Below are 230,686 nucleotides of genomic sequence, written 5' to 3' on the forward strand. Positions count from 1 at the left end.
ACCACTCACCACTCACCACTCACCACTCACCACTCACCACTCACCACTCACCACTCACCACTCACCACTCACCACTCACCACTCACCACTCACCACTCACCACTCACCACTCACCACTCACCACTCACCACTCACCACTCACCACTCACCACTCACTAATTAGTCGACACAGTGGCTTCATCAACGGAGCCCGCCCTGGAAAAGTATTTGTATAAAGAAGGATCGCGCAGTTTTACAATGATAACCCCACGTCTTGAGCTGGCATGAACCACATATCCGTTTTGAAGGTATACTCCCACATGGCTAAACTGCCTGCCATCAAAATCAAAGAAAACCAGGTCGCCTTCTTTTAATTCGTCCTCATATTTACGCTTGATAACAGTAATTTGCTGGCTCGTCATGCGCGGAATAGTAATACCATACACTTGTTGCTCCAAAAGAAAAGCCAGTCCGGAGCAATCAACCCCGTCTTTATCCAGGCCACCAAATTTATAGGGAGTGCCCATCCACTGTTCAATAAAAGCATATAACCTGCCGTTTTCAATATCGCTTTTRCTTACGCCCATAATTTCGGCGTATTTGGATGCAATATCAGCATTAGGCTTCACCACGTCACCCGGCTGCCCCCTCATAGCGGCTTTGCGCGAGTGGCAGGAGGTAAAAATTACCGGCACAAAAAACAAAACGAAGCAATATAAAAGAAGGCGATGTTTGGTCATGCGGTAAAAATAGAATTTAAGCGCGAGTGAATAAGGCGGATGTTTTTAACATATCCACACAATTTGAAAATTTGAATATCTGTCAATTTGAAAATGATGCCTTCCTGATTTTCAAATCCTCAAATTACCAAATTTTCAAATTACAAGCATCTAACTTTTTATCACCCTTTGAATCTCATCCAGTTTCATCAGGGCCTCTACGGGTGTTAAGGTATTTACATCAAGATTGTTCAGCGTATCGCGGATCTTTACCAGTACGGGGTCATCAATCGAGAACATCTGCATCTGTACGGCTTGCTTCTGCACCTTGCGGATGCTTTCTTTGATGTGTTCGCCGCCGGTACGTTCGTTTTCGAGTTTTTTTAGTATTTCGTTGGCGCGGCTCAATACCTTTTGCGGCATCCCGGCTAATTTGGCTACGTGAATCCCGAAGCTATGCTCACTGCCGCCCGGTACCAGCTTACGCAGGAAAATAATCTGCTGGCCAACCTCTTTTACCGATACATTAAAATTCTTGATGCGGTTAAAAGTATTGCTCAACTCGTTCAGTTCATGGTAGTGGGTGGCAAACAGGGTTTTAGCTTTGGCTGCCGGGTGATTATGCAGGTATTCGGCGATTGACCAGGCAATGGAAATACCATCATAGGTTGATGTGCCCCTGCCAATCTCATCCAGCAAGATCAAACTCCGGTCGGATATGTTATTGAGGATACTGGCAGTCTCGTTCATCTCCACCATAAAGGTTGATTCGCCTGACGAAAGATTATCTGATGCCCCTACCCTTGTAAAGATCTTATCTACCAGACCTATAGAAGCCGATTTGGCCGGCACAAAACAACCCATCTGGGCCATCAGCACAATCAACCCGGTTTGCCTTAACAAGGCCGATTTACCCGCCATATTGGGCCCGGTAATGATGATGATCTGCTGGGTTTCCGAATCGAGGTATACATCATTGGTGATATAACTCTCGCCCAGCGGCAGGTTCTTTTCAATAACCGGGTGCCTCCCTCCTTTAATATCGAGCACCCGGCTTTCGTTCATCTCGGGCTTTGCATAGTAGTTTTTAATGGATATGGTAGCAAAGTTAAGCAGCACATCCAAACGGGCTATCAGCTGTGCATTAAGTTGAATCGGCTTAATGTATTCGGCAAGTGAGTAAAGCAGATCGTTGTACAGGCGGGTTTCCAGCGCCAGGATCTTTTCTTCGGCTCCCAGGATCTGCTCTTCGTATTCCTTTAGTTCGGGGGTTATATAGCGCTCGGCATTTACCAGCGTTTGTTTACGGATCCACTCCGACGGCACCTTATCCCGGTGACTGTGGGTAACTTCAAGGTAATAGCCGAATACATTGTTGAATGATACTTTTAAAGAGGGGATCCCGGTAGCTTCGGCTTCACGTTTCTGTATCTCCAGCAGGTAACCTTTACCGCCGAAGGCTATTTTACGCAGCCTGTCCAATTCCTCGCTGATTCCCTCATTCATCACCGAGCCTTTCACAATCATCACCGGCGGCTCGGGATGCAGCTCACGTTCTATTCTTTCGCAGATAAGCACACAGGGATTAAGCTGCTCGCCTATGGCGCGTAATGGTAAACTCTCTGATGTTTCGGCTGTTTTTTTAATAGAGCCGATTGCCATCAGTGCTTTTTTAAGCTGACTAACCTCACGGGGATTGGCCTTTTGCAAACCAATCTTAGAGATCAGCCGTTCCAGGTCTCCAATCTGGCGGATGTGGTTTTGCAGGTTTTCGCGCAGCTCTTCATGCTCAATCATGTACTCTACCACGCCTAAACGATCGTTGATAGGTTTAATCTCTTTTAGGGGCATCACTATCCAGCGGCGTAGCAGGCGGGCCCCCATGGGCGAACAGGTATGATCAAGTACATCAACCAGGGTAAGGGCATTGTCATTGGTTGAGCCCACCAGTTCCAGGTTGCGTACGCTGAATCTATCCAGCCATAAATACCTGTCCTCTTCAATCCTGCCAATGGCGCTGATGTGCTGCAGGTTACGATGCTCTGTTTCATTAAGGTAATGTATGGCTACCCCCGCGGCAATAATGCCAAGGTTAAGCTTATCAATACCAAAACCCTTAAGGGATTTTACGCCGAAATGCTTAAGCAGCGTTTCGGTTGCGTAATCGCCGCTGTACGGCCATTCGTCGAGGGCGTAGGTATAAAACCGGTCACCGTAGTTGTCCTTAAAATCGCGGGTGCGGCTTTTAGGGTAGATCACCTCCGATGGCGAAAAGCTTTGCAGCAGCTTATCAATATAATCGCTGTTACCCTGCGCCGTGTGAAACTCACCTGTTGAAATATCTATAAGGGCTATGCCAATAGTATTTTTTTCAAAGTGCAGCGATGCCAGGTAGTTGTTACTCTTTTGGTTAAGTATATTATCATTGGTAGCCACGCCGGGTGTCACCAACTCGGTAACGCCGCGCTTAACAATGGTTTTGGTGGTTTTGGGATCTTCAAGCTGATCGCAGATGGCTACACGCTGCCCGGCACGTACCAGCTTGGGCAGGTAGGTATCCAGCGAATGATGTGGGAAGCCTGCCAACTCGATATGCGTACCTACACCATTGCCACGGCGGGTAAGTACAATGCCCAGTATACCAGCGGCCTTAATGGCATCTTCGCCAAATGTTTCGTAAAAATCACCCACGCGGAACAGCAGCAAAGCACCGGGGTACTTCACCTTTATGGCGTTGTATTGCTGCATTAAGGGGGTTTCTTTGGTAGTATCTTTAGCCAAGCGGTTTACTCCTTTTGTTAATCGGGTAAAGTTAATGCATTGGCTGCGGTTTTAGGGCATTGTGGAAAAGTTGGACTGATGTGGATATCGGTTGCGGGGAGCCGGTTGCGGGGAAGCCCCCGGCTTAACTCAGCTGAAAGCTAAAATCGTACAATCCACGAACTACAAGCTCGCAGAAGTTCAAACACTATAAATGATAATTAAAAATCCGGTATCAGTTAACACCCAATCAACCTGGTATTACAAACCAAAAGGTTGATCCTTTGCCTTCTTCGCTTTCAACATCAATATAACCGTCGTGCCGTTTGATGATCTCGGATGAAATAAATAAGCCCAATCCTAATCCCGCATATTTTTTAGAGTTTTGATCAACCCGGTAAAAGCGGTCGAAAAGTAATGGTAACTTATCTGTTGGAATTCCGATACCAAAATCGGTGACAGCTATTTTGATCCCTTCGTTCAACTTTTCAGTTTTAATGATCACTTTATCGCTTTTTGGAGAATACTTTATGGCATTCGAGATCAGGTTGATTAAAACCTGTTCCAAACGATTCCTATCAGCATAGATCTGCAAACGGGCCTCACCCTCTAATATGATCTGATGGGTTGGCGAATTATTTTGTAATTCGTCCATACATTCAGCTATTAAGTCCTCCAGGATAAAATCGGATTTTCTTAGTTCCAGTTTTCCCGATTGGATCTTGGTAACATCCAATAAATCTTTAATCAATTCGGTAAGTTTATCAACCTGTTTATTGGCTTTTTGTGCAAAGGCATGCAAAGGTTTCATTTCCTCCTTCATCTGGGTTGCGCGCTCAATAATTTGCAGTATCGCCTTTAAACTGGTAACCGGCGTTTTTAATTCATGACTGGCTATGCTAATAAATTCATCCTTTTTGCCCAACAATTCCATGGTAGCTTCGTCAATAAGTTTTTGAGCTGTTATATCCAGTAAGGTTCCAATAAATCGAATGGAGATGCCCTGGTTGTCAAAATAGGCACGGCCTTTTGCTTTAAGCCATTTAATTTTTTCCTGGATAGGGATGGTCCTGAACTCAATATCAAACTCTTCGGAATGCCGCTCACGAAGTGTTTCGTTTATGCTATCCTCCACACGGACAAGATCATCAGGGTGGATCTTTTCTAAAAACGCGGCTACATTAACGCTGGCTGTTGGTGATAAACCAAATATTTCCCTGCAACGTTTATCCCAAATCAACTCTTTTGTTTGAGGGGCATAATCCCAGGTACCCAGGCCTGCCGAGTCGACCGCAAACTTTAGCCGTTCTTTGCTTTCGTTTAACAAGCGTTCAACTTCAGCCAGACCCTGTTCAATTTTTCTTTTATCAGTAATATCTTCAATTGAAAGCAAAATAAGCTGTTCGCCATTTACATTGTCAATTTGCCTGGCATTAAGGCACATGAAACGTTTTCCTATTGCAGGGAACACTTGTTCTACTTCAAAATCTTCCAGTTCTTTTTTTTGGGGGAGTATGTTTTCAAGCAACTCTTTAAGTTCGGGTATATCCCACTGACGCTCGCCAAGCTCGTATAGGTAATAACCATCTGTTTGCTTTTCATCAAGCTTAAACTTGTTATAAAATCCGCTTGTAGCACGTTTTACGCGCAGGTCGCTGTCTAAAATAAGTAACGGATCGCGAATGGTTTTTACAATACCTTCTGTGTACAGGCGGGCATTGTTTAGCTGATCGTTCCTGTCCAGCAATTCCCTATTCACGATCATGATCTCCTCATTGGTGCTTTGCAGTTCTTCCTTGGAGGTTTCCAGCTCCTCGTTCAGGCTTTGCAGTTCTTCGCTTCCGGATAGCAGCTCTTCATTAGCACTTTGTAATTCTTCATTAGCTGTTTCCTGCTCCTCGGTAATGGCGCGCATATCGGCGCGGGCCTGTACCAGTTCTTTTTCCAGTTGTTCAACACGCAGGTCGCTTTCATCATAGCTTGCATTGGCACGTGCAGGATTTACCTCATCCGGAACGTGCTGTACGCCTATTGATGAGGCATTTTGAAAAACAATAAGGTAATACGGTTCAATGGTATCTTTAAGCGGGATAGCCTGTAAATTAACAAAATGCTGTAAACCGTTCACTTTAAAAAACACAGCGAATTTGCGGGCAGGCAGGTTGGTTTTTGCTGCTGTATATAAAATATTCCGCAATTCAAATGATAAGCCTTCACGGGCCATTTTGAGCAGGTTGAAGCTGGGTTTACCAATGGGCGGAATAAGCCATGTTTCGGTAGCCCCCCTAAACTGAATGATATCAAATTTTTCGTTTACCAAAACAGAGGCCGGCATAAAGCTGGCAAGCATGGCTTCATCGGCTATCTTAAAAACATCCTTATCGGTGCTCACCTTTTGAAGATTTTTATCTATCTCCCTAAAATTTTGCTCCCGGCCAGGCGAATTTACTGCCATAAACCGGCCAATTGGTCCTTTCCTGGTATATATTTTCTCCGCACCATTAAATACCTTAAAAATATCGGTATTGGTTCCAATGGTTTCTGATTTACCAAGCATCAGGTACCCATCCTCATTTAATGCATAGTGAAAAGTAGCCAATGCCTTTTTTTGCAAAACGGGCTCCAGGTAAATCATCACATTACGGCAACTCACCAGGTCGATCTTTGAAAATGGCGGATCTTTAAGCAGGTTATGGCTGGCAAATACACACATATCCCTGATGGTTTTGCTTACCTGGTAAGTACCATCCTGTTTAACAAAAAATTGTTGCAGCCGGGATGAAGAAATACCCTCCACCTCGGTTTGCCGGTAAATACCGGTGCGGGCTTTTGCAATAGCAGTTTCAGAAATATCAGTAGCAAATACCTGGATCTTCATGGCGGCGGCTTTGTCGCCAAGCTGCTCCTGCAAACAGATAGCCATTGAATAGGCTTCTTCGCCTGTAGCGCATCCGGCTACCCAGATCCTTAACGCATCATTAGCCGTTTTTTTGCTGACCAGTGCCGGTAGTATCTCGCGGCACAAAACTTCAAAACTTTGCGCATCCCTGAAAAAGTTGGTAACCGAGATAAGCATATCATTATATAAAGCATCCTGCTCACTCTTGTTTTCACGCAGAAAAACAAGATAATTAGCCGGCTGCTCAATTTTATTTAATGCCATTCGCCTTATAATGCGGCGTTTTAAGGTGCTTTGTTTATAATAGGTGAAATCTACCCCGCGCCGAACACGCAATACCGTTAGTATTTGCTTAAATGTTTCGTTATCCTGCTCGGGTATCGTATCTGCAATTTCGAGGCTGGAATACTCTGTATGAAAAGGGTGGTTGATGGCTATCAGTTGCTCGGCTATTTTTTGTGGCGGCAAAACAAAATCAACAACACCCGCTTTAACCGCACTGTTTGGCATGCTGTCAAACGCGGCCGAACCCTCATCCTGGGCAAACGTTAAACCACCGTATGATTTAATAACCTGTAAGCCAAGTGTGCCATCATTTAAAGCGCCGGATAACACAATACCTACAGCATAACTTTGATGAATAACCCCTAACGAAGAAAAGAAAACATCAATTGTATTACTTTTTTTATGTTTTTTATCTATCGGTGTAAGCTTAAGTATGCCATCTGTTGCTGTTACTATTTTATTGGCGGGGATAATATAAAGATTATCCTGCTCCAGATGAATATTATCAGTGATCTGCTGAACGGGAAAAGGCGTTACTTTTTGTAATATCTCGGGTAAAATACTTTCATGACTGGGGCTTAGGTGCTGAATAAAAACATAGGCCATGCCCGACTTAGCCGGCAGGGCCTTTAAAAAAGATTTTACCGCATCTAATCCACCGGCCGAGGCCCCTATGCCAACAACCGGAAACTGTAACGATGAAGTACTTTCCCTACCCTCTTTTTTCATTAATGCTGTATAGCTAACCTGCTTTATGAAGCTGCAAAAAGCCCGAAATATTCGCAGGTTAATTTATACAACTATTTTGGTTAAAAGTACATTAATAACACTGTAGTAAAAAACATTAATTCAACACCAATTGTTTTACCATTGGTTAAGGTGATCGCCATCATATTTTTATCCGGTTATTGAGGAAAATGGGAAAGGAAACACTCTTCATCTATATTTTCCGCAATAACGTTTAGCCCTCCTCTGCCGGCCAGTGAAAGCAAAGCAGGTACCCATCAGGATCTTTAACATCCAGGGCTTTCCAGTTGTATTTAGTAATAACAGGTTTATTAACATTGATGCCTTTTTTTTGCAAATGAGCATACAATGCGTCGGTATCGGGGCAGCCAAAATAAAATGAAGTATCTGTGTGCGCGGCTATACGTATAAGATCGGGCGTATCTGGTCTGCCTGGTTTTTCATAAGCTGTATTCAGCATAAACTCAATATCATTCAGCTTAAGCAATACCCAGTCTACATCATCACCCTCGCCTGACGATGCCATTATTTTAAAACCCAGTATATCCCGGTAAAACCGGAGTGATGCGGGCATATCAAACACCTGGATAAGCGGGGCCATACCGCTGATAGCGAAGGTAGGAATGTGGTTTTGACTACTCATTTGCTTTAATTAAAATTCCTGGAACGAAAGTTTTAAAAATTACCGGCACTTACCCAAAGCTACTGTTTGTACGCATCTTTATAATAAAAGAAATGACAATCGTTTTTAAGTATCGATAGGGTCCGGAAGATGTATACACACAAACAACCCCTACAATTCCTTTATTACCCGGCACGGGTTCCCAACCGCCACCACATTGGCCGGGATGTTTTTGGTTACAACGCTGCCTGCTCCAATAGTGGTATTTTGGCCAATGGTAACACCGGGACATACAATTACACCACCGCCCAACCATACATTATTGCCAATAGTGATGGGCGCAGCATATTCGGGGCCTTTTATGCGTTCGGCGGCTACTACCGGATGGTAGGCGGTGTAAAGCTGCACATTGGGCGCCATAAAAACATTGTCGCCCAGGGATACACGGGCGCAATCCAGTATAATGCAATTAAAATTGAGGAACAGGTTATCGCCAGCGAAAATATTAAAACCATAATCGCAATAAAATGGCGATTGGATGTCGACAGCGTTTGTGAAACCACCCAACAGTTGCTTTAAAATAGCGCGTTTGGTTTCTTTATCATCATAGCCGGCGGCGTTATATTGCGTAAACAGTTTGCGTGCCCTTGAGCGGCCGGCAACTAATTCAGCATCCCCGGCATCATAAAGTTCGCCGGAAATCATTTTTTCAAGTTCAGATTTTTGCATTTCGGTTTTATATGGATTAAATATATGATTTATAGACCAACCGCATCGGCAGCATAATTTTTTGCTTGTGAAGGTTTCTAATTTCACCCCTATTCCCTTTTTACCCTCCCCCCGGTTACCGCAACACTTACCATTTGCAATTTCAAAATACTTTCATTTACTTTGTAATACAAAGTACTTTTGTATGTATATTTAATAAAGGATATTTTTTAGAAAACACGGTTGGCAGCTGCGTACCTGCAAATCATTCAACATTAAAACATGACTTATTTTGTAAGTGAGGATTCGATAGTAAGAAAGATCTGGGGCAAGGCCGATACCATCCTGTTTATTTTTGCGGGAGCTGCCGCCGAGTTTGCCCTAAACAAAGCTGTAGACTGGCTTTATTTTACCGGTCGGCTGCCTGCCGATCCGCTGGCGCGGCTATTCTCTACAGTTGCTTATTCCAGGCAGATCATTTTCTCGCAACAGGAGGAGGCTTTACAAGCTATCGACAGGATCAACGCCATCCACAAAGGAGTGGAAACCAGTCGCGGGGCGCAAATACCCGACTGGGCTTACCGTGATGTATTGTTTTTGCTCATCGATCTCTCTATCCGCTCCTACGAACTGCTGGAACGCAAGCTTACCGAAGCCGAGAAAATTGAAGCGTTTGATGTTTTTAACCGCGTTGGCCTGCGCATGCAGCTTACCGGTTTACCTGCCAGCTATGCCGCATACCAGCTTATGCGTAGCGAGCACCTGCAACAAAACCTGGTAAGCGGTAAACTCACGCTCGATCTGTATCGTCAATACAAAAAACACCTTGGGCCGGCGCGTTACCAGGTATTAAAGCAGGCCCAGTTGCTGGTTGTACCGCCCTTGGTGCGCAAACACCTGAGCTTAGGTAAAATACCGTGGCTGCTGGCTGTTGTTTGGGCTTACCAATTTTTAAGGCTGATAAAAGTGGAAACCTTTTTACGCAATGCCCTGCTGCCTGCAGCTTATAAGGCGCAGATTATTGCTATGGATAGCCAGTTTGTGTCCAGATGAAATGGGCATCCATTACGTAAATATTCATTGGCCAAAAGCGCCCTCACAATGTTTAAATTACATATTGGCTATTCAAGTTCCAGTTTTTCTTCATACGTCAATTGCATACCTACTTCTATGGTATTTACATTTGGACGCAGGAATATAAAGTAAGCCATTAAACAAACAGATATCATTAAGTAAAATAAATTTCCGGTTGTTAAAAAAACCGCTATTCCAAATAAAGAAGATCCTTCTAAGGAAGCGAACCTTCTAATTAAAGCCATTTGGTAGATTTTCATCTTTTCTATTAGTGAAATTCCAGCTGATATCCGGGATAAGATTCTTTTATAAATAACTACACTGAAAAGTGTTGCCGCTGCAGCAAAAACAGGAACTATATAAAAAAAAACATCATGCTTATTATTGTTTACATCAAAAAAAATGGGGTTTTTATTAGTCAACAGACCAATAACCGCAAACAAGGTTTGCCCAACTAACAACGCAGGATGTATAATCCTCATTGTTTTTAAAATGCCCTGAGGGGTCTGAATTACTGTTGATTTACTTGCCATAACGACACTTAGTTTAAAAGTGCATTATACCTTTTTTTTTAAACCCTTAGATATTTATTTTAACAGTTCCTAAATATACGTCTGCACATTAGGATCTACCTTATCAATATAAATTTCGGGCTGGATGATCAAAAAATGCACCAGGCTATATTCATCCTTCACTAAATTCCTGATGCGGTCGATAGCCTCGTTGATACCCGCAGTATTGAGCTCTTTTTTAAAGGCGATAATCAGCATCAACACAATTTCGTTTGGAGATTGATAGGTTGACAGGATATGCATCAGTTTTAATACATCTGTATCTTGTTCCACAATCTCTGTAATTCTTTTTTTAGTATTGGCGCCTATCCCCTCGCCCATGAGCAGGCTGCGGCTTTCGCGGGCTAATATTAGCGATACGCAGATGAGCAATATCCCTACCAGCAGCGATGCCAGGCCATCGAGATAATCAATATGATAAGTATGACCCAGGTACATGCAAATTGCAACAATAAATAAGCCTATTACTGCGGCGCTGTCTTCAAACAAAACTAAAAATGTTGATGGGTCTTTACTTTTGGTGATGGCCCGCCACCAGGTATTGTCTCCCCGTAATTTATTAAACTCTTTTGCCGCTATTACTAATGATGAGCCTTCAAATATTACAGATATGCCCAAAACAACATAATTCCACGTTGGGTTGCCAGGTATATCCGGGTGAATAATATGGTAGATGCCCTGGAAAATGGAAACACCACCGCCAAGGCCAAATATCAATATAGAAACAATGAACGAATAGAAATAAAGTTCTTTACCATATCCAAACGGATGCGTGGCATCTGGTTTTTTCCGGCTTTGTCTCAATCCGAAAAGTAATAGCACCTGGTTAGCTGTATCAACAACCGAGTGTACGCCTTCGGCTATCATAGCGGCGCTGTTGCTAAAAAAACCCGCTATAAATTTTGTTAAGGCAATAAGCAAATTTGCCACCAGCGCGCTGTAAATAGACTTGTTTGATGATGCCATACAAAGCCATAATACTTTTAAACTATAAATTGTTTGGATAAGCAAAAAAACCAACCGGTAAGTAAATTACCCAGCCTCCTTTTTTGTGTTTTTCATAACAATCTATAATTGCATAACTACCATCTTTTCAAACAATTAAAACAATTCTGGCTGTCGGCTATTATATTAAAAGTTAATTTTTTCACCGTTTAAAGAAAAATTACTATGAAAAATTTAAGAATAACAGCCGCAGCTTTAGCATTATCATTTGCTGTCCCGGTAGTATTTGCCGCTAACTATAAAGCAGGCGGCGAACTTAAAAACAACCAGCTAACCATCAAAAAAACAAATATGATTACTGATACGATACCGGGGAAAAAGAAGAAAAAACCAAAAACGCCAGCACCAACTCCTGCACCTGTGCCTACACCAACACCTGTACCAGATCCAAGTCCAACACCAACACCTGTACCAAATCCGAGTCCGGTACCTGCACCTGTGCCAGATCCAAGTCCGACACCTGCGCCAGTGCCAAATCCGAATCCGACGCCTACACCAAATCCAAGTCCGACACCAACACCTACGCCAAATCCGAGTCCGCCCCCTACGCCAACACCGACACGGCCTGGCGTATAGTTTGCCGGTTATAAAATTTCTATATAAAGAAAAACCCTTCTGTTATGAATACAGAAGGGTTTTAAAAATTTAAAACGATTATTATATTTTTTCTCCGGAATAAAGTTATTGATTATTATCTCCAAATGTATAAGGCAGGTTAGTGAAAGAACCTAACAGGATCTGCGAGATTTCTATAGATACATAATTACCATCGCTATCATAATTAACCTTTTTAGCGGTAAAGGCATAAGTACCTGTTATAACTTTTTTGACGGTATCGATAGCAGTTATGGTAGCCGACCCGGAGCCTGGTTCAACTGTGCCTGTTTGGGTGTATACGTAATCGCCTGAAGCATTTTTCTGCAGCGTATAATAAGTCATGCTTACATTACTGGTACCATCTACTTTATAAGTAGCTAAAGGAAAACTATTGGCATTTGTACTGTTTAATACGTTTATACTAAAGGTTACACGTTTTGAATTGGCTGTACCTGTTACAAAAAAGGTTTTTACTTTTGTAGCGTCATTAAAGCTGATGCGGGCGGTTACCGTATCGGGGTACCATTCAACACCATTAATATTTGCAGCAAGGATTTTATCAGAGGTAGTAGAAGCGGTAGTAACAACGTCTTTTTTACAGCTTTGGAAGTATATAGCCGATATAAGTAACAGAACAATAAGTTGAATTTTCCTCATATATAAATTTTATGCAAAACATTCGCTTTGCAGATTTTATGCAAATAACGCTCTTTGCAGATTAATAATTACAACCAAAGTTAACTTTTTCACATATTTTAACATTCGGCAATTTTAGGCTTGTTAATTTGTGGTCGATATTTATAAAACAAATGGTTTTATTTAAGGATATTAGTCGCTTAAATTATGAGTATGATTAACGTAAACGAATATTTTGAAGGAGCGGTAAAATCGCTGGCCTATACCAGTGCCGAAGGCCGCAGTACCATTGGGGTAATTGAAAAAGGCGAGTATGAATTTGGCACATCAAGTCATGAAACCATGATTGTTATTGAAGGCCAGCTGGATGCTTTATTACCCGGCGAAGAAGATTGGCAATCCTATACCGGCGGCCAATCATTTGAGGTTGAAGCCAATACCTCATTTAAGGTAAAAACCCATGTGCAAAGCTCTTATCTTTGTAAATACAGGTAGTGATAGTAAAACAGAACATCCCGAACTTATTTTGGGATACCGCATTCAAAGTATACAGCATGCCGAACTATGGTGCTGTAAGATGATGAAACAAGTATATAACAGCCCATGGGCATTTAAATATTATCGTAACATTTAACCTTACAAACACTCTAATCACTAATAAAATAAAACAATGGATACTTCACTTATTACTACCAGTACCGGTTTAGATGGTTATCGTATAATTAAACACCTGGGCGTTGTACGCGGTATTACCGTACGCAGCCGCAGCGCATTGGGTAATATTGCGGGTGGTTTTCAGTCGCTTTTTGGTGGACGGCTTTCAATTTATGTTGAGCTTTGCGAAAATGCCCGCGAAGAAGCTTACCAGCTTTTAATACAACACGCGCAGGCAATTGGTGCAAACGCCATCATCAATATGCGTTATGATGCCAACGAAGTGATGCAGGGCATTACCGAAGTGTTGGCCTATGGTACCGCCGTTGTGGTAGAGAAAATTTAAATTCCAGGACAAGAATTAAGACGTAAGATACAAGACACCTGGCCCTCATATCTTACGTCTTTACTTTTATTTCAATCATCACAGCCTATGCAGTTAAAAAAAATACCCGGCTGTTTGGCCAGGTATTTTAGGGGATAACAAGTTTATTTAACTGCCGTATTAATTAAAATAAGATAAGGGGATCGTTTTCCACAGGCCATGTGCCAGGTGGCCTATCAATAGCTCATAAATAAGGTAAACCGGCCAAATGAGGTAATGGATAAGTAATAAAAGTATCGAATGGTTATAATACCAACTGATCATGAGGGTATATAGGCCTAATACAAGATATAAAATACTGGTGTCCCTGGTTTTCATATTGAATTTTTCTGCTGATTTTTTTTGAACTAAATTAAACAATTATCAGTTACAATTTTCCATGTTGTAAAGCACACTAAATCCGGCGGCGCTATTGGTTTGTTGCCGCCCGGTTTGGGTATCGTATTTATACGGTTTTTGTGCAAGGGCATTCCCTCTTAACAGAAACTCAACCTTCATGGTATCCTTTACGCCCTCCTGGTTAAAAGTCCAGGTAGCTTTAATGATGTTATTGTTAAGTGTACCTGTTATTAACCCTTTTTTTGCATCCTTTTCTTTAGGCTGCCAGCTCATTTCGCCGGTAACTTTGTCGCCGTTTATCAGCATGCTTACTTTTGTGGTATCCTGAGCCTGGGTGCCATCGGTGTAGAAAAAACAGTACCGCATATTAATCACAGGAGCACTTTTGGCATTGGTGGGTTTAGCGTGTTTTTGTGAAGATTTAGCATTGGTGGAATCGGCACCGCCGGCATTGCTACCGCCTGCCGCGCAGGATGCCATAAAAGCCAGGCCTAGCAACGAATATAAATTGATCCTCATAATTTTTAATTGTCTGTGTTTTCAAGTACGACAATCAGAATTCAAAAAGGTTCAAAGGTATATTGGGTATTTATTTAAGGGAGAGATATACAATGATTTATGTAGTGTAAACATTCATTTTGTTACACTACATAATATTGTAAAGGGGGACGGATTATGCTTTCTTTTCGGGGGGAGTAGATACAATTTCGCCAAATTCATTAACGTAAGCCATCATGCTTTCCAGGTCGCTGCCCCCGCCATTTTGCTGACGCTCCTGTTTGCGCTGTTCTTTATCTTCTTTCTTTTTTTGACGATTTTTTTCGAGTTGCTTCTTCATGAATGTTGCCTGCGATTTAGCCATGTTTGTTAAAATTTAGTTAAACAATGTGCATTTCCCTGGTTACACCTATATCAATCTGATCAACGGAACTAATGTTCGGTATCTGGAATTACATGAAAAGGATATCATCAATTTAATTTCCGGGCAGCAACGGTATCAGCGGGGATAAAAATGAACCCTGATCAATAAGAATTGATTAGTGGGTGGCTATAAGGAAATAGCTATAAATTTCCGTTTGTTTTGCAAATATACGAAAATTTTGCACATTAAGATTGCCGGTTGCATGGGCATTGCCATTTTAAATACGGATCTACCTCAAACCAAAAACAGCCACCCGTTTGGGTAGCTGCTTAATATTTTATGGTAGATTGCTTTTGGGTGATGTTATATACCTGCATACTCGCCCAGTTTAGCTTTTTCGCCTGTTAATTTTTCTGTAGCGTTATTGGTAACTAAATAGGTCCTGTTCACGCTTGATGATATGTTGTGTACCAGGCTATATTCCTGTACATTACCGCTAAGGTCGGCTTTTGAACGATCATTCATTGTAACACGGGCGCTGTAGGCATCCAGTTTCAGATCGGCAGAAGCGTTGTTGTACAATTTTACATCAAGCTCAATGGCAGATAAGTTTCCGAATGATTTTACTTCGGCGTTATCATAAGCGGTGATTGCTGAAAGCTGTTGTGCGGTAACCCATACTACCAGTTTTTCGGTTTTGTATGATGAGATCCTCAAAACACCTTTTTGTGATTGAACMAATGCACTTTCGGCATAGTACTGGTTGTAAACCTTTACCTGGTCGGCAGCGCCGGTTGAAACGTAAACCTGCACATTGCCATAAACTTCTATTTTGTTGATGTTGCTGATGTCGGTTAAAACAATTGCTTTAGTATTATTATCTACTGTTGCGTAAGTTGAATTTGTGATGCCAAGTACTGAAACTATTACAGTGAAGATGGCGATTAAGTTAGTTTTCATGATATTAATATTTTGATTGTCAGTTGATTATTTATTTATATTTTTAAATACACCAATATGACGATCTCAATTAAAAAACGTTACAGCGTTATGGAGGGTAATAGTTGTATGCCGGTTTTTTGTCGGTAAGCAGTATATTTTACCCGGTGAAATAAAGATAAAATTTAGCGTAAAGGTGCGGGTTATATGGATCGGGGTGCGGGTGTGGAGTTTTCGGCGAGAGATTGTTGGCTTAATTATGAATATTACCTTAACAACCTTCAGAAATGGATTACGAACCTAATAAGCCCGAACATTGAACCCCACTTCCTGCACCTCTTACAGGTAATACTTCTCCCCATCCGTTTTGATCTTCCCGGCATCAAGCAACAGGCGGATGGCTTCCATTTTCTCTTTTTCGGTGCCCACATTGATAGTGGTTATGAGTGTGCCGATATCCGGAGTTGATACGCTTAAAAACTGCACTATTTCATGGATGATGTTATCAAATATTTCGTCGGCATTTTTTTGGCGTTTTTCATCCAGGCAAACATCGCAGATCCCGCATTTACGGGCATTTGGCTCATCGAAATAAGCCAGCAGCATCTGGCTGCGGCATTTTTGATGAATAGCGTAAGCAAAAACAGCCTCCATTTTTTGACGGTAGGTTTCCTTACGCTCTTCAATATAGTTTTTGTTGATGAACAGGCGGGCTGCCTGCTGCCTGGCCTTTAAATAGGTGACCTGCGGCTTATCTGTTTGCTGCAGGTAACTAATTAAGCCAAACTGTTGTAGCTGCAGCAAGCCATCAACCACCTGCTGAACGCTCAGGTTTGTACGCCGGGCCAGGTCATATTCCTTAATCCTCACATAATCTTCAAACGAGCCTCCGTATGAGCGCAAAAGGGTTTTAATAAACGGATCCCAGCCCGCATTCTGGATCTGGAAGTTATATAACACCTCGTTCACCACCTCAAACCTGAAACGCGATGGCAGAAACACACTCTCATTGAATGAAAGGTATTCATCCTTTTCCAAAAATTTAAGCGCATTTAAGGTTTTGATCGCATCCAGCTTAAAACGGCTGCAAAAATCGCCCAGGTCAAGGTCAAAGCTTAACCCCTCGCCTGCCTCGTATGCAAGCTGGTAGTAATTGGCCAGGCAATGATACACTTGCTTAATTTCATCAACCGATGGAAAATTAAGCAGGAACATTTTCTCCTGCCGTAACCTATCGGCATGGGTATACAATAATACACCGTAAGCCTTTTGTTCATCACGCCCCCCGCGGCCAGCCTCCTGGTAGTAGGCCTCTAAACTTTCGGGCATATCTTTGTGGATCACAAAGCGTACATCGGCTTTATCAATACCCATCCCAAATGCATTAGTAGCAACAATTACGCGGATGCGGTTGCTTTTCCAGCTTTCCTGCCGTTCGGCCCTTATATCCATAGGAAGGCCGGCATGGTAATAGTCGGCTTTAATACCGTTATCATTGTAAAATTTTGCTATGTCGGCGGCATCTTTACGGCTGCGTACATAAACAATACCGCTACCTTTAACACCTTTTGCAATATCCAGCATCCTCCGAAGCTTGTTTTCGGCATTTTGCACTACGTAACTGATATTTTTGCGCTCAAAACTTTGCTGGTAAACAACCTGATCTTTAAACAATAGCTTGTCCTGTATATCCTGCTTAACTTCGGATGTTGCTGTGGCAGTAAGCGCCAGTACAGGCACATCGGGATGTAGCACGCGCAGATCGGCAATGTGCAGGTATGGTGGTCTGAAATCATATCCCCATTGCGAAATACAGTGTGCTTCGTCAACAGCTATCAGGTTTACTTTCATGTACCGGATGCGCTCGCGTACCAGTTCGGAAAGTAACCGCTCTGGCGAGAGGTACAAAAATTTAACCGAGCCGTAGATGCAGTTATCCAGCGCCAGGTCTATCTCGCGCAATCCCATGCCCGAAACTATTGCCACAGCATTGATGCCTTTGGCCTTCAGGTTTTCTACCTGGTCTTTCATGAGGGCTATAAGCGGCGAAACCACAATACAGATCCCCTCTTTGGCCAGCGCGGGCACCTGGAAACAAACAGATTTACCGCCTCCCGTAGGTAACAAAGCTAAAGTATCATGACCCAATAAAACAGATTTGATGATCTCGGCCTGCATCGGCCTGAATTGATCATGATTCCAGTACTGTTTTAATATTTCCTCTATGGTCATGTTTTGAGTCAGAAAGTCCGATAGTCCGGAAAGTTCGAAAGATAATAAATGTAATCTCAAGTCGGAAAGTTAGGAGGAGGAAAAATTGGGGGAAGATTTCAACCCGCTAATTCTAAACTTTATACTTTTGCCACTTCCGGTCTTTCGCACGTCCCAACTTCCCGGCTATTTAAAAAGCCATTTATAAAAATCCGGCCAGTCCCCCCTCCACTGTTTTTCGTTATGACTGGCACCTTTAATGATCACTACGGGCGAGTTTTGGGGCTTAATGCCTTTTTCCTGTACAATCGCGGCCATTTTTTTCATATCGGAAACCATATTTTCACTCTCGGCATCGCCACATACAAAGTAAAAACGTGTTTTATTACCCGGCTGTTTTTGTTTAGYCTGTTCATAAATCTCTGGCGCTATCCAAAACGCCGGCGAAAATATGCCTGCATTGCCAAATACGCCGGGATATTTAAGTGTGGCATACATCGATATCAATGCCCCCATTGAGCTGCCTGCAACGGTAGTATATTTTGTGCCGGCCTCGGTTTTATAATGCGCATCGATATATGGTTTCAGGGTTTTAACTAAAAAATCAACATAGTCAGCACCCCTGCCCTTGCCATATTTTGAATCGTAAGGATCATATTCTGTAATACGATAATCGCCGCCATGATCAATACCTACAACTATGCATTCTTTTTGGGGCGATACTTTATCCAGCAGCTCATCAATCCCCCATTCGCCATAGCCGCTATAGTAATCATCAAACAGGTTTTGCCCATCGTGCATATAAATTACGGGGTATTTCTTTTTGGATGATACATAATCTTTGGGAAGGTAGATCCATATGCGACGTTGCCTGGCCAGCTGCGGCATATCAAACCTATCGCTTATTATATGCACCCGTGCAGTGGCTGTATGCTGTTTTATGGCGGCGGCAAAATTATCCTGCCAGGCAGCAATATCTAATGTTACCGTTGTATCATTTACAAGGCTGAGCGTTCGGTTATCAATGCCTTTACCGGCGGCATTGCATTCAACAGCATCCCAGCTGCCGCGGGTAATCTTGTAGTTGTAAACACCCTTCGGCATCTCCTTTAAAAGCAGGTATCCGCCATTGTCATCGGGTTTCATTTGCCAGGCACTATCGGCAGGGTTCCAGTTATTAAAATTGCCGGCCAAAAACACATGCCCGGATGCAGGCTTTAAAGGGGCAATTTTGCCTGTTTTAAAGACTGTTTTTACCTGCCCAAAAAGCAAAAAACTTTGGCCAAAAAACCAAAACGCGCAGAAAAATATTTTTTTTATCATTATTAACTGTTTATTTGACATGTAATATTCCGGGAACGTTCCCGGAAATTGGTTGCATATTAGTAAAATTGCCTAATGTGTAATTATTACACTTAGTTTCATGCAAATCTTGGTCTATTTACAAATTTCCCACAAAAAAAGCGATAAATTATCAAAAAACACCTCCAGTTTTTATTTCATTAAAGTTAATTTTATCTTAATTAATTCCTTCAAAATTATCTTTTACATAAAATTTGCATTTATTATTTCTAAATGTAAATTAGTCACGTGCTATTACAGCAAAATTATCATACCAATTAAATACCGGCTAAATAAGCCTTTTTTATTCACACAAACCCAAAAGTAAATGAGAAAAAATTACTCAAAAAAGTACGTTCTTCTTTGTGCCTTTCTAATGATGTCAGTGATGGCATTTGCCCAAACAGGAAGCATCAGAGGTAAGGTATTAGACGAAACCAGTGCGCCCCTGCCCGGCGCTTCAGTTACTGTTGATGGTACAACCATTGGTGCAACTACCGATGCTAATGGTAACTATACCATAACCGGCGTTAAAACCGGGAACGTTACCGTAACCGCTAAATTTTTAGGTTATATCACAACAAAGAAAAATACTACAGTAGGTGGTTCTGCGGTTACAGTTGATTTTAACCTTCAGCCCGAAAGTAAAAGCCTGAATGAAGTTGTGGTTATAGGTTACGGTACACAAAAAAAGAAGGACCTGTCTGGTTCCATTGCAAACGTAACATCAAAAGATTTCCAGAAAGGTGTTATTACTACGCCAGAACAATTGATTGCCGGTAAAGTTGCGGGCGTTTCAGTTATTTCAAACAGTGGTGCCCCTGGCGCCGGAAGCCAGATCCGTATCCGTGGCGGTGCTTCTTTATCTGCAAGCAATGATCCGCTTATTGTTATTGATGGTGTACCGGTAAGTAACAGCAGCATTTCCGGTGCCGCAAATCCTTTGAGCTTAATCAACCCAAATGATATAGAGTCTTTCTCTATCTTGAAAGATGCCTCCGCTGCTGCAATTTATGGTAACAGAGCATCAAATGGTGTAATTTTAATTACTACAAAAAAAGGAAAATCAGGCAAACCTGCGATTGATTTTAGTTCACAGTTCTCTGTAGCCAAATTAGTTAAAGAAGCAAGTGTACTTTCAGCAAATCAGCTTCGCGCTTACGTAAAAGCAAACGGAACAGCTACCCAACAAGCGCAATTAGGTACAGCAAATACCGATTGGCAAAAACAGATCTATAAAACTGCTGTCTCAACAGATAACAATATCAGTGTTTCTGGTGCTACCAAAGTTTTGCCTTATCRTGTTTCTTTTGGTTACCTTGATCAGGATGGTATTTTAAAAACAAGCTCGTTGCAACGTCTTACAGGTGCAATTAACCTTAATCCAACCTTATTTACCGACCACCTTAAAATCAACTTAAACCTAAAAGGCTCGCAGGTAAAACAAAGGTTTGCAAACGAGGGCGCTGTTGGTGCCGCGGTTAGCTTTGACCCTACAAAACCAATATACTCCGGCAGCAAACGTTTTGGGGGCTATTATGAATGGCTTGATCCAACCTCAACTTCGGGATTAAGGTCATTAGCAGGTTTAAACCCACGTGGTTTGTTGGAACAACAAGATAACAGAAGCAAAGTTTACAGGAGCATAGGTAATTTACAACTTGATTATAAATTCCACTTTTTGCCCGAATTACACGCGAATGTTAACTTAGGATATGACATTTCAAAGGGTGATGGCCGTACCGTTATCCCCGATAGTGCCGCTAATGGATACAACCGTTTTAAAGACCCACAGGGAAAATTTCATGGCGGTACTAATAACATTTACAAACAAACACAATCAAATAAAATTTTTGAAGGCTATTTAAGCTATTCAAAAGACCTTAAGAGTATTGCGAGCCATGTTGATGCGGTAGCGGGTTATTCTTACCAGGATTTCCTGATCACTAATTACAACTATAACGACTATACTTACGATAAAACTGTAGTAACCTCTCCTACCTATCCATTTGATAAACCTGAGAACAGGCTTATCTCTGTTTACGGGCGTGTAAATTATGTATTCCAGGACAAATATATCTTAACAGGTACTGTACGCCGTGACGGATCCTCAAGATTTAATCCTGATCAAAAGTTTGGTACCTTCCCTTCAGGAGCCTTTGCATGGAAAATTAAAGAGGAATCATTCTTAAAAAGTTCGGCAGTAGTATCTGATCTTAAATTACGTTTAGGTTATGGTGTTACAGGCCAGCAGGAAGGCATTGGCAACTATGATTACATTTCTTATTATAACTTAAGTAATAGTACTGCTCAATACCAGTTTGATAATACATTTTATAGTCTATACCGACCAGGGGGGTATTACTACAATAGAACCTGGGAACAAACCGCGGCGGCGAACGTTGGATTAGATTTCGGGTTCTTGGATAACAGGATTACAGGTAGTGTTGATTATTTTRACCGTAAAACCACACATTTGCTGAATAAGATTTCGCAACCGGCTGGTACCAACTTCTCTAATGAAATTGTTGCGAATATTGGCGATGCCAAAAGTAGTGGTGTAGAGTTTAATATCAGCTCTGACATCATCAGGAACAACGATGTAACGTGGAATGTTAATTTTAATGCTACTTACAATACAAATAAAATCACCAAACTTACCATATCAAATGATCCAAATTATGCAGGTAGCCCAACCGGCGGCATTTCTGGCGGAACAGGTAACAACATCCAGATTCAGTCTGTAGGCTATGCAAGAAACTCATTTTATGTATATCAGCAAGTATACGGAACCGATGGAAAACCGCTTGATGGGGTTTTTGTTGACCGCAATAACGATGGCGTAATAAACGGACAAGACCTTTATCATTATAAAAGCCCTGATCCTAAGGGGTACTTTGGTTTAACATCAAATGTTACTTATAAAAAATGGTCGGCAGGTTTTGTAGCTAGGGCAAGCGTGGGTAATTATGCATATAATAACGTATTTTCTGGCTCAGGAACAAAAATCAGCGTTCTTAACCCGATAGGCATTATCAACAATGCGTCAACTAATTTATTAGAGAGCGGCTTAAGCGGCAGTAATGATAAAAATGTACTATCAGATTATTATGTACAAAATGCCTCATTTATCAGAATGGATAATGCAAACATCGGTTACAACTTTGGTAAAGTATTTGGAAGCAGAGGTAACTTACGGATAAGTGCAAATGTTCAGAATGTGTTTATTATAACAAAATATAAAGGGTTAGATCCTGAAGTAAGCAATGGAATTGATAATAACTTTTATCCAAGGCCACGCACTTATGTTTTAGGTTTAAATCTATCACTGTAATTATTTGATTATCATAAAAAAATTAACATGAAAAGTAATTCATTTAAAATATTATTAATAGCCGGGCTAATATCCGGAGGTTTGGTATCATGTACCAAAAAACTCGACCTGCTCCCAACCAACGATGTTACATCGGCGCAGGTGTATAGCACAGCAGTTGGTTATAAACAAGCTTTTGCGAAAGTTTATGGAAGCTTTGCATTAACAGGTAATAAAGGCCCCGCTGGTGATGATAATACTAAAGATATTCAAGGCATAGATGAAGGCACTTCCGATTATTTCCGCTTATTATGGTGTGCTCAGGAATTATCTACTGACGAAGCCGTTATAGGATGGGGAGACGTTGGCCTTCCTGATTTCCATAACATGAGCTGGTCATCAAGTAATGTGTTTTTAAAAGGCTTGTACTATCGTTCCATGTATCAAATCACACTTGCCAATGATTTTATCCGCCAGTCATCTGATGCAAATTTAAGCAGCAGGAGCATTTCAGGCGCCGATGCTGATAACATTCGGAGGTTTAAAGCAGAAGCCCGTTTTTTAAGAGCTTACCAGTATGCCACTTTAATGGATATGTTTGGTAACCCTCCATTTGTAACTGAAACCGATGCATTGGGCTCAACATTGCCTAAACAAATTTCACGCAAGGATCTTTTTACTTATGTTGAAAGCGAATTAAAAGCAATTGACGCAGGTTTAGCCGATCCTAAAACCAATGAATATGGCCGCGCTGATAAAGCAGCTGCCTGGGCCTTATTAGCAAGGATATATTTAAATGCTAAAGTTTACACCGGTACCGATAGGTATACTGATGCTATAACCTATTCTAAAAAGGTGATTGGCGCAGGTTATTCCTTAATTAGCGATTATACCAAGTTAATGCGTGCCGATAATAATTTGAACTCCAATGAATTTATCCTTACCATTAATTATGACGGACTGCATACACAAAGCTATGGAGGTGCAACCTTTATGACCCATGCACCAGTAGGCGGTTCAATGCCTGCATCTGAATTTGGCATTAGCGGTGGCTGGGGTGGAGCACGCACTACTAAAGCATTGGTTAACTTATTCCCGGGCGGTGCTTCAAGTGCTGATAAACGAGCACAATTTTATACCAGCGGCCAAAATCTTGAAATTAACGAGATAGGCACTTTTAACGATGGTTATGGCATAACTAAATTCAAGAATGTTAAAATAAGCGGGGGCGCACCTCAGAGTTTAGACTTCGCCGATATGGATATTCCAATTTTCCGCTTACCCGAGATGTACCTTACTTATGCCGAGGCGGTTTTACGTGGTGGTACCGGTGGTGATGCTGCTACAGCTTTAATTTATGTGAACGCATTACGTACACGTGCATACGGAAATATCACCGGAAACTTAACCAGTTTAACAGTTGATAATATCCTTGACGAAAGAGGCCGTGAGTTATATTGGGAAGGTTTCCGCCGTACAGATTTAATCCGTTATGGAAAATTTGTTGAGGATACTTATTTGTGGCCTTTCAAAGGCGGAGTTAAAGGTGGCAAAGGTGTTGAATCTTTCCGTACCATATACCCGTTACCAAGCAGTGATGTTGCGGCAAATACCAATTTAAAACAAAATACAGGATATTAAAAACGCTCCGGGCATCTTTTAATGGAGGTACCCGGTTAACCGTTGTATATAAAATTTAAGAAGAGATTATGAAAAAATCATTTACAAAATCCCTGGCTTTCGGCAGTATTGTGCTGCTGATGCTGGCATCCTGCAAAAAGGATGAAAGTAATAAAGTTGTAGTATCAACTTCAACAGCAAAAGGCACGCTGACAGCAAGTACAACTACACCGACTTTAAGCAAAGCGCACCTTACCGACAATGCCATCACATTCAACTTTAAAGCACCAAGCTTTGGCTTCAGTTCTGCAATAAGCAATTCGATACAAGTAAGTAGTACTGCTACTTTTGTGGATTCACTAACTAAAGAAGCTACCTTAAGCATCAAAGATGTTTCCAAAACATTTACTGTTATGGATCTTAACAACTTGTTGCTATCTTTAAAATTACCTGGAGATGTTTCAACAACCGTTCATGTACGTTTAAAAACACAGTTTACTGGTTCGGTAGTTACCCCTACTTATTCAAACGATGTTACGCTGACTGTTACTCCTTTTAGCTTAACTTCATTTTTGTATACAGTTGGCGCTTACCAGGGATGGGATATAAACCACCAGGACAGCTTGTTATCGGCTACAAGCAATGGTATTTACATTGGTATAATTAATTTCACGACAGGTAATAATCAATTCCTGGTTGTACCCGGTAAAAAAAGCTGGGATAATAAATACGCCACCAATGATCCTCAAAATACTACCAGCAGTAATGTAACTGTAGGTGCGCCCAATAACTTTTATGCTCCATCAACCGCGGGCTTTTATACTGTAACGCTCAACCTCAATACTAACAAAATTTCATTTGACCCTTTCACAAAATATTACAGTGTTATTGGAGATGGTGCAAACGGATGGAGTGATGGGAATGACGTAGATATGAAATCGGCAAATGACGGCACTGGATCATGGAGCGTTACGCTGGCATTAAAATCTACCGGATCGATCAAGATCAGACAGGGGCATGCCTGGGCAGTTAGTTACGGTATCCCTAAAACTGGCGCAGACGGTAAAACATTGGCAGCTTCAGATGATGACAATATTCCGGTGCCCGTTTCAGGAACGTATAAAATAACATTCTCACCTCATCTTAATGCTGATGGTACTGCAGATGATAAAACAGCCGCTTACACATTAGTTAAACAACCATAAGATTTTTATACAGTTGATTTGATTTGAAAGGCCCGCCCGGTGAAAACCAGCGGGCTTTTTTGATCATTGGTCATAAAAAAAGGAGATTAGTTTTACACCAATCGCCTTTTTACTTGTCCTTAATCCTTTGTCCTTCTATCCTTGCTCTGAAAGAAGACTACCTGTTCTTTATATCCTTATACTCCCTGTCAGTGTCACCTGTATAAATCTGGCGGGGGCGGCCGATGGGCTCTTTGTTCTCTTTCATTTCTTTCCACTGTGCAATCCAGCCGGGTAAACGGCCTAAAGCAAATAATACGGTAAACATTTCTGTGGGGAAGCCTAATGCACGGTAAATAATACCCGAGTAAAAATCAACGTTGGGGTAAAGTTTGCGCTCAACAAAATATGGATCTTTCAGGGCTACTTCTTCCAGCTTTTTGGCTATCGCCAGTACTTCATCATTAATGCCCAGTTTCTCCAGTATATCATCGCAGGCTTTTTTAATGATCTTAGCCCTTGGATCGAAGTTTTTGTATACGCGGTGACCAAAACCCATTAAACGGAACGGATCGTTTTTGTCCTTGGCTTTGGCAATCCATTTATCCGTGTCGCCCCCATCGTTCTTAATTTTCTCCAGCATTTCTATCACCGCCTGATTGGCGCCGCCATGCAGCGGTCCCCAAAGTGCCGAGATCCCAGCCGAAATAGATGCATATAAATTGGCATCAGATGAGCCAACAATACGCACTGTTGATGTAGAACAGTTTTGCTCATGATCAGCATGCAGTATCAGCAGTTTGTTCATTACATCAACTACCACCCTGTCAACCTTATAATCCTCTGTACGCTCGGCAAAGGTCATGTACAGGAAGTTGGTTACATAATCGTATTTATTTTGAGGATAAACTACCGGATGACCCAATGATTTTTTGTAGATCCATGAAACCACGGTGCTCATCTTGGCCAATAGTTTCATAATTTCAAGGTTTACCTCATCGGTTGACAAACCTTGCTTTAATGATTCGGGGTTAAAAGCAGCCAAAGCGCCAATCAAAGATGAAAGCTGGCCCATTGGATGTGATTTTGACGGAAAACCATCAAAAAACTTTTTCATATCCTCATGAACCAACGTATGGCGGCTTATCTGGTACTGAAACTCAGTTAATTCTTTTTCAGTTGGCAGGTCGCCATATATCAGTAAATAAGCTACTTCTATAAAACTGGCATTCTCGGCCAGTTGCTCAATAGAATAACCACGATACTTAAGGATGCCCTTTTCTCCATCAAGAAAAGTGATGGCACTTTTGGTAGCTCCAGTATTTTTGTAGCCGATATCCAGCGTTACATAACCGCTTTGATCCCTCAGTTTTGAAATATCTATTGCTTTCTCACCTTCTGTACCCTCAATTACCGGGAGTTCAAATGTTTTACCATCAATTTTTAGTTGTGCTGTTTCCGACATAGAAATTTTTGTATCTGCAACAAATGTAATTAAATCCGCGTATTAATAACCGCTAAGATAATTTACTGTTTGTAAATTTTTAGGTGCAAATTTATTAATTTTAGCTTCTATTATTGAGCCGTTCCTCCTAATTTATTAAAAAACCGTAAAGAATGTCGTTGAAAGTTAAAACATTGTTAATGATCCAAAACGACAATACAATTTACAGGTTATTGCTCATTGGTTTATTCATCGCAAGTCCATCTTTACATTACCTGTGCTATTATAACACTTATGATCCTGTTTGGTTAAGGGTAATCAATAGTCTTTTATGTTTAATATCGCTTGCGCTATCTTTCCACAGCAACAAAACCATCTATACAATAAGCACTTACATCACTATTTTAGCATTTATGCTAATCAATAACTGCATTTTACTCAGCATTAATGGTTTTGAACATGCCTACCTTTTTAGTTCCATTACAGTTTTTATAGCTTTAACCTTTTTTTGTAATAAAGCCTGGGAGTTTATTACCATAAGCGTCTTAAATTTATTTGCCATAATTACAGCTTACATTTTGGCGCCCCATTTAAATATATCTTTAGCCATATTGGTGGGGATTAGTATAATTTTTACCCTTATAGCGTGTGTATCATTCCTGGTGGTAAAAAGCTATCATTACCAGCTTAAAAATGCGGTAAAAAAGGTAATGGACCTTAATGCCAGCCTGGTGACAAATGACGGGATGCTGCGCGAAAGCCGTGAGCATCTTACATCGCTGATCAACTCAATTAATGATATTATTTTTGAGTTTAATGAAGATAAAGTTTGCCTTAACGTTTGGTTCAATGATCTATCCAAAAAAACGATCGATCCCCTGTTACTTGTTGGTAAAAAAATAGAAGAAGTATTAGGTGACGAAAAGGCAAAAAAATATAATGTAGCGCTCGACTATGTAATAAGCAATCGCCTGTCAACACATTTTGAATACATGTCTGATTACGATGCCGAACGATGGTTTATTGCCCGGGTCACGCCGTTGTTTGATCGTAATAACGCTTACATGAAGCGCATTTCTATAGCAATTACAGATATATCCGGGCAAAAAAAATATGCCGACGCCTTAAAGGCTAATGAGGCGCTTTTACTGGAAGCCCAGGCCATTTCAAAAACAGGTAACTGGTGGTATGAACCCGGCACTAATGAAACCTATTGGTCTGACAATTTGTATACTTTACTCGAGATTGACAGTATCCCTGCAAATTCCAGCAGATTTCATTACTACATCAGCCTTATACACCCTGATGACCGGGGAACCGTCGAAGCTTATTTATCAAGCGTACATACCATCACAAAACCCAAGCTTGAGCATAAATTTATTACCCCAAAGGGTAATTTAAAATATATCAAGATCACCCGTGGTGGGCTTTTACGGGATGACGAAGGCAATCAAAAACGCATTTTTGGTGTATTACAGGATGTTACCGAAACTAAGTTAGCCGAAAAAGCGGTAAAAATTAGCCAGGTAGAGTTAATGGAAGCACAAACCATCGCCAAAATAGGTAACTGGAAATGGAATTTAACCAACAATAAGCTTACATGGTCTGATGAACTGAATATCATCTATGAAATTGAGGCTGATACAAATCATGAGCAAAATTTGGTTAAGCAGGTGTTAAAGCATGTACATCCTAATGACAGGCATATATTAAAGCGACTGTTAAAAGATCCGGAAAACTTAATAAATATCTCGCGCGAGTACCGCATTATTACGCCAAACGGAAATATAAAATACCTGAGCATTATTATAGGCAAGCAAATGAGGCGCGATGATGGCAGCATACGCAAATTTATTGGCACCTTGCAGGATATAACCGAGCGCAAGCAGGCAGAGTTGGATTATCGCCAGTCGGAAAGTAAATACAAACTGGTTTTAGAGGCGATTAACCTGGCAGCCTTAACCCTGGATAAAAATGCCAATGTAATTTTCTGCAATAAATACCTGGCCAACCTGCTGGGTTATGCACAAAATGAGATCATCGGTTTAAACTGGATGAAGAATTTTGTGACCGATGATCTGCAGGATTTCCTGATGGGCTGGCTTGAAAACGATACAGTTGGCGCCCACTTTGTTAATCCTATTATTTGCCGCAATGGCGATCAGCGTATAATCAGCTGGCAAAACACGGTTAGCTACGATGAAAATGGCAACCTAAAAGAAACTACCAGCATTGGTGAAGACATAACCGACCAGCAAAAAGCCAGGCAAGAGCTGATATGGGCCAAGGAACTGGCCGAAAAATCGTCAAAATTTAAATCGGAGTTCCTGTCTATCATGAGCCATGAAATTCGTACACCGATGAACGCCGTTATTGGCACCACCAATTTATTATTAACCGAAGATCCGCGGCCCGAGCAGCTGGAATACCTCAATACACTTAAATTTTCGGGAGAGAACCTGCTGGCCATTATTAATGATATTTTAGATTACAACAAAATAGAGGCCGGTAAGCTGGAACTCAATAACTCCCGGTTTAACCTTCACCAGCTTATCCAAAAAATAAAGCAATCGTTTCATTCCAAAGTGGCCGAAAAACAGTTAACGCTTGATGTTATTATCGACGAAACTATTCCCGAAATGGTAACCGGCGATGCCATGCGTTTAAGCCAGGTGATGAATAACCTGTTAAGCAATGCGGTTAAGTTTACCCATACCGGCGGAGTTAGCATTAAATTAGAGAAGGAGCTTATCAACAATGCCAACGTAACTGTTAAATTTACTGTTACAGATACCGGAATAGGTATCTCTGCCGATAGCTTTAACATTGTTTTTGATCCTTTTATGCAGGATAAACAGGTTATTAACAATGATTACGGCGGTACCGGGCTTGGGCTTGCTATTACCAAACGCCTGGTGGAGCTTCATAACAGTACCATTTCTGTTGAGAGTGAATTGAGCAAAGGTACTTCATTCGCTTTTTCAATCACCTTTAATATTGCATCAAATCATACTGCATCCAAGGCTATAGGTTATCAGCCGGTCACACCTTCTGTTGCCGGGCATGTGCTCGATTTAACCGGCATGAAAATATTGGTGGTTGATGATAATAAAATGAACCTGATGATAGCTACCAGGTTTTTAAAGAAATGGAATGCGGAGGTTGATGAGGCTCTTAATGGCGAGATTGCGGTAAACATGGTAAATAACAACAGCTATAATCTCATTATTATGGATTTGCAAATGCCTGTTATGGATGGCTTTGAAGCAACTGCTATAATCAAAAAATCGCACCCCGATATTCCGATCATAGCACTAACTGCCGACGCTATGCCCGAAACTCATAACAAAGCATTTGAAGCCGGCATGAGCGATTACCTCACCAAACCCTTTGTACCAGAAACCTTGTTTGAAAAAGCAGCAAAATACTGTAAAACTACCATAGTTAACAGTCAGCGGGGAAAATCAAATTAATTCATTTGCTCCTTAACCTGTCCACACTCTTTCATATGCTCAGGGAAATAAGGGTTTTCGATGGCCTTATTGAGTGATAACCAGTATCCTCCTTTGCCGCTATCGGCCATAGGGCAATAATCAACATAAATGGTAGCAGTGTTTAATTTAGCACCTTTAACCAGCGTGATAACATCCTTACTTAAAATCAAAAAACTGGCACGCTGCGCTTTTACATCATCTGTTGCAGCAATCTGGTGGGCAAGTGTTGCGGTTTCTGAGCAACCTTTTATAACTGCCAGCTTACCTTCAAGGGCCGAAGCCCTTAATTTGATACCCGCTACATCTGATTTCAAGAACTCATCTTTCAACCCGATATATGCGGTAAAAACTTCAGTTGTATTAACAGTATCAACTACCCGTGATTCGGTAGCCGCAGTATCGGTTTTAGCAATATCCTGCTGTTTTGCCGGTTGATTACATGCCGATGCCGCTACAAGGGCCACAAACAGCAAAATATAGTTTACAATTTTCATTTATTACTTAGTTAGTACGGATAGCTTCAACCGGATCGAGCCTTGAGGCAAAATACGCGGGAATAATTCCCGATATTACGCCTATCCCAATGGAATAACTTAAACCAATGATAATATTTTCGGCCCCAAGTATTACTTGTACATCAAATGCAGCTTTAATACCAAACGTTAAAAAATAAACAAGTAAAAGGCCTACCAGCCCACCCATTATACAAAGGGCAACTGATTCTATTAAGAACTGTAATAATATGAAATAGTTTTTAGCACCTAATGATTTTTGGATCCCGATGATGTTCGTACGCTCTTTTACCGATACAAACATGATATTGGCAATACCAAATCCCCCAACCAGCATCGAAAATAAGCCTATAATAAAACCGCCTTTGTTTAATACATTAAAAACTTTATCCAGCTCCTGCGTTAACATGGTGGTGCGGTTAAGGGCAAAGTTATCTTCCACACCCGGTCTGAGGCTTCTGATAGAGCGCATTAACCCCCTTATCTCACTTTCAACATCATCTGTAGGGATTCCCTCCTTTCCCCGCACAATAATAGATGGGCGGTATTTTTCATTCTGCACATCAATCAGGTTGTGGGCAAAATTCAATGGCAGTAAAACTTCTTTATCGGTTGATATGCCCAGCATATCCTTACCCTGTTTTGAAAACACCCCTACCACGGTTACATAGCGGCCCATTACTTTTATCTGCTTACCAACGGCATCGCCGCCGGGGAAAAGGTTTTGGGCAATATCATAACCAATATCTGTAATAGGGGCTCCTGTTTTCGATTCAATCTCGGTAAAATACCGACCGGCTGCAAAATCAAAGTTCCAGGTTTTATCGTGATCCTGTGATGCGGCATCTATCTGCGCGCCCTCAACAGTATTACTTTTATATTTAATAGTACGGTTATCAATACCGATCTCGTAAGATAATGCTTCGGCAGTTTGACTGCGGCGCGATAGTTCATTAAAATCTTTAAGCTTAGCTACCGGTCTTTGCAGGTATTTCCACCACGGAAAATCGCTGCCGCCTACCCAGGGCCATTTTTCAACATAGATACTATTGTTGCCCAGCTTGTTTACACTGTTTTGCAAATTGTTACGCAAGGTATCCACCGCCGAAAACACCGCTATAATGGTAAATATACCTATAGTAACACCAAGCAATGAAAGCGTTGTACGAATCTTGTTCTGTCTTAATGCATCATATGCAAACAAAAAGCTTTCCCCTAAAAGTTTTAAAAACAACATATCTATATATGATTACACGGATTACAATGTGATTTCACCGGTTTTTTAATGATTTTATTGAATTGTAAATCAAATTACCAAAAACAATGTTATGGGTTAGACGATGATACACATATTAAGTTACATTATTATTTTGTTTTAGTAAAAAGCCCCAATCGGCGTAATCAACAAAATATCAATGTAATCAACAAAATATTACGTACATTTGCGCCCTGAAAATTCATATACATAAACATGAAATTATCTCAATTTAAATTCAATTTACCAGATTCATTAATAGCGCACAATCCATCAACAACCCGCGACGAAGCGCGCTTAATGGTTTTACACAAGGATTCTGGAAAAATTGAACATAAAATATTTAAAGACGTACTTGATTATTTTGACGATAAGGATGTTATGATCCTTAACAACACCAAAGTATTCCCTGCGCGTTTGTATGGAAATAAAGAAAAAACAGGCGCCACAATTGAGGTTTTTTTGCTGCGCGAATTAAACAAAGAATTGCGTTTATGGGATGTATTGGTTGATCCGGCCCGTAAAATACGAGTTGGTAACAAATTATATTTTGGTGATGACGACCTTTTAATTGCCGAGGTTGTTGATAATACCACCTCACGCGGCCGTACCATCCGCTTTTTATTTGACGGGACTGACGAAGAATTCCGCCGCAATGTGGAGATCCTGGGCGAAACACCATTGCCAAAATATATTAAGCGCAAGGCTACCGCCGAAGATAAAGAGCGCTATCAAACTATTTTTGCCAAGCATGAAGGCGCCGTTGCAGCCCCTACCGCTGGTTTACACTTTAGCCGCGAGCTAATGAAACGCCTTGAATTAAAAGGCGTTGAATTTGCCGAGGTTACCCTGCACGTTGGCTTAGGCACTTTCCGCCCGGTTGAGGTTGAAGATTTAACCAAGCACAAAATGGACTCGGAGCAATTTATCATCGAGCAAAAACAAGCTGATATTGTAAACCGTGGTATTGAACGTAAAACACGTATATGCGCTGTAGGTACTACTTCAATGCGCGCTATTGAATCGGCAGTATCGGCAGGCAAAACACTTAAAGCCGCTAATGACTGGACCAGCAAGTTCATTTTCCCTCCGTATGATTTCAGCATAGCCAACTCTATGATCACCAACTTCCACACGCCTGAGTCAACATTATTGATGATGGTATCGGCATTTGGCGGTTACGAGTATGTAATGAATGCTTATGAAGTTGCAGTTAAAGAAAAATACCGTTTTTACAGCTATGGCGATGCCATGCTAATCATCTAAATTTGAGATTTTAGATTTCAGATGTGAGATATGAGACTTAGGATTCATATCTCATTTTTTTTGTTTTAGATTTGTATTTAAAGACATGTCATCCTGAACTTGTTTCAGGAAACCACAGGACAGGTATCACCGCATGAAGTAAAATTAGCACGTGGGTTGCCGAAACAAGTTCGGCATGACATTGCAGGTTAAAATTTATGGAAAACCCTAATCTCAAATCTCATATCTCAAATCTCATATCTAAATACGTTATCATAGTTGCCGGCGGTTCCGGTACCCGGATGGGGGCTTCAGTTCCAAAACAGTTCCTGTTGGTTAATGGATTGCCTGTGCTAATGCATACTATGCGGGCTTTTCATAACTCAGATGTTAACACCGATATCATTCTTGTGCTTCATGCCGATTTTCATGCATACTGGAATGAGCTATGTACCGAACATACTTTCACCATCCCCCATCTTTTAGTGGCCGGTGGTGAAACCCGTTTTCACTCGGTAAAAAACGGATTGGATAAAATACAATGTGCTGATGACGCGCTCATCGCAGTACATGACGCCGTACGCCCGCTCACCACCGCCGCAATTATTAAAACATCATACAACCATGCCCGTGAGTATGGCAATGCGGTAACAGCCGTTAAAAGCCGCGATTCGGTGAGGCAGGTAATTGGCGGCAGGTCGGTAAGTTTATTAAGGGATCATATCTACCTGGTGCAAACCCCGCAAACATTCAGGGCCGCATTGTTAAGAAAAGCATATGAACAAGCGTTTAACCCCAAATTTACAGATGATGCAAGCGTAGTGGAGGAATTAGGCGTCGAAATCCAACTCACAGCCGGTGATCACGAAAACATAAAAATCACCTTCCCGGGGGATATTGCCATTGCCGAGTTGCTTTTAACCAAAAAAGGCCACTGATTTAAAATCAATGACCTTGTATTTTCTCACCGGGTGTTATGCTCTCCGGATAACGCCCAATAGTACAGCTATAATAGCAATCACTAAAAGTATGTGAATTAAACCACCACCAAATGGGTGAATAAAATATCCGAACAGCCATCCTACTACCAGGATAACTGCGATGATGTACAACAAGCCTCTCATTTTGTTAGGTTTTAATTGATAAATGTATTCTGTTTATCACTAAAATCATTCCAAAAAACAGGGGCGAATAAAATAGCCCTTGAAAAAGGGCTATTTATGCAGATTAATACTCGTCTTCGTTAAAAAAGAAATCATCTTTAGTCGGGTAATCCGGCCATATTTCTTCTATATTTTCATACGGTTCACCATCGTCTTCCAGTGCCTGCAGGTTTTCAATCACCTCCACAGGAGCTCCTGAACGAATAGCATAGTCAATTAATTCATCTTTTGTTGCGGGCCATGGCGCATCTTCAAGGTGAGATGCTAATTCAAGTGTCCAATACATGTTTCTATATATTTTATATTTATCAGTAAATTTACTTTTTCGCAAAAGTATAATAATTTCAATTGGAATATCAATTTTTTTTTCACATAATTAAATGCGCGGTATCCATTGATTTTCAGGTAAATTATGCTCATTTGCAATCTTACGGGCCAAAGTGAATAGGTAATCGCTCAACCTGTTCAGATAAATATTCACTTTTTCGTCAACTGTACTTTCATTAGCTAATTGCACAGTTACACGCTCCGCCCGGCGGCAAATACATCTTGCAATATGGCAAAACGAAATGGCATTATTACCACCCGGTAAAATAAAATGACGCAACTCGGGCAATTGTTCATTCATGGCGTCCATTTCCTGTTCCAACAACTCTACGTCTTCCATATGCAGATCTGGTATTACCATTTTTGATCGCTCCGGATCTGCCGCCAGCGACGAGCCTATTGTAAACAACCTGTCCTGTATCTGCTTCAATATTTCCCTATCATGTATGGTAATATCCTGACCGCTGATGAGGCCTATATAGGAGTTTAGCTCATCAACAGTACCGTAGCTCTCTATCCGTAAATGGTATTTGGCTACACGGGTACCGCCTATCAATGATGTAAACCCCTTATCCCCCGTTTTAGTATATATCTTCATATATTTAATTAAAGTGAATATATAATTTTTACAATAAATACGGTAATTTAAAATTCATGCGCCGAATCTAAATATTACCGGTTTCGCTTTTTAGTATAATTTTTGCTGATGAAACGCAGTTTATTAAATGATAGCTTTAAACTTGCATTTGCAATACAATCAAATACTGTATATCTATAAAAATTATGAAATCGATTATATTATCCTCTAAATTAGTTTTGATAGCAGCTTCTACCCTCGTAATTTCGGCATTTAGCTGTGGTGGCAGCGCCGGTACAAAAAAGCCTGCTGATACAGCAGCAGCGGCTCTGCCAAAAGCATCCATCAGCAATATCCTCACGGAGAAACAGTTTAATGAGCTTTTCCCTCAACGCGACAAATTTTACACCTATGCGGCGTTTATAAAAGCTGCCGACGAACTGGGGCAGGTTAAAGTTAAAATTACCCGGCGGGCAGTATCGGTTTACCAGTTTATTCGTACAGATAAAAAAACGGGCAAAACAACCGTTGTACGCCAGGATGGCGATTGGAATGAGGAATGGGCAAAAAAGAAACCCGACAGCTCCTTTACCGTGGATTATGGAGAGTTTTGCACCGCCTTTGGTGCCGACGTAAATAAAAAAGAGCTGGCTGCCTTCTTCGCGCAGATAGCCCATGAAACCCGCCATGGCATGAACGGCAGTTACGACGATGGCCTGATGCTGATACATGAAAGCAATACATCCAACACCTATATTTCTGATAGTGATGAATACCCTCCTGTAGCCGGTAAAAAATATTATGGCCGCGGCCCGATGCAATTAAGTTATAATGGCAACTATGGCTATGCATCAAACTGTATTTTTGGCGATCCAAAAATATTATTAAACAATCCCGAATTGGTAGAAACAGACCCTGTTGTAGCCTTTAAAGCCGCTATTTATTTTTGGATGACACCAGAAACGCATAAACCATCTGCGCATGATGTAATGACTGGTAAATGGCAGCCCACCGCCAACGACAAAGCACATGGCCGTACTACCCCAGGCTTTGGCATGACCATTAATATTGTTAATGGTGACGTAGAATGCGGTAAAGGCGATAACGTATATGGTATGAACGACAGGATTGGTTTTTATCAGTTTTTTTTGAAAAAGATGGGCATCAGTGACCCTAACTGCGCCTGCTCTTGCGGTAAAATGGAGCCATATAAGTATTAATATTCTTATATTTAGCTTTCCGGTTATTTTATTACAAATGTGCTGTAACAGGTGTTTCAGTTTTTAATTTTCGATAAGAGTTGTAGGTTTAATAAATGATGGTAGTGAACTTACTGACTTTTACAGTATCTATTGTAATGTCGATTAACACCAATGTTAAGATGGACACTATTGATTATTGGCATGTACTATATAATAACAAAACGATTGCAGAATTTAATGAAGTTGAGAAAACTTTTCCGATTGTTATAAAAAGGGCATCCATAAAGTCCCGTGACACACTTAAAGTAATGTACGGTAAAGACACGCCAAAAGATGATTGCAAAACTGGATTATATATTTTAATTAACTATAAAAAAATAATTCTGGCTAATGGAAAGGGGAACTTCACTCCTTTGAAAACTGTGGTCAAAAACATTTTATCTATAAGCCAGACCTATAATTCTAAAATGATCGACGTATATTATTTTGACGACAGGGTTAATAAACTAATCTTCCAATTAAAAATTGAATAACATTCGATCAATATTTCGCACCTCTGAAATTCTACAATTTGTGATTGGTTGACTTAAATGTAAAAAATTCCGAAAGGACCAGCCTTTCGGAATTTTTCTATCTTAAAGTCTTTTGTCTTAAAGTCCTTTATCCAAAGGTTCCTTACTCCAAAAATCTATTTCTTTGCCTGTTGTTGATTTCTCATCATTTCCTCCATACGGGCCTGGAAACCTGATTTTTTCTTCTTGGTATCCTCTGGTTTCTTTTTGTTTTCCTGGATCTGGGCATGGATCTTTTTATCATCAACCATAAATTTAATCAGGTATTGTTGTAAAAAGGTAAGCATGTTGGCCAAAAAGTAGTAATAATTTAAACCTGATGGATAGCTGTTAAGGGTGAAAAGGAATATAAGGGGAGTAATGTACCCAATATATTTCATCTGCCCGGTTGCGCCCGAGATCTGGTTGTTAAAGTAGGTATAAATCAAAGTTGATATCGTCATCAGCAAACACATTAAGCTGATGTGATCAACTCCACCTATAAGTGCTATAGGAGCAAACTTAATTACCGAATCATAGGTGGATAGGTCATGCATCCATAAAAAGTTTTCGCCGCGCAGCTCAAATAAGCTTGGGAAAAACTTAAAGAATGCGATTACTATAGGCATTTGTATCAGCAATGGCAAACAGCCGCCTAATGGGTTTACTCCTGCCTTTTTATAAAGCTTGAGGTATTCCTGCTGTAAAAGTGTTGGGTTATCCTCGCCAACTTTTGTCTTTATCTCGTCCATCTCGGGCTTCAGCACACGCATCTTGGCCATCGAAAGGTATGATTTGTAGGTAAGCGGCGATAGTGCCAGTTTAAGTGCAATGGTTAAGGCTAAAATGATAAGGCCGTAGTTCCAGTTAAACTGGTTAAGAAAGTTAAATACGGGTAATACCGCAAACTGGTTAATGTATTTTAACGGCCCCCAGCCCAGGTTAACCAATTTTTGCAAATCAGAACCTTGCTTCTGCAGGGTGTTAAAACGGTTTGGACCAAAATAAAATTCAAGCGGCACACTACCATCTGCCGTACGCGCCAAAGTAAGATCGGCCTTCATCTGCCTGACGTCGGCAGTATCGGCCACCTCGGTTACAGCTGCAAGGTTTGATTTGCTTATACCATTTTTAGCGATTAGTACGTTAGAGAAAAAGTGCTGTTTAAAAGCAACCCAGGTCATCTTTTTATCACTTATCTCCTTTTGGTCGTCTTTGGTTTCGCTTAAATAATCTACAACGCCATCGGTATTTAAATAATAAACAGTAGTATACTGGCGCTCCTGCTTCATATCCTTTTCCTGTTTGTGCAGGCTGGCTGCCCAGTTAAGGTTAACACTGCTGCTATTGGCAATAACGCCATCAAGCCCGGTAGGTTTAATGGTTAAGCCCAATTTAAAGCCGGTGCCTTTTAAGCTGTATATATAATCAATATACTGGGTTGGGCTATAGCTTAAACGCAGGGTAATTGAGGCCGAATCCTTTTCGGCAACTTTTAAATCTGATGCGTTTGGAGTAAAATAATATTCGTCGGTGTTTATTTTTTTATCGCCAACATTAAAGTTCAACCCAAAATGCGCTTTATCGCCGCTGAATAATACAAGGGGCTTTTTATCAAAGGTTTTATAATTCTTTAATTCAACCGAAGCTACTTTACCACCTTTTGTGTTCAGCTTAACCAATAATTCCTGGTTTTCAATAGTAATCAGTTTCTCGCTACCTACTGATGCCGCGCCAAACGGACTTTTTAAAGTTGCAGAATCGGCCACGGTTTTAGCGGCCACTTTACTGGTATCAAATTTTGCAGCCGCAGGGGTATTTGCTTTGGCCAAACCGGCTTTTTTCAAAGAATCCTGTTGTTGTAAAAGGTGTTCTTTTTTTAATTCGGCATCAGATGGCTTTAAAAAGTAAATAGAGCCAGCTATTATAGCCATGATCAGGAATAATCCTGTAAAGGTATTTTTATCCATTATCTATCGTATCGTACAATTAACTTATTTCTTACGGGCATAAGCCAGTGAAGCGGCGACAAAGTTAATAAAAAGTGGGTGCGGATTTGCAACTGTTGATTTTAATTCTGGGTGAAATTGCGAACCTACAAAAAACGGGTGGTTTTTAAGCTCCACAACCTCTACCAAATTATTCTCGGGATTAATACCAGAAGGGGTTAAACCGGCGGCTTCGTACTGCTTTAAGTAATCATTATTAAACTCGTAACGGTGGCGGTGCCTTTCGGATATGCTGGTTTTGCCATATATAGCCGCAGCCTTACTGTTCTTTTTCAATTCGCAGGCGTAAGCACCAAGGCGCATGGTACCGCCTTTGTTGGTGATGGTTTTCTGCTCTTCCATCATGCCAATAACCGGATGAGGGGTATCGGGGCTCATTTCGGTACTGTTGGCATTTTCCAGGCCCAAAACATTACGGCCAAACTCCACAACCGCGCATTGCATGCCCAAACAAATACCAAAGAAAGGTATGTTGTTTTCGCGAACATAACGGATAGCTTCAATTTTACCTTCAAAACCGCGCTCGCCAAAACCTGGTGCAACCAGTACGCCGTGCATGCCTTTAAGCTTTTCTATAGCGTTCTCAGGCGTTAAGCTTTCTGACGGAATATACTCTACCCTTACCTTACACTCTTTGGTAGCACCCGCGTGTATAAATGCCTCGGTAATGGATTTATAAGCATCCGGCAATTCAACATATTTACCTACCAGCGCTATGCGTACATCGGCCGTAGGGTTTTTTAAACGGCCCAGGAAATCTTTCCAGCTATCCAGGTTAGGCTCGTTCTTGTGCGATAATTTTAATTTAGTTAATACTGTTTTATCTAACTGCTCTTTTAGCATCAATAACGGCACATCGTAAATGGTTGATGCGTCTATCGATTCGATAACAGCATTGATATTCACATTACAAAAAAGCGCGATTTTTTTGCGAATATCGGGTGTTAAATGATGTTCGGTACGGCAAACCAGGATATCCGGCTGAATACCATATTCAAGCAGCATTTTTACCGAGTGCTGAGTTGGTTTGGTTTTTAATTCGCCTGCAGCCGCCAGAAATGGAACCAACGTAAGATGAATTACCAATGAGTTACCAGACCCTGTTTCCCACCTGAACTGGCGTACAGCTTCGATGTAGGGTAACGATTCAATGTCACCTACGGTACCACCTAATTCGGTAATCACAATATCATATTCGCCACTCTCGCCCAATATGCGGAAGTTGCGTTTAATCTCGTCTGTAATGTGGGGTACTACCTGTACGGTTTTACCTAAAAAAGCACCTTCACGCTCTTTATTGATCACATTTTGATAAATACGACCGGTAGTGATGTTATTGGCTTTTGATGTTGGGGTATTTAAAAAGCGTTCGTAGTGACCAAGGTCCAGATCTGTTTCGGCACCATCCTCGGTTACGTAGCATTCACCATGCTCATAAGGGTTCAATGTTCCCGGATCGATATTGATATAGGGATCAAACTTTTGGATAGTAACACGGTAACCGCGCGATTGTAGTAGTTTGGCTAATGAAGCGGAGATAATACCTTTTCCCAACGACGAGGTAACGCCACCCGTAACAAAAATATATTTAGTCATGATTTTTTTGAAAAATGGCTGCGGTTTTAGGCCGGAACCAAATGTTTGTGTACGGGATACAAAAGTAAGAAAATTTTCAGGCTTTGCTTTACTTGTTGAGAAAAAACGGCGTATCAAAATCACTTTGTCCGACTTTCTGCTTTTAACTTGTTTTAAATGAACAAATTAAAAGGATGAAAGCCTACACGCTTTCCTTTTGCCGGCTGTACTTTGCAATTTTACGGTGAAGCTCGTTTGGATTAAACGGCTTACTCACATAATCGTTCATCCCAACGGTAAATGCCATATCCTGGATATCTAGCATGGCCGATGCGGTGAGGGCTATAATAGGCAAATTCTTATACTTTTCGCCGGGAAGTTCCCGTATGGCTGTTGTGGTTTGATAGYCATCCATCTCGGGCATTTGAAGATCCATCAAAATCATATCGTAATCGTGCGTTTGCACCAGCATTAAAGCAATTTGCCCATTTTCGGCAACATCACATTCAATATCCCATTGTTTCATGAAATGCTTGGCCAGTATAACATTTATCTGGTTGTCTTCGGCAATAAGTAATTTAGTACCTTTAAGGCTCTTTAAATTGTAAAACTCGTCGCTTTCTGATGTGCTGCTCAATTGTTTTTTACTATTTTTAAACGTTAGGCTAAACTTAAAAACAGATCCTTTATTGTATTCGCTTATAACCGTAATTTGGCTGCCCAACAATTGTAAAAGGCGTTTTGTAATAGTAAGGCCCAGGCCTGTACCACCATATTTGCGGGTAGTGTCGGTACTGGCCTGGTTAAAGCTTTCAAAAATATGCTCAATTTTATCGGGCATAATACCTATCCCGGTATCGGCAATTTCAAAATCAATGGTTGACTTATCTTCGTCACACCACGCTAACGATGCGGTAATCGTTACCTTTCCCTTATTTGTAAACTTTACAGCATTGCTTATCAGGTTGGTTAATATCTGCCCTAAACGTACCGGATCGCCAATGATCGCATTAGGCAAATCCTGATCCATCATTAGTTTTATCTGGATATTTTTTTCGTTGGCTTTTTGAAGCAGTGCCAGCCTGATATTTTTTGTAAGATCAGTAATACTAAAATCAACCTCTTCAAACTCAACTTTACCGGCCTCTATTTTACTAAAATCAAGTATATCATTAATAAGTACCAGCAGGTTTTCTGCCGAAAATTTCAGGAACCCTAAAAATTCCATTTGCTCGGGTTTAGGATCCTGGTGAATAAGCAAATGAGTAAAACCAATCACCGCGTTCATCGGCGTACGTATCTCATGACTCATGATGGATAGAAACTGCGCCTTGGCCATAGCAGCCTTTTCGGCTAATTCCTTTGAATTGATCAGGGCTACCTCCAATTCTTTGGCTTTAGCTATCCGGTCCTGCAAAAAGCTTATAATATGGATAATATCATCGTCAGAATCAGAAAGTTTTAGTTCAACATCAGGACTGAGGGTTTTAATCGCCTCTTTTAATTGCGAAATGGATCGCTGCCTGATCTCGTTTTCCGCCTTAAGATTATCTGTTACCGAAAGATATTCGCGCTCGCTGATATTGAAAGCATGATCGGCCAGTTTTATTGATTTATCAAAATTTTTAAAACTGGTGCTTACAGCATTCAAAAAAAGTAAAACAGCATCATCTTCCAGGTATTGTACCGGAAACAGTTTTTTAATCTGTTTATCTAACAAGGGATGATAATCCATAACTATTGCTCGGTAAAAGTGGTAATGGTCATGGTTTGGTTATGTAGTTCGCAGTTGGAGCCTTTATTTAAAGGAGATAGCTCGCCGTAAGAGTAAAAACCAGCGATAATAGTATTATCACCAAACATTTCTTTAGCTGCTATAAGTTCATCTTCGGTGCGTTCATTGAGTACCAGCTTACGCCCCACACAGCTTACCATTATGGCAAGCTCGGTTGCTGGCGTACTATCACTTGCATCAGTTGCTGCTGCCGAGGAGGCATTGATTAGTTTTGCAAAATTAGCCTTCATGAGGCGCACCTTGCCGCCTTCGGGCAGGTTACCGGCAAAGGTCATTGATTTTTCATCCTCATTTACACTCAATATGGTGCGCACAAGCATTTTATTATCTAAACTATCGGTGCTCAATGATAGCGGGAATAACAAAGCCGAGCCGGGTAGTTCTTTAACATACTCGCCTAAATATTCCTTGTATAAATCAAGAGCGCTTTTATTATCGATCTCAAATAACACATTTTTATCAGATTTAGTGATCGTTCTCTGCGGACCAAATTCTTCCCAGCCGCCATTCGAGCCGTGATTAACAACCAGGCTATCGCCGTAAAAACCAACAGCAATAATATTGCCTTGCGAAGGCACCGCGTTAAGCCCGGTAAATGTGCTGGTAAACCGGGCCGCATCGCCGGCAAGTCCGCCGGTAACAGGCACCTTACCCGGATTGGTATCATTAAAACCGGCAACCAGTTCGCTGCCATTTATATGTGTACCATCAGATATAACAAAAACACTATTCAGGTTTTTTTTATCAAGCTGTAGCATAAGATACTTACCTGTTTCGTAGCTGTTGGTATGGTTGCTTACATGCGTAGCCGTAGCGACAATAGTCGATTTTTCAAATTCAATAGCGGTGGCAACTATACTATCGTCATAAACTTCACTATCAATGATCTCGCCAGAGGTTGATGCGAAAACAATGCTGGCCGTTGGATAACTTATTTTGAGATAATTGAAAACTTCTGGTGCTATAATTAATTGGGGAGCGCCAAAAACAAATACCAACTGGCAACTTTCGGCATTAAACTCAGGATCAGCAAAATAGCTGCTCCAACTATTATTTATAAAATGAAGCTGATTGATGTGCATAGGTTTAAATTGTTATATCAAAGAAACTGAGTGAATGTAATAATTAAAAAGAAAATAATTATCTTAAAATTAACATTAATACATCTATGGTTTCTGTAAAATTCGTCACTGTACCTTACTTATATTATGTCCCATAGTTTAATAGCTATTTTATACATACACCTGTAAGCGTAACAATAACCGCGTAACAGTTATACGCTATTTATTTGATAAAGTTTATTATTTAAAAAAGCACAATTAACAGCCTTAAGCTTCTTCACATTACCTGCTTAAAATCAATAAGTTAAATTCTGTTAAAAGGTGTTAACAGATGTTAATCTGCATAGTATTTTGGCAATTTACATCGAAATTGTACCTCATTAACATATGGTAAAACTTTTACAACCTAATTTATGATAAAGTACAACAAGATCAATAACCTGTTAGGCTGGCTATGCCTGGTAATAGCCTTAAGCACTTATGTTTTAACCTTAGAGCCATCGGTTAGCTTTTGGGATTGCGGCGAATTTATAGCCTGCGCTTACCGGCTCCAGGTATCGCACCAGCCGGGCTATCCTATGTTTGCCATGCTGGGTAAAGTATTTTCGCTGCTGTCTATGGGCGATAATACCAAAGTACCCTATTTTACCAACCTTGGTTCGGCCTTTGCAAGCGCTGCCACGGTAATGTTTTTGTTCTGGACAATTACCGCACTGGCAAAAAAGCTGCTGATTGCAAAAGGCGAAACGCCTGCACAATCGCAGCTGATTGCGATAATGGGGGCCGGCCTGGTTGGTGCTTTAGCATTTGCCTATACCGATACCTTCTGGTTTTCGGCTGTTGAAACTATTGTGTTTGCCCTTTCATCATTATGTACAGCCGTGGTATTCTGGGCCATTTTAAAATGGGATGCCCACGCAGACGAACCCGGTGCCGATAAATGGATAGTATTGATTGCTTACATCATGGGTTTATCCATAGGCATACATTTATTAAACCTGTTAACCATTCCGGCTATTACTATGGTTTATTATTTACGCAGGTATAAAAAGCCTTCGGTAAAAAGCGGTATAGTGGTATTTATGCTTAGCATTGTAATACTAGCTTTGGTGCAATACGGCATCAGGGAATACACCATTAAAATAGCGGCCCGGTTCGACCTCTTTTTTGTGAATACCCTGGGCTTAGGCTTTGGCAGCGGGGTTGTTTGTTTTGTACTCCTAATCATTGCTTTATTAACTGCGGGTATTTCGTACAGCATCCGGCATAAAAAACCGGCCTTGAACCTTGCATTGGTATGTTTAACGTTCATCTATTTCGGCTACGGGTCTTTTGTTTATATCCCTATCCGGGCCACTGCCAATACCGATCTGAATAACTCGCATCCCGATAATGCTTTTACCCTTAACGATTATCTTAACCGCATCCAGTACGGAGAAACCCCGCTGCTTTACGGCCCGTACTATGATGCCAAAGTTATTGATCAGCAGGATGGTAAAAACCTGTATCGCAAGGGTAAAGACAGCTATGAGATATCCGGAAAAAAGGTGGTTACAACCTATGATCATAATACCATCATCCCCCGCATGCATAGTACCGAAGGCGACCCGCAATATGCTCAGAATGTACAATTTTACAAGCAATGGCTGCAGTTAGCCGACGGGCAAAGCCCCACTTTTGCCGACAATATGAACTGGATGCTGAGCTGGCAGATGTACCAGATGTACTGGCGCTACTTTTTATGGAACTTTGTTGGCAGGTATAACGATGCCGACGGGCAAACCAGCACCATGGCGATTAATGGCAACTGGACGTCGGGCTTGTTTGATAGCGGTAAACATTTGCCCAAATCTGTAACTGGTTCCAATACCTATACGCCGTTATATGCATTACCCCTTGTTATTGGTTTATTGGGAATGGCTTATCATATTAAACGCAAAAAAGCTGATGCCATGGTGATAGGTCTGCTTTGGTTTTTTACAGGCCTGGCCATTGTGTTGTATGTAAACCAGGCCAACATACAGCCGCGCGAACGCGATTATTCATACGTTGGCTCTTTCTACGCCTTTGCCATTTGGATAGGTTTAGGGGTGCTGGCGATAAACGATTTTATTAAGCAAAGGGTAAGCCCGCGCGGCGCGGCACTGGCTTCGGTTGTAGTTTGCTTGCTGGTAGTGCCTGTTTTAATGGCCAGGCAGGAATGGGGCGGCCATGACCGGTCGACCAAAATGACGCCGCACGATATGGCTTACAACTTCCTGATATCGTGCCCCAAAAATGCCATATTGTTTACCAACGGCGATAATGATACGTACTCGTTATGGTACGACCAGGAAGTGGAAGGTGTACGGCCCGATGTAAGGATAGTTTGTACCAGCCTGTTTAGCGGCGATTGGTATATACACCAGATGCAGCGGCCCATGAACCAATCGGCCCCTTTGCCTATTACCATGCCTTTTGACAAATACAAGCAGGGCATACGCGATGTAATAGCTTATAGCGATGCCAAAATACCCGGCTTTGTTGATTTAAAGGATGTATTTGATTTTATAACATCTGATGACGACCGTACCAAAGTACAATACCAAAGCGGCGAAACCATGAACTATCTGCCTACCAAAAACTTTAAATTAAGCGTTAATCCCGGGCAGCTGGTAAAAAATGGTGCGGTGACTGCCCAACAAAAAGACAAGCTAATCAACAGCATAGAATGGACCTACCCTGCTGGCAATTATTTGTTTAAGGATAAACTGGCCATAATAGATTTACTGGCACACAACAACTGGGAAAGGCCCATTTGTTTTACCATAGGCGTAAGTCCGGAGTACATGATGGGGCTGCAGCCTTACCTGTATAAAGAAGGTTTCGCCTATCGCCTTATTCCTTTTAAAGCCGATACCGCTATTCATGATCAATTGGGCAAGGTAAACAGCCTGGTGATGTATAATAACGTGATGAACAAGTTTAAATTCGGCAATTTTAAACATGCCAGGTATTTGGATGATGTGAGCAAAACGGAGTTTTATCCATTCATGGAAAGCACCTTTCATGACCTTGCCCAGGGACTGATCAAGGATGGAAGGAATGACCTGGCCCTGAATACCCTGCATAAATTTGACCAGGAGATGCCCGACATAAACCCCAATATTGATACCGCCCACCGCAAACTGCTGTTGGCCCAATTGGCCTATAAGCTTGATGATAAAGAGCTGGCTAACCGCTATGTAAAAGGTGTAGATAATTACCTTACCGATCAGCTGGCTTACAACTATACCCTGTTACAAAATAAACCCGAAGCCTTGAATGTTGGCGAAGTACAGTTTCAGCTATATGTTTTAAATGGCCTGGTAAATACCACAAAAGCCTATAACGAAACAGGGCTGCATAAACAATTCCTGGATCAGTTAAATGATTATGGGAGTAAATTTGCTGTGTTGGAGAATAGATAACGTAAAAGCCGAAATTATATTTATCAAACAAGACTACTAACCGCGACCTCATTGCGAGGAACGAAGCAATCCCCGATTTGCAAATCCGCTCTGTACAGTTTGGGGTTGCTTCGTACCTACCTATGACAAGTTGTAGAATCCCAGACTTACGAAGTTTTAAAAACTTCGTAAGTCTTTCGCCGATTTGTCATTCCCCCTTCAGAGTCCACGGATTTTATAACTCGCAATGACGTGGTTGTTGTACGTTTGTTATCACATCACCCATACCAACCACAGCTGCAAACCTGCAACGGCGTTATTTGAAACAGCCCAGTTTCTCCAGATCAGCAGGCACATCAACCGAATGAGTTTCCAGTTCGGTTTCGGCAACTTTAATGCGATAGCCGTTTTCAATCCAGCGCAGCTGTTCAAGGCTTTCGGCTTTTTCGAGGTCGGAAACGGGAAGTTTGGTAATCTGTTGCAGTATATCGGCACGGTAACCGTAAATGCCTATATGCTTAAAATAAGTATGATGTTTAAGCCAGTTATCCGGTTGCTGGGCACGGATATGCGGCAATGTAGCGCGGGAAAAATATATCGCTTCTGATAATTTATTTATCACCACTTTGGGCGAGTTATAATTAAAAAGCTCTTCTGTAGAAGTTATTTTTTTTATCAGTGTAGCTATCTGTGTATCTGTATCCATAAAACAGGACACCAGTTTGGCAATCTGCTCTGGGTTGATATAAGGTTCATCGCCCTGGATGTTGATAATTACATCGTATTCGGGATGCAACCGGGCTACCTCGGCGCAGCGGTCGGTTCCGCTCTCGTGGTATTCGGCCGTCATTACGGCTACACCGCCAAAGGCATGCACATGATTAAAAATGCGGTCGTCATCGGTAGCTACAATAGCTTCGGCTACGTTAGTACAACATTTAACCTGTTCATAAACCCGCTGAATCATGCTTTTACCGGCAATATCAACCAATGGCTTACCCGGAAAACGGGAAGATGCATAACGGGAAGGGATAATGCCTAATATTTTCATTTTTATGTCGCGGGTTACCGGCTGCGGGCCTTTTTAGTTATCTAATCGGAAGATCAAAATTAAAAATAAATAACTCACACTTCAATATTATATTATCTGCTATACACGAAACAGGCAACCCTAACCCCAATTAAAACAGCCCATTAATTTCACGCTCAATCAGCTGAACTATGGTAGCCATATCTTCGGTTTTATTGGCAAAATCAAGGTTATCCTTATCAAGTATAAGCAATTTACCCAGCTTATAGTTTTTAATCCATTTATCGTACTTCTCGTTCAGTTTGGATAAATAATCTAAACGGATCCCTATTTCATATTCCCTGCCCCTGCGCTGGATGTTACTTACTAGGGTTGGCACCGATGCTTTCAGGTATACCAGCAGATCGGGCGGTTTAATAAACTCGGTTATATTATTAAATATAGATTCGTAATTTTCGTAATMGCGGGTGGTCATGAGGCCCATATCGTGCAGGTTCTCGGCAAAAATATAAGCATCCTCGTAAATGGTACGGTCCTGCAAAATATTATGCCCGCTTTTTTGAATATCAATGATCTGGCGGTAACGGCTGTTAAGGAAATAGATTTGCAGGTTAAAGCTCCAGCGTTTCATATCGCTGTAAAAATCCTCTAAATAAGGGTTATTATCTACAGCTTCAAATACCGGCTCCCATCCATAATTATGGGCCAGCATTTCTGTTAAAGTGGTTTTACCCGCGCCTATATTTCCTACAATAGCTATGTGCATGCTTATTTTATTTGTTTTGTCTGAACCGTAATTTGTCGAATTTACAGAATTACTTGAATTTTTAAAGGCCCGAAACTTTATTATTCAACTTTTAAATGTTAAAAAAAGCCCTGAAAGGGCTCCTGTTATAAATTCCGAAAATTCTTTAATTCGCTTAATTCGGGTTCAAACGATTTTTAAAAATTCTTAAACCCTATTATTTCCCTTACCTCCCTTATGGTTTTTGAAGCGCTTTCACGGGCTTTATCAGCGCCTAAGCGGGCTACTTTACGCAGATATTCAGCATCACCGGCTATAGCGTTAATCCTATCGCGAATGGGTGCTGTTGCAATGATCATATCCTCGGCCAATTGTTTTTTCAGGTCGCCGTAGCGGATGCTCATTGTGTTATATAAGTTATCAAAATGAGCCAATGTATMCACCGATGAAACAACTTTCATCAGATCGAACAGGTTTTGGATCTCCTGTGGTTTGTTTTGATTTTCTGTTGTCGGGCCGGAATCAGTCACGGCGCGCATCACTTTCTTTTTGATAACTTCGGGCGTATCGCCAAGAAAAACGGCATTCCCCTCCCCTTCTGATTTCCCCATTTTACCCTTGCCATCAAGTCCCGGAATTTTTACCAGGTTGCTGCTATAATTAAAAGCATAAGGCTCGGGAAAATAATCGTGGTTATACAGCCGGTTAAACCGGTTGCCAAAGGTGCGGGCCATTTCCAGGTGTTGCTCCTGATCCTTACCAACAGGCACTTTTGTAGCTTTATGAATAATGATATCTGCCGCCATCAATACCGGGTAGGTAAGCAAACCGGCGTTCACATTCTCGGGATTGGCGCGTACTTTATCTTTAAATGAAGTACTGCGTTCCAGCTCGCCAAGGTAGGCGTTCATGTTTAAATACAGGTATAGTTCGGCTATTTCGGGCACATCTGACTGTACGTAGATGGTAGCTTTTTCCGGGTCGATACCGGCCGCAAGATACTCTACCAAAACCTGCTTTACATTACTGTGCAGGTTGGCAGGTGTTGGATGCGTGGTTAACGAATGCAGGTCGGCAATAAAAAAATAGCAGTTAAATTCATTCTGCATTTTTATAAAGTTTTGCAAAGCCCCGTAATAATTCCCCAAATGCAAATTTCCGGTTGAACGAATGCCACTAACAACAGTTTCCATAGGGGCGAAAGTAAGGATTTTTTCTATTTTTGATGACGATGAAAATGATATTGAGAAAAGTGCACGTCTATTTATATGTGATCAGCGTAGCCCTTTCCTACTTAATATTATGGCCTTTTTTCTATTACTTTTCTAAACATCCGTCAAGGTACCACAGCATGAACAAGCTGCGCCGGGTATGGGGTTTCATCAGTTCGGCAATGGTGGGGATATTTTATAAGTTTGATTACGAGGAGCCTATCGACTGGAGCAAAACCTACATCATATGCCCTAATCATACCTCCAACCTCGATATTTCGGCCCTGTGCATACTGGTTAACGGCAATTGCAGCTTTATGGGCAAACAGGAGTTAGCAGATGGTTTGGTAACCAGCCTGTTCTTCCGCTCGGTTGATATCCCGGTTAACAGGGAGAGTAAAATGTCATCTTTCAGGGCGTTTAAAAAAGCAGCCGAAAAACTACAGGAGGGCATATCAATGGTGATATTTCCCGAAGGAATGATAACGGATGATTACCCTCCCCAATTGAGCGAATTTAAAAATGGCCCCTTTCGCCTGGCTATCGAAAATAAGATCACCATTATACCGGTAAGCTCATTAAACACATGGAAAATATTTTGGGATACAGGCACCAAATATGGCAGCAGACCGGGCATTTGCCATTTTTATGTTCATAAGCCCGTTGATACATCAAGCCTGGCCATAGCCGATGCCGACACCCTGCGTGACAAGGTTTATGCTATTATTAAAGATAAGCTTGAACATTCAAATTAGTTAACTGTGAGGCTGTTTAAATGAATAAACAGACCGTCTTTGCGAGGTACGAAGCAATCCCCGATTTAAAGGTCGAACTTACAAATCCGCTCTGTATAGTTTGGGATTGCTTCGTACCTCGCAATGACGGTCTATTATTTATCTATTTTTAAACAGGCTCTAAAGTTTAACCTACCAAAAAAACAGCTATTTTTTTTACATTTKGTGAACATGAAATTAACACTGAAAAAGATCCATACCAATTATTACAGGTATAGCATCGCTTTCTTTTTTACACTATGCTACCCGGCGTTATACGTGCTCAAACAAAAAAAGCGGCGGTACAAATACATTAACCAGGTGAGGCGGCTTATCATATTTTTAAGCTCGGGCATATCAGGTATTTTTTACAGCGCCACCTTTGAAGAACCTGTGGACTGGAAAAAAACTTACGTAATTTGCGCTAACCATACCTCAAACCTTGATGTATCTGCGGTAAGTACCATCTTAAAAAATAACATCTGTTTTATGGGTAAGGAAGAATTACTGACCAACTATGTGCTTGGCTATTTCTTTCGTACTATTGATATTACCGTTAACCGGGAAAGCAAAATGTCATCTTTCAGGGCCTTTAAAACAGCAGCCGAACGTATAAAAAGCGGGGTAAGCGTAGTTATTTTCCCCGAGGCTACTATCCCCAAAGATTATCCCCCCGGATTACAGTCGTTTAAAAACGGACCTTTTCGCCTGGCTATTGAAATGAAAGCGCCTATTTTGCCAATCAGCTCGCTTGATACCTGGAAGGTACTTTGGGATACCGGGAAAGAACATGGCAGCAGACCGGGAATTTGTGATATATTTGTACATAAACCCATTGAAACAGCCCATTTAACGTTGGATGATGCCGACGCGCTGCGCGATGAGGTTTACGCTATTATTAAAGAGAAATTACAAACGGCATGACCATAGATAAAGAAACAGTTGAAAAAGTTGCCCACCTGGCACGCCTGGAACTTAGTGAAACGGAGAAACAGGACATGATTAAAGACATGAGCAAAATTCTTGATTTTATGGCCAAGCTTAACGAGCTGGATACTACCGGAGTGGAGCCCCTGATTTACATGACCGATGGCGCAAATATTTTACGTGAAGATGTAGTGAGACAAACTGTTACGCATGAAGAGGCTTTACAAAATGCGCCTAAGCACGATGAGGATTATTTTTTAGTAGCGAAGGTGATAGAGAAATAATTCAAAATTAAAAAGTCAAAATTAAAAAATGCTTGTTTAGCGGCTGTGTTTTTAGCCATCAGAGCTTTTGACTTTTTAATTTTGAATTTTGACTTTCAATTGTAACATTCCATACCTATCTATAGTCCAAACAAAAAAACATTCATGGAGCCATTAAAAGATAAGCCTTTAATTACCATAAACGAGATAGGACGTAAGTACGTGATAGGTACCGAAGTAATACACGCCCTTAAATCTGTTTCGTTAACTATTAATAAAGGCGAGTTTGTGGCTTTGATGGGTCCGTCTGGTTCGGGTAAATCTACACTGATGAATATTTTAGGTTGTTTGGATACGCCTACCAAAGGTGAGTACATCCTGAACGGGATAAACGTGAGCCACATGACCGATAATGAGCTGGCCGAAGTACGCAACTCCGAGATTGGCTTTGTTTTCCAGACATTTAACTTATTGCCCCGTAACACCGCGCTTGATAATGTTGCCCTGCCTTTAATTTATGCGGGTATTAACAAAGAAAAACGTACAGAACGTGCCACCAACGCGCTAAAAAATGTTGGCTTAGGCAACCGTATAGATCACAAACCTAACGAGCTTTCGGGCGGTCAGCGCCAGCGTGTTGCAGTTGCCCGGGCATTAATCAATAACCCATCCATCATACTGGCCGATGAGCCTACCGGTAACCTTGATACCAAAACATCCATTGAAATTATGGGGCTGATAGAGGATATTCACGCCAAAGGTAACACCATCATTTTAGTAACCCACGAAGAAGACATAGCCCTGCATGCCCACCGCATAGTGCGCATGCGCGATGGCCTGATTGAAAAAGATTACCTGAATCCCGAGGTGCATACCGTGAGCAGGCGAAGCCATGCTCAACCCTCCCCAGAGGAGAGGACCTTATAAGGCTGTGAAAAGTCTCCCCTTTCGGGGGAGATTTAGAGGGGGCTAAAAAATTTAAATAACACTAAAATAATTAGCAAACTTGTATTACATTTGAAATATGTATGCAATTGTTGATATTGAGACTACCGGGGGGCATGCCAGCGCGAATGGCATAACAGAAATTGCGATATGCATACACGATGGTAAAAAGGTTGTTAAACGTTTTGAAACCCTGGTAAACCCTCAACGGGAAATCCCTATCTATATCAGCGCCTTAACCGGCATCACCAATGATATGGTACAGCAGGCCCCGCCTTTTGAAGATGTGGCTGCCGATGTATACCATCTTATCCACGGCAAAATATTTGTTGCCCATAATGTTAATTTTGATTATTCCTTTGTACGCTATCACCTGGCTGCCGCCGGGTATGATCTGCAGTGTAATAAATTGTGTACCGTACGCCTTGGCCGCAAAATATTGCCTGGCCTTCCCTCTTATAGTTTGGGACGGCTTTGCAAACACCTGGGTATTGATAACGAAAGCCGCCACCGTGCTGGCGGAGACGCCGAGGCCACTTCGGAGTTGTTCACACTGTTATTAAACAGCGATGCCGATGGTCATATTAAACAGGCGCTTAAACAAAACTCAAAAGAACAGGTACTGCCTGCTAATTTGCCTAAAAAGGATGTGGAGGCCTTACCATTTTCACCCGGTGTATATTATTTTCACGACCAAAAGGGCAAAGTTATTTATGTTGGCAAGGCAAAAAACTTAAAGAAACGCGTAAGCAGCCATTTCACGGGTAATAACCCAGGTTTGCAGCGGCAAGAGTTTTTGCGCAACATTTACCAGGTAAGCTACCAGGTTTGCGGTACCGAACTGATTGCCTTTGTGCTGGAAGCCATTGAGATTAAACGCCTGTGGCCAAAATATAACCGGTCTTTAAAACGTTTCGAGAACGCGTATTGCCTGTATGCTTTTGAAGATCAGCGGGGGTATATCCGCCTGGCTGTGGACAAGCGCCGCAAATTCAGCGATGTGATCTATACCTGCAACTCCTTGCTTGATGGTTATAACCTGCTTAACAAGCTCATAGAAGCTTTTGGCTTATGCCCTAAACTTTGCTTTATCCAAACCAACAATAATCCCTGCACAGGGGCCGCCGGAAGTGAATGCGCCTGTGAAGGTGTTGAAAGCGTTGAAGAATATAACCTTAAAGTAAATAACGCTATTGACGAACTAAAACGCGCGCTGCCTACCTACGCCATCCGCGATGAAGGCCGCACAGGCGATGAGCACAGCTGTATTTTGGTAGAGAAAGGCCAGTTTTATGGCATGGGCTACATCTCGCATTATTTCGACGCGGATAATATACAGCAATTAAAAAACTACCTCACCCCCTATCCCGGGAATGACTATATCAAAAATATTGTATCCAGCTACGCCTCACGGTATCCGGACAGGATGGTGGTGTTTTAAAAACTTAGCAGTTCTAAAAACCAAGTTTATTTCTAAGAAGCTGAATACACTTCCTCGCGTCATTGTACCGACCAGCGGAGCTGGAAAAAACGGTAATGCCATGTACGGATACCACAATCACCTCGATCGTCATTGCGAGAGCTAAAATCCGGGGACTCTGAAGGGGAAATGACAAATCGGCGAAAGACTTACGAAGTTTTTAAAACTTCGTAAGTCTGGGATTCTCCAACTTGTCATGGGTAGGAGGTACGACGAAGCAATCCCCAAAATACAGATCGGATTTGCACAGCTACTCTGTAAATCGGGGATTGCTTCGTTCCTCGCAATGACGGCCTACTCATCTATTTTAAAATAGCTTTTAAATATACCTCCCATTCCATAAATAAATTATCCCTGATGTGATTTATATATTTCTTGATTTTTCTTGATTTTTGCAGATGTTAATCTAATATTAGTTACGGAGAACCCACTCTTGATTTTTATCCCTTTTAACGTGATAAAGCGAAGAACCTATTATTTCCTTAAAAATCAACTAACTGATTATCAGACACAAAGGTGTTCCACCCCTGTTCTCACAAAACGTTAAACTGTTGACTATCAGCACAAATGGCGTTCCACCCATTCCGCAGCGTTCCACCGTTCCGATGGAACACCTGCGGGCAATTATTTCAGGTACTTATCATACCAATCGATATACCGCAGCAACCTATCCACCTGGTAACTTGGCACACTTATACCATGAAACTGGCCCGGGTAAAGCACCATTTGCGTAGGTACGCCCTGTGATTTCAGGGCCTGGTACATTTGCTCGCCGCCACCGGTTGGCACGTTAAAATCCTTTAAGCCCGACATGAACTGCGTAGGCGTTTTAATTTTATCGGCATGAAAAAAGGGGTACGATAGCCTGATATATTTCTCGGGGTTTTTCCATGGGAAACCCAGCTCATTATCATATTGTACCACCCATTGGTCTGATCCGTAGATGGCTAATTGCAAAGCGCTGCCCGCCCCGCTGGATGCGGCTTTGAAACGGGTATCGGTAGCTATAGTGTAATCGGTAAGAACTCCGCCATAGCTCCAGCCGCCAATGCCTAAGTGGTCTTTATCGGCTACACCGGTTTTCACCAGCTCGTCAACGGCTCCTAACAGGTCGTGCACCTCTTTATTACCCCAATCGGCATAAATGGCTTTGGTATAATCAAGGCCTCTGCCGGTGCTACCACGGTAGTTAACGGCAGCCACCGCATAACCTGCCGATGCAAGGGTTTGCCTTATCATGTCAAACTCAAATTCGTCCTGGTCTGTTGGTCCGCCGTGGATATACAGGATAAAAGGCAGCTTTTTAGTTACTGTATCCGGCGTATACAATATGCCCGAAACCAGCGTACCATCGCTGCTAAACGACTGGAAACCTTTTACATGCGCCAACTTAACGGTACTCGACCATTTGTCCTGGTGAAAAGTAAGCCGCCTGATCTTGCCATTCTCGATAGCTACCAGCTCATGCGGCATATAGGGCGTAGTCATTTTGGCTATCCAAACACCCGGCGAATGGCCTAACAGGCTTTCAAAACTACATTCGGCGCCTTTATAAACTGTAGTTGATTTGCGGAGCAGCAGGTTATATTGCGCAATGTAGCGGATGCGGTCGCTGCTTACCAGGTAAACTATGTTCCTGCTATCCCGGCTCCAGGCATGATTGCTTACCGGGCGGTCGAGTGCTTCGGTAAGCACCTTGTTGTTTTTACCATCGGCATCCATTATACATAAAACATCGTGCTGGTATATATAATAACTGGCATCGCTGGTCGACCTCAGGTAGGCGATGTGCTTACCATCCGGGCTCCAGAGCGGGGCAATATCGTGCCCGGTAAAGGTGGTAAGTTGATTGATCTCACCATCATCTTTGGCCTCTACCGTAAAAATGTCCAAATTTTCGTTCTTATCAGGGTCGTTGGTACGGTTACTCACAAATGCAATAGTTTTACCATCGGGGCTCCATACCGGCGATTCATCGTCCCTATCGCCTGTTGTTAGCGTATCAAGCTTTTTTTTATCAATATCATACAGGTACAAATGCGTGTGCAGGTGCTGCAGGTAGCCTTCAATATCCTGCTTAAAGTGGTAGCGGTCTATCTTTATAGGTGGGGTTGTTTTGGGCTTCTTACCATCATTTTCGGGATCTTTTATCACCAGCACCAGTTTTTTACTATCCGGCGACCATGCGTAATCTTCCAGGCCACCTTTTTTAATATCGGTTAGCTTGTGTCCCTCGCCTCCTCTCCGATCCATGATCCAAACCTGGCCGCCATTTTTGGAGTCCCGCTCCGATATGAACGACAGGGATTTACCATCCGGTGTCCATTTAGGCGACGAAGCCGGCTCGCCTCCGTAAGTAAGCTGAATGGATTGCTTACCATCAAAGCTCTGCATCCACAGGTGCGATACCCGGTTATCCTTAACTGTATCTACTTCTGACAGGCTATAAACCAGCCATCTACCATCTGGCGACAACTGTGGATCTGATAGTGTAGGGATGATATTTACATCCGAAGGTTTTAAGGAGCGTTTTGCCGTTTGAGCAACAGCACCGGTAAAAACAAACGCGGTAATGATAAGGAGTATATGTTTATTCATAATTACTAAAATCAATTGCTCTTAAAATGGCCTATCAAAACGCCTCATTACTGGCTACCTGATATATTACTTCTTCAAATACTTATCATACCACTCCACATACCTCTGCAACCTGTCGGCCTGGTAACTTGGCTTAGTGATGCCATGGAATGAATCAGGATAAAGTATCAGCTCGGTAGGTATCCCCTGCGATTTAAGGGCCTGATACATTTGCTCGCTACCGATGGTGGGTACATTAAAATCCCTCAGTCCAGACATATACAATACCGGCGTTTTTATTTTATCAGCATGGAAGAACGGATATGATAGCTGGATCCATTTATCGGCGTTTTTCCAGGGCACACCCAGTTCGTTTTCATATTGCAACACATACTGATCGCTGCCATAAACCGATAGCTGCAATGCACTGCCCGCACCACTGGCAGCAGCTTTGAAACGGGTATCGGTTGCTATGGTATAATCGGTAAGAATACCTCCGTAACTCCATCCGCCTATACCCAAATGGTCGGGATCGGCTATGCCCAGTTTTTCCAGTTTATCAACGGCGCCAAGCAGGTCCTTAACTTCCTTATTACCCCAATCGGCATAAATGGCTTTACAATAGTCTAATCCCCGGCCATTACTGCCACGGTAATTTACAGCTACCACAGCGTATCCTGCACCAGCCAAAACCTGCCTGGTTGCATCAAAGGTGTATTCATCTTGGCCTACTGGTCCGCCGTGAATAAATAAGATCAATGGCAGCTTTTTGGCGTTGCTGTCAGGAGTTAAAATAATGCCCGAAACCTGTGTACTATCAATACTGGTTGATTCAAAACCTTCTACATGTGCCAGTTTAACTGTATTTAACCATGCCTGCTGATGAAATGTAAGCCTGCGCAACTTACCGCCTTCCAAAGCAAATAATTCAGCCGGAGTATACGGATCACTTTTTTGTACTACCCAGTTGCCCGTGGCATTTGTGCCAATATCAGTAATGCCGTATTCACCTTTATTTATGGTGGTAATTTTACCATTGTTTACGCTTACACCGGCCACATAGCGCTCGCGGTCGTCGGCCACTATAAACCAAATACTTTTACTATCCTTAGCCCAAATTTGGTTACCAACCGGGCGGTCGAGCTGCAGGGTTAATACCTTTTTGTTTGAACCAACCACATCCATTGTACACAACACATTCTGATCATACATCATATAATCAGCATCGCTGGTTGAGCGCAGGTACGAGATCAGTTTACCATCCGGGCTCCACTGCGGGTTCCTGTCGGGGCCCTTCCAGGTAGTTACCTGGAGCATGCTGGCGTTAGGCCTGGCGTCTATGGTGAAAATATCGGTGTTCTCATTTTTATCGGGATCGATACTGCGATTACTTACAAATGCGATTGTTTTACTATCAGGCGACCATACCGGCGAAGCTTCGTCCTTATCACCTTTGGTAAGGGTATCCAGCCTTTTGGTGGCTACATCAAGCAGGTACAAATGCTTGTACAGGTGCTGCAGGTAACCCTCAATATCCTGCTTAAAATGGTAACGGTCTATTACTATCGGCTTTGGTGTTTTAGGTGCTTCTTTACCCTTATTTGCAGGGTCGCCAATTACAATTACCAGTTTTTTACTATCAGGCGACCATGAATAATCGTCCAGGTTACCTTTAATATCTGTAAGTTTAACGCCCTCTCCACCCCGGCGATCGATCAGCCAAACCTGTGCCCCATTCTTTGAATCGCGCGATGAAAGAAATGATAAATATTTTCCATCGGGCGACCATCTTGGCGATGAAGCAGCTTCGGCACCGTGTGTTAGTTCGATAGATTCTTTGCCATCCCAGCTTTGCATCCACAGGTGCGATACGCGCTTATCCTTTGCTGTATCAACTTCCGATACACTATAGGCTACCCATTTACCATCCGGCGAAAGCTGAGGATCGGAAAGTGTAGGAATACGGTTGATGTCAATCGGTTTTAAAGTCTTTTTTTCCTGCTGGCCGCTTACATACAGGGAAACGGATATCGCAATAAGGGATAAGAAGGCTCTTTTCATAGACGGATATGATGAATAAAGCCTGTAATTTAACAATTAGTACCAGGATTTATGAGAATTTAAGCGCTCACAATAGAAATATTACAATATGTAAATCCAGACTCGCCCGGTCAATTATTATACTAACTATTTCAAACCCAATTAACTGTTCAATTAATTATTTGCAATAATTAAATTTATTCATTTACTTTGTTATTCAAAGTACTTTTAATAAATTATTCATGAAAGTTAAAATGATACTCCCTGCCTTAACAGAAGCCGAAAGTCCATTTTGGCGACCGATAAAATATTCGCTGTTCCCGCCATTGGGTTTGGCAACTCTTGCAGCTTACCTTTCGCCAGATGATGAAATAGACCTGCAAGATCAGCATGTTGAAAAACTTAACCTGGATGATAACCCTGATTTGGTAATTATCCAGGTATATATCACCAATGCTTACCGCGCCTATAAAATTGCCGATCATTACCGGGCGAAAGGAGCTTATGTGATTTTGGGCGGCCTCCATGTTACATCCTTACCTATGGAGGCAACGCCCCATGCTGATAGTATTTTTACAGGGCCAGGTGAAGACACTTTTCCGAGGTTTTTATTGGATTTTAAGAACCGCTGCCCACAAAAGGTTTATAATTCCACCATCCGTACACTCGAAAAAGTTCCGCCTATACGCCGCGATCTGATCAAGAGGCATTTGTACCTTGTGCCCAATTCAATTGTGGTTACCCGGGGCTGTCCCCATCATTGCAGCTTTTGTTATAAGGACGCATTTTTTGAAGGTGGCCGTACCTTTTATACGCAGGAGGTTGACGATGCACTGGCCGAAATTGACAGGCTACCTGGCAGGCACCTGTATTTTCTGGATGATCACCTGTTGGGAAATGCCAAATTCGCCAGTAGTCTTTTTGATGGAATGAAAGGCATGAAACGTGTTTTTCAGGGCGCAGCAACTGTTGATTCTGTGCTTAGAGGCAACCTTATAGAAAAGGCTGCCGAAGCAGGCCTTAGAAGTTTATTTGTAGGATTTGAAACATTTTCGCCCCAAAACCTAAAACAAGGCAACAAAAAGCAAAACCTTGAAAAAGATTATGTAGAGGCCGTAAACCGGCTGCATAGTTTGGGGATCATGATAAACGGGAGTTTTGTTTTTGGTTTAGACGATGATGATAAGGATGTTTTTAAAAGAACAGTTGACTGGGGTGTAAAACATTCAATTACTACATCAACCTATCATGTTTTAACGCCGTACCCCGGCACAGAACTTTTTAATAGCATGGAGCGGCAGGGCAGAATACTCACTAAAAATTGGGATCTGTACGATACACGCAAAGTTGTTTACCAAACCGTTGGTTTAACTGCACAGGAACTTGAAGATGGCTATTGGTGGGCCTATAAAGAATTTTATAGGTGGAATAATATATTTAAAGCCAGTATGCAGCATGAATCCAACGTTCATAAATTAAAACATTTTTTTTACTCGGGAGGATGGAAAAAATTTGAACCTGTATGGAATTTCCTGATCAAAACAAAAAGTTTAAACAATACACTCCCCGCCCTTGAAACTGTACTGTCGAAAATAAATTTTAATAAAAGTATAAATCCAACATTGGATAACCGGGAGTTACAAGTACCTGCTTTTTTGCCAGAACATTAACTCCGGCTAATCGGCTTATTCCACACTCTCCAAAAACTATATCACCCCTGCTTTCTCCAACTCTACCTGCATTTTCCGTTGCATGCTTTGGGCTTCGGCACGCGCGGCTTCGGCAAAGTGTTCATCGTTACCGGCGTAAATTATAGAGCGTGAAGCGTTTACTATAAGGCCGCAATCTTTGGTGATGCCATACTTGCATACCTCTTCCAGGCTCCCCCCTTGTGCGCCCACACCGGGAACCAGCAGGAAGTTATCGGGTGCGTATTTGCGAATATTGGTAAACTCGGTACTTTTAGTAGCCCCTACTACGTACATGATCCTATCTGCACCGGCCCAGGTATTAGCTTTTTGAATCACTGTTTCATACAGCAAGCCGTCGCTGGTTTGGAGGTATTGAAAATCTTTACTGCCTACCGATGAAGTAAGCGCCAGTATAATTATCCATTTACCTTCATAGGCCAGGTAAGGCGTTACACTGTCATTACCCATATATGGTGTAATAGTAATTGCATCAAAGCTCATTCCAGATGCATTTTGGTCAAAAAAGGCTTTGGCATATTTATCGGACGTATTACCGATATCGCCTCTTTTGGCATCTATTATATTTAAGGTATTGGCTGGCAGGTATTTCCAGGTATCAATCAGACTTTGCAAACCTTTAATACCGCGTGCTTCGTAAAAAGCCGCATTGGGTTTATAGGATATACACAAATCCCTGGTAGCATCAATGATGCGTTTATTGAATTCCAGTACAGGATCGGGATATTCCTTTAAAAACTCAGGGATCTTATCAATATCTGTATCAAGGCCCACACATAAAAAGGACTTCTTTTGCTTTATTTGGTCTATTAACTGCTTGCGGGATATCATCGGAAGGGTGTTAAAATGTTCTGATTGTCAAAAAAACTAAAAATTTAGCTTAAACATCGCAGCCGACGAGATATTTATTTAATTAATTTGAAATTAAAGAATATTTGTTTACAATTGCATTGTTTTCCTTTGAATTTTTCTTGCACTAAAGAAACAATTTAAAAACCCACGATATTTATTTGTTAATACTTTGACTGGGTTTGGATGTTTACTTAATCAATGTTTCAAGATCAATTATTTACAATAAGGCCTTTGTGTACACAAAAATTTTAATGCACGTGGAAACCTTATTACCGTTTGAAAACTAATTACAATATTAAAAATCCCTTTTGAACTATAATTCATATCATGTCTGATAAAATCGAATTGAACGACAAACTCGTTTCTGAGTTGCGCGATATTGCAAAAAATTTAGGTATTGCCGAGGCCGACGAACTACGCAAAGCCTTGCTAATAGCCCGTATTATTGAACAACAACAATTAATTGAGGCCGCCAGGGCGCAACAAAACATTGTTGAACAAAATTATTCACCAATTACAGCTGAACCAGCGGCCGAAACCGCAAGTGAAAAAGCCCGCAAACGTACCCGTGTGCTAAAACCAAAAACTCAGCCCCGTGTTGAAGTACCTTTGGATGATACCAACCTGTTTGACCAGGAAGAGGATGATCAGCAGAATAACGAAGATGCTCAGAATGACATCCCGGCAGCTGCTCCTGTTACAATCGAGGCTTCTGAAAATCAACCAGGTGAAGCAGCGCCAAAAGCTGAGGCGCCATCTGCAGAGGTGCGTCCGCAGAAATTTGACAGGCGCGCTAATGGGAACCCTAATCAGCAAAAGGCGCAGGAGCCTGCTATTAACCTTGATTTTGATAATGTTATTGTAAACGAAGGTGTATTGGAAATTATGCCCGATGGTTACGGTTTCCTAAGATCATCAGACTATAACTACCTTACCTCGCCGGATGATATTTATGTATCACAATCGCAAATAAAATTATTTGGCTTAAAAACCGGTGATACGGTTCGCGGCAGCATCCGCCCGCCTAAAGAAGGCGAAAAATATTTTCCTTTGGTACGGGTTGAAGCCATTAACGGCCGCATCCCTGCCGAAGTTCGCGACCGGGTTCCTTTTGATCACTTAACACCGCTTTTCCCTTCTGAGAAGTTAAGCCTGTTTACAGATCCGGGTAATTATTCAACCCGTATTATGGACCTGTTTTCGCCTATAGGTAAAGGTCAGCGCGGTTTAATTGTGGCACAGCCAAAAACCGGTAAAACTATGTTGTTAAAGGACGTGGCCAACGCCATTGCCCGTAACCACCCCGAAGTATACCTTATTATATTACTGATAGACGAACGCCCTGAGGAGGTAACTGATATGGCCCGCAGCGTACGCGCCGAGGTAGTATCATCAACGTTTGATGAGCCAGCAGAACGCCACGTAAAAATTGCCAACATTGTTTTAGAGAAAGCTAAACGTATGGTGGAGTGCGGCCATGATGTGGTGATCCTTTTGGATTCAATCACCCGCCTTGCACGTGCTTACAATACTGTAGCACCGGCATCGGGCAAAATATTATCGGGTGGTGTTGATGCTAACGCACTGCACAAACCCAAACGTTTTTTTGGTGCCGCCCGTAATATTGAGGATGGCGGTTCATTAACCATCATTGCTACCGCGTTAACAGAAACCGGTTCAAAAATGGATGAAGTTATCTTTGAAGAGTTTAAAGGTACCGGCAACATGGAGTTACAGCTTGATCGTAAATTATCAAATAAACGTATCTTCCCGGCCATTGATATTACTGCATCTAGTACACGCCGCGACGACCTGTTACTTGATCGCGACACACTGCAACGTATCTGGATTTTGCGTAACCACCTGGCCGACATGAACTCACAGGAATCAATGGAGTTTTTACAGGCCCAGATAAGAGGTACAAAAACCAACGAAGAATTTCTGATTTCGATGAATTCGTAATATTTTAGTGATAATGAAGTTATATTTAATGTAAATATTATTTGTAACTTCATTTTTACTTAATAAAATCCTGATAACTTCATACCGAAATGAAGAGACGCGTTAGAAAACATCTACCTAATACTATAACCTGTGCCAACTTATTCAGCGGTTGTATAGGAATAGTATTTGCCTTTCAGGGTAACTTATTAATTGCATCCTATGCAATTTTCTTAGCAGCAATTTTTGACTTTTTTGACGGCTTTGCGTCCCGTGTGCTTAACTCCTACTCGTTTATAGGTAAAGACCTTGATTCGCTGGCCGATATGGTGAGCTTTGGCTTCTTGCCGTCGGCCATATTATACGAGTTATTTTTAAAAGCCCCGCAAATTAATCATGTAAGTGATTATTTATGCTACATTGCTTTCTCCATAACCGTTTTCTCGGCCTTACGCCTGGCTAAATTCAATAACGACACCCGGCAATCGGATAGTTTTATTGGTTTACCAACACCGGCCAATGCGATATTTATTGCTTCGTTGCCTTTAATTATTGAGCAGTACGAGGTTTTGGCCCGCTACATTTTAAACCCATACGTATTAACAGTTCTTATAATTATAATGTGTACTCTGCTGGTTTCTGAATTACCGCTTATGTCGCTCAAATTCAAGAACCGAGATTTCAATAAAAACATTTTCCGTTATTTACTGCTCTTGTTTTCGGCAATACTGATACTATTTTTTAAATTTGTGGCAGTTCCGGTGGTTATATTTATTTACATCACTTTATCTTTAATTCAAACAAAAATCACAAATGACAAAGTTCCAGGCTGAAATTGACGTAATGCCAAAAAAAGAAATACTTGATCCTCAGGGAAAAGCAGTAACCGGAAGCATGAAAAACCTTGGTTTAGCCGAAATTCAAAATGTACGCATAGGCAAACACATCACCCTTGAAATTGAAGCCGCCAACGCCGAAACCGCGCATAGCAAAGTAGACGAAGCCTGCAAAAACCTGTTAGCTAACCTGATTATGGAGAGCTACACTTTTAAGGTGGTAGAGATAGCCTAAAGCAGAAGGCTTAAAGCAAAAAGCCAACATATTTCGGATAATGATCGAATAGCAAAAGCTATTTGTGATGCTATAAAATTATAAAAGCAAAAAGGCAACCATAATGGTCGCCTTTTTGCTTTTATGCTCGTATCTAAAGCTTTTAGCCTTCGCCTTTGAGCTTTCAGCTCTTAAAGGCTTGCTTCCTTTTCTTCCTTAATTTGTTTCAGTGTAACAAGGTTGGCGTTAACTGTTGCTTTTACCTGGTTAAATTTTGCAAAAATCTCGGTTGGATTTTGCCCTCCGGCCTTACAGGCCAACTCAACTTCCTGTATGGTAGCCTGGCTTATAGGCATACCAAAAAAACCAAGATTAGGTTTTAGCTTGTGCGATGCTTTACCTGCTTCTGCCCAGTCACCAGAATCAAGCGCATTACTGATATTACCAAGTAACAATGGAGTTTGCTCCAAAAACATACCAATAGATTCAACAATAAATTCATCGCTGCCGTCGGCAATCTCATACAAAAAGGAAAGATCAAAGTCTTGCTCGGGTAATATATCTGACATATATAGATTTATGTATATTCAAAATTATACTTTTTTTACGATCAACTCGTCTTTAAGTTCGCTTTTTAATTGTAAAATATTTTTTTTCATCAACGGGTGTATAAAATCAGGAGCTATCTGGGCTAATGGCTCTAAGGTAAACCTGCGTTTATGTAGTTCGGGATGAGGAACCTTCAAATCCGGCTCATCTATTATAGTATCGCCGTAAAACAAAATATCAATATCTATCGTACGCGATCCCCATTTTACCTCGCGCCTGCGGCCCAGTAAAAGTTCGATGCCTAAAATTTTTTGCAACACCATTTGAGCAGGCATTTCTGTTTGTAAAAGCAGTACCTGGTTTAAATAATCGGGCGCATCGGTTTTACCCCATGATTGTGTTTGGTATACAGCAGATACCTGCAAAATGGGTGCAACTTCTGCTTCGATATGCTCAATAGCCTGTTGCAGAAACAGTTTTCTGTCGCCAAGGTTGCTGCCCAAAAGTAAAAAAACATCAATCATGTTGTAACAAATATTATAGAACAGGCTCTTAACATTATACGGTATTGAATTACTAAGTTTGCATAGTTAAAAAGATTTATAACATTAATGAAACAATTCTTCAAATTCGTTCTGGCCACCATGTTCGGGGTATTTTTAGTAACAGTGATTCTGGCTTTTGTAGTTGTAGGTTTGGTGGTAGCCGCAGGAAGTGAAAAAACGGTAGATGTTGAATCAAATTCGGTGCTACACATGGCTTTTACTACTGCTATTACCGAGCGTACACCCAATAATCCCCTGGCCGGACTAAGCTTTTTAGGATTGAACAGCGAAAAATCAATCGGTCTGAATGATATTTTGGCGAATATAAAAAAAGCAAAAACCGACAAAAACATCAAAGGCATTTTTCTTGATGAAAGCTATATGACATCGGGCCAGGCTACTACCGAAGAGATTCGCAATGCCTTAATCAACTTTAAAAAATCAGGGAAGTTCGTTGTAGCCTACTCCGAAATTTATACCCAGGGATTTTATTACCTGGCATCCGTAGCCGATAAGGTTTACATGAACCCTAAAGGTTTTTTTGAATTTACCGGCTTTAGCCAACAAGTGACCTTTTTAAAGGGGGCATTTGATAAACTGGGCATTGATGTGCAGGTTATTAAGGTTGGAACATACAAAAGTGCAGTTGAACCTTTAGTGCTTACCAAAATGAGCGACCCTAACCGCTTACAGGTTACCTCCTATTTAGGTTCGTTATATGATCATTTTTTAACCGGCATCAGCAAAAGCAGGGGAATTAACAAAGATTCGTTATTTAATTATGCAAACAACGGCCGTATTCAGTTTCCTGAGGATGCTTTAAAATTAAAGCTGATTGACGGCTTGAAATACAAGGATGAACTATTGGATGAGTTGAAACACCGTACAGGAACTGGTTCAAAAAGCAACCTTGCCAGCGTTGATCTTGATGAATACACCAAAAGCAACAGTGATGACAAGGGAGATGATGGTGATTCAAACAACCGTATTGCCATTGTTTACGCTAATGGTGAAATATCCGGTGGCGAAGGCGACGATAACAGCATAGGATCTGAAAGAATCTCGAAAGCAATTCGCAAAGTACGGTTAGATAATAAAGTAAAAGCCGTTGTACTCCGCGTAAATTCGCCGGGTGGCAGTTCGTTGGCATCCGATGTGATCTGGCGCGAAGTGGCAATGACAAAAAAGGTAAAACCTATCATTGTTTCTATGGGCGATTATGCAGCATCGGGCGGTTATTATATTAGCTGCGCCGCGGATTCAATTATTGCCGAACCGAACACCATAACCGGGTCGATAGGTATTTTTGCCATATTGCCCAACATGCAAAAGCTGTTTAATGATAAACTGGGTGTTACTTTTGATGGTGTAAAAACCGGTAAATACGCCGATCTGGGCGATATCAGCCGTCCATTAAGCGCCGAAGAAAGAGCCATTTTGCAAAACAGTGTAAATCACGGTTATGACGATTTTACCAAAGCAGTAGCCGCCGGCCGTGGTAAAACACAGGCTTACATTAACAGCATTGGCCAGGGCCGCGTGTGGACTGGTACCCAGGCCGTAAAACTTGGCCTGGTTGACCGCCTGGGTAATATCCGCGATGCCATTGCATCGGCAGCTAAAAAGGCCAAACTTAAAAACTACAAGCTGGTTAGCTATCCCGAGCAAAAAAGCTTTTTTAAACAACTGGATGGTGATGTAACAAGTCAAATGAAAACCAAAATGATGCAATCAGAATTGGGTGATAACTATCGTGTTTATCAGCAAATAAAAGGCATTACGCAAATGATGCGCACCCCGCAGGCAAGGTTGCCTTATGATATTGTGATCAAGTAAGTTTTATTTTATATTTTGACAGAAGCTGCCTTTTTGGCGGCTTTCTTTATTTTAAGAGTACGGTGAAATACACGCGATAGACTTAAAATGAGTAAATATGAATATTAGTTAAATAAAAAAGTCCTGTTGATGTTTGCGTAATAGTATGATCGGCAAATCTTTCTATCTTCGTTATTACGAAGAATAATATTTTCTCCTCGAAATTTACTTTTAAATTATTAGATGCTTTTTAATAGTTACCCATTTTTAATATTAGTAGGTATAACTTTTTTACTTTATTATATCCCGCTTTTTTCTAAGTTTCAAGTTCCAATTCTGATAGTTTCAAGTCTTATATTTTATGCTTTTAATCAACCCGTATTGGTTTTATTGTTATTACTGTCTGTAAGTATCAATATAATATCAAGTTATTTAGTTGTTTATGGTAACCCGACATACCGAAAGAAAGTCGCTATTGCCGGTGTTGTATTAAATCTGGCTATACTAGTATTTTTTAAGTACAGCTCACTTTTTTACCATGCATTTGTAAAGAGTTCAACATCATTTAATGATTTTTTACTAACAATCCCTTTACCAATCGGAATATCATTCTTTACATTTCAGGGAATAAGTTTAATAGTAGATGTTTATACTGAAAAGTATATTGATGGAAAAGATATTGTTCCTCGATCTTTCATAAAACATTCAGAGCGCATTTTGTTTTTTAAAGGTTTTTTTCCTCAGCTAATCTCGGGACCAATTGTAAAGGCGCATGATTTTATACCTCAAATAAGGGAGAAAAATTTGGCCGGGATAGATTGGCAAAAGGTTTTTAAAAAAATAGTTGTGGGTTATTTTTTAAAAATGGTAGTGGCCGATAACTTAAGCAACTTCACTTTCTGGATGACTTATCCTTATTTTCTTGGTAGCTCCTCATTCAAGTTAATAATGCTACTTATCGGTTTTTCGTGTCAGATTTTTGCAGATTTTGCAGGGTATTCGTTAATAGCGATAGGATTAGCCGGGCTCTTTGGGTACAGATTTATGGATAATTTTAATTTCCCATATATTTCAACGTCTTTTAAAGAGTTTTGGAAAAGGTGGAATATTTCATTGTCATCATTTTTAATGGAATACCTTTATTTTCCATTAGGAGGAAACAGGAAAGGTAAAATCCGCACCTATATCAATTTAATGATTGTAATGATTTTGGGCGGCCTTTGGCATGGCGCAGCCTGGAGTTATGCCGTGTGGGGGTGCATGCATGGTTTGGCTTTAGTAGTTGAAAGGGCATTTACCAGAAAGGGGTTGACGAAAAAATACCAGGTAATTAAGTATTTAAAAAGACTTTTAGTTTTTAGTTACGTAACCCTGGCCTGGCTTCTTTTTAAATTGCCTGATTTTAAGAATGTGATCATATATTTAAAATCTATTATAAACAATAATACACTGACAATAGATCCTTCAATAGTTTATATCATCCTTTATTCGAGCCCGGTTTTTTTGTATCATCTGTTTTATATAAACAAACACAAACCACTATTTACATATTTTATGAAATACAACTACGTATTATATGCAATAATGATTTTTTTAATTATTTTAAACAGCGGCCCTGTAAGTCCATTCATCTACTTTCAGTTTTAACGGCATGATAAAAAAAGCTGTCTTTTTTTCTATAATATTTCTTGTTACCTATTGCGCTTTTGTAGCCTGGATAGCCCCAACCTGGTGGTACGCAACCCAAAATACCGAGCAGCAAAATATTGTGAAAGCTCAAAATTTTATATACAATCAAGAATCAACGTTTAACTATGTTATTGTTGGCTCGTCTTTATCCGCAAGAATTGCACAGGATAGCTTGCCCGGTGCCTATAACCTGGCCTTTGGCGGACTAAGTATTTATGATGGCCTTAGCCTGTTAACCCATAAAAAAGCCTTACCCAAAGCGGTATTAATTGAAATGAACCTGGTTTTTAGAAGAGAAAATAAAAACTTTACTTCATCTCTGTTTTCTCCGTTAACATATTATCCAAAAATGAAAATTCAAGCATTACGGGGTGACAAAGAACCGATTGAGGTTTGCGGTAAAATTATCACCAATAGTATTTATGCTACAAAAGATTATATCAGGGAAATTAAGTTTGGTAAAAAAAAGAAAATAATAAATGCAGAGCCTAAGAAAAACAACAGCTCGACAGTACTTTCAAATAAAATGGTACAGGAAGCTTACCTTTCATTTTTTCACTTGCCTAAAAACGAAGAGGTAAATTATAACTTCACTGAGCTTAAAAAGTATACAGATCAATTGAAAAAAGGAGGGGTAAAATTAATATTTTTTGAAATGCCAATTGATAAGCATCTTGAAAACCTGCCACTGATGGTTTTTATCAGAAAACAATTTTATTCAACCTTTCCAAAATCTGAATATAAATATATTCAGATTCCAGACTGGGATTATGTTGATACATTTGATGGCCAACATTTATCTGAACAGGAAGCTATCAGATACACTAAATATTTAAGAGGCCAGCTAAACTAAGGCCATAAAGGCGGATTGACTTGTGTCTCAGCGCCTTCTATAACTACCAAATCATTTCAAATAAGCATTCGGTACATTCTTAGGCGTATAGTCAATCGCAAAAGCATGCTTTATTAATAAGGTAACAACTTCCATTACCGTTTTTTCTTTCCGGTGTACCTGGGGTAATGAGCCCATCATAGCATAACTTATAGGATTAATGGCAGGCATAAGTGTTTCCCATTCGTAACCTTTGCCCCAGATGAGGCCTTTAACCGTAATTAATAACTCTGCCCCGTTTTGTAACAGAAAGTGAAGCATATCGATGGAGCTGTTTCCATTTTGATTTACTGTATGAAAGATTGGCGTATGTCCGCCAAAGCCATATTCGTCAATGGCCGCTTTCGCGTTTACATCAGCACCGTTTTGTAAAAGCACTTCGGCACAAGCAAGGCTGTTGTACTCGGCACAAAAATGCATGAGGGTTCCGCCAGTTAACGGAGTATAGGCATTATTATATGAAGAGTACGTTTTAAAAACAATAGCAGGCTCATCGCTAATGCAGGCTTTTAACCTTTCTGCATCGTGAGCTAACACAGCCAGCAGTGCCTTATCCTCAAACTCCAGCCCGGCGTCAATAAAAGCCCTTATGCAATCTTTAAACTTATGGCTGCGATAATACATCTCGACCATGGTAGTAAATAGTGGCATGCCATCATGAACTTCATTAGGGCTGCCACCGTCGCCAAAATATTTCCGGATCTCCTCAACAGAATGAACTTCGGTGGCGTAAAGGATTTGGTTATAATCGGGCATGATATTTTTTATATAAAATTAGGCAATTTCTTTATGCTTACGCATTAATCCTTCTTTTACACCTTGTTTCCGTAATCCTTAAAAAACACCTCCCTCTCAAAACAAACACTCCTGCTACACTGTCTTTACAATGGCTTTTTGTACTTTTACAGCTTCAATTTCACAATGGAAAACAAACCCATAGCCCGCGCGCTTCGTTTACTATCGCAACTCATGGAACTGCATGAGGTTAATCCCTTTAAAATTAAGTCGATAGCTAATGCCGCCTTTAAAGTTGATAAACTGCCTTTCTCTATCGCTGGTAAAACGTTGGAGCAACTGGAAAAAGTAGATGGCATTGGCAAAAGCATAGCAGGAAAGATTATTGAACTTTTTGAAACCGGCACTATAGCCGAGATGGACGAATTACTGGCCAAAACCCCCGAAGGTGTGGTGGAAATGATGCACATTAAAGGCATTGGCCCCAAAAAAGTGGTAATCATTTGGAAGGAACTGGGAATTGAGAACACCGGTGAACTTTTTTATGCCTGTAACGAAAACCGCCTGATAGAGGCCAAAGGTTTTGGATTGAAAACGCAGGAAGAGATTCGCAAAGCAATCGAATTTAGGATGGCCAGCAATGGCAAGTTCCTGTTTGCGCAGGTGGAGAAAGAAGCCAATGAACTGATGGATATGGTGAAAGCTGTATTTCCTGATGCACTGAAGCATTTTGCAGGTGAGTTTCGCAGATTGAATGATATTATTACCGAGATCGTGATTGTGATAGGCAGCATTGACCAGGAAATTGCTTATAACACTTTTTTAGAATCGGAGATATTGCAAAATGTAACACAGAATGAAAATCATATTTCGGGCGAGTTGAAAAATGGTTTGCTGGTTGATATAGTTTGCGTGGATAAGGGAGATTATTACCTTGAATTGTTTAGGAATACCGGTACCGACGACCATGTACAGGCTGTTCTCGATCGCATTAATAGTCCGCTTGACCAACCCGAAACCGAGGAATTGATATACACCAAAGCGGGCTTAGCCTGGATACAGCCCGAATTGCGGGAGGGTACAACCTTTTTTGAAAAAGCTGAAAAGCATGAGCTGCCAACGCTTATTATTACACATGATTTAAAAGGCAGTTTACATAACCACAGTACATGGAGCGATGGTGTAAACACAGTTGAAGAAATGGCCCTTTATTGTAGGGACAACCTGAAACTGGAATACCTGGGCATGTGCGACCATAGCAAAAGCGCTTTTTACGCCAAAGGACTGAGTATTGAAAGGGTATTACAACAACAGGAGGAAATTGATCACCTGAACAAAAAACTTAATGACTTTCATATTTTTAAAGGTATCGAATCGGATATATTATATGATGGCTCACTGGATTACCCCGATGAGATATTGCAAAAGTTTGATTTTATAGTGGCATCGGTTCACTCTATTCTTAAAATGAGTGAAGATAAAGCTACATCGAGGTTGATCGCCGCTATCGAAAATCCGTACACTACTATACTGGGCCATCCAACCGGGCGGCTGTTGCTAAGCCGTGGCGGCTACCCTATTAACCATAAAAAAGTAATAGATGCATGCGCAGCAAACAATGTAGTAATTGAAATAAATGCCAACCCGTTGAGGCTTGATCTTGACTGGCGCTGGCATCAATATGCCTTGGAGAAGGGCGTTTGGCTGTCTATAAACCCCGATGCCCACCGTTTGGAAGGCCACCTGGATATGCATTATGGCGTTTTAGCCGCCCGTAAAGGTGGCTTATATAAGGAAATGTGTTTAAATGCGTTATCACTACCAGAAATTACTAAGGTATTTGAAAAGAAAAGGTCGGCAGTAAAATAGAAAGGACTAAAGACTAAGATAAAGGACTAAGGATTGAAAGAAAAAGGATAAAAATCCAATCACTTAAATGATCAATGGCCTAATGACTAAACAAGAATGATAGATAAAATACGTTCAATACAATCATCAAATGCCAAACCTGCTATATTAGTAATAGGCGATTTAATGATAGATCATTATATTATTGGCGGCGCCACCCGCCTATCGCCAGAGGCACCAGTGCCTATTGTAAATGTAAAAAAAGAAACATATACCCTTGGCGGTGCGGGTAACGTAGTACAAAATCTGGTATCACTGGGTGCAAAGGTAACCGTGGCTGGTGTTATTGGCGACGACACCTCAGCGTCGCAGGTTATAGACATATTAACAGAAGAAGGTGTAGAAACTCATACCATTATTAAAGATGGTAGTCGTCCTACTACCGTTAAAACCAGGGTTTTGGCTGGTAGCCATCAGTTGGTGAGAGTGGATAGAGAGGTTACCGATGCAGTTTCTTTAGCTATTGAAGATGAATTGATTGGTAAATTAGCAACTTATATTGAGCAGGCGGATATGGTAGTGTTATCCGATTATAATAAAGGTTTATTCTCGCCATCCTTAACTCAAAAGATTATCATTGAAGCCAATAAACATGGCAAGAAAGTAGTAATAGATCCCAAGGGTTTAAATTACGAAAAATATAAAGGCGCTTTCATCATTAAACCCAACCGTAAGGAACTGGCCGAAGCAGCTAAAACCGAAAAGATTAATTCGCTGGAAAGCTTACAACAGGCAGCGAAGGTTATATTTGAACAAACCGGCACAGAATATATAGTAGTTACTCTATCCGAAGAAGGTATGGTTATACTGAGTGAGTTAACACATAAGCTATTACCGGTAAAAGCCACCGAAGTATTTGATGTAACCGGTGCCGGCGATACAGTACTGGCAACAATGGCTTATTTTATAGCAGCCGGGCTAACGGTTGAGGAAGCCTGCGAACTGGCCAACCATGCTGCTGCCATAGTTATAAGGCAAGTAGGCAGCGCTACCACTACTATTGACGAAATAGTAAAAGACATGGAGAAAGGCTGATTTGCGGAGTAAGGACAAAAAAAGACAAAGGACAATAGCGCCAACACACATTATAAAAAAAATAAAACTATAAAATGGTTTTAGACGAACTTAAAGATCATCAGAATACTATTCAACAGGTAATTGATACGCTTACAGGCGATATTGAAACTGCCTGTGAAATGATGACCACTACCTTAAAAAACGGCAATAAAGTATTGTTTGCCGGTAACGGCGGCAGCGCTGCAGATGCACAACATCTTGCGGCCGAATTGACCGGCAGGTTTGTGAAAGAAAGGAAGGCTTTTCCGGGTATAGCGTTAACCGTTGATACTTCGGCAATTACGGCTATTGCAAACGATTACCACTATGATAGGGTATTTTCGCGCCAGGTAGAAGCATTTGCCCGCCCGGGCGATCTGTTTATCGGGATTTCGACCAGCGGAAACAGCCAGGGAATTTTGAATGCTTTTGAAACCGCAACCAAATATGGTTGTAAAACTTTAGGTCTTTCGGGTAGGGATGGTGGTAAAATGAATGGTCTTTGCGATCTTAATATCGTAATACCATCAAGCACTACCGCCCGCATCCAGGAAATGCATATACTGATAGGCCATATTATGTGCCAGGCAGTTGATGACTTGTTTGATTAAAAAATCAGGAGGAACGCAATATTTGTGTTTCCCGTTTGATATGTTAAATAAGACGCAAATATGCGTCTCTACAAAAAAAAATTAATGAGAATCGATTTAGAAAAAACAATTACCGATAAGATCAGCGATTTAGCTTCGCTTAAGATGAAGCGGCAAAACTGGGCAATTGAAGGTAAAAAAGTGGTTTTTACCAATGGCGTTTTTGACCTTTTGCATATCGGCCATATAACTTACCTGGCAAAAGCCGCCGAACTGGGTGATAAGCTCGTTATCGGGCTTAATGCAGATAGTTCGGTTACAAGAATAAAGGGCGAAAACAGGCCCGTTAATGACCAGAGTAGCCGCGCTGCCATCCTGGCCGCCCTATTTTTTGTAGATGCGATTGTTGTATTTGAGGAGGATACCCCACTGAACCTGATCAGCACTTTACTACCCGATTATTTGGTAAAAGGTGCTGATTATTCTATTGACAACATAGTTGGTGCAAAGGAAGTGATAGCCAATGGCGGCGAGGTAAAAACCATTAATTTTGTGGAGGGCTATTCATCTACTTCTATAATTAATAAAATCAGGAACCAGATTACCTGATAAGCACATCAACATGAAGATACTGGTGATCCGTTTTAGCTCGATGGGCGATATTATATATACTACCCCAGTTGTGCGCTGCCTCAAAAAACAGGTCCCCAATGCCGAAGTGCACTTTTTAACCAAGCCTGCCTTTAAATATATCTACGATAACAATCCTTATGTTGATAAACTGCTGCTGCTAAAACCCTCGCTTACTGATACCATAAACGAGCTAAAGGCAGAGCAATACGATCATATTGTTGATTTGCATAATAACCTGCGCACCACTATTATTAAACTGCGCACTGGTATAAAATCAACCACCTATAAAAAGCAACCCATTAAAAAGTGGCTTAGTTTAAAATTTAAATTAAAGCTGATCCCCCCTACCCATTTGGTTGACCGTTACCTTGAAGCAGCGAAACCTTTAGGAGTTGTTAATGATGGCCAACCTATTGATTACTACATCAAAGCCGAGCATCAGCTTAATAAATTATTGCCGGCATCGCACCAAAACGGCTACATAGCGTTCATCATAGGGGCAACACATTTTACCAAGCGGATGCCAAATGAAAAGATCATCAGTATTTGCAGTCAGCTAAAATTACCGGTTGTATTGTTGGGCGGTAAGGATGTTAAAGCTAATGGTGATGTTATTGCCGAAGCAATAGGCGCTCCGGTTTATAATGCTTGCGGCATAACTTCGCTTGATGAATCTGTTTTCCTGGTGTCAAAAGCCGAAAGCATCATTGGTTTTGATACCGGCCTCACCCACATTGCAGAGGCTTTTAACAAACCCATAGTATCTGTTTGGGGTGGCACTGTGCCGGAGTTATTGGGTGTACAGCCTTATATGGTTAAGGATGTACTGGTTGCAGGTATTGATTTGGATTGTCGTCCATGCTCCAAATTTGGGTTGGAGAAATGCCCACTCGGGCATTTTAAATGCATGAATGATATGCCTGTGGATGGGATTATTGAGTTTGTAAACAAGTAATACCCTATCTTAATTATTAGTAGCTGTTATATTATTAATCAGCCATTCGTAATAGTTTCATATTATCTACTGTAATATTTTAAACCTTATCAATGAAAACACTTTTCCTTTTCCTGTTTTTAGTCGTCGGTTCATTTACCGCTTTTGCACAATTACCGGGCTTTGGTATTAAAGGAGGGGTTAATTTTTCCAAATTAAGCACATCGTCTCAAAACAACGATCCCTATATTATCTCTTCCACGCTAACCACATTTTCTGTTGCGGCCTTTATCGATTTCAAATTTGGTAATTTTTCGTACCAGCCGGGTGTAAATTTTACTGGCAAAGGCGGGCAAACTTTTTATAAGGGGTTACCAGCAGATGGTATAGATGTTACCGAAAAAGTAAAGTTATATTACCTCCAGGTGCCAATGAACATAGTTTATCACTTACCGGTTGTAATTGGTAACCTGTATTTAGGGGCGGGTCCTTATGCTTCAGTTGGTACATCGGGAAAAATAAAATATTCAACTTCAGCAACTTCAAAATCCCAGGATGTAAAGTTTGGCAGCAACGGCGATTTTAAAACAACTGACTTTGGCGCCGATATTATAGCTGGCTTTCAACTTAATACAGGTTTACTTATAAGCCTAAATTACGATCTTGGTTTATCAAACATATCAAATGACGGTAATACCAAAAACCGGACGTTTGGGATTTCGGCTGGCTTTGTGTTTTAACATTTTATCAAAGCATCTAAAATTATATTGTGATAAGTAGCTATTGACTCTTTCTTTTTGATTAATTGATTTTTATACATTTGTTAAATTTCAACCTAACCAAAATCAAGTGAAAAAACTTTTAATTACCCTACTTTTAACGACTTCCTTTATTACAGCTTTTGCTCAATTACCCAGTATCGGTATCAGAGGGGGCRCAAATTTTGCAACGCTCAAGGCCTCCGGTACACAGGCTAATGTAATAGCAGGTACAAATACAATTGCTAATTCGGGTTCGGTTACCTCATTTAATGTTGGTGTTTTTATCGATGTTAAACTGGGCCATTTTTCGTTACAACCTGCTGTTAACTTTACCGGTAAAGGCGGTACATTTAATGGTTTTACAGGTACATTTCCAAATGGTTCAAAAAGCGAGGTTACCACCAGATACAATTTATACTATGTACAGGTGCCTTTAAATATTGTATATCACATTCCATTTGTGGTTGGCGAGTTTTATGTTGGTGCAGGTCCTTTTGTGGGCATGGGTGTGTATGGAAAAAAGAAACTATCGGCCGATAACAACAATAATGGCACGCATACGATGATTTCATCAAACGATAAAATTACGTTTGGCGATAATGGCGATATCCGGTCTGACGAGTATGGAGCCGATGCTATAGCGGGTATTAAATTAAAAGGAGGCTTACTTTTTAATTTAAATTAYGACCTCGGATTATCAAACATAGCCCCCGATGCTTTGGGCAACAAATTTAAAACCCGTGTTTGTGGCGCTTCAGTAGGATTTATTTTTTAATTTTTTGAGTAGACAAAGAAACAAAATGCATCATTATATACTTAATTTTAAAAAAGAGATATAAGCCTCTCCTTTATTTAAATCATGAAAAAACTACTCCTGATTCGCCACGCAAAAGCAACCCACGAAGCCGGTTATGTTGATTTTGAACGACCATTAAAACAATCGGGCAAGGACGATGCAGAACTGATGGCATCAATTGTAAAAGGGCAATCTATTAGTCCACAGGCCATTATCACCAGTCCGGCGTTACGTACTCAAACAACAGCTGATATTTTTACCAAACACCTGCAATTACCCAAAGCAGGTACCGATAAAAGGATCTATGAAGCCGGCGAAAAAACCTGGATAAAAGTAATTAACGACTTGCCAAATAAGTATGATTTTATTGGAATTGTAGGTCATAACCCCGGCATCAGCCAGGTTCTGCACTACCTCACAAGCCAAATTCGCGAAATGCCTACCTGTGCGGTAGCCCTCATCACCTTTGATAACGATAACTGGCAATCCATCAGCGAAGAAGATGGACATTTAAGCTTTTTTGATTCACCTAAGGGATAAGAAGCTAAAAGCAGGATGCACAAAGCCCAAAGCTAACAGATTGACTTTCAATATATTTAATCAATTTATGGGAGATTAATWAATAAACTCCATATAAAGTATTAAGCAGCCACAGTTTTGATCTTCAGACTCAAGACTTCGGACTTAAGGCTTCAGACTCAAGGCTTTGAACTACCTACTAACTCACCCTATAAGTTTTCCCCGGTAACGACCTGATATACCCCTGCATTTCCATATTAAGCAGGTTCATAGCCAAAATGCTCATAGGCATATTGGCTTTTATGGTAAGTTCGTCTATAGCCAAAGGCATTTTGTTTTCCTGTAAAATATCAAAAATAAAGCGTTCATCAGCTGACAGATCCAACGGTAACATAAACTGTTCAACGGGTTTGGTATTGTCGGCCTTTTCCCAACCGAGGCTGAAAGCCAGGTCGGCCATGCAGGTAAGCAACGCCGCTTTGTTATTGCGAATGAGGAAGTTACAACCCTCCGAATAAACATCATCCAGCCTGCCTGGAAAAGCAAACACATCCCTATTATAGGAATTGGCAATTTCGGCAGTTATCAATGCGCCTCCTTTTAAACTTGCCTCAATCACCACCGTAGCATCAGCCATACCGGCTACAATACGGTTTCGCTGCGGAAAATTCTCCCTGTCGGGCACTGTTCCGGATGGATATTCGGTTAATAAACCGCCATTTTCCAGCATTTTATCGGCGGTTCCCCGGTTTTGGCTGGGATACAACCTGTCCAGCCCATGCCCCAGCACACCTACTGTAGGCACATTTAATCGCAAGCATTCCCTATGAGCGGTTACATCAATGCCCAAAGCAAGGCCGCTTACTATTAATACATTGTATTGTTGCAACTCCTCAATAAGCTGCCGGCACAATTGGCGGCCATAATCAGTAGCATTCCGGGTGCCCACTATGCTGATCACCTGTGGCGGATTCAGGTCCATTTTCCCTTTAGCATACAATAGTATGGGCGAATCGGCACAGTTTTTTAAGCGTTTTGGATACCTTGCATCGGTATAAAATATCAGTTCTATCCCCTCTTTGTCTACAAAATTCAGTTCCTTTTCGGCAAGTCTCAGCGCTTCATTAAAATCCCACTGACCGGCTCTTTTTTCGCCGATACCTGGTATCGTGCTCATTTTAGCGGGCGAAGATTTAAAAACCGCGTCAGCACTCCCCAAATAAGCCATCAATGACTTAGCCGCCACCGGACCTAAATTTTTAACAAATGATAAAGCGGTATTATATAGTAAAGACATTTTAAATGTGCAGATTTCTAATTTCAGATATGCAGATTAAGTACAGATGTGCAAATTTCAGATGTGCAGATATGCAAATTAAACGCCACTATCAATACCACGAATATACAAATCCTAAAAATATTAGCAAATATTAATTTTAGATAGGCAGAAAAGATGTGCAGATTTCAAATTTCAGATGTGCAGATTTTTGAACCGGAATTTATCGAATTAAAGAATTCTCGGAATTTTAAAATTCGACTAATTCAATGAATTCTAAAAATTCCGGTTCAGACAAAATCTGCATATATGCACATCTACTCCCCTCATCTGCACATCTGAAATCTGCACATCTGAATAAAAAACTATAAAAATAGTTTGCAAACTATAAAAATAGTTCTACCTTTACTTAACTATAAAAATAGTTTGCTATGAATGTTAAAGAACTCACCAAAGCCGAAGAGCAGATAATGCAGATACTGTGGACTTTAAAGGAAGCCATTGTGAAGGATATTATTGAACAAATGCCCGAACCTAAACCTGCTTACAACACCGTATCAACCGTGGTACGGGTACTTGAAGGTAAGGGTTATATTGATCATAAGGCCTATGGCAACTCGCATGTTTATTACCCGCTTATCAGCGATGATCAGTATAAAAAATTCACTTTTGATAAGATGATGAAAAACTATTTCAGCAACTCCTATCAAAGCCTGGTATCATTTATTGTCGACGAAAAAAAAATCAGCATAAAGGAACTTGACGAGTTAACGTCCCTTATTGATAACCTAAAAAGCAAAAAACAATCATGAACTGGCTGCATTACCTCCTCGAAGCAAACATATACCTTGCGGTATTTTACGCCGGGTATTGCCTGTTTTTAAATAAGGAAACTTATTATACGTTTAACCGGGTTTATCTGTTGCTAAGCTGTGTCATCTCGTTTGTTTTACCGCTTATCCAGGTGGGTGCGTTAAAGCCCGCGGCCGCACCTTTGCAACAAGCTTATATAACCGTGGTACCAAATGCTCATGCAACTACTGCCCCGGCAGCTATTAATTACCAGCCACAACTAAGCCACTTTACGTTGCAGGATGCTGTTTGGTATATCTATATAACCGGTATTTTAGTGATGACGCTATTACTCATCATTAAGGTAGCCAGGCTCATCAAAATGACAAGGGGAAGCAATACGCTGCTTGATGATAAATATAAGTTGATAGGTATCGATGGCTCAAATACCGCATTTTCATTTTTCAATTACCTGTTTATCGGCACAAAAACCACCGGGAGCGATATCATTATCAGGCATGAGCTGGTGCATATTAAACAAAAACACTCGGCCGATATTATTTTTATAGAGCTTATCAGGATCATCAACTGGTTTAACCCCATCATTTACATGGTACAGGTAAGCCTTAAAACAGTGCATGAATACATTGCCGATGAGCAAACCGCAAACAAGGAAACCGATGCTATCACATACTCATCTTTCCTTGTTAATAATGCTTATGGTATTACCGGTTCATCTATCACACATTCATTTTTCAATTATAATCTACTTAAAAAGAGGATCATTATGTTAAACCAAAAACGTTCGGGTAATTTAGCAAAGCTAAAATACCTGGTGGCAGTACCCATTTGCGCGGGGATGCTTTGCGCTTCAACATTGGCTTTCAGCAAAAATTACGCACTGATTGACCTGGCGCCAAAGGACAACCAGCAACCGTTGGCAGCCAAAGCTTTAACTACCGTACAAAAAGCGAGGTCGCAAAAAAGCAATCCACACTTACAGGTTACAATGGCAGATCAAAAAGTTCCAAATGTGCCTGTAGCACCGCTTAACCTTAATGACGCTACCAAACTCCCCCCTCCACCACCGCCTGTCCCGCCAATTGGTATAGAAACCGACACACCAGGCAACGCGGCTAACGGTGTTTTGCCCAAATACCTGGCAAGAGTTGTACGATACCCTACAATTGACCATAATAACCGCATCGGCGGCAGGGTAATTGCAGCCTTTGATGTGGTTGATGGCAAAATTACCGATCCTAAAATTGTACGGGGTGTAGAACCGGTGATGGACGGAGAACTTTTACGTGCTATTAAAGCCTATGACGGCACACTTGATTTAAAAAACGGGCATTATTCAATTCCGGTGTCGTTTCAGTTATTGGATGCTAAAAACAACCAGGTTTCCCACTTACCTGAGGCAAATACTGCTGATAAGCAAAAAGCAAACGCTGATACACCTGTCAAACAATCTAACAGCTTCTCAACCGCGGTTAGTTTAGATGAAGTGGTGATAGTGGGTTACGCAAAAGATTAAAACATTTTCTGATTTTTAAATACTCATCCATAAAATCAAAACCGAATGAACTGGCTGCATTATCTACTGGAATCAAACCTGTACCTGGCTGTATTTTACGCCGGTTACTGCCTGTTTTTAAATCACGAAACGCACTACACCCTTAATCGCGTGTACCTGCTGTTAAGTTGTGTGCTATCATTCGTGTTACCTGTTATCCAGATAGGCGCGTTAAAACCAGCGGAAATTAGCCTGGTAAACTACCAAACTACAGTGGCTGCCGGTTCTGCCGCTGCACCAGATGAAGCTTATTACATCCCTTGGGATAATGCATTATGGAGTGTTTACATTATTGGGATATCGGTATTGGCTTTGATACTGGTTATTAAACTGTTTAAACTGGTAAACCTAACCACATCAGGTAAAAGGCTTATTGATAATAAGTACAAGCTGATAGATATTGAAGATGCAGATACTGCCTTTTCATTTTTTAATTACCTCTTTATCGGCACAAAAACCGGTGGCAGCGATATTATTATCCGGCACGAACTGGTGCATATCCGCCAAAAACACTCGTTTGATATTGTTTTTATCGAGGTTATTAAAATCATTAACTGGTTTAACCCCGTCATTTACCTGTTGCAAATAAGCCTTAAAACCGTACACGAGTACATAGCCGACGAGCAAACTGCGGCTCATGAAACAGATGCGCTGGCCTACTCGTCATTCCTGGTTGATAATGCTTACGGGCTCAACGGCTCGTCCATCACGCATTCATTTTTCAATTATAACCTGTTAAAAAAGAGGATCATTATGTTAAACCAAAAACGTTCGGGTAATTTAGCAAGGCTAAAATACCTGGTGGCCGTACCCATATGTGCGGGGATGCTTTGTGCATCAACATTAGCATTCAGCAAAAATTACGGGTGGATAGATATTGCACCAAAGCATACTGCTTTGCCGGCAGCTACTAAAATCACCCCAGCAATTAAAAGCTCAAATACCGCGGCCGATACATCTGCCAGGAGCCGGGTTAAAACAAAAGCTACAACGGCAAAAGGGTACAATTACGAAGAAACAGGCTATCTCATCAACAACAAAACCGATTTCAGGGTGATTATTACCGATAAAAACGGCGATCAAAAAGAGTATTACAAAAGCAAAGCAAAACCCGAAGAGCTGGCTATGCTGAAGGAAAAATATGGCTATTCGTTTCCTAAGATGCTGATATTTCCTAAAATGCCACCACCGCCGCCAATGCCGCCTGCTCCCAGGGTCGATATGAATAAAATGCCGCCACCACCACCGCCTGCACCACCAAAATCCGGCGCAAAAAAACTTCACAAGCTGCCGCCGCCGCCGCCTGCACCACCGGTTAGTTCAGCGGATATTAACAAAATGCCACCACCGCCACCAGTTCCACCGGTTGGTTCAGCAGACATAAACAAAATGCCACCGCCGCCACCGGTTCCTCCGGTTGATTCAAAAGACCTTGTTGAAATGCCTGCTCCTGCAAAACCAGTTTCGCTAAAAAGGTTAAATTTAAAAGTGGCGCCTGTAAAAACCGCCGACATTATTATTGATGCGCCTGCGGCTACTGCACAGCCAGCTTCACCAAAACAGCTTAAAAAATTAAATTTAAAGTTGGCACCCGTTAAAGTGGCTAAGGTTATTTTTGACGAGCCTAACGCGCCGACAGCTTCACCAAAACAGGTTAAAAAATTAAATTTAAAATTGGCACCCGTTAAAACTGTTGATATGATTATCGACGAACCTAAAGCAAAGGAAACTCCTGCACCGGCTGTAGCTCCTGCCGAAGTAAAACCATAATATCCAGCAGTAAGTTTAATGGCAAATGCAGTACCTGCACAGCATTAAATACATTTATGATAAAAGGCAAACCGCATAAAAAAACCTCAACCCAATGAGGCAAAATTGCTGAACGGACTAAAATCCGCTTCGGCATTTTTCCGTATAAATCCCTTCCCTCATTTTACTCCTTTTTCATTCAATTATCCGTAGGAGCTATCAAAAAATGATTTATTAGATGTTTTTAGGCTTCTAACGAAGCACATATCCACCGTCATTGTGGTAAAATTTCGCGAAACTCTGAAAGAGGAATGACAAACCGGCGAAAGACTTACKAAGTTTTTAAAACTTCGTAAGTCTGGGATTCTACAACTTGTCATGGGTAGGTACGAAGCAATCCCCGCCTTACAGAGTTGCTTTGCAAATCCGATCTGCATAGTTCGGGATTGCTTCGTGCCTTATAATGAAATGATCGTAAGTCATTGATTATCAATATGTATTTTTTACACATAACCCTCTTACCCGTCATTGCGAAGAACGAAGCAATCCCCGATTTACAGAGTAGCTGTGCAAATCCGCTCTGTATTTTGGGGATTGCTTCGTCGTACCTCCTCGCAATGACGATCATGAGGTGATTGTGGTACCTATACATGTCATTACTGTTTTTTCCAGCTCGGCTGGTGGTTACTCGCAATGACGACCAGTTTTTTATTTTCAAACGCTTCTTAGGATAACATTAAAAAAATAGTTAACTTGGTACAAACACAACAAACATACTGTTTGTTGAAAAATCAAATACTCAATTGATATGCGGACTTAATAATACCAATTGGGTGTCATTTAAATCAATTATCATGAAAAAGTTTGGAATCACTTTAGTCATTGTGGGTATTGCTCTTTTTATTGTCAGCAACTTCTTCTACAAAAAAACTATTAATCTGGTAGATAGTTCTGGCAGCAGCACAATTGTAACCGGCCCTAACGGCAGCTGGACATTTAAATTACCGGTTTTTGCCGGCGGAGCGCTGTTTGTAATAGGATTGGTATTTTATGCGGCATCGCGTACAAATAACCAAAGCCATGATCATCACGCCATATAACAGCTAAAAGTTATTCATTTACGTCAACAAATTTATTTCGCCTGGCACAACGTGTTACAAGGGAGAGGAGAAATAATGCCATAAATCCAAAATCAGCAAAATTAAACCGCGGCCTTTACATATATCACCTGCTTGGTTTCAAAAAACTCTTCGCCGAAATAATCTTTAAGGTGATATTGCTGCACTTTAAGGCCAGATTCTTTAATCTCCTGGTCAAGATCGCCCCCTTTTAGGTAGAGGATACCATTGGGCAGCTTGTTTTTGGATTGCTTATTGAACTTGGTACGCACCCATGGATAAAAATCTTTCAACTGGGTTACCGCGCGCGATATCACAAAATCAAACTTTTCGTCAACCTGCTCGGCCCGGGCGTGTGTTGCTTCTACATTGTTTAAGCCCAAAGCTTTGGCTACTTCCTGCACCACTTTTATCTTTTTACCAATAGAATCAACCAAATGGAACCGCGTTTTTGGGAATAATATAGCCAATGGGATACCTGGAAAACCACCACCTGTGCCTACATCAAGTACAGTTTCGCCCGGCAAAAAGGACATTACTTTAGCTATGCCAAGGGAGTGTAAAACATGGCGTTCATACAGCAAATCGATATCTTTACGCGATATTACATTGATTTGGCTGTTCCATAAATTATACATTTGGGGCAGTTGCTCAACCTGTGCACGTTGCTGATCTGTAAGGTCTGGAAAATATTTAAAAACGATCTCAGATGTCATCCCTGTTAAAGCGGTTTATGATGTTGCCCAATAAATACCGGGCCCTAAACAATTGTGCCTTAACGGTACCTAATGGCAAATCAAGCTGTTGGGCAATCTCTTCGTAAGATAACTCGTCAAAGTAACGTAAAGTGATCAGGTTGCGGTAACGCGCCGGCAAGCTTTCTATGAGTAATTTTAGTTCCTGAGTTTGTTGTTTTTTGATAGATGTTTCCTCGGGATTAAGTACATCTGCCTTTATCTGCAGCGGCTTTTCATCACCATCCTCATCGGTCATCCCGTGGATAGATTGGGTATTAAGTTTTTTCTTGCGGATAAAATCGATACAATTGTTGGTAGCTACCCTAAATAGCCAGGTGCTAAACGCATAATCCGGCTGGTATTTCTCCAGTTTTTCAAATGCTTTGGCAAAGGTTTCAACGGTTAGGTCCATGGCGTCTTCTTTGTTATTCACCATTTTAAGCACCATAAAGTAAATCGAATCCTTGTAACGGTGCATCAAATCAGCATACGCTTTCTGATCGCCGGTGCGCGCCCTCACCACCAGGTGAAAATCGTTTTTGGCGTTCTCGGTAAAGTTTGCGTTTATTTCCATTGGGTAGTTTTAAAAAAGGCGCCAACCAAGCCAAATATATTTAAATACATATAATATATTATGTCAAAAAACGGCAAATACCAAATAAGATCTTTACCATCAAGCTTTTTAAATACCTTACTGTATATTATCAACTGCACAACAAGCCTAAAAGCCAGCAAACCTAATGCCAATAAGGGCTCATAATTTAAAACCAGGCAAAGTATGAATAATATATAAAATAAAAAACCGCTTATGGCATCAAAGCTAAGCATTTGGCGGTGCTTATTTTTGTATAATTTACCTACACCAGCATGTCTTTTCTTTTGCCTGAACCATGATGATAAAGTTGTTTTTGCACTGGTATAAATAAAGGTTTCGGGATGAATTTCTATAATAGTATTATCTGCCGTGGCATGCTGATTTACAAACAGGTCATCATCGCCGGATATTACATGCATGTGCGATGCAAAGCCTTTAGCACTAAAAAACAACGTTTTTGTGTAAGCCAGGTTACGGCCAATACCCATATATGGATCGCTGTTTAAAGCACTCGACAAATAGTTCATACCTGTTTTAATGGTCTCGAAACGGGTAAACCTGTTCAAAAAACTGCCGGCCTTATAATAGGGTGAATACCCTAAAATTATCTCGGCTTTGGTACTAAAATTAACAGCCATGCGGGCTATCCAGTTTGCTGATGCTGGTTTACAATCGGCATCGGTGAATAATAAATATTCGTTTTTTGATGCTTTTATGCCAAGTGTAAGTGCAAATTTTTTGCCTGTTTTAAACCGGTCATGCTCGGTTATAGTAACCACCTTAAGATGCGGATACCGCTGTTGCATATCTTCCAGTATTTCATCCGAAGTATCAAATGAGCAATCGTTTATCACCACCACTTCAAAATCCGGATAATTTTGCTCTAATATAAACGGAAGATTCTCCTGCAGGTTTTTAGCTTCGTTACGTGCGCTTATAATTACAGAAACAGGTATCAGCGCCTGCGGTAACTCATCCATATGCTGGTAGCCGGCAAGGCGGCTATGGTTGCTTACCAGGTAGTACAGCTGAACAATAAAACAAAGCTGAAAAAGCAGAAAGAGTACGTCTTGTATATAAGTTTCCAATGAACAAAAATAATCAGGCAAAGTTGTTAAAATTACACGAATTTAAAGACCTTAATCGGCGTAAATTTAAGATTTAGAGGGCATAACATAAGGTATTTTTCCACACTTTTAGGATGAAGGGGGTTTGTGTGGATAAATAACCAGCCCCCTCTATATCTCCCCCGGAACGGCAGACTTTGATTTTTAAACTAATTTTGAGCGGCAGGACAACCGTTTCGAGATAACCGTTTAGCCTCTGGTCGGTGTGAAAACACCTACCATAAGCTCAATGAATTGATGGGAAGATGAGTTGACATAAAGGTGCGGGCCTCCTCCCCCAATGTCATTAAGTTAAGAACGTCCCGATGATTAAGCCCACCTAAGTCTTTCTGCTGATTAGCGGAAAAACTTTAAAAAAAGTATAGTTAAAGTCTCCCCAACCGGGGGAGATTTAGAGGGGGCTGGTAGTTTTTTTTTGTTAATTTTGYCCCTTCGAAATGAAATTTAAATTAACAGCACAAGACCCGCTTTCAAAAGCCCGCGCAGGTGAAATAACTACAGATCACGGCACCATACAAACCCCTATATTTATGCCTGTTGGTACAGCCGGCACAGTAAAAGCAGTGCATCAGCGCGAGCTTAAAACGGATATAGAAGCGCAGATTATTTTAGGAAACACCTATCATTTATACCTGCGCCCAGGCCTAAACACGCTGGAAAGCGCCGGTGGCCTGCACAAATTTAACGGCTGGGACGGCCCCATTTTAACCGATAGTGGCGGTTACCAGGTATATTCCCTTACCGAAGTGCGCAAGATCAAGGAAGAAGGCGTTACCTTCCGCTCGCACATTGATGGTTCAAAACACCTGTTTACGCCCGAAAATGTAATGGATATACAGCGCATTATCGGGGCCGATATCATCATGGCTTTTGATGAATGTACCCCCTACCCATGCGACTATAGCTACGCCCGAAGGTCAATAGATATGACCCATCGCTGGCTAAAACGCTGCTGCGACAGGTTCGACAATACCGAACCAAAATACGGCTATAGCCAAACGCTTTTCCCTATTGTACAGGGGTCTGTATATAAAGATCTGCGTATGAAATCGGCCGAAGTTATTGCTTCATTTGAGCGTGAGGGCAATGCCATAGGCGGGCTTTCGGTAGGCGAACCTGCCGAAGAAATGTACGCCACGACCGAAATTGTATGCAATATATTACCCGAGCAAAAACCCCGGTATTTAATGGGCGTAGGCACTCCTGTTAATATACTTGAAAATATAGCGTTAGGAATTGATATGTTTGATTGCGTTATGCCTACCCGTAATGCCCGTAACGGCATGCTTTTTACCAAAAACGGCATCATCAATATCAAGAATGAAAAGTGGAAAAACGACTTTAGCGCCATTGAAGATGACAGCGATTTGTTTGCCGATAAGGAATATAGCAAGGCTTATTTACGCCATCTGATCCACTCGGGCGAGATGCTTGGGGCACAAATTGCCACCCTGCACAACCTGCATTTTTATCTTTGGCTGGTTAAGGAAGCGCGTAAAAAGATCATTGCCGGCGAGTTTTATGCCTGGAAAAACATGATGGTGGGTCGTTTAGGCCAGCGATTATAATTACAGGATGATCAAATAATGCACCGTAAAAAGCGTTGCTTACATAATATAAACCATGGCTTTAAAAAACAATTAATCTGCCGATGAGGACTTTTATAAACCGGTACCTGATGGTTATCGACAGGTTTATCATCAAAAAATACCTGGGCACATTTGCGTTCACCATGGCAATTTTTGCGGTGATATCGGTTGTGTTTGATGTATCAGAAAAGCTGGATAATTTTACAAATAAACATGCAACACTTCATGATATCATATTCAGGTACTACGCCGGCTTTGTTCCCTTTTACCTGAACTTACTTTCGCCGCTTATCAATTTCCTGGCGGTGATATTCTTTACGGCCAAAATGGCCAACCAAACAGAAATTGTACCTATTTTAAGTGGAAAAGCCAGCTTTAACCGCTTTTTACGACCCTATTTTATAGCTGCCTCCTTTATATTTGTTGTATCGTTTTTTGCCAATGTGTACTTAATACCGTATACAAATCGCTTAAAAAACGACTTTGAAAATGCCAATGGCATAACAGATAACGACCCTACCAAAAGCCAGGTACATATGCAAATAGATAAACACACCTTTGTTTACCTGGCAAACTATGACCCCACTAACCATACAGGTTATACTTTTATAATGGAGAAATTCAATGGCGATACCCTACGCGAGAAGCTCATAGCGCAACAGGTAACCTATGATTCTGTGAAGAAAATATGGTCGTTAAAGGATTATTCGGTAAAATATGTGAACGGCTTGAAGGAGCAATTTATCCATAACCCGGCCCAAAAAGATACCGTTTTAGACATGCACCCCACAGATTTTATTGTGTATGATAACGTGTATGCAGCCATGTCATTAAATGACCTGAACAAGAATATTGACAAGGAAAGACTGCGCCGGCCCGAGGTTTTAAATAACCTTTATTACGAAAAATTCCATCGTTTTGTGTACCCTTTATCGGCTTATGTGTTAACGGTATTGGGGGTAGCTTTGTCTTCACGTAAGGTGCGCGGCGGTGTTGGCTTACCCTTGGGGATAGGGATTTTGCTTTGTTTTACCTACATAATTTTAGAGAAATTCTCTATCGTATTTTCTATAAAAGGCGGGGTGCCCCCCTTATTAACAGTTATGATTCCTAATACTGTATTTGGTATACTGGGTTATTATTTACTTTTAAAAGCCCCAAAATAGTGGATAAAAGTAAAACAAATGTGAATAAAAACCTGATTATACTCCATTTTACCGTATTTATTTGGGGATTTACAGGCATTTTAGGCCAACTAATCACCATTTCTGCGGTACAATTAGTGTGGTACAGGGTGCTTATAGCCTTTGTTTCGTTATTTCTGTACTTCAAATTCAGCAAAACCGACTTCAAAATTGAACGCAAAACCATGCTTAAAATGGTTTTAACAGGCGCCCTCGTAGGCGGTCACTGGATCCTTTTCTTTGCTTCTATCAAGCTTTCAACTGTTCCGGTAACGTTGGTTTGCCTATCCAGCATTACGTTATTTACGGCCATTTTTGAGCCACTGATCAACAAAACGAAGATCTCAAAACTTCAAATTTTGGCAGGTTTATTAATCATCAGCGGCATAGTTTTAATTTTTAAGTTCGAAACACAATACACTAAGGGTATCATAGCCGGCCTGGTAAGCGCCGTTTGCGCCAGTCTTTTTGCCATTATTAATTCACGTTTTGTAAAGAAAAGCGAAGCTCCCATCATTGCATTTTATGAACTAACCGGCGCATTTTTTTGGATCTCGATATACCTTTTTGCCACCAATGGATATAATGAAAAAATGATACTAAAGCCAGCCGATATTGGCTACCTGGTACTGCTTGGCACCGTATGCACATCGCTTGCCTATGTTGCCGGGGTATCGGTAATGCGCGAGCTTTCTGCCTTTCGGGTGGCGCTTATCACCAACCTTGAGCCGGTGTACGGTATCATCATGGCGTTTATTTTCTTTGGCGATATGAACAAAATGTCTGCCGGTTTTTGGGTAGGATCCGTCCTCATCCTGTCTACAATCTTCCTGTACCCTGTAGCGCAGAAACAAATTTCGAGGCACAGAAACCGGGCTTAGTATTTCCTTTTTTTTCCAAACTCTCATCCAGGTGGTAATTTTTTTGACCGCCTGGCGCTGCCATCAACCTTTCCTATTTACTGGAATCCACCTCTTGCTTTGTGATATCCGCATCAAAATATTGGCTGGGTAGGGGATAAAACCACACCGCAAAACAAGTCTCTTTTAAGCCCTGTGAGCCACTATAATTTTCGGGCGTGTTCTGATGCGTTGAAATGCATCAGCGTTTAACAGCGCCAAAATCCGGTTTTTAGTTAGTGTATCAACTACATTTTTTTCAGCAATACTTTAAAATCACAACTTATGACATATATAAGGCTTGCCTTGATAAATAAAATTTAAAAACTCATTTAATTAAAATTCATATTATCCTAAAATTCTAATAGTTATGTACTTTATATCATCTGATAATTTAACAAAAGACATCTAACTGAAATTGCAAAAAACTAAAAAAATTAGCACTATCAAATAACATACCTAAATGATCTATTTATAACACTATAAATGAGACACTTACAACATGTTATCTAAGCAAAAAATACTTTAGTGCTATCAGCACCAATTGTAATTACAAAGTGTACCGAACCAAAAAATGAGAGTTTAAATTAAATGCAGGCAGTTGCCCGGTTTGTATACAGCGAAGAAAAATGAGAGCGAAAATTTTGATTCTCGTCAAAGAAAAATCCGGCAGGTTTTTGAGTTTTAAAATTACGGAGAGGAGAATATAATGTCGGGCTTATGGCGATTTGCTGAGAAAATTATTTTTAAGAAATTGAGATTAAAATCCGGCCAACCCTCTTCAATTATTTTCGCGCTCCAAAAACAAGTCGGATTTCATGAGCATAATTTCAAATGATTTTAACAAGAGGAAAAAATCCGGAACCGGATTAAATCCGAAGTTTAAAATCCGGATCCCAAAATCAAAATAAATCCGGATTCCAAAACCCGGATTCCGAAATCACTCAAAACCATTTTTAATAAACATTTAAAAACCGCATATTGTATTAACTGTTAAATCAAATCACCATGAGCATAAAAACCATCACCATAATTGTCATCACAATTTTGCTTACAACAGCGTTCGTCCAAAATACCGACGAGGTTACATTTGCATTTTTGTTCATGAATTTCAGAATCTCCAAACTAACCATCATGATCACAATGACAGTGATCGGTTTTATTTTAGGCTTCCTGGTTGGCCGCCCTAAAAAGGCCAAATACGATATCGGCGGCTATCATGACAACATCCACAACAAAGAAGACAACAATACACTAAGTGACGAAGACAGAGACTACATCAGCTAACACAATGGAAAACAAAATCGGATTTATGGGCCTTGGCAACATGGGTACCCAGATGGCCAAAAACCTCATCAGCGCAGGCTACCATTTACAGGTTTACAACCGCACCCTTTCAAAAGCCGACGAGCTTGGCGCGGCCCACATCACCAAATGCCAAACCCCGGCTGATGCCGCTGCGGGCGTACCCATTGTGGTGAGCATGCTATCAGAAGATGAGGCGCTGCGAGAATCGGTTACAGGCGACGACGGAATTTTAAAAACGCTACAGCCAAATGCTGTGCACATATCCATGAGCACCATCTCGCCAGACACCGCAGAGCAACTGGCAAAGGCGCATAAAGAAACTGGCAGCTATTACCTTGCCGCGCCGGTATTCGGCAGGCCTGAAGCGGCGGCGGCCAGGAAACTTTTTATCTGCGTATCCGGCGATCAGTTTTCAAAAGATGCAGCCAAACCGGTGCTTGATAGCCTGGGGCAGGGCATATTTGATTTTGGTGAAAATGTTGGCAGCGCCAACGTATTGAAAATAGCCGGCAACTTCATGATAATGGCTTCGATGGAAATGATGGCAGAGGCCTTTACCCTTGCCGAAAAGAACGGCCTTGACCGTGTGCAGGTAGCCAACTTTTTTGGATCAACATTGTTCAACGCCCCCGTTTACCAAAACTATGGGAGGCTTATTGCCAACAAGCAATATGAACCGGTAGGCTTCAAGGCAAAATTAGGCTATAAGGACGCGCGCCTGGCATTTAAACTATCGCAGACAAGCGAGACACCCATGCCGCTGGTAAACGCCGTACACAGCCGCTTATTAACCGCCATTGCAAAAGGCCTTGGCGACAGGGATTGGGTAGAAGGTTTCGGCAGAGGTGTGAGTGAGGATGCGGGTGTTTGATTTCGATTTCGGATTTGGGATGTTCGATTTCGGAATTTTTATTTTTTGATTTGATGAATTTGGGATTGATAAATCTTGCAATCTCCAAATCAAAATAAATCCGAAATCGAACATCCCAAATCCCAATTACAAATAGAATACCTGGTTTGAGGATTCTAAATATTTAACATCCGGCGTTTCACTGAATATCCCAAACACTGATGCTCCGCTCCCGCTCATACTGGCGTAAATAGCACCGGCCTGGTAAAGGGCTGCCTTAACACCGCGGATCTCTGCGTGATTTTTGAAGATTGATATTTCGAAATCATTTTTGATATGCTTCTTCCATTCGGTTATCGGTTCGGTGATCAGCTCCAGTAAAGAGTCTTTTACCGGGGCTGGTTTTATCCCGCCAAAAGCTTCGGAAGTGGAGATATGAATATCGGGCATTACCAATACAATTTTGTAGGCCGACAGATCGAGTTTGACTGGCTCAAATTCATCGCCCCTTTCAAAAGCGTAAACAGGTTTGTTTTCGATGAAGAAAGCACAGTCGGCGCCAAGGCGGCGGGCATAGCCGGTCATCTCATCAATGGACAAATCAAGTTTAAACTCTTCGTTCATCAACCTGATAAAAAATGCGGCATCGGCAGATCCGCCGCCCAGGCCAGCACCTATCGGAATATTTTTGTGCAGGTGGATATTTACCGGTGGCAGGTCAAAATCCTTTTTCAACATGTGGTAGCCTTTAACACAAAGATTATCCTCTATCCTGCCTGGTATGCCAAGGCCCGATGAAGTAAAGTTCAGCTTATCGCCCGCTACCACTTCCAGCGCATCTTTTAAGTTGATGGGATAAAAAATGGTTTCGAGATTATGATAACCATCAGGGCGACGTTCGGTAATATTGAGGCCAATGTTTATTTTTGCATTTGGAAAAAGGATCATAATAAAAAACTAACACTGCTTGTATTTTTACACATCTGTTAGGATACCAAAATTAGATTATTTTTCTTTGTTCCGAAATCGTTCATTGGTTCACTGGTTCATTGGTCTCTTCTTACCCTGATCAATCCAACTACTCACCCAATCAACCATTCACTTAATCAACCAACAAAATGAAACAGTATCTCGACCTGATGAAACATGTGATGGAAACCGGCGCGCAAAAGCACGACAGGACAGGAACCGGTACCGTAAGTGTGTTTGGCTACCAGATGCGTTTCGATCTGAAAGATGGTTTCCCGATGGTGACCACCAAAAAGCTGCACCTCAAATCAATCATCCATGAGCTGATATGGTTTTTGAGCGGCGATACCAACATCAGCTACCTCAAAGAAAATGGCGTACGAATCTGGGACGAATGGGCTGATGCCGAAGGAAACCTTGGTCCGGTTTACGGATACCAGTGGCGCAGCTGGCCAAAACCCGATGGCGGCCACATCGACCAGATAACGCAGGTGGTTAACCAGATTAAAAACAATCCCGACTCGCGCCGCATGATAGTATCCGCCTGGAACGTTGCCGATGTAAACCAGATGGCCCTGCCGCCCTGCCATAGCTTGTTTCAGTTTTATGTGGAGCCCCCTAACCCGCTGAAGGGGGAGCTGAAGGGCAAGTTGTCCTGCCAGTTATATCAGCGTAGTGCGGATATATTTTTGGGTGTACCTTTCAACATCGCGTCATACGCGCTGCTTACCATGATGATGGCGCAGGTATGCGACCTTGACTATGGCGACTTTATCCACACTTTTGGCGATGCCCACCTGTACAATAACCACATGGACCAGGCCAACCTGCAACTAAGCCGCGAGCCGAGGCCGCTGCCAACCATGAAGATTAACCCGGAGGTAAAAGACATCTTCGCGTTTAAGTTCGAAGATTTCACTTTAGAGAACTATGATCCATGGCCGCATATTAAAGCAGCTGTGGCGGTATAGCGCTTGTTGTTGTTATTTTAAAATTTTGTAAATTTGATCATGACCTCTGTCCAGATAAAAAACGAAATACAAAAAGTACTTGACCAGGTACCGGAAACCGTGTTGCAGGATATTTTAGATTTTGTAAAAGAATTGCAGACACAATCACCCGGGCAGGTAAAACTTGCCAATAATTTACGAAAGATCCTTTCTGAAGATAAAAGTTTATTGCAAAGGCTTGCTCAATGATCGATTTTCAAACAACCCTGCAAATTCACAATATTTTAATTGAAAAATTTGGAGGCATTAAAGGGATAAGAGACCAGGGAGGATTAGAAGCTGCAATAGCGCGTCCACTGGCAACATTTGATGGCCAGGACCTGTATCCCGAAGCCATTGATAAAGCCGCAGCTGTTTTTGAAAGTATCATCATTAATCATCCTTTTCTTGATGGCAATAAACGAACCGCTTATACCTTACTCAGGTTAACTCTTCTTGAAAATGGATTGGATATTATTGCTTCTGAAGATGAAAAATACGACATGACAATTTCCGCCAGCAAGGGAGAATTGAATTTTGACGGTATAAAATTGTGGCTTTCCGAAAAAACAAAAGGATGATTTGCTTCAAACTAATACATGAACCAGAATTTTCCGAATTAAAGAAGTATCAAAATTTCACTAATCTTACAAAACAAACACCACGCGTCATTGCGAGGCACGAAGCAACCCCCGATAAGCAGATCCGCTCTGTATCGTTAGGGATTGCTTCGTGCCTTATAACGACGTGTTTTTAAAGCACTGATTATCAGCACATATTTTAATGATTCTATAAACTGAAATGATGTTTCAGCATGGCGGCGAGCCGACTCACCCCGACATCGCTGCGCTTGTCACCCCTCTCTCCGCTTCGCGCATAGAGGGGATTTGAAATAAAAAAAATGTTTAAACCCTCTTTCCAACGAAGTTGAAGAGAGGGTCGGCCAGCAAAGCGTAGCCGGGGTGAGTCGTTGCCAGCATGCAAAGCCGATTGCTTGGGTTAAGCCCTACAAGTCATTACTGTTTTTTCCAGGATCATCCTGGTGGAAACTCGCAGTGACGTTTTATGAATATTTAACAGCCTGAATTCAAAAAATTCTTTAATTCGATGAATTCCGGTTCAGATTAACAACAATGACAACATCAATCATCGTAGCCATCGCCAAAAACAACGCCATCGGTAAAGACAACAAATTACTCTGGTACCTGCCTAACGACTTAAAGCATTTTAAGGAGGTAACAACCGGCCATACAGTGATCATGGGGCGCAAGACCTTTGATTCGGTTGGTAAGCCCCTGCCAAAGCGCCGCAATATCGTGGTGACACGTCAGCCAATCACTATTGAGGGCTGCGAGGTGGTTAGCTCCATTGAAGCTGCTTTAGCACTTTGTGCCGGTGAGGAAGAAGTATTTATTGTTGGCGGTGCCGAGATCTACAGGCAAGCTTTACATTTAACCAACCGCATCTACCTGACGCGGGTTGACCAGGACTTTGATGGCGATACTTTTTTCCCCAAACTTGACCCAAAGGAGTGGGAGGAAAAAGAACGGGAAGATTTTGAACCGGATGAAAAAAACAAATACCACTATTCGTTTATTACGCTTGAGCGGAGCTAACATTTTTTGTCATCAATTTGTTTTAATTTAAAATTTTGTGCTTGCGAAATTTTATTAGATTTGCCGTCTTATTAAAAATAGCTTATAAACTAATTAATTACATATTACAAATTCGATGCAAGGTAAAGGGGTTATTAAATTTTTCGCCATTCTGCTGGCAGTTGTATGCTTATACCAGCTGTCATTTACATGGGTGGCCCAAAAGGTTGAGAGTGATGCCAAGGCATACGCAAAGGGAAGCACAGATAAAGAAAAGGCTTACCTGGACTCAATGTCTACACAACCGGTATATCCGTTATTTAAACACACTTATGCTTACGTAAAGCAAAGAGAACTTGCACTGGGTCTCGACCTTAAAGGTGGTATGAACGTTACCATGCAAATTCAGTTAGACGAGTTGGTGCGTAAAATTGCTAACAACAATCCGGATGTTGTATTCAACCAGGCTTTGGCAAATGCCGACAAATTACAGGCAGATGCAAAAACCAGTCAGAAAGATTACATCGCGTTATTTGTAAGCGAGTATGAGAAACTAAACCCTGATGGTAAACTGGCGACTATCTTTTCAACAAAAGACAACCAGGATCATTTAAAGTTCAACGCGTCAAACAGCGAAGTTGAATCTTATTTGAAAGATCTGGCCAATACCGCGGTAAAACAATCATTCACGGTATTAAACACCCGTATCAACCAGTTTGGTGTAACCCAGCCTAACATTCAGCTGGAAGCAAGCTCAAACCGCATCCTGATTGAACTTCCTGGTGTTAAAGAACCAGATCGTGTTCGTAAATTACTATCAGGAACGGCAAAGCTGGAGTTTTATCAAACTTTTGATAACACTGAAGCTTACCAATACCTTGGTAGTATTGATAACCTGCTTGCTGCTAAAAACAAAACATTAAAAGTCGATTCGTCAAAAGCTAAAGCAACGGCTAAAACTGATACCGCTGCCAAAGCAGGATCATTATTGAGCAAGGTTCAAAAAAATGCAGAAAAAGATACTTCGGCTGCAGCATTAAGCAGTAAAACGCAACAGGCAGCGTTACACCCATTGTTCGCGGTGTTGGAACCCAACGTTGGTCGCGATCAAAGCGGTCAGCCGCAATTAGGTTACGGCCCGGTTGTTGGTTATGCTGCATTAAAAGATACCGCCAAGGTTAATTCATACCTTCACAGCGCGTTGGCGAAATCGGCTATTCCACGTAACATCAAATTCCTTTGGGATGTAAAGCCTGTAAAAGATGCCAAAACCAAGATTTTTCCTTTATATGCAATTAAATTAAGCGGTGCCAGTAATGGCCCGGTATTGGAAGGTGACGTAATTACCGATGCCCGCCCTGACATGGATCAAAAGGGAAGCCCTGATGTGCAAATGACCATGAACTCTGATGGTGCACAAAAATGGCGTACAATTACTGCCGAGGCATCTGCTGCAACCAACAAAAGAGCTATCGCTATTGTTCTTGATGATAACGTATACTCTGCCCCTAACGTTCAAAACGAAATTTCTGGCGGTGTATCCTCTATATCAGGAAACTTTCAGATAGAAGATACAAAAGATTTAGCCAATGTGTTAAAGGCCGGTCGTTTACCTGCTCCGGCCCACATCGTATCCGAAGAAGTTGTAGGTCCGTCCTTAGGCCAGGAAGCAATCAACGCGGGTGTTACCTCATGTATCCTGGGTTTAGTTGTGGTACTGATATTCATGGTTGCTTATTACAACCGTGCAGGTACTGTAGCGGTGGTTGCGGTAATTATTAACATCTTTTTCCTGATGGGGGTTTTAACCAGCTTAGGCGCGGTATTAACCTTGCCAGGTATGGCTGGTATAGTGCTCACCCTGGGTATTGCGGTTGATGCCAACGTATTGGTATATGAGCGCGTGCGTGAAGAGCTTGCTTTAGGTAAATCATTAAAGATAGCCGTAGCCGACGGTTTTAAACACGCGTTACCATCTATCCTCGATTCACAGATCAGTACCTTCTTAACTGGTTTAATCCTGTTCATCTTCGGATCCGGCCCGATACAAGGTTTCGCTACTACATTGATGATCGGTATCATTACTTCATTGTTCTGTTCGTTACTGATCTCAAGGGTTATATTTGAGTGGATGCTTGAAAAAGGCTGGGATGTTAAATTCAGCAACCCATGGAGTTCACACACCTTTAAAAATGCAAACTATGCGTTCGTAAAAAACCGTTTCAAGTTTTACATTTTCTCTGGTTTGTTTATCACTGCCGGCTTAATATCAATTTTTGTCCGCGGGTTTAGTTATGGTGTTGATTTTGAAGGCGGCCGTAATTATATCGTTAAGTTCCCTAACAAAACAGTTACCACCGGCAAGATCCATGATGCTATTGATGCAACTTTAGGTCGTGGTACCGAGGTTAAAACATTGGGTACTGATAAAATGAGTATCACTACCAACTACCTGATTAAAGAAAACACTACAGCAGCCGATGCTAAAGTACGAAGCACGCTTGTTGAGGCTTTGGGTACTAAAGCAGAAACTAAAATTGCCGATAGTGATATTTTGGGTGGAGCTAAAGTAAGCGCAACAATTGCCGATGAGTTAAAAACCTCGGCTGTTTATACCGTATTGTTTGCCATATTTGTAATCTCTGCATATATCCTTATTCGTTTCCGCAAATGGCAGTTTAGCTTAGGTGCAATGGTAGCAACAGCGCATGATGCCCTGTTGGTACTTTCGTTCTTCTCATTATTCAGAGGAATATTACCTTTCTCACTGGATATCGACCAGGCGTTCATCGCGGCTATCCTAACGGTTATCGGTTACTCTATTAATGATACCGTGGTAGTGTTTGACAGGATCCGTGAGTTTCTTGAGCACCAATCAAAAGATGAAAAACAGGAAGAGGTTATTAACCGCGCTATCAACAGCACATTAAGCCGTACCATTATCACTGCTTTAACTGTGATATTTGTATTGATCGTATTGTTCATATTTGGTGGCGATGTAATCAAAGGCTTCTCGTTCGCGTTATTAATCGGTGTTATTTTCGGTACATACTCATCTATCTGCGTGGCAACACCTGTGATAGTTGACTTTGGAAAAAAACATCTTAAATAAAATAATTTGAATTATTAAAAGGCTCCAAAGAACATTTGGGGCCTTTTTTGTTTTAAAGAAGGTATCTCGCTGCCCTCACCAAAGGTATTGCGCGTGTATATAACTTTTTAATAAAAGAAAATTGTCATTTCCGAACGAACCGGGTGGGGATGAGCGCTTGAGTGAGGAGAAACTATTTCTTGAGCGATAGCGAAAAATCTTCGGCGATATGCTATGCAACTATGCATGGTTCAGAGCAGGGCGTATAAGATTTCTCACTCGTACCTCGTTTCGAAATGACAATCGGTTTTATTAATTAAAAAAGATCCCGAAGATGTGTACACGCAGTAACTCCAAAATGAAGGTACCTGATTGCCAATTGGGTACGCTTTAAAACAGGCCGATGGACGGGGTTGCAAATATTTTATAATGAGGTATAATTGCATTGTAAAATGAAATATAAAATACTGCCAAAAACTGTCATCGGCACAGGTATTGTACTATAATAAAAAGGCAAAGGCGTATATTTGCGCCTGATAGGCAATTACTGCAACGCAATACGCATCTCTGCATCATCACTAATAATCTGTATATGAACAAATCAGATAGCTCAAAATTCCCTTTAGTAGTTATAGTTGGCGGCGGCTTCGGCGGCCTGCAGGTAGCTAAAAAACTGGAAAATAAACCCGTTGACGTTTTAATGCTCGATAAGCATAATTACCACACCTTTCAGCCGCTGCTGTACCAGGTGGCTATGGGCAGTATCGAAGCTGAGTCGATAGCTTTTTCCTTGCGGAAGAACTTTGCGGGTCAAAAAAACTTTCGTTTCCGGATTGCCGAAGTGTTAAAAGTAAATCCCGAAAGCAATACTTTAGATACTACCATAGGCGAAATAGCCTATGATTACCTCGTGATAGCTACCGGATCAACTACCAACTTTTTCGGCAACAAAGAGATCGAGCATTTTTCTATGCCGATGAAATCCATCCCCGAAGCACTGAATCTGCGGTATTCTGTTTTGCAAAATATTGAAGAGGCCCTGCTAAAACCAAACAAGGAAGAGCGGGAAGCCCTGCTTACGTTTGTATTGGTGGGTGCCGGACCAACGGGCGTTGAGCTTTCGGGCTCATTAGCCGAGCTGCGCAACCACATCCTGACCAAGGATTATCCCGAGCTTAAAAAGGAAGAAATGAAGGTGTACCTGGTAGATTTTTTGCCAAAGGTGCTGGGGCCTTTTTCTGATCAGGCTTCAAAAGCGGCTAAACAATTCCTGGATAGTATGGGTGTTGAAGTGCTGTTAGGTGTAAAGGTTGAAAGTTATGATGGCAATGAAATAAAATTTGAAGGCGGTAAAACCATCCGTACTAACAATGTTATCTGGAGCGCCGGTGTTATGGGCGTAGTGCCCGAAGGTATAGACAAAGGAAATATTGAACGGGGTAACAGGATAAGGGTTGATAGCATTTGCCGGGTGGTTGGCAGTACCAATATTTTCGCCATCGGCGATGTGGCCGCCATGATTACTGATGAAACACCTAAAGGCCATCCTGGCGTGGCACAGGTGGCTATTCAAATGGGTGTACATGTAGCAAAAAGCATTGTACAGCTTATCAATCATGAGCCAACCGCTCCTTTTAAATATTTTGATAAAGGCTCATTGGCAACCATAGGTCGTAACAAAGCGGTTGCCGATTTGGGCAGGATCAGGTTCCAGGGATTTTTTGCCTGGCTGGTATGGATGTTTGTGCACCTGATATCACTTTTGGGAGGACGTAATAAAGTGATTGTATTTATAAACTGGGTATTTAGCTATGTTAACTATAATGGCGGTACAAGGCTCATTATCCGTAAGTTTGAACGTGAAGGCCTCACCGATGAGCAGCATTTGCCGGAGACGGTGAATTAGTGAGTGGTGAGTGGTGAGCGGTGAATGGGGAGTTGGGAATTGTACCGGTTGTTAATTATTAATAAAAGTTTTAAGCTTGCATATAAATAACGGCATATAGCAAGCAATTAAAATTAATCAACATTAACCACTCACTACTCACTACTGACCAACAATGGACATCAAAATAACCGAATGCCCCCGTGATGCGATGCAGGGAATAGTGCATTTTATCCCTACTGATGTAAAAGCTGCTTATATTAACCTGCTTTTACAGGTGGGGTTTGATACAATAGACTTTGGGAGTTTTGTATCGGCTAAAGCCATACCGCAGTTGCAGGATACCGCCGGGGTTTTAAGTAAACTGGATTTAAGCAATACCCGGTCAAAACTGCTTGCCATAGTTGCCAATTACCGCGGGGCCGAAGAAGCTGTAAAGCACCCCGAAATTACCTATTTAGGCTATCCGTTTTCAATATCCGAAACCTTTCAGCTCCGTAATACCAACACCACCCTGCCACAGGCATTTGATAACGTGAAGCGCATGCAGGAACTGAGTATGGCCAATAATAAAAAACTGCTGGTTTACCTTTCTATGGGTTTTGGTAACCCTTACGGCGACGAGTGGAACACCGCCATTATTCATGAATGGACTGATAAATTAGTGAGCGAAGGCATTCACAACATAGCTTTAGCCGATACCATAGGCATTGCTGATGCTGCCCAGATCAGCAGTATTTACCCTGACCTCTGCAAGATGTTTCCTCAAACGGAGTTTGGCATTCACCTGCACAGCACTCCTGGTACCTGGCAACCCAAAGTAGCAGCGGCTTATCAAAGCGGCTGCAAACGTTTTGATACTGCACTAAAGGGCTACGGCGGCTGCCCAATGGCCACAGACGACCTTACAGGCAACATAGCCACAGAAAACCTTATTGATTACCTTAAATCACAAAACGAGCTCCTGGGGCTTAATTTTGATAAATTACAGGAAGCACTGGACTATTCGGGCAAAGTGTTTTTGTAGATACTGCTTAGATGTGCAGGTTAATGAAGCACATAATCCACCCGTCACGAGTGGTAAAATTTCGCAAAACTCTGAAGGAGGAATGACAAACCGGCGAAAGACTTACGAAGTTTTTAAAACTTCGTAAGTCTGGGATTCTACAACATGTCATTGCGTACGAAGCAATGACGATGGTGGAAGTAATATGTTAAAACGAAAAATACAGACTTGTGAAGTGACTCTGTAAGTTGGGGATTGCTTCGTACCTCGCAATGACGGTGGTTTGCGACCCTCATCTGCACATTTGAAATCTGCACATCTGCACATTTGAAATCTGCACACTACCGCACAACCGCTTTCTTTGTTTTTGAAACTTTAGCCTTAACCGATTTATCAAAATTTTCCATAACCAATACGGATGCACCAATCAGTTCGGCATCAAAACCAAGTTCGGATACCAGCAGCTCTGTACCAGCCGAAAGTCTTGGGATGCAATATTTATGAATAGCCTGTTGTATGGGGGCCATTAGTATTTTGGCAACCTTTGCCCCCCTGCCGCTCAATACAATGATGGCCGGGTTCATGATATGCACCAGGATGGCCAGGGCCTTCCCTATTTTGTAACCCGCATCTGATAACAGCTCAATAGCAAACTGATCGCCGTTGTTGGCAGCTTCCAGCATAGCATCACCTATAAGTTTGGAGTGATCGTTACTATTGTATTTTAAACTGGTTATGCGGCCTTGTTTAATACCGGCAACGGCCTTTTGGGCCACCACCAGCAACGATGCTTCTGCCTCCAGGCAACCGCGTTTGCCACACTCGCAAAGTGATCCATCCTCAGATACCGGAATATGGCTCAACTCGCCTGCAAAACCATTATGTCCCCTAAACAGCTTCCCGTTCACTATCATTCCCAAACCTATTCCCCAGCCCAGGTTAATAACCATTACCTCTTTTTGAGCTTTGGCAATACCAAACTTTTGTTCGGCAAGAGCAATCAAACTTGAGTCGTTATCAATATAAGTATCTATTCCGGTTTTGTCGGTAAAGTACTCGGTAAGGCTTTGTCCGCCGGCATCAAGGTATGTATAATTTATACCCTCTGTAACGTTCACAAAGCCAGGCATTCCGATGCCTATCCCTGCAATTTTTTCTTTGGGGATACCGGTTTGTTTAATATAACCGTTGATTTCTTCGGTCAATTTACTTAACGCTTCATCATTATTCAGCAGCTTCAGCTCAAAAGTAAGCATATCCGCTACCGGGCTGTTGAGCAGATCAAAAAGCTGGATACGTGCGGTAAGCTGATCGAGCGCAATTGCCAGTATGTACATGGCATTGGCTTTTACCGAATACATGAGCGGTCTGCGGCCACCACTTGAGGGCGCATAACCATCCTCAACCACGAAACCTTCGTGCATCAGTTCATTAATAGCTTTAGCTATTGACGGAATACTTTTATCAAATAACTCGCTCAATCCGGCACATGACATCGCTTTATTAAAATAAAGCTTCTTGATGATCATATTTTTTAGCTGACTGCCCCTCACACCTTTATTTTCGGGTTCCATTCAATAATTAATAGTAATGTTTTTAAAAGACTAAGCTTAAGTGTTTAAAGTTTATAAAATTATAAATAAAGTAACGATAGTGCAACTGTAAATATTACAGTTAGTAAAATTGATTAATTGACAAAAATAATCAAATGAAATAAAATGAGGGGATGACAGGTAAATAATTTAAGGAGTGGCATTTACTGGAGACTATGTGAAGATACAGGCGTTACAGGCTAATACAAAAACAATAAGTATTGACAGCAGGGAAATCGCTTTAGTTATTAATTTCTTTTTGCATAAACATCCAGCACTGGCCTTCCAGGTCAGCGGCGCGGTGGCGAGCACCTGGGTAACCTTCGATGTACTTTTTATGTTAGAGGCTCCTGTCTAAAAATAAAAAACTGGTCGTCATTGCGAGGCACGAAGCAATCCCGAACTATGCAGATCGGATTTGTAAAGCAACTCTGTAAGGCGGGGATTGCTTCGTGCCTCGCAATGACGTGTGGATAAGTGCTTCGTTAGAAGTCTAAAAATCTCTAATAAATCATTTTTAGACAGCCCCTTAGATCAGGTTTATTTTTCTTCATTTTCCTGGTTTTTTCTCTATTTTTCTTCATTTTCCTGAGATTTTCCAGATTAAGAATCGCTTAAAACCAACGTTTTTACCCTATGGGGCATTCTAAATAAGCTAATTATTAAAACGGCTATAGCGTTAGCGGGCTGCATTTGGGCGTTAAAAAATGTCCATAATTTATACTGATTGCCGATTATTTAAAAAACGCAAGTAGCTGACAATCAAAACAAACAGCGTTCCACCCCATGTTTTCAACAAAACTTAAAGTATTGACTATCAGCACAAATAGCGTTCCACACCGTTCGGGGCGTACCAGCGTTCCGATGGAACGCCGGATCAGATCAGGCTCAAAAAAGCGCGAAGAGAATAAAGGTAAGCAGTTCTTTGCCTTTGCCTTCCACCTCTACTCCACCTCAAACTCTTTCTTCAGCTTTATATCTTCCGATGAGCTGCCTATCATCACCATAAACTTACCGGGTTCAACGGTCCAGTTCATATTCTTGTCCAATAAGGCCAGGTCGTCGGGGTGCAGGGTGAATTGTACCGTCTTTTTTTCGCCGGGTTTAAGGTTAATGCGTTCGAAACCACGCAGGTCGTATTCATAGGTGGTTACGCTGCTTACCTCGTCCTTTAGGTACAGTTGCACCACCTCATCACCCACCCGTGCACCCGTGTTGGTTATATCTACACTTACCATTACATCACCTTGCGCGTTCTCTTTCCCGGGCGACACTACCAGGTTACTGTATTCAAATTTGGTATAGCTTAAACCGAAACCATAAGGGTACAAAGCGCCGTTAACACTGGTTTTACCCCAGCTGTTCTGGCCTTTCTGCCCGGCCTGCGAGTTGGGCTTAAACGGAAAGTTAAACTCAATTTGCCCGGTTGTTTTAGGGAAGGTAATAGGCAGCCTGCCGCCGGGGTTATTATCGCCAAACAAGGTTTCGGCAATTACCTGCCCGCTTTGCACACTTGGGAACCAGGCCTCCAGGATGGCAGGCACATATTTGTTTTCCCAGTTGATGGTAAGCGGCTGCCCGTTTATCATCACCATAACTACAGGTTTACCGGTAGCCTGCAAAGCCTGGATCAGCCTTAACTGGCGACCAGGCAAGTTCAACCCAGTACGGGAAAGACTTTCACCTACCCTATCCACATCCTCGCCCACAACGGCTATAACTACGTCGGATAACTTTGCTTGGGCCACCGCAGAATCAATACCGGCCTGCTCCTGCGCTGTAAGCGGTGTTTCGATGATCTCGCTTTCGGGCCAGGTGACATCAATTATATCGCAGCCTTTGATGTAGTTTACGTTTGCTCCTGCGCCAACATAGTTTTTGATCCCATCCAATACATTGGTCACCGGGTTATGCGAGGGACCATACCTGCTGGTAGCATAATTGGTTTCGGCAGCCAGCGGACCGGTTACCAGTATGTTTTTAAACCTGGTTTTATCCAGGGGCAATAAATCCCCTTCATTTTTTAACAACACCATAGACTCCCGGTTCATTTTTAGCGACATGGCCGCATCAGCTGCAGTATGAACAATTTTATCGGCAGCCTTGGGATCTTTCACATAAGGACTATCAAACAAACCCAGGCGGAATTTTACCCGCAACACATCACCAACCCTGGAATCGATGATCTTCATCGAGAGCCTGTTTTCTTTGATCAGCTCACGAAGCGGTAAAATAAAGGTTTGGGGCATGGTGAAATTGGTGCGCACATTCAGGCCAGCCTCAACCGCCTGTCTTACAGCTTCTTTATAATCGGCTGCAACATGGTGTTTGGAGTATAGGAACTCAACTGCCTCGCTATCGCTAACCACATAGCCGTCAAAACCAAATTGCTGGCGCAGCAGTTGCGTTAAAAAGTAATAGCTGCCGGTTACGGGTACTCCATCCCAATCATTATAGCTGCTCATAACGCCCATAGGATGCGCCTCCTGGATCACCCGGCGAAAAGGGTACAAATATACCTGGTGCATTTCCCTCGGCGCCACATGCGGATCGGTACGGGCGCTGCCGTCGCGTCCGCCTTTTGGCACACTATACACCGCGAAGTGTTTCAGGGTTGAGGCAACCCCTTCTTCCTGGATCCCCAGAACCATTTGCTTGCCCAGTTCGGCAATATGGAAAGGGTCTTCACCATAGCACTCCACCACGCGGCCCCAGCGCTGGTCGCGGGCGGGGTCGAGTATGGGCGCATAAACATTGGTATAACCCAAAGCTTTCGCCTCGCGGCCTACTGTCTGCCCGGCCTGGCGCACCAGTTGCTTATCAAACGTACTGCCTATACTTATAGGTGCCGGTAATGGCGTTGCCCGGTCGTGATTTAAGCCATGAATCCCCTCGTTGGTAAAATCAACCGGGATGCCCATACGGGTTTCCTCCACAAACCATTTCTGAATGGTATTGATAGCCGATGCATGTTTGCTGAAAGGAAATGAATATTGTGTCGGCGCAGCATCGGTATGCGAGGTAAGGTTATTTAATTCTTCATCGATGTTGGCAATGCCATCCTTCCAGATCTCGTTTTTCCAGTTGGGCACGGGCATTTCGTCTTTCAAAACCCGCTTGTAGCCATACAGTGTGGCCATCTGGCAGGTTTTCTCCTCAACGTTCATCTGGCTGAGCAGATCGGCAACACGTTTATCAATGGCCTGGGATGGATCTTCGAATACATCCATTTTGCCATTTTTGTTAAAATCTATCCAGCCTTTATGGTAAATGTTTTTTTGTTGTGCCGATGCCGGTAAAGCCAGCCCGGCTGCCAGTGCCGATACCATGCAAATGCGCGGCAGGTAATACTTTGTTCTCATGTAGATGAATTGCGCGTTAGTATTTCAAATATAGGAGAATGGGTAATGCGTTGTACGCCTGACACAAAGCTGTTACAATGCCCCCCGGCCCCCTAAAGGGGGAGCCTGAAGTATAAATGCAAATCAAAAGCTCCCCCTTTAGGGGGCTGGGGGGCTCAGTGTCTTCTTAAAAAACCCAACGGCCAAAGTATCCACCTTTAAATGCACAGCATGCCTGTCCACAGATGCATCATCGGTAAAATAAATGGGGGCTTCTTTTTTAACCGGCTCAATAGCTTCTGATAGCATTACGTAATGGCCAACCTTACCAGGGTTAATATAATATTGAGATCCCTTGATGAGTTCATGGTAAAGCAACGCATTGGTTTTTACCGGGGCTATGCTATCGCTTTGCGAACCCACAATATAAACCGGCCCTCCTATGTTTTTAACCTGCTGCTTAGCTGTAAAACCCGGACCCAAAGCCGGTGAAATAGAAAAGAAAGCTTTAATGCGTTTATCTTTCAGGGGTGGATAATGCTTAGCCCCGGCCAATAAGGTACTATCATCCAGGTACTTTATAAGACCCGGATATTCGGGGATGTCCATTTCTCTGCGACCTACGGTTTTATAATAGTTACGGAGTACTTCAAAATCAAATTCGCCACCTGCTAAAGCAATAACCGTATACCCTCCAAAGGAAAAACCTGCCGCTCCTATTCTTTGCGGATCTATCACCGATTTAAAATCATGATCGTTCAACAGTGAGGTTAGTGCAAAGCTGATATCCTGGGGCCGCTCCCAGGGCTTTAAAAACTCAATGCGGATCTTGTTATCAAAGGTATTGCCCCAATGGTCAACCGCGGCCACAATAAACCCGCTTTGAGCAAGTGCCGAAGCCAGCCACTCCAAAGTTAACCTGCCGCCACCGGTACCATGGGAGAGCATAATGATGGGAAGTTTACCGGCGGGTAATTTACCATCGCGCACGGTGGGCACGCGTAAAAACGGAGAAAAGGCCTTGTCCTGCACCTTTAATGTATCGGTTGTAGGATACCAAACCTCGGTAACAACCGGCCGGTTACGTTTTTCGTCCTTAAAATGAAAAGTGCGCTGCCCGATATTGGTTTGGGCAAAACTGATATAATTTGATAATAAGAGTATTAACGCGATTAGTAGTTGCCTGTACATAATTTGTGTGGTTTAATAATAACAAAGCAAGCCATTTAGAAGCTCAAAAAGATTGACAAAAGTCAATAAATCAGTTTTTTAATTTAACTCCGGTAAGCCAATCAAATAGCCTTCCCTTTAGCGGGCCGCGGGGCCTTCAACCGGCTCAAAGTTTCTTGCGATATTCCCAGGTAATCCGCAACAATTTTATTGGGCAAACGCCGGATGATCTCGGGCCGGGTATCCATCAATACCTGGTAACGGGTTTTTGAATCCATGGTGATAAGGCTTTCTATACGCTGAATAGAGGCGATATAATCCTGCTCTAAACCAATGCGATACATGGTTTCCCAGCCGGGGATAGCATCCAGTAATCTTTGCCGGTCGTTAAAGCTTAGCATCAATATTTCTGATACTTCCAGGCTTTGAATGGCAGCTACAGACGGCTTACCGGTAATAAAGCTGGGGAAAGCGGTACCCCAATTATTTTCAAATATCAGGAAGCGTGTCGATTCGGAGCCGTCGTCTGCTACCAGGAAAATCCGCAGGCATCCCTTTACCACAAAATAAATATATTTAGCTACGCTGCCTTTTTGCACCAGGATCTCGTTCCGTTTGGCATTTTTTTGTCTAAAGCAACTGTCAACCAGTGCCTCATGTTCTGGTGAGAGGCTGATCTTATCTGAAAGGTATTGTTTTAACGCAGGGTGCATAATTAAACCTTAACATTTAAATTATCTTAATCATTAACTGCAATATATAACAAAGACCTTATGTTTTAGTCTTTTATCCCTCATCCATTAATCCTTTGTCCTTCATCTAATAGTCCTTTATCTATTAATCCTTCGTCGTTTATTTATTAGTCCATAATCCTTTGTCCTTCATCCATTAGTCCTTCATCTGGTAATCCTTCGTCCTTTATCTATTAGTCCTTTGTCCTTCATCCATTAGTCCTTCATCTATTATCATTTATTAAAAAATAATTTAAAATGTTTTCAATCCTCAATCGTCTCTATCTTTATTAAAGGAATAATAAATTGATAACAGCCGTAATGCCCGAAGACAAAAACAGTCAAATTATACATACAATAAAAGCGTATGGTAAAAGCCTGTTGAGTTTTATCCGCCGGAGGGTAAAAAATGATGCTGATGCCGAAGACATTCTGCAGGATGTATGGTACCAGTTCAGTTCGGTAATCAATTCGGAGCCTATTGAGCAAACAAGCGCCTGGTTGTACCGAGTGGCACGCAATAAAATAACTGATAAGCATAAAAAGAAAACGGAAACCTTGCTTGATGATATGCTTGCAACTGGTGAAGACGAAGAGGAAGCAGAAAACTTCAAAGCCATCCTGTTCGCCGAAACCAGCACCCCCGAAACCGAATACCTGCGCAGCCTGTTTTGGGAGGAACTTTTTTTAGCGCTGGATGAATTGCCCGACGAGCAGAAACAGGTTTTTATATGGCAGGAGCTTGACGACATCCCCTTTGAGGAAATAGCTAAACGTACAGGACAAAACATTAATACTTTAGTATCGCGCAAGCGATACGCCGTGCTCCACCTGCGCAAAAGGCTTAAGCAGTTATACCTTGAAATTACAGAATATTAAAAAATTTAAAAACATTAAAGATAATGAAAAGAACATTTTATAAATGGCGGTTCATATTTATACCCTTCGCGGTAGCCGCTTTCCTTTCCCTCATCAGCTTTGTGGTGATGCAATTATGGAACAATTTATTACCGGGAATATTGCATGTAGGCGTTATTACCTTTTGGCAGGCCATGGGCATATTTATTTTATGCAAAATACTGTTTGGCTTTGGCAAAGGAGGTAAACCGGGATGGGGTGGCGGAGGCGGTAACCCATGGATGCGCAAACGTATGGAAGAGCGCTTTAAAAACATGAGCCCCGAAGAACAGGAAAGATTTAAAGCCAAAATGCGCGATAGAAATTGCGGCTGGGACAATCATGGGCATGGCCGGTTTGGCCGCCGCCAATGGGACGATTTTGCACCAGAGCAAGAGGAAAAGGAAAAACAGGATTAGTGAGGGGTGAGCAGTGAGGGGTGAGTGGTGAGTAGTTTGTTTGAGTTGGGAAATTAGTGAGTGGTGAATAATTTGTCTGAGCTAAAACTACTCACCATTCTCCACTCCCTACTCACTATTCTCCGCTCACTATTCACTACCTATTACTTGATACTAAAAACTACATACTATGGATGTGCTGGTATTTTCAACAAACGTTAAAGAAAAAAGGCAAGTAAGCAAGGTAACTACCCTGCTCACTCAAGTTCCTTCAATTGCCCAATGGAATTTCGACCTGGAAGATTGTGATAACATATTGCGGATAGAATCCAATGGGCTCTCTCCACGTTACATCGAATCGCTTTTGACCCGGGCCGGTATCCATTGCCAGGAACTGGAATATTAAATTTGTACTGACATGACCGCAGCTTTAGAACGCACATTAATCCGCTGGATGCTCATCATTTTAAGTGTTCCGGTACTTGGCTACATTTACGGGCCTAATGAAAACCGACTGTACACCACAGCTCCGGTTAAATGGATATTTTTACCGCTCATCGTGTTATCGGGCTTTTGGTTGTGGAAAGGGCATTGGTTTAAAAAGATACTAAAAGCCGAAAACATAAAACGAAAAGCCGGGTAATGTTTTAATATCATTTTTTGATTGCCGGACTGTTGATTTCGATCCAATAGCCATCGGGGTCCTGAAAATACAGCTGTAGCACCCCATCTTTCCTCAACGTCGGCTCTTTGCTATCGCCATTCCAATTACTGTATAGGATGCTTAGCTTATCTAATGTTTTAGCAAATTCTGTTACAGATCCTACAGAAAAACACAAATGTTCGGCTTTAATATGTACACCTGTGCAGTTGCCTTGTATGGCGTGTAGTTTTACATGGTTACCCAGGCTGTACCATTGATGTACAGTATCGGCAAATGGATTTGATACTTTTTGCAGGTGCATAACATCGGTGTAAAAAGCGGTGCTTTTTTTAAGGTTTTTTACACAAATAGCGATATGATCAACCACCGGGATGGCATCAGGGCCCGATTGGGCAAAGCAGAAAACCGGTAAAGCAAAGGCAGCAAGCAATAATCCCAGTTTTTTAAGCTTACCGGTTGTATGGGTGTTCAAATTAATTAAAAGGCTCATTTTAAGTTTTTGGTTTAAAAACTTAAAGATATGTGTTTAGGTAACACTAAGGCTAATAGCACAGAAATATTACTTAACAGGATATTTGTTGCTTCATATCAAAATCGGGAATAAAATTAACTGTGTTATTCCTGTTCCAATCATAAATATCAATTAAACCCGACCTGGTTTGGTAGTGGCCGTTATCATTTGGGCATTTAACCACATATAAACCATCTGCCGCCGGTTCAATAACCGGCCTGGCCCCACATATCTTGCAAAATTTACAGCAGATGGTTTTTGGTATATTAACAAACGCCCTCATATACTATTGTTTACGGTTAACGTTGGCTTCTGGTTGCTTTTAATTTCAATTTTTAATATAAAAACGATCCTGGTATTTTATACACTGAGCAGCTCGACAGCCCTCTGCTTATCAGATAAGCCTGCCCGGTATCAATTTCTTTTATTTATATTTATCACCATGCAACCCGGTATTGAACAATTAAAAACTACCTATAAAAATTTATCCGATGATAAACTTGCCCGCCTGGCAGTTACGGAAGCGGCCAGTTTACGCCCCGAAGCTCTTGAAATATTAAAGGCTGAAATAAAAAGCCGCGGCCTGGACAAGGACATCATTAGTGGTGTTAATGCGCAGTTAATAGAAACCGGAAGTTTAGAATTTGATAGCTACGTTTCACTTATCCGTAATCAGCCTTGCCCTATTTGTGCCGGTACCCATCAACCGTTAAATGCGGCAGTAATTGGTACAGTCAAAAGCTTTATCCTGTTAACACAGTACAAAAAGAAGCTAATAATAGCTTGCCCCACCTGTTTACAGCAAACAAATCAAAGTGGTACCTCAACCACTGCTTTATTAGGATGGTGGGGATTGCCATGGGGCATTATCAGGTCAACACAGGCATTGATCAGTAATATGAAAACAGCCAAAAAGATCCGGTCTGATGAGCCAACCGATGCACTAATTACTTTTATAAAAACAAACATCGGCGTTATTGAAGGCTTACGTAAAAACAAGCAATCGTTACAGCTTATGTTAAACAGTGTAAATAAACAGTAGCACATTGCACTAAGCAAAACGCCTCCCGATTGAAACCGGGAGGCGTTTTGCTTTTATGGTGTATTAACAGGTAAAACCTAAATTTTGTGACGATGCTTAATCGTTCCAGAAGTGATTATAGGGCGATGATGATGCCAGTTTATTTTTCAGATCATCCTCTTTTTGCAAGCAATCGTTGGTGTAAATATCCTCATCGGCGTTTACTTTAATAATGCTGCCTGCTATACGTTCAACAATGGTTGATAGCGTGGTTACTTCGTTGTCTGGGATTTGAATTGTTAATATTGCCATAGGTATTGATGTTTAAAAATTGATAATCAAAAATATGTTTTTGTATTTACAGCTTTGTTTGGTAAAAGTAAAAATTAATCATTTGATTAATTTTTTTCTCAGCGGTAATTTAAAATCATAAACGTTACAGAATTTTGTGTATTATTTATACCCGTTGGGTTTAACAAACTTTAACAAGAATTAAACCACAACCTTGCTCTTACTTCTTTTTTCTTGTGGGAAAACCGGACTAAAACTATTTTTTTTCCTCCAGTTACCTCATCATTTGTTAAATTGCTTACCTAACACTCGTATATCTATGCATGGCAGTGGTTTTATTAAAGTATTTGTAATTATATCGGCCATCAGTTTATTGTTTGACTGGTATGTTTTCGCGGGACTGAAAACCTTAAGCGCCAAGTGGTCATCGCAAATCCGGCGTAATATTGTTTTATGGGGATACCTGCTAATTTCTGTGAGTGTAACAGCCTTGCTGTTAATAGGCTTCGGCGCTTTTAGTACTGCAAGTGGCATGCGTCCCTTTCATGAATGGATATTGAGTTTATTCCTCACCTTTTTTGTAACCAAACTGGTTTTCATTTTAGTTTTGTTTTTGGGTGATACAGGCAGATTTTTTGTCGGTTTGTTTAACCTGGCAGGTGCCAAAGGTAAAGGATCGCCTTTCCCCGGCAGGCGTAAATTTATCAGCGAGATAGCCGTTCTGATGGCGGCTGTGCCATTTACTTCGTTTTTTTATGCCATGTTGAAAGGTAAATACGATTACAAGCTGCATCGCACTACACTATATTTTGATGACCTGCCCGATGCTTTCGACGGCTTTACTATTACCCAGTTATCAGATATCCACTCTGGCAGTTTTGACGATACCGAGGCCATGCAAAAAGGGATCGATATGGTTAAAGCGCAAAAAAGCGACCTTTTTGTTTTTACCGGCGACCTGGTAAACAACGCAGCCACCGAAATAGAACCTTACATTGACAGGTTTGGCTCCATTAAAGCGCCTTACGGCCAGTTCTCCATATTGGGCAATCATGATTATGGCGATTACATTCAATGGAGCAGTGCGCAGGAAAAAGCCGCTAACCTTGATAAATTAAAGCAGCACCATAAAGCTTTAGACTATCGGCTGTTGCTGGACGAAAATGTGACGATAGAAAAAGACGGTCATAAAATATCGCTTATTGGAGTCCAAAACTGGGGCCGTGGTTTTGCACAGGTAGGCGACCTTAATAAGGCCTTGCAAGGTGTACCAAAAGATGCCTTTAAAGTATTGTTATCTCACGATCCCACCCATTGGGAAGAACAGGTGCGTTACAATCCGGCAAATATTCATCTTACTTTATCGGGCCATACCCATGGCGCACAATTTGGTATTGAGATACCCGGTTTTAAATGGAGCCCGATTAAGTACAAATACCTTGACTGGGCTGGCCTTGCCAACGAGAAAAACCGATATCTGTATGTTAACCGCGGTTTTGGCTTCCTGGCATTCTCGGGCAGGTTGGGCATCTGGCCCGAGGTTACTGTTATTGAGTTAAGGAAGAAGGTGTAAATAAAAGGCAAATTTGTAAATCATTCTTTTAATTCAACCACAATAATCCCGTTGCCGTAAAGATCGTAACAATGAAAAAAGCTATACTCGGCGGTAAAAATAGGGGCCTGTTTTATTGTAACATTGTTTTTAACTAACTTTTGATATAAAGTATTCAACGCATTGGTATACATAACAAAAGTTGGCTCGCCGTTAGTTTGATTACCAACCCTATTATCAGGTACGGTAGTATCTGTTTTTAAAAACCAAATCCCTGTTGCTGATGCGTCATCAAAACCCACATGTAAAAAACGCTGGCCTTCGGCCGTAGTATAATCAACCAACACCTTACAATCAAAATTCAGCTGGTAAAATTTCAAGGCATCCTCATAATTGCTAACAAGTATAATGATTCGGCCAATGTGGTTTTTTATTTGCATTTAGGTTTGGTTTAGTGTTCAAATATAGCAATGTTAATTTGTGGCAAGGTTTTTATGTCTATATCACTTAATTATTCAATAACATTATGGCAACCCAAAACGTAAATAAGATAGGAAAACGTGAAACCGAAGTACAAAATACGCCTACTGCATGGGAAGTGATGAAACCGTTTGTGCGTTTCGGTTTAAGGGCAATGGGATTAATCGCCGTCGCGTTGATAGCTGTTATTAGGAACATCCCTAAACCAGATAGCCGTAAACAGGCTGAACATAAGGACAATAAGATCATCAAAGTCTGATCTACGTGTTACAGTTATAATAATTTATCTCATATTTCATAGGGGAATATCTCCCTTTTACCCCGTGTTTTAACGGGGTAAAATACGGTGTTTTCACGGATTGACAGCTCTGTATAAATTTCAGAAATTTATGCCATCAATCCCTGATATAAGTAAAACGATGCCCATACAAATAACTGGTGTTACCAAAACTGACGATGAGTATGAAAATCCTTACCTGTCTATCAACACTTTAATGTGGGTTGATGACAATACCCAAAACCGGGGAATTACAACAAGAGACGTACTTTTTGATTGGATAAATGATAATGGAACGGCTTACATTCTTGATGATGAAGGCAATAAATTCAAGCTTATTGCCGCCACAACCAAAAGTGGCTTTAAATATGTAAGAACCGTTTTCGACGAAACAAAATCAGACAAACTGCTAAATCTTTTGGCATTAAAATAATTAGTAATAAGCCTAAATCTTCGTTTTTTATACCTAAACCTTATCTGCCTTGCACCCGTCATGTTTATGATGGGTGTTTTTTTTAACAGCAAAATAACCAGAAAACAGTATTGTTTTATTATTCCTGTGTCGCCTGCCTGGCTCATTTCAAAATAAAACTTAATTATCTCCACCTTGTTCTACCAGGGACATGGATCGTTTACAACAAAAACTCGAAAAAATTGGTCGCGACCCTAAGATCACGGCAAAGGCGGCCGGCTTGCGTTACGCATCTGATTCTTTGCCCGGCTATACCCGCAAAAAAGTGGGTAAAGGGTGGAATTTTTATGATGCAGATGGCAAACCGGTTAAGGATAATGAACTGTTAACCCGTTTTAATAAACTGGTGATCCCCCCTGCTTATACCAACGTATGGATTTCGCCGTACGAAAACGGGCATCTGCAGTTTACCGGCACCGATGCTGCCGGGCGCAAACAATACCGCTACCATTCCGGTTGGAACCAGATTCGTAACCAAAGTAAATACCATCGTCTGCAAACCTTCGCGGCATACCTGCCTGCTATACGTGAACAGGTTGAAAAGGATCTGAGCCGACATAACCACGATCATAAAAAAGTGGTTGCCCTTGCTGTGCGGTTAATGGAATTGACCGGTATCCGTGTGGGTAATGAATCTTATAAGAAATTATATGGCTCGTTTGGTTTAACAACCTTGCAAAACAGGCATGTTAACATTAACGGCTCTAAAATAATGTTTGAGTTTAAAGGTAAAAAAGGCGTTCTTCATAAAATTGCCCTGCAAAGTAAAAGGCTGTCACGATTGGTGAAGCAATGCCGCGAGATACCAGGAAAAGAACTTTTTCAATATTACAATGAAGCCGGCGAACGCTGCAGTATAGGCTCGGGCGATATCAATAATTACCTGAAAGAAATTACCGGGGAGGATTTTACGGCCAAGGATTTCCGGACATGGGCCGGCAGTGTGAGCGCTTTATATGCATTTAAAGAAGCTGGCGAATTTGATAACGTAACCGAATGCCGTAAAAAAATAGTAAGTGTTTTGGATGAGGTAGCTATAAACCTTGGTAATACCCGCACGGTTTGTAAAAAATATTATGTACACCCAACGGTAATAAAAAGCTACGAGGAAGGAACTATCTTTAAATATATCAGCCAGCTTGGTGAGCGTGATGATATAAAAACCGCCGAGCTTAACACAGCCGAAAAAGCTTTGCTTAAACTCCTGGAGACGGAAAAACTTACTGTAGCAAGTTAGGTGGATGGTTGATTAGGTTGATTGAGTTAAGTGGTTGTCTAAAATTTGATTTTGCAGGATCAAAGGATTTTCAGAACTAAGTCCAATTTTCACACCACTCACCAATCACACCACTCACCACAAAGATTGGGCTGATTAAGTTAAGGAGAGCAAACTTATTAACTACTAACCATTAACTGATCCTATTTAACTTCAATCTAACCCAATCAACCATCCGTCAAACCCCTACTTTTTCTTTTTCAGGGTGATCATGATAACACCTTGCTTTGCTTTGTCGCCGTATTTTTTTATGGCGGCATCATTTTTTAAAACATGCATATTATCAATATCATCGGGATTAAGGTCTTTCATTCCTCTTGATGAAGCCTCCTTACCATCTATCAGGATCAGCGGGCTGGCTTTGATACTATCCGCCGGTCGTCTTATGTAAATAACATCAGCGTCGCTCATTGTTGTCAGGGTATCACTAATACGTTTGCCATTTACTACAATTATTTGATGAGGCGGGTTGCTGCTCCAACTGGTAACGGTTGTTGCCGTAGAGGTACCAATGCCGGAGAGTTTTTTAGTAACAGTAATATTTTTAGGGTTGGTACCTGTAGCTGCAATTATACCCGCCACATCACCTTCAGGTCCGTCATCTTCATTCATAGCGGCGCTACCGGCGCTGGCAGTAACCCCACTTATTTTGACGTTGAATTTACCCATTTTGCTTCCGTAGCCGGTAACAACCACATCTGTAGGTTTTGCTAAAACAGCACCAGGTGTATTGGTTGAAACATTATACTTATAAAAAATGGTTTTTGTTTTTCCGTTAGCGTCTTTTAAGGTATCGCCTGCAATTTTAACGTCGTTTATAACCACGTTGTCAGCATAACCTTTTTTTTGATTAGTGCTAAAGCCCATAATGGTAGCAATACCGGCGCCTCTTGTGCTGCTGTACTTATCCAGTTTCTCTTTAAATTTCAAGCCTTCGGCCGAATTTTTCGTAGTTACAAATACCAGGCCTGTATTATCGGCTACTTTTTCATCAATAAGCTGCGCAGCATCGCTGTTTTTAAATACGTTGATACTTAATATATCGTCTGGATTTACACTTTTGATATCTCCTTTTTTGCCATTAATATAATACACAACAGAGTCGTTTCCATTKATATGTATATAAAACGCCCGTTTGGTAGTATCCACATTTGCCATATCTTTTAAAATAACATTCACTTTGGTATTTATATCAGCTACAGCCGCCGAAGTTTTATTTTCATCCTTACCCGGTAAAATTGATTTTATAGTCGCGGCCATCTTATTTATACCGACCGCGTTACCAACGTTGTTTGACAGCGTGCTTATTGATTTAAAAGCGGCACTTTTTTTCACAAAATCGGCCTTTGAAATACTGAAAACCAACAGCATAGCAATAACAGCAGGTACCAGGAAAGCATAACGGGTTAGGTTTATTTTTGAAGATCTTTTCGCGTTCATCATAATGATCCGTTTTTTTATGGTTGATAAGTTGAAATGATTAACTATGCCGGGTTGTGTGTTATTAAAACTTACCGAAACCAGGCTGTACTGATAAGTTTTACTATCGATACCTTTTTTTAGGATCTTTTGGTCGGTTATAAACTCTATGTTTTCGCGGATGGCCCTTTTCATGAGCCAGATACCGGGGTTGAACCAGTAAAATATGCTGCTAAACTCGGCAAGCAAAATATCGGCCGTATGCCATTGGTTTACGTGCACCTGCTCGTGTAATAATATGGCTTTCAGGTCGGCAGGTTCATGGTTGGCGGGGTTTACAAAAATGCTTTGCCAAAACGAAAATGGAGCTACATCTGTATTCATCACCCTTACCCGGTGATGGCCAATGTTTGCCGGTTGTGAACTTTTATATAACCTGTATAAAGAAAATAGTTGTATCATTAAACGGATAGCAAGTAAACCCGCCCCTATCCAAAAGATCGCTTCTACATAAAACCAATAGTTTGGTTTATCAACCTGTTTTACCAGGGCCTGCGCCGGGGCCTGCCAGTTAATTACTACCTGTTGTACCGGTTTGGCCAATACTTCGTGCCGCTTAACAAAATCGCTCAGGTTTATTTGGGGATAAATACTGGCAAACACAATGGCGGCAAGCAAATAAAAGCGGTTAAGGGCATAAAAGGTGAGATGCCTTAATACCAGGTAATAACCCGCGCAAAACAATAACAGTGCAACATTTACTTTAAGTAAAAAAACAAATAATGCTGGCATGGCTTTATGATTTATTGTTTTTCAATCAGTTTAATGATCTCCTGCAGATCACTGGCGCTTAGTTTCTTTTCTTTGGCAAAAAAAGTAACCAGGTCTTTATAAGAATTTTGAAAGTAATCACTTACAAAACCACTCATAAAACGTTTTTTGTACTCCTCTTCTTTAATAGCAGCACTGTAGCGCAGCGAGTTGCCCATTTTTTCGCTTTGTAAAAATCCTTTACGTTCCAGGTTTTTTATGGTTGATGCCAGTGTGGTATACGGTGGCTTAGGTTCACCCATCTGGTCAAGAAAATCTTTTATAAAACCCGCGCCGCTTTGCCATACTGCCTGCATAGCTTCCTCTTCCTGTTTAGATAATTTTTCCATATCAATTACGATTATTTCGTAAATCTACGATTATTTCGTAATTAACAAATTAATTTAACAATTTTTAACAAGGCAAGCCCCGCCTCACCCTGCCCTCTCCAAAGGAGAGGGTTCTGAAAAAGTAAAAGCCCCATGAGGTTACAACTTCATGGGGCAAACAAATATGCAAGGCGAAATGCGTCTCCTTGGAGAGGATTTAGGTGAGGCCGAAGCTCTCAATCTATCTTAATCCCTTTATAATACTCCGCAGCTTTATAATCCTTGCGAAGCGGGTAACCCTCCCAGTCATCGGGTAACAGGATGCGGCGCAAATCGGGGTGATTGGTAAAGAAGATACCTAACAGGTCGTAAGCTTCGCGTTCATGCCAGTCGGCAGTACGATAAACACTGGTTATGCTTTTAAATTCGGGCAGTTGATCGCTTTCGCGGTCATGTGATTTGCTTACTTTAAGTGTAAGCTGTGTTTTGTAGGGAATGGAAGTTAAGTGATAAACCACTCCATAACGGTTAGTTTCATCATTATAATGCACCCCGCTAATGCTCGAGAGAAAATCAAAGTAAGTTTTAGGATTATTACGAAGCTCGAGGCATACGCCGTCAATATCATCAGGGTTAATGAGCAAAGCGGGTTGTAGTCCGCCGGTTTCCTCACCTATAATTACAGCATCACCAAATTTTTGGATAAGTAATAATTTGATATCGTTAAACATCATGGGGCTAAACGTACTTTTTTCCAGGTTTTTTTATCAGTTCTTTTATAAAGAATACGGTCATGCAGCCTGCTTTCACGGCCCTGCCAAAACTCTACCATCTGCGGCTTTAAAATATATCCGCCCCAATAGGAAGGCTTTGGAACTTCCTTACCTTCGTACTCAGCTTCCAGCTGGCTCATTTTTTCCTCCAGCGCATTACGGTCATCAATCTCCTGGCTTTGCGGCGAAACCAAAGCGCCGAGTTGACTACCTTTAGGGCGCGAATGGAAATATCTTTCTGATTCTTCTTTGCTTAATTTTTCAATAGTACCTTCAATACGTACCTGGCGTTCCAGTTCGCCCCAGAAGAACGTTATTGCCCCTTGCGGATTTTTGGTGATCTCTTTACCTTTACGACTCAAGTAATTAGTATAAAATACAAAGCCTGCATGGTTAAAACCCTTTAATAAAAGTACCCGTGCCGATGGCTTTCCTGTTGTTGTGGCCGTGGCCAGTATCATTGTATTAGGTTCGGGCAATTTTGCGGTTAAGGCTTCGTTAAACCATTGTTCAAACTGGTTTATCGGGTCGGCCTTGGTGTTGTTTTCTAATAAAGTGGCGGCAGAATAATCCTGCCTTAAATTTTGTAGTTCCTGCTGATCCATTTGTGCAAACTTACAAATTAATTAATCCGTATACATTGAATAGAATTCATTTTGATAAATGAACATATTTTTATTATGCTTGTTGTATTATTATAAATATAAACCTTTATGCTAAGTCTTATTTCGGCTGCCGCGGGGCGTTTACTTATTTCGGAACCATTTATGATGGATCCGAATTTTAAACGATCCGTTATTATACTCACAGAATTCTCTCCCGATGGCGCCATGGGTTTTATTTTAAACCACCAGGGCGAATATATGCTTGGCGATGTACTGCCAGATGTTTCCTACTCCGAGATGCCGGTTTATGAAGGTGGACCTGTGGCTAAAAACACGCTGCATTTTATCCACTGTGTTCCCGAAAAAATTGAAGGCGGTATAGAGATAGCTCCCGGTTTATTTTGGGGTGGCGATTTTGACATGGTAAAAAAACTTGCGAGCAATTATCAGCTTAGCGAAACCGAGATCAAATTTTTTGCAGGTTACTCGGGCTGGACGGCCCTTCAGCTTGAAGACGAGATCACTGCTAATAGTTGGATAGTATCTGATAAGTTTAAATCAGAAACCCTTTTCGGCGCCGACGAGCAAAATCTTTGGAAAGATGTAGTGATAAGTTTGGGTAATCGTTACGCCCATATTGCTAACTTCCCGGAAAACCCGGCGCTCAATTAAGTTAGTAGTTTGCTATTCTATTGAACACCTATTTTGCCTGGACCTGGATCCACCAGATTTGAGGATTACCCGAATTTTTAGCATCCTCATCTTCAAAGAACAGCAAACTGCTAATTCACTATTCCATTTCTTTGGCAGATTCTTCTACTTTTTTCTTCAAGTCTTCTTTAAAATCTATAAGATTTTTAACCAGGTATTCATCGGCGGTTGATAATATCTGTGCAGCCAATATACCTGCGTTTTTAGCCGCGTTTAGCGCAACTGTTGCTACAGGAATACCATTAGGCATTTGCAGGATAGACAGGATAGAATCCCAGCCATCGATAGAGTTACTTGATTTTACCGGTACACCAATAACAGGCAAATGGGTTAATGAGGCCACCATCCCCGGTAAATGCGCAGCACCGCCAGCACCGGCAATAATTACCTTTATACCCCGGTCTGCAGCGGCACGGGCATAGCTAAACATCCTGTCGGGTGTACGGTGAGCAGATACCACGGTGATTTCAAAATCAACACCTAATTCTTTCAATACATCGGCCGCATCCTGCATAATATGCAGATCTGACTTACTGCCCATGATGATGGCTACTTTGGGTTCTTTATTGTTCATGGTTTTTTATCTAATCGTTATTGCGAGCGCAGCGCGGCAATCGCGGATTATACAAGTTCGATTGCATCGTATCCCGTAAAGACATGGATTATTGCATTCCAAACTTACGTTTTAAAAACTTCGTAAGTTTCCCCGCGCTGATAGCACTAACTAATTACTTTCAGTGTTTTCTGCACAAATCTTGCCTTTTCTATGGCCTTTTCTCTATCAACATCCACAATGGTAACATGCCCCATCTTCCTAAAAGGTTTTGTAAGCGCTTTGCCGTAAAGATGAACGTACACCCCTGGTACCTTTAATACTTTCTCTATCCCCTGGTATATTGCAGGCCCTTCGTAACCTACTTCGCCTAAAACGTTCACCATAATGGCGTTGTTCAGGCAGGCGGTATCACCTAATGGCTGGTTAAATATCGCCCTTAAATGCTGTTCAAATTGTGATACCACATTACCCTCAATAGTCTGGTGACCACTGTTATGCGGACGAGGCGCCAGTTCGTTCACCAATATTTTGCCATGCTTATCTAAAAACATTTCTACCGCCAATAAGCCAACAATTTTCAAGCTTTCGGCTATCTTTTTGGCTATCTGCTCGGCCTGTTGGTGTATCTCGAATGGCAGGGTTGATGGCGATATCAAAAATTCAACCAGGTTGGCTTCAGGATTAAACTCCATCTCTACCAGCGGAAAAGTGCTTACTTCGCCGTTTTCGTTACGGGCTACTATAACACCTATTTCCTTTTCAAAATCAATCCATTTTTCAATCAGGCTGGGCTCTTTAAAGGCTTTATCAAGGTAAGTGGCATTAAGCACTTTGTAAATGCCTTTGCCATCATAACCATCCCTGCGTAGTTTCTGTATATAAGGGAACGGGATATAACTTTGCTGCAATTGCTGTGGCGAGGATATGATCTGGAAATCGGCAGTTGGGATATCATTCTCTTTAAAAAACTGCTTTTGCAAACCCTTATCCTGTATCAGCCTGATAATGCGCGATTGGGGGTAAACCAGCACCCCCTCCTTTTCCAACTGCTCAAGCGCGTCAACATTCACTTTCTCGATCTCGATGGTCAGCAGATCTACGGTTTTACCAAAATTGTAAACGGTTTCATAATCACCCAGGGAACCAACGGTAAACTCGTCGCAGAGTTTACGGCATGGAGCCTCACGATCGGGGTCCAGTATTTTCACCGTAACATTATAATTTATCGCCTGTTGTATCAGCATGCGCCCCAACTGGCCGCCGCCTAAGATACCCAATTTCAGATCTCCGTAAAATGCTTTCATTTGATGTTGCAAGTTTACCTCAAATCTTTCAAAAAAGCCATAAACTGCTTAAACATCTATACTCGTGCCTGCTTTTTTACGGTTAAATAATAAAATACAGAATGAACTATTAAAAAAATGCATCCTGTAAGCAGGTAAATAATTTTGTACTGCGGAGGAAGGCCCATTGTAAATACAGTTACGATAAAAGCTATCGAACCGCCAAAATACAAAGGCAACCGTACAGGCAGATTGCGCCAATAAGCAGGATTAACCAGGAACAATGATGGCAACGACATAACGAATACGATAATATTCAGCAAAACTATCCCCTCAAAAATCTTTGGCAATGCATTGGCATAGTCTGCTCCTTTTTGATCTATTGCGTAGTAAATACTATTAACCGCTATGGATAAGATGACAGAGAATATAAACGTTTTAAAAAGCTGTTTGGCGCGTACTTTCATGGTTGATAGATAATGGAAAAAACACTTCTTGTTGATGCCTGTTATTATTTATGCAAATAAATGAATCAACCGGCATAAAGCTTTAATATGAATGTCACAAATTGTCGGATAAAGTATAGCAGCGCTTAAAAGGGTTGCCTTTGCGCCGTTTTTACCATAATATATTGTTCTATGAAAACCAAAATAGCAGTTGCAAATGGCGATGGGATAGGCCCCGAGATAATGCAGGCGGTACTTCGCGTTTTTGAGGCAAACAATGTGCCGCTCGAGTATGAATTTGTGGAAATGGGTAAGTTTTATTTCGATGCAGGCTACTCTACCGGGATGACACCACAAGCTAAAGAAACCATTGAAACCCTGGGCCTATTATTTAAAGGCCCTATGGAAACCCCGAAAGGAAAAGGCGTAAAGAGCATAAACGTAACCGCCCGCAAAGTGTGGAACACGTATGCCAACCAGCGCGATTTCCGCAGCCTGAACGGTGTTGATACCGTTTTCTCAAAAGCAGGCATCCCGATCAACTTAACTATCATCCGCGAAAATATTGAAGATACCTATGGAGGCATCGAGCACTTGCTTACTTATGATGTTGCTGTTGGTCGCCGTATTATTACCCGCCCGGGATCTGAGCAGGTTATTCGCTATGCATTTGAAATGGCTCGCCGCAAAGGACTTAAAAAATTAGCCTGCGGTCACAAAGCCAATATCATGAAGCTTACCGACGGGTTGTTTTTGGAAGTTTTTCAGCAAGTAGCCAAAGAATATCCCGATATTGAGGCATCAGATATTATTGTGGACGACCTGTGCATGAAACTGGTAACCCGCCCGCAAACTTTTGAGGCTATCGTACTAACCAACCTTCAGGGTGACATCGTATCCGATTTGTGTGCCGGTTTAATTGGCGGTTTGGGTTTTGCACCATCAGCCAATATTGGCGATAACATATCAATTTTTGAGGCAGTACATGGTACTGCGCCAGATATTGCAGGGAAAGGCATGGCCAACCCCACCGCTTTACTTTTATCGGGTATTTCGATGCTGCGCTTCCTGGGGTTCTCCAAAAATGCAGCCGATATCGAAAACGCATTATTATATACTTTAGAGCAGGGCGTACATACCGGCGACTTTGGCGACAAAGCTACCCCTGCGTTAAATACCAATAGCTTTACCGATGCCATTATTGCCAATTTAGGTAAAGTACCCTCAAATGGCGGAGTGTTTTCAAATCCTGATTTTGAAATTAAGGCCGACCACGTACAACCTTTAAAAAACAAGCTAACTGTTACCCGTAATATCAAAGAAGAAATGGTCGGTGTCGACATTTTTGTTGAATCTAAAGTTCAGCCTGCCGCGCTTGCCGAAATAGCAAAAACTGTACTTACCGATAACTTCGACCTGATGATGATCTCAAACCGTGGCACCCAGGTTTGGCCCACCGGGTCTATCTACACCGAACTGGTAAACGAGTATCGTGTACGCTTTGAAAAGAAGGCCGACCGTAATATCACTCAAAAAGAACTCCTCCATATCGCGGCAGATTTTTCTGAAAAAGTAAAAGTTTGTTCTGTTGAGTTCCTGATGAAATTCGATGGTAAAATTGGCTATACCCTGGCACAGGGGCAATAAAAAAAACACAAATTTAGCAGACACGAATTTCACGAATTGTATTGAATTACACGAATTTATCCCAAAACGTCAGTATAAATTCTTGTAAATTGCTATTCGTATAATCGTAGCCATGCGTATTCGTGCAATTCGAAAACATTAGTGTAATTAGTGTCTTTTTATTCTTGTAATTCGATACAATTCGTGAAATTAGTGCCCACTCATAAAACATTTTTCGTAATTATTAGTTATAACATATACATTACACAACTAATTAATAATTTAAACGAAATATTATCGAAAAAAACTGCTACTCATTACATTTTATTATGAACTAAATCAAAAGAAAGATGAACATGAAAAAGTCAGTTTTAATTGCCGTAGCCTCATTAGCTATTGGGTTTTTATCTAACAATGCAATTGCACAAACACAACAACAGGACACTACTAAAGCAGCAACCCCTGCAACCGCTCCCGCTGCACCTTCTGCAGCCACAAGCGACGTAGTTGGCGTATTGAGTAGTAATACAGATTTTGCTCCGCTGGCTTTAGCTGTAAAAACAGCCGACCTGGAACCTACTTTAAAAGGCCCCGGTCCGTTTACTGTATTTGCGCCCAATGACGTGGCTTTTAGCAAAGTTCCTAAACCAACCATGGATGACCTGACTAAGGACCATGCAAAACTGGCTAAAGTTTTAAAATATCACGTGGTAGCAGGTGAATATACCAAGGCTGATATTATTAAGGCACTAAGCGCCGGCAAGGGAAAAACCACTATGAAGACCGTAGATGGCGAAACACTTACCCTATCCGTGAATGATAAAAGCAATTTACAGATAGCCGATGCCAAAGGAAATGTGGCGCTGGTAATTTCGTTTGATACCATGGCATCAAACGGCGTTATACATGGATTAAATGGTGTATTAATGCCGCAATAAAGATAATTAGTCCAAATTTTAAATCCGAAGAGCCCGACAATAAAACGCCGGGCTCTTTTTTATTCGGTGGTACTGGTTTGCCAGGTAATACGGTTTATTTTGTAAACAAGCTGGTCTTCTATAGTTTCAGTATAGCTAAAATGATGCCTTTCCAGTAGCTGAACAGATCGTACATTTACAGGAGAAGGCCATGCTGTTATAGTATCCAGTTCCATTTTGTTGAACCCATAAGCTAAAACGCTATTAATAGCTTCCTTCATGAGGCCCTTACCCTGTTCTGACGGTAATAATTCATAACCTATTTCGGCGCTTACAGCTTCATAATTAAAGTTCCAATAGCAAATTGCTCCTATAAGTTTACCTGTACTTTTAAGTTCAACACCCCAATAAATACCTTGCTTATTGGCCATATCATTCATTCGCGCTTCAATAAACTGGCTTATCGCTTCAGGGCTTTGCGCCGAACTGCGGCCAATATAGCGGTTTACCTCATCATTGCTGCGGATGGCTAACAATTGTTCTGCATCTGCAAACATCAGTGCTCTTAACAGCAGACGATCAGTATCCAATTCCGGAAATTGTACCAAAGGGAATTTAACAGGCATTACTTACCAGGTGAAAGTTTTAGAGGCCCAATATTTCTTATCTGCAATAAGCGCAATAGGCAGGCCTATGCAAACTATCAGGATAATTATCCCGGTTATGGCAACCTGCACGCTGATGGGCTGAAAACCGATCTTACTTGCCGGCACAACAGCCAGGTTCATTACCAGCCATGCGATAACACCATAACACACGGCAATTAAATATTTATTACCCAAACGCTTGTCAAAAGCCGGATAAAGCAGGTAGAAAGCGATAGTAAATAAAAAAGCGATAAGGTAATGGAATACAATACCGGCCATTACCATTTCGATACCGCCATTAAATGCCGCTTTACCAAATACCGCGCTTGCGATAAACTTAAAAATAATATCGGCGTTAATACTGCCGCTTGTAATATAGTTCCAGATGATGGCGGCTATACCATCAAGCGTACCGGTTAAAAACCCGAGCCATAAAATAGTAAGTATGGCATTTTGCTTTGGTATGATGTTTTTTGCAGCCATGACAGTAAGATTTAATACTATAAAGTTATGCTTTTTATAAAAAGCACTCTGCATTGATGAGTTTATTTTTTGCAATAAAATATCAAAACTGATTCCCGGCGTTTCGTCAATGACTGGAATGCGCCGTGATATTACGAACAACTTTTAAAGGAAATAGTAAAAGAGCGTAATGTGATGCAATCCCGATCCTATTTCAAATACTCATCCAGATAATAAAACACCTTATTCCTGATATCTTCCGCATCAAACATTACGCCATAGTGTGGGGCATTGGGCACGATGATCAACTCATTTTTTACGCCGGCCAGTTTCAGGTGTAAGCTAAGTGATATAGATTGCTGAGGATCTACAGATTCATCCTTTTCACCCTGTACTATCAGGAATGGCGGATCATTTTTATCTACATAAGTAACGGGGCTGGCTGTTTTGGCCAGGTCGGGCCTGTCAAACACCGTGGCGCCCAACAATAAAGTTAACGGGCTTTTAGGATCTGGTGATTGGTTGCCCCTGATGGATAAAAAATCAGATGGTCCATAAAAATCAAGCACAAGCTTAATTTTAAAACTGGTCTTTTTTTCTGCCGGATAAAACCCTGCAACATTATTGTTATTGGATAAGCCCATTAACAAAGCCAGGTGTCCGCCCGCCGAGAAGCCTATGAGTGCGAACCTATTGCGATCGAGTTTATATTTTGATGCGTTTTGATATAAAAACTCCACCGCCTGGTTACAATCCTGTATTTGTGCCGGGAAAGGGGCGGTTGTGCTGTGCCGGTAATCTATAGATGCAACCGCGTAACCTTTGTCAATAAAACCTTTTAGAGTTTGAGTCATATAACCCATATCTGCATATTTATCATTCATCATCCACGCGCCGCCATGAATCCAAATCACTACCGGGTAGCTGCTCTTAACAACCGGTGGCAGGTAAATATCCAACAAGTGTTTTTTAAGGGTATCATTGGCGTAAGGCACGTTACTAATGAATGTTGTGCCTTTGGGAAAAATATCCGGCTTAGGATTTGTTTGGGCCGAAATATAGTTGCAGATGCCCATCAATGCAATAAAAAGTTTGAAAATATTTTTCATAATCAGTTGGTTTGCTTAAAGGTATAGGATAATTTATAAAAAAACAGCATAATTTGAAGGGCTGCTAATTAATATTTTGCAGGTTGCCTTGTGAGATATATTGGAGATAAAAACATTAATGATCCATAACCAAATCTGGCTTAGGCAATGTTGTCAACAATGGGAAAATTGGAGAGGTTATTCTTTATAACCCTACTGAAAAACACAGCACCCAACCAATAAACAACAACTGTAAAGGAATCCGAAACCATAAATAAGCCGTCCCGCTGCCATCATATGTCGCCTTTTCAAAGTTGATATGTTTTATAGCAGCATTGATGTTGGCAGGCAGCATGAGCACAAACATAACGAGGAGTGAAATAGCAGACACATGTCTACTTGCATTAAATAACAGGGAAATACCAAGAGCTGGCTCTAAAACACCAGTAAAATAAACCAGGAACCTTTTAAAAGGAATAAAACCCGGCATCATCATTACCATACCATCCGTATACATAAAATGCCCCAGAGACGAAAAGCATAGCATCAGCATCATGGCCAGGTTACCGCTAAAGATGATATTCCAATCGCCGACAAAAAAATGGGAAATAATAACGGATACGATGAAGGTTGAAAGAAGGACGATAAGCACTTTCATACATGATTTTTTTTTTACGCCTTTATCAAATGCTCACCCTCAATCTTTTTCTGCAGTTCTAATATAGCCCCTATTAAAGCCTCAGGACGTGGCGGGCAGCCTTGCACGTATACATCAACAGGGATCACCCTGTCAACCCCCTTTACCACATGGTAACCATGCTGCCAGTATGGGCCGCCGCAGTTGGAGCATGAACCCATCGAGATAACGTATTTGGGTTCGGGCATTTGCTCGTACAGGCGTTTAATGCGTTCGGCCATTTTAAAGGTAACTGTACCGGCTATGATGATCACATCGGCCTGGCGGGCTGACGGGCGCGGGAAAACGCCGAAACGGTCAAGGTCATAAGTGGAAGCCATAGAGCCCATCATTTCAATGGCGCAGCAGGCTATTCCAAAGCTCAATGGCCACAGGGACGATAAACGTGCCCAGTTAAGCAAATCATTCATTTTGGTGATCACTACACCACCATCTTCGCTGGTTATATCGCTACTCATTTGCAGGCTTTTTAAAGGTGGGTTTAAACATAGGTTTCCTTGGCGCCGGTAACTCCGCCGGCGTTTCGGCAGCAACTGTTTCGGCAACAGCCTCATTACCCATGCTAAAGGCTTTTACGGTGAATTTACTTTGCTCCAGGTTCAGTTTTTCATAAAACGACGCAGGAATATTCACATCTGTGGTTGGCGCCGTAGGTTTGGCTTTTATCCATTCCAGGTCGCCCTTTACCCAGGCGTAAACTAAGCCTAATATCAGGATGCCTAAAAAAATAAACATTTCGGCTAAAGAAAACCACCCCCAGCGGGCATCCTTCGCTATCAGTTCATGATTACCAAATACGGTAGCCCAGGGAAAAACAAATACCATTTCCACATCAAACAATAAAAATATCAGCGCTATTACATAAAAACGCGAATTAAAGGGTAGCCAGGCATTTCCGGTGGGCTCTTCGCCACATTCATAGGAAGTTAGCTTCTCGTAGTTGGGGTTATCGGGGGCCAATAACCTGTTAAAAAAAAATATCACGCACACCATAATTATTCCGGTGATAAGAAAGATGAGTATCTTTCCAAATTCTGATATTTGCGAAACCTCGGTCATGACTACAAATTTAACAAAACAAACAGATTTTGATGCAATAATAATTGGCGGCGGAGCGTGCGGACTCATGTGCGCTGTACAAGCCGGCTTTTTAGGCAAGCGTACACTCGTCCTTGAAAAGAATGACCGTGTGGGCGCCAAGATCCTTATCAGCGGCGGTGGCAGGTGCAATTATACCAACCTGTACGCAACCCATCAGCAGTTTATCTCGCAAAATCCACACTTCTGTAAATCAGCCTTTTCGCAATGGACGGTGGATGATACCATCAGCTTTTTTGAAACTTACGGCATCGAAGGCAAAGAAAAAACGCTGGGCCAGCTTTTCCCGGTGAGTGACAATGCTAAAGATGTGGTACAGATTTTTACCAGCCTTTGTGCCGACCTTAGCCAGGAAATATGGTGCAATGCCGACGTAAAAATAATTGAAAAAACTGACGATGGTTTTACCGTCCGTGCAGAAATTAATGGCCGGCAGCAGTATATAAGTGCGCCAAATGTTGTAATTGCAGCCGGTGGCCTACCCATCCCCAAAATGGGTGCTACCGATTTTGGGTTACGTACCGCCCGTCAGTTCGATTTAAAGATTGAAGATACCGCTCCTGCACTTGTGCCGCTAACCATTACGGGTAAAGACCAGCCATGGTATGAGCAATTATCGGGCAACAGTATTTTTTGCCGGGTTTGGAACGACAGGATCAGCTTTGAAGAAAACATCCTGTTTACCCATTGGGGCTTAAGCGGTCCCGCCATCCTGCAGATTTCCTCCTACTGGAAACCAGGAGAATTTATTTATATCGACCTGCTCCCCAATCAAAACATTGCCGACCTGATTCAGCAGGAAAAGGAAACAAATGGTAAAAAAATGCTGCTGGCCTACCTTGCCGGCTTATACACCCGCAAATTTGCCGAAGCATTAAGTGATAAGCTACCCGTTGAAAAAAACCTGGCATCCCTCACCAAAACCGAAATTGAAGATATCAGCATATTGATCCATGAGTTTAAAGTAAAACCTGCCGGCGATAAAGGTTACGATAAAGCCGAGGTAATGCGTGGAGGTGTATCAACCAATGAGCTATCATCTAAAACACTGGAGGCTAAGAAAGTTCCCGGCCTGTTTTTCGGCGGCGAATGTGTAGATGTTACCGGCTGGCTGGGCGGCTACAATTTTCAATGGGCCTGGGCATGCGGGTTTGTTATAGCGCAGCATCTTTGATCAGAATTTTCAGAAATTAAGAGTAAGGAGAATATTACCCCCTATCATGAATGAGGGTGAAGAAAACATTACCTTTCTACAATTTCATAATTTCTGTACTCCCCTATCCGCCAACCGGTTAATTGTTCTATTTTCTGAAGCAGCTTGCGGCGAAAGGTCATCGCTTTGCGCAGTTGTTTAGTACTAAAATCTATATTCCAGTTGGTGGCAGTAATTCGTTTTTGAATAGGTGCCGGGTGCGTACCGGTAAATCGGACAAGCTTATCGGCATTGCTGTAATCAAACTCATAAGTTTCGGGCAGGTTTTGCTCCATCCAGGCATCATCATGGTAAAACTTATTGAAGTTACGAATCTTGTTGTTGAGGCCATGGGGTGGCTTAGCCCAGCCATAATGATAAATGTAGGCATCAATCAACTTTACTTTTATCTTGCGGTCATCAAGGCGAAAACCCTGTGCATCACGGTAGGCTTTGATGCCTTTAATGTTTTTGAGCAACCGGATCTCGCGGCGATACCAGCGTCTCGAATCGCCGTAGTAATCATAGGAGCCATAAAAATGCAGGTATTTAAATAACAAGCCTTCAATATTGGGTTTGGTTAAGGCATCTTCCATCTCCCTTTTAATAAGAGGATGATATTTTTCGTGTACTGCCTCATCACCCTGGATATAAAAAGCCCAGTCGCTATCCGGCGAAATTGCTGCAAATGCTTTATCCGTTTCCACCGCAAAAACACGTCCGCCATCTTTTAATGAATCATCCCAAACAGTATCTATGATCTTGATTTTGGGTGAGCCGATACCCTCAATTAATTCGCGGGTACCATCATCAGAGTTGCCGGCTGCCACTATAAACTCATCGCAAAGGGGTAAAATAGAATTAATTGCTTCAACAATGGGGTAGTCGTTTTTAACCGCGTTTCTGATAAATGTAAATCCGGATACTTTCATTAAGGCAAAGGTATTTAAAAGTTTTTGTCGCGAATTGGCCCGATAAATAAAAAAAAAGTTGATTTTTGATATTCAATCCCGGGATTGAATAATAAATTAAACGGAAGGCAACATTGGTGATCACTAATCCAAAATACGAAGAAGCGCTACTTAATTACAACAAAAAAATAGCTGAGGCCAGTGTGGAGGACATGGTGCTTAATATGGGCCCGCAACACCCCTCAACTCACGGCGTTTTACGTTTGGAACTGATCACTGACGGCGAAATTGTAAAAGACGTTATACCTCACATAGGTTACCTGCACCGCTGTTTTGAAAAACATGCCGAATCATTAACCTATCAGCAAACCATTCCTTTTACCGACAGGCTTGATTATCTGGCATCTATGAACAATAGCCATGCTTTTGTAATGGGCGTTGAGCGCATGATGGGCATTGATAAAGATATCCCTAAACGTATTGAGTATATCCGTGTGCTGGTTTGCGAGCTTAACCGCATTGCATCGCACCTGATAGCCATTGGCACCTATGGCATTGATATTGGCGCCTTCACGCCTTTTTTATGGTGCTTCAGAGATCGCGAACATATTATGGGCATGCTGGAGTGGGCATCCGGCTCGCGCATGCTGTACAACTACATCTGGGTTGGCGGCTTGTTTTACGATTTGCCGGTTGGCTTTGAAGAACGCTGCCGCGATTTTGTAGAGTACTTTAAACCCAAAATGGTTGAGCTTAACCAGCTGCTTACCGATAACCAGGTATTTATATCCCGCACAGCCAATGTAGGTGTGCTGCCACTTGATGTGGCTATCAACTATGGTTGCTCGGGCCCAATGCTGCGTGCTTCGGGATTGAAATGGGACTTACGCCGGATTGATAACTATTCGGTCTACCCCGAACTTGATTTCGAGGTCCCTATAGGTACGGGTCTCATGGGCACCGTTGGTGATTGCTGGGACCGTTATAAAGTAAGGGTTGATGAAATAGAACAATCCCTTAGGATAGTGGAACAATGCCTCGACCGCCTGCAGAACGAATTAAAGCGCACGCCCGATTTTGATCCGCGTGCCAAAATGCCGCGCAAAACTATACCCAAAGCGCAGGACTATTATGTACGCTGCGAAGGCGCCAAAGGCGAGCTTGGTTTTTATTTTATGACTGATGGCAAATCCGAGATCCCCGTACGTGTAAAAGCCCGTGGCCCAAGCTTTAATAATCTTTCTGTACTGCCCGAAATTTCGAAGGGCGTGCTAATAGCTGATCTGATAGCTATTGTGGGCTCGATAGATTTTGTTTTGGGGGAAGTGGACAGGTAATTTTTCAATAAAAAAACCGGTAATATCCTATATCGTTGATGTACCTTTGGTTAACCTTTCTGCTACCTTTGCTACACTTTTCGTAACCCGTACGGATACTTTTCTGATGCATTTCAAGTACTGTAAAATCGATATCAAATCAATACAAATAGCTAAAAATCAGATAATTAAAATAGATAAAATAATTGTTTTTTTTATTCTCCAAGTTTTTCAAGGTTGCTACCAATCCCGTTTTTCAAAAAACTATACAATATACGAAATTAATCGACCAATACCAAAAACCTTCAATGGAATTGTGAACTTTAAAATTAGCGATCGTTCAGGTTTCGGGATTTAACCTTGGTGCTGATTCTTAAAAAGACCATTGGCAGCCCTATTTCAATCTAAAAGTTCTTTATCCAAAAATCCGAACATCCGATAGTCCGAACATCCGATAGTCCGATAGTCCAAACAAAAAAAGAGACACCTTTCGGTATCTCCTTTCAATTATTAATTTTTATTGGTATTGGGCGTATTAATAAGCTTTAACCATGAACACATAGTTTTTTAGCTTTTTGAGTTGTTGTGGACGGCTTAAACCAGCCAGGGTATTTTTTGTACTTATTGTCAAATCCTTGCTCAACGAGTCGGGTGGTATATTTTGTATCGCTTTTAACAAATAGGCCGATTTTTTTGCAAAACCCGCACCAGCCATATCGGGCTGCCTGCCACTTATTATACCTATTACGTTCCCTCTGTTATCCAATAATGGACCACCGCTGTTACCCGGATTAACAGGGATAGAAACCTGGTATTCGGTTGTATCGCCCGAATGACCATTCCTTGCTGTTAATGAACCTGGCCCAAAATTTTCTTCGCCGCTTGGATACCCGAATGTATAAACCTCTTCCCCAAGATCACTTAATGTTTTCTTGAAATTGTAAGGCACATTACCCAGATCTTTAAATGCAGGATCGTTTATCTGCAATATCGCTATATCATATTTAGGCTCGGTATAAATAACTTTAGCATGAAACGACTCTCCGGCTGCATCCTGTACATATACAGAATCAGCATCTCTTATGATATGATAATCTGTGGCTATATAACCATTTGAAGATAAAGCAAAACCAGTACCTCTAAAGTTTCCCGGATTAACAAATTTCTTCGACTTATCATTTATGCCTTGCTTAGCTAAATTATCGGTCGTTTTAGCCAATTTATCTGTTTTATTGTTAAGCTGATCAACTTTTTGACTTAACAATTCTACGTCATTTGAATTATGGTTGTTCAATTTACCGGTGAAAAACAATGTACTTAAAATAGCGAAAATAGCTATTGAAGCAGCCACCGATATTTTTGAATGGTGATGCCTCCACATATTCACTATCCAGTTAGGCTTAATTAAAAGCTCTTCCTTCAGGGCATGTACATCAATCTCGCCGTGGATAGCATCCAAACGTTTCTCCAATTCAATGCGTTCGCCGTATTGCTTAATTAAGCCTACAAATAACTTATGCTCAATTACCTTGCTATCAACATTGGCGTCTTTTTTTCGCAGCGTCTCAAATTCAGCGCACTCGGCAGCGGTCATATCGCCACTAAGGTACCGTTCAATTAATTCCAGAATAAGGTTCTCGCTCATCTCTTTTCTCTCCTTTACTTCTGCTGAAAAAATAACTTTTTCAGCCTTTGCAGGCATTTATACTTTTGCGTTTTGGCATTATCGGCATTGGTGTACCCAAAACGTTCGCAGATCTCCTGCATCGATCTGTTATGTATATAAAAATCTTCCATAATGGTTTTACAGGGTTCGCCTAATAACTGGAGCGCTGCATCCATTTTATTAAACTGTATGTCCCGATCATTATGTTTTTCAACCTCATCGTCAACAGGCAGGTATTCCTCAAAGTCCCTGATGTCTCCCCCATACCTGTTCATCTGGCTCAGCCTTTTAAGCCAAAGCCTGCGGCAAACCGAATAAATATATGTTTTAAGCTTACTGCTCAACTCAAACTCACCCGATTTTACCTTGTTATAAAGAACAATGATTGCTTCCTGGTAAACATCCTTGGCATCATCCTCATTCCCGTTGTTGTTGATAATTAACTGTAATATCATCGGGAAATAGGTGGTATACAACCTTTTTAATACTATTTCCGAATTGTTAAGTATCCCGAGAACTATTTCGCTATCTGTTGGCGCCGAAGCTTTTAAGTCTTTATTCACTCTTAATACTGTTTATACGAAATTGTAACCCAATACAATTAAAAAAAATAATTGTATTCAATAAAATTACAAAACCTGGTGAAATACGCTGCGGTCTTTAAAACTACGTTTTAAAACATCAAACCGGTTTTAATACGGTAAACGCAGCAAGGTAACCCCTATTATTTTTTAATAACCGACGGCAAATCTGCAACAAAAAAAACTCCGGGCAAAACATTCCGTAAAGGCTAAAAACACTACAAAATCTATGGAATTTATTTTTTATCAAATTTCATGGGTTACCTTTTTAAATATATGGTATTAACAACGAAAACGATCAAAAAATATTAACATTTTAAAACTCACGAAAATGAAAAATTTATTAAAAACAGGTTTTGTTGCTTTAGTTATTGCTGTTTCTTTCTCAGCTTGTGGTGGTACTGCTAAAACTGAAGGTGGTGATTCAACTAAAATTGATTCAGCTAAAGTTGACTCAGMTAAAGCAGATTCAGCTACCAAAGTTGATTCAACTGCTAAATCTGGTGCTGCTGCTGTTGATTCAGTAAAGAAAGACACTACAAAAAAATAATTGCTGATAAAGCATATTAAAAAGGGCATATAGTTGCAAACTATGCTCCCTTTTTATCGATTTTTTAGTTTTTTTACAATAAAAAAAGGTAATCTGTAATTTTATTTTAAAATTATGGGTTACCTTTTTATGTTTACGGTATTAACATGAAAACTATTAAATCACTTATTAAAAAATTAAACATGAAAAATTCATTCAAATTAGGCTTAGTTGCCTTAGCTATCGCTACTTCATTTGCAGCTTGTAAAGGTTCTGGTTCTTCATCTGCTGCAGATTCAGCTAAAGCAGATTCAGCTAAAATGGACTCAGCTAAAATGGATACTGCTGCTAAAATGGATACTACTAAAGCTGACACAGCTAAAACTGACACAGCTAAAAAAATGTAATCTTACTTTTTTTAAAGTAAAAAAACGCTCCCGATTTTCGGAAGCGTTTTTTTTGTGATCTGATATTAGCAGCAAACAGTTAGGATTTTTGATTTGGTTACGCTACAAATATTTAGTAATAAGCTTGATTATTTATCGCCAAATAAAAGAACCTGGCGACAAGGCAGATCCCATTATATTAGTGAACATTATCACGCAAGGCTTTAATTTCATCGTGTGCATCAAGCACTTCATCCTGTTGCCTGATAATTATCTCGCGTAAAAAGGCGGGAATGTATTCTTCATTTAAAGCCATTTTATATGCTTTTACTATTGCATCTTCGCCATACTCGCATTCTTCTAAAATATCATGTGTATCATGAGCAGTAAAGGCAGCCTTAACATCTAACCAGGAACGGTGAATTTTGCCACTCGTTGTAGTACTGGTTTCAATGTCTACACCCAAAACTTCAACCTCTTTACCTAATTCGTTTTTATAACGATTACTACTGTCAATCAGGCTAAGGAAAAGTAACCTCAAATCTGTCTCATCATCCTTCAGATCTTTAAGCGCGCGCTTGTACCCTTCGATACGGTCGTTATTGATCTGGATTAAATCATTTAAAACTTCTGCAGTTGCTTTTGAATTTTCCATGGTAATTAATGTTTTTATTCCAATAAACATACTAATAGTTAATTTGTTTAACTAATTAATTAAAACATATCTAATGACTTCGTTAAAACCAGTTTCTTACGATTTTCCCCGGAACAGAGAGATCAGCCATACAACAATCAATATAACTACAATCACAGCTACAATACCCACAATGGCACCAGCCTTAAATATTCCTTCAATTACCGAGCAGCCACTTAAAGCAAACATGACCAGCATGATCAATAATAAATGCGCGTTTTTCATAATGAGTTTTTAGTTTATTTGCAGAGGCTAAATAATTGTGCTCTGCCTTGCATGAATAAATACAACAATCAGGCCTTTTTTTTATAAACGCTTTTGTTCAGGGCCGGATACCTCATCGCTAAATAAACAGGCTAAACTTTGTTATAACCCTGTTAAGCAATGTATAGCAGAATATACACTGTTAAATCCTCAATAAAAAAATGTGTTAAGTAAAGAAATCTTAGTGTGAAGACTTTTACCGACAGATGATTAATTTTGCCCGCTACTGAACAGGCAATGGGTAAATTACTTTTTTCTATAAATAACGCGACAGTAAGACTTTTGAGCAGTACTTTGTTCAGGGATCTTAACTTCAAAATAAATAAAGGCGAGAACTGGGCACTTATAGGCCCGAGTGGCTCGGGCAAAAGCGCATTACTGCAAACCATAGCCGGGCGCTTCAATATTACAGGCGGCAGCGTTACCTGGCATTTTGAAGATGAGTTTTTACACAAGTTAGCGGCTGCCGATGGTATCAGTATTAAAACAAAACTGATAGCCCTTGTTGAACCCAGGCATCACTTCCATAATTTATCAAATACTACCGATTTTTATTATCAGCAACGCTATAATTCCTCCGATTCGGAAGATGCTTTGAGTGTTGATGATTATTTATTGCTGGTTAATAGTACACCCCACGTCAACACCTGGTGGACACCCGACAAAGTGCTTAACCTGCTCAACCTGCAGCAACTGCGCGATAAACAATTAATAAAACTTTCAAACGGCGAAACCAAACGCCTTATGCTGGCAGCAGCCTTGCTAAAAAACCCGATATTGTTATTATTGGATAACCCGCTAACCGGGCTTGATGTAAAAACCCGGCAAGAGTTTAACGGCGTTATTGAGCAGATTACCTCATCCGGTATCAATCTCATTATTGCTACATCGATACACGAAATCCCCGAAGTTATTACACATGTTGCTGTTTTAAATAATGGTGCTATTATCCATGAAACCGCCAGGGCTGATTTTGATCCCAGCGTGTTTAACCAGGAAGTTCCTGATAATATAGACATCACCGAACTTAGTGCGCTACTTAACATTAATAAGCCCGCCATTGCATACAACCAAATTGTGAAAATGGAAAACGTGCATATTCAGTATGGCAATAAAGTAATACTGAACAATGTAAACTGGGAAATTAAAACCGGCGACAGATGGGCCTTGCTTGGGCCCAACGGAGCAGGCAAATCAACACTGTTGAGTTTAATTAATGGCGATAACCCGCAGGCCTATGCAAACAGTATTATTCTTTTTGATAAAAAGCGGGGCACCGGCGAAAGCATCTGGGATATAAAGAAGAAGATAGGTTTTGTGTCGCCCGAGCTTCACCAATACTTCCCTACTGATAACAGCTGTCTCCAGGTAATTGAATCGGGATATTATGATACACTTGGCTTGTTCAGGCCAAGTAACAAGGAACGGGCCGACGTAGCCTTCCGCTGGATGAAAGCACTGGAAATTGATCAGCACGCACGTCACCTGTTAAAAAACATACCGGCCAGTGCCCAGCGTTTATGCCTGCTGGCCCGCGCGTTGATAAAAAATCCCTCGTTACTAATTTTTGATGAACCCTGCCAGGGTATGGACGATCATCAGCAACTTCATTTTAAAAAACTGATTGATACTATTTGCAGCCTCAGCAACGTAACCCTTATTTATGTAACCCACTACCAGCACGAAATACCAAATAGTGTTAATAAGGTATTGCAGTTAGATAATGGAAGGATAGTTGGATAGTTTATAGATACTCCGGAGAACAAAAAAGTTAAAAATCATAACGATACTTTTAGCATATAGTTGCCACATCTTTCATTCACTTTCGCCTGAAAACCCAGGTCACTTAATAGCACCGGAAGGGAAATACAGAGCCCGAATGGGGCGTACAAACCCACCATTGAACATCACAAAGCCTTTTCCTCCCTCCTGTTTTACTAATTTTTCCTCCTTCTAATCCGTTTCGCCTCCTCCTTTTACCATTAACCTTCCAATTAATTTAAGTAACTAATACGCTCAATTTTTAATAGATGCGAAACCGTCAAAAATATAGTTTTTTACAAGGAAATAATTCCCCACTATGGGTAAACAATAATAACTTTTAGGAAATATCAAAATTACAAATATTATAATTTTTCACACATTTAATTGCCGTATTTACATTTAAATAGCTTTATTGTTAATAATTTATGTATTTTTAGAGGTAAAATTTCATTAGCATCATTTTTGCAAAAGTCCAATTAAACCCCACTCATTTGAAAACACGTTTACTTTTTTGTTTTATAGTTTTAGGGTTGATGACCGCATTTAATTTCGAGTCAAAAGCCGATGCATATTATTGGACCGGGAACGGTGGTAACACAAGCTGGACCAATACAAGTAATTGGTATAATCTTTCTACTTTGGGCCTTACCCCTGGTTATCCATCAACTACTTCTGATGATGCTTACATTGGAGTCCCTATTCTTTTTATAAACGTATTTACTGGTTCACAGCAACCAACCGTTAATACGAGCATAACTTGCGCCAGTTTAACCATATCAAATAGTAAAACTGTTACATTAACCGCAAGCTCCACGTTAACTTTAACCGGGGCAATAACTATTAGCGGCAGTGCCACAATAACAGGAACCTCAACTGTTAAAGCAGCCAGTTTAGTTTTTAGTGGCTCATATACCCTTACAGCCGGGGCAACGCTAATTAATATTACCGGGGCGGCAACAATGAATACTGCAACTGTAACATTTGTTAATAACGCGTCAGGTGGTTCACCGACTCTTACAATCGGAAATGGAACATCTTCTTTTTCTTCTTTAACTTTTACCGCGACTAATCCGGGTACCGTAAACATAACTGGAACAGTTACAATTGGAGGTGGCGGCACTCTTTCCGTTGGCTCTGGTGTAACCATGAACCTAACATCGGGTAGTTTGGCAGAACCTGGATTTGGGGGAACTTTTACTAATGCAGGGGTAATTACAGCTACGGCATTCCCATTTAATCTTAATTCCGCTATAAACTTTAATAATTCTGGCACCATCACAACTTATTCAAGTGTATCCATGGAAGCTAATGGAACATCGTTTACCAATACTGGTACAATTACCATAAACCCATCAGCGTCAAATGTTCTTTCCACATTAAATATTTATGATTACAATTTTACATTTAATAATACCTATGTAAGTGCCGCTTTTCCGGGAATTATTAATTTAAATGGACCAACGGGTAATACAACAACATTGTTTACGATATCGGCTAACGGCGGCCCATTAACAAATTCAGGAACTATTAATGCCACCAATGCTCCGATATTATGGAGTGGAAACTCATTCTCTGCTATAAACAACAACTCGAGCGGTAAAATAATCTTAATTAATTCACCACTTACCATATCATACGGTACTACGCTCACAAATACAGGTACTATAAGTGCTACAGCTTCCCCGCTTAATATGGGTACAAACTCTAACGGGGTTGGCATTACCAATTCAAGCACCGGCAGTATATCTTTACTCTCTGCTTCAACATTTAATTTCMCGGGTAACGGTAAAACCTTTGCAAATACAGGCTCGGTAACGGTTACTTCATCTGATATGAATTTTACGGGGAATACAAATTCATGGACAAATACAAGCCCCGGCAGTGTGGTGATAAGCGGCAGTGCCATGGCGTTTTCTACAGGCTGTGGTATTACCAATAATAGTTCCGCTTTATTTACAGTAAAAGGAGGATCAGTAATGACTTTTAATGATGGCACCTCGTCATCTTTTCTAACCAACAGTGGTATTTTCAATGCGGGGATAAGTAATTCATCATGCCAGATCACTACAGGTACCAACACCTCATTTACTATTACCAACAATAGCGGCGCTACCTTTAACTTAGGATCAACTTCAAATATTACGTTTAAAAATACAAGGAGCTCACCTAACTGTATTTCAGCCAATTCGGGGGCTTTCACATTAGAGTCTGACCAATATGGCTCTGCATCTATCGGGCAATCGGGTACAACTTCCTCGTCAACCGCCGGGCTTAATAATCAATTTACCGGTAGTTATAATGTACAGCGGTATATATCCGGAGGGTCGGGCAACCGCGGTTATCGCTTATTATCGTTGCCGGTTAACAGCAGTTCAAACACTATAGGCAATTTAAACGGATCGGGGATCGGCAATATGAGCCTTGCAAATATTAATGCAAGCGGATCGGCTATAACCATCACCAATGGCAACGCTGTTACCGGAACAGTTAATGTCCCGGGTGCCTTAACAGGGGGGCCATCGGGTACAACCAATGGATTTAGCGTAACCAATGCCACGCCAACCATGTACATTTACAATGAAACGTTAGCCACAAACAATTCAACTTTTACAGGTGGAAAAACTATCGGGATTGCTGCTATTAGCGGCGCAACGGTAAAAACCTTAACCGGCACTACAACATCAGCTTCCTTTGCTTCTATCCCGGTAACCACCGGTTTTATGCTTTACTTTATAGGCAATACTACCAGTACGACCACTTCATCAAGCCGCACTCCCGAAAACACAATAATTACTGCTGTTGGCACTATCAACCAAACAGATATTACCTATAAATTTTGGAATACAAGTGCATCAACCCTTTCCTATGCCGGACCAGAAACTGTAGCGAGCGGAAAAAAAGGGTATAATTTAGTAGGAAACCCTTACCCATGTACCATAGACCTAAGGCAGCTTTATTTAGATAACAGCGCACAGGGCTGGGTTAATTTTGCTACAGTAAAAAGCCTTGGGGCTAACCAAACTTTTGCTTACTATAATGCCAGTACGCAGGTATCCTCCGACCCCACCCTTTTCACCCAATATATTGCAAGCGGGCAGGGATTTTTCATACAAGCCACTGCTACAGGACAATCGGTAACATTTAAAGAAGATATCAAAAAATATGTTAACATAGGTACTTCAACAACACCGCCGCTGTTAATGTCATCCCCAAAATCAAAGGAAGTACTGGCTTCAAATGGCACAAGTTTTAACGTCGTTGATGCTTCTGCTTCTTTAGCCCAGGTTTCATCCGAAAACGCATCCGGGATTTTGCATTTAAAATTAGAAAAAGACAGTACTTTAAATGATTGGTGCGCTATAGCTTTTAATAAGGATTGGCAGGATGGGTATGACAAAAATGATGCATATGACATGGATGGCTTAGCACCAAAAGTATTTATGTCAAGCTATACAGCCGATGGTGTGCGTACCGGGATTAATTCATTAAACGAGATTGGCGCCGGCAAAAAAGTAAAACTTTATGTAAGATCAACAACAGATGGCATGTACACTTTAAAAATGCCGGATGTACAAAATATTGATTTAACCAAATACAAAATAAACCTGACCGACAATTTCAAAAAAGATTCACTGGATATAGGAAAGTATGGTGAATATAATTTCAATATAACCAATGCAGATACCTCTTCTTTCGGAGGCAACCGCTTTGTGCTTTCCATTCAGCAAATACCTGGTCCAAAATATCAGCTGGCTACTTTTACTGCCCAAAAATCAACCGATGGAATATTGGTAACCTGGCGGGCCTACAACGAAGGACCCAATTATTTCTTTACGCTTGAAAAACAGCTGGCAGGCGGAACAAGTTATTCGCCCGTATATCAAACACAAAGCAACGGGGGTACCATTTATAAATACACCGATAAAACACCCAATACAGGTAACAATATATACCGCTTAAAACAGGTTGACCTGTTTGGCAATATCACGTATTCGGGCCCGGTAAATATATACTTTGATAAAAGCGGCAACGCGGGTATGTTTAGCCTGTACCCTAATCCAACTATTGAAACCTTAAATGTAAAAGTTACCTATGGCAATACAACCAGTGCTGCATCAAGCTATAAACTAAACGTTTATGATGCAAGCGGCACCCTGGTGATGCAAAAAACATCTGAAAATAACAACTGGAGCGAAAATGTGTCGCAATTTAAACCCGGTGTATATATAGTAGAATTGAAGAGTAATGGCGGCAGTTCGTTAGGAAAAGCTAAATTTGTAAAAAAATAATATAATTTTCAATAATGAGAAATTGTGAGAGTGGGCTGAATATAGTTTATCGTTTATTAATCGCTTTATTTTTTATAGCGGCCCCGATAATTGGCAAAGCCCAGGATCTTCCCTGTAATGATGCCGATCCTTTTGAAAATAACTGCCCGCTTGATACCTGGGTAATTGCATTGGTTGTTATAGCAGGGATATTTGCTGCCTTACATTTACACCGCAAACAAAAATCTCTTCGGGCATAATGGCTTAAAGAGATTTTTGACTATTTAAATTTTCTCCCGGAGCCAATAGAACGCCAATTCGGCATCTGCACCCACCCTTTCTCAAACTTTCAGATTCTGATCTTTAAGAATAACCAGCTCTCCCTTACTTAAAATTTAATCATTCTGAGTTTTTGTTTCCCGTTGTGTCAATGCAAAGCAATGTAAAACAAAAGAGGCAAATTCAATTAAATCTGCCTCTTCTATATAAATTATTTTTTTTTACGGCCAGATACCCAGATTCTGGTACGATACTGCGATCTTGTTAATAGCGCCAATCATGGCCGCGCTACGTAAAGTATCTATTTTAGGATTGCTTATATAGGTCTCCCTGATTTCATGGTATGAACGGATCATAGTATCTTCTAACCCGGAGTTTACCAGTTCCAGCTCGGATGCACCTTTGATAATGGTTGACCTTTGCATTGCGGTTAATGAAGTACCTGTAATGCCCTCAACCATGTTCACCAGGTTAAGGTTTGAATTTTCTTCAAACCTGCGGTTCATACGGCCAAATGCCACGTGACTAAGGTTTTTTAACCACTCAAAATAGGATACCGTTACCCCGCCTGCGTTGGCATACATATCCGGGATCACGATACCGCCATTGGCATAAAAAATAGCTTCGGCCTCTGGCGAGGTTGGTCCGTTTGCACCTTCGGCAATTATTTTAGCCTGTATGTTGCGGATGTTGTATTCGGTTATCTGGTTCTCTAAAGCTGCGGGCACCAGGATATCGCATGGCTGTTCCAGGCCTTCCATAGTGTTGGTAAATTCCTGTGCCGCACCCGCATAGCCTAAGATGGACCCGGTTGCTTTACGGTGCTGAAATACAGTCTCCACATCCAATCCGTCTTCGTTGTAAATAGCGCCTTCAAACTCGCACAGCCCAACTATAATTCCGCCAAACTCGGCCAAAAATTTAGCCGAATAGTATCCTACGTTACCCAAGCCCTGTACAATAATCCTTTTACCCGAGATACCCGGCAACAAACCTATCTTACGCATATCTTCGCCAAAACTTACACACTCGCGAATGGCAATAGCCACACCACGCCCGGTTGCTTCCCTCCTGCCCGCAATACCATGCAGTGCAATTGGTTTACCGGTAACAGCACCCATGGCATCCAGTTGGCCAGGATTCATAGTGGCATACGTATCGGCAATCCAGCTCATTTCGCGCTCGCCCGATCCATAATCAGGGGCAGGCACGTCAATACTGGGACCAATAAAGTTTTTCTTGATCAATTCTACTGTATAACGGCGTGTAATGTTTTCCAGCTCGCTTACCGTGTAATTTTTAGGGTTTATTTTAATACCGCCTTTGGCGCCGCCGAATGGCACGTTTACAATGGCGCATTTGTAGGTCATGAGCGCGGCAAGGGCCATTACCTCGTCCTCGTTCACCATTTCGCTGTAACGAATACCGCCTTTTGTTGGCGATTGATGATGCGAGTGCTCTACACGCCATGCGTCAATTACTTCGAAACCATTACCCCTGCGGATAGGGAAACGGAAACGGTAAACACTGTTACATGATTTTATCTGATCGAGCAAACCAGCATCATGTTTTGTAAACTGCGCTGCATAATCAAAGTTTTTACATACGTCGCCAAAAAAGTGGGTTTCCTGGTTGGCAACTAAAATATTGGTATCCATAATTAATTGTATAATATTAAACTCTTAAAAAAGTGAGCAAATTTGGTACAATTTTTATCAATATTGCAAATATATTATAGTTAGTGTGTCAGATACACCTTAAAAAGTATTACAAAAACCATGTTTAAACCCAACAGACAAATTTTTTAGACTAATTGTCTTTTTCGATTTTTTTTAATCTTCTGTCGATCGAGAACATATAAATCGCCAATCCGATAAAAACTATTACAATTGTAGCCACAACGACGTATATTTTCCCCGAACTGCGTAAAACATCGGCCATTTCAACCGGTTGGTTTTGTTGAGCAAATACACTTACAAAACTAAATACCAGCATTAACAATAGTGTTAACTTCTTCATTAATTTATTTGGTTCTTTTTATATTCAATTAAACGGATCCGGTAACGTATAGATGCTATCCATATCCCAATAAAACTCCAGGCAATAAAGGCCGGATATAATACAATACGCATGCGGTTGTCCATATCCAGTTTACCAAACGCAGGGTTACCGCCATTACCGGGGTGTAAAGAATCTGTCATCCGCGGCAGCACCATAATCAAAACAATCATGATAGGGAAAGCAAAGATGTTATAGATAGCCGAGATCTTAGCCCGTTTTTGTTCTTCATCAATAGAATTACGTAATACCGAGTAAGCACAATACAGCAGGAAAGCTATGGCAGCGCTGTTTTGTTTAGGATCGTTGCTCCAAAAATCGCCCCAGGTGTATTTGGCCCAAAGCATGCCGGTAAGCAAGCCTATGGCAAAAAAGAACAGGCCGGTATTGGCGCTTTCTACAGCTATCAGATCGTACTCTTCTTTATCCGTTTGCAGGTATTTAATACTGTAATAAACCGATATGGTAAACACCGAAAACATCGCCATCCACATAGGCACATGAAAATAAGTATTCCGGATAGTTTCGTGCAGGATAGGCATTGTTGGTACCCCAAGTAATAAGCCCGCAATGAGGGTATAAATAACCACAATTACGGCTAATACCTTCCACCATGTTTGATAAATAAACTTCATATTATTTAGATGGGCAAAGGTAATTAATTTCATTTACTTCGTATCATTATACTTCTTGACATTACGCTGCATGGTCATTAATCATTGCACCCGTCTTGATACTTGATACTAACTACCCGATACTAAAGATTAATCCCCCGGCTCATAGTCAACCGGCAACAGGTCGGCCAGTTTGGCTTTTGACCATGTGCCTTCATACAGCGGGCTTGGGTTTGATATCACGATACCATTCATATCAAACAGCGCGTAGCTGGTGTAGAGGGTTATAATGCTGGTTTCAAAGTTTTCCATATCCAGCGGGCGGTACACGTCCTTAAATTCGGTAAGCTCGTGCTTTTTGGTATATACTACATACAAAAAATGCGGGAATGTAATGGCATAAATACCAGGCTGCGGTGTTTTGCGCAGGATCTCGATAGATTGATAGGGGATCTTTACCACGTTCTCATCATTCCACTTGGTGTAGTTACTTAGCTTGTACCAGTACATGAGCGAATCGCGGTTCAGCTCCCTGAACCTTTTTATTTTTTGCTGGATGAGCGCCTCTGGTGGGCGTTCCCTGTTAAGCGCCCGGGTAAAATCATGAGCCTCAAATCCTTCTTCCTTCAACCTGTCTTTATATAACGACCGGTAAAAATGCTGCGCCGAGCCATAATAAGCCGCCTCACGCTTTAACTTCCACAGCCGCTTTTGTTCTGCCGATCCGGGCAGCTCTTCAAAAAGGGCTTTACCTGCATATTGAATGGTGTGTTCAATGGCATCGCTCACGAAGTTCTTCAGCAAAAATTTAGTACGATAGCCCAACGCGCGGTTCTCTACCACCAAAAACTCCTCTCCCTCGGCTTCTAACTGCTGCTTATTGCGATGGTATATCAGGTTTAAAATGTGGGGGTTAAGCACTTTACACAGTTTCGAGTTTTCTGTAGTACCTATAAATTCCCGTTTAAATTGTTCATAATTTTTCTTCCAGTCGGCATTGCTGCTTATCACTACTTCGCGCAGCATCAGTACCTTTTGGGTGAGCGAAATATCAAGCTTCACGGGCTCATGCCCTACCTGTATGGTTTGCGAATAATCTTCATAACCAACCACGGTAACCACCAGTTCGTACTGCCCCGGCTTAACACCAGCAAGCGTAAACGTACCATCCTCGGCGCTGGAAGTGCCGTAAGTGGCATTGCTCAAAAACACGCTGGCATTTGCCACCGGTGCTTTACTTTCGCCATGCACCACCCTGCCGGTAATAGTTGCATTTTGCGCCAAACCCAAAAACGGGCTTAATAAAATAAAGACTATAAGGACTATCCGGATTGGCCGCATCAATTAAAAATACTGAAATTTAATTTTCAAGCTACTAAAAAACACATTTTTTATGAACGCAACATGAATTGCCGAAGTATTTATTTGTTAATATAAGATTTTTACACTGGGGGGGGGGTGGTGCGGGATGTGGTGCGGGGAGCGGGGTTCGTGATGCGGGTGCTGAAAAATGACTTTTCGGCAGACCAAATCTTTTGAATTTTGATTTTCACCTTTTTACTTGAAATGTAAAGTGGCTTGGGCTGTTTACTTTGGGATAAATATTTTGTAAATTTGATTCATAAAAGTATTTGGGTAAAATGGGTAAAAGAAACATCAAAACATCAGGAGAAACACAGCATTCATTTTCCGGGCATAAATCTTATTCCATTGCTGAAATCATGGCTGCCGGAGGCGCAACTGCCTTTGCCAACAAAATGGGCAAGAGCCCGCAGGCAATAAGTGAACGTTTAAAAAAACTGCCTGAAAATGCCTTTCTTACACAAGAAGAAGCCCGGCTGGCATTAGAAACGCTGAAAGAAAGCAAATGAACCTGTTGCTTGATACTAATATTTTAATCCACCTGGCCAAAGACCCAAGCCTGCGGCTGTTAACCCAAATCATCAACCCTGATAAGCAGAAAATTTTCATCTCCATTACTTCTATTGCTGAATTAAAATCTATTGCCTTACAAAACAAATGGGGCGCAAGGAAATGGCAGGTTATCAATACCGTTTTGGATGAAGTTATTATTATCGAGATCAACGAAAGCCTGGCGGATACCTATGCAGAAATCGACGCTTTCTCCCAATGCAAAAATCCCTCATACCCGGACTATTCTTTCGTCACCCCAAGAAATATGGGCAAGAATGATCTTTGGATCGCAGCAACAGCGGCATTACTTGGCCTGAGGCTGGTAACAACTGATGCTGATTTTAATCACCTCCATGAAGTCTTTACGGAGATTCAGTACATTAAGCCTGAAATATTAGTCAGATAATAGCTAAAATCAATTTTAAACACCCCGTAAGCTGCTTATTTCCTGTTGTTTAATCGCGCCACAAATAAGGAAAAAGCAATAGTGCAGTTGCTATCACGATGGCGTTTATGGCAAATAAAACACCCATGTTACCATAGCTAAAACTCCTGTCGACCCCATCCATAGCGCTTTTGCTTAAGCGAATAAGGATAAGTATTACCGGTATAATAACAGGGAAGCTTAGTATGGCCATCAAGGTTCCATTATTGCCCGCCTTTGAAGCAATGGCCGATATCATGGTAAACACGGTAGAAAAGCTGATGCTCCCTATAAAAACAGCCAGGAAGTAAAATAAAGGATCGCCAAGGGGCTTAACAAAAAATATTTTATATACCAGCAATGCCAGGAAGCTGATCAATGACATCAGCAGAATGTTGTAAATAGTTTTTGATAGGATGATAGCCTGCGGACTGGCGATGGAATAATAATACAGCAGTCGGTTCTTGCTTTCCTGCATAAAGCTTTTGGCAATGGCGTTAACCGATGCAAATAACATAATGATCCAGAAAAGCACGTTCCATACCAGCGGATAGCTGCTGCTGCCGCTGAAACCCGGCGACAGGTTAAAGGAGATGTAACAAACAAATACAGTTGATACAACGTAAAGCAAAATCCCGTTAAAAGCATATTTTGAACGCCATTCCAGCAAAATTTCCTTTTTGAGCAGATGGATGGTTTCGTTAACAAGCTTCATGCGGCAAAGGTAATAATTTGATGTTAGTGATGGATATGCATTTGGTTGAATGTATAACTTCCCTTAAGTTTGAATACAATTACAAACCAATGCCCATAGCTTATTACCGTACGCCGGTTGGTATAACCCGAATTACCCAGGATGATGATTTTATTTCGGCAATCTCTATAAGGGATGAAGAATATGAAATTACCCCTGCCTCAACCCCGCTTTTACAACTGGCTATAAACCAGCTGGAAGAGTATTTTGCAGGTAAAAGGAAAACATTCGATTTGCCGATAAAGCAACCGGGCACTGCTTTTCAGCAGGAGGTGTGGGAGAATTTATTGCAGATTGGTTACGGCGCAACCATGAGCTACGCACAGCTATCAAACCAAATGAAAAACCCGTTGGCCATAAGGGCTATTGCTGCCGCCAACGGAAAAAATAACTTATGGATAGTAGTTCCCTGCCACCGGGTTATAGGTTCTGATGGCAGTTTAACAGGCTATGCAGGGGGCCTTTGGCGCAAGCAATGGCTGCTTGAGCATGAGGCCCGCATTATGGGTGTTGGACAAACACGACTAAACTTTTAATCTATCAGTATGCTTATAAAGTAAGCGGCTCATTTTTTCGTGCAATTGGTCGGGCAGGAAAGGTTTTGAAAGCACATCATTCATCCCTGCGGTTATGGCTTCCTGTTGCTCGGCCCCAAATGATGCTGCCGAAAGTGATATAATTGGTATGCTTCTTTTAGGTTCCACAAAATCAACACGAATGTTTTTAGCTGCATCATAGCCATTCATTTCGGGCATGTGGGTATCCATCAAAATAATATCATAATGTTTGGCAGCCAGTTTATCAAGCACTTTGCGGCCGTTATCTACCATATCTACATCAACCTTCCAATCCTTTAACATTTTGGATAGCATAAACTGGTTCACCATATTATCTTCGGCAACCAGTACACTAATATTCAGGAACGGACTAAGCGTCTTACCCGGTTTTGACGCGCTTTTATCAACAGGTTTTGCAGCAACAGTATGCCAGTTTATAAAACTGAACGTGCTTCCTTTACCTACCTGGCTGCTCACAGTAAGTTCGCCATCCTTAAGCTCTACCAGTTTTTTCACAATAGCCAGACCAAGCCCGGTACCACCATATTTGCTTACGGTATTGGCTTCGGCCTGCTCAAATAACTCAAATACTTTGGTCAATTTATCTGATGGAATCCCTATACCGGTATCTTCAACACTATATTTTATTTTCACCCTATCGTTATCCCTTTGCAATACCGATACTTTTAACTTCACATATCCTCTTTCGGTAAATTTAATGGCATTGCTCAAAAGGTTCATCAGAATCTGGTTAAGCCTTAACGAATCCACTATCAAATTGGCGGGCACATCGGGGTCAATTTCCAATAAAAATTCAATATTGCCTTCATTAGCCCTAAACTGCAACAGGTCAAATACCGCCTTAACAATGTCATAAACATTATTTGCAGAACGGACAATGCTGAACTTGCCGGCCTCTATCTTTGAAATATCCAATACATCATTTATAACCCCTAAAAGCGATTTTGACGATATTTCCAACAGGTCGAGCATGCCTTTCTGCTGTTCATCAATATTGGTTTTAAGCAACATGCCGGTTATGCCAATAATACCATTAACAGGTGTACGCAATTCATGGCTCATATTGGCTAAAAAGGTTTCTTTAACCTTTTTGGTATATTCTGCCTGTTCTTTTGATTTTATCAGCTGCTCCTGGTAACTCTTTTGAGGCGATATATCGCTTATGTTGATAAAGATAGTTTTGTTGTGGTAGGATGCACGGCACTCCACCCAGATCACCCGTTTATCAAATCTTTCAAACCGGCATTCAAAAGCAGAAAAATTAAGGTTATCCTTGATGATCTCACCCAGCTTTTTACGCAAGTCGGGCTGGTGCTCCTCAATAGCCAGGTTTATAATACTTTTACCCAGCAATTCTGCCGGCTTAAAACCCATAATGGACTCAACCGCCGGATTAATATTTTCTATCCGAAGGCTTTGCACATCAACAGAGCAGATAATATCGGCCGAGTTTTTCACAACCACCGAGAAATTCTGCAGTTCAACGTTCATCTGCTTAATTTCGGCTTGTGTACGGGCAAGCTGTACAAATGAATCAACCTTGGCCGAGGTAATATAAGGATCGAGCGGCTTGTACAGGTAATCAACCGCACCTGTACCCAGGCCCTTAACTGCGTATTTGGTTTCCTTTGATATAGCGGTAACAAAAATCACCATGATATCTTTGGTACGCGGGTTTGATTTCAGCATTTCTACAAGTTCAAAGCCATCCATTTCGGGCATCTGAACGTCAACCAATGCTATGGCAATGTTGGTTTCCCAGGCTATTTTAAGGGCTTCATTTGGGGATGTTGTAGAAAAAATGCGAATGTCATCACGTTTTAATAAGGCCTCAAGCGCTATTATGTTTTCTTCTCTGTCATCAACAATAAGAATATTTACAGGGGGCATGTAATATTAATTAATGTATGGTGAATTACTATGTGCTCAATAATTTAAAAATCTCTTCTGTTCGTAATATATATTCGGCAGCTCCAATATTAATTGCTGCCTGTGGCATTTCGTCCATTTCCGCGTCTTCCGGATGCTGTGCTATAGTTGTTGCTCCGCTATTCCTTAACTTTAATAAACCCTCGGCCCCATCCTGGTTTGCACCAGATAACAAAATGGCAATACAATGCTCTTTGTAAACCTCTGCAAAGCTTTCAAAAGATACATCAATTGATGGTTTTGAGTACCAAACAGCCTCAGAAACATCAAGACTGAATGTACCTTCTTTTTCGATAAGGGTGTGGTAATTTGCGGGCGCAATATAGATAGTATTCTTGTTAAGAACGTCCTTATCTGCAATTTCACGCATTAAAATACGACTATTTTCGGCAAACAGCTTTTCAATTTCACTGAAATAATTTTTTTTCCTGTGAATTATTATAATTACGGCTTTATTAAGGTTGGACGGAAATAATTTAACTATTTGGAACAGTAATTTAAATGAACCGGCAGAGCCCCCTAATAGTAGTATTTCGGCAGACTTCCAGCAATCAAGTAAATTTTTATCAGGCCCCAACTTTTTGATAGATGTTTTCTTTTTGATTAATTACTTTAAACTTCTTTTTAAAAGCATCCGAGCGTATAGTTTCTTTACTGCCCAGGCATAAATAACCCAGCGGGCATAAACTTTTATAAAAAAGCTCCAGTATGCGCTCCTGCAGTTCGGTTTCAAAGTAGATGAATACGTTACGGCAGCTAATAAGCTGAAACTCGTTAAATACGCCATCCGACACCAAATTGTGTACGGAAAACAGCGTATTTTGTTTTAACTCATTGTGTATCGACGCAGCATCATACAGGATAGTAAAATGATCTGATATTGAACCCTTTAAACCGGAAAGCTGGTAATTTTCGGCATAGCTTTTTATATTGCGCAGGCTATAAATACCCTTGCGGGCCTCCTTTAATACCTCGGTGTTAATATCCGTGCCATAAATGAACGTTTTTGTGCTTAAACCGGCCTCGCGCATTAATATAGCCAGCGAATACACTTCCTCGCCGGTTGAACAGCCTGCAACCCATATTTTTGAATGCTGATAGGTTGACAGATAAGGCACAACCTGGTTGTTTACAGCTTTGTAAAAAGCAGGGTCGCGAAACATCTCGGTAACGTTAACCGTTATCTCCTCCAAAAACTCCTGAAAAAAGGGCTGATCATTCACCAATATGTGTTTCAAATCATAAAAGCTTATTTTTTTAAGCTGCATGATCCTGGTGACCCTTCGTTTTAAGGAGGCTTTGGTATACCCCGAAAAATCAAAACCGTGAACCCTTTTTACCAGGTCAATCAGTTCGGTTATTTGAGGATGTGATATAATAACAGCAGTATCGGTCATAAATTAACTTTCAAGCCATAATTGCATTAATGAAATCAACCTGTCCATATCAACCGGTTTTGTAATGTAATCATTGGCCCCGGCTGCTATACACTTTTCGCGATCATCTTTCATTGCTTTTGCAGTTAAAGCTATTACGGGTAATTTAGCCCACTTGTTTTGCTTACGAATATATTTTGTAGCCTCGTATCCATCCATTTTTGGCATCATGATATCCATGAGTACAATATCAATACCAGGTACTTCTTCAAGTTTGGCAATAGCTTCTTCGCCATCATTGGCTATTTCCACAACCAAATCATAGCCTTGCAGGGCGCTGCTTAAGGCAAATATATTACGCATATCGTCATCAACTATCAGCACTTTTTTACCCTTGATAGCTTCTTTTCCCTTGGTTGGTAATTTTGGTTTTGCCAGGGGTATTGCTGCCTGGCTAACGGTTTCGCTGATCTTATTCAAAAACAGGTTAACTTCATCAATAAGCCTGTCGGCAGATTTATTGGTTTTAACGACCATCGCATTAGCATACTGCATCAGCCGGTTAACCGATGCCTTATCAAGCTCCATAGCCGTATTAACTATTACAGGCAATGAGGCAAAGCGGTCAACCTCCTTGATCCTATCCAGCAGGTCGAGACCAGAAATATCGGGCAGGTTAAGATCCAGGATAACGCATTGGTATTCATTCTCGTGCAGCATCCTGAATGCCGACTCGCCATCAAAAGCCTGGTCAACAGTAATATCCTGGCTTTGCATCATTTCCTTCAGGGCCTGGCTTTGGGCTTTATGGTCTTCCACAAGCAATATCTGTGTAAACCTGGTACCATTGTGCAGCATAATATCTGTAAACAGCTTATCCAGTGTTTCGGTACTGATAGGCTTCTTGAGAAAGCTGATAGCGCCTTCATTACGCACGCGGTGAGCTGCAGCCTCACCAGCCGACATCAGGTGCACAGGGATATGCATAGTGGCTTCATCGGCTTTTAACTCTTTTAATATTTGCCAGCCATCTTTACCCGGCAGCATAATATCCAATATTACGGCGTTAGGCTTAGCCTCTTTTACAGTTTCAACGGCGCGGCTGCCTTCATGAACCATAATTGATTTGTATCCATGATCGCGGGCATAATCCTGCAAAATACTGGCAAAGTTTTTATCGTCCTCCACAATTACCACCAATGGATCGTGGTTATGTTCTTTTACTACAGCCTCAGATGGTTTTAAAAAGTTACTTTCGGTTTTAAAAGTTGGAGTAGTTGTTAACAGGTCATCATCAACTATCGGTACTATTTTGGCTTCAAAAGGTATGGTGAGTACAAATTCACTGCCCAGGCCAGGCTCACTATTGAGCGTTATGCTGCCGCCAAGTAAAAAAGTTAGCTCACGACTTATAGAAAGTCCTAAACCTGTGCCACCGTATTTACGGCTGGTTGAACCATCGGCCTGTTGAAAGGCCTCAAATATGAGGCGCTGTTTTTCTACAGGGATACCAATGCCCGAATCTTTTATGGCAAAGCTGACGGTTTTATCTTTCGCACCTGGGTTTACCGTGATGGATATTGATCCGTTTTCGGGCGTGAACTTAAACGCGTTCGAGAGCAGGTTTTTAATAACCTGTTCAACTCTTACCTTATCGGTAAACAGGGTTGCCGGTAAATTTTTGGCTATATTGGTTGTAAAGTTGATTTTTTTGTGGCTGGCAACCTCTGTAAACAGCATTTCCATATCGCCCAGAATTTCGGTAATCCGGATATCCTCATTTTGCATTTCAAGCTTACCCGATTCAATCTTCGATAGGTCGAGTATATCGTTGATCAAAGTAAGCAGATCATTACCGGCATTAAATATCACACTGGCGTATTTAACCTGGTCTTCCGAAAGGTTATTTGGTTTATTATCCCTCAGGATGCGGGCCAGTACCAATATACTGTTTAGCGGGGTACGCAGTTCGTGGCTCATATTGGCCAAAAACTCCGATTTATATTTACCCGTTGTTTCCAGTTCCTCAACTTTGAGGTTGATGGCCGCGCGGGCTTCTTCAATGGCCTGGTTCTTTTCTTCCAGCAAGCTGGCTTTTTCTTCAAGCTCAGCGTTTATGGTACGTAGCTCCTCCTGTTGTACGCGTAACTCTTCTTCTGATGCCTGCAACATTTCTGTTTTGTTCACCAGCTCTTCGTTGGTAACACGCATCTCTTCCTGTTGTGCTTCCAGTTCTTCGGCCTGCTGCTGGGTTTCCTCAAAAAGATCGTGCATAATGGTACGCGCCTGTGCAGTATTAACAGCTACACCAATATCATTTGCTATGGTAAGGATATAATCACGATCACGACTGGCCAACTCGCCACTAAAGGCTATCTCCATAACCCCCTTCAGCTTTTTATCAAAAAAGAAGGGAACAATAAATGTTTCGGTTAAAAGTTCTTTCACTACCGATGATGAGAGCTCAAGCCTGTCGTTTAGTTTTCCTTTTACAACAGCGGCCTTTTCATCCTCGGCAACCTGGCCCAGCCATCCTTCCGAGAGCTTAACAGATTTTTTTAACAGCTCGGGATTATGAAAAGCGTATGAGGCGTACAGGTCAAGTCGTTGCTCTCTTTCATCATATAAATAAAATGTACCCGCAGCAGCTTTGCTATGCCTGCAAACTTCGGCCAGTATGCTTTTAGCTAACTCTTTTTCACTTTGCTGACCCTGCATTTTTTCGTTAAGGGTACCCGTGCCGATGAGTAGCCAGTTTTTTGCTTCGTTTTCGGCAAGTACTTTGGCCAGCTCAATATTGGTTACGTTAATCTCAGCCTCAATTTTTTTCTGCTGATCAAAAGCAGATAGTATGTAAAAAAATAAAAACACGATAATGACCAGGAATATCACCGAACCGCAAACAATGATGATAACGGTGAGATCCGAGGCATTTTCTGTTTTGTTTTTACGAACATTAAGCAATTTGTTTTCATTATCAATAACACGGGCAACAAGCTTGCGTATCATATCCATATTTTGATTGCCTTTAACAAATATGTTATTTGCAACCATATATTCAAGCCCTTTGCTATCGCGGGTTTCAATATTTTCTTTTAAAATGTTACGCTGGGCGGCGACCAAAGAAATTAATGAATCGAGCCGTTTTTGTTGGGCGTGGTTATCTTTGGTCAGGGTTCGTAGTTCCTGCAAATCTCCGTCAATATGCGGCAATGCTTCGTTATATGGATCAAGGAATGTTTTTTCTCCGGTTGCTCCATAACCACGGGTACCCGTTTCAGCATCTATCATGTGCTGCAATAAACTATTTGATGATTTTATAACATTTTCGGTATGGTCGACCATTATGTTATCCTCCTCTAATTGGCGGATGCTTAAATAGGCCAATACCCCTACCACCAAAACCAATATAATGGATATAACAAAACCGGCAAATACCTGCCCGCGAAAAGAAAATTTTAACATTTAAAACTTATTTAACTGATACAAATATGTTTAAAAAAACGTGTCCCTGTATGAGGTTCAGCTAATAAACATTTCATTTGAAGAATAAATTGTTTTAATCAAATTACTTCCGGTGGTTTTACATACCCCTTAGGCTTGCTACTTAAGGCCCCGGCTAATGCCAGTACAGCGCCGGCAAATAATACCCACCACCCCCATTTAAATTTAATATGCCTGGTTAAAAACGCATCAAACTTTTTAAAGGGAATAAAACTGAATGCGGTATGTACTTTAAAAATAGCGGCCAATAGCAAAACAACTACCAAAGCCAACGATAGCCAGGCTGTGATTCGCATAAGTTTGGGCTGGTTCAAAAACGATACAACCACACCAATAACTGCTACCAATAAAAGCATCATACCATATGGCTGGCTAAGCTGGTAAACATCCCAGTTAAATAAACCAAGCGGACGCAATAAAGGGCAGTAAGTACCCGCAAAAAGCAGTACAAAGCCTGCAAATGATAAAATTGAGCTAAGGCGCATATTTAAGTATCAAGTAGTTAGTATCAAGTAGCAAGACAGCTACAGTAGTAAACAAAATTAGTATCATTTTTGGTAAAATATCGGGACATTTTCCAAATCTCCCATCAAAAATCTTGCTACTTGATACTAACTACTTGATACTAAAAAAATCATTGTTTAATTTCCATTTTATCGGCAAAGTGGGCACAGTAATCACGCAGGTCTTCTACAATGTTTTTTTCGCCTGTTGCGCGTAAAAAGCTATCGCCCATGGTTTGAAGCGTTTCGTAAAAAAAACGTTTCATCTCATCAACCGGCATATCTTTTGTCCAGAGATCAATGCGCAGAGTATTTTTATAATGCTGATCCCACAATGCCAGCATGAATGATTTTACTGGTAATGCTTCTTTTGAGGCAGAATCGGTTGATTCCCACATGATGGTTTCAGGAACATTATTATCGTCAAGGGTAACAGTCAGCTTTATTTCAGCAGTTTTCATTTGTATGGATTATTAAAGTCGCAAAAGTATGCTATTTTAATGCGATGGGATTATAATGAATTTGTAATTTTCTGCGGGAACGCAATTTATTAAACACCTGATTCTTACTTAACCAACAAAAATATAATAACAACCAAAGCCATAAAGCATAGCTCAATGATCCATAATTTTTTAAGCTCGGCAAAAAAGTTACGAAAAATAAGATCGAGAAAAAAAACTACCACCGCAAACAGCAAAAATATCCAGCTGATGGTGCCGCTCCAGGTTTCCAGCGGCCGGCCGGCAATGCCCGCCCCATAAATCCATATATAAACGGCTACCGCCAAAAAAAATGTGGTAGCAAAATTTAACGGGGTAATACGCAATTTCATTTCTGGAATATATTGGGTTTTAAGGTTTATTAACGCTTTTTACGTGATGATGACGACCTGCTTTTGCCGCCTGCAGCTTTATAGGCTTTTCCAAATTTCGCCTTGTTTTTAGCCTCATCGAATTTTTTATGCTGATTAAGGGTTTTCTTTTCGTGAAAGGCGCCCTTAAAATCGGGATCGTCCTTACGCTTTTGCATATCAATTTCTTTGGCAATCTCCTGGCGTTCGTCGTACCCGGTTTCTTCAACAAACACATCACCAGGAATAGCCGATACCGGGATGGTTTGCTTGATAAGCTTCTCAATCTTTTTGAGATAATACTCCTCTGCCGGGCCGCAAAATGTAATAGCCTCGCCCGATTGCAGGGCACGGCCTGTACGGCCTATCCGGTGCACATAATCTTCAATAACCACCGGCACATCAAAATTTATCACATGGCTCACGTCGCTCACATCAATGCCGCGCGAGGCCACATCTGTTGCCACTAATATTTTCACCTCATCGTTCTTAAACGAATTGATGGAATTAATACGCGTATTTTGACCTTTGTTGGCATGCAAAACTTTAACCCCGCCTTCGCCAAATTTGCGCAGCAGGAATTTATAAACATCATCTGCCACTACGCGGGTTTTGCAAAATATCATCAGCTTGGTAATATCCCCTTCGGCCTCCAGTAGTTTTCTGAGCAGGTTTATTTTGGTTTTCACGTTGGGCACGTGGTACAGATGCTGGTTAACCGTTTGCGCCGGTGTAGCCTGCGGGGTAACTTCAATAATGGTGGGATATTCCAAAAAGTTATTGGATAACTCGTGGATCTTATCGCTCATGGTAGCCGAAAACAGCAGGTTTTGCCTTTTTACAGGTACAACTTCCAGTATGCGGTTTATTTGGGGCATAAAGCCCATGTCCATCATTTTATCCGCCTCGTCCAATACCAGCACCTGCAGGGTTTTGGTTACTATATGCCCTGCCAGGTAAATATCCATAAAGCGGCCCGGAGTAGCCACAATAATATCAACACCTTTATTGATCTGCTCTATCTGGGTTTTAGGGCCAAGGCCGCCATAAAGTACAACAACGCGTAAATCGGTATTGGCGGCAAAGGTTTTTACGTTCTCCTCAATCTGCATGGCCAGCTCACGCGTTGGCGAAATAATAAGCGCGCGGGCATTATCGCCCTGGGCATATTTAAGCTTCATGATGATGGGCAATACATAGGCCGCGGTTTTACCGGTACCGGTTTGCGCTATACCCATTACATCCTGCCCGTTCATTATAGGCGGAATAGCTTTTTGCTGAATAGGCGTAGCTTCGGTATAACCGGCATCGGCTATCGCATTTAAAATTTGCCGGTTAAAATTAAAATCTTCAAAAGTTACAGCCATGCCGCAAAGATAGGCTTTTTGTTGATTAGGGGCATTGTTAGTTAACCACCCCCAACCTTAACCGCGACTTTTACGTTTAAAAGACGGGAAAAGAGGGGTGGGAAACCAGGCACAAGATGCCAGATTTAGCATATCATTCTTGTTTACTGGCCCTTACAACTTGTTCTCGCATCTAAAAACCTATAACACTAACTAATGAAAAAACATCTATTTACGCTCCTGTTTTTAATTACGGCCGCCGGCGCGGCAAACGCTCAAATTGGTAAAGGCCACTATTATATTGGTGGCAACTTTAACTACAATTACGATGGGTATGGCTACACCAACACCTACACTTACACAACCGGAACCACGGTTTATACCAACCATGGTATCTCTAACCTGCAAATAAATCCCGATTTTGGATTTTTCCTGTCGAACAAATGGTCTGTTGGTATCCAGCCCGGTTACTCGCGCGTTGGCGGAACCGAAACATCAGTTTATACAGCTTTGAATAACAGCGGCACCAACAGCTACACCTATGATCATAAATATCATTCAGATGCCCTGTCATTAGGGATCCACTTTCGTTATTATTGCATGTTAACCGATAAAATAGGCGTGTTTCCGCAGTTTGGAGTCACTTCGGCACATGATGTAAATAAATTCAAATCCGGTTCGCTTACCGTTGGCGGTAATCCTAATATTGTATTTTTTGCTACGCCTAAGCTTGCTGTAAACCTTGGTTTTGGTAACCTGCAATACGTTCATGATTACCAAACAAAAAGCAACTCATTTAATCTTGGCTTAAACACCAATATCAACTTTGGGGTAAATTATTACTGGGGTAAGAAATAGATGAAGGACTTTCAGACAAAGGATAAAGGACTTTTGGACGAAAGACTTTTTTTAAGAAAGCCGCACTGTAAAATTACAGGGCGGCTTTCTTAGTTAAGGGGCGGCTTATCCGTTATACTTTTCTGCAAATTCCGTTGCAAATGTTTCGAGGTTTATTTTGCCGGGGGTGGCGGGTTTATGCAAATCGTAATCTTCCCATAACTTTCCGCTACGCAGGGCTGCTCCCATCTCTACAAAGTTTTTGGCCATTTCTTCGGGTAAGCCTGCCTGCAGCATTCCATTTAAGGCCTGCTCATCGCTAAACTCTATCCATGGCAGTCCCGGCTTACCAATGGCATTACCTAAAACTGTTGCAACTTCGCCGGTAGTGCGTTCATCGYTTACAATATAACGCACACTTTTGCCCGTAAAGTCCGTCTGAATTTCTTCGGCAATGGCGGCAGCTATATCATTTGGGTGAACCATGATCAGCCTCATATCTGCCGGATAATTTGAGCCGATAATACCCTGGTGTTTAATCAGTTCGATATCATTATAAAAATTCACATAAAAGAAAGGTGCGCGAATAAATTTTACGGCAACGTTTTCCAGTTTATTCAATATGCCTTCCACATCGTGGATGCCCTTTATTGGTCCGGTGCCGGCATCAAGATGGGCACCAATGCTGCTTAAGCCAACAACCCGTTTTACGCCAGCCTTCCTGATAGCCCCGGCATAACTTTTACCGGCATCGTTCATATACTGCCTCAGGTTTTCTGCCCCATAATTTGGCGGAACCATAGCATATACCACATCTGCCCCGGTAAATGTTTTTGCCAGGAAATCCGCATCAGTTACCGAGCCAATGGCTGCTGTAGCGCCTAATGCTTCTATGGTTGCTATCTTGTCTGCCTTACTGCTGATGACAGTTACCTGGTGACCAGCCCCTATCAGTTGTTTTGCAAGCGGCTTGCCGATATTTCCTAATGAACCAGTGATGATGATTTTCATAATTTTATATTTTGAATTTGTTGAGGACAAAGCTACATTTGTACTTACTTTTATACAAGTACTTACCCTAAAGTATGTATCACTATGACCCAGATTAAAGCAGCATCAACCATACAGGAAAACAAACAGACAGCCTTTAAAGATTGCCCGGTAACCTATGTTATGGAGCGTATAGGCGGATATTGGAAACCAATTATATTGTTTCACCTGTTAACAGGCAGTAAGCGGTATAGCGAATTAAAAAAAGCCATCCCAGCTATTACCGAAAAGGTCCTTATTCAGCACCTGAAACAACTGGAGGCAGATAACCTGGTGATCAGGGAAGCAAGACCCGTAGTACCGCCTTATGTTACTTATAGCCTTAGTGCATCGGGCATGGGCTTAAGGCCGGTAATGTATGCCATGGCTAACTGGGCTGTTGAAGATAGTGAAGCCAACGGCATACCTATTTATAAAGGCCTGGGCGACTTTCCGGGTTTGGCCCAATTTGTGGAGGTGTAGATCTTTTCTTTAATTTGTTGAAGACGCGGGTGATGTCGCCCTAAATCCTAAATTTGCCCATCAATAAATCCGAAATCGAACATCCAAAACCCCAAATACGAAATGGCTACTATCCTCATAAAATCTGCTACAATAGTTAATGAAAATAAGCAATACGTTGCAGATATACTGGTGAAGGATGGTTTTATCGACCGGATAGACGCACAGATAGATACCCAGGCGGATAAAGAAATCAACGCCGAAGGATTACACTTGTTGCCAGGCTGTATTGACGATCAGGTGCATTTTCGCGAACCGGGACTAACTTACAAAGCCGATATTTATTCAGAGTCGCGCGCGGCGGTGGCCGGTGGCATCACCTCATTTATGGAGATGCCCAATACAGTACCCAATACTTTAACCCGGCAATTGCTTGAAGATAAGTACGAGATAGCATCGCGTAATTCGCTGGCCAACTACTCGTTTTTCATGGGTGCATCCAACGATAACCTGGATGAAGTACTACGCACCGATACAGCCAATGTTTGCGGCATCAAGGTGTTCATGGGTTCATCAACCGGGAACATGCTTGTAGATAATCCGCAAACGCTGGATAATCTTTTTGCAAATTCGCCCATGCTCATCGCGGTGCATTGCGAGGATGAGGCTACCATTAAAAGCAACCTTAACCACTATAAACAGTTATTAGGCGAAAACATCCCGATACAGCTGCATCCAAAGATAAGAAGCGCCGAGGCTTGCTACCTGTCATCATCATTAGCGGTTGAGCTGGCTAAAAAGCACAATACCCGTCTGCATATTTTACACATTTCCACCGCGCTCGAAACACATCTTTTTGATAATACCACACCACTAAAAGATAAGCGCATAACCGCCGAGGCCTGCGTGCATCACCTGTGGTTTACCGATGCGGATTACGAGACTAAAGGCAACCTGATTAAGTGGAACCCTGCCGTTAAAACCATGGCCGACAGGGACGCCGTTTTGCAGGCTGTGCTGGATGGCAAAATTGATGTTATAGCAACCGACCATGCCCCACATACCATGGAGGAAAAAGCGCTTCCCTACCTGCAGGCCCCATCCGGCGGCCCGTTGGTACAGCATGCTCTGCCCGCCATGCTGGAGCTTTATCACCATGGCAAAATAAGCCTGGAGCAAATAGCCGAAAAAATGGCGCATAACGTTGCCACCTGTTTCCAGGTAGATAAGCGCGGTTTCATCCGTGAAGGCTACTGGGCCGACCTGGTGCTTGTTGATCTGGATAACCCATGGAACGTGAACAAGAACAACATTTTATACAAATGCGGCTGGAGCCCATTTGAAAATACTACCTTCCGCTCCAAAATAGTTTATACCCTGGTATCAGGCAATGTAGCGTATGCCAACGGTAGCTTAGTTGAAGGTAACGCAGGTAAACGGCTGAATTTTAACAGGTAGACCGTGTTGAAATTTAGAGAAATTGAGCATTACAGAATTTTCTTTACATAAAATAATCGTCATAGCGAGTGGTGAAATTCGCGAAATGTTGAGGGGGAGAATGGTAAAACGGCGAAAGACTTACGAAGTTTCAAAAACTTCGTAAGTCTGGGGTTCTACAACTTGCCATAGCATGTAGCAATGACGAATAAATAACTATTTCACTCCCACATAAACCTCCACCTCGGCATCCTCAGGATTTTGCGCTTTGGCTCCCCAAACGTCAAAATCAGCTATGTATGTGCGGTTGAGACTACTGCCCCATACCTGCTGCCAGGTTTCGGCTACACAATCCGGCAGGCGGCCTTTGGCCAGGTATTTTACATAGTTGGCAGAGGGCACAGTAAGGCTGATAAGCCCTTCGGGGATGTTATCCGGTGAACTTACCTTACAGCCTAACACCGCGGTATAAAAGCCTGTATGATCAGTTTCATAATCTGTATAAACGCAGTAAATCTCGTCGGTTAGGCGTTCTTCAATTTGCAGCAGTACATCATCCTCCATAAACCTTCCCCAAAGTTCACCAATGTCCTTTGCCGACTGGCCGTTTTGATTCGTCGTCCGCACCGAAATCCCTTCTAAAAAGAAACCTTTTATATGTACATTCCCTATTAATTGTGTCATTACAATTTGCATATTGTCTCAGTTTGAAATTTAATTTTCACTCGTAACCTCACCCCCATATCGTATTGCCGCTTCAAGAACATCAATGTTTATATCTTTTAGCGTTTTGAACCTAATGCAATACCCGGTCACGCTCGCTTTGCCCAGTTCTTTTCCATATGTTTGGACTAAGTATGTCTTATCCTTGATACCGAGAATATAGACAGAGATTCCGGTTTTGTTTGCGCTCAAACCAATTTGAAAAAAATCCCTGGTTTTTCCATCAGCATATTTTATAGTGTAAAATCCATAGCCTATAGTAGGGTTACTAACAGTTTTATTTTCGCTGTTTTTACCACTCTCGAACCATAATTTACAACCTGGCAAAGCTTGAAGTATGAGATGGTGCAGCTCTTGCATATCACTACGCTTTGGTTCAGTTTGGCTGGTAATATACTCTTTGATTTGCTCTTCTACGTTCATATAAAATATTAAATTACAGTTTGCTTACGCTGCCTGTTCAAATTTCGCTTTATTTTTAGTTATACACTAATTTCAAACTGAGACACTATCACTATTTGTTATACTGATATATATTTAACTTTTAATCAATTTTTTATACATATTAATTAAAGAAAGCATTCAGATGTGCAAGTGTGCAGATGAAACTCCAATGTACTTTCAAACAATCTTCACATCTGAAATTTGAAATCTGCACATCTATAATCTGCACATCTACTCTATCATCTTTTTTAAACCCTCAAAAACGCCCTGCCAGTTTTGTTCCGAATGTTCTTTGGCGGCCTCGTCTTTTACATTATCCTGCGTAATGGCAAGCGTTGTTACGCCATCTTTTTCGGTYAGCTTGTAGGTTATGTTGGCGTAGTTTTCGGGCTTGTCTTCGGTGCCGCCCATGCTGCTCCAATAGCTGTACTTTAAAAATTTACCGGGATCTATTTCAAGGATGGTGCCTTTATCCTGGTATTTATTACCTTCCCATTCGCCGCTAAATGTAATAGGCTCCCCTACCTTCCAGCTCGACTCTAAATTGGTACCAAAAAAATATTCTTTTACCATTGCCGGGTCGGTAAGGCCCTGCCATACTTTAGCAGCGGGTGCTTTAAATTTAATTTCGGTGTTCACTGTTAACTTTGCCATAACGTAGTATTTTTTATTGGTTATTATTATTTACAGGTATTGGTTCATCATTAATCATGTGCTGTTTTATCAGCTCAAAATCGTGCCCTTTTATTTCAAAATAACCAAACCTGAACGGGTATCCCCATGATTTTTTATTGGGCATAAAACTCAGCTCATTTACCAGCGGAACAATAGGCGTTTCCACACATTGATAGTAGGTAACACTGCGGCGGTACGGGGTAAAATCCTCGCTCATTTTATGCTGATAAATCTCATCCCCGGCAACTTTTCCTATAGCCGTAAAAGCCTGTAACGGTTCGGTTCCATCCATTGTTTGCCTGGGCGAGTAGATGATCACCCAATCGCCGGTAGCCATGCTTGTAAGCGGCCCTTGTTTGCCATGATTAGCCTGTATAAAACCACCGGCTACGCCGCGGCTAATATGATCTTTTGAAACTACGGTTATCCAATATTTCATAGTGTTGCAGATTAATTACAAGCAAAAACATAGCCACAACAGGGCATTGTTTTTTGATTGCAGTACAAAGAAATAACCGGGGAGTGACAGCAGTATGTCAGTAGAGATCTGTTTCCTGCAAATTTCTTTGGCTAATGGCCATGATGATCGCACCAACCCTGTCTTTTAAGGAATCCGGTTTGATGATTTCGGCTTTATCGCCAAACATCATGAACCAGCGGGCAAAACCTTCTATCGACATGGTCAAAAACGTCATCTCAATTTTGTTGCCGATGGTTTTCTCGGATACAAAACCGCTGTAATACTTTTGATGATCCAGGTAGTTATAAATCTCCTTATCCACCTTAATCACCACCATTTCCAGTTGCTTTTCTTTAGCGGTTTGAGCTATATAAGCCTTTAGGGTTGGATGTTTGCTTTTGTTATAGGTTGTATCGGTAACTACCAGTTTACGAATCCTGTCTATCCTAAAATCACGGTAATCGTTACGGAGCCGGCAAAAGGCTATCAGGTGCCAGTAGCTATCAAGGTAAACTACGCCAACCGGCTCAACATCGCGCTGGGTAAATTCCTGGCTGTGCCAGGCAAAGTAATCAATGCATAAAACCTTTTTATTAATAATGCTATCCAGTATGGTTTGGATATGATCATTATTACTGCCTGTGCGTTTCTGGCTGCTCTTCATTACCTCAATGCTGCCATCAAGGTTCTCCAACGCGTCTTTTTCGGTTGTTTTTAGTATCGCCCTCACCTTATACATGGCCGATTGGTATTGGGCGTTTGTTGTGGCATCGGTGAGTTTTTCAACAAATTTTTCGGCAGTTAAAAAGGCGGTGGCCTCCTCGCGGGTAAACATTACAGGCGGCAGGCGGTAGCCGTCCATAATAGAATAGCCAACACCGGCCTCACCAATAAGCGGAATCCCGGCCTCTTCAAGCGTTCTGATATCCCGGTAAACCGTACGCAGACTGATATTGAAGCGTTCGGCAATATCACCGGCCTTTACTACCCTGCGCGATTGTAACTGGATTAAAATTGCCGAAATGCGGTCGATGCGGTTCATAGTATCAAATTAAGCAAAAAACACGCTACATTTGTATAATTATTTCATTTACCATTATGGCAGCCGAACAAAACGATAAGATTATAACATTTGAAAATTATTATGATGTTATGCTGGCGCATATTATACGCACCAAACTGGAAGATAATGGCATTCCCTGTTTTATTGCCGATGAAAATACCATTACCGCAAACCCTATTTACAACCAGGCCATAGGCGGTATTAAGCTAAAAATATTTGAACGCGATCTTGAACGTTGCCGCGCCATACTGGCTGCCGAAGGCGATCTGCACGACCAGGACCGTATAGAGATAGACGAAGAAACCAACAATGCGGTTATTTGTCCGTTTTGTGCCTCAACCAACGTTGGCCCTACCGATCCGGGTAAGTTTGCATCGCTTATTTCGGCGATACTGCCCTTTGTGAACGACAAAGCCTGGCATTGTTTTAACTGCCAGCAGGATTTTGAGTAACAGCCTCAAGCTTGCCTCTCAAAAGGAAACCTCACGGTTTACAGATCTCAAATATAACTAATCAATAACCCTCTCCTTTTGAGAGGGCAGGTTGAAGCTAAGCTTAAGGCGATTGTATCAAAACACATACAATCGCTTTATTTTTTACCCGATTTAACTATATTAGCGGTATGTATAACCGCCGCGAATTCATCAAAATATCAGCTGCAGGCGCCTCACTGGCAGCAATTTCAAACTCAGCCATAGCAGAAACTATTTCATTAAAAGCCGAACCCGTTTTACCTATAGTTATATCTACCTGGGATTTCGGGATTTATGCCAATAAAGAGGCCTGGAAAACATTAGAAAAAGGCGGCCGCGCGCTGGATGCGATAGAGGCCGGCGCCCGCATACCCGAGCAGACCGACATCAGCAGCCATACCGTTGGCCGTACCGGCTTGCCCGATCGTGACGGGCATGTAACGCTGGATTCGTGCATCATGGATGAGTTTGGCAACTGCGGTTCGGTAGCTGCTATGGAAGACATAGCCCACCCCATATCGGTAGCCCGTTTGGTGATGGAAAAAACCCCGCACGTAATGCTGGTTGGCGAAGGCGCTACCCAGTTTGCAGTTGAGCATGGCATGAAAAAAGAAAAACTATTAACGCCTGAATCTGAAAAGATCTGGAAAGAATGGCTTAAGACAGCCAAATACAGCCCGGTAATGAATATTGAGAACGGCCATAAAGCCGGTGATAAATATAACCACGATACCATTGGTATGCTGGCCATCGATGCCAAAGGCAATATATCCGGCGGCTGTACTACCAGCGGCATGGCCTTTAAGCTGCATGGCCGTGTTGGCGACAGCCCCATCATTGGTGCCGGCTTATACGTTGATAACGAAGTTGGCGGCGCTACATCAACAGGTGTTGGCGAAGAAGTGATCCGTAACGTTGGCAGTTTCCTGGTGGTTGAGCTGATGCGCCAGGGCTTATCGCCCGAGGATGCCTGCAAAGAGGCTGTTCACCGCATTATTAAAAAGAAACCTGATACCGCGAAGCAGATCCAGGTAGGCTTTTTAGCCATCAATAAAAAAGGCGAGTATGGAGCTTATGCTATTCAAAGCGGCTTCTCGTTTGCCGTTTGTAACGCTAAACAACAGGATTTACTAATACCGGGCAAGAGTTATTACCCCGCTACTAAATAGTATTACATGTCCAAAACCAAAAATCAGGAGTCTAAACCACTCAATCGCGTTTCCCTTGAAGTTTGCGCCAATTCTGCTACATCGGCTGTGGCGGCCCAGGAGGGTGGCGCAGTACGGGTTGAGCTTTGCGAAAATTTAAAGGAAGGCGGCACTACCCCATCGCACGGACAAATCCTGGTGGCCCGTAAGCTGCTCCATATAAAACTTTATGTATTGATACGACCAAGAGCCGGTGATTTTTTATATACCGACCTTGAATATGATATCATGATGGCCGAAATACGCTACTGTATTGAAGCAGGTTGCGACGGCGTAGTAATTGGCATACTTAAGCCCGATGGTACCATTGATAAAGAACGCTGCCTCGAAATGGTACGCCTGGCCAAACAATCGGGTTTGGGCGTTACCTTCCACCGGGCTTTTGACATGTGTAAAGACCTGTACCAGGCCCTTGAAGACATTATTGAGATAGGTTGCGACCGGATACTTACCTCTGGCGGAAAAAGCTCGGCTATAGAAGGCGTTAACGTTTTAAACCATCTTGTAGAAAAGGCAGCAGGGCGCATCAGCATTATGCCCGGCGCCGGCGTAAGCGAAACCAACGTTGCCGACCTGGTTCAATTTACCAAAGTTACCGAAGTGCATTCATCGGCCCGTGTATCCGTTCACAGTAAAATGCAATACCAAAACGATCATATCCTGATGAGCAACGCCTCTGCCGATGAGTTTACCACCGATGTTACCGATGTGGGCCGGGTGAAGAAATTGATTGAAGTGGCTAATAGTTAGCGAGAAGTGAGGGGTTGTCAAGAAGTTAGAACCAGGATTTAATACAAAGGACACTTAAAACCCGTCATTGCGAGGCACGAAGCAATCCCCGATTTACAGAGTAGCTGTGCAAATCCGATCTGTATTTTGGGGATTGCTTTGTCGTACCTCCTCGCAATGACGATCACGAGGTGATTGTGGTATCCATACATGTCATTACTGTTTTTTCCAGGTCACCCCTGATGATCACTCGTATGAAGGGGTGGCGTAAATCTTGATTTTATCTCTGGATTCCTAAAAAAACGTTACCGGTAAAACCAGCTCTATCCTGTTCCTCCCGGTTCCGCCAAAAAAATCCTCATCCAGCAGGCGGCTGTACCTTATGCCGAAAGATATACTGTTTTGGTTAAAAAACTTGGTATCAAAAAACAGCGTGCCCCCTGCCGAGCGGAAGTTTTGCTTAAAGCTGCTGCCATCGGTATAAAAATTATCGGATGATGCATGGGTATAATCAAAAAACAAGGCACCGCGCAGGCGCAGCAGGTATGCAATATTGCCAAAACCGGCATCGGGATAGGCTATCGGAAAATGGTAGGCAAGCCCGGCTTTATTCATATCATCTAAATTTTGGGCGGTATAGCCTTTACTAAACGGAAAATCATTGGAGTAACTGATCACATTATCCTTACCCTTTTGCTGGTGCGCAAGGCTGATCACAAAACTGTGGTTGGTTACCAGGCCCGGGAAGTAAAATGTACCCGATGCCAAAAACTGCGTAGCGCTGGCGCCCGCAATTGCCGTTTTATAGTTTACACTAATGTTTTGCGCAAACATGGGGTATATATTTTTTTTAGCCCGCTGGGTTTGATTGCCAAATGAAACGTAATTGTTTAAATAAGTATAGCTCCTGTCAGCAAATTGAGCGGCATAGGGCTGTTGAAAGCTGGTACGGTTAAAATACAGATCGCTTCCTAAGGTGAGGCCTGTAAAGTGTTTACCTGCCGAAAAGGTGAGCGGCACCTGCAAACCGCCATGCAGCTGGGTTTCGTTCCAGTACACGTAGTTGCCTTTGGTAAACCCACGCCTGTCTAAAGTATAATCAACCCCGGCAGACAGGTAAGGGAACAGCGCCCCATACACGGCTGCAAAGCCTAATTGCTTATAGCCCTCATTACTGTTATAATCAAAGGAAATCTCGGATTGGAAGGTATTTAAAACATTTTGGCCGGTAATGGCAAAGGAATAGTTGGGATCGCTGATGTTGGGGATCAGGCTGTGAAAATTGAACAGCCCATGTGCTTTGGAATAATTGGTAACCGGCAGCGGTTTATCAACCACCGCAGCCAGCATATTGGCCGATGAATCTTTGGTTAAAGCCATAATACCGAACCCCGGCAAGCTTGTGTTTGCATATAAATCACCTGCATCAATCCATTTCAGGTCTTTTTTATTTGCCTCGGTTATTTGATACCCTGCAGCTGTAAAGCCCACCCAGGCCATCTTATGGGCAGATATGGCGGGCTGATAATTGCCTATTGCCAAATTGTTAGCGGTTGGCAATAGTTCGTAAAGCCTGTTGTTGTTTATCATCAGGGCAAATAACCTGTCCTGGGTATTAACTACGTTTGTAAAATATACTGTATCCCCTTTGACAGCTAAAAAACCTATAGGCTTAAAAGTAAAGGGCAATAAATATCGGACATCGCCTGTTTCCTTATTAATAAGGGCCAGACTCATTTTGCCTTCGGGGTTTCTCACTGCAGAAATCAGCTTATCATCTGTATAAAACTTTGGATACGTATAAAATAGCTTTTGCGGGTTTGGCACCGTTTTAAGCAACTTACCATCAGTGTTTAAAACATGTAATTGACTTGCACCGGACGGACTAACCTGTACAGTTACTATACTTTTACCATCGGCACTAAAAGCGGGCGCAAAGTATTTTGCTTTTTGGGTAATACGGCGCTCTTCGCCGGTATTAACGTCAAGCAGCATCAGCTCGCTATAATCGCGATAACCCCAGCGCAGGTCTGAACGGTAGGAGGCATATACTATTTTACCTTCATGGTAATCAAAGTAATTATCGATAGAGTAGGAACGCGTACTGATCTTATGCTCACTATTACCGGTTTTTACTACAAATGCGGGGATCTCATCATAGCTGCTTTTCATGTAGATGAGCGTACTATCGTTCACAAAAGCCGGGTATTCCCTGTTGGCATCAAAATGTTTGGGGATTTTTAAACCAGGTTCGGCATTTATGTTCTGGGCATCATCCTGTAGCCGGGCTTTAAAATTATCAAAAGCCAGGCTGGTAAATGCTTTAAAGCTTGTACCGGTATACTTTTTTACCGCCCTTTGAAAAGGATAAAAGCCGGTATAAAAACCTGCCGCATCATGTGTAACATTCTTCCAGATGTTATCACCATACTTTTCGCGCCCGTAGGCTACCAGCATATAACCCAACGGATAATGATCGGGCAGATAATCGCGGTACGAGCCATTGCGCAGCTTCATATAGCTATAATTTTTACCTGCAGCCCATAAAGCCCTGTAACCATTAAAAAAGTAAGGTAAACGCCCCCTGCCCTGCGGACTTACATGGGTTTCGTTAAATACGGCATCACCCTCAAAAAACCAGTTGGGCACCGATAGGTCGTTACCCAAAGCCTGCCCGCCCTCGCCAAAGAGGATATGCAGAAAACGCGACAGACCCACATTAAAATTATTATACTGCTGTACATGCCTGTACTCGTGAATGGCCAGCTGACTTGTCCAGGGCAGGCTGCCAATGTCAAAACTGTTTTGTTCGGGGGTTAAAAAAAACTCGCTTCTGAAAGGCGCCAGCCCAACATAGGCGTTGGCAATGGTGGTTTGATTTTGCAAAACAATGCTGATCTGCTTTTGCTTGTTGCCAATGGTTGGCTTTACCAGCCCATTCATCTGCTGTACAATATTGGCCACTTTTATCCCCGCCGAATCCATCCCCACAGGGAAAATAACCTTAGCTGCGGGTGTATTTACCTGTCTCCATTTAATTGATGGCGGGTTGCCGCCAAACTCCTGGGCACCGGCAAAGCTTGCTGTTAAAAGCAGTAAAGGCAACAGTAGTTTTTGCAATTTTTTACAGGCAGCGGGGTATTTGTTCATCGGGGGATGAAAGTAGGTACAATTTGCAATTTAAACAACAGTGGTGTGCCCCGGAGAGCAATGCCAGTAAGTTAAAAAAGGGTTTCGCGCAAAGACGCAGAGACGCAATTGATTTGCTGATTTCTTCTTGTGCATTCGTGAAAGCCTTACTCCAGCAAACCCGAATATATGCCGCAATTCTCATCATCAAAGCAAACAAAAGTTACCTGTTTAATGCTTTCGTTCTCTGCCAAAAAATCCCGAACGGTTTTTATGGCGATAGCTGCCGCCTTTTCTTTGGGAAAGTGATAGATGCCTGTGCTGATATTGGGAAAAGCAATAGTTTCCACATGGTTTTCGGCACCCAGTTTCAGGCTGTTTAAATAGGCAGAAGCCAGCAAAGCATCTTCGCCCTTACCGCCATTGTTATAAACCGGCCCAACCGTATGGATCACATATTTGGCGGGCAGGTTGCCGCCGGTAGTAATTACGGCCTCGCCGGTTTTGCAACCACCCTGCCGGTTACGGATTTGGATACACTCCTCCAATATAGCTTTACCGCCCGCGCGATGTATGGCCCCATCCACACCTCCGCCGCCTAATAGCGAGGTTTTGGCAGCATTCACTATGGCATCAGCCTTAATTTTGGTGATATCGCCCTGTACCAGTTTTATTCTTTCCTCGGTCATGATAAAATGATTTTATTCTGCCGCTTCTTCGCCTTTTGAGCCAAGCTCAACAATATCCCCTTTCTGAAACAGGATGGCCTTTAAAGTAGTACGCCATACCGGTTTTTTGCGCAGTAAAAATTCAAGGTCCATACCAAAATGTTTAAATTCTTCCTGCTGTGCATTTTGCATAATAGCCTTGGCGTCTTTGTCGGTTTCAACAGCAATGCGCTGCTCGTACCAGTTAATGGCTTCGGCTTCTTCGGTAAGTGATACAATCATCCGGGCAAAGGTGCGGGTTTCGGCAGATAGCTCGTTTGCGGGTTCGTGGTATTGGTCAAATGACATAATGCTTTTTTATTTAATAAAAACATGATGTACTGGTTTTGTTTGGGCGGATGTATATTTAGAAGGATTATGGATTATGTAAACGTTAGTCCGCTCAGGGTCTCCTCAATGCAATTAAGTTTATGAATTTCTCCCCCAGCGGGGGAATAGCTTTGTAGCAAAAAAGCAAAAAATGAAGCTCCGTGCCAGAGGTACGGAACCTTAGGTAGCGTACCTCTGGCACGCAAAATGCTAATTTATTTGTGCTACCAAGCTTTTGCTCCTCTGGAGCAGCCTATCAGCCTCTTCTACTACAAAGCTTTTGCTCCTCTGGAGCAGCCTATCAGCCTCTTAACTTAATACATTGAGGGTTTCTCGACAGAGAACCCTAAGGAAACATTCAGGTCCATGCATCTATTTTAAAAGCTACAGTCGCTTGCAGGAATTATCCCCTCTTTATCTTTATTTAAAACCGCAATCCCATTTTTAAAGGTTACAATCCAGATACTGTCGTAATCATCATCCGGCCATTTTAAACCGGCTTCTTTTACACCTAAAGCCCTTGCTATTGGCGCTATGCCGCCATGTTCCCAGGCCACCAGCACAACACCTGCACGACTTTTTAAATCGGCAGCCATGCCTAACGAATCTTTTTCGGTACGGCTGCTATTGATGGTTAAATTGTATTTAGCGGCAAGCGGTACAATAGTTTGAAACATACGTGCATGTTTGGTGGCTTCGCCTAAACCCAGTGCGGGTACAAATACCAATGCAGGGACACCAAATTTTGCGGTTATTATTGCAGGAAGCTTTAATGACCGGTTGATGCCCTGGCAGGTGAGGTTATCGCCCTTAACAGGTTTTTCGGCATGGCGTATAAAAACAATTTTTAAACTATCCAGGTTGCTTTTTTGAGCAAAAGCGTTTAGGCAAAAGGAGTTAAACGCAACAAAGGCGATCAACCAAATTTTTAATAATTTCATTTTGCGATGTTAAATTTTGTACAGCCGGTAATGACTGGCATTAAGTGATATTATTAATTGGCCGATGGGCCTTTAGCCCAATGTAGTAAGGTTAAAATACAAAAAATAGAAAAAACCGACTTATGACTTTAGACTTAGTAGTGTGGACTTAAGGGCTGTACTATTTTCTTTTATAAAAAGAAATTGTCGCCAATGTTCCCGGATAGTCCCTTACTTCGGTATCAGTGTAATATCCCGAGCCATCAGCGGCAAAACCTATCCCTTCGCCTTGCGGTTCGTTATTAAAATAAGGAGCATATTGCGGTTTTGTAAGTAAACCGGCCAATATTGAGGTGCCGGGGGATAACTTCCAATACCAGATAGCTTCTTTATTTCTGAGCAAAATTTCGGTTCCATCGGCAGCAATATCACCGCCTGTAGCTTTATTAAACAACAATTTAATTAACGGAGTTAACGTAGTTATTGCGGTGGTATTTTGGGGATACCTTGCAGTATAAATTTTTGAAACATTATTTTCTTTACTTGCTATATAAAGATCTTTTGTTTGCGGATCGACCATCAGGGTTTCGGCATTACGGGAGCCATCCGGATATCTTAGCTCAATTTTATCCACCTCATTTATATCCAGCGTAACGGGCAGTGTTTTGCCTGTTAAATCGGGTTCGGGAAAACGGTAGATGAGTATGGTTTTGTATTTAGCATCGTTATCGCCAATATCGGCCACGTAAATGTAGCTTTTCCCGGCAACTGGGCCCGGGCCAACAGCAATGTCTTCCCAATCCCGGTTACTTTCCTGTGTTAAAGTTAGCGTCCCTTTATCTGCTCCGGTCCCATCAGTAAGATACACCTGATTAGGATTGCCGCTGTCATTATGGATATACAACAATCCCGGATTTGCCCTGCTTGCCGCTATCCCGGATATCTCTACCAAATCTGTCCTGAAAAGATGATTAGTCACCGGCACCGGGTTAAATAGCTTAGTGGTATCCAGCGAAGCCGGATCATAGGCAGGAGATAAAAAAGTAACCGGTGTTACAGGTGGCTTTATGGCTACGGTATCCCGGGTAGCCACCATTGTATTAGCCGCTTTTTTACAGGCGGCCGCAAAAATCATCAAAAAACATAACAACCCGCATTTATTGTATTTTGTTATACTGTTTACATTAAATGGGGTTGTCATGGTATTAGCTATACTATAATTATGTAACTAAATATTAGTGTTGGTTACCGGTTCCATCGGCCTGGTAGCAACCGATATCTTTACCCGGAGGGGTTATGCCGCTTGAACCAAAGTTAGGATCAACCGGAACGTTGGCGATAGCAGTGAAACCTGTATAGCCTTTTCCAACAGCCGGTGAACCTGCCTGAAGATGGAAGTTAAATGCATCAACAGATGCCTGGTTTACAAAATTTAAATTTGGAAGCGGATAGTTTACAAACATGGGGTTGTTTTGCCCTACTAACGATGTTCCATCATATTTGAAACCAAATATGTATGATGCACCTAAAAAGGCTTTCATATTTGGAATATCAGTTGCTTGTGGATGTGTAACTACAGCCTGGGCTATGTTGGTAGGTACAAACTGACCGGCAATGGCTGCATTATCTGCATAATAAAAGTTGTAACCGTAGGCCGTTTTGGTTATAGGACCATCAGCATGCGTTAATGTATCGGCCAGGTATACTTTAGCGGTAACATTATTACCACCTGCTATGCGCACACCAAAATCACAATCAACAATAAGGTTGTTATAAGCCAAAGCTCTTGAGTTATTCTCCACCTCAACAGATCCGCTCCTGGCACCATACACACCATGGTTTCTGAAACCGCCATTTACATAAGTATTATTGTACATAGCTATCTGGCATTGGATAGATCCTTTTGCGCCGTCATTTGCAGATTTTGTTCCATTAGTAGCTCCGCCGATGATCAGGTTATAGGCCATATTACCCTGGGTACCGCCTTTGGCATTAAAGCCGTCGCCGCCAAGGCCGCCACATTTTTCTAATGTGTTTCTCATCATGTTGATGTTACCACCATAAAAACGCACTGCATCATCTGGTGTACCATATATCCATGAATCTTCTAAAATAAAGTTGCCGTTAGGGTTTTGCCAGTAAATAGCATATTGGTCGCCTGTAGATGGGCCGGTAAACGGAGGCGATTTTAAACCAGCGCCTGCAAAATCAAGGTGGGTCCATTTAATTACCAGCAATTTACAGGTTACATCGGCATATATACCACCCCAGCCGCCTGCATAGGCCGAGTCTGTTGCCGCGGTTGAATTACCTGTAGTTTTTGTTCTGCGGGGATCTGTAATGGTAACAGGGGCATCTTTAGTACCTAAACTTACCAGTATTCCTTTTACAATAAAGGTTGCGCTATTGGTAACATTTACTTTTACACCTTTTTGTATTAAAAGCGTATCGGTTGCATTAACGGTAACATCGCCGGATATGGTATATGTTTTACCAGCAAGCATAGTTCCTTTGATTGAACCTGACAAAGGAGCTGTATTGCTTACGGCCTGCCCTACCTGTAAAAGAGGAACCGATATCACGGCGTTATCTTTACTTTTGCTGCAAGCTGCGAGTGCCAATACGGATAGGCAAACCAGTGCATTTCTTAAATTTTTCATAATTAATCGGTTATTGTTATTTGTTTTAAAATTTGAATCTGAAACCAAGTGTATACCTGGCATAGTATTTTGCATTTTCGATGGTAGCATAATCCGGGCTATTCTGCATCGGCAACTTATAATTGCCGCTATATCCCCTGTTAGTTTGTTTCACTATTAATTGATATGGGGTATTCAATAAATTATTCGCCTTTATATAAATGATATAATGTTTGCCAATCTCCTTTTGTCCGGAAAAATCGAGGTTGACAGTGGCCTTTTCCCAATTGTCTAAATCCTTGTATTTAGAAAGCGTATTTATTCTTTCACCTGTATAAACCAAGGCTAACTGTGCATCTATGCTATGTCTTGTATCCTTATATAGCAATGAAAAATTACCAACATTGGCAGACTGGCCCTGCAATGGTCGTGGAAGGTTGACAAACGTTTTGTGAAAACTATTGTCTGCCGGATCGGTATAATCAAATTCTTTAACCGAGCTAATGCGCGAATGTGTATAGGTATAATTACCGGCCACTCCAAACACACCAAAAAACTTTCTGAAAACCATCTCGAGGCCGTAATTATGGGCTGTACCATAATTCTCCGGAATTAACAGCAAATCGGCCGCATAACTATTTTGCGTTAATCCGTATTCAATAGGATCAACAATTCTTTTATAAAACGCGCCCACCATGAACTGATCAAGCCCGTTTGGGAATACCTCGTAACGGAAGTCGTAATTATCAACAACCGTATGCTGCAGATTAGGATTACCCGATGTATGGAAGTTATCAGATTCAGTTTTGCTTGGATAAGTTACCAGATCGGCATAAGCAGGACGAAAAATTGATTTAAAATAGGAAAGGCGAAGCGCCTGCGTGTTGGAAAGTGAATATTTGGCGTTTATGCTTGGTAAATAATCAACGTAGTTTATAGTGCCCGATTTGCCGGCAAAAGTTGCAGGTAACGAGGAGTCGAAATGTTGGCGCGTGGTTTCTACCCTTAAACCTAATACAACGTCGATACGATCATTAATAAAATATTTTTCCTGTATATAGCCTGCACGTACATTTTCTGTAAACGTATAAACCCCTGCATTACTTAACGAGTTTCCGAATGCGTCGGTGTAAGGCGCAAATGTAAATTGAGATGCAGGGATGGAAACGTATTTTTGGTAACTTGAATCACGATCATTCAGCGCACTTAAGTTATATGTATTATCATAGTTATCCCTGCTTTTATGCCTGAACATTCCCCCAAACCCTAAAATAGATTTATGCCCCGCTATAGGTTTATCGTAATGAAAGTTTAAATAGCCTGCAAGGTCCTTATCTGTATTATGTGACCATTCCCTTGTTTGCGAACGGGTTTCCACCGGTCCATAAGCAAGTGATGTAGCTGTACCGGATGAATTAGGGCTAATTTCTTGAGTTGTGTTAAACGATGCTATATCCGGCAATTCCTGCTTTGCCTGCGAAAGCACTAATGACCAGTCGGTAGTTAAAAAATTGGCTAATTTATTTTTCCCGTGTAGTATTGTGCTGTAAATACTTTGCAGAGTTTGCCTTGTTTCCGTTTCATAACTTTGCTGAAAACCACCGGTATAGCCGTTATAAGAGTAATTCCCTAACAGTAAATCATTAGTAAGCCTTACCCTGTTTTCGTTTAATTGCAGGTAGGTACCAAATAGGCTTATCGAGTTATCTATGTTAAATCTATAATCGATCGTAGAAATAAGTCCCAGTCTGTTTGTAAGTAAAGAGTATTTTCTATCAAGGTACTCCGGAAAAACCTGGATCATCTCGGCATTGGGGCCGGCTGCCGGGGCCAATGTGGCATTTTCAACCAAACGGAATGTGTTGTTGCCGGCATAAGTGTTTTGGTAAGTGCCTGAAAAAATAACGCCCAATTTTTTATTCAAAAACCTGTCTCCTATTGTTAAGCTTACATTGGTATTTACAGGATTATTCTTATTAGAAGTAATGAGGTTTTGATACGGAAAGTCAGAAATATTGGCTGCGGTACCTGTTCCCCTTAATTCGGCAGGCGATTTATCATTTACCGAAGATGTGTTAAACCCTTTAAATGACCGGTCACTAAATAATTGACTATAGCCCGCTCCAACATTACCCTCCACCCTCAGCTCGTCGGGCGCTGTTTTCATAACCAGGTTAATCGATCCGCCGGTTGCGTCGCCTTCCATATCCGGCGTTAATGATTTTGCAATTTCAATGCGTTCAACCAGGTCAGCTGGGAAAATATCCAGCGGTACATAGCGGTTCTTATTATCCGGGCTGGGAATTTTAACACCGTTTACTAAAGTGGTGTTGTATTTTTTATCCATTCCCCGGATAATGGCATATTGGCCATCGCCGCTATTACCCCGTTCGACAGAAACACCCGGAACACGTGCCAGCACATTGGCTACAGTAATATCGGGCGAAATGGCAATTGAATTGGCCGAAACTATGTTAACCAGGTTATCGGCCCTTTGCTCGGCCCTTTTTGCGTATCTGTCCGATTCTTTATTACCCTTTGCCGATATGGTTACGCCATTTAAGTTTGAAGTATTTGAAACAAGTGCAAAGTTTAGCTTTAAATTTTGGTTATCGCCAAGTTGTACTGTGGTATCAATGGTTATATAACCTACGTAGGATACTTTTAATTTATACGTACCGGCTTTTAAATTATTTATTGAATATTTTCCGTTAAGCATCGAAACTGTTTTAACAGCGCCCGGCAGTAGCACCAACGATGCGCCAACAAGTTGTTCGTTAACATTTTTATCAAAAACATACCCGGTTATGGTTGAAGCGTAAGAAGATGAAATGAAGAAAAAAAGAATTAAAGCGGTGTAAATTTGTTTCATTAACGCATTATTTTGCGCAAAGAAACCCTATCAAATCTGTAGTAATTCTGAATTTTTACACGTTTAGAATTTGTTAACTAAATGGTGTTTTTAACTTAACAAATACATTAACACTTCATCAAAAGCACATTTTTTACTAACAATAAATAAACACCGCAAGGCAGTAACTTAACATCAGCTAAATATATTTTTTGGGTTACTGACTAATAAGTTCGCCCCGAAGTACAAAACGACTTGTAGTGAATGCCCGCGAATGAAAGCAGGGAAATTTCGTCCCCTCAGGGTCTCTCGATAGAGGACCCTGAGGAACCATTCAGGTCCAACTGCATAGTCTTATACTTTGCAAACGACCTCAGGGTCCCTTTTCAAGGAGACCCTGAGGGGACACTGACTAAAAAGCTGGTTCGTCAGGGGCTCTCGATAGAGGACCCTGAGGAACTATGCAGGTCCAACTGCATAGTCTTATACTTTGCAAAATGCCCACAAATGAAAGTGAGTTGTTTATTATTGTTTTGCCGATTTTTTAAAGCCATCAAAATTTCGTAAATTTGTATAGCAAACAGCCCGGTTATCTTTATAGCATAACCGGGCTGTTTTGGCAAAAAAGCTCCTTGAAATAATGAAAATCTCTACTTTTTAATTAACAAACTTAAAATAAGCTTATTGATATTTTTTCAATCTAAATAAATCTCTTTTTTTAAATACTTTTCTGCTATTTATTACAGATTTTTCTTAATATTTCTCGATTTTTTATTGATTTTTAAGTGTAAACCGGGTTTTATAGCGTTTAATTATCCAGGTGCTTTTTGATGCTGACAAACACCAGTTTTGAGGTGGGCGTATTGCTTTTTTCGGCCACGCTATCAATCGGGATCAGCACATTGGCTTCGGGGTAGTAAGTCGCGGTGTTGCCTTCGGGGATGTTGTAGGGAACCACCACAAACAGGCGGGCCACACGCTCAACCCCGCCAAAGTTATTGTAAAGGTCTACGTGCTCCCCTTCCTTGAAACCGGCTTTGGTAATGTCCTTCTCATTCATGAATATCACCCGGCGCTCGTTATGGATTCCGCGGTAACGGTCATTTAGCCCGTAAATGGTGGTATTAAACTGGTCATGGCTGCGGATGGTGGCCATCCGGTATTCCCCTGCGGCCATTTGGTGACTTGGCAAACCGGCAATATTAAAGCCTATTTTATCACCATACTGCTCACTTTTAAACTTACCCACTCGTGGGCCATTGGGCAGATAAAAACCCGCAGGGATGCGCACCTTTTGATTATAGTCCTCAAAGCCAGGGATCACTCTGCCAATTACATCGCGCACAGCATCATAGCTATTTGCATAGGTATCCCAGTCGACAACCGAGCGGCTGCCCAACGTGGCTTTAGCCAGGCGGCAAACTATCTGGTTCTCGTTCAGCAGATCTTTAGAAACAGGTTTAAGCATACCTTTTGACATCTGGACCACCCCCATAGAGTTTTCGCAGCTAATGAACTGGGCCTCGCCCCCAACCATGTCCTTATCGCTGCGGGACAGGGTTGGCAATATGAGCGCTTCATCGCCATGTACCAAATGGCTGCGGTTAAGCTTGGTTGATACGTGGACCGACATTTCCAGTTTGCGCATTGCCCCGGCCGTGTAAGTAGTATCCGGCGTAGCCGAAAGAAAGTTACCGCCCATGGCAAAAAACACTTTAAGCTTACCCCCATGCATGGCTTGTATAGTTTCAACCACATCATAACCATGCCTGCGCGGGGGCTCAAAGCCAAAAACCTCTTTAAGCTTATCCAGTTGCCAGGGCTGCGGTTTATCAAATATCATCATGGTGCGGTTGCCTTGTACATTGCTATGCCCGCGTACCGGGCATAAACCAGCACCGGGCTTACCTATAGCGCCTTTTAGGATAGCAAGATTGACTATCTCCTTTACGGTATCAACCCCGTTTTTATGCTGCGTAACGCCCATAGCCCAGCAAATAATGATGCGGCTTTTGTTCTTCAGCATATTGGCAGCCTGCTGAATCTGATCCAGGGGTACACCTGCTTCATTGGCTAAATGGTTTATATCAAATTGATCAATATGATCCAGGAACGCTTCATAACCTTTGGTACTGTTCTTTATAAATTCATGATCAAACACCTTACCGGGGCTTTCCAGCTCGGCCCTATACAGCAGCTTTTCTATGGCTTTCAGCAGGGCCATATCCCCATTGATCTTTACCTGCAGGTACAGATCGGCCAGTTGGGTGGTTATTCCCAGGAAACCTTTTACTGTTTGCGGGTTTTTAAACCCCATCAGCCCGGCCTCGTGCAAGGGGTTTACCGCAATTATTTCAGTTCCGTTCTTTTTTGCCTTTTCCAACGCGGTAAGCATCCTTGGGTGGTTAGTACCTGGGTTTTGCCCTATAATGATGATTACATCGGTATCATAAAAATCATTAAGAGTAACGGTGCCCTTGCCTATACCTATCGACTCGGCCAAACCAACACCGGTAGATTCATGGCACATGTTTGAACAATCGGGCAGGTTATTGGTGCCATACTCCCTTACAAATAACTGATAGGTAAAAGAGGCCTCGTTACTGGTACGGCCAGAGGTATAAAACGCGGCTTCATTTGGTGAGGCAAGGCTATTGAGCTTACCGGCTATCTTTTTAAAAGCGTCGTCCCAGCTAATGGGTTGATAATGTGTGGCCCCTTTTGGCAGGTACATGGGTTGTGCTATCCGCCCTTTTTTACCTATCTCGTAGTCATTCAGTTTAGCCAGGTCGGCAACAGCGTTTTGCGCGAAGAATTCGGCAGTAAGTTTTTTGGTTGTAGCTTCCTCTGCAAGGGCTTTTGCCCCGTTCTCGCAATACTCGGCAATAGGCGACCGGTCGTCGTCCGGATCGGGCCAGGCACAGCCAGAGCAGTCAAAGCCGTCCTTCTTGTTCATTTTAAACAGGCCTTCCATACCGCGCACAAAGCCGGATTCCTGCAAAATATCAACCATAGCAACAGTTACCGCGGGAATGCCGGCTGCCCATACTTTTGGCTTACTGATTTTCAGATTGAGCAGTTCTTCAGGGTTTTCTGCCGACGGCTGTTCTTTAGCATCCTTACTCATCACTTTTTATCGGCTAAAGGATTGGGGTAGTTGTCGCTCTGATCTTCGGCCACATCATCCAGGCAGGTAAAATCTTTCTCTACCAGTAAGTGCAGGCTGCCATGTTTACCTTCAAAACCAACCTTATCGGTTTGCGCAAGTTCTTTGATCACATCGCTGGGGACAAACAGAATAATGGTATTCTCCCTGAATATCGACGACAGGTGATCATCATCAACCACTTTAATGGCATAATATAACTGCTGGCTGCCAAAGTCGACTTCTTCCTGCAGGTGGCCTTCCTCTGCCAGTTGCACTACATCGCTTTTGGTAAGCCTGTATCTTAATGAATTGCCTTTAATACGTATTTTCATAATTTGGTATCAATACGCGGTGTGCCGCGGTGTAAATATTAAAACGCTCATCGCGCAGGAAACCTATCAGGGTAATATTAAACTCTTCGGCTAATTGTACGGCCAGGCTTGACGGAGCGCCTACAGCCGCAATGATATTAATGCCGGCCATAACCGCCTTTTGTACCAGCTCAAAACTTGCCCTGCCGCTTAAAAGCAGTATAGTTGATTGCAGGGGGAGCCAGCCATAGCCAAGGGCGGCCCCTATTAATTTATCCAGCGCATTGTGCCTGCCTACGTCCTCTCGCAACAATAATAATTCGCCTTGCGTGGTGAATAAAGCCGACGCATGCAAACCGCCGGTATCAGCAAATACCCGCTGATTCCTTTGTAAAATAACGGGCAGCCGGTATAAAATATCCGCAGCAACAGCATCCTGATCTGCCACCAGGCCGGTAAAACTGCTTACCGTACGAATGGCATCTATAGAACCTTTGCCACATACGCCGCAGCTTGATGTGGTATAAAAATTACGCCCGCTATTTTGCAAAAGTGGTACAACACCGGGATTTAAGGTAACCTGGATCACATTTTCCTTGTTTTCGGCACAGGCAATAAAGCAATGAGCGGTTGATGTAATATCATCCGGATTTTTTATAATACCTTCTGTAAATAAAAAACCGCTTGCAAGTTCGGCATCATGCCCCGGCGTACGCATGGTAACCGAAATATTCTGTACCTGCTGTTGCCCTTCTTTTCCATACTCAAGCCTTATCTCCAAGGGTTCTTCAATAGCAAGCGCATCGGTTGCCCGGATGTTGGTTGCAGCTGTAACTTTAACAACAGGTATTTGATATGTGGATTTAACGGCCATATGTAAATATACAATTTAGCATACAAGTTGTTTAGTTAGCCGGCCCGCTAAAGGGTGAGTTTTTGAATATCAATTATTTATAATTCTATGGTATATTATATCTCTTTTTGCCCTAATTTTGAGAGATGAAGATCAATGTGCTGGCATTTGGTGTAACAAAGGAGATATTCGGAAGTTCGCTGGTAAGTTTGGAATTAACAAATGACGCTACCATTTACAATTTAAAGTATGTACTTGAGCAGCAATATCCACGCTTAAAGCAATTGGCATCGTATATGGTTGCCGTAAATAACGAGTATGCTTTACCCGGCGATACCATCCACGAACGCGACGAAATAGCCATTATTCCGCCGGTAAGCGGGGGATAGTTTTTTTTGGGCAAAGGATTTTTGGACAAAAGAGCAAGGACTTATTTTCTGTTCGTTTAAACATATACAAGATTTCTTTATCCTTGTTCTTTCAATCCTTGTTCCTTGTTCTTTCAATCCTTATTCCTTCAATCTTTTATCATAAAAAAATGAGTATCAGAAGAGCCACTTTGGCCGATCAGCCTGCGATATCAAACTTACTGGATCAATTGGGTTATCCGGGTACGGAAGCCTTTTTAGCTGAAAACCTGGAACAGATGCTTAGCCAGCCACAATCGGAAGCTTTGGTTTATGAATTGGATGGGCAGGTTGCAGGCTTTATTGCTTTTGATTTTTTAACACAATTGGTAGTTAAAGGTAGTTTTGCAAGGATAAGTTGTTTTGCCGTAGATGAGAATGCCCGCAGCAAAGGGGTTGGAAAATTATTGGAGGAGCATTTTACAAATTTGGCCACAGAAAAAAAATGCGACCGGATAGAGGTCCATTGCCACTCGCGCCGGGTTGACGCGCATCGTTTTTATGGGCGCCAGGGTTACCATGAGTCGCCAAAGTATTTGATGAAATCGTTAATTGATTAAGGGATCCATGAACAATATACAAGTATTACTTTCTGCGGAAAGCCTGAATGCACAATCCTGTATTGACTGGGTGATGTCGCCGGAATCTGGCGGGATAGATATATTTATTGGTACCGTACGCAATGCCACCAAAGGCAAAGCAGTTTTAAAACTGGATTTTGAAGCTTATGAGCCTATGGCAATAAGCGAAATGGAAAAGATAGCCAACCAGGCCTTTGAAAAATGGCCGGTACAGAAAGTATTGATCCACCACCGTACAGGGGCCTTACAAGTTGGCGAAATACCGGTGATCATAGCTGTATCTGCCGCGCACCGGGATGCTGCATTTGAGGCCTGCCGCTATATAATAGATACCCTAAAACAAACCGTACCCATCTGGAAAAAGGAGGCTTTTGAAGATGGCGAGGTCTGGGTGGCAGCACATCCGTAGGGTGAAATTTTAAATTCTAAATTTTAAACCCTAAACCCTAAATTTTAAACTCTAAACCCTAAATTTTAAATCCCAAACCCTAAATTTTAAACCCTAAAAGATTAATCCATTTTTCATTACGCAGGATTCGTGTAATTCGAAAAAATTCGTGCAATTAGTGTCTATTAAAATTCGTGCGATTCGTGCTTATTAATATTCTTTCAACCCACCTTCCAGCGATAAAACATCAGCCTCGGGAATCCTTTTCAGGATCAGCTTTACCGCTTCGGCGCTTCTTTTACCGGTTGAGCAGTACAACACTTTAGTGTTGGTACTGGTAAAGTACGGCATATCTTCTTCCAGCTCATCTAAAGGAATATGGGTACCGCCGATATCATAGGCATCACGTTCCTGAATTGTACGTACATCAATCAGTTCAATAGTATCATCTTCCTGCATGCGCTTTTTAAGTTCTTCTGCTGATATGGTTAAAAAAGTAACCGTAGCAGCCAAATGCCTGATATGTGTTTTGGTAACCAACCCAATTTTAATAATGCGGCTCTGCATGCTTTGGGCATCAAAAATCAATACTTTACCGGCAAGTAGTTCGCCGGTTTTGGTAATGTATTTAATTACTTCGTTGGCCTGCATACTGCCTATAATGCCCGCCAATGTAGGGATTACACCGCCTTCTGTACAATTAGGAATCTGGGTGGCATCCACCTCGGGGAAAAGATCGCGGTAATTGGGTGACCATTGCCCATCCTTATTAAGTACATTCCAAACGGCTACCTGGCCTTCAAACTGGTAAATAGCACCATAAACCAGGGGCTTCCCACTTAAAACACAGGCATCATTTAATAAATAACGGGTCTCGAAGTTGTCGGTGCCATCAACTACAATATCGTACCGGCTTACAATCTCTAAAACATTGACCGAAGTGATCTTATCTCTATGAGGCACCAGCTTTATACCCGGATTTTGTTTTTGCAAACGCTCGCAGGCAAGCATGGTTTTTTCCTTTCCAATATCGTCTGGCGTATACAAAACCTGGCGATGCAGATTACTTACAGATACCACATCAAAATCGGCGATGCCTATAGTACCAACCCCTGTTGATGTTAGGTACTGCGCTGCGGGGCAACCCAGCCCTCCTGCTCCTACTATCAGTACTTTTGCCTGCTGCAATAGCTGCTGTATGGCTTCGCTGAAACCAGGCAGTGCAATTTGGCAGCTATATCTCAGATCATCGGTATCCATTAGCTTGTGGCTGTTTTTTGGTGTATAACCCGTTTTATTCTTTCCAGTTCATCCGGTGTGTTCACATTGGTTAATGCCTCCGGCTCTGGCGGGTTTAGTAGTGTGATATCGGTATTGATGAGCACCTTACGCGGACAAGAATACCCCTGCGCCAGATAAGATAATAACACAGGATAACTTTTTGGCTCCCAAATAGCAATAAGCGGTTCAGGAAAATCTGTAACAGGACTATGGTAGGCTGTTGCGATGGAAGAACTGTTACGCCAGGCTACCAAATTACGCAGGGTGCCCTCATCCATCAAAGGCAGATCGCAGGCGATAACCAGCCAGGCGCTATCCGGTTGTTCCCTGAATGCCGATAATATCGCCCCAAAGGGACCAAGCCCTGTAAAGGTGTCCTCCAGCGATGGGTATTGCTTATCTATTTCGCCTTGCTGACCGGGCCTGCAGGAAATAAAAACTTCGTTGCAGAAAGGCTTTAGCATATCAGCCATGTGGTAGCGCTGGGCCTTGCCATGCCAGTTTACGTTCCCTTTATCAAACCCCATGCGCAGGCTTTGTCCGCCCGCCAAAACCAATCCGTTTAGTACAGGCCTTACCTGCAGTAAATTGGTTTCAAAAAAAGCTATAATCCTTTCCCTGTCCGCTATTTTATAAACGGGGATTTGTTGCCAGTTGGGGATAGCCTCCTTTATAAAATCAAAAGGCTCGTCGCTGTAATCGGCTAATAAAAACAGCTGCACGTTGGTTAACTGTTCAACCCGTTTTTGTAGCGACGCCTTTTTATTAATATCGATAATAACAACCTGCGCGTTTGCTTGCTGGTGGTTACCGTTCACCAGCACCAGGTCGGCATTGGCAAATTGCTGTTTAAGCTGGTAAGGCATCAGCGGGTTTGGAAAATTAAATTGCTGGTAGTTTACCTGGTCGGTATAATCCACAATAGCGCCACTTGCCAATCTGCCTGGTACCTGTGTAATATCATGATTGTGTGCAGTATCGGCATAAGCACATTTATAGCTTGCGGATAAAGCAGCTATTACATCATCGGCCAGTAATTTTATTACTGTACATGGCCCGCCAACAATTGCCCACTCGTTTCTTCCAAAATTCCCGGTGGAAGGCCTTGCCAGTTTGGCGTGTTTTTTATGCTTGCCTTCGGGATTATGCTCTTTTAAAATCACGTTTACCTCCTGTTTTTGCTATCAGTTTGGTTTCTTTTATCACAATATCATGGCTCATGGCCTTGCACATATCATAAACGGTAAGCGCCGCTACAGAGGCCCCCACAAGTGCTTCCATCTCGATACCCGTTTTGGCAGTAATGCTCGCGGTACATTCAATCACAATTTCCTGTTGCTCATTTACCTCAACAGTAACCTGGCAATTATCCATACCCAAAGGGTGACAAAGCGGAATCAGCTCGCCGGTTTTTTTGGCGGCCATGATGCCAGCAATTATCGCTGTTTGAAAAACAGGCCCTTTTTTGCTGATCAGGTCGCCATCTGCCAGGTGTTGTAACACCTCATCGGGCAAAACAACAATACTGCGTGCTGTTGCGGTACGATGAGTTACCTGCTTTGCAGATACATCAACCATTGATGGGTTGCCTTGTTTATCTATATGGGTTAACATTGAACACGATTTAATGATTTGACAGGATTTACAGGATTTTAGCGTGATTGCAGGATTTTAAAGATTTACGGAATTTTCTAAATAGGCTTAAGAAAAAAATCGTGTTAATCTATCAAATCCTTTAAATCGTGTTAAAATCTCCATATCCTAAACACCTCTCCTCTTTTAAAATCATCCCTTTCCATAGGTAATTCTAAAAAAGCTTCTGTATCTGCTAAGTTAGCAAAATCGCCTGAACCATTTCCTTCTACGGGCGATGCTATTAATTGTCCCTGTAAATTACTATTCAATTTCACCTGCAAATAATATTGCAAGGGGGGCAGAAACTTAAAATCCTTATCTAAAACAGCATAAACGGGCGATTGTTCTGCCAAACCCAAGGTTGCATTTAACCAGGTTAAAAAATACCGGTGCAGGCACATGAATGTGGCTACCGGGTTACCGGGAAAGGCAAAAACCAAGGCTTTATCCTGGTACCTGCCAAACCAAAATGGCTTACCGGGGCGCTGTGCTACTTTATGGAAAATTTTCTCTGCCCGCAAATCTTCCAATGCCTGGGGGATATAATCAAATTTGCCCATAGAAATACCGCCGCTTAGCAGCAGCACATCGTATTTTAACAGGCATTGCTGAATTTGTGCCTTCGTAATTTCAGGATCATCCGGAATATGTACGATATCCGGCTGCAGGCCATGCTGCTGCAAAACCGCTTTAACCGTGTAGCTGTTTGATTTACGAATCTGGTATGGCGAAGGCGTTTCATGCACATCTACCAGTTCATCGCCCGACGTGATAATGACTACTTTGGGCATTTTTTTTACCAGCAAATGAGTTTTACCAACTGATGCAGCCAGGCTAATGATAGCCGGTGTAACCAACTGGCCCGATGGTGCCAATATCTCGTGCTGTTTTTTATCGGCGCCTTGTACATGGACATTTTGCCCTTGCTTAATCCCCTCCACTTTAATACTGGCTAACCCTGCCCTCATCTCCAGATCCTCGTAACGGATAACCGTATTGACCGACGACGGCAAAACCGCCCCGGTCATGATCTCAATACACTCGTTTTGGTCGGTAATTTCAACAGGTCCATCGCCCGCTGCCTGGGTTGCCTTTATATGAAATGTGCAGATGCCATTTTCAACAGCCTGGTAATTAATGGCAATGCCATCCATAGTTACCCGGTTAAAGGGCGGCAGATCGCGGTCGGCCTTTATCGGTTCGGCTAAAACTTTACCCAGAGCCAGTTCAAAGGGTACAGTTTCATCACCATAATCTTTTATTTGGGCAAGTATTAGTTTTTCAGCTTGTTCAACAGTTGTCATAGTTTTAGCTAAAAGCTAAAGGCAGAAAGCCTAAAGCGTTTTCCCTGATCTTAGAAGTGTACAAATATAAGAGCCCTCATTGCATCGGCTTTCTGCTTTTAGCTTTCAGCCTTAAGCTCATCACCCCCCAATAGAGGCCATTGATTCATGAAGCCCAGGATGTATCACGCGCGACTTTTCGGCTTCCCAGCCATCTGCAGCGCGGTTGCCAAAAGCATCCAGTAAAACCGACCGCAATTCATCATCGCTGGCACCGTTGCGTATCAAATCCTTAATATTAAGGCCGCCATCATCATATAAACAGGTTTTTAATTCGCCCTGCGGGGTGATCCTGATCCGGTTACAGGTACCACAAAACGTGCGCGAATAGGCTGCTATGATACCAATTGTACCTTTATGCCCCGGTATTTGATAATTATATGATGTGGAGTAAGCCGGATCGGTTAGTTTTTGGATCTGCGGAAATTTATTTTTAATCTCATCCAGTATGCGCACATAATCCCACTGCAAACCGGTATAAATGTGCCCATCGCCATTAAAAGGCATTTCTTCTATAAACCTTACACTTACGGGCAAATCTTTGGTCATTTCAACCAATGGAATAATATCCTGCGTGTTTTTGCCGTCCATTACCACGGCGTTTATTTTCACCTCGATATCATGCTGCAGCAAAGCCTCTAAAGCGGCCATAACATTGGCAAATTCATCCCGGCGGGTAATGGTAAAAAAACGATTGGCGTCCAGTGTATCTAAACTAAGATTTACAGATCGCACACCTATCTTTTTAAGTTCGGGCACAAAAGGCGCGGTTAAAACCCCATTTGTTGTGATACTCAGGTCCTGTAATCCATCCAATTGCGAAATAGAGGTAAGCAGGGTCATAATATCCTTGCGTACAAATGGCTCGCCGCCGGTAATACGGATTTTTTGGATGCCCATTTTTACCAGCAGGGAACAGGTGTGCAGCATTTCCTCGTAGCTCATCAGTTCCTTACGGGATAGCCAGTTGAGGCCATGCTCGGGCATACAATAAAAACAGCGCAGATTGCACCTGTCGGTCACCGCAAGGCGAAGGTAATTGATGTTTCGGCCGTGATTATCTATTAACAAGTTATAAAATTTACAGTGTATACAATTTAATCAACAACTCTGTGGTTTTTAAGTTTAATGATGTTAATGTAAAAATAAAAATTACAAATTTGATCATTGTGGTTTAAATGTACTTTTTTATAGCTTAGCCTTGATAAGATTAATTTGTAAAGCAGGGAATCCTGCTTGAGCCCAGGGAAATCGCTTTTAAAATATTTAAAGGGTCAAACGCCAGAAAAATCTATTAAATGAAACTGTTTGGCACAGAATATTGGCAAATAGCGATGGGTTTGAAACCCATCGCTATGGTGAAAGTTTTAATTTAATTTTAAAAGCGATTGCTGGCTTGCGCCACGATATTCGCAAAATTTACCAATATCATCCCGTGAAAGAATTAAAAGACATAGTAAACGCCTTTGATAAGGCTGATAAAAGCGGATTACAAACGGCTTTAGCCACCGTTGTGCATGTAGAAGGCTCATCATACCGCCGTGCCGGCGCCCGCATGCTGATTACCGAAGACGGGCAGCTTACAGGCGCCATAAGTGGTGGCTGCCTTGAAGGTGATGCCCTGCGGAAAGCCCGGCTGGTAATGGCACAAAACAAGCCCATGCTGGTTACTTATGATACCACCGATGATGACGATGCCAAACTGGGCGTTGGTTTGGGTTGCAACGGCATTATCCATATACTGATTGAACCCATTTTTGCCGGTAAACTGAATAATCCCATCCAATTTTTTAAGCAATTTTTAAGCAAACGCGAACCGGTTGTGCTTGTTACCCTTTTTACCATGAACAACAAACAGGCCACCCAACCCGGTACATGCCTGTTACTTGATAAAAACGAAGTGATAACAGGAGATTTTCCCGACGACGAGATCAAAGACGCGTTATTGGCCGATGCCAAAAATGTTTTGGTAAATGGCAACTCGGTAACCAAAACTTATTTATACGGCGATAAATTCACCTGCTTTATTGAGTTGTTGCAGCCTGCGGTTTCGCTGATAATATTTGGCGCGGGTAATGATGCCATACCATTGATGCAAATAGCTGCGACACTCGGCTGGCAGATCTATATTGTTGATGGCCGGTTGAACTATGCCATTGCCGAAAGGTTCCCGCTTGCCAAAAAAATCATTGTTTCAAAACCGGAAAACGTGTTGCCGCAAATAATTATTGACGAACGTACATTAATTGTCCTCATGACACACAACTATAATTACGATCAATGCGTATTAAAGCAACTGCTGCCGCTCAGTCTCTCTTACATCGGGGTACTGGGACCAAAAAAACGTTTGCAAAGAATGTTGGATGAATTTGCCCAGGAGGGCATAAAAATTACTCCAAAGCACTTAGAAAGCGTATTTGGACCGGCGGGTTTGGATATAGGATCAGAAAATGCCGATGAAATTGCGCTCTCCATCATTGCCGAAATGCAGGCAGTGTTAAAAAAAAGAGCAGGTACATCATTACGTTATAAAACCAATATCCATAACCGAGAACCGGAGCAGATTATACAGCAGCCTATGCACTAACAGTAATTAACAAACGCATGACCGGGATAATCATACTTGCCGCGGGCTCATCAAGCCGCTTTGGATCGCCAAAACAAAACCTTGTTTACCAGGGGAAAACATTACTGCAAAGAGCTATACAAACGGCATTAACTTCTGCCAGCTGCGAAAATGTGCTGGTAGTGTTGGGAGCCAATGAAGATGAGATCAGACCAAACATATCCGACCAACAGGTGAACATTGCCTATAACCCGCAATGGGAAGAAGGTATGGCTTCATCTATCAGGTTAGGGGTAGCAGAGCTGCAAAAGCTTGAACCCTTAACAACGTCCGCCATATTGATGCTATGCGATCAACCTTTTGTTGACTCCTTGCTTATTTACCAGTTAACAGAACGAAAAGCAGAAAACGATAGCGGTATTGTTGCATGTGAATACAAAAACACATTTGGGGTACCCGCTTTATTTGATAAAAAGCACTTCCGTGAGCTGAAGAGTTTAACAGGGAACGAAGGCGCTAAAAAACTGATTGGCCTATATCCCGACGATGTGGCAACAGTCCCCTTTGCCCTGGGAGCTATTGATATTGATACTATTGAAGATTACGAACGGTTGAATAACCGGGCTTGAGGGAGAAGTTCTGAGTCAGAAGTCTCAAGTCGGAAGTCCTGAGTCAGAATTAACCTACGACTTTAGACTTCTGACTTAAGACTTCCGACTTAAAAACTTACGCCGTTGCAACAAGCTTATTCACGCTCCTGTAAACATATTCGTTATAAATATGCCTGCGGGCAAACCTGCCTGGCGAATCGGCATTGATCAGCTTGATATAAACCGCCTTTGGTACATCAAAATACTCATAGGCGTTACCATCTAAAAAAGTAATTTTTAATACCTGCGATTTGTATTCAAAATCGGCAATGTTTGATGACGAAGTTGTAAGTGTATATTCGTTTAAACTCTGACCGCGGGTTTCGGGGGCAATACTTACCAAAAAATGGTAGGCTTCAATAATGGTTTTGCTTTTCTCTTCGGCCTCAACCCTGCTTTCATCCTGGAATTTATCTGGATGCCAGGTTTTCATCATATTGCGGTAGTTGGTTTTTAATTCCTGCAGTTCGGCAGCCTCGTTTACGCCCAAAAGCTTCCTGTAGTCGACAATTTTTTTCATGCTATTAATTTTATTTATTGTCGTTGAAGCAGAAAGCATTGAAATTAAGCGCTTTGTTTTCAAGAAAATAATGGCGCAAAGTTACACTTTTTAAGCCATTATTTATAGGCCTGGTTACGAAATGATTTAAGAGATGTTTTGTAGTTAACATTTACTTAAAATGCAAAGCCGCAAATGTTGGATTTGCCCCCGGGCAGGCGAACATTTACGTCTCCAACTGTACCGTGAGAACAACATAAACCCAGAGGACTTGTATGCGGGAGACCTTTGACTTTTGACATAATAAGGGCAATGCCTGCGGCCCGGGCTCATCCGTGCTTGTAGTTGATGGCGACCCTTGCTACAGCGGGGGAAAAGAAGTTTTTTTCAAAATTACTATACTTGATTTTCCGTCGCGGTATTAAAAACATTCCCATACTTGGCTAATCGCACATAGGCTATCAATAAAACATTTGCAAGTTTTGTTGTATAGTCATGGGGGCGATAAAATGCGTGGGCTACGTTATTACGAATATTATATCCACAACCAGTAAAACTAAATTGCCAAAATTCGATATCTGTTTTTTCAAAAATATCCTCAAGTTCATTATTCTGTAGGATATCGTTTACGTCCATTGCCACAGTTTGACTCTCACGCACTTTATTAACAGTGAGGTTCGCTAACTGACAGAGATCTCTTAATAATCCTTCGAATTTTATTGCCAGTTGGTCAAATGCCATTTGTTGTTCAGAATTTAAGAGTATCGTTTGTTTATCGATATTAATAGTCAGTAAAATCTCTAAGGCTGGTTTGATCGATTGCATCCAGTTGTAGGACTTAGTTCCTTCACTTATAATTGTTTGTTGAAGCTCTGATTTAAACCAAGTACCTTCAAAGTATGTCATCCCCTCTTTTGCAAAATCTCTTTTTTGTTCTTTCATTTCTATAAATATTTGATTAAATAGAAACGGCAAAGTCGATTCTATTCCTATTTTAAAATATATAAATAAATCTCGTTTGTCTTTTTCTAAGTCATTGATAATATGCGTATTGCCATTGATGTCATATGTAGAAACCGTACAAAAATTCATAAAGGCATGTTCAGGATTTCTCCTATATTCCGTTATATTTGGTAATAACCGCTTGTCAATTGCGAGTCCAATAAATACAGTGTTGGGGAATTCTGCGACAAAATATTTGGCTAACAGTTTAATGGCACCAAAATAATCTTGCACATCCTTATTGCTTAGAGTTGAACTAACGCTACCTAATTTAATATCCTTCTTATGAGCATTAAGTTTCCTTAGTATTTCATTTGATTTTTTTAGGTTTTTTGATACTTTGTAATAATGTGCGGCTTTTAAATAACAATTAGCTCTGACAATTCCAGTTTCATCGGAACCTCTTTTATCAGCTAGTTTAAGTTGGTTTTCTGCCATTAAAACGTATATATTCAGAAAATCTACTTGCTCTTTCTTTGCTATTTTTATACAAGATTCCAAGTAGTCTTCTGCCTCAAATCCACACTTATTAGCATTGAAATGATCAAGGGCTGATTTGGTAAATCCCGATAGATCCTTGTTTCGAAAAAGTCGCGACTCTGCAAAAAGATCAATTAAACTTTTATAATAAAATTGCTCCTGTAATGGTTCGTTGTACCACTGAATCACTTGATCTTTGCACGAATCGATATTTACCTTAACGATCAACGATAAATTAATAATGGCTTCAACCACTTCAATAAAATCGATGATATTTTTAGCTTTTGTTTTTAGTTGTCCTAAATATTGATTAGCTAACTTTAAGTATCCATTGATTGCAGCTATTGCATATAGATTGTTTTTCGTTTTAGAATGAAGGATATGCGAATATCGAGACACTAAAAAAGGATGCTCTTCGTAACTTAGACGGTCTTTTATGTAGTCAATTTCTTCTATCGATAACATTTGAATGTCTGTTCTTTTATATTCCCCAAATTCAATTACGGGCTTTAATATTCCATTGCTTAGCATGAGGTCAAAACATTTTATCTCTATATATAACTTTTGTTTCGTTTCATCAGAAACCGAAGCAATTTGCCCCTGCAAATTGCTAGCAAGGAAATAATTTTGGTCAACATGTTGATATATTAAATCTAAGTAACTCATTGTAATTGAAGTTAAACAATTAATAAACTTATGGCAAAAGGACTAAGTCAAATTGAACGGACCAAGTTCCAGTCAAAAAATATCATCTGGCAGGTGTATTGTCGCAATTTACAACTCGTTTTTTCTTTTTCACAGTGCAAAGAAATAGGCTACCTGCGCAGGGTATTTGCGCAGGTAAAAAATAATTTGATGACTTTGAAATTTCGTCGCCCCTTCGCTGCCGCAAGCGTCCCTGGCTTGTGGCCCGCATGCTAAGTATACGCCCAGTTTAAACCCTACACAGTTCGCGATTACCTCATTCCTCAATGATATGTTCATCCCTGCCACTGCCTTAAATTAACTACAGAATCCCACCACAGACCTACAGAAGAATGTTTTGTTCCTCTGGAGCAAAAACGCGCGGGTTGGTTGGGTTCTACAAAGCTTTTACCCCTCTGGGGTACTCAAATTTGAACATGTTTCAGGGGAATATAATTTCCGCAAAGCTTTACTCATCCCGGATATCTAAATTCAAAATGTTCCGGAGGAACACAAGCTTTGTAGAAAAACCACCTAACGGCTTTATGCTCCAGAGGAGTATCACCCTGCCTGCTATCGCCAGTATCTTTGTAAGAAGAAAATAAACGGGTGTATTTGATATACAGCAACACAAGAAAATATTATGCCAGCTACAATAAAAAAAGCAACAACAGAAAAAGGATATAGCGGTGGCGTTGTTAGCGACCATATTAAAAGCTATGCCAATGAGCCTTATTTTGTTAAAAAAACAGAAGAGGCAAAAGAAACTCTTAAAAGGGTGGGCTTGCCCGGGCAGAAAAAAAAATAACCTTCCGCTGCTACTCTCACCTCGTGGTCTGCATGCTAAGTATACGCCCAGTTTAAACCTGTACTGTTCGCGATTGCTTCGCCCCCATCATCACATATCTACCCCATTTACAAACACTTCCCTCAATACACCACAACCACATACCCCGACTTTACCGGGCTGCCATCTTTCAAATCAATAATGTAATAGTAGGTACCGGCGGGTAACAGCTTATTTTTATAGGTACCGTTCCAGGGTTGCTGGTAGCCGATGGAGGAAAAAAGTCGCTGGCCGTAGCGGTTAAATACATTTACGGTACAGGTAGTAAACTGATCGAGGTACTGGATGTTCCATACATCATTAACGCCATCGTGATTAGGGGTAATGGCATTGGGGATCACGATATTGGCAGGCAATACCTTTACTGTTAGGCTATCGATGGCGGTACAGGTATTTTGGGACTGCACCAGTAGCGTATATTTTGTTGTTGCCGTTGGGGTGGCCGTGGGCCTAAGTATGCCGGGGTTATCAAGGCCGGTGGCTGGGCTCCATTGCATGCTCAGGATATCGCCGCTCACTGTGGCGTTTAGTTGGGTTTGGTCACCCTGGTGTATAGTTACATCGTGGCCTGCATCAACCGTGGCTTGCGGCAAAAGGGTTACTGTTAGGGCGTTGCTGGTTGTTGTTGGAATTGTAACGCAGTGGAGATTGGGAGTCATCCGGCAGGTTACCACATCGCCATTAACCAGCGAACCGGTAGTAAAGGTGAGGCTGTTGATGCCGGCACTGTTGCCATTTACCAGCCACTGGTAAGTGGGCTCTTTGCCGGTGTTGATGGCCGAGGCAGTAAAGGTAATGGACGTGCCGGGGCATACATTGTTTACCGATTGACTGATGCTTACCGAGGGCACCAGCGGAATGGTCATGCTTACATTGATACTACTGCTGCTACAGCTTGCCACTCCATTGGTAGCCATTACGGTATAGGTAGTTGGCTGCGATGGATAAACGGTTATTTCGGGCGTGGTTTCGCCGGTTGACCATTTTAAACCCAATGGCGTTTTTTCGACTGTAGCTCCGAGGATAAAAATGCGCTGACCGTTGCCGCCGTGGTCGTTAATAACAATGCTATCGATACGGGTTGGGCTTGGCATCTGGATGCGTACATTATCCAGCCGGTTTTGCCTGTTGGGAGATAGCCAGGCATTTATAGTGCTTACATTATTGATTTGATTGGTAAACTGGGCGGCATTATAGTCGCGGATGTCCTGGTCACCTATCAGGTCTTTTTTGTACACTTCGCCGCCGTTTGCCCAAAAGCTTACGCTCACATAGGATGTTGGTCCGGGTACACCATAATAGGTATTGGCCAGCAGGTTGATGGCCACAACGCCATCTTCATTTACGGGGATGAACAGTTTGCGCGGATCGGGACCGGTGGCATTGATGGCATTCCAGCCGGTATAGGTATTGCTCCAGGGGTACAGGATAAACGGTATGCCGTTAAAAGTGACGTTGCCCGTTGGGCAATTTACAAACTGCAGGCCAAAGGTGTTGGTGGAGATGTTAAAGTTAAACTGATTTGAAAAATCGACCGTTTTATATTTGGCATAAGCGGCGCCGGTAACATCGGCCTGCAGCAGCAGGCCGATGTTGGGGCAAATGGCGGTATCATGCTGCACAATGATTGGCGGCGAAAGGATAGTGACGGTAAGCATGTTGCTGTTAACAGTTTCGCCGCCGCCCGAAGCCGTTATACGGCACATCACCATATCGCCATCGGCAAGCGAAGTACTTGTAAAAGTATTTTGGTTAATACCGACACCAAAGCCATTCACCAGCCATTGATAAACAGGCAACGCACCACCATTAACAGCTACCGCGGTAAACTTAATTGGCTCCCCTTTACATGCGCTTGTTGGCGATGAACTGATGGTTACCAGCGGCGTACTGGCGTTTTTTGCAAAACACAGGTTAGCAAACAGCAATAAGCCCACAATAAAATAATATTTTGCGCTAAACAGTTGCCTGGCGGGTTTTGATAATAATAAATGGTTCATGAACGGCTGCCCGAAAGTTACAATAAAATTTGAGATGTGAGATTTGAGATATGAGATGGGAAGATATTTTTGCGGGCATAAACTTTTGGGGTTGGGTTGGCGGTGGCCCTGTTACTCACCGGGTACTTTGTTCGGTGGCATTACACGCCGGATCCTCACCCCGCCTATACCAAAAAGCCGGCATAAAAACACACCAAAAGTTCGGTTCGCCCCATAAAAATCATCAAAAATAAACAGGTACCCGGGAGGGTGCCCGGAGGGCGCTGGAAGGGTGCCTTGAAGGTGTGCAAAAGATACTCAAAAGTGCATGAACGGTACGCGAAAGGTCGAGTAAACAGTTAATAAATATCTAATTATCAATAGAATACATTTTCATCAACTTGTCAAATAACAATAATAAAAGAATAAACCTCCGCCCCCCTTCCGGGAGAAAGGAATCGTACATGGCTCCGTCTTTTTTTCGCAGGTAAAACAAAAAGGTCCCGCCAAATGGCAAAACCTTTTTAAATATCAATGAAGCAACAGATTTATTTAACTACCGAAAACTTGAATAATGATTGTGTTTTGTATACATCACCCGGCTTCAACTCGGTTGAAGGGAATTGCGGCTGGTTTGGCGAATCGGGATAATGCTGTGTTTCTAATGCAAATGAGGTACGGAACTCATCTTTTATACCACGTTTCATCAGGTTTTTTGCCTGCATAAAATTACCGCTATAAAACTGAATGCCAGGCTCTTCGGTATAAACTTTCATTTTAATACCGCTTTTATCGCCTATAATGGTAGCTATCGGCGTGGTAATATCATGTTTGTTTAATACATAGTTATGATCATAACCTTTGCCGTTTTTTAGCTGTTCGTTATTATCATCTATCCTTTTGCCAATGGTTTCGGGCTTGGTAAAATCAAAGGGGGTGCCTTTTACCGGTTCTATTTTACCGGTAGGGATCAAACCTGCATCAACCGGGATATAGCTATCGGCATCAACCTGCAGCAAATGATTTAATATTGTACCGCTGCCTTCGCCGTTCAGGTTAAAAAACGCGTGGTTAGTTAAGTTAACAACGGTATTTTTATCGGTATGAGCTTCGTAAACGCATTTAAATTCGTTATCATCTGTTAAGCTATAAATAACTTTTATGGTTAGGTTACCAGGGTAACCCTCTTCCATATCTTTCGACAGATAACTTAATTCCAGGGTAGCTGAATCAATCAGTTTGGCATCCCATACCACTTCCTGGTAACCCTGCTTACCACCATGCAACGTATTAGGCGGGTTATTTATTGATGAATGGTATTCTATGCCATCTAATTTAAATTTCCCTTTGGCAATACGGTTGCCATAGCGGCCAATAGTAGCCCCGTAATAACGTTCGGTTGAATTTACAAAACCATCTACACTGTCAAACCCTAAAACAACATCGGTGAGTTTGCCGGTTTTATCGGGAACTAATAAACTAACAATACGCCCACCGTAATTGGTGAATGTGGCAGTTATTCCATTCTTGTTTTTAAGGGTATATAAATTAGTTTGTTTCCCATCGATTGTTTTTTCAAATGCATCGGCAGGAATTTTGGTACTATCCGTCATATCGGTTGTTTTTTTGATTGATGGTTGATTACAGGCTGCCAAAGATATGCAGGCAGGCAATATTATCAATGATAGATTTTTAAATAAATAATTCAAAGGCAGCTTTTTTTACAATTAGTTTAAAATCAAGCAGTTCTTGCTTATTCCTTAACTTTATAAAGCACTTCGCTTAAATCTCTTAACCTTTCGGCTGCGTACTCAGCTGTAATATCGCGCTGCGGGTTGGCCAGCATCTCGTAACCAACCATAAATTTTTTAACCGTTGCCGATCGAAGCAAAGGCGGATAAAAATGCATGTGCCAATGCCAGTAAGGGTGTTCGCCCATATTTACAGGTGCCTGATGTATGCCTGCAGAGTATGGAAACGAGGTTTCAAAAAGGTTATCGTACCGCACTGTTAACCTTTTTATAGCATCAGCAAGGGCGTTTTTTTCATCATCGGTAAAATAAACTATGCTGGTAACGTGCCTTTTGCTTACTATCATGGTTTCATAAGGCCAAACCGCCCAAAAGGGTACTAATACAACAAAATGCTCATTTTCAAAAACAATACGTTCCCGGCGTTTAAGTTCCAGGGCTATATAATCGCCAAGCAGGCTTCGGCCCTTTTCTTCAAAATGAGCTTTCTGCTGCTGGGTTTCTTTAGCTACCTCAACAGGGATGCTGTTTTGCGCCCAGATTTGGCCATGAGGATGCGGATTGCTGCAGCCCATGATATCGCCCTTGTTTTCAAATATCTGGATATGTTTTATCCATGGGTATGATGAAAGGTTCTCGAATTCAGATTGCCAGACATCAACTACTTTTCTGATCTCGCCGGTTTCCATTTGTGGCAAAGTAAGGTCATGCCTTGGCGAAAAGCTGATAACCCTGCAAATGCCCCTCTGGCTGTTGGCTACCAATAATTCATCATCATCCAGGCCGCCATCGGGGGTGTTTAGCAACAATGATGAGTAGTCGTTTGTAAAAACAAAGCTTGCTTTGTAATCAGGATTCTCGCTCCCATCGGCCCTTTTATTGGTGGGGCAAAGGTAGCATTGAGGGTCGTATAGCGGCCTTTCATCGGCTTGTGTGGCCTCCACCTTACCCTGCCATGGGCGTTTTGTACGGTGCGGAGATACCAGGATCCAATCGCCTGTTAAAATATTTAAACGACTGTGCGGATGCTCTTTAAGATCAAAATTATTAGTCTCCATTATGTTATTTATACAGATTTTATTGGCTTATGGCAATTGGTTATTGCTTTTGATTTTTCAAAAGTAGAAAAATAAATGTAAATGTTACATTTAAAATAAAAAAGTTTAGCTTCCTCTAAACCTCCCGCTGAAAGGGAAACTTAAAAAATCAATAATAAGAGAATAAATTCATCAAAAAAAAGCGGCGAACTGTGAAGTCCGCCGCTCTAAATCAGGTTTTAGTGAATGTTTATTTAGCCACAACAGCTTTTTTCTTTACTGCGGTAGCCGCTTTTTTTGTTTTAGTTGCAGCTGATTTTTTTGCTTTTTCAACTTCGGCTTTTACATTGGTATTAATGGCTTTTGCCTGGGTTTTGGCTTTGGCTTTTACATTGGCCGCGGCTTTTTTTGCCGTTGCAGTTTCGTTCCGGGCTTTAGTAGTAATTGCCTTAGCTTTTTCGTTAGCTTTGGCTTTTATATCAGCAGCAGCTTTTGCTTTATCGGCAGTTGCCGCAGTCTTTTTGGTAACCGATGTTTTTGCAACCGTGGCCTTTTTAATAGCGACCTTTTTGGTGGTTACTTTATCTTTCAGTGTTTCAAATTTATCTTCGGCGGCTTCTTTTAGGTCTTCGGCAGTGTCCTTAGTGCTATCCCAAAGTCCTTCAATAGTCTCTTTAACCTTTTCAAAAAATCCTTTTTCTTCAGGTTTAGTTGCGTTAGTACTCATGCTGTTTACAGGTAATTGGTAAATATTAATTTATTATTTAATTATAACCGTTATAATTAAATTTTGTTTTTACTGCAAGTTTACAAATGGTGCTTTAACACGCCTATACTGTAATAACAACTGTTTAAATTATAAACCGTAAATTTGCCGGCTATATTTAAGATATGAAGTTTCCGAAATTTGCCGACCTGATACTATTTGAGAATGATGATGTGATTGTAGTTAACAAGCCACCTTTTTTAAGTTCGCTTGATGAACGCGAAGGCGGCGAGGTAAATTTACTCAGGCTTGCAAAGGCTTATTGGGACGATGCCCAGATTTGCCATCGTTTGGATAAGGAAACCTCCGGCGCGCTCATCATCGCCAAAAACCCGGAAGCTTACCGCATGGTTAGCATGCAGTTTGAAAAACGCCAGGTAAAAAAAGTATACCATGCTGTTATTGATGGCACCCATACATTTGAAAATCTGCTGATAGATTTGCCCATATTAAATGTTGGTAAGGGTAATGTAACCATTAGCAGGCAGGATGGGAAACGTGCCGAAACCTGGTTCCAGTCATTGAAATATTTTAAGCACTATACCCTGGTGGAATGCCGGCCGGTAACCGGCCGTATGCACCAAATAAGAATACACCTGGCAACCCAAAGGGCATCTATAGCCGGCGATGAAATGTATAAGGGCGAACCTGTTTTTTTATCAAAAATAAAAAGGAAATACCATTTAGGGAAAGATCAGGAAGAACTGCCTATCATGAAGCGCTTTGCACTGCACGCTTATGAAGTAACATTCAAAATTAGCCCCGAGACAGAGGTCACTATACATGCCCCCTATCCCAAGGATTTTGAAACGCTGCTGAAACTATTAGAAAAATTTGATAGTTAGTTTCACTACTTTATCAGCAAGCGTAACAGCTACTACTGAGTGGTTGTATCTTTCGCGGTAATTAGCCTTTGTGTGGTTGTATCTTTTTTACTACTAACAGCCAATTCTTTTTTGCTTGTGCTTTTAGACGATACCGGGGCTGCATTGTCTTTTTTACAGGAAAAATAACCTGTGGCAATAATTGCCATACATAAAAACGTAATTTTTTTCATAATTTTAAAACGGATAGTACTTAGTACAATAGTAATTAAAATAAATACCCCAATCAAATAATGCTTACAAAACAGATAAACATATGAATAATCTTAACTCACCAATCGGTAATATTTCATTATAATTAACCTAATAAGTTTGTTTAACCTGATTTTGAGCAGCATACATAGTAATGAATCCTAATTAATACATGCTTCCTCACAAACAAATCGATATACTTTGACCCCGTAAACAGGATTAAATATTGCTGTAAATGCTTGACAACACAAGTTTGACTTTATTTTTAGCAAGCATATTTTTATTCTAAATTACCTGCACTTTGAAAACACTTCGCTTTATTATATTAATTTTATTAATTTGCTCATTAACAACCAGTTATGCAGAAACCAGCGCAAAAAAAGATAGCCTGGTTGATTATATTTTACTGAAAGATCAGCAGAAACGTGAAAACAAAGTAATCAGGTATATCAAGTTATTTTTTCAAAACGCTCCTTTAAACCAGCTTGTTGCAAAAAAAAAGGCAATAACCGATACCTTTGTGAGGTATAATTTGGAGCAGAAGGAGTCTATTTTATACTTCATGGAAAGTATATACCAAAGACGGCTTGAAAAACTCCAGGAATCACAAAATGCCCTGGTAAAAGCTATTGATGAGGCACACAAAAGCAGCGATCATCTACTTCTTTTTGATTATTTTACCCATCTTGCATTTGTACAAACCGACGAAGGGAACTCTATTGGAGCGGTATCCAGTTATGGATTAGCCAAAAACGAAGTTAAAAATCTAAATGACCCATATTTGGAGGCAGTGCTGAATGTCAATATATCTGATATATATTATAAAAGCGGGTTATATAGCCAGTCACTGTCCTATCTTAACCAGGCTCAGCATATAATTGATGAAAATAAAATCAATCGCCTCAATCTTTTAAGTCTCATTACTTATAATAAGGCCGAAAATTATTTCAGGACCAGAAATTACGATTCTTTAAAGGTCAGCCATCAAAAATTATTTGGTCCCAAAAATCAAAATTACAAATTACATACCTACCAAAAACGTACCGGATATTACCTCACTTTATTAAAACACGACTACAAAGGTGCTATAAAACAAATTAATGAATTATTAAAAGATAGCCTTTATGTAAAAAACGATCTGGAAGAGCAAATGCTCGCGGATGCTTATTTTAGTAACGGACAAACAGATTCGGCCAAGTATATTGTTGAAAAACAGCTTGACCAGCCATCTCAAAAAAACCACCCTGAAATAAGATACCATCTATATGAAGTACTGGGAAAAATAGCCCAACGTAAAAATGATGAAAAACTTGCCGCCAACAATTATAAACTGGCATTGGGCGAATTAAAACAAAACATCGATAATCTTTCGCAGGTAGGCGATAAATCATCACAAATAAAAATTAACGAAGTACAGGGCCTTTATTATGTAAACTTACTTAAATATGAACGCGAGCGCCTATGGATGATTTTCGCTATTGCGCTGGCAATTTTAGCTGTTATAATTGTTGCTATTTTTTACCGTAGCAGCAGGCAAAAAAGGCATTATGAGCAATTATTATTTGCTGCAAAAAAACGAGAGCTGGCTTCCATTAATTCTCACGAAGTACGAAACCATCTATCAAATATACTGGGCCTGCTGGATTTGATGAAGGATAGCGAAACGAAAGAAGAATTGCTTAAAACACGCCAGTATTTATTATACTCAGCCGAAGAGTTGGATAAAAATCTAAGAAACGTATCAGAAAAATTAAGCGAAAAGGATTAATAACAAGAAAAGAACATTTCTATTTACATAAATTTTGTTTTCAGTATTAAATCGATGACAATTTGCACTTTTTTCAAATAATAATGATTTAAGGCATGTAAAAATTAAAAATTGCAAAAAACACGATTTCTTAAGTTAATTATTATGTAATTACAGTTAATTAGCGGTGTTTACTGAAAAAAATTATAAAAAAAACATTAAATCATAGTGATTTTTGTAAAAAAGATTTAAATTCGCCTTATTAATTGGCGAGATTAATACAAAAACTATCAATAGAACCCCAACTTTACAAATTAATTAAAAATGGCAACTAAACTCGAGTACATTTGGCTTGATGGGTACAAACCAACACAAAGCCTGCGTAGCAAAACAAAGATCGTAAAAGATTTCAGCGGTAAAGTAGAAGATCTGGATAACTGGAGCTTTGACGGCTCATCAACCGAACAAGCACCAGGTGGTTCATCAGATTGTATCTTAAAACCAGTTTTTGTAGTGCCAGATCCACAAAGAAAAAGTGCTTACCTGGTAATGTGCGAAGTTTTAGATTCAACAGGTAAACCTCATGAGTCAAACGGTCGTGCCCTTATACAGGATGATGATAATGATTTCTGGTTCGGTTTTGAGCAGGAATACTTTTTATGGGATCCTAAAACTAATAAACCTCTTGGTTTCCCGGCTGGTGGTTACCCAGGTCCACAAGGCCCATACTATTGCTCTGTAGGCGCAAACAATGCTTACGGCCGCGAAATTGTTGAAGAACACTTAGACGTGTGTTTAGAAGCCGGCTTAAATGTTGAAGGTATTAATGGCGAAGTAGCAGCAGGTCAGTGGGAATTCCAGATTTTTGCTAAAGGCGCTAAAGAAGCTGGTGACCAGATTTGGGTTGCACGTTATTTATTAGAAAGAATTGGCGAAAGCTATGGTGTTGCAATTAACTGGCATTGCAAACCGCTTGGTCAATTAGACTGGAACGGTTCTGGTATGCACGCTAACTTCTCAAATACAACTTTACGTACTGCAAACAGCAAAGCTACTTTCGAAGCTATCTGCGAGTCATTCCGCCCTGCAGTTACTGAGTGTATTGCTGTATACGGTGCCGATAACGATCAGCGCTTAACCGGTAAACACGAAACTGCTTCAATTACCGATTTCAGCTATGGTGTATCTGACCGTGGTGCTTCTATCCGTATCCCACTTTACGCTGTTGAGCATAACTGGAGTGGTTACCTTGAAGATCGTCGTCCTAACTCGGCTGCTGATCCATATAAAGTAGCAGCGGTGATTATTAAAACTGTAAAAACAGCGAAAGTTTAATCCCCCACATATACTTCTAATTTTAATTTTCCCCTGGTTGTAAAACACCCAGGGGATTTTTTTATGCCTTATATATCAGTTCTGTTCGTAAGGTGCTGCAAATAATCGCCATTAACTATTTGTGCAAGTTTGTTAACCGGCCAATTATACAGATAAATCCAGCAGGTTACAACTCTATGATCTGCTTCCACTTCAACCAACTCCCTTACATACTCATGAGGTTGCGGTTCCGTTGGGCCAATGCCCTCGTAATCATCAATTGTTTTCAATATGCTGCCTGGCTCATCCATTAAGTAAATACTGCCATAAATATATTGCAGTGTATTTGTATCAGCTATAGCGCCCGGATATTCACCAACATCATAAAGCCTGCCTTTAAATTTGCCCTGCCCCACCGGGGTACAATGTTGCTGCAGATAATTGGCAAACTCATTTCCACTCATGAGCAGCGTTCCATAAACAAATAAATACTGGTTGGTTGTTGACATTAAATAAAACTGTTGCAAACAAAGGTAATACCTAAATCGTATGAATATTTGTAAACACTAAAGGCATTTTTTTATGTTTACACCATAATGGCGGCCTTGCTAAATTGAAACCGGCCTTATATTTTATACCATGAACCACGAACAGATTAAAGCGTATATAGAAGAAAATAACATCCAGAAAATAAAATTTTCATTTGCCGATATTGATGGTGTTTTGCGTGGCAAGGTTATTCATCCTAAAAAATTTATTGAAGGCCTGCAAAGCGGCTATGGCTTTTGCGATGTGGTTTTTGGATGGGATAGCAGTGATGCCTGTTATGATAACGTAAAGCTTACCGGCTGGCATACCGGTTATCCCGATAAACTTTGCCGTATTGATTTGAATACCCTTCGCAACATACCATGGCAGGATAATATCCCCTTTTTTTTGGCTGATTATAGCGATCCTAACGGCGATGCACTCCCAGCCTGCCCGCGTAGTTTGTTAAAGAAAATAGTAAAAGAATGCGAAGACCTGGGCTACCACGCCGAATTTGCACAGGAGTTTGAGTGGTTCAACTTCAGGGAAACGCCGCAATCCATCAACGATAAAGGGTTTACCAACATCAATACCCTTACGCCGGGAATGTTTGGCTACTCCATATTGCGTACCTCGCAAAACAGCGATTTTTATTACGACCTGTTTAACCTGCTTACGCAGTTCAATATCCCGATAGAGGGCCTGCATACCGAAACGGGCCCGGGCGTTTACGAAGCAGCCATTGCTCATGATGAGGTTTTGGCTGCCGCCGATAAAGCGGTACTTTTTAAAACCGCCGTTAAAGAAATTGCTTATAAACATGGCATCATGGCATCATTTATGGCCAAATGGACCGAAAACCTTCCCGGCTGCAGCGGCCACATCCACCAAAGCCTCTGGAGTAAGGATAAAGCCGACAACCTGTTTTACAATGCCAATGATCCAAACAAAATGAGCGACCTGCATAAGCATTATCTTGCAGGTCAGCTATACTGCCTACCGCATTTGCTGCCTATGTATGCCCCAACCATTAACAGTTATAAACGTTTGGTTGAAGGCGCCTGGGCCCCTACAACCATTACCTGGGGGGTAGATAACCGTACCACGGCACTGCGCGTTATAAACACAACCCCCGGTTACACCCGTTTAGAAACCCGCATACCGGGTTCAGATACCAACCCTTACCTGGCTATTGCCGCCGCGCTGGCTTCGGGCTTATACGGCATAAAAAATAAACTACCATTAAACATACAGCCTACCGTAGGTAATGGCTATGAGGATAAAAGCAACGGCGTACTGGCCAAAAACCTGTTTGATGCCGCTACAGATATGCAAAACTCGCCTGTTGCCAGGGAGCTTTTTGGAGAGGGTTTTGTTGAGCACTTTACTCAAACACGCCTGTGGGAGCACCGCCAATATGCAAAACATGTTACGGATTGGGAATTGAAAAGGTACTTTGAGATAATCTGATTATTATTGCGCACATTTGCACCCGCAAAATTCTAATTATAAACCAATTTTAAAAATGGATTATTCCATCATTGTTAAAAAAGCATGGGAAGGTTATGATGCTTCAAAAACCATCAGGCTTATTGAGGATATCAGTGCAATGGTATCTACCAACCATGTGTACCGCATTACTTTTGATGATGATGATATCATCATAGCTAAACTATCTTATTTTGGCAAGTTTGAAAACTTTAAAGAAGATCACCGCATCATCCAAACGTTAGCCAATAACCTGCTTTACCCGTTCGAAAACTTACTTGCCCGTTCCCTGCTCAAAAATAACAGGGTATATATTTACCATTACAAACACGGCAAAACAGATGCCTGGGTGGTGTTTTATAATCCCACCCGCATATTAAACCGCTTACCGCGCAGGTTGGACGAAAATCAAATTAAAAAGCTTGGCCAGCAGGTTGGTAAATTTCATAAGGCGTGTTCAAGGGTCAAAAATGTATTACCCAAATCCTCAAAAACGTTACGTACCGATATTTCGGCCCTGATGCATCAGCTCGAAACCAACGAGAAACAGTTTGGCAGCGCCATGCAGGCCGATTTCCTGAAGTATCACTGCGATACCTTTATGAAAAACCGGTCGAAATACAACATGAGCTCGTTCGAGATCATCCCGGTATTTATCGACTGGAACATAGGCAACTTCTCGGTTACTCCCAATCTGGAACTTTATTCGCGCTGGGATTATGACTGGTTCAGGATGAGTTACCGGGTGTTGGATTTTTACTTTTTCAGTCGCGTAGTATCAAACGTAGGAGATCGCACGGTATTTAGCTATGTGATCAATACCATGATGGAAGACAGGTTTATCCTGTTCCTGAAAGAATATCACAAGGTAAACCCGCTTACCGCCGATGAGATCAGGTTTATGAAGGAGGCTTACCGCTTTTTTATCCTGAACTACGTGATAAAGGACGGAAAACACTTTTTTAGCGAACAATATGCCCAAAAATTGCAAACAGAGGCCTTTAATACATACCTTCCATCGGTCGACAGGGACTTTGATGCAGAAAAGATCATCGATGCACTTAAATTAAAATAGGCAATGCTTTAATATTTAAGCATATTGCAGCCTCATTACATCAAACATAAGCATGAAACGAATAGAAAACTTTAAATCCATTGTTGACCGGTATAAAGTTGTTTTTTTTGATGCATTTGGTGTATTAAAAAACTATAAGGGCCTGCTGCCCGGTATAGAGCGCACCTTTGATTACCTGGAACAGCAAAATAAAGAATACTACATCGTTACCAACGATGCATCACGGAGCCCTGCACAACTGGCAGAGTCATATAATACCAAAGGCTTGCTTGCCATAACTCCCGACAGGATCATATCATCGGGCATGCTTACCAAGGACTATCTTGATTTGAAGGTAAGCGATGGTATTGTGGCCTATCTGGGCACACCCGATTCGGCACATTATATTGATAGCACGGGTTTGCATACATTGCCTGTAAGCCAGATAAACGAGGACAATATTGATAAAGTAAACGCCCTGGTATTTTTGGACGACGAAGGCTTCGATTGGTTTGATGACCTGAACAAGGCCGTAAATATTTTACGCAAAAGAACCATACCTGCTATTGTAGCCAATACAGACCGGGCCTATCCGCGAACCAAGCATGATGTATCCATTGCCGTTGGTGGTTTGGCCAGCATGATTGAAGCAATTGTTGGTAAAGAGTTTATCCGCTTTGGTAAACCCGATTCGCAAATGTTCATGTTTGCTTATGACCTGCTGCGCGAACAAAGGCCAATCAGCAAAAAAGATATAGTTATGGTTGGCGATACCCTGCAAACCGACATTTTAGGCGCCAATAAATTTGGGCTGGATACAGTCCTGGTGCTATCAGGTAACACCCTGCCTTTTGATGCCGAAAACCGGATAATTGCCACGGGCATTGTCCCCACCTACATTTGCGATTCGGCAGTTGTAGAGTATGGAGAATTTGGGTTTTAAGTTAGCCTCATCCTGTCCGCTCCAAAGGAGAGGGTTCCATAAATCAAATAAAAAAACTAACGGTCATGCTAATCAAAAGCCCTCTCCTTTGGAGAGGGTTGGATGAGGCTCACGCCTGCAAACGCCCACATATCTATAATTCACATAATGTGCCAAAGCAATTGTTAACCCTCCAACAGGCACAATAAAACTCTCCGTTACACCGGTTAAAAAAGCATGACCAGGTATAATAATAAAAAAACCTGCAACCAATAAAATTAAGGGCATTGGCTTGCGATGATTGCGGAGGAAGGATAAACCTATCGAATACACGCCTATCAGCAGCGCCAAAACAATCATCCCCCACTCTATCCACGGGCGCGTTAAAAAGCCAAGGCCAATTAACGGCAGGCTGGTAAATAATAATGGTACTACTGCACAATGAATGGCACACATAGTTGAGGCTGTTATCCCAATGCTATCCAACCGGGCAGAGGTTTTATGAAGATCCATGCTGCAAATATAAATCAAATGCAACAATATTGCTTTTAATGTATGGTATTATTTTTGATTAATTAAATTAACATTGTTGTAACATATTTTTAATACAAGCGTCAATAAATTACTTTTGCAAACTACAACTATGATTAAATTGTGACACTGATAGCGCTATATAGAATAAAACTTAACTGGCAAAATGCATTTGACACAAGCTTAAAGCGTGTCAGGCTTATTGTAGGCACTATGCTTATTGTGGCCATCCTTAATATTATGCCCTCCTTTTTCAGGAGTATTGAACAAAGACATGGCATGGTATTAAATGACTGGTTCCTGGCCCATTTACCGGCCTTTGATGTATCGATACCCATTTTTGCCATTATATGGGGCATGGCGATACTCATGATGATAAGGGCACTATACAAACCAGCATTGGGCATGACCTACCTTTGGACGCTTATATTTGTTTGTATAGCCCGGTTTATAACTTTGAGTTTTGTAAAACTTGATCCGCCTATGGGGTTGATTCCTTTGGTTGATCCGCTTACAGGCTACTTTTACGGCCATGAAGCTATTACTAAAGATCTTTTCTTTTCGGGCCATACTGCAACGCTGGTTATGATCTACCTTAACCTTGAGCGGAAGAACGATAAGCGTATTGCGCTTGTGGCTACTTTAATTGTAATGCTGCTGCTGATGGTTCAGCATATCCATTACACTGTAGATATACTTGCGGCCCCTGTTATAGTTTACTGTTGTTACCGCTTTACCCGCTCACTTGGTTTCAGGTAAAACAGGGCAAAAACAATGCAACTTAAGTGCATTATCAAATATCCATATCGTTCATCAGGTGCATCGACTCTTTTAAATCTTTATAAAGCTTTTTAAATATCACAAAATGTTTACTGTACATTATGTGATGCTTTTCATTTGGTTCGATAACCGTTTGGCTGTCAATGTGGGTTAAACTGCTATAACTTTCAGCATGCAGTGCCTGCATGGCCAGGTAAACCGCCCCGATTGCCGATGCATCTTCGGGTTGCGATACTACCAGTTTTTTCCCGGTGATATCAGCCAGTACCCGCGTCCACGTACCCGAGCTTACAAAGCCGCCGCTAATGTTAACCTGGGTAATGTTAACCGAGGCATCTTCAACAGTTTTAAGCACATCATACAAAGCAAAACAAACCCCTTCTAACGCTGCCCTCAAAAAATGCGCCCTGGTATGTATCGGTTTTATATTGATAAATGCCCCGCTGCTTTTGGTATCCCAAAGGGGGGCCCGCTCTCCATACAAATAAGGTAAAAACAGCAGGCCATCACTCCCGGCCGGTGTAGTATCAATGGCGTTAAACAGATCGTCGTAATCTGCTGTGGTAAGCTTATCCTTTTGCAAAAAGTTATTCAGCAGCCAATTGATGGCAATACCGCCATTATTTACCGCGCCGCCGCATATGTAAGTATCTTGATTAAGCAGGTAATTAAAGGTCATGCCCTCGTAATTGTAAACCGGTTTCGGGCTGGTGATCCTGACGGCTCCGCTGGTTCCAATAGTTAAAGCCGCAATGCCTGGGCCCGTGGTATGGCTGCCAAGGTTGGCGCAGGCCCCATCACTTGCACCGATAACAAAATTTGTTTTTTGCGGGATGTTAAGCAAGGTTGCTTTATCAGCATCCAAATCGTTACGATAATAAGTGGTGTTCTCCGGATGCGATAATTTATCAGGAGATATACCTGCCAAAGTACAGGCTTCATCGCTCCACTCCAGCTTTAAAATATCAAATAGACCGGTTGCAGATGCAATGGAATAATCTACCTGGAAGCTATCGAATAGCTTAAACCAGATAAACTCTTTTATCGAGATGAACTTATCAGCCCTGGCAAACAGATCCGGCTTATTAGCACGCATCCAGATGAGCTTGCACAGCGGCGACATGGCATGTATCGCCGTACCTGTTATGCGGTAAATCTCCTCTCCTTTTGCCGAATCCCTTAAAGCCTGCGCTATCTTTTCGCTTCGCGCATCGGCCCAGGTTATCATCGGGGCTAAAGGCACCCCGGCCTCATCAACCGGTATAATACTGTGCATGGCACTGCTAAGGCTGATAGCCTGTGGCCCAAAACCTATCTTAATGGTAATCTCCTGCAGGCATCGCACAAAGGCATGCCATATCATTACAGGATCCTGTTCGCTATAACTGGGTTCGGGACTGTTAATAGGGTAATGTTGTTGCGTAACGCCTAATACCTCGCCGGTTAAAGCAACCGCAACAGCCTTTGTGCTGCCTGTGCCAATATCGATACCTAAAATATATGCCTGCATGTTGTTATATACGCCCAAAATAGGATTTATCTTTGGGATGAAGGAAATAAAAAATCGGCTTACTGATTTCTCAAAAATTTGCCCTAATTTTCGCCTTGTCTATGAATTACGCTGAACCACAACTCAGAACCATTAAAGTTATCCGCTATGTAACCCCCCTGCGCGAGGGCGGCTCACTACCGGCCATTGCCGAGGGTGACGATGAGTTTTTATATGTGCTTAAATTTCGGGGTGCCGGGCAAGGTGTTAAAGCCTTAATTGCCGAACTTATTGGCGGCGAAATTGCACGGCTGCTTGGTTTAAAAGTACCCGAGCTGGTATTTGCCAACCTTGACGAAGCCTTTGGCCGATCGGAAGCGGATGAAGAGATCCAGGACCTGCTGAAGTTTAGCGTCGGGCTTAACCTTGCTTTATATTACCTTTCGGGCGCTATAACTTACGACCCGGTGGTTAATACCTTAGATGCAAAGCTGGCATCTAAAATAGTATGGCTCGATTGCCTGCTGACCAATGTAGACCGAACCCCGCGCAATACCAATATGCTGATGTGGCATAAGGAGCTCTGGCTTATTGATCATGGCGCTGCCTTGTATTTCCATCACTCCTGGCATAACTGGGAAGAATCGGCCAAAAGACCTTTTGTACAGGTTAAAGACCATGTGCTGCTACCCCAGGCATCAGAATTGAATGTGGTTGATGCTGAGTTTCATGACATTTTAACACCCGAACATATTCGTAATATTGTAAATTTAATTCCTGACGACTGGCTTACGGATGAATCTGGAAATGGTACGCCGGCGGAACGCAGGGAAGTTTACACTCAATTTTTAATAACCCGTATTGCATCATCAGCAATATTTGTAAATGAAGCCAACCATGCCCGATCAACTATTTGAGTATGCCGTAATACGCGTTGTACCAAGGGTAGAGCGCGAGGAGTTTATAAATATCGGCGTTATAGTTTATTGCCCAAAGCAAAAGTTTTTAAAAGCCATGCTGCAGGTTGATGAAGCCAGGATCAGCGCTTTCGCGCCTGGTTTGGATCTGGAATGCCTGAAGGATAATATCAACTCGTTTGAAAAAATCACCAATGGCGACTTACTTGCGGGCCCTATAGCCAAACTAGATATAGCCTCCCGTTTTCGCTGGCTTACAGCCACGCGCAGCACCGTGGTACAATCATCAAAGGTGCATCCGGGCTTGTGTACTGATGCGCAGGCAACACTGATAAGGTTATTTAACCAGTTGGTTGAATAATATATTTATCTGATTTGCTTTGAAGCAATCTTTTCATTCACCACCACCCAGGGATAATTAAATGTATACTCGCCAGAACCAAGCTGTACAGTAACACCATCAACATCGGTACTGGCGCCGGTTACCGGCTTACCATCCTGTTTTACATCTTCGGGGTGAGCCTTTGGCAGGGTTAAACCCGCTGTTGTATTGGCAGGAATTTTAACGTGCACCTGCATTACACCATCCTTAACTTCCCAGGCCGAAAGCACCTGCCCGTACATGGTTTCGAAAGTGGCTTTGGCGAATGTAAATTTAGGGTTTGGCTGTGGCCTTAATATAATATACCTGTAGCCAGGTTTGCCAATCTGCAAACCGGTTATGTTCTGGTACATCCAATCGCCAACAGCACCGTACGAGTAGTGGTTAAAGGAGTTCATACTTTTATCCTGGAAGGTACTATCGGTTTTGATGCCATCCCAGCGTTCCCAAATGGTGGTTGCCCCCATTTTTACAGGGTATAACCAGGATGGATAGGTTTTTTGCAGCAACAGGTCATAAGCCACATTAGCATAGCCGTTTTGTGATAGCACCTGGCATAAATAAGGCGTACCTAAAAACCCGGTAGACAGGTGGTTGTTACGGCTGCGAACATCCTCAACCAAATAAGCGGCTGCCCTGCTTTTTAGGCTATCGGGCACCAGATTAAACTTTAGGGCCAGCACATAGCCCGTTTGCGAATCGGCAAATATGCGGCCGGTAGGCGTCATATAGTTATGAATAAATGCCTTTTTTACTTCCTCAAAAACATCATCATATTTTTTTTCATCGGCAGTATTACCCAAAGCGCCGGCAGCCTGGCTAAGTAGTTTTGATGAATACGCGTAAAAAGCCGTAGCTATCATATCGGGATTGGTATAGCCATTTGGTTCCGAAAAATCATAGATGCCGGGACGATAGAACAGCCAGTCGCCAAAAACACTGCCGCCCTTCCATATCCGGCTCACGCCGGCCTTTTTGATGATCATATCAACATAAGCTTTCATACTGGGGTATTGCGTTTGCAGGATGCGTTTATCGGCATAAACCTGGTACATTGTCCAGGGCACAATAACGGCTACATCCCCCCAGCCTGCCGAAGTTGTATTATTGGTTTGCAAAACATCGGGCACCACAAAAGGTACGCCCCCATCCGGGAACTGATCTGCCGCGACATCCTTCATCCATTTGGCAAAAAATGGCGCCACATTCATATTAAATGCTGCTGTGCGCGAGAAAACCTGCGCGTCGCCAGTCCAGCCCAAACGCTCATCCCGTTGGGGGCAATCGGTAGGAATATCTAAAAAATTTCCTTTTTGTCCCCATAAAATATTGTGCTGCAGTTTGTTGATCATGGTATCTGAGCAGGTAAACTCTCCGGTTACGCCCATATCTGAGTGCACTACCACCGCGGTAAAATTGCCGGGTTTCAACTCTCCCGGGAAGCCTTCCACAGCAATATACCGGAAACCCATAAAGGTAAAATGAGGTTCAAATACTTCATCGCCACCGCCTTTCAGGGTATAATTGATTGTTGAAGCAGCTCCACGCAGGTTGGCCGTATAAAACTCGCCAAATTTATCCAGCACTTCGGCGTGTTTGATGTTGACGGTTGTTCCTGCCGGACCGTTTACTTTAAGGCGAACCCAACCAGTGAGGTTTTGCCCAAAATCGACTATTTGGATACCTTTGGCACTTTTAAAAATGGCTATCGGTTTTAGTTCAGCAATCCTGTGTACCGGAACGCTCTCAACCCCTACCAGTGTTTTTTTATCTATATCCACAACGCTTACAGGTGTCCAGGCGGCATCGTTAAACCCTTTATTTGCCCAGCCGGGTATCTCTTTGCGGGCATCATAATTTTCGCCGTCGTAAATCCCGTTAAGTGTTATGGGGCCGGTTTGGGTGCTTTTCCATGAGCTGTCAGAGTTGATATTTTCAACCGTTCCATCAGCATAAGTGATTTGCAATTGGCATAGCAAGGCAAGTTTTTTACCCCAAAAGCCCCATTGGTTTTTATAGGCTACAGTTCCTCTGAACCAGCCATCGCCAAGCATAGCCCCAATCACGTTATCGCCCTGTTGCAGCATAGCGGTTACGTCATAAACCTGGTATTGCAGGCGTTTTTTATACTCCGTCCAACCCGGGGTAAGCACTTGGTTGCCTGCTTTGTGACCGTTAATGTATAATTCATATAAACCATGCGCGGTTGCATAAGCCCTTGCCGATACTATTTTTTTTGATGCGGTGAATTGTTTACGCAACATTTGGGCAGGTACTTTGCGCAGGCTATCCTGCAGGGGCTGTATCCAGCTGGCCGTCCAGTCGCTTGCGGCAAGCAGGCCGGTTTCAAAATAAGCAGGTTTACTCCAGGCCGATGTGTGGTTGTGGTTATCCCGGATCTTTACCCGCCAGTAATAACGCGTAGCCGATTTTAAAGCCGTGCCGTTGTAGGTGATCAGTACCGATGAATCGGAAGTTACCTTACCTGTATTCCAAACCGTTTTTGCTGATGAAAAAGAGGCATCAGTTGCAACTGTAATGGTATAGGTCTGCTGCAGCGTGTTATTTTGTGTTGAAACTATCTTCCAGCTTAGCCGGGGATGTGTTATATCGATGCCTACCGGGTTTATTAGGTATTCGCACGATAAATTGTCAACAACAAGGCTTTGTGCCATGCATGTAGCCGGCAAAGCAAACAGGAGGTAAAGAAAAATACGTTTCATGGTTATAATTGGAGAACCAAGTATATTAATCATGATTTGCTTTGGCAACCCCATCCATCCCTGCCCGGAAAGTGGTTACCTCAATTTCTTTTTCATGCTGCTTTAAGTATAACAGTAATTGCTTATGGGCAGCTGGAGGCGTAGTAAGATAATCGCCCCCAACGCCATGAAACATTAGTACGCCCGCGCCGCCGCTTTGCTGCACTTTCTTTACAAAAGCAATTAGTTCATCGCCGGTAACACCTGTTGGTACTCCCCAGGCAGGCACCAGTAATGGATCGAGCTTTTTAAAATCGGTGATAACCGCATCGGGACCGCCGCCAATGCGGGCGTATTTTACCAGGCCAGATTGCCTTAATGAATCAACATATTTAATGCCGCCAACAGTTACTTCGGTACAAGGATAAGCATAAGTGCGCTGGCTTGTTTTACCATCTACGGCGAACAGCAGATTATTCATTTCTGCAATTTCACGAATCATCGTATAAACCGTATAGTTGGCCGAGTTATTTGCCGGATTGCCTTTTACTGAAGTAAGGAGGCAGGGATGATATAAAGTATGATTAGCCAGCTCGTGCCCTTTTAAAGCTACTTGGCGCCAACGGGGGATGGTAGCCTGCCCGATATTGCCTATAAGGAAAAAAGTTCCTTTAAGCCCCAAAGAATCCAATTGCGGAATAGCGATATTTAATTGAGATGCAAGCGCATCATCATAGGTAAGCATAATGACCGCTTTTTTATGTTGCTGGGCATAGGCGGTAAAATTTAACAGTAAAAAAAACAAGGATATCTTTCTCATAAAGGTGGGTTTAAAACCTCTACTAATATAAGTTAAGCCATCAGTTTTTAGCAAAAAAAGCTAAAAGCTGAATGCACAAAGCTAAAAGCTAAGACCTTAATTATCAATTGCAACAGATTGACCTATTTAAAATTAGTTAACAAACTTAATTTAAAGTTTTTTATCTTTTATAAAACCCTGCTGACATAGGGCTGTCACCCGCCGGTTGTTACTTTGAATCATAATCAAAAACAAAAAGCTATGTCAATCATCCCAATGTTATTAAAAGAAATGGAGCAGGAAGCTCAAACCACCCGTAAAATGCTTGAGCGTGTACCAACCGAAAAGTTTCAGTGGCAACCACATGAAAAAAGCATGACCGTACAACACCTGGCAGCACACATTGCCGAGCTACCAGCCTGGGTTACCATGGCGCTTACTACCGACGGACTTGATTTTGCCCGTAACCCCTATAAAGTTGAACCGGTAGGCAATACTGCCGACCTGTTAAAGTTTTATGAAAAATCATTGGCAAGCGGTAAAGCCACTTTAGAGAAAGCCGATGAAAAGGAATTTTCTAAAACATGGACGCTGAGCAACGGCGACCAGGTGCTAAATAAATCCACAAAGAGCGAGGTGATCAGGATGACCTATTCGCAAATTGTGCACCACCGGGCGCAGTTAGGCGTGTATTTACGCCTGCTTAATATTCCTATACCAGGCAGCTACGGCCCAAGTGCTGATGAGCATTAATTTTAGCAAGTATCAAGTATCAAGACTGGGAAATACACATTGCAGATAATTTGGTATAGATACAAAAGTGAGTATCAAGACAGGGAAATACCTTGCAATTTTACTTGATACTTGATACTAATTACTTGATACTCCCCTGATACTAAAAAGACGACTGCCCTTAATTTGGGACAGTCGTCTTTCATTTTGTGCTGTATAAATACTAATGTTTATGCTTGTAAAGCTTATCCTGGTTTATTTCTTCAAGAAAACCATTTTCGTTGATGGCATAGCGGGCATAAGTGGTATCAGTATCAATTTTGTACTTAACAACGTTTTTTGATTTCCTACGTCTTTTAGCACGGATAATGAATACCGGTAAAATGATTACAGCAAGCAGGGCGGCAATTTGGAATAAAATAATATACATGACGTTTTAAATAAATTATTTAGAATGCACATCTAAAWCGGTAAATAAAGTAAAACTACTTATCGGTTTAAAATTTCAGCAGCAATCATAACAATCATATAGCTAAATATGTGCCAATAATATACCAACGCCTATTCTTAAGCAATTGTTACTGTTCAATAAAAATAAAGGTAGATGCGGAGTGTGCACATTTGTAAGAAAGTTAGCCCTGACCCCGGTCAGAAACTGCTTACAATGTTTGTAAACCCTATAGATGCCGACATAGGTGACCGGCATAAGGTTGTCAATGAAAAACTTACGAAGCTTTAAACCAGTAAGCTTAGAATTATCAAAATGAAAGTGGTACTATCAATTTGATATGACTATAAGTTATAGAACGAAACGGCGTTACCGCCAAAAAACAATTCCTGCTCAATAGCAGATAATTTTTCAATAAAGTTGTGCATTACCTGCATGGTACCCTTATAGGCCCCTGCCAGCAGGCAAACCGGCCAGTCGGAACCAAACATGATGCGGTTTGCGCCAAAAGCGTTAAGTACCACATCAAGGTATGGGGTAAAATCTGCAACTTCCCAGTGGGCCCAGTTGGCCTCCGTGAGCATGCCCGAGATTTTACAATATACATTTTGATGTTTGGCTAATGATTCGATATCATTCTGCCAGTCTTTGATTTCCTTAGTTTTGATGGGTGGCTTGGCCATATGATCAACCACAAACTTCTGATCGGGGAAACCACTAACCAATTGTGCCGCATAAGGCAAATGTTCGGGGTATATCAGGATATCGTAAGTATAACCATACTTCTGCAATGCGGCTATACCATTTTGAAAAGCTGGCTGCAACATATATTGCATATCCGGTTCGGATTGTAATATATGCCTGAACCCTTTAAGCTGGTTATACTGTCCGTACGCCTGAAGTTGTTCCTCAATATCATCAGCTTTCAGATCAACCCATCCTACTACACCTTTTATAAAAGGGTTTTCGGCAGCCATCTCTAACAAAAACATCGTTTCGTCATCTGTTTGACTGGCCTGTACTGCTACGCAACCGTCTATCCCGTTTTTTTGTAAAACAGGTAACAATTGGGCAGGTAAAAAATCATTTTTGAGCACCACCATTTCATCATTAATCCAATTGTCCCTGACCGGATCAAACACCCAGAAATGCTGGTGCGAATCTATTTTATCCATATGCTATTACGTTTTGTTTTGATTCACCAAGATTATCAATACCAAGCTCAACCACATCGCCTGGCTTTAAATAAACAGGAGGTTTCATACCCAGGCCGACACCGGCAGGGGTTCCTGTTGAAATAATATCGCCAGGCAGCAAGGTCATAAACTGGCTGGTATATGATATTATTTGTGGTAAGTTGAATATAAAATTTGAGGTAGTGCCTTTTTGCATGATCTCGCCGTTAACTTTTAACCAAAGGTTCAGGTTATGCGGATCTTCAATTTCATCAACAGTCGCCAAAAACGGGCCGAGTGGTGCAAAGGTATCGCAACCCTTCCCTTTATCCCAGGTGCCGTTACGCTCCAATTGAAACTCGCGCTCAGATACATCATTATGCAATACATATCCTGCAACATAATCCATTGCGCTGGCCTCATCTACATAAGATGCTTTTTTGCCTATAACTACGGCCAGTTCTACTTCCCAGTCTGTTTTTACAGATTTCTTGGGTACAACTATATCATCAAACGGACCAACTATAGCTGTGGTAGCTTTCATGAAAATTACAGGCTCTGGCGGTAGCGGCGCATTGGTTTCATGGGCATGATCGGCATAGTTTAAACCGATGCAGATAATTTTTGACGGACGTGCAATAGGGCTGCCTAAACGTACATCATCAGCAACCTGTGGCAGTTTTGCGTCTTTTATAAAAGCTGCTAAACGGGCAAGGCCATCTGTTTCAAAAAATTGCTCAGTATAATCTTCGCCAAAAGCCGAAGTATCGTATTTTTTATTCTCAAGGATCACTCCTGTTTTTTCTTTGCCGTTTTCGCCAAATCGGATAAGCTTCATATTTTGATGTTGTTAATGTCTGTCTTTTAATTGTTTAGGGTGATAAATCCGCCATCGATTGGGTAATCCGTCCCGGTTATAAATCCGGCTTCTTCTGAGCATAAATAAAGTGCCAATGCAGCTACTTCTTCAGATTTACCCATCCTGCCAATTGGCTGACTTTTTGAAAGTTTCTCAAAAATCTCAGCTTCCTGCCCGGCATAGTTCTTAGCAATAAAGCCATCTACAAAAGGGGTATGGATCCGTGCCGGCGAAATACAATTACACCTGATATTATCATGCAGAAAATCGCGCGCAACAGATAGCGTCATGGCATGAATAGCACCTTTACTCATCGAGTAGGCAAACCTATCGGTAATGCCAACGCTGGCTGCAATTGATGCAGTATTTAGTATAACCCCGCCGCCATTTGCTTTTAACATCGGGATAACAGCGTAAAGGCAATTGTATGCGCCTTTTACGTTCACATTAAACACTTTCTCAAAGTCGGCAGTGCTGGTGGTATCCGCGCGGCCAATATGCGCTATACCTGCGTTATTAATTAAAATGTCAATTGCCCCTATCTGTGTAAAAGTATCCAAAACCTGCTGCTGGTTGCTTACATCGCAGGCATAGCCTTTGGCTTTACCGGCTGCAGCTTCAATTTCGCTTACTGTATCGGCTGCAGCTTTATCATTTAGTTCGATGATGTGCACAGTAGCGCCCTGCTGCGCAAAAAGTACAGACATTGCCCTACCTATCCCACTGCCGCCGCCGGTTATTACTACTGATTTATTAGTTAGTTTAAACATATTGGGTTTAACATTTATCTCTTCATATTCACGGTCATCCTGAGGAACGAGATTCTATCAGCGGACTATGCATAATTAATGTGCATAGTGGCGAACAGATGCTTCGCTTCGTTCAGCATGACAAATTTATATTGCCAATTTTTTAAAGCTCTCTTTTTTGGAGAGGGTTGGGTGAGGCACTTATAACGACACTCCCCTCTTCCATGGTATAAAATCATCCTGGCCAAGCTTTACCGATTTTGGTTCGGCTTCGCCGCTGGCAACCTGTATCACGTAATTTAAAATGCGCTCGCCTGCCTGCTCAATGGTTTCATTTCCCTCTATAATGGTACCGCAGTTGATATCAATTATATCGGGCATGCGCTCAAACATAACAGTATTAGTTGATAACTTGATCACCGGGGTAATCGGGTTACCTGTTGGGGTACCCAAACCGGTGGTAAATAATACCACATTAGCACCAGACCCTACTTCGGCCGTAGTACTTTCCACATCGCTGCCGGGTGTACATAACAGGTTCAATCCCGGCTTGGTTACCTTTTCTGGATAATCCAAAACCGCGGTTACCGGCGATGTGCCACCTTTTTTTGCTGCTCCTGCCGATTTAATGGCATCGGTTATCAACCCATCCCGTACATTACCCGGCGAAGGGTTGGCATAAAAGCCCGAACCATCGGCCTCGGCACGTGCGTTATAGGTGGTCATTAAATGCATAAAACGATTGGCCATATCCTCATCAGTACAACGGTCGCTCAGCTCCTGTTCCACCCCGCAAAGCTCGGGAAACTCAGATAAAATTACCGAACCACCCATAGTAACCAGTAGATCAGATACATAACCCAAAGCAGGGTTAGCCGAAATACCAGAGAAACCGTCAGACCCACCGCATTCCAAACCAATACATAATTTTGAAAGCGGTGCAGGCACACGCTGGTTTTGATTGGCCTGTACCAACCCTGCAAATGTTTGTTTCAAAGCTTGTTGTAACAATTCGCTTTCGGTACCTACTTTTTGCTGCTCCAGCACCACCATTGGTTTATTAAAAGCAGGATCGCGTTTAGCAATTTCGGCCTGTAATATGCTCACCTGCGCATGCTGGCAACCCAGGCTTAACACTGTTGCCCCTGCAACATTTGGATGGGTTATATAACCGGCTATCAACCCGCACAGCGCAACAGAATCATCCTTGGTGCCGCCGCAGCCCATGCTGTGGTTTAAAAATTTTATTCCATCAATATTTTTGAACAACCGTTTTGAGTTTGGCTTATCAATGCTTGCCTGTATATCGGCATTCAATATTTCCTCAACAGATTTCCCTGCCCGGTAAAGCTCCATCAATTGCTCAACATCCCCTTCATAACTTTTAGCTTTTTTATAGCCCAGCTTATCAACCAAGGCCTCCTTTAATACCTGGATGTTGCGGTTCTCGCAAAATACAAGCGGAACTACTATCCAGTAGTTGGCCGTACCAACCGAGCCATCGGTGCGGTGATAGCCCATAAAGGTTTTGCCGTTAAAATTACCGGTATCTGGTTGATGCCAGTTTAATTTACGCTCGCCTAACCGAAAGCTGTCTGAAGCATGGTGTACGTTGGCAGTGGTAAGTACACCTCCTTTTGGTATAGTACTGGTGGCTTTACCAACCAGTACGCCGTACATATAAATTTCGGCTCCCTGCACTAATTCGTTTATGGCGAACTTATGCTTGGCAGCCACACGATCAACCAACGGAAAGGTTGACCCTTCAAAGTCTATTATAGTTCCCTGCTCCAGGTTTTGCAGGGCTACCAGCACATTGTCATGCGGGTGAATTTTTAAAAATGTTTCTTTTTGCGACATTATATCAAACTCCTTTGTCTTAATCTTTATCTTAATTATTGAGCGTTAGTTCAATAACAGGGATCTCGTAATCAGGCTTAGCCGGAAGGGTTACTTCCAGGTCATCCGATCCCGAGGGTTTGAACAACAGCTCGGAGTGATCATTTAAAAACTGCACGTATTTCACCTTTCCTTTATAGCCGGGCAAAATTAGCTTTCCTTTTGGATAATCAAACAACTGTACATATAAACGTTTGGTTGTTTTGTTATAGGTAAGTTTGGTGCCTTCGGGTACTTTATAAGTATCGGGTGCGTAGGTACAGTTGTAAATTGACTTATCATTGGCATGCATCCAATGGCTCAGGCTATCCAGCGCCCTTGTTGCCCTGTAATCAAATTCGCCGCGTGCGGTAGGGCCAACATTCAGGATGAGGTTACCACCATTGCTTACCGAAGTAATCAACAGATCAAGCAACTGACGGTGACTTTTCCAGGTATTCTCATCGCGGTAATATCCCCATGAGCCCGAAAAAGTCTGGCAGGTTTCCCAGGTTTTGCCGCGGTATTTGGCCAGTTCGGCAGTGCTTACCTGTTCCGGGGTTTCAAAATCGGCGCCATCTTTATATTCTTCCAGGTTAAGGCGGTTATCAACAATGATACCCGGCTGTAATTTCCTGATGAGTTTTAACAATTCAACAGCTCCCCATTCATCTTTTCCCTTACCATGTCCATCCTTGCGCGGGAATGAGAAATCCAACCAAAGAATATCAATTTTACCGTAATTAGTTAACAACTCGGTGATCTGGTTACGCATGTACTGCCTGTATTTGGCCATATCGCGGCCTTTATTCAGCTTAGCATAGGAGGCATCGCTTTTATCAGCAGGTGATTGCGGGTGAATCTCGTCAATAGTATAATCAGGGTGATGCCAATCTAACAGTGAATAATAAAAACCTACTTTCAGCCCCTGACCTCTGAAGGCATTTACATATTCACGTACCAGGTCACGTTTGGCTTTGGTGTTTGGCGCTTTATAATCAGTATATTTTGAATCGAAAAGGCAAAAACCTTCGTGATGTTTTGTGGTAAGCACCGCGTATTTCATACCTGCAGCCTTTGCCTGGCGGGCCCATTTCTGCGGATCGAAATAATCCGGGTTAAACTGGTCGAAATATTTTTGGTAACCTGCATTATCAATCTTTTCATTATGCTTTACCCACTCATGCCTCGCTGCGCCCGAATATAAGCCCCAGTGAATAAACATTCCGAAGCGGCTGTCTTTCCACCACTCCATACGTTTATCCTTTTGGGCGTCGGTTTCATTACCTATCATTTTTTGGGCCGATACCGAGGATGCGGTTATAAGCGCCAGCATTACTAATAATTGCAGTTTTTTTAGCATGAGATGTGTATGTTTAGTTGTGTAATTGGCAATAATTTAAAGCGAAAATATTTTATCCATTAAAACCCACTTCTCGTCTTTGAGCGCACCTTTTACAGGTTGCTGATATTTCCACATCAGGGTTTCCCATTCCTGCACTTTGGCATTGGCAGCATCAGCGGCAGCCTTCTTTTCAAAGCTAAAACTATCATCTGTCTCCATGATCATAAACAATCTTACGTCAAAACGGTAAATTTCCATACTGGTAATACCGTAGTCGGTAATACTTTTATGAATTTCGGGCCAGATGATTTGATGGTATTTCTCGTATTCGGCAATCAGGTTGGCATCATCAACCAAATCAAGCGTTAAACAATATCTGTGACCCATAATTTTAAAAGCATTACATTGGCAATACAAAGAAATAAGGTTTACAGGTAAAAAATTAACAGAAAATGGCCAAAACATTCAGCTTTTTTGGCATATGCCTCACGAAAAAAAGGATTCTAACAAATCCGCCAAATTTAAGTTAAAATAAACATGCAAATCAAAAGCCTCACCTTAAAAAAGGGTTGGATGAGGTCTTTACTCATTCCTCAATGTTGTAGCAGGATTAGTTAGCGCCGCCTTAAAAGTTAAGTAAAATGTAGTAGCCACCGCCATTATAACCAATGCAAATGCAGGCAGTACAAATTGCCACCAGGTAAGCTTAACCCTGAAAGCATAACCGTTTAACCATTGATTAATGAACAGGTAAGCCAACGGAAGGGCAATTAAGCTTGATATAAGGATAAGTTTTACCAAATCCCAGGTGAGCAAGGATATAATATTTTGTACCGATGCCCCCAAAACCTTACGCACTCCTATTTCCCGGGTACGACGGGCGGCAGAATAGGCAGTTAAACCAAACAGACCTATACAGGCAATAAATATGGCTAATGAAGAGAACAGTGTAAACAAATGGCCAAATTGGATATCCTGCCGGTACTGGCGGTTATAAAAGTCATCCAGGAAAAAGAAATCAAATGATGATTCGGAGAAAGTATTGTTCCAGGTGTTTTTAATATTATCAACCATTTGGGGCATGTTGCCCTGGCTTACTTTTATGGAAAAATAGCTTGCGGGGATCCATGACAAGGACGGATCCATGAAAAGTATAAGCGGGGTATATTTTTGTTGCAGCGATTGCTGGTGATAATCTTTTATCACCCCAATAATTTCTTCGGGATGGTTATCAATGGTTTCAATCCACACTTTCTGACCAACGGCCTCCTCTGCCGATGCAAAACCAAACTGTCTCACTGCCGACTCATTCATCACCACACCGGTTGAATCTGCCGGGCGGCTTTTATCAAAAGCCCTGCCTGCTACCAACTGCATATTATAAGCCCGCATAAAATCATGATCAACCTTAAGCATTTCGTAAGTACGTTCTTCTGATTTTGGCGCTCCAAAACGCCTGTTGGCTAAAAACATGCCCACTTCTTTGCCCGGTACAGCTCCCGATATGGTTACGGCCTTCACCCCGGCAAAGCCCAATAATGTATTTTTAAAAGCAGCTATTTTTTGCCTGTAATCTGGTGTATTTACAGGTGCTTTTACAACGATGGTCTGGTTGATATTTACCCCGGTATTTTGGGTACTCATGTAAACAATTTGCCTGTAAACCGCAAATGTGCCTGCTATAAGCAGCACCGATGCCATAAACTGGAAGGCTACCATTCCCCTGCGTAACAACACGCCGCTTTTGGAGAATGCAAACCGGCCTTTAAGCACAGCTATGGGTTTCATTCTTGCTAAAACAGTGGCCGGGTAAATGCCCGAAAGCAAAATGCTGCCGGCAAACACCGCTGCTATTTTTAAATACAACGCGTTGTTGAATAGTAAACCATAACTGCCTTCACTGTACAAATAATGTACTAAGCTATAGCGGGCAACTATCACCAGGGTAATTGCTATAAATAGCGCAGCAAGATTAATAATTAACGATTCGGTAACAAACTGGGTGATCAATTGAGATGCATGGGCGCCGCTTACTTTACGGATGCCAACCTCACGGGCCCGGTCGACCGATTTGGTGGTTGCCAGGTTGATATAATTGATACAAGCTATCAACAGGATAACATACGCTATGATGCTTAAAAAGCCGACAGCAAACCGGTTGCCTTTTACTTCTATTTCGTAAGGTTTTGCGGGGTTTAAATGAACCTGGATTAGCGGCACCAAATGTATAGCCCATTTCAATTCTTTTAAAGACGGGCCGGTTTTATAACGCTCGGCCAGCGCCGGGAACTTTGCTTCCAGCACCGGGATATTGGCACCTGGTTTCAGTTTCACAAAAGTGTAGCTTTCATGCTGATACCAAAAGTTTTTGGCAAATTCAGAGGTATTGGCCCATGATACCAGCATGCTGAACCGCATGGTTGAGTTTACAGGCAGATCCTTAAACACCCCTGTAACCATACAATGCAGCGTATTATCAAGGGTGCTTATATCTACAACCCTGCCCATGGCATCGGCATTGCCAAAATACTTTTTAGCTGCCGACTCAGAGATAACTACAGAATTAATTTGGTTAAGCGCTGTTAACCTATCGCCTTTTAATAAAGGATATGCAAAAAAGCTAAAGAAATTACTATCGGCAAAGCAAACATGCTGTTCACGAAACTTGATGTTGTTATATTTTGCAACCCGCTCGGAATTGTTCCAGTTAATGCGGGTATATGATGCAATTTCGGGAAAGTTGGCCTTCATGGCGGGGGCGTAGCCATTGGTACTGGTTGGCCAGCTATCGGTTAAATTATCGCCCTTGTAAAACTGGCTTTCAACACGGTAAATATTGGCGGCATCCGGGTGTTGCCTGTCAAAACTTTTCTCGAAATTTACATAGGCATAAATCAATATAAACGCTGCCATGCCCAGCGCCAAACCCGTTATATTAATAAAGGCATAAACTTTGTTTCTAACAAGATTGCGGTAGATAACCAGTAGGACGTTACGGATCATGATAAATATTTAGCGTTTGAAGGCTCAATATAGGAAAAATATAACAAGTCGTCGCTGCATACGTATCCGGTACTTATCATGACATTTTTTAATTGTTTTACTGAACCCTTCATTCCAGAATCACAATTTCTCCCCCAATCATCTCCTCCTACTTGTGTATTTTGCATATTATAAGCACCTTTAAAAAAAACAACCCGAATTGCCCAACTTTGGCTTTTTCGGAATAAATAAAACATATGTCTCCCGGAGTATTACTTTCTTTTATCATCGGTTATTTTGCGGTATTACTGGTTATCTCGTGGCTTACATCGCGCAAGGCATCAGATAATGATACCTTTTTTGTGGCCAACCGAAATTCTAAATGGTACCTGGTTGCCTTCGGGATGATAGGTACTGCCTTGAGTGGGGTAACTTTCATTTCCGTACCGGGCAAAGTAGGTGCCCCATCCGGCGATCAGTTTTCCTATTTCCAGTTTGTGCTGGGTAATGCCGCGGGCTTTATTATCATTGCAACGGTATTGCTCCCCCTTTACTATAGGCTAAAGCTTACCTCTATTTATAGTTATATTGAGGGCGCTTTAGGCACCTGGAGCTATAAAACCGCTGCCGGCATCTTCCTCATTAGCCGGGTTATTGGTTCGGCTTTCAGGCTTTATTTGGTGGTGATTGTATTGCAGAAATTCATTTTTGATAGTTATCATATTCCTTTCGCCGTAACGGTGCTCATTTGTTTGGCGCTTATCTGGTCGTACACCTTTAAAGGGGGATTAAAAACTATTATCATTACTGATAGTTTGCAAACCTTTTTCCTGGTGCTGTCGGTTTTTTTATCCATCTACTTTATTTGCGACAGCCTGCACATGAACATTTTTGAGGCTGCCGATGCCATCAAAAACAGTAGCTACTCTAAAATATTTTTCTTTAATGACTTTTTGAGCAGTAAATTCCATTTTACCAAAGCGTTTTTAGGGGGATTGTTTATCACCGTGGGCATGACGGGGCTTGACCAGGACCTGATGCAGAAAAATCTTAGCCTTAAAAACATAAAAGAAGCGCAAAAAAACATGTTCAGCTTTACGGCGGTGTTTGTTGTTATCAATATTTTCTTTTTAAGCGTGGGCGCTTTGCTTTGGCTATATGCCAACAAATACGGCATTCATGTAGATAAAACCGATTACCTGTACCCTACCATCGCCCTGCAATACTTAGGCATTGTACCGGCCATGGTTTTCATGCTTGGGCTTACAGCCGCTACATTTGCCACAACCGATTCGGCCCTAACGGCGCTCACCACTTCATTTTGTGTTGATTTTTTAGGCTTTAACAAAAGTCAGGATTTGAACAGCAAAAAGAAGGTTGGTACCAGGCATACGGTACACATCGCCTTTTCGGGGCTCATGTTTTTAACCATCATTATATTTAATGCCATCAACAACGAGGCTGTGGTGAGCGCCATATTCGCTGTAGCCTCCTATACTTACGGGCCATTATTGGGGCTTTATTCGTTTGGGTTATTTGTGGGCAACAGGCAGGTTAAGGATAAACTGGTACCGTTTATTTGCATGGCATCGCCTGCCATCTGTTACTTTTTAAACGCCGAATCAAAAACACTTTTAGGCGGATATGTTTTTAGCAATGAGCTTATCATTGTAAACGGATTAATTACATTTGTCGGCTTATTGCTGAGCTCGAGTCCGAAAGACCGGAAGACGGAAAGTCTGAAAGTCTGAAAGTATTTAAGACACACAGCTTATAAGTAATAATAATACATTATCATTGAAATAAACATCTTCCGGACTTCCCGTCTTTCGGACTTCCGGACTAAAAATAAAAAACAACTTCCGGACTTTCGGACTTTCCCGACTTTCGGACTACAAGGACTACAAAACAAACGATATGACCGGAGACGATAAAATAAGACAAGCATTTGAGAACAAAAACTGGCAGGAAATTAAGGTTACCGATTCCTGGCAGATATTTAAAATAATGGCCGAATTTGTTGACGGCTTTGAAAAACTGGCAAAAATTGGCCCCTGTGTATCTATATTCGGATCGGCACGTACCCATAACGACAATAAGTACTATAAACTGGCCGAAGAAACCGCACGCCTGCTAACCGAGCATGGCTATGGTGTAATATCCGGCGGCGGCCCAGGTATTATGGAAGCGGCTAATAAAGGCGCTTATGAAAACGGGGGTAAATCGGTGGGTTTAA

Annotated in this window: 216 protein-coding genes (1 of these 216 cut by a window edge); 97 read left to right on the plus strand and 119 right to left on the minus strand. The window is 41.7% G+C overall.

What is annotated here, in order from left to right:
• Window positions 1-155: 155 nt before the first annotated feature.
• The 5 genes from AC1DO4_RS09020 to AC1DO4_RS09040 form a co-directional block, all read right to left on the minus strand.
• Window positions 156-719 (minus strand): C40 family peptidase, encoded by a 564-nt coding sequence (locus tag AC1DO4_RS09020; RefSeq protein WP_477414985.1) that lies wholly within the window; start codon window positions 717-719, stop codon window positions 156-158.
• A gap of 150 nt (window positions 720-869) precedes the next feature.
• A complete protein-coding gene (mutS, locus tag AC1DO4_RS09025; protein WP_477414987.1) occupies window positions 870-3,479 on the minus strand; it encodes a DNA mismatch repair protein MutS in 2,610 nt (869 codons plus the stop codon).
• Window positions 3,480-3,708: 229 nt separating this feature from the next.
• Window positions 3,709-7,371: a CheR family methyltransferase gene (locus AC1DO4_RS09030; RefSeq protein WP_477414989.1), complete on the minus strand. Its 3,663-nt coding sequence runs from the start codon at window positions 7,369-7,371 to the stop codon at window positions 3,709-3,711.
• A 232-nt stretch (window positions 7,372-7,603) separates the two neighbouring features.
• A complete protein-coding gene (locus tag AC1DO4_RS09035) occupies window positions 7,604-8,032 on the minus strand; it encodes a VOC family protein (RefSeq protein ID WP_477414991.1) in 429 nt (142 codons plus the stop codon).
• A 150-nt stretch (window positions 8,033-8,182) separates the two neighbouring features.
• Window positions 8,183-8,740 (minus strand): sugar O-acetyltransferase, encoded by a 558-nt coding sequence (locus tag AC1DO4_RS09040; RefSeq protein ID WP_477414993.1) that lies wholly within the window; start codon window positions 8,738-8,740, stop codon window positions 8,183-8,185.
• Window positions 8,741-9,001: 261 nt separating this feature from the next.
• On the opposite strand from AC1DO4_RS09040, the gene AC1DO4_RS09045 reads away from it, so the two are divergent.
• Entirely contained in the window at window positions 9,002-9,772 is a 771-nt protein-coding gene (locus tag AC1DO4_RS09045) for an oxygenase MpaB family protein (protein ID WP_477414995.1), read from the plus strand.
• 68 nt (window positions 9,773-9,840) lie between these two features.
• On the opposite strand, the gene AC1DO4_RS09050 is transcribed toward AC1DO4_RS09045, so the two are convergent.
• Window positions 9,841-10,326 carry a hypothetical protein gene (locus tag AC1DO4_RS09050; RefSeq protein ID WP_477414997.1) on the minus strand — a complete coding sequence of 162 codons (486 nt, stop codon included), beginning with the start codon at window positions 10,324-10,326 and terminating at the stop codon, window positions 9,841-9,843.
• 69 nt (window positions 10,327-10,395) lie between these two features.
• Window positions 10,396-11,331 (minus strand): cation diffusion facilitator family transporter, encoded by a 936-nt coding sequence (locus AC1DO4_RS09055; protein ID WP_477414999.1) that lies wholly within the window; start codon window positions 11,329-11,331, stop codon window positions 10,396-10,398.
• A gap of 204 nt (window positions 11,332-11,535) precedes the next feature.
• Between AC1DO4_RS09055 and AC1DO4_RS09060 the strand changes: the two genes are divergently transcribed.
• The gene (locus AC1DO4_RS09060; protein ID WP_477415001.1) at window positions 11,536-11,946 is read left to right on the plus strand and encodes a hypothetical protein; all 411 of its coding nucleotides are present in this window, start codon (window positions 11,536-11,538) and stop codon (window positions 11,944-11,946) included.
• A 105-nt stretch (window positions 11,947-12,051) separates the two neighbouring features.
• Here the strand turns inward: AC1DO4_RS09060 and AC1DO4_RS09065 are convergent, their stop codons facing one another.
• Window positions 12,052-12,624 (minus strand): hypothetical protein, encoded by a 573-nt coding sequence (locus tag AC1DO4_RS09065; RefSeq protein WP_477415003.1) that lies wholly within the window; start codon window positions 12,622-12,624, stop codon window positions 12,052-12,054.
• A gap of 186 nt (window positions 12,625-12,810) precedes the next feature.
• On the opposite strand from AC1DO4_RS09065, the gene ppnP reads away from it, so the two are divergent.
• Window positions 12,811-13,098, plus strand: coding sequence for a pyrimidine/purine nucleoside phosphorylase (ppnP, locus tag AC1DO4_RS09070; RefSeq protein WP_477404431.1), 288 nt, complete (start codon window positions 12,811-12,813; stop codon window positions 13,096-13,098).
• A gap of 175 nt (window positions 13,099-13,273) precedes the next feature.
• Complete coding sequence (locus AC1DO4_RS09075) at window positions 13,274-13,603, plus strand: YbjQ family protein (protein ID WP_477415005.1); 330 nt, start codon at window positions 13,274-13,276, stop codon at window positions 13,601-13,603.
• A gap of 159 nt (window positions 13,604-13,762) precedes the next feature.
• Here the strand turns inward: AC1DO4_RS09075 and AC1DO4_RS09080 are convergent, their stop codons facing one another.
• The 6 genes from AC1DO4_RS09080 to AC1DO4_RS09105 all read right to left on the minus strand — a co-directional run bounded on the left by AC1DO4_RS09080 (window position 13,763) and on the right by AC1DO4_RS09105 (window position 19,316).
• Window positions 13,763-13,960, minus strand: a complete 198-nt coding sequence (locus tag AC1DO4_RS09080) for a hypothetical protein (RefSeq protein WP_477404427.1) — start codon at window positions 13,958-13,960, stop codon at window positions 13,763-13,765.
• 45 nt (window positions 13,961-14,005) lie between these two features.
• Window positions 14,006-14,500, minus strand: coding sequence for a hypothetical protein (locus tag AC1DO4_RS09085; RefSeq protein WP_477415007.1), 495 nt, complete (start codon window positions 14,498-14,500; stop codon window positions 14,006-14,008).
• A gap of 154 nt (window positions 14,501-14,654) precedes the next feature.
• On the minus strand, window positions 14,655-14,843 hold the full coding sequence (locus tag AC1DO4_RS09090; RefSeq protein WP_477404423.1) for a hypothetical protein: 189 nt from the start codon (window positions 14,841-14,843) through the stop codon (window positions 14,655-14,657).
• Window positions 14,844-15,206: 363 nt separating this feature from the next.
• Window positions 15,207-15,803: a GIN domain-containing protein gene (locus AC1DO4_RS09095; RefSeq protein ID WP_477415009.1), complete on the minus strand. Its 597-nt coding sequence runs from the start codon at window positions 15,801-15,803 to the stop codon at window positions 15,207-15,209.
• A 318-nt stretch (window positions 15,804-16,121) separates the two neighbouring features.
• Window positions 16,122-18,014 (minus strand): RecQ family ATP-dependent DNA helicase, encoded by a 1,893-nt coding sequence (locus tag AC1DO4_RS09100; RefSeq protein ID WP_477415011.1) that lies wholly within the window; start codon window positions 18,012-18,014, stop codon window positions 16,122-16,124.
• Between the two features lie 165 nt (window positions 18,015-18,179).
• Window positions 18,180-19,316, minus strand: a complete 1,137-nt coding sequence (locus AC1DO4_RS09105; RefSeq protein ID WP_477415014.1) for an alpha/beta hydrolase-fold protein — start codon at window positions 19,314-19,316, stop codon at window positions 18,180-18,182.
• Window positions 19,317-19,662: 346 nt separating this feature from the next.
• Here AC1DO4_RS09105 and AC1DO4_RS09110 point away from each other — a divergent pair, with 346 nt between their 5' ends.
• The 3 genes from AC1DO4_RS09110 (at window position 19,663) to AC1DO4_RS09120 (ending at window position 25,472) form a co-directional block, all read left to right on the plus strand.
• Window positions 19,663-22,668 (plus strand): SusC/RagA family TonB-linked outer membrane protein, encoded by a 3,006-nt coding sequence (locus AC1DO4_RS09110; RefSeq protein WP_477415016.1) that lies wholly within the window; start codon window positions 19,663-19,665, stop codon window positions 22,666-22,668.
• Between the two features lie 27 nt (window positions 22,669-22,695).
• The gene (locus AC1DO4_RS09115; RefSeq protein ID WP_477415018.1) at window positions 22,696-24,288 is read left to right on the plus strand and encodes a RagB/SusD family nutrient uptake outer membrane protein; all 1,593 of its coding nucleotides are present in this window, start codon (window positions 22,696-22,698) and stop codon (window positions 24,286-24,288) included.
• Between the two features lie 68 nt (window positions 24,289-24,356).
• The gene (locus tag AC1DO4_RS09120; RefSeq protein ID WP_477415020.1) at window positions 24,357-25,472 is read left to right on the plus strand and encodes a SusE domain-containing protein; all 1,116 of its coding nucleotides are present in this window, start codon (window positions 24,357-24,359) and stop codon (window positions 25,470-25,472) included.
• A gap of 157 nt (window positions 25,473-25,629) precedes the next feature.
• Here AC1DO4_RS09120 and AC1DO4_RS09125 read toward each other — a convergent pair whose 3' ends face one another.
• Entirely contained in the window at window positions 25,630-26,916 is a 1,287-nt protein-coding gene (locus AC1DO4_RS09125) for a citrate synthase (RefSeq protein WP_477415022.1), read from the minus strand.
• A 152-nt stretch (window positions 26,917-27,068) separates the two neighbouring features.
• Here AC1DO4_RS09125 and AC1DO4_RS09130 point away from each other — a divergent pair, with 152 nt between their 5' ends.
• Complete coding sequence (locus AC1DO4_RS09130) at window positions 27,069-30,368, plus strand: PAS domain-containing hybrid sensor histidine kinase/response regulator (RefSeq protein WP_477415025.1); 3,300 nt, start codon at window positions 27,069-27,071, stop codon at window positions 30,366-30,368.
• On the opposite strand, the gene AC1DO4_RS09135 is transcribed toward AC1DO4_RS09130, so the two are convergent.
• Window positions 30,365-30,883 (minus strand): DUF3347 domain-containing protein, encoded by a 519-nt coding sequence (locus AC1DO4_RS09135; protein ID WP_477415027.1) that lies wholly within the window; start codon window positions 30,881-30,883, stop codon window positions 30,365-30,367. The two genes, AC1DO4_RS09130 and AC1DO4_RS09135, sit on opposite strands and share 4 nt — an antisense overlap.
• Before the next feature lie 7 nt (window positions 30,884-30,890).
• Window positions 30,891-32,138 carry an ABC transporter permease gene (locus AC1DO4_RS09140; protein ID WP_477415029.1) on the minus strand — a complete coding sequence of 416 codons (1,248 nt, stop codon included), beginning with the start codon at window positions 32,136-32,138 and terminating at the stop codon, window positions 30,891-30,893.
• A gap of 234 nt (window positions 32,139-32,372) precedes the next feature.
• On the opposite strand from AC1DO4_RS09140, the gene queA reads away from it, so the two are divergent.
• Window positions 32,373-33,422, plus strand: a complete 1,050-nt coding sequence (gene queA / locus AC1DO4_RS09145) for a tRNA preQ1(34) S-adenosylmethionine ribosyltransferase-isomerase QueA (protein WP_477415031.1) — start codon at window positions 32,373-32,375, stop codon at window positions 33,420-33,422.
• A gap of 197 nt (window positions 33,423-33,619) precedes the next feature.
• On the plus strand, window positions 33,620-34,339 hold the full coding sequence (locus tag AC1DO4_RS09150; protein WP_477415033.1) for a 2-C-methyl-D-erythritol 4-phosphate cytidylyltransferase: 720 nt from the start codon (window positions 33,620-33,622) through the stop codon (window positions 34,337-34,339).
• Between the two features lie 36 nt (window positions 34,340-34,375).
• On the opposite strand, the gene AC1DO4_RS09155 is transcribed toward AC1DO4_RS09150, so the two are convergent.
• The 3 genes from AC1DO4_RS09155 to AC1DO4_RS09165 all read right to left on the minus strand — a co-directional run bounded on the left by AC1DO4_RS09155 (window position 34,376) and on the right by AC1DO4_RS09165 (window position 35,489).
• On the minus strand, window positions 34,376-34,525 hold the full coding sequence (locus tag AC1DO4_RS09155; protein ID WP_477415035.1) for a lmo0937 family membrane protein: 150 nt from the start codon (window positions 34,523-34,525) through the stop codon (window positions 34,376-34,378).
• Window positions 34,526-34,628: 103 nt separating this feature from the next.
• Window positions 34,629-34,850 (minus strand): DUF2795 domain-containing protein, encoded by a 222-nt coding sequence (locus tag AC1DO4_RS09160; RefSeq protein WP_002996718.1) that lies wholly within the window; start codon window positions 34,848-34,850, stop codon window positions 34,629-34,631.
• A gap of 90 nt (window positions 34,851-34,940) precedes the next feature.
• Complete coding sequence (locus tag AC1DO4_RS09165) at window positions 34,941-35,489, minus strand: cob(I)yrinic acid a,c-diamide adenosyltransferase (protein ID WP_477415037.1); 549 nt, start codon at window positions 35,487-35,489, stop codon at window positions 34,941-34,943.
• Between the two features lie 185 nt (window positions 35,490-35,674).
• Here AC1DO4_RS09165 and AC1DO4_RS09170 point away from each other — a divergent pair, with 185 nt between their 5' ends.
• Both AC1DO4_RS09170 and AC1DO4_RS09175 read left to right on the plus strand, forming a co-directional pair.
• A complete protein-coding gene (locus AC1DO4_RS09170) occupies window positions 35,675-36,688 on the plus strand; it encodes a chitinase (protein ID WP_477415039.1) in 1,014 nt (337 codons plus the stop codon).
• Window positions 36,689-36,849: 161 nt separating this feature from the next.
• A complete protein-coding gene (locus AC1DO4_RS09175; RefSeq protein WP_477415041.1) occupies window positions 36,850-37,203 on the plus strand; it encodes a hypothetical protein in 354 nt (117 codons plus the stop codon).
• A 155-nt stretch (window positions 37,204-37,358) separates the two neighbouring features.
• On the opposite strand, the gene yidC is transcribed toward AC1DO4_RS09175, so the two are convergent.
• From yidC to AC1DO4_RS09195, 4 genes are all read right to left on the minus strand, one after another.
• Window positions 37,359-39,191 carry a membrane protein insertase YidC gene (gene yidC, locus AC1DO4_RS09180; protein WP_477415043.1) on the minus strand — a complete coding sequence of 611 codons (1,833 nt, stop codon included), beginning with the start codon at window positions 39,189-39,191 and terminating at the stop codon, window positions 37,359-37,361.
• Window positions 39,192-39,215: 24 nt separating this feature from the next.
• Window positions 39,216-40,826 carry a CTP synthase gene (locus tag AC1DO4_RS09185; RefSeq protein ID WP_477415045.1) on the minus strand — a complete coding sequence of 537 codons (1,611 nt, stop codon included), beginning with the start codon at window positions 40,824-40,826 and terminating at the stop codon, window positions 39,216-39,218.
• Between the two features lie 181 nt (window positions 40,827-41,007).
• A complete protein-coding gene (locus AC1DO4_RS09190; protein ID WP_477415047.1) occupies window positions 41,008-42,540 on the minus strand; it encodes an ATP-binding protein in 1,533 nt (510 codons plus the stop codon).
• 2 nt (window positions 42,541-42,542) lie between these two features.
• Entirely contained in the window at window positions 42,543-43,682 is a 1,140-nt protein-coding gene (locus AC1DO4_RS09195; protein WP_477415049.1) for an FIST signal transduction protein, read from the minus strand.
• A gap of 392 nt (window positions 43,683-44,074) precedes the next feature.
• Between AC1DO4_RS09195 and AC1DO4_RS09200 the strand changes: the two genes are divergently transcribed.
• Window positions 44,075-47,110, plus strand: a complete 3,036-nt coding sequence (locus AC1DO4_RS09200; RefSeq protein WP_477415052.1) for a glycosyltransferase family 117 protein — start codon at window positions 44,075-44,077, stop codon at window positions 47,108-47,110.
• Window positions 47,111-47,405: 295 nt separating this feature from the next.
• On the opposite strand, the gene kdsB is transcribed toward AC1DO4_RS09200, so the two are convergent.
• The 3 genes from kdsB to trpS all read right to left on the minus strand — a co-directional run bounded on the left by kdsB (window position 47,406) and on the right by trpS (window position 50,057).
• Window positions 47,406-48,140: a 3-deoxy-manno-octulosonate cytidylyltransferase gene (gene kdsB, locus AC1DO4_RS09205; RefSeq protein WP_477415054.1), complete on the minus strand. Its 735-nt coding sequence runs from the start codon at window positions 48,138-48,140 to the stop codon at window positions 47,406-47,408.
• A 130-nt stretch (window positions 48,141-48,270) separates the two neighbouring features.
• The gene (locus AC1DO4_RS09210) at window positions 48,271-48,885 is read right to left on the minus strand and encodes a deoxynucleoside kinase (protein ID WP_477415056.1); all 615 of its coding nucleotides are present in this window, start codon (window positions 48,883-48,885) and stop codon (window positions 48,271-48,273) included.
• Window positions 48,886-49,061: 176 nt separating this feature from the next.
• Window positions 49,062-50,057, minus strand: a complete 996-nt coding sequence (trpS, locus tag AC1DO4_RS09215) for a tryptophan--tRNA ligase (RefSeq protein WP_477415058.1) — start codon at window positions 50,055-50,057, stop codon at window positions 49,062-49,064.
• A 158-nt stretch (window positions 50,058-50,215) separates the two neighbouring features.
• Here trpS and AC1DO4_RS09220 point away from each other — a divergent pair, with 158 nt between their 5' ends.
• From AC1DO4_RS09220 to AC1DO4_RS09240, 5 genes are all read left to right on the plus strand, one after another.
• Window positions 50,216-50,830 (plus strand): lysophospholipid acyltransferase family protein, encoded by a 615-nt coding sequence (locus AC1DO4_RS09220; RefSeq protein ID WP_477415060.1) that lies wholly within the window; start codon window positions 50,216-50,218, stop codon window positions 50,828-50,830.
• 210 nt (window positions 50,831-51,040) lie between these two features.
• The gene (locus AC1DO4_RS09225) at window positions 51,041-51,772 is read left to right on the plus strand and encodes a lysophospholipid acyltransferase family protein (protein WP_477415062.1); all 732 of its coding nucleotides are present in this window, start codon (window positions 51,041-51,043) and stop codon (window positions 51,770-51,772) included.
• Window positions 51,769-52,059, plus strand: coding sequence for an Asp-tRNA(Asn)/Glu-tRNA(Gln) amidotransferase subunit GatC (gene gatC / locus AC1DO4_RS09230; protein WP_477415064.1), 291 nt, complete (start codon window positions 51,769-51,771; stop codon window positions 52,057-52,059). Before AC1DO4_RS09225 ends, gatC begins: the two co-directional genes overlap by 4 nt.
• A 144-nt stretch (window positions 52,060-52,203) precedes the next feature.
• Window positions 52,204-52,965, plus strand: a complete 762-nt coding sequence (locus AC1DO4_RS09235; protein ID WP_477415066.1) for an ABC transporter ATP-binding protein — start codon at window positions 52,204-52,206, stop codon at window positions 52,963-52,965.
• A gap of 97 nt (window positions 52,966-53,062) precedes the next feature.
• On the plus strand, window positions 53,063-54,424 hold the full coding sequence (locus AC1DO4_RS09240) for an exonuclease domain-containing protein (RefSeq protein ID WP_477415069.1): 1,362 nt from the start codon (window positions 53,063-53,065) through the stop codon (window positions 54,422-54,424).
• A 663-nt stretch (window positions 54,425-55,087) separates the two neighbouring features.
• On the opposite strand, the gene AC1DO4_RS09245 is transcribed toward AC1DO4_RS09240, so the two are convergent.
• A complete protein-coding gene (locus AC1DO4_RS09245) occupies window positions 55,088-57,061 on the minus strand; it encodes a S9 family peptidase (protein WP_477415071.1) in 1,974 nt (657 codons plus the stop codon).
• A 66-nt stretch (window positions 57,062-57,127) separates the two neighbouring features.
• The gene (locus AC1DO4_RS09250; protein WP_477415073.1) at window positions 57,128-59,101 is read right to left on the minus strand and encodes a S9 family peptidase; all 1,974 of its coding nucleotides are present in this window, start codon (window positions 59,099-59,101) and stop codon (window positions 57,128-57,130) included.
• A gap of 221 nt (window positions 59,102-59,322) precedes the next feature.
• Here AC1DO4_RS09250 and AC1DO4_RS09255 point away from each other — a divergent pair, with 221 nt between their 5' ends.
• On the plus strand, window positions 59,323-60,750 hold the full coding sequence (locus tag AC1DO4_RS09255) for a B12-binding domain-containing radical SAM protein (RefSeq protein WP_477415075.1): 1,428 nt from the start codon (window positions 59,323-59,325) through the stop codon (window positions 60,748-60,750).
• Window positions 60,751-60,786: 36 nt separating this feature from the next.
• Here the strand turns inward: AC1DO4_RS09255 and pyrF are convergent, their stop codons facing one another.
• Window positions 60,787-61,617, minus strand: coding sequence for an orotidine-5'-phosphate decarboxylase (gene pyrF / locus AC1DO4_RS09260; protein WP_477415434.1), 831 nt, complete (start codon window positions 61,615-61,617; stop codon window positions 60,787-60,789).
• Window positions 61,618-61,968: 351 nt separating this feature from the next.
• Here pyrF and rho point away from each other — a divergent pair, with 351 nt between their 5' ends.
• From rho to purS, 3 genes are all read left to right on the plus strand, one after another.
• Window positions 61,969-63,603: a transcription termination factor Rho gene (gene rho, locus AC1DO4_RS09265; protein WP_477415077.1), complete on the plus strand. Its 1,635-nt coding sequence runs from the start codon at window positions 61,969-61,971 to the stop codon at window positions 63,601-63,603.
• Window positions 63,604-63,692: 89 nt separating this feature from the next.
• Entirely contained in the window at window positions 63,693-64,415 is a 723-nt protein-coding gene (pssA, locus tag AC1DO4_RS09270; RefSeq protein WP_477408734.1) for a CDP-diacylglycerol--serine O-phosphatidyltransferase, read from the plus strand.
• Window positions 64,396-64,653: a phosphoribosylformylglycinamidine synthase subunit PurS gene (purS, locus tag AC1DO4_RS09275; RefSeq protein ID WP_477415079.1), complete on the plus strand. Its 258-nt coding sequence runs from the start codon at window positions 64,396-64,398 to the stop codon at window positions 64,651-64,653. Before pssA ends, purS begins: the two co-directional genes overlap by 20 nt.
• A gap of 170 nt (window positions 64,654-64,823) precedes the next feature.
• On the opposite strand, the gene AC1DO4_RS09280 is transcribed toward purS, so the two are convergent.
• Window positions 64,824-65,201, minus strand: coding sequence for an Hpt domain-containing protein (locus tag AC1DO4_RS09280; protein WP_477409670.1), 378 nt, complete (start codon window positions 65,199-65,201; stop codon window positions 64,824-64,826).
• A 24-nt stretch (window positions 65,202-65,225) separates the two neighbouring features.
• On the minus strand, window positions 65,226-65,705 hold the full coding sequence (gene folK, locus AC1DO4_RS09285; RefSeq protein ID WP_477415081.1) for a 2-amino-4-hydroxy-6-hydroxymethyldihydropteridine diphosphokinase: 480 nt from the start codon (window positions 65,703-65,705) through the stop codon (window positions 65,226-65,228).
• A gap of 87 nt (window positions 65,706-65,792) precedes the next feature.
• Here folK and sppA point away from each other — a divergent pair, with 87 nt between their 5' ends.
• The 3 genes from sppA to AC1DO4_RS09300 all read left to right on the plus strand — a co-directional run bounded on the left by sppA (window position 65,793) and on the right by AC1DO4_RS09300 (window position 70,083).
• Window positions 65,793-67,562, plus strand: a complete 1,770-nt coding sequence (sppA, locus tag AC1DO4_RS09290; RefSeq protein WP_477415083.1) for a signal peptide peptidase SppA — start codon at window positions 65,793-65,795, stop codon at window positions 67,560-67,562.
• 222 nt (window positions 67,563-67,784) lie between these two features.
• Entirely contained in the window at window positions 67,785-69,188 is a 1,404-nt protein-coding gene (locus AC1DO4_RS09295) for an MBOAT family O-acyltransferase (protein ID WP_477415085.1), read from the plus strand.
• A gap of 4 nt (window positions 69,189-69,192) precedes the next feature.
• The gene (locus AC1DO4_RS09300; RefSeq protein WP_477415087.1) at window positions 69,193-70,083 is read left to right on the plus strand and encodes a hypothetical protein; all 891 of its coding nucleotides are present in this window, start codon (window positions 69,193-69,195) and stop codon (window positions 70,081-70,083) included.
• 51 nt (window positions 70,084-70,134) lie between these two features.
• Here AC1DO4_RS09300 and AC1DO4_RS09305 read toward each other — a convergent pair whose 3' ends face one another.
• Window positions 70,135-70,878, minus strand: a complete 744-nt coding sequence (locus AC1DO4_RS09305; protein WP_477415089.1) for an ankyrin repeat domain-containing protein — start codon at window positions 70,876-70,878, stop codon at window positions 70,135-70,137.
• A 165-nt stretch (window positions 70,879-71,043) separates the two neighbouring features.
• Here AC1DO4_RS09305 and AC1DO4_RS09310 point away from each other — a divergent pair, with 165 nt between their 5' ends.
• From AC1DO4_RS09310 to AC1DO4_RS09345, 8 genes are all read left to right on the plus strand, one after another.
• Window positions 71,044-72,726, plus strand: coding sequence for a helix-hairpin-helix domain-containing protein (locus tag AC1DO4_RS09310; protein WP_477415091.1), 1,683 nt, complete (start codon window positions 71,044-71,046; stop codon window positions 72,724-72,726).
• A gap of 96 nt (window positions 72,727-72,822) precedes the next feature.
• Window positions 72,823-73,800 carry a D-glycero-beta-D-manno-heptose-7-phosphate kinase gene (rfaE1, locus tag AC1DO4_RS09315; RefSeq protein WP_477415093.1) on the plus strand — a complete coding sequence of 326 codons (978 nt, stop codon included), beginning with the start codon at window positions 72,823-72,825 and terminating at the stop codon, window positions 73,798-73,800.
• Between the two features lie 74 nt (window positions 73,801-73,874).
• The gene (gene gmhA / locus AC1DO4_RS09320) at window positions 73,875-74,432 is read left to right on the plus strand and encodes a D-sedoheptulose 7-phosphate isomerase (protein WP_477415095.1); all 558 of its coding nucleotides are present in this window, start codon (window positions 73,875-73,877) and stop codon (window positions 74,430-74,432) included.
• A gap of 84 nt (window positions 74,433-74,516) precedes the next feature.
• Window positions 74,517-75,020: a D-glycero-beta-D-manno-heptose 1-phosphate adenylyltransferase gene (gene rfaE2, locus AC1DO4_RS09325; protein WP_477415097.1), complete on the plus strand. Its 504-nt coding sequence runs from the start codon at window positions 74,517-74,519 to the stop codon at window positions 75,018-75,020.
• A 13-nt stretch (window positions 75,021-75,033) separates the two neighbouring features.
• Window positions 75,034-75,999, plus strand: a complete 966-nt coding sequence (locus AC1DO4_RS09330; RefSeq protein ID WP_477415099.1) for a glycosyltransferase family 9 protein — start codon at window positions 75,034-75,036, stop codon at window positions 75,997-75,999.
• A gap of 92 nt (window positions 76,000-76,091) precedes the next feature.
• Entirely contained in the window at window positions 76,092-76,718 is a 627-nt protein-coding gene (locus AC1DO4_RS09335; RefSeq protein ID WP_477415101.1) for a porin family protein, read from the plus strand.
• A gap of 109 nt (window positions 76,719-76,827) precedes the next feature.
• Window positions 76,828-77,514, plus strand: a complete 687-nt coding sequence (locus tag AC1DO4_RS09340; protein WP_477415103.1) for a porin family protein — start codon at window positions 76,828-76,830, stop codon at window positions 77,512-77,514.
• Window positions 77,515-77,598: 84 nt separating this feature from the next.
• The gene (locus tag AC1DO4_RS09345) at window positions 77,599-78,075 is read left to right on the plus strand and encodes a SixA phosphatase family protein (RefSeq protein ID WP_477415105.1); all 477 of its coding nucleotides are present in this window, start codon (window positions 77,599-77,601) and stop codon (window positions 78,073-78,075) included.
• Between the two features lie 178 nt (window positions 78,076-78,253).
• Here the strand turns inward: AC1DO4_RS09345 and dprA are convergent, their stop codons facing one another.
• A complete protein-coding gene (dprA, locus tag AC1DO4_RS09350; RefSeq protein WP_477415107.1) occupies window positions 78,254-79,351 on the minus strand; it encodes a DNA-processing protein DprA in 1,098 nt (365 codons plus the stop codon).
• 410 nt (window positions 79,352-79,761) lie between these two features.
• Here dprA and AC1DO4_RS09355 point away from each other — a divergent pair, with 410 nt between their 5' ends.
• From AC1DO4_RS09355 to AC1DO4_RS09370, 4 genes are all read left to right on the plus strand, one after another.
• Entirely contained in the window at window positions 79,762-80,142 is a 381-nt protein-coding gene (locus AC1DO4_RS09355) for a BlaI/MecI/CopY family transcriptional regulator (RefSeq protein WP_477415109.1), read from the plus strand.
• Complete coding sequence (locus AC1DO4_RS09360) at window positions 80,139-81,659, plus strand: M56 family metallopeptidase (protein ID WP_477415111.1); 1,521 nt, start codon at window positions 80,139-80,141, stop codon at window positions 81,657-81,659. The genes AC1DO4_RS09355 and AC1DO4_RS09360 overlap by 4 nt, the downstream gene beginning before the upstream one ends.
• Before the next feature lie 45 nt (window positions 81,660-81,704).
• A complete protein-coding gene (locus AC1DO4_RS09365) occupies window positions 81,705-83,468 on the plus strand; it encodes a M56 family metallopeptidase (protein ID WP_477415114.1) in 1,764 nt (587 codons plus the stop codon).
• An 833-nt stretch (window positions 83,469-84,301) separates the two neighbouring features.
• Complete coding sequence (locus AC1DO4_RS09370) at window positions 84,302-84,547, plus strand: hypothetical protein (RefSeq protein WP_477415116.1); 246 nt, start codon at window positions 84,302-84,304, stop codon at window positions 84,545-84,547.
• Between the two features lie 101 nt (window positions 84,548-84,648).
• On the opposite strand, the gene rsmG is transcribed toward AC1DO4_RS09370, so the two are convergent.
• The 3 genes from rsmG to AC1DO4_RS09385 are packed head-to-tail and all read right to left on the minus strand — an operon-like array spanning window position 84,649 to window position 86,985.
• Complete coding sequence (gene rsmG / locus AC1DO4_RS09375; RefSeq protein ID WP_477415118.1) at window positions 84,649-85,281, minus strand: 16S rRNA (guanine(527)-N(7))-methyltransferase RsmG; 633 nt, start codon at window positions 85,279-85,281, stop codon at window positions 84,649-84,651.
• Window positions 85,271-85,876 (minus strand): RNA polymerase sigma factor, encoded by a 606-nt coding sequence (locus AC1DO4_RS09380; protein ID WP_477406245.1) that lies wholly within the window; start codon window positions 85,874-85,876, stop codon window positions 85,271-85,273. The genes rsmG and AC1DO4_RS09380 overlap by 11 nt, the downstream gene beginning before the upstream one ends.
• The gene (locus AC1DO4_RS09385) at window positions 85,867-86,985 is read right to left on the minus strand and encodes a glycosyltransferase (RefSeq protein WP_477415120.1); all 1,119 of its coding nucleotides are present in this window, start codon (window positions 86,983-86,985) and stop codon (window positions 85,867-85,869) included. The genes AC1DO4_RS09380 and AC1DO4_RS09385 overlap by 10 nt, the downstream gene beginning before the upstream one ends.
• Before the next feature lie 476 nt (window positions 86,986-87,461).
• Between AC1DO4_RS09385 and tgt the strand changes: the two genes are divergently transcribed.
• The 5 genes from tgt (at window position 87,462) to AC1DO4_RS09410 (ending at window position 92,875) form a co-directional block, all read left to right on the plus strand.
• Window positions 87,462-88,592 carry a tRNA guanosine(34) transglycosylase Tgt gene (gene tgt / locus AC1DO4_RS09390; RefSeq protein WP_477415122.1) on the plus strand — a complete coding sequence of 377 codons (1,131 nt, stop codon included), beginning with the start codon at window positions 87,462-87,464 and terminating at the stop codon, window positions 88,590-88,592.
• A gap of 83 nt (window positions 88,593-88,675) precedes the next feature.
• Window positions 88,676-89,779: an LptF/LptG family permease gene (locus AC1DO4_RS09395; protein ID WP_477415124.1), complete on the plus strand. Its 1,104-nt coding sequence runs from the start codon at window positions 88,676-88,678 to the stop codon at window positions 89,777-89,779.
• The gene (locus AC1DO4_RS09400) at window positions 89,779-90,678 is read left to right on the plus strand and encodes a DMT family transporter (protein WP_477415126.1); all 900 of its coding nucleotides are present in this window, start codon (window positions 89,779-89,781) and stop codon (window positions 90,676-90,678) included. The genes AC1DO4_RS09395 and AC1DO4_RS09400 overlap by 1 nt, the downstream gene beginning before the upstream one ends.
• A 1,026-nt stretch (window positions 90,679-91,704) precedes the next feature.
• On the plus strand, window positions 91,705-91,983 hold the full coding sequence (locus tag AC1DO4_RS09405; protein ID WP_477415128.1) for a LapA family protein: 279 nt from the start codon (window positions 91,705-91,707) through the stop codon (window positions 91,981-91,983).
• 4 nt (window positions 91,984-91,987) lie between these two features.
• Window positions 91,988-92,875, plus strand: coding sequence for an NAD(P)-dependent oxidoreductase (locus tag AC1DO4_RS09410; protein WP_477415130.1), 888 nt, complete (start codon window positions 91,988-91,990; stop codon window positions 92,873-92,875).
• 126 nt (window positions 92,876-93,001) lie between these two features.
• On the opposite strand, the gene ispE is transcribed toward AC1DO4_RS09410, so the two are convergent.
• Window positions 93,002-93,802, minus strand: a complete 801-nt coding sequence (gene ispE / locus AC1DO4_RS09415; RefSeq protein ID WP_477415132.1) for a 4-(cytidine 5'-diphospho)-2-C-methyl-D-erythritol kinase — start codon at window positions 93,800-93,802, stop codon at window positions 93,002-93,004.
• A gap of 170 nt (window positions 93,803-93,972) precedes the next feature.
• Here ispE and AC1DO4_RS09420 point away from each other — a divergent pair, with 170 nt between their 5' ends.
• The 7 genes from AC1DO4_RS09420 (at window position 93,973) to AC1DO4_RS09450 (ending at window position 102,410) form a co-directional block, all read left to right on the plus strand.
• On the plus strand, window positions 93,973-94,794 hold the full coding sequence (locus AC1DO4_RS09420) for a thymidylate synthase (RefSeq protein ID WP_477415134.1): 822 nt from the start codon (window positions 93,973-93,975) through the stop codon (window positions 94,792-94,794).
• Window positions 94,795-94,833: 39 nt separating this feature from the next.
• Window positions 94,834-95,022 (plus strand): hypothetical protein, encoded by a 189-nt coding sequence (locus AC1DO4_RS09425; RefSeq protein ID WP_477415136.1) that lies wholly within the window; start codon window positions 94,834-94,836, stop codon window positions 95,020-95,022.
• Window positions 95,019-95,393 (plus strand): type II toxin-antitoxin system death-on-curing family toxin, encoded by a 375-nt coding sequence (locus tag AC1DO4_RS09430; protein WP_477415138.1) that lies wholly within the window; start codon window positions 95,019-95,021, stop codon window positions 95,391-95,393. Before AC1DO4_RS09425 ends, AC1DO4_RS09430 begins: the two co-directional genes overlap by 4 nt.
• A gap of 552 nt (window positions 95,394-95,945) precedes the next feature.
• Window positions 95,946-96,428, plus strand: a complete 483-nt coding sequence (locus tag AC1DO4_RS09435) for a dihydrofolate reductase (protein ID WP_477415140.1) — start codon at window positions 95,946-95,948, stop codon at window positions 96,426-96,428.
• 115 nt (window positions 96,429-96,543) lie between these two features.
• Window positions 96,544-99,519 (plus strand): protein translocase subunit SecDF, encoded by a 2,976-nt coding sequence (gene secDF / locus AC1DO4_RS09440; RefSeq protein ID WP_477415142.1) that lies wholly within the window; start codon window positions 96,544-96,546, stop codon window positions 99,517-99,519.
• A 571-nt stretch (window positions 99,520-100,090) separates the two neighbouring features.
• A complete protein-coding gene (locus tag AC1DO4_RS09445) occupies window positions 100,091-101,404 on the plus strand; it encodes an NAD(P)/FAD-dependent oxidoreductase (RefSeq protein WP_477415145.1) in 1,314 nt (437 codons plus the stop codon).
• A 154-nt stretch (window positions 101,405-101,558) separates the two neighbouring features.
• Complete coding sequence (locus AC1DO4_RS09450) at window positions 101,559-102,410, plus strand: hydroxymethylglutaryl-CoA lyase (protein WP_477415147.1); 852 nt, start codon at window positions 101,559-101,561, stop codon at window positions 102,408-102,410.
• A 320-nt stretch (window positions 102,411-102,730) separates the two neighbouring features.
• Here AC1DO4_RS09450 and AC1DO4_RS09455 read toward each other — a convergent pair whose 3' ends face one another.
• A complete protein-coding gene (locus AC1DO4_RS09455; RefSeq protein ID WP_477415149.1) occupies window positions 102,731-103,963 on the minus strand; it encodes an ROK family protein in 1,233 nt (410 codons plus the stop codon).
• Window positions 103,964-104,138: 175 nt separating this feature from the next.
• On the opposite strand from AC1DO4_RS09455, the gene AC1DO4_RS09460 reads away from it, so the two are divergent.
• Complete coding sequence (locus tag AC1DO4_RS09460; RefSeq protein ID WP_477415151.1) at window positions 104,139-104,339, plus strand: hypothetical protein; 201 nt, start codon at window positions 104,139-104,141, stop codon at window positions 104,337-104,339.
• A gap of 586 nt (window positions 104,340-104,925) precedes the next feature.
• Here AC1DO4_RS09460 and AC1DO4_RS09465 read toward each other — a convergent pair.
• From AC1DO4_RS09465 to AC1DO4_RS09475, 3 genes are all read right to left on the minus strand, one after another.
• Window positions 104,926-107,343: a glycoside hydrolase family 3 N-terminal domain-containing protein gene (locus AC1DO4_RS09465; protein WP_477415153.1), complete on the minus strand. Its 2,418-nt coding sequence runs from the start codon at window positions 107,341-107,343 to the stop codon at window positions 104,926-104,928.
• A 138-nt stretch (window positions 107,344-107,481) separates the two neighbouring features.
• Entirely contained in the window at window positions 107,482-108,513 is a 1,032-nt protein-coding gene (locus AC1DO4_RS09470) for an alpha/beta hydrolase family protein (RefSeq protein WP_477415155.1), read from the minus strand.
• A gap of 101 nt (window positions 108,514-108,614) precedes the next feature.
• On the minus strand, window positions 108,615-109,205 hold the full coding sequence (locus tag AC1DO4_RS09475; RefSeq protein ID WP_477415157.1) for a Crp/Fnr family transcriptional regulator: 591 nt from the start codon (window positions 109,203-109,205) through the stop codon (window positions 108,615-108,617).
• Between the two features lie 324 nt (window positions 109,206-109,529).
• On the opposite strand from AC1DO4_RS09475, the gene AC1DO4_RS09480 reads away from it, so the two are divergent.
• The 4 genes from AC1DO4_RS09480 (at window position 109,530) to AC1DO4_RS09495 (ending at window position 111,161) form a co-directional block, all read left to right on the plus strand.
• Entirely contained in the window at window positions 109,530-110,102 is a 573-nt protein-coding gene (locus tag AC1DO4_RS09480) for an RNA polymerase sigma factor (protein ID WP_477415159.1), read from the plus strand.
• Between the two features lie 23 nt (window positions 110,103-110,125).
• Window positions 110,126-110,539, plus strand: coding sequence for a hypothetical protein (locus AC1DO4_RS09485; RefSeq protein WP_477415161.1), 414 nt, complete (start codon window positions 110,126-110,128; stop codon window positions 110,537-110,539).
• Window positions 110,540-110,708: 169 nt separating this feature from the next.
• Complete coding sequence (locus AC1DO4_RS09490; RefSeq protein WP_477415162.1) at window positions 110,709-110,924, plus strand: hypothetical protein; 216 nt, start codon at window positions 110,709-110,711, stop codon at window positions 110,922-110,924.
• 12 nt (window positions 110,925-110,936) lie between these two features.
• Entirely contained in the window at window positions 110,937-111,161 is a 225-nt protein-coding gene (locus tag AC1DO4_RS09495; RefSeq protein ID WP_477415163.1) for a hypothetical protein, read from the plus strand.
• 10 nt (window positions 111,162-111,171) lie between these two features.
• Here AC1DO4_RS09495 and AC1DO4_RS09500 read toward each other — a convergent pair whose 3' ends face one another.
• Together AC1DO4_RS09500 and AC1DO4_RS09505 are read right to left on the minus strand one after the other, a co-directional pair.
• Window positions 111,172-111,672, minus strand: coding sequence for a VOC family protein (locus tag AC1DO4_RS09500; protein ID WP_477415165.1), 501 nt, complete (start codon window positions 111,670-111,672; stop codon window positions 111,172-111,174).
• 73 nt (window positions 111,673-111,745) lie between these two features.
• Window positions 111,746-111,976: a hypothetical protein gene (locus AC1DO4_RS09505; RefSeq protein ID WP_477415167.1), complete on the minus strand. Its 231-nt coding sequence runs from the start codon at window positions 111,974-111,976 to the stop codon at window positions 111,746-111,748.
• A gap of 159 nt (window positions 111,977-112,135) precedes the next feature.
• Between AC1DO4_RS09505 and AC1DO4_RS09510 the strand changes: the two genes are divergently transcribed.
• A complete protein-coding gene (locus AC1DO4_RS09510; protein ID WP_477415169.1) occupies window positions 112,136-112,735 on the plus strand; it encodes a hypothetical protein in 600 nt (199 codons plus the stop codon).
• A 96-nt stretch (window positions 112,736-112,831) separates the two neighbouring features.
• Here AC1DO4_RS09510 and AC1DO4_RS09515 read toward each other — a convergent pair whose 3' ends face one another.
• A complete protein-coding gene (locus AC1DO4_RS09515; protein WP_477415171.1) occupies window positions 112,832-113,026 on the minus strand; it encodes a hypothetical protein in 195 nt (64 codons plus the stop codon).
• A 298-nt stretch (window positions 113,027-113,324) separates the two neighbouring features.
• Between AC1DO4_RS09515 and AC1DO4_RS09520 the strand changes: the two genes are divergently transcribed.
• Complete coding sequence (locus AC1DO4_RS09520; RefSeq protein ID WP_477415173.1) at window positions 113,325-114,578, plus strand: metallophosphoesterase; 1,254 nt, start codon at window positions 113,325-113,327, stop codon at window positions 114,576-114,578.
• 20 nt (window positions 114,579-114,598) lie between these two features.
• Here AC1DO4_RS09520 and AC1DO4_RS09525 read toward each other — a convergent pair whose 3' ends face one another.
• Window positions 114,599-114,997 carry a VOC family protein gene (locus tag AC1DO4_RS09525; RefSeq protein WP_477415175.1) on the minus strand — a complete coding sequence of 133 codons (399 nt, stop codon included), beginning with the start codon at window positions 114,995-114,997 and terminating at the stop codon, window positions 114,599-114,601.
• A gap of 86 nt (window positions 114,998-115,083) precedes the next feature.
• Between AC1DO4_RS09525 and AC1DO4_RS09530 the strand changes: the two genes are divergently transcribed.
• From AC1DO4_RS09530 to AC1DO4_RS09540, 3 genes are all read left to right on the plus strand, one after another.
• Complete coding sequence (locus tag AC1DO4_RS09530; protein ID WP_477415177.1) at window positions 115,084-115,296, plus strand: hypothetical protein; 213 nt, start codon at window positions 115,084-115,086, stop codon at window positions 115,294-115,296.
• A 130-nt stretch (window positions 115,297-115,426) separates the two neighbouring features.
• Window positions 115,427-115,747 (plus strand): DUF3892 domain-containing protein, encoded by a 321-nt coding sequence (locus AC1DO4_RS09535; protein ID WP_477415179.1) that lies wholly within the window; start codon window positions 115,427-115,429, stop codon window positions 115,745-115,747.
• Window positions 115,748-115,937: 190 nt separating this feature from the next.
• Window positions 115,938-117,023, plus strand: coding sequence for a DNA topoisomerase IB (locus AC1DO4_RS09540; protein WP_477415181.1), 1,086 nt, complete (start codon window positions 115,938-115,940; stop codon window positions 117,021-117,023).
• A 225-nt stretch (window positions 117,024-117,248) separates the two neighbouring features.
• On the opposite strand, the gene AC1DO4_RS09545 is transcribed toward AC1DO4_RS09540, so the two are convergent.
• From AC1DO4_RS09545 to pdxH, 4 genes are all read right to left on the minus strand, one after another.
• Entirely contained in the window at window positions 117,249-119,273 is a 2,025-nt protein-coding gene (locus tag AC1DO4_RS09545) for a M56 family metallopeptidase (RefSeq protein WP_477415183.1), read from the minus strand.
• An 11-nt stretch (window positions 119,274-119,284) separates the two neighbouring features.
• Complete coding sequence (locus AC1DO4_RS09550) at window positions 119,285-119,641, minus strand: BlaI/MecI/CopY family transcriptional regulator (RefSeq protein ID WP_477403615.1); 357 nt, start codon at window positions 119,639-119,641, stop codon at window positions 119,285-119,287.
• 215 nt (window positions 119,642-119,856) lie between these two features.
• Entirely contained in the window at window positions 119,857-120,354 is a 498-nt protein-coding gene (locus AC1DO4_RS09555) for an NADH-quinone oxidoreductase subunit C (RefSeq protein WP_477415185.1), read from the minus strand.
• A complete protein-coding gene (pdxH, locus tag AC1DO4_RS09560) occupies window positions 120,351-120,998 on the minus strand; it encodes a pyridoxamine 5'-phosphate oxidase (protein WP_477415187.1) in 648 nt (215 codons plus the stop codon). The genes AC1DO4_RS09555 and pdxH overlap by 4 nt, the downstream gene beginning before the upstream one ends.
• Window positions 120,999-121,106: 108 nt before the next feature.
• Here pdxH and AC1DO4_RS09565 point away from each other — a divergent pair, with 108 nt between their 5' ends.
• Window positions 121,107-121,670, plus strand: coding sequence for a YqgE/AlgH family protein (locus tag AC1DO4_RS09565; RefSeq protein WP_477415189.1), 564 nt, complete (start codon window positions 121,107-121,109; stop codon window positions 121,668-121,670).
• A gap of 118 nt (window positions 121,671-121,788) precedes the next feature.
• On the opposite strand, the gene purE is transcribed toward AC1DO4_RS09565, so the two are convergent.
• The 3 genes from purE to AC1DO4_RS09580 all read right to left on the minus strand — a co-directional run bounded on the left by purE (window position 121,789) and on the right by AC1DO4_RS09580 (window position 124,015).
• A complete protein-coding gene (gene purE, locus AC1DO4_RS09570) occupies window positions 121,789-122,283 on the minus strand; it encodes a 5-(carboxyamino)imidazole ribonucleotide mutase (protein ID WP_477415191.1) in 495 nt (164 codons plus the stop codon).
• Between the two features lie 146 nt (window positions 122,284-122,429).
• Window positions 122,430-123,569 carry a 5-(carboxyamino)imidazole ribonucleotide synthase gene (locus tag AC1DO4_RS09575; RefSeq protein WP_477415193.1) on the minus strand — a complete coding sequence of 380 codons (1,140 nt, stop codon included), beginning with the start codon at window positions 123,567-123,569 and terminating at the stop codon, window positions 122,430-122,432.
• Between the two features lie 56 nt (window positions 123,570-123,625).
• Window positions 123,626-124,015 carry a hypothetical protein gene (locus AC1DO4_RS09580; protein ID WP_477415195.1) on the minus strand — a complete coding sequence of 130 codons (390 nt, stop codon included), beginning with the start codon at window positions 124,013-124,015 and terminating at the stop codon, window positions 123,626-123,628.
• A gap of 171 nt (window positions 124,016-124,186) precedes the next feature.
• On the opposite strand from AC1DO4_RS09580, the gene AC1DO4_RS09585 reads away from it, so the two are divergent.
• Together AC1DO4_RS09585 and AC1DO4_RS09590 are read left to right on the plus strand one after the other, a co-directional pair.
• Window positions 124,187-125,641, plus strand: a complete 1,455-nt coding sequence (locus AC1DO4_RS09585; RefSeq protein WP_477415197.1) for an NADP-dependent isocitrate dehydrogenase — start codon at window positions 124,187-124,189, stop codon at window positions 125,639-125,641.
• Between the two features lie 335 nt (window positions 125,642-125,976).
• On the plus strand, window positions 125,977-126,558 hold the full coding sequence (locus AC1DO4_RS09590; RefSeq protein WP_477415199.1) for a fasciclin domain-containing protein: 582 nt from the start codon (window positions 125,977-125,979) through the stop codon (window positions 126,556-126,558).
• Between the two features lie 59 nt (window positions 126,559-126,617).
• Here the strand turns inward: AC1DO4_RS09590 and AC1DO4_RS09595 are convergent, their stop codons facing one another.
• The 6 genes from AC1DO4_RS09595 to AC1DO4_RS09620 form a co-directional block, all read right to left on the minus strand.
• Complete coding sequence (locus AC1DO4_RS09595; protein WP_477415201.1) at window positions 126,618-127,163, minus strand: GNAT family N-acetyltransferase; 546 nt, start codon at window positions 127,161-127,163, stop codon at window positions 126,618-126,620.
• Between the two features lie 3 nt (window positions 127,164-127,166).
• Window positions 127,167-127,667 (minus strand): hypothetical protein, encoded by a 501-nt coding sequence (locus AC1DO4_RS09600; RefSeq protein WP_477415203.1) that lies wholly within the window; start codon window positions 127,665-127,667, stop codon window positions 127,167-127,169.
• A 188-nt stretch (window positions 127,668-127,855) separates the two neighbouring features.
• Complete coding sequence (locus AC1DO4_RS09605) at window positions 127,856-128,755, minus strand: alpha/beta hydrolase fold domain-containing protein (protein WP_477415205.1); 900 nt, start codon at window positions 128,753-128,755, stop codon at window positions 127,856-127,858.
• 184 nt (window positions 128,756-128,939) lie between these two features.
• A complete protein-coding gene (locus AC1DO4_RS09610) occupies window positions 128,940-129,392 on the minus strand; it encodes a DoxX family protein (RefSeq protein ID WP_477415207.1) in 453 nt (150 codons plus the stop codon).
• 14 nt (window positions 129,393-129,406) lie between these two features.
• Complete coding sequence (locus AC1DO4_RS09615; protein WP_184549335.1) at window positions 129,407-129,889, minus strand: NADH-quinone oxidoreductase subunit B; 483 nt, start codon at window positions 129,887-129,889, stop codon at window positions 129,407-129,409.
• A complete protein-coding gene (locus AC1DO4_RS09620; RefSeq protein ID WP_477415210.1) occupies window positions 129,882-130,490 on the minus strand; it encodes an NADH-quinone oxidoreductase subunit A in 609 nt (202 codons plus the stop codon). Before AC1DO4_RS09620 ends, AC1DO4_RS09615 begins: the two co-directional genes overlap by 8 nt.
• Here AC1DO4_RS09620 and AC1DO4_RS09625 point away from each other — a divergent pair.
• Window positions 130,489-131,703, plus strand: a complete 1,215-nt coding sequence (locus AC1DO4_RS09625; protein WP_477415211.1) for a BaiN/RdsA family NAD(P)/FAD-dependent oxidoreductase — start codon at window positions 130,489-130,491, stop codon at window positions 131,701-131,703. The two genes, AC1DO4_RS09620 and AC1DO4_RS09625, sit on opposite strands and share 2 nt — an antisense overlap.
• Window positions 131,704-131,771: 68 nt before the next feature.
• On the opposite strand, the gene AC1DO4_RS09630 is transcribed toward AC1DO4_RS09625, so the two are convergent.
• Window positions 131,772-132,653, minus strand: a complete 882-nt coding sequence (locus AC1DO4_RS09630) for a glycosyltransferase family protein (protein WP_477415213.1) — start codon at window positions 132,651-132,653, stop codon at window positions 131,772-131,774.
• Between the two features lie 119 nt (window positions 132,654-132,772).
• Here AC1DO4_RS09630 and AC1DO4_RS09635 point away from each other — a divergent pair, with 119 nt between their 5' ends.
• The gene (locus AC1DO4_RS09635) at window positions 132,773-133,969 is read left to right on the plus strand and encodes an NADH-quinone oxidoreductase subunit D (RefSeq protein WP_477415437.1); all 1,197 of its coding nucleotides are present in this window, start codon (window positions 132,773-132,775) and stop codon (window positions 133,967-133,969) included.
• 514 nt (window positions 133,970-134,483) lie between these two features.
• On the opposite strand, the gene AC1DO4_RS09640 is transcribed toward AC1DO4_RS09635, so the two are convergent.
• Entirely contained in the window at window positions 134,484-135,593 is a 1,110-nt protein-coding gene (locus tag AC1DO4_RS09640) for a S1C family serine protease (protein ID WP_477415216.1), read from the minus strand.
• Between the two features lie 14 nt (window positions 135,594-135,607).
• Window positions 135,608-136,177 carry an RNA polymerase sigma factor gene (locus AC1DO4_RS09645; protein ID WP_477415218.1) on the minus strand — a complete coding sequence of 190 codons (570 nt, stop codon included), beginning with the start codon at window positions 136,175-136,177 and terminating at the stop codon, window positions 135,608-135,610.
• 349 nt (window positions 136,178-136,526) lie between these two features.
• Between AC1DO4_RS09645 and AC1DO4_RS09650 the strand changes: the two genes are divergently transcribed.
• Together AC1DO4_RS09650 and AC1DO4_RS09655 are read left to right on the plus strand one after the other, a co-directional pair.
• Window positions 136,527-136,745, plus strand: a complete 219-nt coding sequence (locus AC1DO4_RS09650) for a hypothetical protein (RefSeq protein ID WP_477415220.1) — start codon at window positions 136,527-136,529, stop codon at window positions 136,743-136,745.
• A gap of 146 nt (window positions 136,746-136,891) precedes the next feature.
• Window positions 136,892-137,131, plus strand: coding sequence for a hypothetical protein (locus AC1DO4_RS09655; RefSeq protein ID WP_477415222.1), 240 nt, complete (start codon window positions 136,892-136,894; stop codon window positions 137,129-137,131).
• Between the two features lie 178 nt (window positions 137,132-137,309).
• On the opposite strand, the gene AC1DO4_RS09660 is transcribed toward AC1DO4_RS09655, so the two are convergent.
• Together AC1DO4_RS09660 and AC1DO4_RS09665 are read right to left on the minus strand one after the other, a co-directional pair.
• On the minus strand, window positions 137,310-137,765 hold the full coding sequence (locus AC1DO4_RS09660) for a PA2169 family four-helix-bundle protein (protein ID WP_477415224.1): 456 nt from the start codon (window positions 137,763-137,765) through the stop codon (window positions 137,310-137,312).
• Between the two features lie 96 nt (window positions 137,766-137,861).
• Window positions 137,862-138,029, minus strand: coding sequence for a hypothetical protein (locus AC1DO4_RS09665; protein ID WP_477415226.1), 168 nt, complete (start codon window positions 138,027-138,029; stop codon window positions 137,862-137,864).
• 276 nt (window positions 138,030-138,305) lie between these two features.
• Between AC1DO4_RS09665 and AC1DO4_RS09670 the strand changes: the two genes are divergently transcribed.
• Window positions 138,306-139,811 carry an ATP-binding cassette domain-containing protein gene (locus AC1DO4_RS09670; RefSeq protein ID WP_477415228.1) on the plus strand — a complete coding sequence of 502 codons (1,506 nt, stop codon included), beginning with the start codon at window positions 138,306-138,308 and terminating at the stop codon, window positions 139,809-139,811.
• A gap of 703 nt (window positions 139,812-140,514) precedes the next feature.
• On the opposite strand, the gene AC1DO4_RS09675 is transcribed toward AC1DO4_RS09670, so the two are convergent.
• Entirely contained in the window at window positions 140,515-141,108 is a 594-nt protein-coding gene (locus AC1DO4_RS09675; protein WP_477415230.1) for a hypothetical protein, read from the minus strand.
• A 22-nt stretch (window positions 141,109-141,130) separates the two neighbouring features.
• Between AC1DO4_RS09675 and AC1DO4_RS09680 the strand changes: the two genes are divergently transcribed.
• Window positions 141,131-144,121 (plus strand): T9SS type A sorting domain-containing protein, encoded by a 2,991-nt coding sequence (locus tag AC1DO4_RS09680; RefSeq protein WP_477415232.1) that lies wholly within the window; start codon window positions 141,131-141,133, stop codon window positions 144,119-144,121.
• Between the two features lie 14 nt (window positions 144,122-144,135).
• On the plus strand, window positions 144,136-144,360 hold the full coding sequence (locus AC1DO4_RS09685) for a hypothetical protein (protein WP_477415234.1): 225 nt from the start codon (window positions 144,136-144,138) through the stop codon (window positions 144,358-144,360).
• A 240-nt stretch (window positions 144,361-144,600) separates the two neighbouring features.
• On the opposite strand, the gene AC1DO4_RS09690 is transcribed toward AC1DO4_RS09685, so the two are convergent.
• From AC1DO4_RS09690 to AC1DO4_RS09705, 4 genes are all read right to left on the minus strand, one after another.
• Window positions 144,601-146,037, minus strand: a complete 1,437-nt coding sequence (locus AC1DO4_RS09690) for a Glu/Leu/Phe/Val family dehydrogenase (RefSeq protein WP_477415236.1) — start codon at window positions 146,035-146,037, stop codon at window positions 144,601-144,603.
• A 151-nt stretch (window positions 146,038-146,188) separates the two neighbouring features.
• Complete coding sequence (locus AC1DO4_RS09695) at window positions 146,189-146,398, minus strand: CcmD family protein (protein ID WP_477415238.1); 210 nt, start codon at window positions 146,396-146,398, stop codon at window positions 146,189-146,191.
• On the minus strand, window positions 146,398-147,072 hold the full coding sequence (gene ccsA, locus AC1DO4_RS09700; RefSeq protein ID WP_477415240.1) for a cytochrome c biogenesis protein CcsA: 675 nt from the start codon (window positions 147,070-147,072) through the stop codon (window positions 146,398-146,400). Before ccsA ends, AC1DO4_RS09695 begins: the two co-directional genes overlap by 1 nt.
• Before the next feature lie 129 nt (window positions 147,073-147,201).
• On the minus strand, window positions 147,202-148,392 hold the full coding sequence (locus AC1DO4_RS09705) for a carboxypeptidase-like regulatory domain-containing protein (protein ID WP_477415242.1): 1,191 nt from the start codon (window positions 148,390-148,392) through the stop codon (window positions 147,202-147,204).
• A 299-nt stretch (window positions 148,393-148,691) separates the two neighbouring features.
• Here AC1DO4_RS09705 and AC1DO4_RS09710 point away from each other — a divergent pair, with 299 nt between their 5' ends.
• On the plus strand, window positions 148,692-148,922 hold the full coding sequence (locus tag AC1DO4_RS09710) for a hypothetical protein (RefSeq protein WP_477415244.1): 231 nt from the start codon (window positions 148,692-148,694) through the stop codon (window positions 148,920-148,922).
• On the plus strand, window positions 148,919-149,371 hold the full coding sequence (locus AC1DO4_RS09715; protein ID WP_477415246.1) for a type II toxin-antitoxin system VapC family toxin: 453 nt from the start codon (window positions 148,919-148,921) through the stop codon (window positions 149,369-149,371). Before AC1DO4_RS09710 ends, AC1DO4_RS09715 begins: the two co-directional genes overlap by 4 nt.
• A 49-nt stretch (window positions 149,372-149,420) precedes the next feature.
• Here the strand turns inward: AC1DO4_RS09715 and AC1DO4_RS09720 are convergent, their stop codons facing one another.
• Complete coding sequence (locus AC1DO4_RS09720) at window positions 149,421-150,104, minus strand: heme exporter protein CcmB (protein ID WP_477405362.1); 684 nt, start codon at window positions 150,102-150,104, stop codon at window positions 149,421-149,423.
• An 89-nt stretch (window positions 150,105-150,193) separates the two neighbouring features.
• Between AC1DO4_RS09720 and AC1DO4_RS09725 the strand changes: the two genes are divergently transcribed.
• Window positions 150,194-150,679, plus strand: a complete 486-nt coding sequence (locus tag AC1DO4_RS09725; protein WP_477415248.1) for a methylated-DNA--[protein]-cysteine S-methyltransferase — start codon at window positions 150,194-150,196, stop codon at window positions 150,677-150,679.
• Here AC1DO4_RS09725 and AC1DO4_RS09730 read toward each other — a convergent pair.
• The 8 genes from AC1DO4_RS09730 to AC1DO4_RS09765 all read right to left on the minus strand — a co-directional run bounded on the left by AC1DO4_RS09730 (window position 150,668) and on the right by AC1DO4_RS09765 (window position 160,250).
• The gene (locus tag AC1DO4_RS09730) at window positions 150,668-152,611 is read right to left on the minus strand and encodes a hybrid sensor histidine kinase/response regulator (protein WP_477415250.1); all 1,944 of its coding nucleotides are present in this window, start codon (window positions 152,609-152,611) and stop codon (window positions 150,668-150,670) included. The two genes, AC1DO4_RS09725 and AC1DO4_RS09730, sit on opposite strands and share 12 nt — an antisense overlap.
• 28 nt (window positions 152,612-152,639) lie before the next feature.
• A complete protein-coding gene (locus tag AC1DO4_RS09735) occupies window positions 152,640-153,227 on the minus strand; it encodes a chemotaxis protein CheB (protein ID WP_477415253.1) in 588 nt (195 codons plus the stop codon).
• Window positions 153,217-154,047: a CheR family methyltransferase gene (locus AC1DO4_RS09740; RefSeq protein ID WP_477415255.1), complete on the minus strand. Its 831-nt coding sequence runs from the start codon at window positions 154,045-154,047 to the stop codon at window positions 153,217-153,219. The genes AC1DO4_RS09735 and AC1DO4_RS09740 overlap by 11 nt, the downstream gene beginning before the upstream one ends.
• Window positions 154,048-154,050: 3 nt before the next feature.
• On the minus strand, window positions 154,051-157,491 hold the full coding sequence (locus tag AC1DO4_RS09745; RefSeq protein WP_477415257.1) for a response regulator: 3,441 nt from the start codon (window positions 157,489-157,491) through the stop codon (window positions 154,051-154,053).
• Between the two features lie 98 nt (window positions 157,492-157,589).
• On the minus strand, window positions 157,590-158,015 hold the full coding sequence (locus tag AC1DO4_RS09750) for a hypothetical protein (protein WP_477406325.1): 426 nt from the start codon (window positions 158,013-158,015) through the stop codon (window positions 157,590-157,592).
• A gap of 149 nt (window positions 158,016-158,164) precedes the next feature.
• The gene (gldC, locus tag AC1DO4_RS09755; RefSeq protein WP_477406327.1) at window positions 158,165-158,494 is read right to left on the minus strand and encodes a gliding motility protein GldC; all 330 of its coding nucleotides are present in this window, start codon (window positions 158,492-158,494) and stop codon (window positions 158,165-158,167) included.
• Between the two features lie 104 nt (window positions 158,495-158,598).
• The gene (locus tag AC1DO4_RS09760) at window positions 158,599-158,865 is read right to left on the minus strand and encodes a hypothetical protein (protein ID WP_477415259.1); all 267 of its coding nucleotides are present in this window, start codon (window positions 158,863-158,865) and stop codon (window positions 158,599-158,601) included.
• Between the two features lie 29 nt (window positions 158,866-158,894).
• Window positions 158,895-160,250 carry a DEAD/DEAH box helicase gene (locus AC1DO4_RS09765; RefSeq protein ID WP_477415261.1) on the minus strand — a complete coding sequence of 452 codons (1,356 nt, stop codon included), beginning with the start codon at window positions 160,248-160,250 and terminating at the stop codon, window positions 158,895-158,897.
• A gap of 195 nt (window positions 160,251-160,445) precedes the next feature.
• On the opposite strand from AC1DO4_RS09765, the gene AC1DO4_RS09770 reads away from it, so the two are divergent.
• Window positions 160,446-161,087: a hypothetical protein gene (locus AC1DO4_RS09770; protein WP_477415263.1), complete on the plus strand. Its 642-nt coding sequence runs from the start codon at window positions 160,446-160,448 to the stop codon at window positions 161,085-161,087.
• Between the two features lie 105 nt (window positions 161,088-161,192).
• Here AC1DO4_RS09770 and AC1DO4_RS09775 read toward each other — a convergent pair whose 3' ends face one another.
• Window positions 161,193-162,077, minus strand: coding sequence for an NAD(P)H-binding protein (locus AC1DO4_RS09775; protein ID WP_477415265.1), 885 nt, complete (start codon window positions 162,075-162,077; stop codon window positions 161,193-161,195).
• 84 nt (window positions 162,078-162,161) lie between these two features.
• Here AC1DO4_RS09775 and AC1DO4_RS09780 point away from each other — a divergent pair, with 84 nt between their 5' ends.
• On the plus strand, window positions 162,162-162,578 hold the full coding sequence (locus tag AC1DO4_RS09780) for a winged helix-turn-helix transcriptional regulator (RefSeq protein WP_477415267.1): 417 nt from the start codon (window positions 162,162-162,164) through the stop codon (window positions 162,576-162,578).
• A gap of 102 nt (window positions 162,579-162,680) precedes the next feature.
• Window positions 162,681-164,015: a dihydroorotase gene (locus tag AC1DO4_RS09785; protein WP_477415269.1), complete on the plus strand. Its 1,335-nt coding sequence runs from the start codon at window positions 162,681-162,683 to the stop codon at window positions 164,013-164,015.
• 195 nt (window positions 164,016-164,210) lie between these two features.
• On the opposite strand, the gene AC1DO4_RS09790 is transcribed toward AC1DO4_RS09785, so the two are convergent.
• From AC1DO4_RS09790 to AC1DO4_RS09810, 5 genes are all read right to left on the minus strand, one after another.
• The gene (locus tag AC1DO4_RS09790) at window positions 164,211-164,678 is read right to left on the minus strand and encodes a GyrI-like domain-containing protein (protein ID WP_477415271.1); all 468 of its coding nucleotides are present in this window, start codon (window positions 164,676-164,678) and stop codon (window positions 164,211-164,213) included.
• A gap of 30 nt (window positions 164,679-164,708) precedes the next feature.
• A complete protein-coding gene (locus AC1DO4_RS09795; protein ID WP_477415273.1) occupies window positions 164,709-165,140 on the minus strand; it encodes a DUF1801 domain-containing protein in 432 nt (143 codons plus the stop codon).
• Window positions 165,141-165,392: 252 nt separating this feature from the next.
• Window positions 165,393-165,815 carry an SRPBCC family protein gene (locus AC1DO4_RS09800; protein ID WP_477415275.1) on the minus strand — a complete coding sequence of 141 codons (423 nt, stop codon included), beginning with the start codon at window positions 165,813-165,815 and terminating at the stop codon, window positions 165,393-165,395.
• Window positions 165,816-165,828: 13 nt separating this feature from the next.
• Complete coding sequence (locus AC1DO4_RS09805) at window positions 165,829-166,275, minus strand: EVE domain-containing protein (protein WP_477415277.1); 447 nt, start codon at window positions 166,273-166,275, stop codon at window positions 165,829-165,831.
• Window positions 166,276-166,372: 97 nt separating this feature from the next.
• Entirely contained in the window at window positions 166,373-167,338 is a 966-nt protein-coding gene (locus AC1DO4_RS09810; RefSeq protein WP_477415279.1) for a helix-turn-helix transcriptional regulator, read from the minus strand.
• Window positions 167,339-167,394: 56 nt separating this feature from the next.
• Here AC1DO4_RS09810 and AC1DO4_RS09815 point away from each other — a divergent pair, with 56 nt between their 5' ends.
• From AC1DO4_RS09815 to AC1DO4_RS09825, 3 genes are all read left to right on the plus strand, one after another.
• Entirely contained in the window at window positions 167,395-167,811 is a 417-nt protein-coding gene (locus tag AC1DO4_RS09815) for a putative signal transducing protein (RefSeq protein WP_477404329.1), read from the plus strand.
• Between the two features lie 170 nt (window positions 167,812-167,981).
• The gene (locus AC1DO4_RS09820) at window positions 167,982-169,001 is read left to right on the plus strand and encodes a glycosylasparaginase (RefSeq protein ID WP_477415281.1); all 1,020 of its coding nucleotides are present in this window, start codon (window positions 167,982-167,984) and stop codon (window positions 168,999-169,001) included.
• A 6-nt stretch (window positions 169,002-169,007) separates the two neighbouring features.
• Entirely contained in the window at window positions 169,008-169,790 is a 783-nt protein-coding gene (locus AC1DO4_RS09825; protein ID WP_477415283.1) for a copper homeostasis protein CutC, read from the plus strand.
• Between the two features lie 273 nt (window positions 169,791-170,063).
• On the opposite strand, the gene AC1DO4_RS09830 is transcribed toward AC1DO4_RS09825, so the two are convergent.
• From AC1DO4_RS09830 to fdhD, 10 genes are all read right to left on the minus strand, one after another.
• Window positions 170,064-172,919: a hypothetical protein gene (locus AC1DO4_RS09830; RefSeq protein ID WP_477415285.1), complete on the minus strand. Its 2,856-nt coding sequence runs from the start codon at window positions 172,917-172,919 to the stop codon at window positions 170,064-170,066.
• Window positions 172,920-173,065: 146 nt separating this feature from the next.
• Window positions 173,066-173,587: an O-acetyl-ADP-ribose deacetylase gene (locus AC1DO4_RS09835; RefSeq protein WP_477415287.1), complete on the minus strand. Its 522-nt coding sequence runs from the start codon at window positions 173,585-173,587 to the stop codon at window positions 173,066-173,068.
• A 12-nt stretch (window positions 173,588-173,599) separates the two neighbouring features.
• Complete coding sequence (locus AC1DO4_RS09840; RefSeq protein WP_477404339.1) at window positions 173,600-173,914, minus strand: ferritin family protein; 315 nt, start codon at window positions 173,912-173,914, stop codon at window positions 173,600-173,602.
• Window positions 173,915-174,312: 398 nt separating this feature from the next.
• Window positions 174,313-174,876, minus strand: coding sequence for a histidine phosphatase family protein (locus AC1DO4_RS09845; protein WP_477415289.1), 564 nt, complete (start codon window positions 174,874-174,876; stop codon window positions 174,313-174,315).
• Between the two features lie 160 nt (window positions 174,877-175,036).
• A complete protein-coding gene (locus tag AC1DO4_RS09850; protein ID WP_477415291.1) occupies window positions 175,037-176,056 on the minus strand; it encodes a hypothetical protein in 1,020 nt (339 codons plus the stop codon).
• 34 nt (window positions 176,057-176,090) lie between these two features.
• Window positions 176,091-177,515, minus strand: coding sequence for a hypothetical protein (locus tag AC1DO4_RS09855; protein WP_477415293.1), 1,425 nt, complete (start codon window positions 177,513-177,515; stop codon window positions 176,091-176,093).
• Window positions 177,516-177,540: 25 nt separating this feature from the next.
• Entirely contained in the window at window positions 177,541-180,366 is a 2,826-nt protein-coding gene (locus AC1DO4_RS09860) for a TonB-dependent receptor (protein ID WP_477415295.1), read from the minus strand.
• Between the two features lie 787 nt (window positions 180,367-181,153).
• Window positions 181,154-183,472 (minus strand): FdhF/YdeP family oxidoreductase, encoded by a 2,319-nt coding sequence (locus AC1DO4_RS09865; RefSeq protein ID WP_477415297.1) that lies wholly within the window; start codon window positions 183,470-183,472, stop codon window positions 181,154-181,156.
• Complete coding sequence (locus AC1DO4_RS09870; RefSeq protein ID WP_477415299.1) at window positions 183,472-183,825, minus strand: DUF7009 family protein; 354 nt, start codon at window positions 183,823-183,825, stop codon at window positions 183,472-183,474. The genes AC1DO4_RS09865 and AC1DO4_RS09870 overlap by 1 nt, the downstream gene beginning before the upstream one ends.
• On the minus strand, window positions 183,809-184,678 hold the full coding sequence (gene fdhD, locus AC1DO4_RS09875) for a formate dehydrogenase accessory sulfurtransferase FdhD (RefSeq protein WP_477415301.1): 870 nt from the start codon (window positions 184,676-184,678) through the stop codon (window positions 183,809-183,811). The genes AC1DO4_RS09870 and fdhD overlap by 17 nt, the downstream gene beginning before the upstream one ends.
• Window positions 184,679-184,803: 125 nt before the next feature.
• Between fdhD and AC1DO4_RS09880 the strand changes: the two genes are divergently transcribed.
• The 3 genes from AC1DO4_RS09880 (at window position 184,804) to AC1DO4_RS09890 (ending at window position 186,054) form a co-directional block, all read left to right on the plus strand.
• On the plus strand, window positions 184,804-185,046 hold the full coding sequence (locus AC1DO4_RS09880) for a MoaD/ThiS family protein (RefSeq protein ID WP_090649787.1): 243 nt from the start codon (window positions 184,804-184,806) through the stop codon (window positions 185,044-185,046).
• A 149-nt stretch (window positions 185,047-185,195) separates the two neighbouring features.
• Entirely contained in the window at window positions 185,196-185,624 is a 429-nt protein-coding gene (locus tag AC1DO4_RS09885; RefSeq protein WP_477415303.1) for a GNAT family N-acetyltransferase, read from the plus strand.
• A gap of 7 nt (window positions 185,625-185,631) precedes the next feature.
• Window positions 185,632-186,054, plus strand: a complete 423-nt coding sequence (locus tag AC1DO4_RS09890; protein WP_477415305.1) for a molybdenum cofactor biosynthesis protein MoaE — start codon at window positions 185,632-185,634, stop codon at window positions 186,052-186,054.
• 189 nt (window positions 186,055-186,243) lie between these two features.
• Here the strand turns inward: AC1DO4_RS09890 and AC1DO4_RS09895 are convergent, their stop codons facing one another.
• The 5 genes from AC1DO4_RS09895 to moaA all read right to left on the minus strand — a co-directional run bounded on the left by AC1DO4_RS09895 (window position 186,244) and on the right by moaA (window position 191,363).
• A complete protein-coding gene (locus AC1DO4_RS09895; RefSeq protein ID WP_477415307.1) occupies window positions 186,244-187,293 on the minus strand; it encodes a ThiF family adenylyltransferase in 1,050 nt (349 codons plus the stop codon).
• The gene (locus tag AC1DO4_RS09900) at window positions 187,293-188,477 is read right to left on the minus strand and encodes an NTP transferase domain-containing protein (protein WP_477415309.1); all 1,185 of its coding nucleotides are present in this window, start codon (window positions 188,475-188,477) and stop codon (window positions 187,293-187,295) included. Before AC1DO4_RS09900 ends, AC1DO4_RS09895 begins: the two co-directional genes overlap by 1 nt.
• A complete protein-coding gene (moaC, locus tag AC1DO4_RS09905) occupies window positions 188,458-188,928 on the minus strand; it encodes a cyclic pyranopterin monophosphate synthase MoaC (protein ID WP_477415311.1) in 471 nt (156 codons plus the stop codon). Before moaC ends, AC1DO4_RS09900 begins: the two co-directional genes overlap by 20 nt.
• A 131-nt stretch (window positions 188,929-189,059) precedes the next feature.
• The gene (locus AC1DO4_RS09910) at window positions 189,060-190,253 is read right to left on the minus strand and encodes a molybdopterin molybdotransferase MoeA (RefSeq protein ID WP_477415313.1); all 1,194 of its coding nucleotides are present in this window, start codon (window positions 190,251-190,253) and stop codon (window positions 189,060-189,062) included.
• Between the two features lie 120 nt (window positions 190,254-190,373).
• Window positions 190,374-191,363: a GTP 3',8-cyclase MoaA gene (gene moaA / locus AC1DO4_RS09915; protein ID WP_477405228.1), complete on the minus strand. Its 990-nt coding sequence runs from the start codon at window positions 191,361-191,363 to the stop codon at window positions 190,374-190,376.
• 364 nt (window positions 191,364-191,727) lie between these two features.
• On the opposite strand from moaA, the gene AC1DO4_RS09920 reads away from it, so the two are divergent.
• Both AC1DO4_RS09920 and AC1DO4_RS09925 read left to right on the plus strand, forming a co-directional pair.
• Window positions 191,728-192,879, plus strand: a complete 1,152-nt coding sequence (locus AC1DO4_RS09920) for an XdhC family protein (RefSeq protein ID WP_477415315.1) — start codon at window positions 191,728-191,730, stop codon at window positions 192,877-192,879.
• Between the two features lie 17 nt (window positions 192,880-192,896).
• On the plus strand, window positions 192,897-193,487 hold the full coding sequence (locus AC1DO4_RS09925; protein WP_477415317.1) for a nucleotidyltransferase family protein: 591 nt from the start codon (window positions 192,897-192,899) through the stop codon (window positions 193,485-193,487).
• Between the two features lie 97 nt (window positions 193,488-193,584).
• Here AC1DO4_RS09925 and AC1DO4_RS09930 read toward each other — a convergent pair whose 3' ends face one another.
• Together AC1DO4_RS09930 and AC1DO4_RS09935 are read right to left on the minus strand one after the other, a co-directional pair.
• Window positions 193,585-194,028, minus strand: coding sequence for a KTSC domain-containing protein (locus AC1DO4_RS09930; RefSeq protein WP_477405234.1), 444 nt, complete (start codon window positions 194,026-194,028; stop codon window positions 193,585-193,587).
• A gap of 375 nt (window positions 194,029-194,403) precedes the next feature.
• Window positions 194,404-196,155: a DUF4209 domain-containing protein gene (locus AC1DO4_RS09935; protein ID WP_477415319.1), complete on the minus strand. Its 1,752-nt coding sequence runs from the start codon at window positions 196,153-196,155 to the stop codon at window positions 194,404-194,406.
• 30 nt (window positions 196,156-196,185) lie between these two features.
• Between AC1DO4_RS09935 and AC1DO4_RS09940 the strand changes: the two genes are divergently transcribed.
• Complete coding sequence (locus AC1DO4_RS09940) at window positions 196,186-196,410, plus strand: hypothetical protein (RefSeq protein WP_477415321.1); 225 nt, start codon at window positions 196,186-196,188, stop codon at window positions 196,408-196,410.
• A gap of 406 nt (window positions 196,411-196,816) precedes the next feature.
• Entirely contained in the window at window positions 196,817-196,981 is a 165-nt protein-coding gene (locus tag AC1DO4_RS09945) for a hypothetical protein (RefSeq protein WP_477415323.1), read from the plus strand.
• Between the two features lie 122 nt (window positions 196,982-197,103).
• Here AC1DO4_RS09945 and AC1DO4_RS09950 read toward each other — a convergent pair whose 3' ends face one another.
• From AC1DO4_RS09950 to AC1DO4_RS09965, 4 genes are all read right to left on the minus strand, one after another.
• On the minus strand, window positions 197,104-199,020 hold the full coding sequence (locus AC1DO4_RS09950) for a gliding motility-associated C-terminal domain-containing protein (RefSeq protein ID WP_477415325.1): 1,917 nt from the start codon (window positions 199,018-199,020) through the stop codon (window positions 197,104-197,106).
• Window positions 199,021-199,547: 527 nt separating this feature from the next.
• Window positions 199,548-200,612: an aldose epimerase family protein gene (locus AC1DO4_RS09955; protein ID WP_477415328.1), complete on the minus strand. Its 1,065-nt coding sequence runs from the start codon at window positions 200,610-200,612 to the stop codon at window positions 199,548-199,550.
• A 140-nt stretch (window positions 200,613-200,752) separates the two neighbouring features.
• Complete coding sequence (locus AC1DO4_RS09960; protein WP_477415330.1) at window positions 200,753-201,808, minus strand: UDP-glucose--hexose-1-phosphate uridylyltransferase; 1,056 nt, start codon at window positions 201,806-201,808, stop codon at window positions 200,753-200,755.
• 229 nt (window positions 201,809-202,037) lie between these two features.
• On the minus strand, window positions 202,038-202,514 hold the full coding sequence (locus tag AC1DO4_RS09965) for a hypothetical protein (protein ID WP_477415332.1): 477 nt from the start codon (window positions 202,512-202,514) through the stop codon (window positions 202,038-202,040).
• Between the two features lie 164 nt (window positions 202,515-202,678).
• On the opposite strand from AC1DO4_RS09965, the gene AC1DO4_RS09970 reads away from it, so the two are divergent.
• Window positions 202,679-203,398 (plus strand): RluA family pseudouridine synthase, encoded by a 720-nt coding sequence (locus tag AC1DO4_RS09970; protein WP_477415334.1) that lies wholly within the window; start codon window positions 202,679-202,681, stop codon window positions 203,396-203,398.
• 32 nt (window positions 203,399-203,430) lie between these two features.
• Here AC1DO4_RS09970 and AC1DO4_RS09975 read toward each other — a convergent pair whose 3' ends face one another.
• Window positions 203,431-203,610 (minus strand): hypothetical protein, encoded by a 180-nt coding sequence (locus AC1DO4_RS09975; RefSeq protein WP_477415336.1) that lies wholly within the window; start codon window positions 203,608-203,610, stop codon window positions 203,431-203,433.
• Between the two features lie 320 nt (window positions 203,611-203,930).
• On the opposite strand from AC1DO4_RS09975, the gene AC1DO4_RS09980 reads away from it, so the two are divergent.
• Together AC1DO4_RS09980 and AC1DO4_RS09985 are read left to right on the plus strand one after the other, a co-directional pair.
• Window positions 203,931-205,397, plus strand: a complete 1,467-nt coding sequence (locus AC1DO4_RS09980) for a hypothetical protein (protein WP_477415338.1) — start codon at window positions 203,931-203,933, stop codon at window positions 205,395-205,397.
• A gap of 303 nt (window positions 205,398-205,700) precedes the next feature.
• Complete coding sequence (locus tag AC1DO4_RS09985; RefSeq protein ID WP_477415340.1) at window positions 205,701-206,711, plus strand: glutamine synthetase beta-grasp domain-containing protein; 1,011 nt, start codon at window positions 205,701-205,703, stop codon at window positions 206,709-206,711.
• 68 nt (window positions 206,712-206,779) lie between these two features.
• On the opposite strand, the gene AC1DO4_RS09990 is transcribed toward AC1DO4_RS09985, so the two are convergent.
• Window positions 206,780-207,199 carry a gamma-glutamylcyclotransferase family protein gene (locus AC1DO4_RS09990; RefSeq protein WP_477415342.1) on the minus strand — a complete coding sequence of 140 codons (420 nt, stop codon included), beginning with the start codon at window positions 207,197-207,199 and terminating at the stop codon, window positions 206,780-206,782.
• Between the two features lie 130 nt (window positions 207,200-207,329).
• On the opposite strand from AC1DO4_RS09990, the gene AC1DO4_RS09995 reads away from it, so the two are divergent.
• Genes AC1DO4_RS09995 through AC1DO4_RS10005 form a run of 3 tightly spaced genes read left to right on the plus strand, consistent with a single transcriptional unit; the run spans window position 207,330 to window position 210,703 of the window.
• Complete coding sequence (locus AC1DO4_RS09995) at window positions 207,330-208,688, plus strand: glutamine synthetase family protein (RefSeq protein WP_477415344.1); 1,359 nt, start codon at window positions 207,330-207,332, stop codon at window positions 208,686-208,688.
• A gap of 55 nt (window positions 208,689-208,743) precedes the next feature.
• Complete coding sequence (locus AC1DO4_RS10000; protein WP_477415346.1) at window positions 208,744-209,781, plus strand: hypothetical protein; 1,038 nt, start codon at window positions 208,744-208,746, stop codon at window positions 209,779-209,781.
• 52 nt (window positions 209,782-209,833) lie between these two features.
• Complete coding sequence (locus AC1DO4_RS10005; RefSeq protein WP_477415348.1) at window positions 209,834-210,703, plus strand: HAD-IIA family hydrolase; 870 nt, start codon at window positions 209,834-209,836, stop codon at window positions 210,701-210,703.
• A 72-nt stretch (window positions 210,704-210,775) separates the two neighbouring features.
• Here the strand turns inward: AC1DO4_RS10005 and AC1DO4_RS10010 are convergent, their stop codons facing one another.
• Entirely contained in the window at window positions 210,776-211,195 is a 420-nt protein-coding gene (locus AC1DO4_RS10010) for a MerC domain-containing protein (RefSeq protein WP_477415350.1), read from the minus strand.
• Between the two features lie 141 nt (window positions 211,196-211,336).
• On the opposite strand from AC1DO4_RS10010, the gene AC1DO4_RS10015 reads away from it, so the two are divergent.
• Window positions 211,337-211,972, plus strand: a complete 636-nt coding sequence (locus AC1DO4_RS10015) for a phosphatase PAP2-related protein (RefSeq protein WP_477415353.1) — start codon at window positions 211,337-211,339, stop codon at window positions 211,970-211,972.
• 34 nt (window positions 211,973-212,006) lie between these two features.
• On the opposite strand, the gene AC1DO4_RS10020 is transcribed toward AC1DO4_RS10015, so the two are convergent.
• Window positions 212,007-213,503, minus strand: a complete 1,497-nt coding sequence (locus AC1DO4_RS10020; protein WP_477415355.1) for a gluconokinase — start codon at window positions 213,501-213,503, stop codon at window positions 212,007-212,009.
• A gap of 101 nt (window positions 213,504-213,604) precedes the next feature.
• Between AC1DO4_RS10020 and AC1DO4_RS10025 the strand changes: the two genes are divergently transcribed.
• Window positions 213,605-214,399 (plus strand): HipA family kinase, encoded by a 795-nt coding sequence (locus AC1DO4_RS10025; RefSeq protein ID WP_477415357.1) that lies wholly within the window; start codon window positions 213,605-213,607, stop codon window positions 214,397-214,399.
• The gene (locus AC1DO4_RS10030) at window positions 214,380-214,760 is read left to right on the plus strand and encodes a DUF3037 domain-containing protein (RefSeq protein ID WP_477415359.1); all 381 of its coding nucleotides are present in this window, start codon (window positions 214,380-214,382) and stop codon (window positions 214,758-214,760) included. The genes AC1DO4_RS10025 and AC1DO4_RS10030 overlap by 20 nt, the downstream gene beginning before the upstream one ends.
• 5 nt (window positions 214,761-214,765) lie before the next feature.
• Here AC1DO4_RS10030 and AC1DO4_RS10035 read toward each other — a convergent pair whose 3' ends face one another.
• Window positions 214,766-217,504 carry a glycoside hydrolase family 78 protein gene (locus AC1DO4_RS10035; protein WP_477415362.1) on the minus strand — a complete coding sequence of 913 codons (2,739 nt, stop codon included), beginning with the start codon at window positions 217,502-217,504 and terminating at the stop codon, window positions 214,766-214,768.
• A 25-nt stretch (window positions 217,505-217,529) separates the two neighbouring features.
• A complete protein-coding gene (locus tag AC1DO4_RS10040) occupies window positions 217,530-218,303 on the minus strand; it encodes a polysaccharide deacetylase family protein (RefSeq protein ID WP_477415364.1) in 774 nt (257 codons plus the stop codon).
• 240 nt (window positions 218,304-218,543) lie between these two features.
• On the opposite strand from AC1DO4_RS10040, the gene AC1DO4_RS10045 reads away from it, so the two are divergent.
• Window positions 218,544-219,035: a DinB family protein gene (locus AC1DO4_RS10045; RefSeq protein WP_477415366.1), complete on the plus strand. Its 492-nt coding sequence runs from the start codon at window positions 218,544-218,546 to the stop codon at window positions 219,033-219,035.
• Window positions 219,036-219,237: 202 nt separating this feature from the next.
• Here AC1DO4_RS10045 and AC1DO4_RS10050 read toward each other — a convergent pair whose 3' ends face one another.
• The 8 genes from AC1DO4_RS10050 to AC1DO4_RS10085 all read right to left on the minus strand — a co-directional run bounded on the left by AC1DO4_RS10050 (window position 219,238) and on the right by AC1DO4_RS10085 (window position 228,471).
• Window positions 219,238-219,444 (minus strand): hypothetical protein, encoded by a 207-nt coding sequence (locus tag AC1DO4_RS10050; protein WP_477403575.1) that lies wholly within the window; start codon window positions 219,442-219,444, stop codon window positions 219,238-219,240.
• A gap of 362 nt (window positions 219,445-219,806) precedes the next feature.
• Complete coding sequence (locus AC1DO4_RS10055; protein WP_477415368.1) at window positions 219,807-220,637, minus strand: amidohydrolase family protein; 831 nt, start codon at window positions 220,635-220,637, stop codon at window positions 219,807-219,809.
• Window positions 220,630-221,475, minus strand: coding sequence for a fumarylacetoacetate hydrolase family protein (locus AC1DO4_RS10060; protein WP_477415370.1), 846 nt, complete (start codon window positions 221,473-221,475; stop codon window positions 220,630-220,632). The genes AC1DO4_RS10055 and AC1DO4_RS10060 overlap by 8 nt, the downstream gene beginning before the upstream one ends.
• 26 nt (window positions 221,476-221,501) lie before the next feature.
• Complete coding sequence (locus AC1DO4_RS10065; protein ID WP_477415372.1) at window positions 221,502-222,266, minus strand: SDR family NAD(P)-dependent oxidoreductase; 765 nt, start codon at window positions 222,264-222,266, stop codon at window positions 221,502-221,504.
• A 180-nt stretch (window positions 222,267-222,446) separates the two neighbouring features.
• The gene (locus AC1DO4_RS10070) at window positions 222,447-224,105 is read right to left on the minus strand and encodes a UxaA family hydrolase (RefSeq protein ID WP_477403583.1); all 1,659 of its coding nucleotides are present in this window, start codon (window positions 224,103-224,105) and stop codon (window positions 222,447-222,449) included.
• Between the two features lie 31 nt (window positions 224,106-224,136).
• Window positions 224,137-225,486, minus strand: coding sequence for an alpha-L-fucosidase (locus tag AC1DO4_RS10075; RefSeq protein WP_477415375.1), 1,350 nt, complete (start codon window positions 225,484-225,486; stop codon window positions 224,137-224,139).
• Between the two features lie 36 nt (window positions 225,487-225,522).
• Entirely contained in the window at window positions 225,523-225,855 is a 333-nt protein-coding gene (locus AC1DO4_RS10080; RefSeq protein WP_477415377.1) for an L-rhamnose mutarotase, read from the minus strand.
• Between the two features lie 195 nt (window positions 225,856-226,050).
• Complete coding sequence (locus AC1DO4_RS10085; protein WP_477415379.1) at window positions 226,051-228,471, minus strand: ABC transporter permease; 2,421 nt, start codon at window positions 228,469-228,471, stop codon at window positions 226,051-226,053.
• 236 nt (window positions 228,472-228,707) lie between these two features.
• On the opposite strand from AC1DO4_RS10085, the gene AC1DO4_RS10090 reads away from it, so the two are divergent.
• Window positions 228,708-230,201, plus strand: coding sequence for a sodium:solute symporter (locus AC1DO4_RS10090; RefSeq protein ID WP_477415381.1), 1,494 nt, complete (start codon window positions 228,708-228,710; stop codon window positions 230,199-230,201).
• Window positions 230,202-230,367: 166 nt separating this feature from the next.
• Window positions 230,368-230,686 carry the start of an LOG family protein gene (locus AC1DO4_RS10095; RefSeq protein ID WP_477407003.1) on the plus strand. 389 nt of this gene lie beyond the right edge of the window, so 319 of the gene's 708 nt are visible here — the first part of the coding sequence; it begins with the start codon at window positions 230,368-230,370; the stop codon falls past the right edge of the window.

Source organism: Mucilaginibacter sp. P5_A6 (assembly GCF_056400585.1).

Bases quoted from the DNA above. Each gene is read 5' to 3' on its own strand.
- folK (WP_477415081.1), bottom strand. From the start codon at position 65,705: ATGATTGATGTTTTTTTACTTTTGGGCAGCAACCTTGGCGACAGAAAA.
- AC1DO4_RS09730 (WP_477415250.1), bottom strand. From the start codon at position 152,611: ATGCCCCCTGTAAATATTCTTATTGTTGATGACAGAGAAGAAAACATA.
- AC1DO4_RS10025 (WP_477415357.1), top strand. From the start codon at position 213,605: ATGAATTACGCTGAACCACAACTCAGAACCATTAAAGTTATCCGCTAT.
- AC1DO4_RS09965 (WP_477415332.1), bottom strand. From the start codon at position 202,514: ATGAGTACTAACGCAACTAAACCTGAAGAAAAAGGATTTTTTGAAAAG.
- AC1DO4_RS09330 (WP_477415099.1), top strand. From the start codon at position 75,034: ATGAAGATACTGGTGATCCGTTTTAGCTCGATGGGCGATATTATATAT.
- AC1DO4_RS09870 (WP_477415299.1), bottom strand. From the start codon at position 183,825: ATGAAAATACGTATTAAAGGCAATTCATTAAGATACAGGCTTACCAAA.
- AC1DO4_RS10005 (WP_477415348.1), top strand. From the start codon at position 209,834: ATGAAACGAATAGAAAACTTTAAATCCATTGTTGACCGGTATAAAGTT.
- AC1DO4_RS09515 (WP_477415171.1), bottom strand. From the start codon at position 113,026: ATGGCAATATTAACAATTCAAATCCCAGACAACGAAGTAACCACGCTA.
- AC1DO4_RS09605 (WP_477415205.1), bottom strand. From the start codon at position 128,755: ATGAAAAATATTTTCAAACTTTTTATTGCATTGATGGGCATCTGCAAC.
- AC1DO4_RS09795 (WP_477415273.1), bottom strand. From the start codon at position 165,140: ATGAACGTAGAAGAGCAAATCAAAGAGTATATTACCAGCCAAACTGAA.
- AC1DO4_RS09455 (WP_477415149.1), bottom strand. From the start codon at position 103,963: ATGGAACCCGAAAATAAAGGTGTGAGGGGCAGTCAGCTAAAAAATATG.
- AC1DO4_RS09600 (WP_477415203.1), bottom strand. From the start codon at position 127,667: ATGGCTGCAAAAAACATCATACCAAAGCAAAATGCCATACTTACTATT.
- AC1DO4_RS10020 (WP_477415355.1), bottom strand. From the start codon at position 213,503: ATGCAGGCATATATTTTAGGTATCGATATTGGCACAGGCAGCACAAAG.
- AC1DO4_RS09435 (WP_477415140.1), top strand. From the start codon at position 95,946: ATGACAACATCAATCATCGTAGCCATCGCCAAAAACAACGCCATCGGT.
- AC1DO4_RS09725 (WP_477415248.1), top strand. From the start codon at position 150,194: ATGCCCATAGCTTATTACCGTACGCCGGTTGGTATAACCCGAATTACC.
- AC1DO4_RS09660 (WP_477415224.1), bottom strand. From the start codon at position 137,765: ATGGAAAATTCAAAAGCAACTGCAGAAGTTTTAAATGATTTAATCCAG.
- AC1DO4_RS09090 (WP_477404423.1), bottom strand. From the start codon at position 14,843: ATGGCTAAATCGCAGGCAACATTCATGAAGAAGCAACTCGAAAAAAAT.
- AC1DO4_RS09300 (WP_477415087.1), top strand. From the start codon at position 69,193: ATGATAAAAAAAGCTGTCTTTTTTTCTATAATATTTCTTGTTACCTAT.
- AC1DO4_RS10090 (WP_477415381.1), top strand. From the start codon at position 228,708: ATGTCTCCCGGAGTATTACTTTCTTTTATCATCGGTTATTTTGCGGTA.
- AC1DO4_RS09990 (WP_477415342.1), bottom strand. From the start codon at position 207,199: ATGTCAACAACCAACCAGTATTTATTTGTTTATGGAACGCTGCTCATG.
- AC1DO4_RS09495 (WP_477415163.1), top strand. From the start codon at position 110,937: ATGACCGCAGCTTTAGAACGCACATTAATCCGCTGGATGCTCATCATT.
- AC1DO4_RS09170 (WP_477415039.1), top strand. From the start codon at position 35,675: ATGAAATCGATTATATTATCCTCTAAATTAGTTTTGATAGCAGCTTCT.
- AC1DO4_RS09080 (WP_477404427.1), bottom strand. From the start codon at position 13,960: ATGAAAACCAGGGACACCAGTATTTTATATCTTGTATTAGGCCTATAT.
- AC1DO4_RS09955 (WP_477415328.1), bottom strand. From the start codon at position 200,612: ATGACGGATAGTACCAAAATTCCTGCCGATGCATTTGAAAAAACAATC.
- AC1DO4_RS09790 (WP_477415271.1), bottom strand. From the start codon at position 164,678: ATGACACAATTAATAGGGAATGTACATATAAAAGGTTTCTTTTTAGAA.
- AC1DO4_RS09805 (WP_477415277.1), bottom strand. From the start codon at position 166,275: ATGAAATATTGGATAACCGTAGTTTCAAAAGATCATATTAGCCGCGGC.
- AC1DO4_RS10085 (WP_477415379.1), bottom strand. From the start codon at position 228,471: ATGATCCGTAACGTCCTACTGGTTATCTACCGCAATCTTGTTAGAAAC.
- AC1DO4_RS09575 (WP_477415193.1), bottom strand. From the start codon at position 123,569: ATGAAAGCATTTTACGGAGATCTGAAATTGGGTATCTTAGGCGGCGGC.
- AC1DO4_RS09140 (WP_477415029.1), bottom strand. From the start codon at position 32,138: ATGTTGTTTTTAAAACTTTTAGGGGAAAGCTTTTTGTTTGCATATGAT.
- AC1DO4_RS09040 (WP_477414993.1), bottom strand. From the start codon at position 8,740: ATGCAAAAATCTGAACTTGAAAAAATGATTTCCGGCGAACTTTATGAT.
- AC1DO4_RS09620 (WP_477415210.1), bottom strand. From the start codon at position 130,490: ATGACCGAGGTTTCGCAAATATCAGAATTTGGAAAGATACTCATCTTT.
- AC1DO4_RS09240 (WP_477415069.1), top strand. From the start codon at position 53,063: ATGTATGCAATTGTTGATATTGAGACTACCGGGGGGCATGCCAGCGCG.
- gmhA (WP_477415095.1), top strand. From the start codon at position 73,875: ATGGTTTTAGACGAACTTAAAGATCATCAGAATACTATTCAACAGGTA.
- AC1DO4_RS09380 (WP_477406245.1), bottom strand. From the start codon at position 85,876: ATGGAAATAAACGCAAACTTTACCGAGAACGCCAAAAACGATTTTCAC.
- AC1DO4_RS09825 (WP_477415283.1), top strand. From the start codon at position 169,008: ATGTCCAAAACCAAAAATCAGGAGTCTAAACCACTCAATCGCGTTTCC.
- AC1DO4_RS09565 (WP_477415189.1), top strand. From the start codon at position 121,107: ATGCTAAGTCTTATTTCGGCTGCCGCGGGGCGTTTACTTATTTCGGAA.
- AC1DO4_RS09335 (WP_477415101.1), top strand. From the start codon at position 76,092: ATGAAAACACTTTTCCTTTTCCTGTTTTTAGTCGTCGGTTCATTTACC.
- AC1DO4_RS09175 (WP_477415041.1), top strand. From the start codon at position 36,850: ATGGACACTATTGATTATTGGCATGTACTATATAATAACAAAACGATT.
- AC1DO4_RS09720 (WP_477405362.1), bottom strand. From the start codon at position 150,104: ATGAAGCTTGTTAACGAAACCATCCATCTGCTCAAAAAGGAAATTTTG.
- AC1DO4_RS09750 (WP_477406325.1), bottom strand. From the start codon at position 158,015: ATGCGCCTTAGCTCAATTTTATCATTTGCAGGCTTTGTACTGCTTTTT.
- fdhD (WP_477415301.1), bottom strand. From the start codon at position 184,678: ATGGCCGTTAAATCCACATATCAAATACCTGTTGTTAAAGTTACAGCT.
- AC1DO4_RS09985 (WP_477415340.1), top strand. From the start codon at position 205,701: ATGGCAACTAAACTCGAGTACATTTGGCTTGATGGGTACAAACCAACA.
- AC1DO4_RS09420 (WP_477415134.1), top strand. From the start codon at position 93,973: ATGAAACAGTATCTCGACCTGATGAAACATGTGATGGAAACCGGCGCG.
- ccsA (WP_477415240.1), bottom strand. From the start codon at position 147,072: ATGAAGTTTATTTATCAAACATGGTGGAAGGTATTAGCCGTAATTGTG.
- AC1DO4_RS09945 (WP_477415323.1), top strand. From the start codon at position 196,817: ATGCCAGCTACAATAAAAAAAGCAACAACAGAAAAAGGATATAGCGGT.
- AC1DO4_RS09690 (WP_477415236.1), bottom strand. From the start codon at position 146,037: ATGGATACCAATATTTTAGTTGCCAACCAGGAAACCCACTTTTTTGGC.
- AC1DO4_RS09770 (WP_477415263.1), top strand. From the start codon at position 160,446: ATGAAAAAACATCTATTTACGCTCCTGTTTTTAATTACGGCCGCCGGC.
- rho (WP_477415077.1), top strand. From the start codon at position 61,969: ATGTCTGATAAAATCGAATTGAACGACAAACTCGTTTCTGAGTTGCGC.
- purE (WP_477415191.1), bottom strand. From the start codon at position 122,283: ATGAACAATAAAGAACCCAAAGTAGCCATCATCATGGGCAGTAAGTCA.
- AC1DO4_RS10010 (WP_477415350.1), bottom strand. From the start codon at position 211,195: ATGGATCTTCATAAAACCTCTGCCCGGTTGGATAGCATTGGGATAACA.
- AC1DO4_RS09710 (WP_477415244.1), top strand. From the start codon at position 148,692: ATGGGTAAAAGAAACATCAAAACATCAGGAGAAACACAGCATTCATTT.
- AC1DO4_RS09785 (WP_477415269.1), top strand. From the start codon at position 162,681: ATGGCTACTATCCTCATAAAATCTGCTACAATAGTTAATGAAAATAAG.
- sppA (WP_477415083.1), top strand. From the start codon at position 65,793: ATGAAACAATTCTTCAAATTCGTTCTGGCCACCATGTTCGGGGTATTT.
- AC1DO4_RS09370 (WP_477415116.1), top strand. From the start codon at position 84,302: ATGAAAAAGTTTGGAATCACTTTAGTCATTGTGGGTATTGCTCTTTTT.
- AC1DO4_RS09355 (WP_477415109.1), top strand. From the start codon at position 79,762: ATGAATGTTAAAGAACTCACCAAAGCCGAAGAGCAGATAATGCAGATA.
- rfaE2 (WP_477415097.1), top strand. From the start codon at position 74,517: ATGAGAATCGATTTAGAAAAAACAATTACCGATAAGATCAGCGATTTA.
- AC1DO4_RS09430 (WP_477415138.1), top strand. From the start codon at position 95,019: ATGATCGATTTTCAAACAACCCTGCAAATTCACAATATTTTAATTGAA.
- AC1DO4_RS09950 (WP_477415325.1), bottom strand. From the start codon at position 199,020: ATGAACCATTTATTATTATCAAAACCCGCCAGGCAACTGTTTAGCGCA.
- AC1DO4_RS09405 (WP_477415128.1), top strand. From the start codon at position 91,705: ATGAGCATAAAAACCATCACCATAATTGTCATCACAATTTTGCTTACA.
- AC1DO4_RS09235 (WP_477415066.1), top strand. From the start codon at position 52,204: ATGGAGCCATTAAAAGATAAGCCTTTAATTACCATAAACGAGATAGGA.
- AC1DO4_RS09160 (WP_002996718.1), bottom strand. From the start codon at position 34,850: ATGTATTGGACACTTGAATTAGCATCTCACCTTGAAGATGCGCCATGG.
- AC1DO4_RS09530 (WP_477415177.1), top strand. From the start codon at position 115,084: ATGGCAACCCAAAACGTAAATAAGATAGGAAAACGTGAAACCGAAGTA.
- AC1DO4_RS09520 (WP_477415173.1), top strand. From the start codon at position 113,325: ATGCATGGCAGTGGTTTTATTAAAGTATTTGTAATTATATCGGCCATC.
- AC1DO4_RS09935 (WP_477415319.1), bottom strand. From the start codon at position 196,155: ATGAGTTACTTAGATTTAATATATCAACATGTTGACCAAAATTATTTC.
- AC1DO4_RS09310 (WP_477415091.1), top strand. From the start codon at position 71,044: ATGGAAAACAAACCCATAGCCCGCGCGCTTCGTTTACTATCGCAACTC.
- AC1DO4_RS09975 (WP_477415336.1), bottom strand. From the start codon at position 203,610: ATGAAAAAAATTACGTTTTTATGTATGGCAATTATTGCCACAGGTTAT.
- AC1DO4_RS09655 (WP_477415222.1), top strand. From the start codon at position 136,892: ATGAAAACTATTAAATCACTTATTAAAAAATTAAACATGAAAAATTCA.
- AC1DO4_RS09100 (WP_477415011.1), bottom strand. From the start codon at position 18,014: ATGACCATAGAGGAAATATTAAAACAGTACTGGAATCATGATCAATTC.
- AC1DO4_RS09220 (WP_477415060.1), top strand. From the start codon at position 50,216: ATGAACAAGCTGCGCCGGGTATGGGGTTTCATCAGTTCGGCAATGGTG.
- AC1DO4_RS09970 (WP_477415334.1), top strand. From the start codon at position 202,679: ATGAAGTTTCCGAAATTTGCCGACCTGATACTATTTGAGAATGATGAT.
- AC1DO4_RS10030 (WP_477415359.1), top strand. From the start codon at position 214,380: ATGCCCGATCAACTATTTGAGTATGCCGTAATACGCGTTGTACCAAGG.
- AC1DO4_RS09225 (WP_477415062.1), top strand. From the start codon at position 51,041: ATGAAATTAACACTGAAAAAGATCCATACCAATTATTACAGGTATAGC.
- AC1DO4_RS09860 (WP_477415295.1), bottom strand. From the start codon at position 180,366: ATGAAACAAATTTACACCGCTTTAATTCTTTTTTTCTTCATTTCATCT.
- AC1DO4_RS09535 (WP_477415179.1), top strand. From the start codon at position 115,427: ATGCCATCAATCCCTGATATAAGTAAAACGATGCCCATACAAATAACT.
- AC1DO4_RS10065 (WP_477415372.1), bottom strand. From the start codon at position 222,266: ATGTTTAAACTAACTAATAAATCAGTAGTAATAACCGGCGGCGGCAGT.
- AC1DO4_RS09625 (WP_477415211.1), top strand. From the start codon at position 130,489: ATGACTACAAATTTAACAAAACAAACAGATTTTGATGCAATAATAATT.
- pdxH (WP_477415187.1), bottom strand. From the start codon at position 120,998: ATGGATCAGCAGGAACTACAAAATTTAAGGCAGGATTATTCTGCCGCC.
- AC1DO4_RS09295 (WP_477415085.1), top strand. From the start codon at position 67,785: ATGCTTTTTAATAGTTACCCATTTTTAATATTAGTAGGTATAACTTTT.
- AC1DO4_RS09830 (WP_477415285.1), bottom strand. From the start codon at position 172,919: ATGAACAAATACCCCGCTGCCTGTAAAAAATTGCAAAAACTACTGTTG.
- AC1DO4_RS09525 (WP_477415175.1), bottom strand. From the start codon at position 114,997: ATGCAAATAAAAAACCACATTGGCCGAATCATTATACTTGTTAGCAAT.
- AC1DO4_RS09995 (WP_477415344.1), top strand. From the start codon at position 207,330: ATGAACCACGAACAGATTAAAGCGTATATAGAAGAAAATAACATCCAG.
- ppnP (WP_477404431.1), top strand. From the start codon at position 12,811: ATGAGTATGATTAACGTAAACGAATATTTTGAAGGAGCGGTAAAATCG.
- gatC (WP_477415064.1), top strand. From the start codon at position 51,769: ATGACCATAGATAAAGAAACAGTTGAAAAAGTTGCCCACCTGGCACGC.
- AC1DO4_RS09910 (WP_477415313.1), bottom strand. From the start codon at position 190,253: ATGACAACTGTTGAACAAGCTGAAAAACTAATACTTGCCCAAATAAAA.
- AC1DO4_RS09255 (WP_477415075.1), top strand. From the start codon at position 59,323: ATGAAAGTTAAAATGATACTCCCTGCCTTAACAGAAGCCGAAAGTCCA.
- AC1DO4_RS09450 (WP_477415147.1), top strand. From the start codon at position 101,559: ATGGACATCAAAATAACCGAATGCCCCCGTGATGCGATGCAGGGAATA.
- AC1DO4_RS09665 (WP_477415226.1), bottom strand. From the start codon at position 138,029: ATGAAAAACGCGCATTTATTATTGATCATGCTGGTCATGTTTGCTTTA.
- AC1DO4_RS09505 (WP_477415167.1), bottom strand. From the start codon at position 111,976: ATGAGGGCGTTTGTTAATATACCAAAAACCATCTGCTGTAAATTTTGC.
- AC1DO4_RS09855 (WP_477415293.1), bottom strand. From the start codon at position 177,515: ATGAAAAATTTAAGAAATGCACTGGTTTGCCTATCCGTATTGGCACTC.
- purS (WP_477415079.1), top strand. From the start codon at position 64,396: ATGACAAAGTTCCAGGCTGAAATTGACGTAATGCCAAAAAAAGAAATA.
- AC1DO4_RS09280 (WP_477409670.1), bottom strand. From the start codon at position 65,201: ATGTCAGATATATTACCCGAGCAAGACTTTGATCTTTCCTTTTTGTAT.
- AC1DO4_RS09365 (WP_477415114.1), top strand. From the start codon at position 81,705: ATGAACTGGCTGCATTATCTACTGGAATCAAACCTGTACCTGGCTGTA.
- AC1DO4_RS09745 (WP_477415257.1), bottom strand. From the start codon at position 157,491: ATGTTAAAATTTTCTTTTCGCGGGCAGGTATTTGCCGGTTTTGTTATA.
- AC1DO4_RS09465 (WP_477415153.1), bottom strand. From the start codon at position 107,343: ATGAGAACAAAGTATTACCTGCCGCGCATTTGCATGGTATCGGCACTG.
- AC1DO4_RS09705 (WP_477415242.1), bottom strand. From the start codon at position 148,392: ATGCGGCCAATCCGGATAGTCCTTATAGTCTTTATTTTATTAAGCCCG.
- AC1DO4_RS09200 (WP_477415052.1), top strand. From the start codon at position 44,075: ATGATAAAGTACAACAAGATCAATAACCTGTTAGGCTGGCTATGCCTG.
- AC1DO4_RS09930 (WP_477405234.1), bottom strand. From the start codon at position 194,028: ATGAAAAAAATTGTCGACTACAGGAAGCTTTTGGGCGTAAACGAGGCT.
- AC1DO4_RS10000 (WP_477415346.1), top strand. From the start codon at position 208,744: ATGGATTATTCCATCATTGTTAAAAAAGCATGGGAAGGTTATGATGCT.
- AC1DO4_RS09035 (WP_477414991.1), bottom strand. From the start codon at position 8,032: ATGAGTAGTCAAAACCACATTCCTACCTTCGCTATCAGCGGTATGGCC.
- AC1DO4_RS09670 (WP_477415228.1), top strand. From the start codon at position 138,306: ATGGGTAAATTACTTTTTTCTATAAATAACGCGACAGTAAGACTTTTG.
- AC1DO4_RS09490 (WP_477415162.1), top strand. From the start codon at position 110,709: ATGGATGTGCTGGTATTTTCAACAAACGTTAAAGAAAAAAGGCAAGTA.
- kdsB (WP_477415054.1), bottom strand. From the start codon at position 48,140: ATGAAAATATTAGGCATTATCCCTTCCCGTTATGCATCTTCCCGTTTT.
- queA (WP_477415031.1), top strand. From the start codon at position 32,373: ATGAAATTATCTCAATTTAAATTCAATTTACCAGATTCATTAATAGCG.
- AC1DO4_RS09540 (WP_477415181.1), top strand. From the start codon at position 115,938: ATGGATCGTTTACAACAAAAACTCGAAAAAATTGGTCGCGACCCTAAG.
- AC1DO4_RS09880 (WP_090649787.1), top strand. From the start codon at position 184,804: ATGAAGATCAATGTGCTGGCATTTGGTGTAACAAAGGAGATATTCGGA.
- AC1DO4_RS09305 (WP_477415089.1), bottom strand. From the start codon at position 70,878: ATGCCCGATTATAACCAAATCCTTTACGCCACCGAAGTTCATTCTGTT.
- AC1DO4_RS09940 (WP_477415321.1), top strand. From the start codon at position 196,186: ATGGCAAAAGGACTAAGTCAAATTGAACGGACCAAGTTCCAGTCAAAA.
- AC1DO4_RS09960 (WP_477415330.1), bottom strand. From the start codon at position 201,808: ATGGAGACTAATAATTTTGATCTTAAAGAGCATCCGCACAGTCGTTTA.
- AC1DO4_RS09695 (WP_477415238.1), bottom strand. From the start codon at position 146,398: ATGAAGAAGTTAACACTATTGTTAATGCTGGTATTTAGTTTTGTAAGT.
- AC1DO4_RS09115 (WP_477415018.1), top strand. From the start codon at position 22,696: ATGAAAAGTAATTCATTTAAAATATTATTAATAGCCGGGCTAATATCC.
- AC1DO4_RS09030 (WP_477414989.1), bottom strand. From the start codon at position 7,371: ATGAAAAAAGAGGGTAGGGAAAGTACTTCATCGTTACAGTTTCCGGTT.
- AC1DO4_RS09410 (WP_477415130.1), top strand. From the start codon at position 91,988: ATGGAAAACAAAATCGGATTTATGGGCCTTGGCAACATGGGTACCCAG.
- AC1DO4_RS10050 (WP_477403575.1), bottom strand. From the start codon at position 219,444: ATGTATATTATTTTATTCCAAATTGCCGCCCTGCTTGCTGTAATCATT.
- AC1DO4_RS09555 (WP_477415185.1), bottom strand. From the start codon at position 120,354: ATGATGTTTAACGATATCAAATTATTACTTATCCAAAAATTTGGTGAT.
- AC1DO4_RS10045 (WP_477415366.1), top strand. From the start codon at position 218,544: ATGTCAATCATCCCAATGTTATTAAAAGAAATGGAGCAGGAAGCTCAA.
- AC1DO4_RS09050 (WP_477414997.1), bottom strand. From the start codon at position 10,326: ATGGCAAGTAAATCAACAGTAATTCAGACCCCTCAGGGCATTTTAAAA.
- yidC (WP_477415043.1), bottom strand. From the start codon at position 39,191: ATGGATAAAAATACCTTTACAGGATTATTCCTGATCATGGCTATAATA.
- AC1DO4_RS09065 (WP_477415003.1), bottom strand. From the start codon at position 12,624: ATGAGGAAAATTCAACTTATTGTTCTGTTACTTATATCGGCTATATAC.
- AC1DO4_RS09820 (WP_477415281.1), top strand. From the start codon at position 167,982: ATGTATAACCGCCGCGAATTCATCAAAATATCAGCTGCAGGCGCCTCA.
- AC1DO4_RS09150 (WP_477415033.1), top strand. From the start codon at position 33,620: ATGGAAAACCCTAATCTCAAATCTCATATCTCAAATCTCATATCTAAA.
- AC1DO4_RS09925 (WP_477415317.1), top strand. From the start codon at position 192,897: ATGACCGGGATAATCATACTTGCCGCGGGCTCATCAAGCCGCTTTGGA.
- AC1DO4_RS09780 (WP_477415267.1), top strand. From the start codon at position 162,162: ATGACCCAGATTAAAGCAGCATCAACCATACAGGAAAACAAACAGACA.
- AC1DO4_RS09810 (WP_477415279.1), bottom strand. From the start codon at position 167,338: ATGAACCGCATCGACCGCATTTCGGCAATTTTAATCCAGTTACAATCG.
- AC1DO4_RS09120 (WP_477415020.1), top strand. From the start codon at position 24,357: ATGAAAAAATCATTTACAAAATCCCTGGCTTTCGGCAGTATTGTGCTG.
- pssA (WP_477408734.1), top strand. From the start codon at position 63,693: ATGAAGAGACGCGTTAGAAAACATCTACCTAATACTATAACCTGTGCC.
- dprA (WP_477415107.1), bottom strand. From the start codon at position 79,351: ATGTCTTTACTATATAATACCGCTTTATCATTTGTTAAAAATTTAGGT.
- AC1DO4_RS09550 (WP_477403615.1), bottom strand. From the start codon at position 119,641: ATGGAAAAATTATCTAAACAGGAAGAGGAAGCTATGCAGGCAGTATGG.
- AC1DO4_RS09590 (WP_477415199.1), top strand. From the start codon at position 125,977: ATGAAAAAGTCAGTTTTAATTGCCGTAGCCTCATTAGCTATTGGGTTT.
- AC1DO4_RS09840 (WP_477404339.1), bottom strand. From the start codon at position 173,914: ATGTCATTTGACCAATACCACGAACCCGCAAACGAGCTATCTGCCGAA.
- AC1DO4_RS09185 (WP_477415045.1), bottom strand. From the start codon at position 40,826: ATGACTAAATATATTTTTGTTACGGGTGGCGTTACCTCGTCGTTGGGA.
- AC1DO4_RS09250 (WP_477415073.1), bottom strand. From the start codon at position 59,101: ATGAAAAGAGCCTTCTTATCCCTTATTGCGATATCCGTTTCCCTGTAT.
- AC1DO4_RS09130 (WP_477415025.1), top strand. From the start codon at position 27,069: ATGTCGTTGAAAGTTAAAACATTGTTAATGATCCAAAACGACAATACA.
- AC1DO4_RS09055 (WP_477414999.1), bottom strand. From the start codon at position 11,331: ATGGCATCATCAAACAAGTCTATTTACAGCGCGCTGGTGGCAAATTTG.
- AC1DO4_RS09345 (WP_477415105.1), top strand. From the start codon at position 77,599: ATGAAAAAACTACTCCTGATTCGCCACGCAAAAGCAACCCACGAAGCC.
- AC1DO4_RS09865 (WP_477415297.1), bottom strand. From the start codon at position 183,472: ATGAGTAAGGATGCTAAAGAACAGCCGTCGGCAGAAAACCCTGAAGAA.
- AC1DO4_RS09395 (WP_477415124.1), top strand. From the start codon at position 88,676: ATGAGGACTTTTATAAACCGGTACCTGATGGTTATCGACAGGTTTATC.
- AC1DO4_RS09760 (WP_477415259.1), bottom strand. From the start codon at position 158,865: ATGAAATTGCGTATTACCCCGTTAAATTTTGCTACCACATTTTTTTTG.
- AC1DO4_RS09630 (WP_477415213.1), bottom strand. From the start codon at position 132,653: ATGAAAGTATCCGGATTTACATTTATCAGAAACGCGGTTAAAAACGAC.
- AC1DO4_RS09610 (WP_477415207.1), bottom strand. From the start codon at position 129,392: ATGAAAGTGCTTATCGTCCTTCTTTCAACCTTCATCGTATCCGTTATT.
- AC1DO4_RS09085 (WP_477415007.1), bottom strand. From the start codon at position 14,500: ATGAGGATCAATTTATATTCGTTGCTAGGCCTGGCTTTTATGGCATCC.
- AC1DO4_RS09125 (WP_477415022.1), bottom strand. From the start codon at position 26,916: ATGTCGGAAACAGCACAACTAAAAATTGATGGTAAAACATTTGAACTC.
- gldC (WP_477406327.1), bottom strand. From the start codon at position 158,494: ATGAAAACTGCTGAAATAAAGCTGACTGTTACCCTTGACGATAATAAT.
- AC1DO4_RS10055 (WP_477415368.1), bottom strand. From the start codon at position 220,637: ATGGATAAAATAGATTCGCACCAGCATTTCTGGGTGTTTGATCCGGTC.
- AC1DO4_RS09425 (WP_477415136.1), top strand. From the start codon at position 94,834: ATGACCTCTGTCCAGATAAAAAACGAAATACAAAAAGTACTTGACCAG.
- secDF (WP_477415142.1), top strand. From the start codon at position 96,544: ATGCAAGGTAAAGGGGTTATTAAATTTTTCGCCATTCTGCTGGCAGTT.
- AC1DO4_RS10040 (WP_477415364.1), bottom strand. From the start codon at position 218,303: ATGAGAAAGATATCCTTGTTTTTTTTACTGTTAAATTTTACCGCCTAT.
- AC1DO4_RS09845 (WP_477415289.1), bottom strand. From the start codon at position 174,876: ATGAAATTATTAAAAATTTGGTTGATCGCCTTTGTTGCGTTTAACTCC.
- AC1DO4_RS09245 (WP_477415071.1), bottom strand. From the start codon at position 57,061: ATGAATAAACATATACTCCTTATCATTACCGCGTTTGTTTTTACCGGT.
- AC1DO4_RS09360 (WP_477415111.1), top strand. From the start codon at position 80,139: ATGAACTGGCTGCATTACCTCCTCGAAGCAAACATATACCTTGCGGTA.
- AC1DO4_RS10035 (WP_477415362.1), bottom strand. From the start codon at position 217,504: ATGAAACGTATTTTTCTTTACCTCCTGTTTGCTTTGCCGGCTACATGC.
- AC1DO4_RS09470 (WP_477415155.1), bottom strand. From the start codon at position 108,513: ATGTACAGGCAACTACTAATCGCGTTAATACTCTTATTATCAAATTAT.
- AC1DO4_RS09060 (WP_477415001.1), top strand. From the start codon at position 11,536: ATGAAAAATTTAAGAATAACAGCCGCAGCTTTAGCATTATCATTTGCT.
- AC1DO4_RS09510 (WP_477415169.1), top strand. From the start codon at position 112,136: ATGCAACCCGGTATTGAACAATTAAAAACTACCTATAAAAATTTATCC.
- AC1DO4_RS10080 (WP_477415377.1), bottom strand. From the start codon at position 225,855: ATGGGTCACAGATATTGTTTAACGCTTGATTTGGTTGATGATGCCAAC.
- AC1DO4_RS09595 (WP_477415201.1), bottom strand. From the start codon at position 127,163: ATGCCTGTTAAATTCCCTTTGGTACAATTTCCGGAATTGGATACTGAT.
- AC1DO4_RS09045 (WP_477414995.1), top strand. From the start codon at position 9,002: ATGACTTATTTTGTAAGTGAGGATTCGATAGTAAGAAAGATCTGGGGC.
- AC1DO4_RS09075 (WP_477415005.1), top strand. From the start codon at position 13,274: ATGGATACTTCACTTATTACTACCAGTACCGGTTTAGATGGTTATCGT.
- AC1DO4_RS09850 (WP_477415291.1), bottom strand. From the start codon at position 176,056: ATGACAACCCCATTTAATGTAAACAGTATAACAAAATACAATAAATGC.
- AC1DO4_RS09675 (WP_477415230.1), bottom strand. From the start codon at position 141,108: ATGGTGCCAGAATTATTAAAGTTTATAGCGGAATTAAGATTAAATGGG.
- AC1DO4_RS09895 (WP_477415307.1), bottom strand. From the start codon at position 187,293: ATGGATACCGATGATCTGAGATATAGCTGCCAAATTGCACTGCCTGGT.
- AC1DO4_RS10075 (WP_477415375.1), bottom strand. From the start codon at position 225,486: ATGCTAAAAAAACTGCAATTATTAGTAATGCTGGCGCTTATAACCGCA.
- AC1DO4_RS09135 (WP_477415027.1), bottom strand. From the start codon at position 30,883: ATGAAAATTGTAAACTATATTTTGCTGTTTGTGGCCCTTGTAGCGGCA.
- AC1DO4_RS09445 (WP_477415145.1), top strand. From the start codon at position 100,091: ATGAACAAATCAGATAGCTCAAAATTCCCTTTAGTAGTTATAGTTGGC.
- AC1DO4_RS09890 (WP_477415305.1), top strand. From the start codon at position 185,632: ATGAACAATATACAAGTATTACTTTCTGCGGAAAGCCTGAATGCACAA.
- AC1DO4_RS09740 (WP_477415255.1), bottom strand. From the start codon at position 154,047: ATGACCGATACTGCTGTTATTATATCACATCCTCAAATAACCGAACTG.
- rsmG (WP_477415118.1), bottom strand. From the start codon at position 85,281: ATGACATCTGAGATCGTTTTTAAATATTTTCCAGACCTTACAGATCAG.
- AC1DO4_RS09500 (WP_477415165.1), bottom strand. From the start codon at position 111,672: ATGAGCCTTTTAATTAATTTGAACACCCATACAACCGGTAAGCTTAAA.
- AC1DO4_RS09835 (WP_477415287.1), bottom strand. From the start codon at position 173,587: ATGACCGAGGAAAGAATAAAACTGGTACAGGGCGATATCACCAAAATT.
- AC1DO4_RS09885 (WP_477415303.1), top strand. From the start codon at position 185,196: ATGAGTATCAGAAGAGCCACTTTGGCCGATCAGCCTGCGATATCAAAC.
- AC1DO4_RS09685 (WP_477415234.1), top strand. From the start codon at position 144,136: ATGAGAAATTGTGAGAGTGGGCTGAATATAGTTTATCGTTTATTAATC.
- AC1DO4_RS10060 (WP_477415370.1), bottom strand. From the start codon at position 221,475: ATGAAGCTTATCCGATTTGGCGAAAACGGCAAAGAAAAAACAGGAGTG.
- AC1DO4_RS09475 (WP_477415157.1), bottom strand. From the start codon at position 109,205: ATGCACCCTGCGTTAAAACAATACCTTTCAGATAAGATCAGCCTCTCA.
- rfaE1 (WP_477415093.1), top strand. From the start codon at position 72,823: ATGATAGATAAAATACGTTCAATACAATCATCAAATGCCAAACCTGCT.
- AC1DO4_RS09640 (WP_477415216.1), bottom strand. From the start codon at position 135,593: ATGAGCGAGAACCTTATTCTGGAATTAATTGAACGGTACCTTAGTGGC.
- moaC (WP_477415311.1), bottom strand. From the start codon at position 188,928: ATGTTAACCCATATAGATAAACAAGGCAACCCATCAATGGTTGATGTA.
- AC1DO4_RS09195 (WP_477415049.1), bottom strand. From the start codon at position 43,682: ATGCACATCAATCAGCTTCATTTTATAAATAATAGTTGGAGCAGCTAT.
- AC1DO4_RS09580 (WP_477415195.1), bottom strand. From the start codon at position 124,015: ATGAAAGTACGCGCCAAACAGCTTTTTAAAACGTTTATATTCTCTGTC.
- AC1DO4_RS09715 (WP_477415246.1), top strand. From the start codon at position 148,919: ATGAACCTGTTGCTTGATACTAATATTTTAATCCACCTGGCCAAAGAC.
- AC1DO4_RS09765 (WP_477415261.1), bottom strand. From the start codon at position 160,250: ATGGCTGTAACTTTTGAAGATTTTAATTTTAACCGGCAAATTTTAAAT.
- AC1DO4_RS09585 (WP_477415197.1), top strand. From the start codon at position 124,187: ATGAAAACCAAAATAGCAGTTGCAAATGGCGATGGGATAGGCCCCGAG.
- AC1DO4_RS09615 (WP_184549335.1), bottom strand. From the start codon at position 129,889: ATGAGTAGCGATATAACCAGCGAAGATGGTGGTGTAGTGATCACCAAA.
- tgt (WP_477415122.1), top strand. From the start codon at position 87,462: ATGAAATTTAAATTAACAGCACAAGACCCGCTTTCAAAAGCCCGCGCA.
- AC1DO4_RS10070 (WP_477403583.1), bottom strand. From the start codon at position 224,105: ATGTCGCAAAAAGAAACATTTTTAAAAATTCACCCGCATGACAATGTG.
- AC1DO4_RS09165 (WP_477415037.1), bottom strand. From the start codon at position 35,489: ATGAAGATATATACTAAAACGGGGGATAAGGGGTTTACATCATTGATA.
- AC1DO4_RS09485 (WP_477415161.1), top strand. From the start codon at position 110,126: ATGAAAAGAACATTTTATAAATGGCGGTTCATATTTATACCCTTCGCG.
- ispE (WP_477415132.1), bottom strand. From the start codon at position 93,802: ATGATCCTTTTTCCAAATGCAAAAATAAACATTGGCCTCAATATTACC.
- AC1DO4_RS09815 (WP_477404329.1), top strand. From the start codon at position 167,395: ATGGCAGCCGAACAAAACGATAAGATTATAACATTTGAAAATTATTAT.
- AC1DO4_RS09155 (WP_477415035.1), bottom strand. From the start codon at position 34,525: ATGAGAGGCTTGTTGTACATCATCGCAGTTATCCTGGTAGTAGGATGG.